At 62.3% G+C, this 220095-nt stretch carries 225 protein-coding genes, 3 tRNA genes and 3 riboswitches (1 of these 231 only partly in view); of the genes, 143 read left to right on the plus strand and 85 right to left on the minus strand.

Annotation, left to right across the window (positions count from 1 at the left end; translation table 11 throughout):
- The first annotated feature begins 8 nt into the window (after positions 1-8).
- The 27 genes from tuf (ACP15O_RS00005) (at position 9) to rplP (ending at position 27302) form a co-directional block, all read left to right on the plus strand.
- A complete protein-coding gene (gene tuf, locus ACP15O_RS00005; protein WP_425093993.1) occupies positions 9-1184 on the plus strand; it encodes an elongation factor Tu in 1176 nt (391 codons plus the stop codon).
- Positions 1185-1371: 187 nt separating this feature from the next.
- Complete coding sequence (locus ACP15O_RS00010) at positions 1372-2358, plus strand: zinc transporter ZntB (protein ID WP_425093980.1); 987 nt, start codon at positions 1372-1374, stop codon at positions 2356-2358.
- A 73-nt stretch (positions 2359-2431) separates the two neighbouring features.
- Positions 2432-2507: transfer RNA gene (locus ACP15O_RS00015), tRNA-Trp, on the plus strand.
- A gap of 165 nt (positions 2508-2672) precedes the next feature.
- Positions 2673-2870, plus strand: coding sequence for a preprotein translocase subunit SecE (gene secE, locus ACP15O_RS00020; RefSeq protein WP_425093981.1), 198 nt, complete (start codon positions 2673-2675; stop codon positions 2868-2870).
- A 189-nt stretch (positions 2871-3059) separates the two neighbouring features.
- Positions 3060-3593: a transcription termination/antitermination protein NusG gene (gene nusG / locus ACP15O_RS00025; protein WP_425093982.1), complete on the plus strand. Its 534-nt coding sequence runs from the start codon at positions 3060-3062 to the stop codon at positions 3591-3593.
- 102 nt (positions 3594-3695) lie between these two features.
- Positions 3696-4145, plus strand: coding sequence for a 50S ribosomal protein L11 (rplK, locus tag ACP15O_RS00030; RefSeq protein WP_425093983.1), 450 nt, complete (start codon positions 3696-3698; stop codon positions 4143-4145).
- Between the two features lies 1 nt (position 4146).
- Entirely contained in the window at positions 4147-4845 is a 699-nt protein-coding gene (gene rplA, locus ACP15O_RS00035; protein ID WP_425093984.1) for a 50S ribosomal protein L1, read from the plus strand.
- 239 nt (positions 4846-5084) lie between these two features.
- Positions 5085-5603, plus strand: coding sequence for a 50S ribosomal protein L10 (gene rplJ / locus ACP15O_RS00040; protein ID WP_425093985.1), 519 nt, complete (start codon positions 5085-5087; stop codon positions 5601-5603).
- A gap of 72 nt (positions 5604-5675) precedes the next feature.
- Complete coding sequence (rplL, locus tag ACP15O_RS00045) at positions 5676-6053, plus strand: 50S ribosomal protein L7/L12 (RefSeq protein ID WP_425093986.1); 378 nt, start codon at positions 5676-5678, stop codon at positions 6051-6053.
- Between the two features lie 240 nt (positions 6054-6293).
- Positions 6294-10430 (plus strand): DNA-directed RNA polymerase subunit beta, encoded by a 4137-nt coding sequence (gene rpoB, locus ACP15O_RS00050; protein ID WP_425093987.1) that lies wholly within the window; start codon positions 6294-6296, stop codon positions 10428-10430.
- 51 nt (positions 10431-10481) lie between these two features.
- On the plus strand, positions 10482-14723 hold the full coding sequence (gene rpoC / locus ACP15O_RS00055; RefSeq protein ID WP_425093988.1) for a DNA-directed RNA polymerase subunit beta': 4242 nt from the start codon (positions 10482-10484) through the stop codon (positions 14721-14723).
- Between the two features lie 147 nt (positions 14724-14870).
- Entirely contained in the window at positions 14871-15755 is an 885-nt protein-coding gene (locus tag ACP15O_RS00060; protein ID WP_425093989.1) for a DMT family transporter, read from the plus strand.
- Positions 15752-16606 carry a glycosyltransferase gene (locus ACP15O_RS00065; RefSeq protein ID WP_425093990.1) on the plus strand — a complete coding sequence of 285 codons (855 nt, stop codon included), beginning with the start codon at positions 15752-15754 and terminating at the stop codon, positions 16604-16606. Before ACP15O_RS00060 ends, ACP15O_RS00065 begins: the two co-directional genes overlap by 4 nt.
- A gap of 280 nt (positions 16607-16886) precedes the next feature.
- Positions 16887-17258 (plus strand): 30S ribosomal protein S12, encoded by a 372-nt coding sequence (rpsL, locus tag ACP15O_RS00070; RefSeq protein WP_005621086.1) that lies wholly within the window; start codon positions 16887-16889, stop codon positions 17256-17258.
- A gap of 12 nt (positions 17259-17270) precedes the next feature.
- On the plus strand, positions 17271-17741 hold the full coding sequence (gene rpsG / locus ACP15O_RS00075) for a 30S ribosomal protein S7 (protein ID WP_425093991.1): 471 nt from the start codon (positions 17271-17273) through the stop codon (positions 17739-17741).
- A gap of 21 nt (positions 17742-17762) precedes the next feature.
- Complete coding sequence (fusA, locus tag ACP15O_RS00080) at positions 17763-19880, plus strand: elongation factor G (protein ID WP_425093992.1); 2118 nt, start codon at positions 17763-17765, stop codon at positions 19878-19880.
- Positions 19881-19967: 87 nt separating this feature from the next.
- A complete protein-coding gene (gene tuf / locus ACP15O_RS00085) occupies positions 19968-21143 on the plus strand; it encodes an elongation factor Tu (RefSeq protein WP_425093993.1) in 1176 nt (391 codons plus the stop codon).
- A 634-nt stretch (positions 21144-21777) separates the two neighbouring features.
- A complete protein-coding gene (gene rpsJ, locus ACP15O_RS00090) occupies positions 21778-22092 on the plus strand; it encodes a 30S ribosomal protein S10 (protein ID WP_425093994.1) in 315 nt (104 codons plus the stop codon).
- An 18-nt stretch (positions 22093-22110) separates the two neighbouring features.
- A complete protein-coding gene (gene rplC / locus ACP15O_RS00095; protein WP_425093995.1) occupies positions 22111-22836 on the plus strand; it encodes a 50S ribosomal protein L3 in 726 nt (241 codons plus the stop codon).
- Positions 22833-23450 carry a 50S ribosomal protein L4 gene (rplD, locus tag ACP15O_RS00100; protein ID WP_425093996.1) on the plus strand — a complete coding sequence of 206 codons (618 nt, stop codon included), beginning with the start codon at positions 22833-22835 and terminating at the stop codon, positions 23448-23450. Before rplC ends, rplD begins: the two co-directional genes overlap by 4 nt.
- Positions 23447-23743: a 50S ribosomal protein L23 gene (locus ACP15O_RS00105; RefSeq protein ID WP_420568445.1), complete on the plus strand. Its 297-nt coding sequence runs from the start codon at positions 23447-23449 to the stop codon at positions 23741-23743. The genes rplD and ACP15O_RS00105 overlap by 4 nt, the downstream gene beginning before the upstream one ends.
- 96 nt (positions 23744-23839) lie before the next feature.
- Positions 23840-24379 carry a hypothetical protein gene (locus ACP15O_RS00110; RefSeq protein ID WP_425093997.1) on the plus strand — a complete coding sequence of 180 codons (540 nt, stop codon included), beginning with the start codon at positions 23840-23842 and terminating at the stop codon, positions 24377-24379.
- 280 nt (positions 24380-24659) lie between these two features.
- Complete coding sequence (gene rplB, locus ACP15O_RS00115; protein ID WP_425093998.1) at positions 24660-25502, plus strand: 50S ribosomal protein L2; 843 nt, start codon at positions 24660-24662, stop codon at positions 25500-25502.
- A 3-nt stretch (positions 25503-25505) separates the two neighbouring features.
- Positions 25506-25784, plus strand: coding sequence for a 30S ribosomal protein S19 (rpsS, locus tag ACP15O_RS00120; RefSeq protein ID WP_136338417.1), 279 nt, complete (start codon positions 25506-25508; stop codon positions 25782-25784).
- A gap of 3 nt (positions 25785-25787) precedes the next feature.
- Positions 25788-26168 carry a 50S ribosomal protein L22 gene (rplV, locus tag ACP15O_RS00125; protein WP_425093999.1) on the plus strand — a complete coding sequence of 127 codons (381 nt, stop codon included), beginning with the start codon at positions 25788-25790 and terminating at the stop codon, positions 26166-26168.
- On the plus strand, positions 26168-26875 hold the full coding sequence (gene rpsC, locus ACP15O_RS00130) for a 30S ribosomal protein S3 (protein WP_425094000.1): 708 nt from the start codon (positions 26168-26170) through the stop codon (positions 26873-26875). The genes rplV and rpsC overlap by 1 nt, the downstream gene beginning before the upstream one ends.
- 13 nt (positions 26876-26888) lie before the next feature.
- On the plus strand, positions 26889-27302 hold the full coding sequence (rplP, locus tag ACP15O_RS00135; protein ID WP_425094001.1) for a 50S ribosomal protein L16: 414 nt from the start codon (positions 26889-26891) through the stop codon (positions 27300-27302).
- Positions 27303-27480: 178 nt separating this feature from the next.
- On the opposite strand, the gene ACP15O_RS00140 is transcribed toward rplP, so the two are convergent.
- Complete coding sequence (locus ACP15O_RS00140) at positions 27481-28101, minus strand: 2OG-Fe(II) oxygenase family protein (protein ID WP_425094002.1); 621 nt, start codon at positions 28099-28101, stop codon at positions 27481-27483.
- Positions 28102-28141: 40 nt separating this feature from the next.
- On the minus strand, positions 28142-29179 hold the full coding sequence (locus tag ACP15O_RS00145) for a hypothetical protein (protein WP_425094003.1): 1038 nt from the start codon (positions 29177-29179) through the stop codon (positions 28142-28144).
- Positions 29180-29483: 304 nt separating this feature from the next.
- Here ACP15O_RS00145 and rpmC point away from each other — a divergent pair, with 304 nt between their 5' ends.
- From rpmC to ACP15O_RS00285, 28 genes are all read left to right on the plus strand, one after another.
- Positions 29484-29684, plus strand: a complete 201-nt coding sequence (gene rpmC / locus ACP15O_RS00150; RefSeq protein ID WP_425094004.1) for a 50S ribosomal protein L29 — start codon at positions 29484-29486, stop codon at positions 29682-29684.
- Positions 29685-29696: 12 nt separating this feature from the next.
- Entirely contained in the window at positions 29697-29924 is a 228-nt protein-coding gene (gene rpsQ, locus ACP15O_RS00155) for a 30S ribosomal protein S17 (protein ID WP_420568437.1), read from the plus strand.
- An 87-nt stretch (positions 29925-30011) separates the two neighbouring features.
- A complete protein-coding gene (gene rplN, locus ACP15O_RS00160; protein WP_104017210.1) occupies positions 30012-30380 on the plus strand; it encodes a 50S ribosomal protein L14 in 369 nt (122 codons plus the stop codon).
- Complete coding sequence (gene rplX / locus ACP15O_RS00165) at positions 30380-30691, plus strand: 50S ribosomal protein L24 (RefSeq protein WP_425094005.1); 312 nt, start codon at positions 30380-30382, stop codon at positions 30689-30691. The genes rplN and rplX overlap by 1 nt, the downstream gene beginning before the upstream one ends.
- A complete protein-coding gene (rplE, locus tag ACP15O_RS00170) occupies positions 30684-31247 on the plus strand; it encodes a 50S ribosomal protein L5 (RefSeq protein ID WP_425094006.1) in 564 nt (187 codons plus the stop codon). Before rplX ends, rplE begins: the two co-directional genes overlap by 8 nt.
- 18 nt (positions 31248-31265) lie before the next feature.
- Positions 31266-31571: a 30S ribosomal protein S14 gene (gene rpsN / locus ACP15O_RS00175; protein ID WP_425094007.1), complete on the plus strand. Its 306-nt coding sequence runs from the start codon at positions 31266-31268 to the stop codon at positions 31569-31571.
- Positions 31572-31584: 13 nt separating this feature from the next.
- Positions 31585-31977 carry a 30S ribosomal protein S8 gene (gene rpsH / locus ACP15O_RS00180; RefSeq protein ID WP_425094008.1) on the plus strand — a complete coding sequence of 131 codons (393 nt, stop codon included), beginning with the start codon at positions 31585-31587 and terminating at the stop codon, positions 31975-31977.
- Positions 31978-31988: 11 nt separating this feature from the next.
- A complete protein-coding gene (gene rplF / locus ACP15O_RS00185) occupies positions 31989-32522 on the plus strand; it encodes a 50S ribosomal protein L6 (protein WP_425094009.1) in 534 nt (177 codons plus the stop codon).
- Between the two features lie 11 nt (positions 32523-32533).
- The gene (gene rplR, locus ACP15O_RS00190) at positions 32534-32893 is read left to right on the plus strand and encodes a 50S ribosomal protein L18 (protein WP_425094010.1); all 360 of its coding nucleotides are present in this window, start codon (positions 32534-32536) and stop codon (positions 32891-32893) included.
- 120 nt (positions 32894-33013) lie between these two features.
- On the plus strand, positions 33014-33583 hold the full coding sequence (rpsE, locus tag ACP15O_RS00195; protein WP_425094011.1) for a 30S ribosomal protein S5: 570 nt from the start codon (positions 33014-33016) through the stop codon (positions 33581-33583).
- Positions 33584-33595: 12 nt separating this feature from the next.
- Positions 33596-33784, plus strand: a complete 189-nt coding sequence (rpmD, locus tag ACP15O_RS00200; RefSeq protein WP_425094012.1) for a 50S ribosomal protein L30 — start codon at positions 33596-33598, stop codon at positions 33782-33784.
- 202 nt (positions 33785-33986) lie between these two features.
- Positions 33987-34454 (plus strand): 50S ribosomal protein L15, encoded by a 468-nt coding sequence (gene rplO, locus ACP15O_RS00205; RefSeq protein ID WP_425094013.1) that lies wholly within the window; start codon positions 33987-33989, stop codon positions 34452-34454.
- Between the two features lie 109 nt (positions 34455-34563).
- Positions 34564-35925, plus strand: coding sequence for a preprotein translocase subunit SecY (gene secY / locus ACP15O_RS00210; protein WP_425094014.1), 1362 nt, complete (start codon positions 34564-34566; stop codon positions 35923-35925).
- The gene (locus tag ACP15O_RS00215; RefSeq protein WP_425094015.1) at positions 35922-36497 is read left to right on the plus strand and encodes an adenylate kinase; all 576 of its coding nucleotides are present in this window, start codon (positions 35922-35924) and stop codon (positions 36495-36497) included. The genes secY and ACP15O_RS00215 overlap by 4 nt, the downstream gene beginning before the upstream one ends.
- A 208-nt stretch (positions 36498-36705) precedes the next feature.
- On the plus strand, positions 36706-37074 hold the full coding sequence (gene rpsM / locus ACP15O_RS00220; RefSeq protein WP_425094016.1) for a 30S ribosomal protein S13: 369 nt from the start codon (positions 36706-36708) through the stop codon (positions 37072-37074).
- A 15-nt stretch (positions 37075-37089) separates the two neighbouring features.
- Positions 37090-37482: a 30S ribosomal protein S11 gene (rpsK, locus tag ACP15O_RS00225; protein WP_425094017.1), complete on the plus strand. Its 393-nt coding sequence runs from the start codon at positions 37090-37092 to the stop codon at positions 37480-37482.
- A 111-nt stretch (positions 37483-37593) separates the two neighbouring features.
- The gene (locus ACP15O_RS00230; protein WP_425094018.1) at positions 37594-38610 is read left to right on the plus strand and encodes a DNA-directed RNA polymerase subunit alpha; all 1017 of its coding nucleotides are present in this window, start codon (positions 37594-37596) and stop codon (positions 38608-38610) included.
- A gap of 135 nt (positions 38611-38745) precedes the next feature.
- Complete coding sequence (gene rplQ / locus ACP15O_RS00235) at positions 38746-39165, plus strand: 50S ribosomal protein L17 (RefSeq protein WP_425094019.1); 420 nt, start codon at positions 38746-38748, stop codon at positions 39163-39165.
- Positions 39166-39364: 199 nt separating this feature from the next.
- Positions 39365-40741 (plus strand): trypsin-like peptidase domain-containing protein, encoded by a 1377-nt coding sequence (locus tag ACP15O_RS00240; RefSeq protein WP_425094020.1) that lies wholly within the window; start codon positions 39365-39367, stop codon positions 40739-40741.
- A 3-nt stretch (positions 40742-40744) separates the two neighbouring features.
- Positions 40745-42055 carry a replication-associated recombination protein A gene (locus ACP15O_RS00245; RefSeq protein WP_425094021.1) on the plus strand — a complete coding sequence of 437 codons (1311 nt, stop codon included), beginning with the start codon at positions 40745-40747 and terminating at the stop codon, positions 42053-42055.
- Between the two features lie 54 nt (positions 42056-42109).
- Positions 42110-42487 carry a fluoride efflux transporter CrcB gene (gene crcB / locus ACP15O_RS00250; RefSeq protein ID WP_425094022.1) on the plus strand — a complete coding sequence of 126 codons (378 nt, stop codon included), beginning with the start codon at positions 42110-42112 and terminating at the stop codon, positions 42485-42487.
- Positions 42484-43527 carry an RluA family pseudouridine synthase gene (locus ACP15O_RS00255; RefSeq protein ID WP_425094023.1) on the plus strand — a complete coding sequence of 348 codons (1044 nt, stop codon included), beginning with the start codon at positions 42484-42486 and terminating at the stop codon, positions 43525-43527. Before crcB ends, ACP15O_RS00255 begins: the two co-directional genes overlap by 4 nt.
- The gene (locus ACP15O_RS00260; RefSeq protein WP_425094024.1) at positions 43524-44198 is read left to right on the plus strand and encodes an HAD-IA family hydrolase; all 675 of its coding nucleotides are present in this window, start codon (positions 43524-43526) and stop codon (positions 44196-44198) included. The genes ACP15O_RS00255 and ACP15O_RS00260 overlap by 4 nt, the downstream gene beginning before the upstream one ends.
- A gap of 4 nt (positions 44199-44202) precedes the next feature.
- Entirely contained in the window at positions 44203-44928 is a 726-nt protein-coding gene (locus tag ACP15O_RS00265; protein ID WP_425094025.1) for an ATP12 family chaperone protein, read from the plus strand.
- A gap of 202 nt (positions 44929-45130) precedes the next feature.
- Positions 45131-46147, plus strand: coding sequence for an amino acid ABC transporter substrate-binding protein (locus tag ACP15O_RS00270; protein ID WP_425094026.1), 1017 nt, complete (start codon positions 45131-45133; stop codon positions 46145-46147).
- Between the two features lie 129 nt (positions 46148-46276).
- On the plus strand, positions 46277-47524 hold the full coding sequence (locus ACP15O_RS00275) for an amino acid ABC transporter permease (protein ID WP_425094027.1): 1248 nt from the start codon (positions 46277-46279) through the stop codon (positions 47522-47524).
- Between the two features lies 1 nt (position 47525).
- Complete coding sequence (locus tag ACP15O_RS00280) at positions 47526-48827, plus strand: amino acid ABC transporter permease (RefSeq protein WP_425094028.1); 1302 nt, start codon at positions 47526-47528, stop codon at positions 48825-48827.
- 11 nt (positions 48828-48838) lie between these two features.
- On the plus strand, positions 48839-49630 hold the full coding sequence (locus tag ACP15O_RS00285; RefSeq protein WP_425094029.1) for an amino acid ABC transporter ATP-binding protein: 792 nt from the start codon (positions 48839-48841) through the stop codon (positions 49628-49630).
- A gap of 139 nt (positions 49631-49769) precedes the next feature.
- Here the strand turns inward: ACP15O_RS00285 and ACP15O_RS00290 are convergent, their stop codons facing one another.
- Genes ACP15O_RS00290 through argB form a run of 3 tightly spaced genes read right to left on the minus strand, consistent with a single transcriptional unit; the run spans position 49770 to position 51783 of the window.
- A complete protein-coding gene (locus ACP15O_RS00290; protein WP_425094030.1) occupies positions 49770-50270 on the minus strand; it encodes a SixA phosphatase family protein in 501 nt (166 codons plus the stop codon).
- The gene (locus tag ACP15O_RS00295; protein WP_425094031.1) at positions 50267-50905 is read right to left on the minus strand and encodes a ferredoxin; all 639 of its coding nucleotides are present in this window, start codon (positions 50903-50905) and stop codon (positions 50267-50269) included. Before ACP15O_RS00295 ends, ACP15O_RS00290 begins: the two co-directional genes overlap by 4 nt.
- The gene (gene argB, locus ACP15O_RS00300) at positions 50902-51783 is read right to left on the minus strand and encodes an acetylglutamate kinase (protein ID WP_425094835.1); all 882 of its coding nucleotides are present in this window, start codon (positions 51781-51783) and stop codon (positions 50902-50904) included. Before argB ends, ACP15O_RS00295 begins: the two co-directional genes overlap by 4 nt.
- A 132-nt stretch (positions 51784-51915) precedes the next feature.
- Between argB and ACP15O_RS00305 the strand changes: the two genes are divergently transcribed.
- A complete protein-coding gene (locus tag ACP15O_RS00305; RefSeq protein ID WP_425094032.1) occupies positions 51916-52650 on the plus strand; it encodes an SDR family NAD(P)-dependent oxidoreductase in 735 nt (244 codons plus the stop codon).
- Positions 52651-52749: 99 nt separating this feature from the next.
- Here ACP15O_RS00305 and yihA read toward each other — a convergent pair whose 3' ends face one another.
- The 8 genes from yihA to rpmH all read right to left on the minus strand — a co-directional run bounded on the left by yihA (position 52750) and on the right by rpmH (position 59302).
- Positions 52750-53400, minus strand: a complete 651-nt coding sequence (gene yihA, locus ACP15O_RS00310) for a ribosome biogenesis GTP-binding protein YihA/YsxC (protein ID WP_425094033.1) — start codon at positions 53398-53400, stop codon at positions 52750-52752.
- On the minus strand, positions 53400-54149 hold the full coding sequence (locus ACP15O_RS00315) for an MOSC domain-containing protein (protein ID WP_425094034.1): 750 nt from the start codon (positions 54147-54149) through the stop codon (positions 53400-53402). Before ACP15O_RS00315 ends, yihA begins: the two co-directional genes overlap by 1 nt.
- Positions 54146-55936, minus strand: coding sequence for a membrane protein insertase YidC (gene yidC, locus ACP15O_RS00320; protein WP_425094035.1), 1791 nt, complete (start codon positions 55934-55936; stop codon positions 54146-54148). The genes ACP15O_RS00315 and yidC overlap by 4 nt, the downstream gene beginning before the upstream one ends.
- 107 nt (positions 55937-56043) lie before the next feature.
- Positions 56044-57567 (minus strand): putative bifunctional diguanylate cyclase/phosphodiesterase, encoded by a 1524-nt coding sequence (locus ACP15O_RS00325; RefSeq protein ID WP_425094036.1) that lies wholly within the window; start codon positions 57565-57567, stop codon positions 56044-56046.
- Positions 57568-57625: 58 nt separating this feature from the next.
- Entirely contained in the window at positions 57626-58495 is an 870-nt protein-coding gene (ttcA, locus tag ACP15O_RS00330; protein WP_425094037.1) for a tRNA 2-thiocytidine(32) synthetase TtcA, read from the minus strand.
- Between the two features lie 2 nt (positions 58496-58497).
- Complete coding sequence (yidD, locus tag ACP15O_RS00335) at positions 58498-58734, minus strand: membrane protein insertion efficiency factor YidD (RefSeq protein WP_425094038.1); 237 nt, start codon at positions 58732-58734, stop codon at positions 58498-58500.
- Positions 58731-59147, minus strand: coding sequence for a ribonuclease P protein component (gene rnpA, locus ACP15O_RS00340; RefSeq protein WP_425094039.1), 417 nt, complete (start codon positions 59145-59147; stop codon positions 58731-58733). The genes yidD and rnpA overlap by 4 nt, the downstream gene beginning before the upstream one ends.
- A 20-nt stretch (positions 59148-59167) precedes the next feature.
- Complete coding sequence (gene rpmH, locus ACP15O_RS00345) at positions 59168-59302, minus strand: 50S ribosomal protein L34 (protein ID WP_005980833.1); 135 nt, start codon at positions 59300-59302, stop codon at positions 59168-59170.
- 318 nt (positions 59303-59620) lie between these two features.
- Between rpmH and ACP15O_RS00350 the strand changes: the two genes are divergently transcribed.
- The 7 genes from ACP15O_RS00350 to ACP15O_RS00380 all read left to right on the plus strand — a co-directional run bounded on the left by ACP15O_RS00350 (position 59621) and on the right by ACP15O_RS00380 (position 68010).
- The gene (locus ACP15O_RS00350; RefSeq protein ID WP_425094836.1) at positions 59621-60310 is read left to right on the plus strand and encodes a TVP38/TMEM64 family protein; all 690 of its coding nucleotides are present in this window, start codon (positions 59621-59623) and stop codon (positions 60308-60310) included.
- Positions 60310-61722, plus strand: coding sequence for a dihydrolipoyl dehydrogenase family protein (locus ACP15O_RS00355; protein WP_425094040.1), 1413 nt, complete (start codon positions 60310-60312; stop codon positions 61720-61722). Before ACP15O_RS00350 ends, ACP15O_RS00355 begins: the two co-directional genes overlap by 1 nt.
- An 18-nt stretch (positions 61723-61740) precedes the next feature.
- Positions 61741-63126 (plus strand): sensor histidine kinase, encoded by a 1386-nt coding sequence (locus ACP15O_RS00360; RefSeq protein ID WP_425094041.1) that lies wholly within the window; start codon positions 61741-61743, stop codon positions 63124-63126.
- Positions 63127-63220: 94 nt separating this feature from the next.
- Positions 63221-63297, plus strand: a tRNA-Arg gene (locus ACP15O_RS00365).
- Between the two features lie 1494 nt (positions 63298-64791).
- Positions 64792-66045, plus strand: a complete 1254-nt coding sequence (locus ACP15O_RS00370; RefSeq protein ID WP_425094042.1) for an efflux RND transporter periplasmic adaptor subunit — start codon at positions 64792-64794, stop codon at positions 66043-66045.
- A gap of 1 nt (position 66046) precedes the next feature.
- Positions 66047-66805: an ABC transporter ATP-binding protein gene (locus ACP15O_RS00375; protein WP_425094043.1), complete on the plus strand. Its 759-nt coding sequence runs from the start codon at positions 66047-66049 to the stop codon at positions 66803-66805.
- Positions 66802-68010, plus strand: a complete 1209-nt coding sequence (locus ACP15O_RS00380) for an ABC transporter permease (protein ID WP_425094045.1) — start codon at positions 66802-66804, stop codon at positions 68008-68010. Before ACP15O_RS00375 ends, ACP15O_RS00380 begins: the two co-directional genes overlap by 4 nt.
- Positions 68011-68217: 207 nt before the next feature.
- Here ACP15O_RS00380 and ACP15O_RS00385 read toward each other — a convergent pair whose 3' ends face one another.
- The 3 genes from ACP15O_RS00385 to ACP15O_RS00395 all read right to left on the minus strand — a co-directional run bounded on the left by ACP15O_RS00385 (position 68218) and on the right by ACP15O_RS00395 (position 70878).
- A complete protein-coding gene (locus ACP15O_RS00385) occupies positions 68218-69180 on the minus strand; it encodes an NHL repeat-containing protein (protein WP_425094046.1) in 963 nt (320 codons plus the stop codon).
- Positions 69181-69269: 89 nt separating this feature from the next.
- A complete protein-coding gene (locus ACP15O_RS00390) occupies positions 69270-70172 on the minus strand; it encodes a helix-turn-helix transcriptional regulator (RefSeq protein WP_425094047.1) in 903 nt (300 codons plus the stop codon).
- 112 nt (positions 70173-70284) lie between these two features.
- Complete coding sequence (locus tag ACP15O_RS00395; RefSeq protein ID WP_425094048.1) at positions 70285-70878, minus strand: class I SAM-dependent methyltransferase; 594 nt, start codon at positions 70876-70878, stop codon at positions 70285-70287.
- 72 nt (positions 70879-70950) lie between these two features.
- Here ACP15O_RS00395 and ACP15O_RS00400 point away from each other — a divergent pair, with 72 nt between their 5' ends.
- Positions 70951-71583 carry a TetR/AcrR family transcriptional regulator gene (locus ACP15O_RS00400; protein ID WP_425094049.1) on the plus strand — a complete coding sequence of 211 codons (633 nt, stop codon included), beginning with the start codon at positions 70951-70953 and terminating at the stop codon, positions 71581-71583.
- On the opposite strand, the gene cobF is transcribed toward ACP15O_RS00400, so the two are convergent.
- The 6 genes from cobF to cbiE all read right to left on the minus strand — a co-directional run bounded on the left by cobF (position 71538) and on the right by cbiE (position 76976).
- Positions 71538-72314 carry a precorrin-6A synthase (deacetylating) gene (gene cobF, locus ACP15O_RS00405; protein WP_425094050.1) on the minus strand — a complete coding sequence of 259 codons (777 nt, stop codon included), beginning with the start codon at positions 72312-72314 and terminating at the stop codon, positions 71538-71540. The two genes, ACP15O_RS00400 and cobF, sit on opposite strands and share 46 nt — an antisense overlap.
- A gap of 51 nt (positions 72315-72365) precedes the next feature.
- Positions 72366-73043 carry an energy-coupling factor ABC transporter permease gene (locus ACP15O_RS00410; RefSeq protein ID WP_425094051.1) on the minus strand — a complete coding sequence of 226 codons (678 nt, stop codon included), beginning with the start codon at positions 73041-73043 and terminating at the stop codon, positions 72366-72368.
- A 56-nt stretch (positions 73044-73099) separates the two neighbouring features.
- A riboswitch (cobalamin riboswitch) is annotated at positions 73100-73287 on the minus strand.
- A complete protein-coding gene (locus tag ACP15O_RS00415) occupies positions 73281-74627 on the minus strand; it encodes a cobyrinic acid a,c-diamide synthase CobB (RefSeq protein ID WP_425094052.1) in 1347 nt (448 codons plus the stop codon). (Overlaps the previous riboswitch by 7 nt.)
- On the minus strand, positions 74624-75409 hold the full coding sequence (gene cobM / locus ACP15O_RS00420) for a precorrin-4 C(11)-methyltransferase (protein ID WP_425094053.1): 786 nt from the start codon (positions 75407-75409) through the stop codon (positions 74624-74626). Before cobM ends, ACP15O_RS00415 begins: the two co-directional genes overlap by 4 nt.
- Positions 75406-75777, minus strand: coding sequence for a cobalamin biosynthesis protein (locus ACP15O_RS00425; RefSeq protein ID WP_425094054.1), 372 nt, complete (start codon positions 75775-75777; stop codon positions 75406-75408). Before ACP15O_RS00425 ends, cobM begins: the two co-directional genes overlap by 4 nt.
- The gene (cbiE, locus tag ACP15O_RS00430) at positions 75774-76976 is read right to left on the minus strand and encodes a precorrin-6y C5,15-methyltransferase (decarboxylating) subunit CbiE (protein WP_425094055.1); all 1203 of its coding nucleotides are present in this window, start codon (positions 76974-76976) and stop codon (positions 75774-75776) included. Before cbiE ends, ACP15O_RS00425 begins: the two co-directional genes overlap by 4 nt.
- On the opposite strand from cbiE, the gene ACP15O_RS00435 reads away from it, so the two are divergent.
- A complete protein-coding gene (locus ACP15O_RS00435) occupies positions 76975-77721 on the plus strand; it encodes a cobalt-precorrin-6A reductase (protein ID WP_425094056.1) in 747 nt (248 codons plus the stop codon). The genes cbiE and ACP15O_RS00435 overlap by 2 nt on opposite strands.
- Here the strand turns inward: ACP15O_RS00435 and cobJ are convergent.
- The 9 genes from cobJ to ACP15O_RS00480 all read right to left on the minus strand — a co-directional run bounded on the left by cobJ (position 77697) and on the right by ACP15O_RS00480 (position 88185).
- The gene (gene cobJ, locus ACP15O_RS00440; RefSeq protein WP_425094057.1) at positions 77697-78434 is read right to left on the minus strand and encodes a precorrin-3B C(17)-methyltransferase; all 738 of its coding nucleotides are present in this window, start codon (positions 78432-78434) and stop codon (positions 77697-77699) included. The two genes, ACP15O_RS00435 and cobJ, sit on opposite strands and share 25 nt — an antisense overlap.
- On the minus strand, positions 78431-79147 hold the full coding sequence (gene cobI / locus ACP15O_RS00445; RefSeq protein ID WP_425094058.1) for a precorrin-2 C(20)-methyltransferase: 717 nt from the start codon (positions 79145-79147) through the stop codon (positions 78431-78433). Before cobI ends, cobJ begins: the two co-directional genes overlap by 4 nt.
- A 2-nt stretch (positions 79148-79149) precedes the next feature.
- Positions 79150-79779 (minus strand): precorrin-8X methylmutase, encoded by a 630-nt coding sequence (locus ACP15O_RS00450; RefSeq protein ID WP_425094059.1) that lies wholly within the window; start codon positions 79777-79779, stop codon positions 79150-79152.
- Positions 79780-80922 carry a precorrin-3B synthase gene (gene cobG / locus ACP15O_RS00455; RefSeq protein ID WP_425094060.1) on the minus strand — a complete coding sequence of 381 codons (1143 nt, stop codon included), beginning with the start codon at positions 80920-80922 and terminating at the stop codon, positions 79780-79782.
- Positions 80919-84161, minus strand: coding sequence for a cobaltochelatase subunit CobN (cobN, locus tag ACP15O_RS00460; RefSeq protein WP_425094061.1), 3243 nt, complete (start codon positions 84159-84161; stop codon positions 80919-80921). Before cobN ends, cobG begins: the two co-directional genes overlap by 4 nt.
- Positions 84162-84167: 6 nt before the next feature.
- Positions 84168-85202: a cobalamin biosynthesis protein CobW gene (gene cobW, locus ACP15O_RS00465; RefSeq protein ID WP_425094062.1), complete on the minus strand. Its 1035-nt coding sequence runs from the start codon at positions 85200-85202 to the stop codon at positions 84168-84170.
- The gene (locus ACP15O_RS00470) at positions 85195-85590 is read right to left on the minus strand and encodes a DUF1636 family protein (protein WP_425094063.1); all 396 of its coding nucleotides are present in this window, start codon (positions 85588-85590) and stop codon (positions 85195-85197) included. The genes cobW and ACP15O_RS00470 overlap by 8 nt, the downstream gene beginning before the upstream one ends.
- A gap of 97 nt (positions 85591-85687) precedes the next feature.
- Positions 85688-85922, minus strand: a riboswitch (cobalamin riboswitch).
- Positions 85923-85984: 62 nt separating this feature from the next.
- A complete protein-coding gene (locus ACP15O_RS00475) occupies positions 85985-87337 on the minus strand; it encodes an aminotransferase class III-fold pyridoxal phosphate-dependent enzyme (protein WP_425094064.1) in 1353 nt (450 codons plus the stop codon).
- Entirely contained in the window at positions 87334-88185 is an 852-nt protein-coding gene (locus ACP15O_RS00480) for an IclR family transcriptional regulator (protein WP_425094065.1), read from the minus strand. Before ACP15O_RS00480 ends, ACP15O_RS00475 begins: the two co-directional genes overlap by 4 nt.
- 155 nt (positions 88186-88340) lie before the next feature.
- On the opposite strand from ACP15O_RS00480, the gene ACP15O_RS00485 reads away from it, so the two are divergent.
- From ACP15O_RS00485 to ACP15O_RS00500, 4 genes are all read left to right on the plus strand, one after another.
- Complete coding sequence (locus ACP15O_RS00485; protein ID WP_425094066.1) at positions 88341-89828, plus strand: aldehyde dehydrogenase family protein; 1488 nt, start codon at positions 88341-88343, stop codon at positions 89826-89828.
- 12 nt (positions 89829-89840) lie between these two features.
- A complete protein-coding gene (locus ACP15O_RS00490; RefSeq protein WP_425094067.1) occupies positions 89841-91076 on the plus strand; it encodes a Tm-1-like ATP-binding domain-containing protein in 1236 nt (411 codons plus the stop codon).
- Between the two features lie 120 nt (positions 91077-91196).
- A complete protein-coding gene (locus tag ACP15O_RS00495; RefSeq protein ID WP_425094068.1) occupies positions 91197-92486 on the plus strand; it encodes an adenylate/guanylate cyclase domain-containing protein in 1290 nt (429 codons plus the stop codon).
- Positions 92487-92586: 100 nt separating this feature from the next.
- Entirely contained in the window at positions 92587-93309 is a 723-nt protein-coding gene (locus ACP15O_RS00500) for a cyclic nucleotide-binding domain-containing protein (RefSeq protein ID WP_425094069.1), read from the plus strand.
- A gap of 37 nt (positions 93310-93346) precedes the next feature.
- Here ACP15O_RS00500 and ACP15O_RS00505 read toward each other — a convergent pair whose 3' ends face one another.
- The 3 genes from ACP15O_RS00505 to ACP15O_RS00515 form a co-directional block, all read right to left on the minus strand.
- Positions 93347-98224, minus strand: coding sequence for a VWA domain-containing protein (locus ACP15O_RS00505; RefSeq protein WP_425094070.1), 4878 nt, complete (start codon positions 98222-98224; stop codon positions 93347-93349).
- Between the two features lie 2 nt (positions 98225-98226).
- The gene (locus ACP15O_RS00510) at positions 98227-100521 is read right to left on the minus strand and encodes a hypothetical protein (protein WP_425094071.1); all 2295 of its coding nucleotides are present in this window, start codon (positions 100519-100521) and stop codon (positions 98227-98229) included.
- A 175-nt stretch (positions 100522-100696) separates the two neighbouring features.
- Entirely contained in the window at positions 100697-101479 is a 783-nt protein-coding gene (locus ACP15O_RS00515; protein WP_425094072.1) for an autoinducer binding domain-containing protein, read from the minus strand.
- A 223-nt stretch (positions 101480-101702) separates the two neighbouring features.
- On the opposite strand from ACP15O_RS00515, the gene ACP15O_RS00520 reads away from it, so the two are divergent.
- Positions 101703-103079: an ethanolamine ammonia-lyase subunit EutB gene (locus ACP15O_RS00520; protein ID WP_425094073.1), complete on the plus strand. Its 1377-nt coding sequence runs from the start codon at positions 101703-101705 to the stop codon at positions 103077-103079.
- Entirely contained in the window at positions 103076-103816 is a 741-nt protein-coding gene (gene eutC, locus ACP15O_RS00525) for an ethanolamine ammonia-lyase subunit EutC (protein ID WP_425094074.1), read from the plus strand. The genes ACP15O_RS00520 and eutC overlap by 4 nt, the downstream gene beginning before the upstream one ends.
- 17 nt (positions 103817-103833) lie before the next feature.
- Here eutC and ACP15O_RS00530 read toward each other — a convergent pair whose 3' ends face one another.
- From ACP15O_RS00530 to ACP15O_RS00550, 5 genes are all read right to left on the minus strand, one after another.
- The gene (locus tag ACP15O_RS00530) at positions 103834-104628 is read right to left on the minus strand and encodes a hypothetical protein (RefSeq protein WP_425094075.1); all 795 of its coding nucleotides are present in this window, start codon (positions 104626-104628) and stop codon (positions 103834-103836) included.
- Positions 104606-105256: a haloacid dehalogenase-like hydrolase gene (locus ACP15O_RS00535; RefSeq protein ID WP_425094076.1), complete on the minus strand. Its 651-nt coding sequence runs from the start codon at positions 105254-105256 to the stop codon at positions 104606-104608. Before ACP15O_RS00535 ends, ACP15O_RS00530 begins: the two co-directional genes overlap by 23 nt.
- Positions 105253-106473, minus strand: coding sequence for a glycosyltransferase (locus tag ACP15O_RS00540; RefSeq protein ID WP_425094077.1), 1221 nt, complete (start codon positions 106471-106473; stop codon positions 105253-105255). Before ACP15O_RS00540 ends, ACP15O_RS00535 begins: the two co-directional genes overlap by 4 nt.
- A gap of 84 nt (positions 106474-106557) precedes the next feature.
- Positions 106558-107559 carry a YeiH family protein gene (locus ACP15O_RS00545; RefSeq protein WP_425094078.1) on the minus strand — a complete coding sequence of 334 codons (1002 nt, stop codon included), beginning with the start codon at positions 107557-107559 and terminating at the stop codon, positions 106558-106560.
- Between the two features lie 97 nt (positions 107560-107656).
- Entirely contained in the window at positions 107657-108679 is a 1023-nt protein-coding gene (locus ACP15O_RS00550) for an AraC family transcriptional regulator (protein ID WP_425094079.1), read from the minus strand.
- A gap of 52 nt (positions 108680-108731) precedes the next feature.
- Between ACP15O_RS00550 and ACP15O_RS00555 the strand changes: the two genes are divergently transcribed.
- Genes ACP15O_RS00555 through ACP15O_RS00565 form a run of 3 tightly spaced genes read left to right on the plus strand, consistent with a single transcriptional unit; the run spans position 108732 to position 111832 of the window.
- Positions 108732-109499, plus strand: coding sequence for a 3-hydroxyacyl-CoA dehydrogenase (locus ACP15O_RS00555; RefSeq protein ID WP_425094080.1), 768 nt, complete (start codon positions 108732-108734; stop codon positions 109497-109499).
- 21 nt (positions 109500-109520) lie between these two features.
- Positions 109521-110705: an acetyl-CoA C-acyltransferase gene (locus ACP15O_RS00560; RefSeq protein WP_425094081.1), complete on the plus strand. Its 1185-nt coding sequence runs from the start codon at positions 109521-109523 to the stop codon at positions 110703-110705.
- Entirely contained in the window at positions 110705-111832 is a 1128-nt protein-coding gene (locus ACP15O_RS00565; protein WP_425094082.1) for an acyl-CoA dehydrogenase family protein, read from the plus strand. The genes ACP15O_RS00560 and ACP15O_RS00565 overlap by 1 nt, the downstream gene beginning before the upstream one ends.
- Here the strand turns inward: ACP15O_RS00565 and ACP15O_RS00570 are convergent, their stop codons facing one another.
- A complete protein-coding gene (locus tag ACP15O_RS00570; RefSeq protein WP_425094083.1) occupies positions 111833-112747 on the minus strand; it encodes a LysR family transcriptional regulator in 915 nt (304 codons plus the stop codon). It lies immediately after the preceding gene.
- 113 nt (positions 112748-112860) lie between these two features.
- Between ACP15O_RS00570 and ACP15O_RS00575 the strand changes: the two genes are divergently transcribed.
- From ACP15O_RS00575 to uvrC, 7 genes are all read left to right on the plus strand, one after another.
- Positions 112861-113388 carry a DUF4142 domain-containing protein gene (locus ACP15O_RS00575; RefSeq protein WP_425094084.1) on the plus strand — a complete coding sequence of 176 codons (528 nt, stop codon included), beginning with the start codon at positions 112861-112863 and terminating at the stop codon, positions 113386-113388.
- Positions 113389-113586: 198 nt separating this feature from the next.
- Positions 113587-114102 (plus strand): SRPBCC family protein, encoded by a 516-nt coding sequence (locus ACP15O_RS00580; protein WP_425094085.1) that lies wholly within the window; start codon positions 113587-113589, stop codon positions 114100-114102.
- Positions 114103-114213: 111 nt separating this feature from the next.
- Positions 114214-115008: a S49 family peptidase gene (locus ACP15O_RS00585; protein ID WP_425094086.1), complete on the plus strand. Its 795-nt coding sequence runs from the start codon at positions 114214-114216 to the stop codon at positions 115006-115008.
- 1 nt (position 115009) lies between these two features.
- Positions 115010-115177: a hypothetical protein gene (locus ACP15O_RS00590; RefSeq protein WP_425094087.1), complete on the plus strand. Its 168-nt coding sequence runs from the start codon at positions 115010-115012 to the stop codon at positions 115175-115177.
- 3 nt (positions 115178-115180) lie between these two features.
- Positions 115181-116125 carry a calcium/sodium antiporter gene (locus ACP15O_RS00595; protein ID WP_425094088.1) on the plus strand — a complete coding sequence of 315 codons (945 nt, stop codon included), beginning with the start codon at positions 115181-115183 and terminating at the stop codon, positions 116123-116125.
- 16 nt (positions 116126-116141) lie between these two features.
- Entirely contained in the window at positions 116142-116921 is a 780-nt protein-coding gene (locus ACP15O_RS00600) for an SDR family oxidoreductase (protein WP_425094089.1), read from the plus strand.
- Between the two features lie 299 nt (positions 116922-117220).
- Positions 117221-119104: an excinuclease ABC subunit UvrC gene (gene uvrC, locus ACP15O_RS00605; RefSeq protein ID WP_425094090.1), complete on the plus strand. Its 1884-nt coding sequence runs from the start codon at positions 117221-117223 to the stop codon at positions 119102-119104.
- Here uvrC and ACP15O_RS00610 read toward each other — a convergent pair whose 3' ends face one another.
- The gene (locus ACP15O_RS00610; protein WP_425094091.1) at positions 119105-120877 is read right to left on the minus strand and encodes a histidine kinase N-terminal 7TM domain-containing protein; all 1773 of its coding nucleotides are present in this window, start codon (positions 120875-120877) and stop codon (positions 119105-119107) included.
- 209 nt (positions 120878-121086) lie between these two features.
- On the opposite strand from ACP15O_RS00610, the gene pgsA reads away from it, so the two are divergent.
- The 3 genes from pgsA to ACP15O_RS00625 are packed head-to-tail and all read left to right on the plus strand — an operon-like array spanning position 121087 to position 122442.
- Positions 121087-121752, plus strand: coding sequence for a CDP-diacylglycerol--glycerol-3-phosphate 3-phosphatidyltransferase (gene pgsA, locus ACP15O_RS00615; RefSeq protein ID WP_425094092.1), 666 nt, complete (start codon positions 121087-121089; stop codon positions 121750-121752).
- The gene (gene moaD / locus ACP15O_RS00620; RefSeq protein WP_425094093.1) at positions 121752-121997 is read left to right on the plus strand and encodes a molybdopterin converting factor subunit 1; all 246 of its coding nucleotides are present in this window, start codon (positions 121752-121754) and stop codon (positions 121995-121997) included. Before pgsA ends, moaD begins: the two co-directional genes overlap by 1 nt.
- A gap of 1 nt (position 121998) precedes the next feature.
- Positions 121999-122442: a molybdenum cofactor biosynthesis protein MoaE gene (locus tag ACP15O_RS00625; protein ID WP_425094094.1), complete on the plus strand. Its 444-nt coding sequence runs from the start codon at positions 121999-122001 to the stop codon at positions 122440-122442.
- 19 nt (positions 122443-122461) lie between these two features.
- Here the strand turns inward: ACP15O_RS00625 and ACP15O_RS00630 are convergent, their stop codons facing one another.
- Genes ACP15O_RS00630 through ubiA form a run of 3 tightly spaced genes read right to left on the minus strand, consistent with a single transcriptional unit; the run spans position 122462 to position 125739 of the window.
- On the minus strand, positions 122462-122791 hold the full coding sequence (locus ACP15O_RS00630) for a hypothetical protein (RefSeq protein ID WP_425094095.1): 330 nt from the start codon (positions 122789-122791) through the stop codon (positions 122462-122464).
- Positions 122784-124709 carry an OmpA family protein gene (locus ACP15O_RS00635; protein ID WP_425094096.1) on the minus strand — a complete coding sequence of 642 codons (1926 nt, stop codon included), beginning with the start codon at positions 124707-124709 and terminating at the stop codon, positions 122784-122786. The genes ACP15O_RS00630 and ACP15O_RS00635 overlap by 8 nt, the downstream gene beginning before the upstream one ends.
- A 58-nt stretch (positions 124710-124767) precedes the next feature.
- Positions 124768-125739 carry a 4-hydroxybenzoate octaprenyltransferase gene (gene ubiA, locus ACP15O_RS00640; RefSeq protein WP_425094097.1) on the minus strand — a complete coding sequence of 324 codons (972 nt, stop codon included), beginning with the start codon at positions 125737-125739 and terminating at the stop codon, positions 124768-124770.
- Positions 125740-125751: 12 nt separating this feature from the next.
- On the opposite strand from ubiA, the gene ACP15O_RS00645 reads away from it, so the two are divergent.
- The 4 genes from ACP15O_RS00645 to ACP15O_RS00660 all read left to right on the plus strand — a co-directional run bounded on the left by ACP15O_RS00645 (position 125752) and on the right by ACP15O_RS00660 (position 129371).
- A complete protein-coding gene (locus ACP15O_RS00645) occupies positions 125752-126489 on the plus strand; it encodes a 16S rRNA (uracil(1498)-N(3))-methyltransferase (protein WP_425094098.1) in 738 nt (245 codons plus the stop codon).
- Entirely contained in the window at positions 126482-127432 is a 951-nt protein-coding gene (locus ACP15O_RS00650; protein ID WP_425094099.1) for a phosphotransferase, read from the plus strand. Before ACP15O_RS00645 ends, ACP15O_RS00650 begins: the two co-directional genes overlap by 8 nt.
- A complete protein-coding gene (locus ACP15O_RS00655) occupies positions 127423-127938 on the plus strand; it encodes a hypothetical protein (RefSeq protein WP_425094100.1) in 516 nt (171 codons plus the stop codon). Before ACP15O_RS00650 ends, ACP15O_RS00655 begins: the two co-directional genes overlap by 10 nt.
- Positions 127939-128000: 62 nt before the next feature.
- Entirely contained in the window at positions 128001-129371 is a 1371-nt protein-coding gene (locus tag ACP15O_RS00660) for a glutamate--cysteine ligase (protein WP_425094101.1), read from the plus strand.
- Between the two features lie 227 nt (positions 129372-129598).
- Here ACP15O_RS00660 and plsY read toward each other — a convergent pair whose 3' ends face one another.
- The 7 genes from plsY to ACP15O_RS00695 are packed head-to-tail and all read right to left on the minus strand — an operon-like array spanning position 129599 to position 134439.
- The gene (gene plsY / locus ACP15O_RS00665) at positions 129599-130204 is read right to left on the minus strand and encodes a glycerol-3-phosphate 1-O-acyltransferase PlsY (protein ID WP_425094102.1); all 606 of its coding nucleotides are present in this window, start codon (positions 130202-130204) and stop codon (positions 129599-129601) included.
- Positions 130204-131484 carry a dihydroorotase gene (gene pyrC / locus ACP15O_RS00670; protein ID WP_425094103.1) on the minus strand — a complete coding sequence of 427 codons (1281 nt, stop codon included), beginning with the start codon at positions 131482-131484 and terminating at the stop codon, positions 130204-130206. The genes plsY and pyrC overlap by 1 nt, the downstream gene beginning before the upstream one ends.
- Complete coding sequence (locus ACP15O_RS00675; RefSeq protein ID WP_425094104.1) at positions 131481-131957, minus strand: YdbT family protein; 477 nt, start codon at positions 131955-131957, stop codon at positions 131481-131483. The genes pyrC and ACP15O_RS00675 overlap by 4 nt, the downstream gene beginning before the upstream one ends.
- Entirely contained in the window at positions 131954-132487 is a 534-nt protein-coding gene (locus tag ACP15O_RS00680; RefSeq protein ID WP_425094105.1) for an aspartate carbamoyltransferase catalytic subunit, read from the minus strand. Before ACP15O_RS00680 ends, ACP15O_RS00675 begins: the two co-directional genes overlap by 4 nt.
- Positions 132484-132924 (minus strand): hypothetical protein, encoded by a 441-nt coding sequence (locus ACP15O_RS00685; RefSeq protein ID WP_425094106.1) that lies wholly within the window; start codon positions 132922-132924, stop codon positions 132484-132486. Before ACP15O_RS00685 ends, ACP15O_RS00680 begins: the two co-directional genes overlap by 4 nt.
- A 13-nt stretch (positions 132925-132937) precedes the next feature.
- Positions 132938-133486, minus strand: a complete 549-nt coding sequence (locus ACP15O_RS00690; protein ID WP_425094107.1) for a hypothetical protein — start codon at positions 133484-133486, stop codon at positions 132938-132940.
- On the minus strand, positions 133483-134439 hold the full coding sequence (locus ACP15O_RS00695; protein ID WP_425094108.1) for an aspartate carbamoyltransferase catalytic subunit: 957 nt from the start codon (positions 134437-134439) through the stop codon (positions 133483-133485). Before ACP15O_RS00695 ends, ACP15O_RS00690 begins: the two co-directional genes overlap by 4 nt.
- A 126-nt stretch (positions 134440-134565) precedes the next feature.
- On the opposite strand from ACP15O_RS00695, the gene ACP15O_RS00700 reads away from it, so the two are divergent.
- From ACP15O_RS00700 to ACP15O_RS00720, 5 genes are all read left to right on the plus strand, one after another.
- Positions 134566-135360 (plus strand): uracil-DNA glycosylase, encoded by a 795-nt coding sequence (locus ACP15O_RS00700; RefSeq protein ID WP_425094109.1) that lies wholly within the window; start codon positions 134566-134568, stop codon positions 135358-135360.
- Entirely contained in the window at positions 135357-135974 is a 618-nt protein-coding gene (locus ACP15O_RS00705) for a LysE family translocator (RefSeq protein WP_425094110.1), read from the plus strand. Before ACP15O_RS00700 ends, ACP15O_RS00705 begins: the two co-directional genes overlap by 4 nt.
- A 16-nt stretch (positions 135975-135990) precedes the next feature.
- Positions 135991-136533 carry a molybdenum cofactor biosynthesis protein B gene (gene moaB, locus ACP15O_RS00710; protein ID WP_425094111.1) on the plus strand — a complete coding sequence of 181 codons (543 nt, stop codon included), beginning with the start codon at positions 135991-135993 and terminating at the stop codon, positions 136531-136533.
- A gap of 97 nt (positions 136534-136630) precedes the next feature.
- The gene (locus ACP15O_RS00715; protein WP_425094112.1) at positions 136631-138088 is read left to right on the plus strand and encodes an efflux RND transporter periplasmic adaptor subunit; all 1458 of its coding nucleotides are present in this window, start codon (positions 136631-136633) and stop codon (positions 138086-138088) included.
- 3 nt (positions 138089-138091) lie between these two features.
- Complete coding sequence (locus tag ACP15O_RS00720; RefSeq protein WP_425094113.1) at positions 138092-141451, plus strand: efflux RND transporter permease subunit; 3360 nt, start codon at positions 138092-138094, stop codon at positions 141449-141451.
- On the opposite strand, the gene ACP15O_RS00725 is transcribed toward ACP15O_RS00720, so the two are convergent.
- Positions 141448-142245: a protein-disulfide reductase DsbD domain-containing protein gene (locus ACP15O_RS00725; RefSeq protein ID WP_425094114.1), complete on the minus strand. Its 798-nt coding sequence runs from the start codon at positions 142243-142245 to the stop codon at positions 141448-141450. The genes ACP15O_RS00720 and ACP15O_RS00725 overlap by 4 nt on opposite strands.
- Positions 142246-142409: 164 nt before the next feature.
- On the opposite strand from ACP15O_RS00725, the gene ACP15O_RS00730 reads away from it, so the two are divergent.
- Positions 142410-142964 (plus strand): YqgE/AlgH family protein, encoded by a 555-nt coding sequence (locus tag ACP15O_RS00730; protein ID WP_425094837.1) that lies wholly within the window; start codon positions 142410-142412, stop codon positions 142962-142964.
- Here the strand turns inward: ACP15O_RS00730 and ACP15O_RS00735 are convergent.
- The gene (locus ACP15O_RS00735) at positions 142961-143941 is read right to left on the minus strand and encodes an L-threonylcarbamoyladenylate synthase (protein ID WP_425094115.1); all 981 of its coding nucleotides are present in this window, start codon (positions 143939-143941) and stop codon (positions 142961-142963) included. The two genes, ACP15O_RS00730 and ACP15O_RS00735, sit on opposite strands and share 4 nt — an antisense overlap.
- 120 nt (positions 143942-144061) lie before the next feature.
- Between ACP15O_RS00735 and ACP15O_RS00740 the strand changes: the two genes are divergently transcribed.
- From ACP15O_RS00740 to ACP15O_RS00760, 5 genes are all read left to right on the plus strand, one after another.
- Positions 144062-145756, plus strand: a complete 1695-nt coding sequence (locus ACP15O_RS00740) for an acyl-CoA dehydrogenase (protein WP_425094116.1) — start codon at positions 144062-144064, stop codon at positions 145754-145756.
- Complete coding sequence (locus ACP15O_RS00745) at positions 145756-146805, plus strand: MBL fold metallo-hydrolase (RefSeq protein WP_425094117.1); 1050 nt, start codon at positions 145756-145758, stop codon at positions 146803-146805. Before ACP15O_RS00740 ends, ACP15O_RS00745 begins: the two co-directional genes overlap by 1 nt.
- On the plus strand, positions 146795-147244 hold the full coding sequence (locus ACP15O_RS00750) for a DUF6173 family protein (RefSeq protein WP_425094118.1): 450 nt from the start codon (positions 146795-146797) through the stop codon (positions 147242-147244). Before ACP15O_RS00745 ends, ACP15O_RS00750 begins: the two co-directional genes overlap by 11 nt.
- Before the next feature lie 108 nt (positions 147245-147352).
- A complete protein-coding gene (locus ACP15O_RS00755) occupies positions 147353-147487 on the plus strand; it encodes an aa3-type cytochrome c oxidase subunit IV (RefSeq protein ID WP_425094119.1) in 135 nt (44 codons plus the stop codon).
- A gap of 22 nt (positions 147488-147509) precedes the next feature.
- Positions 147510-148163: a hypothetical protein gene (locus ACP15O_RS00760; protein WP_425094120.1), complete on the plus strand. Its 654-nt coding sequence runs from the start codon at positions 147510-147512 to the stop codon at positions 148161-148163.
- A 30-nt stretch (positions 148164-148193) separates the two neighbouring features.
- On the opposite strand, the gene ACP15O_RS00765 is transcribed toward ACP15O_RS00760, so the two are convergent.
- Together ACP15O_RS00765 and ACP15O_RS00770 are read right to left on the minus strand one after the other, a co-directional pair.
- Entirely contained in the window at positions 148194-148526 is a 333-nt protein-coding gene (locus tag ACP15O_RS00765; protein WP_425094121.1) for an AzlD domain-containing protein, read from the minus strand.
- Positions 148523-149254, minus strand: a complete 732-nt coding sequence (locus ACP15O_RS00770; RefSeq protein ID WP_425094122.1) for an AzlC family ABC transporter permease — start codon at positions 149252-149254, stop codon at positions 148523-148525. Before ACP15O_RS00770 ends, ACP15O_RS00765 begins: the two co-directional genes overlap by 4 nt.
- A 58-nt stretch (positions 149255-149312) precedes the next feature.
- On the opposite strand from ACP15O_RS00770, the gene ACP15O_RS00775 reads away from it, so the two are divergent.
- Positions 149313-149894 (plus strand): GNAT family N-acetyltransferase, encoded by a 582-nt coding sequence (locus ACP15O_RS00775; protein ID WP_425094123.1) that lies wholly within the window; start codon positions 149313-149315, stop codon positions 149892-149894.
- Here ACP15O_RS00775 and ACP15O_RS00780 read toward each other — a convergent pair.
- The 3 genes from ACP15O_RS00780 to ACP15O_RS00790 form a co-directional block, all read right to left on the minus strand.
- Positions 149891-150916 (minus strand): hypothetical protein, encoded by a 1026-nt coding sequence (locus tag ACP15O_RS00780; protein ID WP_425094124.1) that lies wholly within the window; start codon positions 150914-150916, stop codon positions 149891-149893. The two genes, ACP15O_RS00775 and ACP15O_RS00780, sit on opposite strands and share 4 nt — an antisense overlap.
- A gap of 19 nt (positions 150917-150935) precedes the next feature.
- Entirely contained in the window at positions 150936-151406 is a 471-nt protein-coding gene (gene greA, locus ACP15O_RS00785) for a transcription elongation factor GreA (RefSeq protein ID WP_425094125.1), read from the minus strand.
- 131 nt (positions 151407-151537) lie between these two features.
- A complete protein-coding gene (locus ACP15O_RS00790; protein ID WP_425094126.1) occupies positions 151538-151921 on the minus strand; it encodes a VOC family protein in 384 nt (127 codons plus the stop codon).
- 80 nt (positions 151922-152001) lie between these two features.
- On the opposite strand from ACP15O_RS00790, the gene soxR reads away from it, so the two are divergent.
- The 4 genes from soxR (at position 152002) to ACP15O_RS00810 (ending at position 156937) form a co-directional block, all read left to right on the plus strand.
- Positions 152002-152487 carry a redox-sensitive transcriptional activator SoxR gene (soxR, locus tag ACP15O_RS00795; RefSeq protein WP_425094127.1) on the plus strand — a complete coding sequence of 162 codons (486 nt, stop codon included), beginning with the start codon at positions 152002-152004 and terminating at the stop codon, positions 152485-152487.
- A 143-nt stretch (positions 152488-152630) separates the two neighbouring features.
- Positions 152631-154277 carry an electron transfer flavoprotein-ubiquinone oxidoreductase gene (locus tag ACP15O_RS00800; protein WP_425094128.1) on the plus strand — a complete coding sequence of 549 codons (1647 nt, stop codon included), beginning with the start codon at positions 152631-152633 and terminating at the stop codon, positions 154275-154277.
- 145 nt (positions 154278-154422) lie between these two features.
- On the plus strand, positions 154423-156138 hold the full coding sequence (locus ACP15O_RS00805) for a tetratricopeptide repeat protein (protein ID WP_425094129.1): 1716 nt from the start codon (positions 154423-154425) through the stop codon (positions 156136-156138).
- A complete protein-coding gene (locus ACP15O_RS00810) occupies positions 156131-156937 on the plus strand; it encodes a 4-(cytidine 5'-diphospho)-2-C-methyl-D-erythritol kinase (protein ID WP_425094130.1) in 807 nt (268 codons plus the stop codon). Before ACP15O_RS00805 ends, ACP15O_RS00810 begins: the two co-directional genes overlap by 8 nt.
- Positions 156938-156998: 61 nt before the next feature.
- Here ACP15O_RS00810 and ACP15O_RS00815 read toward each other — a convergent pair whose 3' ends face one another.
- The gene (locus ACP15O_RS00815; RefSeq protein ID WP_425094131.1) at positions 156999-158000 is read right to left on the minus strand and encodes a polyprenyl synthetase family protein; all 1002 of its coding nucleotides are present in this window, start codon (positions 157998-158000) and stop codon (positions 156999-157001) included.
- A gap of 55 nt (positions 158001-158055) precedes the next feature.
- Between ACP15O_RS00815 and ACP15O_RS00820 the strand changes: the two genes are divergently transcribed.
- The 3 genes from ACP15O_RS00820 to ACP15O_RS00830 all read left to right on the plus strand — a co-directional run bounded on the left by ACP15O_RS00820 (position 158056) and on the right by ACP15O_RS00830 (position 159293).
- Entirely contained in the window at positions 158056-158271 is a 216-nt protein-coding gene (locus ACP15O_RS00820; RefSeq protein ID WP_425094132.1) for a putative signal transducing protein, read from the plus strand.
- A complete protein-coding gene (locus tag ACP15O_RS00825) occupies positions 158264-159010 on the plus strand; it encodes a tRNA1(Val) (adenine(37)-N6)-methyltransferase (protein WP_425094133.1) in 747 nt (248 codons plus the stop codon). The genes ACP15O_RS00820 and ACP15O_RS00825 overlap by 8 nt, the downstream gene beginning before the upstream one ends.
- 118 nt (positions 159011-159128) lie before the next feature.
- Positions 159129-159293 carry a YdcH family protein gene (locus ACP15O_RS00830; protein ID WP_425094134.1) on the plus strand — a complete coding sequence of 55 codons (165 nt, stop codon included), beginning with the start codon at positions 159129-159131 and terminating at the stop codon, positions 159291-159293.
- A 1-nt stretch (position 159294) separates the two neighbouring features.
- Here ACP15O_RS00830 and yddG read toward each other — a convergent pair whose 3' ends face one another.
- Positions 159295-160158 (minus strand): aromatic amino acid exporter YddG, encoded by an 864-nt coding sequence (yddG, locus tag ACP15O_RS00835; protein ID WP_425094135.1) that lies wholly within the window; start codon positions 160156-160158, stop codon positions 159295-159297.
- Positions 160155-161102 carry a transcriptional regulator GcvA gene (locus ACP15O_RS00840; RefSeq protein WP_425094136.1) on the minus strand — a complete coding sequence of 316 codons (948 nt, stop codon included), beginning with the start codon at positions 161100-161102 and terminating at the stop codon, positions 160155-160157. Before ACP15O_RS00840 ends, yddG begins: the two co-directional genes overlap by 4 nt.
- Before the next feature lie 110 nt (positions 161103-161212).
- Between ACP15O_RS00840 and ACP15O_RS00845 the strand changes: the two genes are divergently transcribed.
- Positions 161213-161374, plus strand: a complete 162-nt coding sequence (locus ACP15O_RS00845; protein ID WP_425094137.1) for a hypothetical protein — start codon at positions 161213-161215, stop codon at positions 161372-161374.
- A gap of 74 nt (positions 161375-161448) precedes the next feature.
- Here ACP15O_RS00845 and phbB read toward each other — a convergent pair whose 3' ends face one another.
- From phbB to ACP15O_RS00860, 3 genes are all read right to left on the minus strand, one after another.
- Complete coding sequence (phbB, locus tag ACP15O_RS00850) at positions 161449-162171, minus strand: acetoacetyl-CoA reductase (protein WP_425094138.1); 723 nt, start codon at positions 162169-162171, stop codon at positions 161449-161451.
- A gap of 180 nt (positions 162172-162351) precedes the next feature.
- Positions 162352-163527 carry an acetyl-CoA C-acetyltransferase gene (locus ACP15O_RS00855; RefSeq protein WP_425094139.1) on the minus strand — a complete coding sequence of 392 codons (1176 nt, stop codon included), beginning with the start codon at positions 163525-163527 and terminating at the stop codon, positions 162352-162354.
- A gap of 138 nt (positions 163528-163665) precedes the next feature.
- Positions 163666-164535, minus strand: a complete 870-nt coding sequence (locus ACP15O_RS00860) for an EAL domain-containing protein (protein WP_425094140.1) — start codon at positions 164533-164535, stop codon at positions 163666-163668.
- A 96-nt stretch (positions 164536-164631) separates the two neighbouring features.
- Between ACP15O_RS00860 and ACP15O_RS00865 the strand changes: the two genes are divergently transcribed.
- Positions 164632-165222 carry a DNA-3-methyladenine glycosylase I gene (locus tag ACP15O_RS00865; RefSeq protein ID WP_425094141.1) on the plus strand — a complete coding sequence of 197 codons (591 nt, stop codon included), beginning with the start codon at positions 164632-164634 and terminating at the stop codon, positions 165220-165222.
- On the opposite strand, the gene ACP15O_RS00870 is transcribed toward ACP15O_RS00865, so the two are convergent.
- The 3 genes from ACP15O_RS00870 to ACP15O_RS00880 all read right to left on the minus strand — a co-directional run bounded on the left by ACP15O_RS00870 (position 165219) and on the right by ACP15O_RS00880 (position 167222).
- Positions 165219-166163 carry a sterol desaturase family protein gene (locus ACP15O_RS00870; RefSeq protein ID WP_425094142.1) on the minus strand — a complete coding sequence of 315 codons (945 nt, stop codon included), beginning with the start codon at positions 166161-166163 and terminating at the stop codon, positions 165219-165221. The genes ACP15O_RS00865 and ACP15O_RS00870 overlap by 4 nt on opposite strands.
- Positions 166160-166552, minus strand: coding sequence for a hypothetical protein (locus ACP15O_RS00875; protein ID WP_425094143.1), 393 nt, complete (start codon positions 166550-166552; stop codon positions 166160-166162). Before ACP15O_RS00875 ends, ACP15O_RS00870 begins: the two co-directional genes overlap by 4 nt.
- A 94-nt stretch (positions 166553-166646) precedes the next feature.
- Complete coding sequence (locus ACP15O_RS00880; RefSeq protein WP_425094144.1) at positions 166647-167222, minus strand: TlpA family protein disulfide reductase; 576 nt, start codon at positions 167220-167222, stop codon at positions 166647-166649.
- Between the two features lie 22 nt (positions 167223-167244).
- Between ACP15O_RS00880 and argH the strand changes: the two genes are divergently transcribed.
- The 5 genes from argH to ACP15O_RS00905 all read left to right on the plus strand — a co-directional run bounded on the left by argH (position 167245) and on the right by ACP15O_RS00905 (position 173183).
- A complete protein-coding gene (argH, locus tag ACP15O_RS00885) occupies positions 167245-168636 on the plus strand; it encodes an argininosuccinate lyase (protein ID WP_425094145.1) in 1392 nt (463 codons plus the stop codon).
- Positions 168633-168776: an argininosuccinate lyase gene (locus ACP15O_RS00890; protein ID WP_425094146.1), complete on the plus strand. Its 144-nt coding sequence runs from the start codon at positions 168633-168635 to the stop codon at positions 168774-168776. Before argH ends, ACP15O_RS00890 begins: the two co-directional genes overlap by 4 nt.
- The gene (locus tag ACP15O_RS00895) at positions 168776-169090 is read left to right on the plus strand and encodes a DUF2834 domain-containing protein (RefSeq protein ID WP_425094147.1); all 315 of its coding nucleotides are present in this window, start codon (positions 168776-168778) and stop codon (positions 169088-169090) included. Before ACP15O_RS00890 ends, ACP15O_RS00895 begins: the two co-directional genes overlap by 1 nt.
- A 240-nt stretch (positions 169091-169330) precedes the next feature.
- Entirely contained in the window at positions 169331-170596 is a 1266-nt protein-coding gene (lysA, locus tag ACP15O_RS00900) for a diaminopimelate decarboxylase (protein WP_425094148.1), read from the plus strand.
- A 34-nt stretch (positions 170597-170630) separates the two neighbouring features.
- Complete coding sequence (locus ACP15O_RS00905) at positions 170631-173183, plus strand: TIGR02302 family protein (protein WP_425094149.1); 2553 nt, start codon at positions 170631-170633, stop codon at positions 173181-173183.
- Positions 173184-173400: 217 nt separating this feature from the next.
- On the opposite strand, the gene ACP15O_RS00910 is transcribed toward ACP15O_RS00905, so the two are convergent.
- Positions 173401-174978 (minus strand): 2-isopropylmalate synthase, encoded by a 1578-nt coding sequence (locus tag ACP15O_RS00910; RefSeq protein WP_425094150.1) that lies wholly within the window; start codon positions 174976-174978, stop codon positions 173401-173403.
- Between the two features lie 265 nt (positions 174979-175243).
- Between ACP15O_RS00910 and ACP15O_RS00915 the strand changes: the two genes are divergently transcribed.
- Positions 175244-175909 (plus strand): SDR family NAD(P)-dependent oxidoreductase, encoded by a 666-nt coding sequence (locus ACP15O_RS00915; protein ID WP_425094151.1) that lies wholly within the window; start codon positions 175244-175246, stop codon positions 175907-175909.
- 13 nt (positions 175910-175922) lie between these two features.
- On the opposite strand, the gene ACP15O_RS00920 is transcribed toward ACP15O_RS00915, so the two are convergent.
- Positions 175923-177386, minus strand: coding sequence for an MORN repeat-containing protein (locus ACP15O_RS00920; protein ID WP_425094152.1), 1464 nt, complete (start codon positions 177384-177386; stop codon positions 175923-175925).
- A gap of 152 nt (positions 177387-177538) precedes the next feature.
- On the opposite strand from ACP15O_RS00920, the gene ACP15O_RS00925 reads away from it, so the two are divergent.
- Positions 177539-179200: an NAD+ synthase gene (locus tag ACP15O_RS00925; RefSeq protein ID WP_425094153.1), complete on the plus strand. Its 1662-nt coding sequence runs from the start codon at positions 177539-177541 to the stop codon at positions 179198-179200.
- A 19-nt stretch (positions 179201-179219) separates the two neighbouring features.
- Here the strand turns inward: ACP15O_RS00925 and ACP15O_RS00930 are convergent, their stop codons facing one another.
- Positions 179220-180149 (minus strand): MBL fold metallo-hydrolase, encoded by a 930-nt coding sequence (locus ACP15O_RS00930; protein ID WP_425094154.1) that lies wholly within the window; start codon positions 180147-180149, stop codon positions 179220-179222.
- A gap of 162 nt (positions 180150-180311) precedes the next feature.
- Here ACP15O_RS00930 and gltX point away from each other — a divergent pair, with 162 nt between their 5' ends.
- Both gltX and ACP15O_RS00940 read left to right on the plus strand, forming a co-directional pair.
- Positions 180312-181631 (plus strand): glutamate--tRNA ligase, encoded by a 1320-nt coding sequence (gene gltX, locus ACP15O_RS00935; RefSeq protein WP_425094155.1) that lies wholly within the window; start codon positions 180312-180314, stop codon positions 181629-181631.
- A gap of 73 nt (positions 181632-181704) precedes the next feature.
- Positions 181705-182403 (plus strand): DUF998 domain-containing protein, encoded by a 699-nt coding sequence (locus ACP15O_RS00940; RefSeq protein ID WP_425094156.1) that lies wholly within the window; start codon positions 181705-181707, stop codon positions 182401-182403.
- A gap of 56 nt (positions 182404-182459) precedes the next feature.
- Here ACP15O_RS00940 and ACP15O_RS00945 read toward each other — a convergent pair whose 3' ends face one another.
- Entirely contained in the window at positions 182460-183059 is a 600-nt protein-coding gene (locus ACP15O_RS00945) for a gamma-glutamylcyclotransferase family protein (RefSeq protein WP_425094157.1), read from the minus strand.
- A 91-nt stretch (positions 183060-183150) separates the two neighbouring features.
- Here ACP15O_RS00945 and ACP15O_RS00950 point away from each other — a divergent pair, with 91 nt between their 5' ends.
- The 4 genes from ACP15O_RS00950 to gcvP all read left to right on the plus strand — a co-directional run bounded on the left by ACP15O_RS00950 (position 183151) and on the right by gcvP (position 188311).
- The gene (locus tag ACP15O_RS00950; protein ID WP_425094158.1) at positions 183151-183597 is read left to right on the plus strand and encodes an RrF2 family transcriptional regulator; all 447 of its coding nucleotides are present in this window, start codon (positions 183151-183153) and stop codon (positions 183595-183597) included.
- A 42-nt stretch (positions 183598-183639) separates the two neighbouring features.
- Positions 183640-183726, plus strand: a riboswitch (glycine riboswitch).
- Between the two features lie 155 nt (positions 183727-183881).
- Positions 183882-185006, plus strand: coding sequence for a glycine cleavage system aminomethyltransferase GcvT (gene gcvT / locus ACP15O_RS00955; protein ID WP_425094159.1), 1125 nt, complete (start codon positions 183882-183884; stop codon positions 185004-185006).
- Positions 185007-185026: 20 nt separating this feature from the next.
- The gene (gene gcvH / locus ACP15O_RS00960) at positions 185027-185386 is read left to right on the plus strand and encodes a glycine cleavage system protein GcvH (RefSeq protein ID WP_425094160.1); all 360 of its coding nucleotides are present in this window, start codon (positions 185027-185029) and stop codon (positions 185384-185386) included.
- A gap of 87 nt (positions 185387-185473) precedes the next feature.
- Complete coding sequence (gcvP, locus tag ACP15O_RS00965) at positions 185474-188311, plus strand: aminomethyl-transferring glycine dehydrogenase (RefSeq protein ID WP_425094161.1); 2838 nt, start codon at positions 185474-185476, stop codon at positions 188309-188311.
- A 40-nt stretch (positions 188312-188351) separates the two neighbouring features.
- On the opposite strand, the gene ACP15O_RS00970 is transcribed toward gcvP, so the two are convergent.
- From ACP15O_RS00970 to ACP15O_RS00980, 3 genes are all read right to left on the minus strand, one after another.
- A complete protein-coding gene (locus tag ACP15O_RS00970; protein ID WP_425094162.1) occupies positions 188352-189212 on the minus strand; it encodes an inositol monophosphatase family protein in 861 nt (286 codons plus the stop codon).
- A gap of 70 nt (positions 189213-189282) precedes the next feature.
- Positions 189283-191799, minus strand: coding sequence for an ABC transporter permease (locus tag ACP15O_RS00975; RefSeq protein WP_425094163.1), 2517 nt, complete (start codon positions 191797-191799; stop codon positions 189283-189285).
- On the minus strand, positions 191796-192482 hold the full coding sequence (locus tag ACP15O_RS00980; RefSeq protein WP_425094164.1) for an ABC transporter ATP-binding protein: 687 nt from the start codon (positions 192480-192482) through the stop codon (positions 191796-191798). The genes ACP15O_RS00975 and ACP15O_RS00980 overlap by 4 nt, the downstream gene beginning before the upstream one ends.
- Here ACP15O_RS00980 and ACP15O_RS00985 point away from each other — a divergent pair.
- Positions 192481-193164 (plus strand): arylesterase, encoded by a 684-nt coding sequence (locus ACP15O_RS00985; protein WP_425094165.1) that lies wholly within the window; start codon positions 192481-192483, stop codon positions 193162-193164. The two genes, ACP15O_RS00980 and ACP15O_RS00985, sit on opposite strands and share 2 nt — an antisense overlap.
- Before the next feature lie 61 nt (positions 193165-193225).
- A complete protein-coding gene (trxC, locus tag ACP15O_RS00990) occupies positions 193226-193657 on the plus strand; it encodes a thioredoxin TrxC (RefSeq protein WP_425094166.1) in 432 nt (143 codons plus the stop codon).
- A 14-nt stretch (positions 193658-193671) separates the two neighbouring features.
- Here trxC and ACP15O_RS00995 read toward each other — a convergent pair whose 3' ends face one another.
- Positions 193672-193992 carry an antibiotic biosynthesis monooxygenase family protein gene (locus ACP15O_RS00995; protein WP_425094167.1) on the minus strand — a complete coding sequence of 107 codons (321 nt, stop codon included), beginning with the start codon at positions 193990-193992 and terminating at the stop codon, positions 193672-193674.
- Between the two features lie 118 nt (positions 193993-194110).
- On the opposite strand from ACP15O_RS00995, the gene ACP15O_RS01000 reads away from it, so the two are divergent.
- Both ACP15O_RS01000 and ACP15O_RS01005 read left to right on the plus strand, forming a co-directional pair.
- Positions 194111-194752: a hypothetical protein gene (locus tag ACP15O_RS01000; RefSeq protein ID WP_425094168.1), complete on the plus strand. Its 642-nt coding sequence runs from the start codon at positions 194111-194113 to the stop codon at positions 194750-194752.
- Positions 194753-194805: 53 nt separating this feature from the next.
- Positions 194806-195297, plus strand: a complete 492-nt coding sequence (locus ACP15O_RS01005) for a HugZ family pyridoxamine 5'-phosphate oxidase (protein WP_425094169.1) — start codon at positions 194806-194808, stop codon at positions 195295-195297.
- A gap of 17 nt (positions 195298-195314) precedes the next feature.
- Here ACP15O_RS01005 and ACP15O_RS01010 read toward each other — a convergent pair whose 3' ends face one another.
- The 3 genes from ACP15O_RS01010 to ACP15O_RS01020 form a co-directional block, all read right to left on the minus strand.
- Positions 195315-197603 carry a glycosyl hydrolase family 28-related protein gene (locus ACP15O_RS01010; protein WP_425094170.1) on the minus strand — a complete coding sequence of 763 codons (2289 nt, stop codon included), beginning with the start codon at positions 197601-197603 and terminating at the stop codon, positions 195315-195317.
- Between the two features lie 164 nt (positions 197604-197767).
- Entirely contained in the window at positions 197768-198511 is a 744-nt protein-coding gene (locus ACP15O_RS01015) for a DUF4336 domain-containing protein (RefSeq protein WP_425094171.1), read from the minus strand.
- Between the two features lie 107 nt (positions 198512-198618).
- Complete coding sequence (locus tag ACP15O_RS01020) at positions 198619-200193, minus strand: lysine--tRNA ligase (RefSeq protein WP_425094172.1); 1575 nt, start codon at positions 200191-200193, stop codon at positions 198619-198621.
- A gap of 122 nt (positions 200194-200315) precedes the next feature.
- Here ACP15O_RS01020 and ACP15O_RS01025 point away from each other — a divergent pair, with 122 nt between their 5' ends.
- Entirely contained in the window at positions 200316-200747 is a 432-nt protein-coding gene (locus ACP15O_RS01025; RefSeq protein ID WP_425094173.1) for a tellurite resistance TerB family protein, read from the plus strand.
- Here ACP15O_RS01025 and dacB read toward each other — a convergent pair.
- A complete protein-coding gene (dacB, locus tag ACP15O_RS01030) occupies positions 200744-202234 on the minus strand; it encodes a D-alanyl-D-alanine carboxypeptidase/D-alanyl-D-alanine endopeptidase (RefSeq protein ID WP_425094174.1) in 1491 nt (496 codons plus the stop codon). The genes ACP15O_RS01025 and dacB overlap by 4 nt on opposite strands.
- Before the next feature lie 63 nt (positions 202235-202297).
- Positions 202298-202897 (minus strand): nicotinate-nucleotide adenylyltransferase, encoded by a 600-nt coding sequence (locus tag ACP15O_RS01035; RefSeq protein ID WP_425094175.1) that lies wholly within the window; start codon positions 202895-202897, stop codon positions 202298-202300.
- Positions 202898-203015: 118 nt separating this feature from the next.
- On the opposite strand from ACP15O_RS01035, the gene ACP15O_RS01040 reads away from it, so the two are divergent.
- Positions 203016-203891 carry a bifunctional helix-turn-helix transcriptional regulator/GNAT family N-acetyltransferase gene (locus ACP15O_RS01040; RefSeq protein ID WP_425094176.1) on the plus strand — a complete coding sequence of 292 codons (876 nt, stop codon included), beginning with the start codon at positions 203016-203018 and terminating at the stop codon, positions 203889-203891.
- A gap of 10 nt (positions 203892-203901) precedes the next feature.
- Here the strand turns inward: ACP15O_RS01040 and ACP15O_RS01045 are convergent, their stop codons facing one another.
- Positions 203902-204633 (minus strand): hypothetical protein, encoded by a 732-nt coding sequence (locus tag ACP15O_RS01045; RefSeq protein WP_425094177.1) that lies wholly within the window; start codon positions 204631-204633, stop codon positions 203902-203904.
- 72 nt (positions 204634-204705) lie between these two features.
- Here ACP15O_RS01045 and ettA point away from each other — a divergent pair, with 72 nt between their 5' ends.
- Both ettA and ACP15O_RS01055 read left to right on the plus strand, forming a co-directional pair.
- A complete protein-coding gene (ettA, locus tag ACP15O_RS01050; RefSeq protein ID WP_425094178.1) occupies positions 204706-206361 on the plus strand; it encodes an energy-dependent translational throttle protein EttA in 1656 nt (551 codons plus the stop codon).
- Positions 206362-206580: 219 nt separating this feature from the next.
- Complete coding sequence (locus tag ACP15O_RS01055) at positions 206581-206784, plus strand: hypothetical protein (RefSeq protein WP_425094179.1); 204 nt, start codon at positions 206581-206583, stop codon at positions 206782-206784.
- 113 nt (positions 206785-206897) lie between these two features.
- Here the strand turns inward: ACP15O_RS01055 and ACP15O_RS01060 are convergent, their stop codons facing one another.
- On the minus strand, positions 206898-207101 hold the full coding sequence (locus tag ACP15O_RS01060; protein WP_425094180.1) for a YgaP family membrane protein: 204 nt from the start codon (positions 207099-207101) through the stop codon (positions 206898-206900).
- Positions 207102-207281: 180 nt separating this feature from the next.
- Between ACP15O_RS01060 and ACP15O_RS01065 the strand changes: the two genes are divergently transcribed.
- From ACP15O_RS01065 to ACP15O_RS01090, 6 genes are all read left to right on the plus strand, one after another.
- Positions 207282-207689 (plus strand): universal stress protein, encoded by a 408-nt coding sequence (locus ACP15O_RS01065; protein ID WP_425094181.1) that lies wholly within the window; start codon positions 207282-207284, stop codon positions 207687-207689.
- 159 nt (positions 207690-207848) lie between these two features.
- Positions 207849-208109 (plus strand): TFIIB-type zinc ribbon-containing protein, encoded by a 261-nt coding sequence (locus ACP15O_RS01070; RefSeq protein ID WP_425094182.1) that lies wholly within the window; start codon positions 207849-207851, stop codon positions 208107-208109.
- A gap of 97 nt (positions 208110-208206) precedes the next feature.
- Positions 208207-210009 (plus strand): translation elongation factor 4, encoded by a 1803-nt coding sequence (gene lepA, locus ACP15O_RS01075; RefSeq protein WP_425094183.1) that lies wholly within the window; start codon positions 208207-208209, stop codon positions 210007-210009.
- A 289-nt stretch (positions 210010-210298) separates the two neighbouring features.
- Entirely contained in the window at positions 210299-212314 is a 2016-nt protein-coding gene (locus ACP15O_RS01080) for a BTAD domain-containing putative transcriptional regulator (RefSeq protein ID WP_425094184.1), read from the plus strand.
- A 72-nt stretch (positions 212315-212386) separates the two neighbouring features.
- The gene (locus ACP15O_RS01085; RefSeq protein ID WP_425094185.1) at positions 212387-213292 is read left to right on the plus strand and encodes a phosphatase PAP2 family protein; all 906 of its coding nucleotides are present in this window, start codon (positions 212387-212389) and stop codon (positions 213290-213292) included.
- A 128-nt stretch (positions 213293-213420) separates the two neighbouring features.
- Complete coding sequence (locus tag ACP15O_RS01090; protein WP_425094186.1) at positions 213421-214320, plus strand: C1 family peptidase; 900 nt, start codon at positions 213421-213423, stop codon at positions 214318-214320.
- A gap of 56 nt (positions 214321-214376) precedes the next feature.
- Here the strand turns inward: ACP15O_RS01090 and ACP15O_RS01095 are convergent, their stop codons facing one another.
- Together ACP15O_RS01095 and ACP15O_RS01100 are read right to left on the minus strand one after the other, a co-directional pair.
- Positions 214377-214679: a chorismate mutase gene (locus ACP15O_RS01095; RefSeq protein ID WP_425094187.1), complete on the minus strand. Its 303-nt coding sequence runs from the start codon at positions 214677-214679 to the stop codon at positions 214377-214379.
- Between the two features lie 28 nt (positions 214680-214707).
- Entirely contained in the window at positions 214708-215304 is a 597-nt protein-coding gene (locus ACP15O_RS01100; protein WP_425094188.1) for a TetR/AcrR family transcriptional regulator, read from the minus strand.
- A gap of 90 nt (positions 215305-215394) precedes the next feature.
- Between ACP15O_RS01100 and ACP15O_RS01105 the strand changes: the two genes are divergently transcribed.
- Together ACP15O_RS01105 and ACP15O_RS01110 are read left to right on the plus strand one after the other, a co-directional pair.
- Positions 215395-215802 (plus strand): hypothetical protein, encoded by a 408-nt coding sequence (locus ACP15O_RS01105; RefSeq protein WP_425094189.1) that lies wholly within the window; start codon positions 215395-215397, stop codon positions 215800-215802.
- Positions 215802-216305, plus strand: coding sequence for an anthrone oxygenase family protein (locus tag ACP15O_RS01110; protein WP_425094190.1), 504 nt, complete (start codon positions 215802-215804; stop codon positions 216303-216305). Before ACP15O_RS01105 ends, ACP15O_RS01110 begins: the two co-directional genes overlap by 1 nt.
- A gap of 91 nt (positions 216306-216396) precedes the next feature.
- Here ACP15O_RS01110 and ACP15O_RS01115 read toward each other — a convergent pair.
- A tRNA-Thr gene (locus tag ACP15O_RS01115) sits at positions 216397-216471 on the minus strand.
- Positions 216472-216587: 116 nt separating this feature from the next.
- Between ACP15O_RS01115 and ACP15O_RS01120 the strand changes: the two genes are divergently transcribed.
- The 5 genes from ACP15O_RS01120 to ACP15O_RS01140 all read left to right on the plus strand — a co-directional run.
- Positions 216588-216740, plus strand: a complete 153-nt coding sequence (locus tag ACP15O_RS01120; RefSeq protein WP_425094191.1) for a hypothetical protein — start codon at positions 216588-216590, stop codon at positions 216738-216740.
- Entirely contained in the window at positions 216740-218011 is a 1272-nt protein-coding gene (murA, locus tag ACP15O_RS01125; RefSeq protein ID WP_425094192.1) for a UDP-N-acetylglucosamine 1-carboxyvinyltransferase, read from the plus strand. The genes ACP15O_RS01120 and murA overlap by 1 nt, the downstream gene beginning before the upstream one ends.
- The gene (locus ACP15O_RS01130) at positions 218008-218478 is read left to right on the plus strand and encodes a DUF2948 family protein (protein ID WP_425094193.1); all 471 of its coding nucleotides are present in this window, start codon (positions 218008-218010) and stop codon (positions 218476-218478) included. The genes murA and ACP15O_RS01130 overlap by 4 nt, the downstream gene beginning before the upstream one ends.
- Before the next feature lie 137 nt (positions 218479-218615).
- A complete protein-coding gene (gene hisD / locus ACP15O_RS01135) occupies positions 218616-219917 on the plus strand; it encodes a histidinol dehydrogenase (RefSeq protein ID WP_425094194.1) in 1302 nt (433 codons plus the stop codon).
- A 10-nt stretch (positions 219918-219927) separates the two neighbouring features.
- Positions 219928-220095, plus strand: partial view of a UPF0262 family protein gene (locus ACP15O_RS01140; RefSeq protein WP_425094195.1) — the 5' portion only. The gene runs 312 nt beyond the window's last position; 168 of the gene's 480 nt are visible here — the first part of the coding sequence; it begins with the start codon at positions 219928-219930; its stop codon lies beyond the right edge, outside the window.

Raw genomic sequence — 220095 nt, forward strand, 5'->3', positions numbered from 1 at the left:
GCCATAGAATGGCAAAGGAAAAGTTTGAACGTAGCAAACCGCACGTTAACATCGGCACGATTGGTCACGTTGACCACGGTAAGACGACGCTGACGGCGGCGATCACCAAGTATTTCGGTGACTTCAAAGCGTATGACCAGATTGATGGCGCGCCGGAAGAGAAAGCGCGCGGGATCACGATCTCGACGGCGCACGTGGAATACGAGACCGAGACCCGCCACTACGCGCACGTCGACTGCCCCGGCCACGCTGACTATGTGAAGAACATGATCACCGGCGCGGCGCAGATGGACGGCGGTATCCTGGTTGTGAACGCAGCCGACGGCCCGATGCCCCAAACCCGCGAGCACATCCTGCTGGCGCGTCAGGTTGGTGTGCCTGCGCTGGTCGTGTTCCTGAACAAGGTTGACCAGGTTGACGACGAAGAGCTGCTGGAGCTGGTGGAAATGGAAGTCCGCGAGCTGCTGTCCGAATACGACTTCCCCGGCGACGATATTCCGATCATCGCAGGTTCGGCCCTGGCCGCAATGGAAGGCAAGAACCCGGAAATCGGTGAAGAGAAGATCAAAGAGCTGATGGCCGCCGTGGATGCCTACATCCCCGAGCCCGAGCGCGCGATCGACCAGCCCTTCCTGATGCCGATCGAAGACGTGTTCTCGATCTCGGGTCGTGGTACCGTTGTGACCGGCCGTGTCGAGCGTGGCGTGATCAACGTTGGCGACGAGATCGAAATCGTCGGCATCAAGGACACCACCAAAACCACCTGTACCGGCGTTGAAATGTTCCGCAAGCTGCTGGACCGCGGCGAAGCGGGCGACAACATCGGCGCGCTGCTGCGCGGCATCGACCGCGAGTCGGTCGAGCGTGGCCAGGTTCTGTGTGCCCCCGGTTCGGTGAACCCGCACACCAAGTTCGAAGCCGAGGTCTACATCCTGACCAAGGAAGAGGGCGGCCGCCACACCCCGTTCTTCGCGAACTACCGTCCGCAGTTCTACTTCCGTACCACGGACGTGACCGGCACCTGCATCCTGCCCGAGGGCACCGAGATGGTGATGCCCGGCGATAACCTGAAACTGTCGGCCGAGCTGATCGCCCCGATCGCGATGGAAGAAGGCCTGCGCTTCGCCATCCGCGAAGGCGGCCGCACCGTCGGTTCGGGCGTTGTGTCCAAAATCATCGAGTAAGGGTGGCTTTGCGCAAGCAAAACGCCCGTTAGCGACAGGCGATTTCCCAACGGAAACCCCGCCGAAAGCCGACCGATAAAAACCAACAAAGGGCCGCTCAACAAAGCGGCCCTTTTGCTGTGAGTGGTTGATGGTCGGCCGCGTCCGTGCTTGTCTGGGTGGACCTCAGAAACCCCGGAGCCATTTCATGACAGAGCCTTTCGTCACCTATGCCTATGCCCTGGATGGCACCGAGGCGGGCCAGCCTCTGGCCGGCGCGGCTTTGTTGCAGGCCCTGCGTGCCGATGCGCCGGCCTGGGCGCATCTGGATGGCAAGGATCCGGCGGCGAACGGCTGGATCTCGGCGCAGCTGGATTATCTGGATCCACAGGCGATTGAGGCGCTCTTGGATGTGGACACGCGCCCGCGCCTGACGGTGCTGGGCAGCGGTATGATCCTGATTCTGCGCGGCATGAACTTTAACGCGGGCGAAGACCCCGAGGACATGGTCTCGGTTCGGATGTGGATTGATCCGCATCGGATTGTCACGATTTCGCGCAAACGGGTCTGGGCGATTGAACGGATGCACGAGGCTCTGGCTGCGGGGCGGGGCCCCAGCGATGCGGGCAGTTTTCTGGTAAATCTGATCGAAGACATCACCACCAATATCGCAAAATTCCAATCGGGCCTGGACCAGAAAGCCGAGGAACTGGAGCATAAGGTCATATCAGAAGGGACCGAACGGTTGCGCCGTCAGGTGGTGGACATGCGTTTGCAGATCATCGCGGCGCGGCGCTACATGGGGCCGCAAAGGGATGCTTTGGCTGAGATCGGCAGGGCGAAGCTGGAGCTTCTGGATCAGACCACCCGGCGCGAGATCGAAGAAGAGCACCTGAAAATGACCCGAGTGGTCGAGGACATGGACGAGTTGCGCGAACAGGCCTCGGTTCTGCGCGAGGAACTGTCGGGGCAATTGTCGGACCGCCTGAACCGCAACATGTTCATGCTGTCGATTCTGTCGGCGATTTTCCTGCCGCTGGGGTTCCTGACCGGGCTGTTTGGCGTCAATGTGGGCGGTTTGCCGGGGCTCGAGCGCAGCGATGCCTTCCTGTGGCTGTGCGGCGCCATGGGCGGGCTGGTGTTCCTTCAGGTGCTTGCCCTGTGGCACATGCGCTGGATCGGACGGGGCGGGTAGCTGTTTCGTGATTTTTTGTGCGAATCTGTCTTGCACATTTGGGCTGGGTCCACTAATCCGACACCCGGCCTGAAGGGGTATAGCTCAGCTGGTAGAGCGACGGTCTCCAAAACCGTAGGTCCCGGGTTCGAACCCTGGTGCCCCTGCCATTTCTCTGGAATAGATTAAATCCGTACCGCTGCGGGGCTTGTGTTTCGCGCGCCCCAGGCAGCAGGCTGGCGGTAATCTGAGCGGGGCGCGGCAGGCTGCTCTTGAAATCCTATGCCGGGCCGCGTATGTGACCCGCAATCCGTACAGAGAAGAATGTGATCCCCATGGCACGTACAAATCCGCTTCAATTCGTTCAGCAGGTCCGCACCGAGGTGGGCAAGGTGACCTGGCCGACCCGCCGCGAAGTCCTGCTGACCACGGTCATGGTCTTCCTGATGGCGACGCTGACCGCGATTTTCTTTGCGCTGGTTGATCTGCTGATCCGCGGCGGTCTGCGCGGGTTGCTTTCGTTCTTTGGCTAAGGGGCGAATTTTACCCTGTAAGGGTTGATTATTTCGGCTTTTGGGGGTAGGTGACAGGCCTGATCCGATCCATGGCGTGCGGCGATTCGTGTTGCACGCCGATTTTTTGTTTCGGAGAGGGCGGCCTAATGGCTGCAATTAAAGAATATTTTGGCCTTCGGGCCGCGGGATGCAAGGACTGAGGTCAGTATGGCGAAGCGTTGGTATTCGGTGAGCGTGCTCTCGAATTTCGAGAAAAAGATCGCCGAGCAGATCAAGACGGCTGTGGTCGAGAATGGTCTGGAAGATCAGATCGAAGAAGTTCTGGTGCCCACCGAAGAAGTGATCGAAGTGCGCCGCGGTAAGAAAATCACGACCGAGCGCCGCTTCATGCCCGGCTATGTGCTGGTGCGCATGGAAATGTCGGATCAGGGCTATCACCTGATCAGCTCGATCAACCGCGTCACCGGGTTTCTGGGGCCGCAGGGCCGTCCGATGCCGATGCGCGATGCCGAGGTGAACGCGATCCTGAACCGTGTCGAGGAAGGTGTCGAAGCGCCGCGCACCCTGATCCACTTCGAAGTGGGTGAGAAGGTCAAGGTCAACGACGGCCCGTTCGAAGATTTCGACGGCATGATCGAAGAAGTAGACGACGAGAACCAGCGCCTGAAGGTGTCGGTCTCGATCTTTGGCCGGGAAACCCCGGTCGAGCTGGAATTCACTCAGGTTACCAAGCAAGCCTGAGCCTGAACCGTGGGAGGCTCCGGGCGCGCGCGTCAGGGCCGGACCACACAACTGAGAGCCTGCGGAACGCGTTCCAAGGGCGTTGGAAAAAGGAGAGGCCAAATGGCCAAGAAACTGGTTGGTACGCTGAAGCTGCAGATCCCTGCAGGCCAAGCAAACCCCTCGCCGCCCGTGGGCCCCGCCCTGGGTCAGCGCGGCATCAACATCATGGAATTCTGCAAGGCGTTCAACGCCAAGACGCAGGAAATGGAAAACGGCGCTCCGTGCCCGACCATCATCAACTACTATCAGGACAAGTCCTTCACCATGGACATCAAGACGCCCCCCGCGTCTTACTACCTGAAGAAAGCTGCCGGTCTGAAGCCCGTCGGTAAGCGGAACCGTCCCAAGGGCGCTGAAAACCCCGGTCGTGAAGTGGTCGCCACCGTGACCGCCGCTCAGGTCAAGGAAATCGCCGAGGCGAAAATGAAAGACCTGAACGCCAACGACGTCGAAGGCGCAATGCAGATCATCCTGGGCTCGGCCCGGTCCATGGGCATCGAGGTGAAGTAAGATGGCAAAAGTCGGAAAACGCACCGCTGCTGCTCGTGAAGCATTCGCTGGTAAGGGCGATGTCTCGGTCGAGGATGCCGTCGCACTGGTCAAGGCAAACGCCACCGCCAAGTTCGACGAAACCGTTGAAATCGCAATGAACCTGGGTGTTGATCCCCGCCACGCTGACCAGATGGTCCGCGGTGTGGTGTCGCTGCCCAACGGCACCGGCAAAACCGTCCGCGTCGCTGTGTTCGCACGTGGCCCCAAAGCCGAAGAAGCGCAGGCCGCAGGCGCGGACATCGTGGGCGCCGAAGACCTGATGGAAACCATCCAGGGCGGCACCATTGAATTCGATCGCTGCATCGCGACCCCGGACATGATGCCCGTCGTTGGCCGTCTGGGTAAGATCCTGGGCCCGCGCAACCTGATGCCGAACCCCAAGGTCGGCACCGTGACCATGGACGTGAAAGCAGCCGTTGAAGCCGCCAAAGGCGGTGAGGTGCAGTTCAAGGCCGAAAAAGCCGGTGTCGTGCACGCTGGCGTCGGCAAGGCCTCGTTCGACGAAGGCAAGCTGGTCGAAAATATCAAGGCTTTCGTTGGCGCTGTTGCCAAGGCCAAGCCGGCAGGTGCCAAGGGTGCCTACATGAAGAAAGTCGCGATCTCCTCGACCATGGGTCCGGGTGTGTCGATCGACCTGGGCAGCGTGACTGCCGAATAAGAATTTAGGCTGGGGAAACCCAACCTGAATGGCGGGGCTCAACAGCCCCGTCCTGTCCGAGACGGAGGGTTCAGGCATCTGCCCGAATAATTCCTTCCTGAGATGGGGAACGAGACGAATTAACCGTTGGGTATGACCCTCGGGTGATCTGGGCTCGGGACCCTGAAATTGGACCCGAAACGGTGGGGCAACTCACCAAAACTGAGCCGGGGGGCAACCCCCAAATTTGGAGTAATACTGTGGATAGAGCCCAAAAAGAGAAGGTGGTCGAGGAACTCGGCCAGATCTTTGACAGCTCTGGCGTTGTGGTCGTAGCCCACTACGCAGGTCTCACGGTTGCTGAGATGCAGGACCTGCGCGCACGCATGCGTGATGCGGGCGGTGCCGTACGTGTCGCCAAGAACAGGCTCGCCAAGATCGCCCTGGAAGGGAAACCCTGCGCAAGCATCGGTGACCTGCTGACGGGCATGACCGTTCTGACCTATTCCGAGGATCCCGTGGCAGCAGCCAAGGTGGCCGAGGACTTCGCCAAGGATAACAAGAAGTTTGAAATTCTTGGTGGCGCAATGGGTGAGAACGCTCTGGACCGGGCCGGTGTCGAAGCCGTGTCGAAAATGCCTTCGCGCGAGGAGCTTATTGCCTCGATCGTTGGTTGCATCGGCGCACCCGCATCGAACATCGCCGGCGCCATTGGCGCACCTGCTTCGAACATCGCCTCCATTCTGTCTACCATCGAGGAAAAGGCAGAGGCGGCGTAAGCAACCTTATGATCTGCGTAGGGTCGAAAACCTTGCGTTGGAACACATACCTAATAACGGAAAGAGTCTAAAATGGCTGATCTGAAAAAACTGGCAGAAGAGATCGTTGGTCTGACCCTGCTGGAAGCACAAGAACTGAAAACCATCCTGAAAGACGAGTACGGCATCGAGCCCGCCGCTGGCGGCGCTGTCATGGTCGCAGGTGCAGCTGACGCCGGTGGCGCAGCCGAAGAAGAGAAGACTGAATTCGACGTCGTCCTGCTGGAAGCTGGCGCATCGAAAATCAACGTCATCAAAGAAGTCCGCGGCATCACCGGCCTGGGCCTGAAAGAAGCAAAAGAGCTGGTCGAAGCCGGCGGCAAAGCCGTCAAAGAAGGCGTCGACAAAGCCGAAGCAGAAGAGATCAAAGGCAAGCTGGAAGCAGCTGGCGCCAAGGTCGAACTGAAGTAATAAACGCCGGGGCGACCCGGATGTTTGTTCAGGCTGGGCCCGGAGTTTTCCGGGCCCAGCCGTACCTGTCTTGGTAAGGGCTTTTGCACAAAGCCTTTTCCTGGGAGAGGTTCGAGGATCGGGAGGCTTCTGGTGGGACAGAGGCCGGGAATTGATCAGAACATCCCTGTTTCGATTGGGCGTGCCGCCGGGGCCCGACGGCTGGCGCGTTCAGGTGAGACACGAAAGGTGACATCGACCATGGCTCAGAGCTTCCTTGGCCAGAAACGTCTGCGTAAATATTTCGGCAAAATCCGCGAAGTGCTGGAGATGCCGAACCTGATCGAGGTTCAGAAATCCTCGTATGATCTTTTCCTGCGTTCCGGTGACGCGCCTCAGCCGACTGACGGCGAGGGCATCATGGGCGTGTTCCAGTCGGTTTTCCCGATCAAGGACTTCAATGAGACCTCGATCCTGGAATTCGTGAAATACGAGCTGGAAAAACCCAAATACGACGTTGACGAATGTATGCAGCGCGACATGACCTACAGCGCCCCGCTGAAGGTGACCCTGCGTCTGATCGTGTTCGATATCGACGAAGATACCGGCGCCAAATCGGTGAAGGATATCAAGGAACAGGACGTTTTCATGGGCGACATGCCTTTGATGACTCCGAACGGTACTTTCATCGTCAACGGCACCGAACGCGTGATCGTCAGCCAGATGCACCGCTCGCCCGGTGTGTTCTTTGACCACGACAAAGGCAAGACCCACAGCTCGGGCAAGCTGCTCTTCGCCTGCCGCATCATTCCCTATCGCGGCTCGTGGCTGGATTTCGAATTCGACGCCAAGGATATTGTCTACGCGCGCATCGACCGCCGCCGCAAACTGCCTGTGACCACCCTGCTGTATGCGCTGGGTCTGGACCAGGAAGCGATCTGCGACGCGTATTATGAAACCGTGGAATACACGCTGCGCAAAGGCGAGGGCTGGGTCACCAAGTTCTTCCCCGAGCGTGTGCGCGGCACCCGTCCGGTCACCGATCTGGTGGACGCCGACACGGGCGAGGTGATCTGCGAAGCGGGCAAGAAAATGACCCCGCGCGCGGTGAAGAAAATCATCGACGAAGGCAAAATCACCGACCTGCTGGTGCCGTTCAAGGACATCGTGGGCAAGTTTGTCTCCAAGGACATCATCAACGAAGACACCGGCGCGATCTATGTCGAAGCCGGCGATGAGCTGACCCTGGAAATCGACAAAGACGGTGAAATCACCGGCGGCACCCTGCAAGAGCTGCTGGACGCCGGCGTCACCGAAATCCCGGTTCTGGACATCGACAACGTGAACGTGGGGGCCTACATCCGCAACACGCTGGCCATGGATAAAAACATGGGCCGCGCGACCGCGCTGATGGACATCTACCGCGTGATGCGCCCCGGCGAGCCGCCGACCGAAGAGGCTGCCTCGGCCCTGTTCGACACGCTGTTCTTTGATTCCGAGCGCTACGATCTGTCCGCCGTTGGCCGCGTGAAAATGAACATGCGCCTGGCTCTGGACAAGGAAGACACCCAGCGCACCCTGGACCGCGAAGACATCGTTCAGTGCATCAAGGCGCTGGTCGAACTGCGCGACGGGCGCGGCGACATCGACGACATCGACCACCTGGGCAACCGTCGTGTGCGTTCCGTTGGCGAACTGATGGAAAACCAGTACCGTGTCGGCCTGCTGCGCATGGAGCGCGCGATCAAGGAACGTATGTCCTCGGTCGAGATTGACACCGTGATGCCGCAGGATCTGATCAACGCGAAACCGGCCGCCGCCGCTGTGCGCGAATTCTTCGGCTCTTCGCAGCTGTCGCAGTTCATGGACCAGACGAACCCGCTGTCCGAAGTGACGCACAAACGCCGCCTGTCGGCGCTTGGGCCGGGCGGTCTGACCCGCGAGCGCGCGGGTTTTGAGGTTCGCGACGTGCATCCCACCCACTATGGCCGGATGTGCCCGATTGAAACGCCGGAAGGGCCGAACATCGGTCTGATCAACTCGCTGGCTACCTTTGCCCGCGTGAACAAGTATGGCTTTATCGAGACCCCGTATCGCGTTGTCAAAGACGCCAAGGTCACCGACGAAGTGCACTACATGTCCGCGACCGAGGAAATGCGTCACACCGTGGCACAGGCGAACGCCTCGCTGGATGAAAACGGTCAGTTCCAGAACGATCTGGTTTCGACCCGTCAGTCGGGCGATTACACCCTGGCGCCGCGCGAAAACGTGGATCTGATCGACGTGTCGCCGAAACAGTTGGTCTCGGTTGCGGCCTCGCTGATTCCGTTCCTGGAAAACGACGATGCGAACCGCGCTCTGATGGGTTCGAACATGCAACGTCAGGCCGTGCCGCTGCTGCGCGCCGAGGCGCCGCTGGTCGGCACCGGGATCGAAGAGGTTGTGGCCCGCGATTCCGGCGCTGCCATCATGGCGGCTCGTGGCGGGATCATCGACCAGGTCGATGCGCAGCGTATCGTGATCCGCGCCACCGAGGATCTGGAACTGGGCGACGCCGGTGTGGACATCTACCGGATGCGCAAGTTCCAGCGCTCGAACCAGAACACCTGCATCAACCAGCGTCCGCTGGTGAAAGTGGGCGACACGGTTCAGAAGGGCGAAGTGATCGCCGACGGCCCGTCCACCGATATCGGTGAACTGGCGCTGGGTAAAAACGTGATCGTCGCGTTCATGCCCTGGAACGGTTACAACTACGAAGACAGTATCCTGATCAGCGAACGCATTGCGCGTGACGACGTGTTTACCTCGATCCACATCGAGGAATTCGAAGTCGCCGCCCGTGACACCAAGCTGGGCCCGGAAGAGATCACCCGCGACATCCCCAACGTCGGTGAAGAAGCGCTGCGCAACCTCGATGAGGCGGGCATCGTTTACATCGGTGCGGATGTGGAGCCGGGCGACATTCTGGTCGGTAAGATCACCCCCAAGGGTGAATCGCCGATGACCCCCGAGGAAAAACTGCTGCGCGCCATTTTTGGTGAAAAAGCCTCGGACGTGCGCGACACCTCGCTGCGCGTGAAGCCCGGTGACTATGGCACCGTGGTCGAGGTGCGCGTCTTCAACCGCCACGGCGTGGAAAAAGACGAACGTGCGCTGCAAATCGAACGGGAAGAAGTGGAACAGCTGGCCCGTGACCGTGACGACGAACTGGTGATCCTGGATCGGAACATCTATGCCCGTCTGCGCGGCATGATCCTGGGTAAAACCGCCGTCAAAGGCCCCAAAGGTGTCAAAGCGAACTCGGAAATCACCGAGGAACTGCTGGGCAGCCTGACCCGTGGCCAATGGTGGCAGCTGGCTCTGGAAGAAGAGGCCGACGCTCAGGTCGTGGAAGCGCTGCACGAACAATACGAAGTGCAAAAACGCGCCCTGGATGCCCGTTTCGAGGATAAGGTCGAAAAAGTCCGCCGTGGCGACGATCTGCCGCCGGGCGTGATGAAAATGGTCAAGGTGTTCATCGCGGTGAAGCGCAAGCTGCAACCGGGTGACAAAATGGCCGGTCGTCACGGGAACAAAGGTGTTATTTCCAAGGTCGTTCCGATGGAGGACATGCCGTTCCTCGAAGACGGAACCCCGGTTGATTTCTGTCTGAACCCGCTGGGTGTGCCGTCGCGTATGAACGTCGGTCAGATTCTGGAAACCCACATGGGCTGGGCCTCGCGGGGCTTGGGCCTGAAGATCGACGACGCTCTGCAAGAGTACCGCCGCTCGGGTGATCTGACTCCGGTGCGCGAAGCGATGCACAGCGCCTATGGCGATGACGTCTATGACGAAGGCATCGCCAACATGGACGAAGGCCAACTGCTGGAGGCCGCAGGCAACGTGACCCGCGGTGTTCCGATCGCAACGCCCGTCTTTGATGGCGCGAAAGAGGCTGACGTGAACGACGCCCTGCTGCGGGCTGGTTTCTCGGAAAGCGGCCAGTCGGTGCTGTTCGATGGCCGTACCGGCGAACAGTTCGCCCGTCCGGTGACCGTGGGTGTCAAATACCTGCTGAAACTGCACCACCTGGTGGATGACAAAATCCACGCGCGTTCGACCGGTCCGTACTCGCTTGTCACGCAGCAGCCGCTGGGCGGTAAGGCGCAGTTCGGTGGTCAGCGCTTCGGTGAGATGGAGGTCTGGGCCCTGGAAGCCTACGGTGCCGCCTACACCTTGCAGGAAATGCTGACGGTGAAATCGGATGACGTTGCCGGCCGGACGAAAGTCTATGAAAGCATCGTCAAAGGCGAGGACAACTTCGAAGCCGGCGTGCCGGAATCGTTCAATGTTCTGGTCAAAGAAGTCCGTGGCCTCGGCCTGAACATGGAACTCCTGGATGCGGAGGGTGAGGAATAAGGGCCCCGCGCCCATTCCCCCCACCCATCTGCAAGAATTTGAGGTATCAAAATGAACCAGGAACTGACGAACAACCCGTTCAACCCGCTGACCCCGCCCAAGGTCTTTGATGAAATCAAGGTCTCGCTGGCCTCGCCGGAACGTATCCTGTCGTGGTCCTACGGTGAGATCAAGAAGCCGGAAACCATCAACTACCGCACGTTCAAGCCTGAGCGTGACGGCCTGTTCTGCGCGCGTATCTTTGGCCCGATCAAGGATTACGAATGTCTGTGCGGCAAATATAAGCGCATGAAATATCGCGGCGTTGTCTGCGAAAAATGCGGTGTCGAGGTGACTCTGCAAAAGGTCCGCCGTGAACGCATGGGCCATATCGAACTGGCCGCGCCCGTCGCGCATATCTGGTTCCTGAAATCGCTGCCCAGCCGCATCGGCCTGATGCTGGACATGACGCTGCGGGATCTGGAACGGGTTCTGTACTTTGAAAACTACGTTGTTATCGAGCCGGGTCTGACCGACCTGCAATACGGCCAGATGATGACCGAAGAAGAGTATATGGACGCGCAGGATGCCTATGGCATGGACGCGTTCACCGCCAATATCGGCGCCGAGGCGATCCGTGACATGCTGTCCCAGATCGACCTGGAAGCCGAAGCCGAACAGCTGCGCGCCGATCTGGCCGAAGCCACTGGCGAGCTGAAGCCCAAGAAGATCATCAAGCGCCTTAAGGTCGTGGAATCCTTCCTGGAATCGGGCAACCGCCCCGAATGGATGGTCCTGACCGTGATCCCCGTGATCCCGCCGGAACTGCGCCCGCTGGTGCCTCTGGACGGTGGCCGCTTCGCGACCTCGGATCTGAACGATCTGTACCGCCGCGTGATCAACCGGAACAACCGTCTGAAGCGTCTGATTGAACTGCGTGCGCCCGATATCATCGTGCGTAACGAAAAGCGGATGCTGCAGGAATCGGTTGATGCTCTGTTCGACAACGGCCGCCGTGGCCGCGTGATCACCGGCGCCAACAAGCGCCCGTTGAAATCGCTGTCGGACATGCTGAAAGGTAAGCAGGGTCGCTTCCGTCAGAACCTTTTGGGGAAACGCGTCGACTTCTCGGGCCGTTCGGTGATTGTGACCGGCCCCGAGCTGAAGTTGCACCAATGTGGTCTGCCGAAAAAGATGGCGCTGGAGCTGTTCAAGCCCTTCATCTACTCGCGACTGGAGGCCAAGGGTCTGTCCAGCACCGTGAAACAGGCGAAGAAACTGGTGGAAAAGGAACGCCCCGAGGTCTGGGACATTCTGGACGAGGTGATCCGCGAACACCCCGTGATGTTGAACCGTGCCCCCACGCTGCACCGTCTGGGCATTCAGGCGTTCGAACCCACGCTGATCGAAGGGAAGGCCATCCAGCTGCACCCGCTGGTCTGCTCGGCGTTCAACGCGGACTTTGACGGTGACCAGATGGCCGTGCACGTCCCGCTGAGCCTGGAGGCCCAGTTGGAAGCGCGTGTTCTGATGATGTCCACCAACAACGTGCTGTCGCCGGCCAACGGTGCGCCGATTATCGTGCCGTCGCAGGATATGATTCTGGGTCTGTACTATACGACCATCGAACGCGAAGGCATGAAGGGCGAGGGCATGACCTTCGGCTCGATCGAAGAGGTGCAATACGCGCTGGATACCGGCGTTGTTCACCTGCACTCGAAAATCACCGCGCGGGTTCCTCAGATCGACGAGGAAGGCAACGAGGTGATGAAACGCTTCGAAACCACGCCTGGCCGTGTCCGTCTGGGCGCGCTGCTGCCGCAGAACGCCAAGGCGCCGTTCGATCTGGTGAACACGCTGCTGCGTAAGAAAGACGTGCAGAAAGTGATCGACACCGTGTACCGCTACTGCGGTCAGAAAGAGTCGGTTATTTTCTGTGATCAGATCATGTCGATGGGCTTCAAAGAGGCGTTCAAGGCCGGGATTTCCTTCGGTAAGGACGACATGGTGATCCCCGATGACAAATGGTCGATCGTGGATGAAACGCGCGATCAGGTGAAGGACTTTGAACAGCAGTACATGGACGGCCTGATCACTCAGGGCGAAAAGTACAACAAGGTCGTCGATGCCTGGTCGAAGTGTAACGACAAGGTCACCGATGCGATGATGGGCACCATCTCGGCTGAAAAGCGCGACGAGAGCGGCGCGGTCATGGAGCCGAACTCGGTTTACATGATGGCCCACTCGGGTGCGCGTGGCTCGGTTACGCAGATGAAACAGCTGGGCGGGATGCGCGGCCTGATGGCCAAGCCGAACGGCGACATCATCGAGACCCCGATCATCTCGAACTTTAAAGAAGGCCTGACCGTGCTTGAGTACTTCAACTCGACCCACGGTGCACGTAAAGGTCTGTCGGATACGGCGCTTAAGACGGCGAACTCGGGTTACCTGACCCGTCGTCTGGTGGACGTTGCGCAGGATTGTATCGTGCGCGAGGTCGATTGCGGCACCGAGCGTTCGATCACCGCCGAGGCTGCGGTGAACGATGGTGAGGTTGTCGCCTCGCTGGGCGAACGTATCCTGGGCCGTGTGGCTGCCGATGACATCCTGCGCCCCGGTACCGAAGAGGTTCTGGTTGCCAAGGGCACTCTGATCGACGAACGCACTGCCGATGCCATCGAAGAGGCCGGAGTGCAGACCGCACGTATCCGCTCGCCTCTGACCTGTGAGGCCGAGGATGGCGTCTGCGCCAACTGCTACGGCCGTGACCTGGCGCGCGGCACCCGCGTAAACGTGGGCGAGGCCGTGGGCATCATCGCGGCGCAGTCGATTGGTGAACCGGGCACGCAGCTGACGATGCGGACCTTCCACATCGGCGGCGTTGCGCAGGGTGGTCAGCAGTCCTTCCTGGAAGCCAGCCAAGAGGGTAAGATCGAGTTCGAAAACCCGCAGCTTCTGACCAACGCCAATGGCGAGGTTCTGGTGATTGGCCGGAACATGAAACTGAAGATCATGGGCGAAACCGGCGACGAACGCGCCAGCCACAAACTGGGCTACGGTACGAAACTGTTCGTCACCGACGGCCAGGACGTGGCCCGCGGCGACAAGCTGTTCGAATGGGATCCCTACACCCTGCCGATCATCGCCGAGAAGGACGCAACGGCGAAATACGTTGACCTGACCAGCGGTGTGGCCGTGCGCGATGAAACTGACGATGCCACCGGCATGACTCAGAAAATCGTGATCGACTGGCGCGCAGCTCCCAAAGGCAACGAGCTGAAGCCCGAGATCATCCTGGTGGATGCCGACGGCGAGCCGGTGCGCAACGATGCCGGCAACCCGATCACCTATCCGATGTCTGTGGACGCGATCCTGTCGGTCGAAGACGGCCAGCAGGTCAAGGCCGGTGACGTTGTTGCGCGTATCCCGCGCGAAGGCGCCAAGACCAAGGACATTACGGGTGGTCTGCCGCGTGTGGCTGAACTGTTCGAGGCCCGCCGTCCGAAAGATCACGCGATCATCGCCGAACTGGATGGTTACGTGCGCTTTGGCCGCGACTACAAGAACAAGCGCCGTATCGCGATTGATCCTGTGGATGAAAGCCGCGAACCCGTCGAGTACATGGTGCCCAAGGGCAAGCACATCCCGGTGCAGGAAGGTGACTTCGTGCAGAAGGGCGATTACATCATGGACGGTAACCCCGCGCCGCATGACATCCTGGCCATCATGGGTGTCGAGGCGCTGGCGAATTACATGATCGACGAAGTGCAGGACGTGTACCGACTGCAAGGTGTGAAGATCAACGACAAGCACGTCGAAGTGATCGTCCGCCAGATGCTGCAAAAATGGGAGATCTCGGACAGCGGCGACACCACGCTGCTGAAGGGCGAACATGTCGATAAGGCCGAATTCGATGCTGCCAACCAGAAGGCTCTGGATAAAGGCGGGCGTCCGGCCCAGGGCGAGCCGATCCTGCTGGGGATCACCAAGGCCTCGTTGCAGACCCGTTCGTTCATCTCGGCGGCGTCGTTCCAGGAAACCACCCGCGTGCTGACCGAAGCCTCGGTTCAGGGCAAACGCGATAAGCTGGTCGGCCTGAAAGAGAACGTGATCGTGGGTCGTCTGATCCCGGCCGGGACCGGCGGTGCCACCATGCGTGTGCGCCAGATCGCCCAGTCGCGCGACAATGTCGTGATCGAAGCGCGCCGCGAAGAAGCCGAGGCCGCAGCTCAGCTGGCGGCGCCGGTGGATGACGTGGTTGGCGGCGATGAGTTCGACAACCTGGTTCAAACCCCCGAAAGCCGCGACGAATAATCCCGGCTGACAGAATTTCAGAGGGCCCCCGGAGTGATCCGGGGGCCTTTTGCGTGGGGCCCGTAGTTTTCCGGTGGGGCTGGACGGCTTCGGGGTTTGGCCGCAAAACTGGGGCGTTCGACCGCCGCTCAAGATACGGAGACCCACATGCAGCTGTCCGGAAATACCAAAGGCGCTTTGTTGATGATGGGCAGCATGGCGGCCTTCACGCTGAACGACACTTTCATGAAAGAGCTGGCCGGGCAGGTGCATCTGTTTCAGCTGCTGGTGCTGCGCGGGGCTTTGTCCATTCTGTTTGTCGGGCTGCTGACCTGGAAAATGGGGGCGATGCACCTGCGTATCCCGCGGCGGGACCGCGGGCTGATCGTGCTGCGCATGATCGGAGAGATCGGCGCGGCGTATTTCTTTCTGACGGCACTGTTCAACATGCCTTTGGCCAATGTTACGGCGATTTTGCAGTCCTTGCCGCTGGCGGTGTCGCTCTGTGCGGCGATGCTGTTCAACGAACCTTTGGGCTGGCGCAGGTTCAGCGCGATCATGGTGGGGATGATCGGTGTGCTGCTGATCTTGCAGCCGGGCGGGACGGGGTTCAACAGCTACGCGCTTTATGCGCTGATCGCGGTCGGCTTTGTCGTGCTGCGCGATCTGGCCACCCGTCGGCTGAGCGGCGCGGCCCATTCGATGATGGTGACATTCGCCACGACAGTCGCCGTCACCGCCTTTTTCAGCGTTGCAAGCCTGACGGTAGACTGGGTGCCCCTGGACGGGAGGGCGCTCTGGCTTGTGTTGAAGGCGGCGGTGATGGTGACGGTGGGCTATCTGTTGTCGGTGTTGGTGATGCGGGTGGGCGAGGTCTCGTTTATCGCGCCCTTCCGCTATACCGGATTAATCTGGGCTTTAGGATTGGGGTGGTATGTCTTCGGCGATTGGCCCCAGCCGGTGGTTCTGCTGGGCGCGGGAATAGTCGTGGGCAGCGGTCTTTTCATGCTGTACAGAGAGGCCCTGCTGGCACGGCGCAAGGAAGGTAAATGAATGTAGACGTCCAGGTTCAGGGCCTGTGCCGCTGGTCCTATCCTTCGGAGCCCGGAGCCTTTCAGAAGGAACCGGATGGTGCGGATTTGGGGGCGCTGCGCGCGCAGCTTTACGCGCCTGAACGGCTGGAATTACGGCTGTTTTATCTGGAAAACGTGATGTTGCCCGCGCTGCGGGCGCAGACCGACACGGATTATACCCTGACCCTGCTGATGGGGGACCAGCTGCCCGAAGATATAAAGGCGCGCGTGCTGAAACTGATCGCGGATGTCCCGCAAATTCAGCCCGTATTCGAACCCGAGGGCCAACCCCACCAAGAGGTCTGCCGCAAAGTCATGCTGGCGGGGCGGAATCTCGATGGTCGTGTTGTCGCCGAGTTTCGCCTGGATGACGATGATGCGGTTGCGGTGGATTTCATTCAGGAAACCCGCGAACATTTTGTAAAAATACGTCGTATATGGCGCAATGGGGGCAAGTTTGCCCTGGATTTCAACAAAGGGTTCATCCTGAATTCAACCCGCAAGGGGCTGGATCTGCTGCCGGTGATCGCGCGGTACTGGACGCCGGGGCTGGTGCTGTATCTGCGGCCGCAACACGAGTGCAGCCTGCTGGATTTCGCCCATGCGCAGATGTGGAAACGGTTCCCGACGCTGACCCATCCGCGCCGCCCGATGTTCATTCGCGGGGCACATGGGGGCAATGACAGCTCGGTCAGCCTGCAACCGCATAATGCGGAACTGGAGGAAGAGGCCTGGGGCAATACCGCCCGTCAGATGCGCAGGCGCTTTGCGATTGATCTGGCCCAGCTTGAGCAGGCCTGGGAAGGGTTCCATCTGGCCCACCGCAGGTAGGTGCCACGCCCCAGAGGGGCTGTTGACAAGCATCGCGACTCCGCCTATACGCCCGACCATCCGGCAATCGGGGAATGCCCCCATCCGCCGAATTCAAAATCGAAGTGGCCAAGATCCGGGCAATTTTGCAGCCTCGGTCCTCTGCGAACTCACCGCGTCGTTCACCTCGGAATGGGAACGATAGCGGTTTTTGTCTATGCGGGCGTGTGATGCGTCTGAAATGAAACGCCGGCGGCCCTGGCCAATGGCAGTACTTGAGTAGGAAACGGGGAAACACCCAATGCCAACGATCCAACAGCTGATCCGCAAGCCGCGTCAGCCCAAAGTCAAACGTTCGAAGTCCATGCACCTGGAGCAGTGCCCGCAGAAGCGTGGCGTTTGCACCCGTGTGTACACCACCACGCCGAAGAAGCCGAACTCGGCTATGCGTAAAGTTGCCAAGGTCCGCCTGACCAACGGCTTCGAGGTCATCAGCTACATCCCCGGTGAAAGCCACAACCTTCAGGAACACTCGGTTGTTCTGATCCGTGGCGGCCGTGTGAAAGACCTTCCCGGTGTGCGTTACCACATCCTGCGCGGTGTTCTGGATACCCAGGGCGTCAAAGACCGTAAGCAGCGTCGTTCGAAATACGGCGCCAAGCGTCCTAAGTAAGGAGATCTCAGAATGTCTCGTCGTCACGCTGCTGAGAAGCGCGAAGTTCTGCCCGACGCCAAATATGGCGATCGCGTGCTGACCAAGTTCATGAACAACCTGATGATCGACGGTAAGAAGTCGGTCGCAGAGAAAATCGTCTACAACGCGCTGGATCGCGTCGAAGGCAAAGTCAAACGCGCCCCCGTCGAGGTCTTCCACGAAGCCCTGGACAACGTGAAGCCCGCCGTTGAGGTGCGCTCGCGTCGTGTGGGTGGTGCCACCTACCAGGTTCCCGTCGAAGTGCGCCCCGAGCGCCGCGAGGCCCTGGCCATCCGTTGGTTGATTTCGGCCGCCCGTTCGCGGAACGAAAACACCATGGAAGAGCGTCTGGCCGGCGAACTGCTGGATGCTGTGAACAGCCGCGGTTCGGCTGTTAAGAAGCGCGAAGATACTCATAAGATGGCCGACGCGAACAAAGCGTTCAGCCATTATCGCTGGTAATCCTCAAAGGACATTAGACCAATGGCACGCGAATATCCGCTCGACCGTTATCGCAACTTCGGGATCATGGCGCACATCGACGCAGGGAAAACCACCTGCTCCGAGCGCATCCTGTACTACACCGGCAAATCCCACAACATCGGTGAGGTGCACGACGGTGCAGCCACCATGGACTGGATGGAGCAGGAGCAGGAACGCGGGATCACCATCACCTCGGCTGCGACCACCACTTTCTGGGAACGCACCGAAGACGGTCAGACCGCAGACACCGAAAAGCACCGTCTGAACATCATCGACACCCCCGGCCACGTTGACTTCACCATTGAAGTTGAGCGTTCGCTGGCGGTTCTGGATGGTGCCGTTTGCGTTCTGGACGCAAACGCCGGTGTTGAGCCGCAAACCGAAACCGTGTGGCGTCAGGCTGACCGCTACAAGGTGCCGCGCATGGTGTTCGTCAACAAGATGGACAAAATCGGCGCGGACTTCTTCAACTGTGTGAAGATGATCGAAGACCGTACCGGCGCGCGCGCGATTCCGGTGGGTGTTCCGATCGGTGCCGAAACCGAGCTGGAAGGCCTGGTTGACCTGGTGACCATGGAAGAGTGGCTGTGGCAGGGCGAAGATCTGGGTGCATCCTGGATCAAGGCTCCGATCCGCCCCGAGCTTCAGGACATGGCCAACGAGTGGCGCGAAAAAATGGTCGAGGCTGCCGTCGAAGAAGACGAAGAAGCCATGATGGAATACCTGGAAGGCAACGAGCCCGACGTGCCCACCCTGCGCAAACTGCTGCGCAAGGGCACCCTGGCTCTGAACTTTGTGCCTGTTCTGGGTGGTTCGGCGTTCAAAAACAAAGGCGTGCAGCCCCTGCTGAACGCTGTGATCGACTATCTGCCCAGCCCGCTGGACGTTGTTGATTACATGGGCTTCGAACCCGGCGACGAAACCGAAGAGCGGAACATCGCGCGCCGCGCCGACGACAACATGGCCTTCTCGGGTCTGGCGTTCAAAATCATGAACGACCCCTTTGTCGGTTCGCTGACCTTCACCCGTATCTACTCGGGCACCCTGACCAAGGGTGAGACCATGCTGAACTCGACCAAAGGCAAAAAAGAGCGTGTTGGCCGGATGATGATGATGCACTCGAACGATCGTGAAGAGATCGAAGAGGCATTCGCAGGCGATATTATCGCTCTGGCTGGTCTGAAGGACACCACCACTGGTGATACCCTGTGTGACGCCAAGGATCCGGTTGTTCTGGAAACCATGACCTTCCCCGATCCCGTGATCGAGATCGCCGTGGAGCCCAAAACCAAGGGCGACCAGGAAAAGATGAGCCAAGGTCTGGCCCGTCTGGCCGCCGAAGACCCCTCGTTCCGTGTGGAAACTGACCTGGAATCGGGTCAGACCATCATGAAGGGCATGGGCGAACTGCACCTGGACATCCTGGTTGACCGTCTGAAGCGTGAATTCAAGGTTGAAGCCAACATCGGTGCGCCTCAGGTGGCCTACCGTGAAACCATCAGCCACGAAGCCGAAGTCGATTACACCCACAAGAAACAGTCGGGTGGTTCGGGTCAGTTCGCGCGCGTCAAAATGGTCATCACCCCGACCGAGGCCGGCGAAGGTTACTCGTTCGAATCCAAGATCGTCGGCGGCTCGGTTCCCAAGGAATACATCCCCGGTGTGGAAAAAGGCATCCAGTCCGTCATGGACAGCGGCCCTCTGGCTGGCTTCCCCGTGATCGACTTCAAGGTTGCCCTGATCGACGGTGCCTTCCACGACGTTGACTCGAGCGTTCTGGCGTTCGAAATCGCGGCCCGTGCAGGGATGCGTGAAGGTCTGAAAAAGGCCGGCGCGAAGCTGCTGGAACCGATGATGAAAGTCGAGGTGATCACGCCTGAGGAATACACAGGTGGCATCATCGGCGATCTGACCTCGCGTCGTGGTCAGGTTTCCGGTCAGGAACCCCGTGGTAACGCGATCGCGATTGACGCGAACGTGCCGCTGGCCAACATGTTCGGCTACATCAACACTCTGCGTTCGATGTCGTCGGGCCGTGCCCAGTTCACCATGCAGTTCTCGCATTACGATCCCGTTCCGCAGAACATCTCGGACGAGATCCAGGCCAAATACGCATAACAGCGGTGGGCCACTGGCCCACCCTACCCCCAACAGTAGGGTGCAGGGGATGCCTGCACCGCTTCAAAGATCTAAGGAGGCCATAGAATGGCAAAGGAAAAGTTTGAACGTAGCAAACCGCACGTTAACATCGGCACGATTGGTCACGTTGACCACGGTAAGACGACGCTGACGGCGGCGATCACCAAGTATTTCGGTGACTTCAAAGCGTATGACCAGATTGATGGCGCGCCGGAAGAGAAAGCGCGCGGGATCACGATCTCGACGGCGCACGTGGAATACGAGACCGAGACCCGCCACTACGCGCACGTCGACTGCCCCGGCCACGCTGACTATGTGAAGAACATGATCACCGGCGCGGCGCAGATGGACGGCGGTATCCTGGTTGTGAACGCAGCCGACGGCCCGATGCCCCAAACCCGCGAGCACATCCTGCTGGCGCGTCAGGTTGGTGTGCCTGCGCTGGTCGTGTTCCTGAACAAGGTTGACCAGGTTGACGACGAAGAGCTGCTGGAGCTGGTGGAAATGGAAGTCCGCGAGCTGCTGTCCGAATACGACTTCCCCGGCGACGATATTCCGATCATCGCAGGTTCGGCCCTGGCCGCAATGGAAGGCAAGAACCCGGAAATCGGTGAAGAGAAGATCAAAGAGCTGATGGCCGCCGTGGATGCCTACATCCCCGAGCCCGAGCGCGCGATCGACCAGCCCTTCCTGATGCCGATCGAAGACGTGTTCTCGATCTCGGGTCGTGGTACCGTTGTGACCGGCCGTGTCGAGCGTGGCGTGATCAACGTTGGCGACGAGATCGAAATCGTCGGCATCAAGGACACCACCAAAACCACCTGTACCGGCGTTGAAATGTTCCGCAAGCTGCTGGACCGCGGCGAAGCGGGCGACAACATCGGCGCGCTGCTGCGCGGCATCGACCGCGAGTCGGTCGAGCGTGGCCAGGTTCTGTGTGCCCCCGGTTCGGTGAACCCGCACACCAAGTTCGAAGCCGAGGTCTACATCCTGACCAAGGAAGAGGGCGGCCGCCACACCCCGTTCTTCGCGAACTACCGTCCGCAGTTCTACTTCCGTACCACGGACGTGACCGGCACCTGCATCCTGCCCGAGGGCACCGAGATGGTGATGCCCGGCGATAACCTGAAACTGTCGGCCGAGCTGATCGCCCCGATCGCGATGGAAGAAGGCCTGCGCTTCGCCATCCGCGAAGGCGGCCGCACCGTCGGTTCGGGCGTTGTGTCCAAAATCATCGAGTAAGGGTGGCTTTGCGCAAGCAAAACGCCCGTTAGCGACAGGCGATTTCCCAACGGAAACCCCGCCGAAAGCCGACCGATAAAAACCAACAAAGGGCCGCTCAACAAAGCGGCCCTTTTGCTGTGAGTGGTTGAGGACTTAACTCCTGTGAAGGCCGTCACTATCTATTAAAAAGTACGACGATGAGGCTGGGAAACACTTCATGTATGCGCCGGGAATAGGTCAATTGCGATCAATGTCTGTAGAGGAGTTGGAGGAGCTGTATGACAACGCTGCTCAGAACACTGTCATAGGGACAGGTTTCATTCTGGATGAGCTCCGAGATCGTCGCATTACGCGCGTTACACAGCGAACATATATGGTCGCTGTATTCGCTGCGATAACTGCATTTTTGACCTTGGGAGTTTCTATTGTTGCGCTCGTTCTGGCGCTTGTGAAAGCGACTGGCTAGGGAGCACTCTGAGAGTACGTCTTTGTAGGGAACTTTTCCCTTGCCCCACAGCCCTCTCCCCTGTATGTCGCGCGGGTCTGCTATTGCGGATGACGGCGGGGTGATTCCCGCCGTTTGGGTTCGAAGAGGGTTCGCGGTGGTCGCTGGTCCTCCTCTCAACTCCAACGCCTAAGAAAAGGCTATGAAATGCAAAGCCAAAACATTCGCATTCGGCTGAAGGCATTCGATTACCGGGTTCTGGACGCCAGCACTCAGGAAATCGTCAACACGGCAAAGCGCACTGGCGCAAATGTCCGTGGCCCGATCCCGCTGCCGAACAAGATTGAGAAGTTCACCGTTCTGCGTGGCCCTCACATCGACAAGAAATCCCGCGACCAGTTCGAGATCCGTACGCACAAGCGTATGCTCGACATCATTGATCCGACCCCCCAGACCGTGGACGCGCTGATGAAGCTCGACCTGGCCGCTGGTGTGGACGTCGAAATCAAGCTGCAGTCGTAAGCTCGGAGGGTATAGAAAATGCGCTCTGGTGTTATCGCTAAGAAGGTGGGCATGACCCGCCTGTTCATGGAAGACGGCAAGCAGATCCCTGTGACCGTTCTTCAACTGGAAAACCTGCAGGTCGTTTCGCAGCGCACCGCAGATCAGCACGGCTATACCGCCGTTCAGCTGGGCTGTGGTTCGGTCAAGGCAAAACGCGTGAGCAAAGCCATGCGCGGCCACTTCGCCGCTGCCTCGGTTGAGCCCAAGCGTAAGCTGGCCGAATTCCGCGTGACCGAAGACAACCTGATCGACGTTGGCGCCGAACTGTCTGCCGAGCACTATGTTGCCGGTCAGAAAGTGGACGTTGCCGGCACCTCGATCGGTAAAGGCTTCGCCGGTGCCATGAAACGCCACAACTTTGGTGGTCTGCGCGCCTCGCACGGTGTGTCGATCAGCCACCGTTCGCACGGTTCGACAGGTCAGTGTCAGGATCCGGGCAAGGTGTTCAAAGGCAAGAAAATGGCCGGCCACATGGGTGCCGTCCGCGTGACCACTCAGAACCTGGAAGTCGTCAAAACCGACGCCGACCGCGGCCTGATCATGGTCAAAGGTGCCGTTCCTGGCTCCAAAGGCGGCTGGGTCACCATCAAGGATGCAGTGAAGAAGAAACTGCCCGAGAACGTCCCGTTCCCGGCTGCTCTGAAAACCGCTGCTGTCGAAGCTCCGGCTGAAGAAGCCCCCGCGGAAGGTGGTGAAGCATGAAACTTGACGTGATCAAACTGGACGGCGGCACCGCCGGTTCCGTGGAACTGTCCGAAGACCTGTTCGGCCTGGAGCCGCGCGCAGACATCCTGCACCGCGTGGTTCGCTGGCAGCGTAACAAGGCACAGGCTGGCACCCACAAGGTTCTGACCCGTTCCGAGGTAAGCTACTCGACCAAGAAGATCTATCGCCAGAAGGGCACCGGCGGCGCACGCCACGGCTCGCGCAAGGCGCCGATCTTCCGCAAAGGTGGTATCTACAAGGGCCCGACCCCGCGTAGCCACGCCCATGACCTGCCGAAGAAATTCCGCAAGCTGGGCCTGAAGCACGCCCTGTCCGCGAAAGCCAAGGCAGGCGAGCTGGTCGTGATCGAAGCCGCCGAAACCGAGGGCAAGACCGCCGCTCTGGCCAAACAGGTTGCAAACCTGGGCTGGAAACGCGCCCTGATCATCGACGGTGCGTCGGTGAACGAGGGCTTTGCCCAAGCCGCCCGCAACATCGAAGGCCTGGACATCCTGCCGACGATGGGCGCTAACGTGTATGACATCCTGAAGCGTGACACCCTGGTGATCACCAAAGCAGGTGTCGAAGCTCTGGAGGCTCGCCTGAAATGACCACCAAGGCAGAACTGTACGACGTGATCCGCAAGCCCGTCATCACCGAGAAGGCCACCATGGCCTCGGAAACCGGTGCTGTCGTGTTCGAGGTCGCCATCGACGCCAACAAACCCCAGATCAAAGAGGCTGTTGAGACTCTGTTCGGTGTGAAGGTGAAAGCCGTCAACACCACGATCACCAAGGGTAAAGTAAAGCGTTTCCGCGGCCAGCTGGGCAAGCGTAAAGACGTTAAGAAAGCCTATGTGACCCTGGAAGAGGGCAACACGATCGACGTGTCCACCGGACTGTAAGATCTAGGTTTTTGAAAAAATGAAAGGCCCCTCGGTGCAAACCGGGGGGCTTTTTTCTCTATAAAATATTGACCAAACTAAGGAGGAGGCACCCTGATGCCCCGACAGTCAGAGAGCCTTGAGGTTGTCATTGATGGTCTTAGAGACGATATTTTGTGGATGTTGATCACTTATTATGCGCTGTGCAAGAGACGAACATTGCCAGATTTACAGAGGATGAGTCGGGAAGATTTTGTCGTCGAATTGAACTTATTAGAGTGTGCTCAACGAGACTTGGTAATGCGCTTAACCGCCCTTGATGACACGAAAGGGAACCGTTCATTTCGACTGGCTAAGAAGCTTAAGTTAGCAACGAGTTTGTCGAGAGAAAGGCAACGTGAGATTGCTGAGAACACGAAAGCTTTCACGGACGCAGTCAATCAATTGAAAACCGACCATCGTAACAAATATATCGCTCACGTTTCAACTGCTACCAGCGTTTCCCCCAGGTTGGTCCAAGAGGTTCCAAAGCTTGCGGATGTGATTTCCGTCGCGGTCCGAACCCTAGACGCATTCGAGAATAAGCGCATAAAGTACTTTCTGGATCCTGGCTCTGTTGAGCCCAATGTCGATCTAAGGGAAGTGTTTGCGATCTAGCGCTTTGCTTAAGACAATCAGCCTGAATAAACCATCGAAGATAGCAAATCTCACCCCCGCTATAGACACCCCTCCATTCCCCTGCTAAAGACGCGCATCTCTTCGGCCTCGGATTCGTTCCGGGGCCGGTGATTTTTGGAATCAGGGACCTTCGGGGCCCTAGCAAAGCGGCCACCTTAGTAGGGCGTTTCCTGGCGAAAGCTTCTGGGGAACAAACGGGCAGGGGGCTACAACATCGGGTGGGCCGCAGGCCTGCCTCACAAAACGGAAGACAGAAAGCATGGCACTCAAGTCGTATAAACCGACGACGCCGGGCCAGCGTGGGCTGGTTCTGATCGACCGTTCGGAGCTGTGGAAAGGACGTCCGGTCAAATCCCTTACTGAGGGTTTGACCAAGAACGGCGGCCGGAACAACACCGGGCGGATCACGATGCGCCGCAAGGGCGGTGGGGCAAAGCGCCTCTATCGTATCGTGGACTTCAAGCGCAACAAATTCGACGTTGCTGCAACGGTTGAGCGGATCGAATATGACCCCAACCGCACCGCGTTCATCGCGCTGATCAAATACGAAGATGGCGAACAGGCTTATATCCTGGCTCCGCAGCGTCTGGCTGTTGGGGACACGGTGATTGCCTCGGCCAAGGCCGACATCAAGCCGGGCAACGCAATGCCGTTCTCGGGGATGCCGATCGGGACCATCATCCACAACATCGAGATGAAGCCCGGCAAAGGCGGTCAGATCGCCCGTGCTGCTGGTACTTACGCTCAGTTCGTGGGTCGTGACGGTGGTTACGCTCAGATCCGCCTGTCCTCGGGCGAACTGCGCCTGGTGCGTCAGGAATGCATGGCCACCGTTGGCGCCGTGTCGAACCCTGACAACAGCAACCAGAACTTCGGTAAAGCTGGCCGTATGCGCCACAAGGGCATCCGTCCGTCGGTTCGTGGTGTTGTCATGAACCCGATCGACCACCCCCATGGTGGTGGTGAAGGCCGGACCTCGGGTGGTCGTCATCCGGTGACCCCGTGGGGTAAGCCGACCAAGGGTAAGCGCACCCGTAACACAAACAAGGCGTCGCAGAAGCTGATCATCCGCTCGCGTCACGCCAAGAAGAAGGGCCGCTAAGACATGGCACGTTCTGTTTGGAAAGGCCCCTTCGTGGATGCTTACGTGCTGAAAAAAGCCGAAGCAGCACGCGAGTCGGGCCGCAACGAAGTCATCAAAATCTGGTCGCGTCGTTCCACCATCCTGCCCCAGTTCGTGGGTCTGACGTTTGGTGTGTACAACGGCCAGAAACACGTTCCTGTGAACGTATCCGAAGACATGATTGGCCAGAAGTTCGGTGAATATTCGCCGACCCGGACCTACTATGGTCACGCGGCTGACAAAAAAGCGAAGCGGAAATAAGTCATGGGCAAGGCAAAGAACCCCCGCCGCGTGGCAGATAACGAAGCAATGGCCAAAGTGCGCATGCTTCGCACCAGCCCGCAGAAACTGAACCTGGTCGCCGCAATGATCCGTGGCAAGAAGGTGGAAAAGGCCCTGACGGACCTGACCTTCTCGAAGAAACGGATCGCTCAGGACGTGAAGAAATGCCTTCAGTCCGCCATTGCGAACGCCGAAAACAACCACAACCTGGATGTGGACGAGCTGATCGTGGCAGAAGCTTACGTTGGTAAGAACCTGACCATGAAGCGCGGCCGCCCCCGTGCCCGTGGCCGTTTCGGCAAGATCATCAAGCCGTTCTCGGAACTCACGATCACCGTGCGTCAAGTTGAGGAGCAAGCCTAATGGGTCAGAAAGTAAATCCGATCGGCATGCGCCTTCAGGTCAACCGCACCTGGGACAGCCGCTGGTACGCGGACTCGAAAGATTACGGTGATCTTCTGCTGGAAGACATCAAAATCCGTGAGTTCATCAAGGAAGAGTGCAAACAGGCCGGCGTGGCTCGTGTGATCATCGAGCGTCCGCACAAGAAGTGCCGCGTGACGATCCACACTGCGCGTCCGGGCGTGATCATCGGCAAGAAAGGCGCAGACATCGAAGTGCTGCGCAAGAAGCTGGCGGCCATGACCGATTCTGAGCTGCACCTGAACATCGTCGAAGTGCGCAAGCCCGAGCTGGACGCTCAGCTGGTCGCGGAATCGATTGCTCAGCAGCTGGAACGCCGTGTGTCCTTCCGTCGTGCGATGAAGCGCGGCGTGCAGAACGCCATGCGTATGGGCGCCCTGGGCATCCGTGTGAACGTCGCTGGCCGTCTGGGCGGTGCAGAAATCGCGCGTACCGAATGGTACCGTGAGGGCCGCGTGCCGCTGCACACCCTGCGTGCTGACATCGACTACGCCGCCGCAGAGGCCATGACCCCCTACGGCATCATCGGCATCAAAACCTGGATCTTCAAAGGCGAGATCATGGAACACGACCCTCAGGCTCGTGACCGTCGCGCCCAGGAAATCCAGGATGGTCCCGCGCCCCGTGGCGCCGGCGGCCGCCGCTAAGGAGATCTGAGTTATGCTTCAACCAAAGCGTACTAAATTCCGCAAGCAGCAGAAGGGCCGTATCAAAGGCCTGGCCAAGGGCGGCAGCGACCTGAACTTCGGTTCGTTCGGCCTGAAAGCCCTTCAGCCTGAGCGTGTGACTGCGCGTCAGATCGAGGCGGCTCGCCGCGCGATGACCCGCCACATGAAACGTCAGGGCCGTGTCTGGATCCGTATCTTCCCCGATGTCCCCGTGACCTCGAAGCCCGTCGAAGTTCGTATGGGTAAAGGTAAGGGTTCGGTGGATTACTGGGCCTGCAAGGTGAAGCCCGGCCGCATCATGTTCGAAATCGACGGCGTCGACGAAGATATCGCACGTGAAGCTCTGCGCCTGGCCGCGATGAAACTGCCGGTGAAAACCCGCGTCGTGGTTCGCGAAGACTGGTAAACCGTTGCAGTTTGCATCGCAAACTGTCAGCAGCGTGGTATAGGCAAAATCGCAAGTTTTGTCCGGGCCACGTACCAGCCTGAAAAATCAAAACCCCCGTCGAGAAATCGGCGGGGGTTTTCTTTGAGTATTTGAAGAGCAAAGAAGGGGCGGTGGGGTGGTCCCGTGTGCGGCGGGGTTATTCCCACTTATAGTTAAAGCTGACCGAGACCCGGTCGTATTCCGAGCGGTTCAAGGGGACCTCGTGGCGTAGCCAGCTTTCCCATAGCAGGACGTCGCCCACTTCTGGTGTCATGTAGATGAACGGTTGCAGGTCGCGGCGGGCGTCTTTGCGGCGGGCGGGGGCGGCCATCATGCGGGCCGAGCGTGGGTCTTCGAGTTTCAGGGCCGAGGCGCCGTCGGGCATGGCCACGTAGGTGGTGCCGGAAATCACTGAATGCGGGTGCAGGTGGGATGAATGGGTGCCGCCTTCGGGCAGGATGTTGATCCACAGGTCTTCGAGGACGAGGTTGCGGTCGTCCAGATCGAATTCCAGGTCTTTGGCGAAGGCCGCGACGTGTTGATTCAGCGATTTGATCAGGTCGTCGAAGATGGGAAAGCGCCAGCCCAGGTCCGTCAGCGAAGCATAGGAGGTGTAGCCGGGATAGCCGTTCTCCTCGCACCATTGCTGGCCGGCCTCGTCGTCCTCGGCGATGGAGTAGCAGGAGGCCTCTAGCTCGTCCGGGTCGATCTTGGGGGCGAACTCGGACAGGGCGGCGCGGTAGAGGCGGGTGACAAAGAGCGATTCAATCTGTGACATACCCGCCTTTTACCGCAGCCACGGGCCAAGCGCGATAGGCTTAGGCGGCCAGGTTCAGGACAATGTCATCTTCGGTCAGGGTGCGGGTTGTATCGACCATGATGCGCCAGGTTGCTTCCACGCCGGTTTGCGGGGCAGTGTAGACCAGCTCGATGTAGTGTCGATGCGCGACACCCTGATCGGTTTCGATGGTCAGTGTGGGGGTGCCCGAGAAAACGCCTGTATCCTCGGGGGTGATGATCAGCACGTCTTCGTCCGGGTCGAAATCCCGGATCCATGTCGAATTGGACATGGTGAAATCCGGGTCGGAGGAGGACGTGAAGTTATTGTCTTCGATCTGGTGGATGACCTCGAACGTGTCGGCACCTTCGCCCCCGGTGACGCCAAAGTGGTAGGTATCGGGGTTGCCGTCGGCATCCAAAAAGAAACCGCTTTGATGCGACACATTGGTGATCCGAAACACATCGTCGCCCGTGCCGCCACTGATGGTTTCGTCGATGTCGTGGCGATAGTACAGGTCATCGAATTCCAGCTCGAACGTGTCGTCGCCCTCGCCGCCAAGGTATTCGCCGAATCTTAGGTTTTCCGCGGTGATCGTATCGTTGCCCGCGCCGCCATACATGTTTTGGGTGTCCCCGTGCGCGATCAGGTGGTCATCACCGTCGCCCCCGTCGAACGTGCCGCCGTCGTTTTGCCAGCCGCCGGGGTTATAGGTGCTTTCCAGGATATCGTCGCCATCGCCGCCGTTGATGTTCGTGCGGCCGTCCGTGCGAACGATGTCGTCCCCTGATCCGGCATCAACCTGGCTGTCGCCATCCGCCAGGATATCAATCAGATCATCCCCCGCGCCGCTGTTGATCGTGACCGGGGCGTCAAGCTCTTCGGGGGTAATGATCACATCATCGCCATCGCCAGTGGTGACTGTGCCGCCTTCGGTTACGCGAATGGTTTCGTCTTCTGGTGTGTCTTCTGGTGCGTCGTCATCAGAGGCGGTATCGTCGCTGCTATCTTCAAAGATACCGAATAGGGCCGTCAGCGCGAGGGCGCCTCCCAATCCTAATAACAGAAAATATTCCATCTTTACCTCTAACAACCATTTATAATTGTAGTAAGATACGGACCACGCCCTGGGGCTGTCAACGGTGGCGGGCGGGTTTGGTGTTTCCGTTTTGGGGACAGAAAATATGATTGTTGCGGCAGCGGATTTGGGGACAGGTTTAACCCCCTCAGTTTTTCCTTGCCCCCAACGGGGGATCCCCTTATAGAGCGGCATCTCGCGGATTCCGGGTGACTGGGATTCGCGCGTTTATTTTTTGACTCCACCAGATACTGGGTCACCCGTCATAAGGCGCTCACTGGTGTTAGAAGAAGGAACTGGCGACATGTCCGCCACTGAACTGCGTGAAAAATCGCTGGACGAGCTGCGCGAGCAGCTGTCCGCCCTGAAGAAAGAAGCGTTTAACCTGCGCTTCCAGCAAGCAACCGGCCAACTGGAAAACACCGCACGCGTCAAAACCGTGCGTCGCGACGTTGCCCGCGTCCTGACCGTGTTGAACGCCAAAGCCGCTGAAGCAGCAGAATAAGGAGCCTGACAGATGCCCAAACGTATTCTCCAAGGCACCGTGACCTCGAATGCCAACGAACAGACCGTTACCGTTCAGGTCGAACGCCGCTTTACGCACCCCGTTCTGAAGAAAACCATCCGTAAGTCCAAGAAATACCGGGCTCACGATGAGAACAACCAATTCAACGTCGGTGACACCGTCCGTATCCAGGAATGTGCCCCGAAGTCGAAGACCAAGCGTTGGGAAGTGATCGCCTAAGTCCCACTTAGACGATCCCGACGCTATTTAGCGAAACCCTGGGGAAATGGACGCCTGCATGTCCCCCCATAGGTCGGGAGAAACCAAATGATCCAGATGCAGACCAATCTGGATGTTGCTGACAACTCTGGCGCGCGCCGAGTTCAGTGCATCAAGGTTCTGGGTGGCTCGAAGCGTAAATACGCTTCGGTGGGCGACATCATCGTCGTCTCTGTCAAAGAAGCCATCCCGCGCGGTCGCGTGAAAAAGGGTGACGTCCGTAAGGCCGTCGTCGTGCGCACCGCCAAAGAAGTTCGTCGTGAAGATGGCACCGCCATCCGCTTCGACCGCAACGCCGCCGTTATCCTGAATAACGCGGGCGAGCCCGTCGGCACCCGTATCTTCGGGCCGGTTGTTCGCGAGCTGCGCTCGAAGAACTTCATGAAAATCATCTCGCTCGCTCCGGAGGTGCTGTAATGGCTGCTAAACTCCGCAAAGGCGATAAGGTCGTCGTGCTGGCCGGCAAAGACAAAGGCAAGCAGGGCACCATCGAGAGCGTAGATCCGAAAGCTGGCAAAGCTGTCGTGGAAGGCATCAACATGGCCATCCGTCACACCCGCCAGTCGCAAACCAGCCAGGGCGGCCGTCTGCCCAAGGCGATGCCGATCCAGCTGTCGAACCTGGCACTGCTGGACGCAAACGGCAAAGCAACCCGCGTTGGCTTCCGTATGGAAGGCGACAAGAAGGTGCGCTTCGCCAAGACCACGGGGGACGTGATTGATGCTTGATGCTGCTACCTACACCCCGCGTCTGAAGGCTCAGTACAAAGAGTCGATCCGCGCCGCTCTGAAAGAAGAGTTCGGCTACAAGAACGACATGATGATCCCCAAGCTGGACAAAATCGTTCTGAACATCGGCTGTGGCGCTGAAGCTGTCAAAGACAGCAAGAAAGCCAAATCCGCCGTTGAGGATCTGACCGTGATTGCCGGCCAGAAGGCTCTGACCACCGTCGCTCGTAACTCGATCGCGGGTTTCCGGGTTCGTGAAGGTATGCCGATGGGCGCGAAAGTGACCCTGCGCGCAGACCGTATGTACGAATTCCTGGACCGTCTGATCACCATCGCAATGCCCCGTATCCGTGACTTCCGCGGCGTGTCGGGCAAATCCTTCGATGGTCGTGGCAACTATGCCATGGGTCTGAAAGAGCACATCGTCTTTCCCGAGATCGACTTCGACAAGGTCGATGTTGCCTGGGGCATGGACATCGTGATCGCCACCACCGCGAAAACCGACGCGGAAGCAAAGGCGCTGTTGAAGCATTTCAACATGCCCTTCAACAGCTAAGCGCGGGAGAGAAGAGTTATGGCTAAAAAATCCATGGTCGAACGCGAGAAAAAGCGCGAACGCCTGGTGGCAAAATACGCCGCCAAGCGCGCTGCTCTCAAAGAGATCATCAATGATCAAGACAAGCCGATGGAAGAGCGTTTCCGCGCTTCGCTGAAGCTTGCGAAACTGCCGCGCAACAGCTCGGCAACCCGTCTGCACAACCGTTGTCAGCTGACCGGCCGTCCCCACGCTTACTATCGTAAGCTCAAGGTCAGCCGTATCATGCTGCGGGAACTGGGCTCGTTTGGCCAGATCCCCGGTCTGGTGAAATCCAGCTGGTAAGGGAGAGAGTGATATGAACGATCCTATCGGCGATATGCTCACCCGTATCCGCAACGCTCAGATGCGCGGCAAGTCCGTTGTTTCGACCCCGGCGTCGAAACTGCGCGGCTGGGTTCTGGATGTACTGGCTGACGAAGGCTACATCCGCGGCTACGAAAAGGGCACTGATGTCAACGGTCACCCGACCCTTGAAATCAGCCTGAAATACTACGAAGGCACCCCTGTCATTCGCGAACTGAAGCGGGTTTCGAAACCCGGCCGTCGCGTCTACATGGGCGTCAATGACATCCCCGTTGTCCGTCAGGGCCTGGGCGTGTCGATTGTCAGCACTCCGAAAGGTGTGATGTCGGACGCAAGCGCACGCTCCAACAATGTTGGTGGCGAAGTGCTCTGCACCGTCTTCTAAGGAGGTCTGCAATGTCTCGTATTGGTAAAAAACCGGTCGAGCTGCCCAGCGGCGTTACCGCGTCGGTGTCCGGCCAGACCATCGAAGTCAAAGGCGCGAAAGCGACCCAAAGCTTCACCGCAACCGACGACGTGACCATCGCGGTCGAGGACAACGCTGTTGTCGTCACCCCGCGTGGCAAGTCCAAGCGCGCGCGTCAGCAGTGGGGCATGTCCCGCACCATGGTGGCCAACATGGTCCAGGGTGTGACGACCGGCTTCAAAAAAGAGCTGGAGATCAACGGTGTGGGTTACCGGGCTCAGATGCAGGGCAACACCCTGAAACTGAACCTGGGCTACTCGCACGAGGTGAACTTCGAAGTGCCCGACGGCGTGACCGTCACCGCTCCGAAACCCACCGAGATCGTTGTCGAAGGCAATGACCCGCAACTCGTCGGCCAGGTCGCGGCCAACATCCGCGAATGGCGTAAGCCCGAGCCCTACAAAGGCAAAGGCATCAAGTACAAAGACGAGTACATCTTCCGCAAGGAAGGCAAGAAGAAGTAAGGACGAGCAAAATGGCAAACAGCAAACGGACCCTGTTCCTGAAGCGCCGTCTGCGCGTTCGGAACAAACAGCGGAAAGTGAACGTCGGCAAGCTGCGCCTGTCGGTTCACCGCAGCAACAAGAACATCAGCGTTCAGCTGATCGACGACGTCAAAGGCGTCACCCTGGCATCGGCCTCCTCGCTGGAGAAAGATCTGGGCGTGGTCGGCAAGAACAACGTCGAAGCCGCCGCGAAAGTCGGCGCGCTGATCGCAGAACGTGCCAAGGCAGCCGGCGTCGAAGAGTGCTACTTCGACCGTGGTGGCTTCCTGTTTCACGGCAAGGTGAAGGCTCTGGCCGACGCCGCGCGTGAAGGCGGTCTGAAGTTCTAAGCAACCTGCGGAGGGCGCGCTGTGCCCTCCCGATGATCCGGGTTCTGCGCGGCCAGCCCGCGCAGAGCACCAGGATTGAGACAAACGGCGCAGCCGCGCCACCATGAAAGGACTGTCCAAATGGCAGAACGTGAAAACCGCCGGGGCCGCGGTCGCAACCGCGAAGAGGAAACCCCGGAATTTGCAGATCGCCTGGTCGCGATCAACCGTGTTTCGAAAACCGTGAAGGGTGGTAAGCGCTTTGGCTTCGCTGCTCTGGTGGTTGTCGGCGATCAGAAAGGCCGCGTTGGTTTCGGCAAAGGCAAAGCGAAAGAAGTGCCCGAGGCCATCCGCAAAGCCACCGAGCAAGCCAAGCGCCAGATGGTTCGCGTGCCTCTGAAAGAGGGCCGCACCCTGCACCACGACATTGAAGGTCGCCACGGCGCCGGTAAGGTCGTCATGCGCACCGCACCTGAAGGGACCGGGATCATCGCCGGTGGTCCGATGCGTGCCGTGTTCGAAATGCTGGGCGTGAAAGACGTGGTTTCCAAGTCGATCGGCTCGCAGAACCCCTACAACATGATCCGCGCCACCATCAACGGCCTGACCAAAGAGTCGAGCCCGCGTTCGGTTGCTGCGCGTCGCGGTAAGAAAGTTGCTGACATCCTGCGCAAGGACGAAGCAGCGGCCCCCGCCGAAGCAGAAGCGTAAGGAGAGCGAGACATGGCTAAAACCATCGTTGTCAAACAGATCGGTTCCCCGATCCGTCGCCCCGCCGTCCAGCGTCAGACCCTGATCGGTCTGGGCCTGAACAAGATGCACAAGACCCGCGAGCTGGAGGATACGCCTTCGGTTCGTGGCATGGTCGCGAAAATCCCGCACCTGGTCGAAATCATCGAAGAGCGCGACTAAGCGATCCTTCATCGGATAAGAACACGAACGCCCCGCAGTGCATTGCGGGGCGTTTTCTTTGACGGGGTGCTCTGCGCTTGCATCATGCAAGCGAAGCGTCTATACGCCCCCGGTGGCCCTTTGGCTGCATAAGAATCAACCAAGAAAAGCCGTGTTTGACCCCTTCCGCTTCGTGGGTCAGTTCCGGCAAAGGAGAAGCGACATGAAATTGCATGAATTGCGTGATAACGCAGGCGCAACCAAGAAACGCACACGCGTTGGCCGTGGTCCGGGTTCGGGCAAAGGTAAAATGGGTGGCCGTGGTATCAAAGGTCAGAAATCGCGCTCGGGTGTGGCCATCAATGGCTACGAGGGCGGCCAGATGCCCCTGTACCAACGCCTGCCCAAGCGTGGCTTTAACAAGCCCAACCGCAAGGAATACGCCGTTGTGAACCTGGGCCTGATCGCCAAGTTCATCGAAGCCGGCAAGCTGGACGCTTCGGCCGCGATCACCGAGGACGCGCTGGTTGCCAGCGGTCTGGTGCGCCGCAAGCTGGATGGCGTCCGCGTTCTGGCCAAAGGCGAGATTGCAACCGCTGTTAACCTGGAAGTGACCGGGGCCTCGAAATCGGCCATCGAAGCCGTCGAAAAGGCCGGTGGATCGCTGAAGGTTGCGGCTGCCGCAGAATAACGGGTTGTGAGCGGGGCTGAGCCCGCTTAGATACATCCTAGTTTTCCTAAGAACGCCGCCTGAGCTGGAAAACGCTCTGGGCGGCGTTGCCACATAAGAGAGACCGAATATGGTATCTGCAGTCGAACAAATGGCCGCGAACACCAGCTGGGGACAGCTGGCCAAGGCGTCGGACCTGCGCAGCCGCATCCTGTTCACCCTTGGGCTTCTGATCGTTTGCCGTATCGGCACCTTCATTCCCGTTCCGGGCATTGACGGCGAACAGCTGCGCAACTTCATGGAGGGCGCGGCAAGCGGCCTGGGCGGCATCCTGTCGATGTTCACCGGCGGCGCGCTGGGACGGATGGGGATTTTTGCGCTGGGGATCATGCCGTATATTTCGGCCTCGATCATTGTTCAGCTGCTGACCTCGATGGTGCCTTCGCTGGAACAGCTGAAGAAAGAGGGCGACGCAGGCCGTAAGAAGATCAACCAATACACCCGTTACGGCACTGTGGTGCTGGCGACCTTGCAGGCCTACGGTCTGGCCGCCTCGCTTGAGGCCGGGGATCTGGTGACCGATCCGGGCATGTTCTTCCGTGTGACCTGTGTGATGACGCTGGTGGGCGGCACCATGTTCATGATGTGGCTGGGCGACCAGATCACCAGCCGCGGCATTGGTAACGGTATCTCTCTGATCATTTTCGTCGGCATCATCGCCGAGGTGCCCGCCGCTCTGGCGCAGTTCCTCAGCCAGGGGCGTTCGGGTGCCATCAGCCCCGCCGTGATCATCGGTGTCTTTGTGATGGTTGCTGTTGTGATTGCCTTTGTGGTGTTCATGGAGCGCGCCCTGCGCAAGATCCACATTCAGTATCCGCGCCGTCAGGTGGGGATGAAAGTCTATGACGGCGGCAGCTCGCACCTGCCGATCAAGGTGAACCCGGCCGGCGTGATCCCGGCGATCTTTGCCAGCTCGCTGCTGCTGCTGCCGACCACGATCAGCACGTTCTCGGGGTCGCAAACGGGGCCGGTCATGTCCACGCTGCTGGCCTATTTCGGGCCGGGGCAGCCGCTGTACCTGCTGTTCTTTGTCGCGATGATCGTGTTCTTTGCCTATTTCTATACGTTCAATGTGTCGTTCAAACCCGATGATGTGGCGGACAACCTGAAGAACCAGAACGGCTTTGTTCCCGGTATCCGTCCGGGGCAGAAAACCGCCGAATATCTGGAGTACGTGGCCAACCGCGTGCTGGTTCTGGGGTCGGCCTACCTTGCGGCAGTTTGTCTCTTGCCCGAGATTCTGCGTAGCCAATTGGCGATCCCCTTCTATTTTGGCGGAACCTCGGTGCTGATCGTCGTGTCCGTGACCATGGATACGATCCAACAGGTGCAAAGCCATCTGCTGGCCCATCAGTACGAAGGTCTGATCGAGAAGTCGCAGCTACGCGGCAAAGGTAAGAAACGCGCACGCAAAGGACCCGCACGTCGATGAACATTATTCTGCTTGGACCGCCCGGCGCGGGCAAAGGAACTCAGGCTGGCCATCTGGTCGAAACACGCGACATGATCCAGCTGAGCACCGGCGACATGCTGCGGGAAGCCAAGGCCAGCGGTTCCGAAATGGGGCAGCTTGTGGCCAAGGTCATGGACAGCGGCGGCCTGGTCACCGATGAAATCGTCATCGGCCTGATCCGCGAGAAGCTGGAAGGCGACAAAAAGGGCGGTTTCATCTTCGACGGCTTCCCGCGCACCCTGGCCCAGGCCGATGCACTGGGAGAGTTGCTGGCCGAGAAGGGCGAAACCCTGGACGCCGTGATCGAGATGCAGGTCGAGGACGAGGTTCTGGTCAAGCGGATCGTCAACCGCGCCGCCGAAGCCGTCGCCGCCGGGGGCACCGCCCGCGCAGACGATAACGAAGAAAGCGTGCGTTTCCGTCTGATGGAATACTACAAAAAGACCGCGCCGCTGATCGGCTATTACCACGCCAAGGGGAATCTGACCTCGATTGACGGTTTGGGCTCGATCGAAGACGTTCAGGGCGCGATTGCCGGGATTCTGGGCTAATCACAGGATGAATGGGGAAGGGGGCTTGACGGCCCTCTTTTTTCCACATACCCAGCACCATCTCTATTATGAGGCTGATTCTCGGTGTGCATATGCGCCGATGATCTTATCACCTGGTACAGCTGAGGCCCGGCGCAAAAATCGTCGGGCTTACGTTGTGAAAAAAGGTTCTGGAACTACGGAACCGCAACGAAAAGGAAAGTGACACGTGGCACGTATCGCCGGCGTAAACATCCCCACTGCAAAGCGGGTCCCTATCGCCCTGACCTATATCACTGGTATCGGCCCTGCATCGGCCAAAGCCATCTGCGAAGCTGTGAACATCGAATCGACTCGCCGTGTAAACGAGCTGTCGGACGCCGAAGTTCTGGCCATCCGCGAACACATCGACGCCAACTACACCGTCGAAGGTGACCTGCGCCGCGAAGTGCAGATGAACATCAAACGCCTGATGGATCTGGGTTGCTACCGCGGCCTGCGTCACCGCCGCAGCCTGCCTGTGCGCGGCCAGCGCACCCACACCAACGCACGTACCCGCAAAGGCCCCGCAAAGGCCATCGCCGGTAAGAAGAAGTAAGGGAGGGCAGCACCAATGGCACGTGATACCCGTCGTGGCGGCAAGAAAAAGGCCTCCAAGAACATCGCAGCTGGCGTCGCACATGTGAACTCCAGCTTCAACAACACCAAGATCCTGATCTCGGACGTGCAGGGCAACGCGATCTCGTGGTCGTCGGCCGGCACCATGGGCTTCAAAGGGTCGCGCAAATCCACGCCTTACGCTGCTCAGATGGCAGCCGAGGACGCGGGCAAGAAAGCCCAGGATCACGGCGTGAAAACCCTGGAAGTCGAAGTTCAGGGCCCCGGTTCGGGCCGTGAATCGGCTCTGCGCGCGCTGGCCGCAATCGGTTTCAACATCACCTCGATCCGTGATGTGACCCCGATCGCACACAACGGCTGCCGCCCGCCGAAACGCCGCCGGGTCTAATCCGACAGTATTGTTTTGGGGCTGTGCACGCGCACGGCCCCATTCCGTCATTTTGAAACCTCGGGCGTCTTGGCCTTTGGACATGGGGACAAGACAGGAATGGAGGGACGCATGATCCACAAGAATTGGGCAGAGCTGATCAAGCCGACTCAGCTGGACGTAAAGCCGGGCAATGACCCGCTGCGTCAGGCAACCGTGGTTGCCGAACCGCTGGAGCGTGGCTTTGGCCTGACGCTGGGCAACGCCCTGCGCCGCGTGCTGATGAGCTCGTTGCAAGGTGCGGCCATCACCAGCGTGCAGATCGACAACGTTCTGCATGAATTCTCGTCTGTTGCCGGTGTGCGCGAAGACGTCACCGACATCATCCTGAACCTGAAGCAGGTCGCCCTGCGCATGGAAGCCGAAGGCCCCAAGCGTCTGTCGATCTCGGCCAAGGGTCCGGGGGCTGTGACCGCCGGTGACATCTCCGACAGCGCAGGTATCGAGATCCTGAACAAGGAACACGTGATCTGCCACCTGGATGACGGCGCCGATCTGTACATGGAACTGACCGTCAACACCGGGAAGGGCTATGTCGCCGCAGATAAGAACAAACCCGAAGATGCGCCCATCGGCCTGATCCCGATCGACGCGATCTACTCGCCGGTCAAGAAAGTGTCCTATGACGTGCAGCCCACCCGTGAGGGCCAGGTGCTGGACTATGACAAACTGACCCTGAAGGTGGAAACCGACGGTTCGATCACCCCCGATGACGCCGTGGCCTTTGCCGCGCGCATCCTGCAAGACCAGCTGTCGATCTTCGTGAACTTCGAAGAGCCCGAAGCCGCTGGCCGCCAGGACGAGGATGACGGTCTGGAGTTCAACCCGCTGCTGCTGAAGAAAGTGGACGAGCTGGAACTGTCCGTCCGTTCGGCAAACTGCCTGAAGAACGACAACATCGTCTACATCGGCGATCTGATCCAGAAAACCGAAGCCGAGATGCTGCGCACTCCGAACTTCGGCCGCAAATCGCTGAACGAGATCAAAGAAGTGCTCTCGGGCATGGGGCTGCACCTGGGCATGGACGTCGAGGACTGGCCGCCGGACAACATCGAAGATCTGGCCAAGAAATTCGAAGACGCGTTCTAAAAATAGGGGGCGGGCGCATAGCCTGCCCCGCATATGCCCGCATCTGGCGGGGAACATCCGGGCCAACGCCCCAAGGAGAGCCGGTGACACGCATCGCCGGACGGACAAAGCAAAACGCACGTTAGGAGATAGAAAATGCGTCACGCACGTGGTTACCGCCGCCTGAACCGTACTCATGAGCACCGTAAGGCCCTGTTCTCGAACATGGCTGGCTCGCTGATCGAGCACGAGCAAATCAAAACCACCCTGCCCAAAGCCAAAGAACTGCGCCCGATCGTTGAAAAACTGATCACCCTGGCCAAACGCGGCGATCTGCACGCCCGCCGTCAGGCCGCGGCTCAGCTGAAGCAGGACAAGGACGTCGCCAAACTGTTCGACGTTCTGGGCCCGCGCTACAAAGAGCGTCAGGGTGGCTACATCCGCATCCTGAAGGCCGGCTTCCGCTATGGCGACATGGCTCCGATGGCGATCATCGAGTTCGTTGACCGCGACGTCTCGGCCAAAGGTGCGGCTGACAAAGCCCGCCTGGAAGCGGAAGAAGCTGTCGAAGAATAAGCGCTGCGCAACACGCACAGCCCAAGGCCCTGCCAGACCTGGCGGGGCCTTTTTGTTTGGTGCAGGCATATGCGGCAAACCGGCCGTTCAGAGCGTGCGTTTTTCAGGGTACGCTGACGTCTGACGCAGGGCGCTTGAAACCCGAGCGCTTGAAATCACAGCGCCAGACCGACATATCCGAAGAAAACCGGAGGTTCCCTTGCTGCGAATTCTGAGCGTCCTTCTGATCCTGGCCACGCCGGTCTGGTCGGATACCCGTGTCCCGCAAAGCCAGATGGAAATCCAGCTGGGCTTTGCCCCTTTGGTGAAACAGGCCGCCCCTGCGGTGGTGAATATCTATGCCAAGCGCATCGTGGCCGAGCGCTCCAGCCCGTTTCAGAATGACCCGTTTTTCCGACAGTTTTTTGGCAATCTGGGGCAACCGCGCCAAAGGGTGCAGAATTCGCTGGGCTCGGGGGTGATTCTGTCTGGCGATGGGATCGTGGTGACGAATTACCATGTCGTGGGCGAGGCAACGGAAATCCGGGTGGTTCTGACAGATCGGCGCGAATTCGATGCGCAGGTGATGCTGTCGGATCAGGAATCGGATCTGGCGGTCCTGCAACTTGAAGGCGCCGAGGATATGCCGCATCTGACCCTGCGCGACAGTGACCGGGTGGAGGTTGGCGAGCTGGTTCTGGCCATCGGTAACCCGTTCGGCGTGGGCCAGACGGTCAGCAGCGGAATCGTGTCCGGGCTGGCGCGTTCGGGCGCGGCGGTGGGCAGCGCGCGCGGGTATTTCCTGCAAACGGATGCCGCGATCAATCCGGGCAATTCCGGCGGGGCGTTGATTGATGTGAATGGGCGGCTGATCGGGGTGAATACGCGGATTCTGACGCGCTCGGGTGGGTCGAACGGGATCGGTTTTGCGATTCCGGCCAATCTGGTGGCGCAGTTCGTGGCGCAGGCGCGGGCGGGCAATCCCGCGTTTCAGCGCCCTTGGGCCGGGATGAGCGGCCAGCCCGTGGATGCGGATATGGCGGCGGGGCTGGGGCTGGATCTGCCGGGCGGGATCGTGCTGTCTCAGTTGCATCCCGACAGCCCCTTTGCCGAGGCGGGCCTGCGTTCCGGCGATGTGGTGCTGCGCGTGGATGGGGAAACCGTCAATACCCCCGCCGAGATGCTGTTCCGCATGAGCGTCGCCGGGCTGGGCACCGAGGCGCAGATTGCCTTTGTGCGCGGGGGGCAGGAACGCGTGGTGCCTGTGCCCCTGCGGATCGCCCCTGAGACCCCCGGCCGGGATCGGCGGGTGCTGAGCGACCGCAGCGTTCTGCCCGGTCTGACGGTGGCCAATGTGAACCCTGGCGTGCTGGCGGAATTCGGTCTGCCTCTGTCTGCGGTGGGCGTCGTGGTCGAGGCTCCTGGCCCTTATGGCGCGCGGGCCGGGCTGCGCCCCGGCGATATTCTGGCGCGCATCAACGGAGAGGATATTCAAACCACCCAGGACGTTCACACGATCCTGAACAGCCGGATGAAAACCCTTTCGCTGGATGTGCAACGTGGCTTGAAGCGGGTGCGGATGCGGTTCAGGCTGTGACCCATGGCTGACCTGTTTGATTCTGGCACTCCGGCCGCTGCGCCGGCCTCTACCCATCGTCCTTTGGCGGATCGGCTGCGTCCGCAATCGCTGGATCAGGTGATCGGACAGGAACAGGTGCTGGGGGCCGAGGCACCCTTGGGGGTGATGCTGGCTGCGGGCTCTTTGTCGTCGCTTATTCTGTGGGGCCCGCCGGGGGTGGGGAAAACCACGATTGCGCGGCTGCTGGCGGATGAAACCGACCTGCATTTCGTTCAGATCAGCGCGATTTTCACCGGGGTGCCGGACCTGAAGAAAGTGTTCGAGGCCGCCCGGATTCGCGCCGCGAACGGGCAGGGGACGCTCTTGTTCGTGGATGAAATCCACCGCTTTAACAAGGCGCAGCAGGACAGTTTCCTGCCCCATATGGAGGACGGCACGATCCTGCTGGTGGGGGCGACGACGGAAAACCCCTCGTTCGAACTGAACGCCGCTGTGCTCAGCCGGGCGCAGGTGCTGGTGCTGGAGAGGCTGTCGCTGACCGATCTGGAGCGGATGGCGCAGAGGGCGGAAAAAGAGCTGGACCGCGCGCTGCCTCTGACCGGCCCGGCGCGCGAGGCGCTGCTGGAAATGGCCGATGGCGATGGGCGCGCGCTGCTGAACCTGATCGAGCAGGTCAGCGCCTGGACGGTAGACGGCAAACTGGACACCGAGGGCCTGTCGGCACGTCTGATGCGGCGCGCGGCCAAATATGACAAGGGCGGGGACGAGCATTACAACCTGATCTCAGCCCTGCATAAATCGGTGCGCGGGTCCGATCCGGATGCGGCGCTGTATTGGCTGGCGCGGATGCTGACCGGGGGCGAGGATCCGCGCTATCTGGCGCGCCGGATCACGCGCATGGCAGTCGAGGATATTGGCCTGGCCGACCCGCAGGCGCAATCGGTCTGCCTGCACGCCTGGGAAATCTATGAGCGGCTGGGCAGCCCCGAAGGCGAGCTGGCGCTGGCGCAGGCCGTCACATATCTGGCGCTGGCCCCCAAATCCAACGCGGGCTATGCGGGCTATAAGGCGGCGATGCGGCTGGCCAAGAAAACCGGCTCGGCCATGCCGCCCAAACATATCCTGAACGCGCCGACATCCATGATGAAGGATCAGGGTTATGGCGATGGCTATGCCTATGATCACGATGCCGAGGATGGTTTTTCGGGGCAGAATTATTTCCCCGATGGGGTGGATCGGCCCGCGCTTTATCAGCCGGTCGAACGCGGGTTCGAACGCGAATTGCAAAAACGTGTCGCCTATTTCAGCAAGCTGCGCGCCAAGCGCGGTTAGCGCAAAAGGGCAGCGTGGCTTGACATTTTGCGGGCGGACGCTCACACGAGCGCCATGATGACAACGCTTCTGCAAGTGGCCCTGGGCGGCGCAATCGGTGCCTCGGGGCGATACCTGACTGGCCTGGCCGCGATACGGCTGATGGGGCCCGGTTTCCCGTGGGGGACGCTGGCGGTGAACATCCTGGGCAGTTTTGCCATGGGGGTGATCGTCGTGGTGCTGGGCCATTTCAGCGCGAACCGTTTCGCGCCTTTGCTGATGACGGGCGTTTTGGGCGGTTTCACCACGTTCTCGGCTTTTTCGCTGGATGCGATCACGCTGTGGGAACGCGGGCAGCACGGGATTGCGGCGGCCTATGTGGCGGTCTCGGTGCTGTGCTCGCTGGGCGCGTTGGGATTGGGGCTGCTGCTGGCACGAGGGATGATGCAATGAGCCGAGTACAGATGATCACAGTCGCCGAAGGCGAGGGCGACCAGCGCCTGGACCGCTGGCTAAAGCGCCAGTTCCCGCATCTGGGCCAGGGGCAGATCGAGAAAATGTGCCGCAAGGGCGAGCTGCGCGTCGATGGCAGCCGTTGCAAGGCCAGCACCCGGCTGGAAGTGGGCCAAGAGCTGCGGATTCCGCCTCTGCCCGCGCCGGGCGCGCAAAGGCCGATGCAGAAGACACGTGTCTCGCAGGCGGATGCACGGATGATGCAGGATGCGGTTCTGTATAGGGACGATCATATCATCGTGATGAACAAGCCCGCGGGCCTGCCCGTTCAGGGCGGCAGCAAACAGGCGCGCCATGTGGATGGGCTGTCCGAGGCGCTGTGCTTTGACTATGACGAAAAACCCCGGCTGGTGCACCGTCTGGATAAGGATACCAGCGGCGTTCTGATGCTGGCCCGCACGCGCGAGGCGGCCTCGCGGCTGACTGCGGCTTTCCGGCACCGGGAAACGCGGAAAATCTACTGGGCCTTGGTGGCGGGTGTGCCGCACCCTTATCTGGGCGAGATTAAATACGGGCTGGTCAAGGCCGCGGGCCACGGGCGCGGCGGCGAGGGAGAGAAGATGCACGCCGTCCATCCGCGCGATGTGGCCGACACGCCCGGCGCAAAACGTGCGCATACGCTTTATGCCACGCTCTATCGAGTGGCCGGGCGCGCGGCCTGGGTGGCAATGGAGCCCGTCACCGGACGCACCCACCAGCTGCGCGCGCATATGGCCGAGATCGGGCATCCGATCATCGGCGATGGCAAATACGGGGGCTCGGGGCAGGAAAACCTGGGCGATGGCTGGGGCGCGCAATTGGGCGGGATCATCAGCAAGAAACTGCACCTGCACGCGCGTACCTTGACCATTGAACATCCGGGGACGCGGCAGGTGATGACGTTCACCGCGCCTCTGCCGCCGCATATGGCGGACAGCTGGGACACCTTCGGCTGGACCGAGGATCTGGCCGCCGATGACCCGTTCGAGAGCCTGCAATGAGCGCGCCCCTGCGTCTGATCATATTCGATGTGGACGGCACGCTGGTGGACAGCCAGGCCGATATTGTCGCCTCGATGGGGGCGGCCTTTGCGATGGTGGATCAGGAACCGCCGGCGCGCGCCGACATCCTGGCCATTGTCGGGCTGTCGCTGGATGTGGCGATTGCGCAGCTGCGGCCGGGGCTGAGCCAGGCCAGCTATGATGCGATGGTGCAGGGGTATAAGGAGACCTATCACCAGCGCCGCACGGCCTTGGGCACGAAACAGAGCAGCCCCCTGTATCCGGGGATTGCGCAGATGCTGGCGCAGGTCGGTGCGGTGCCGGAATTCCTGCTGGGGGTGGCGACGGGTAAATCCCGGCGCGGCCTGGATGCTTTGCTGGCCGGGCACGGGCTGGAGCAGACCTTTCTGACGCAGCAGGTGGCGGATCATCATCCCTCGAAGCCGCATCCGGCGATGCTGCTGGCGGCGATGGAGGAAATGGGCGTGGGGCCGGACAGCACGGTGATGATCGGCGACACGGAATTTGACATGACGATGGCCCGCGCGGCTGGGGTGCGGGCGATCGGGGTCAGCTGGGGGTATCACGCGCCCGACAGGCTGGACGGCGCGGACCGGCTGGTGCATGAGGTGCCCGACCTGGCCAAGGCCATCACCGAGCTATGGGGATAAAGACATGAGCGCATGGAAAGCAAAACGGTTCTGGAAAGAAAGCACCGCCGAACCCTATGAGGGCGGCTTTGCCGTGTTGCTGGACGGGCGTTTGGTGAAGACCCCGGCGAAAACGTCTTTGGTGGTGCCGACCCTGGAAATGGCGCAGGCGATTGCTGCCGAATGGGACGCTCAAGAGGGCGAGGTGGACCCGAACACGATGCCGGTGACGCGCTCGGCCAATGCGGCGCTGGACAAGGTCGCGACGCAGCACGCCGAGGTCGCCAGCCTGATCGCCGATTATGGCGGGACGGATTTGCTGTGCTATCGCGCCGATGCCCCCGAGCCGCTGATCCAGCGTCAGGCCGCGCTGTGGGATCCGGTGCTGGACTGGGCGGCTGATTCTCTGAAGGCGCGTCTGACGGTGGCGTCCGGCGTGATGCATGTGGCGCAGGAACCGCAGGTTCTGAAGGCGCTGCACAGGCGCGTCGCGGAGATGTCCCCGTTCCAGCTGGCGGCCTTTCACGATCTTGTGGGGCTGAGCGGCTCGTTGATCCTGGGGTTCGCAGCCGTCGCGGACCTGCACCCAATCGAGGAAATCTGGGCCCTGTCCCGCGTCGATGAGACCTGGCAGGAAGAGCAATGGGGCAAGGACGAAGAGGCCGCCGAACACGCGGAAATCAAGCGTCAGGCCTTCTTTCATGCCAAGCGATTCTTTGACCTTTGCCAGGCCGCGCAGCCGGGTGATTAATTTGATCACTTATTTTGGCTTGCCTTAGCGTCAGCTGACGGAATGGGCTGCCGATTTCTTGATCAGTCCCTTGACCTTTTCCCGCGAATGCGCCCAAACTTCGATCACTGAATGGGAAAATCCCTTTCCAGTTTCGACCCCGATCTGACAGGATCGGTTTAACCGTCGAGCAAAATCGGCGGATAATCAGGAAGAGGTAAACATGAAAAAATCCGTATTTCTTGGCGCGCTGACCATTGCTGGTCTGGCCGCTGGTGCCGCTGCCGCTGGCACGCTGGAGGACGTTAAAGCCCGCGGTAAGCTGCGCTGTGGCGTGACCACCGGCCTGGTTGGCTTTGCTGCGCCCGACGCGAATGGCCACTGGGACGGCTTTGACGTCGGTGTGTGCCGCGCTGTTGCCGCCGCGGTTCTGGGGGACGGTGAAGCCGTCGAATTCGTGCCGACCACTGGTAAAACCCGTTTTACCGCGCTGGCCTCGGGCGAGATCGACATGCTGGCCCGGAACACCACCTGGACCTTCTCGCGCGATGTGGACCTGAAGTTCGAATTCGTCGGCGTGAACTACTATGACGGTCAGGGCTTCATGGTGCCCAAAGAGCTGGGCGTTTCGTCCGCCAAAGAACTGGATGGTGCCACCGTTTGCATCCAGACCGGCACCACCACCGAGCTGAACCTGGCGGATTTCTTCCGCTCGAACAACATCAGCTACGAGCCGGTTCCGATCGAAACCAACGCCGAAGCTCAGCAGCAGTACCTGGCCGGTGCCTGTGACGTTTACACCACCGATGCCTCGGGTCTGGCGGCCACGCGCGCCACCTTCGAAGATCCGTCGGCGCATGTGGTTCTGCCCGAAATCATCTCGAAAGAGCCGCTGGGCCCGCTGGTCCGTCATGGCGATCACGAGTGGGGCGACGTTGTGCGCTGGTCTCTGAACGCGCTGATCGCGGCAGAAGAAATGGGCATCACTTCGGCGAATATCGACGAGCTGGCCAAAGGCACCAACAATCCCGAAGTGAACCGCATCCTGGGTACCGAAGGCACCCTGGGCGAAATGCTGGGTCTGGACGCGGGCTGGGCCATGGCGGCCATCAAGGTCGGCGGCAACTACGGTGAGCTGTTCGAAAAGAACATCGGCTCCAGCACCCCGATCGGCCTGTCGCGCGGCCTGAACGCGCAATGGACCGAAGGTGGCCTGCTGTACGCACCGCCGTTCCGCTAAGACGGCACCAAAGATCGAAGGGCGCGGGGTAACTCGCGCCCTTCCTCCTCTATATGATACGTGAATAATTCGGCCATCGGTCTGCGAACCGGCACAAAAAAACAAGGCCGAAAGACGGGGAAAAACCCAATGACAACACTGACCGACCCTCCTAAGGAGTCGTTTCGGCTATCTATGCTGATTTACGACACCCGGTATCGGTCCATGACCATTCAGGTTGTGGCGATGATCGGGTTCATGTCGCTGTTCGCTTGGCTGATCAGCAACACTGCGGCGAATCTTCAGGATCTGGGCAAAGAGCCCAGCTTCCGTTTCCTGAGCGAGCCCGCAGGCTATGATATCAACCAGCGTCTGATCGACTATAATTCGCAAAGCACCCATCTGCGTGCGGCCTTTGTGGGGCTGCTGAACACCATTCTGGTGGCCGTCATGGGCTGTATCACCGCCACCGTCTTGGGCGTGGTCATCGGCGTTTTGCGCCTGTCCAGAAACTGGCTGATTGCCCGCATCATGACCGTCTATGTCGAGATGTTCCGCAATGTTCCCGTCCTGCTGTGGATCGTGTTCAGCATGGCCATCCTGATCGAGACCCTGCCCGCGCCGCGGGCATTCCGCGGGGTGGATACCGGCGCTGTCGTCGCGACGAACCGGGGCTTTTACGTCCCCGAGCCGCTGTTTTCGAACAGTCTGGGCAATATCCACCTGTTTGGCGACTCCAGCCTGCGGTTTGACATCTCGATTGACTTGATCGCGGTTCTGATCGCGCTGGCCATCGGGTTTACCGTGCGCCATTTCATCAACAAACGCGCCAATGCCATCCAAGAGGCCACGGGCGCCCGCCCGACCACCTGGTACCTGAGCCTGGCAGCCATTCTGGTGCCGCTGATCGCGGTTCTGGTCTTTCTGGGGTTCTATCTGGGCTATCCCGAGCTGAAGGGCTTTAACTTCAAGGGCGGCATTTATATGCGGAACTCGCTGATCGCCCTGTGGCTGGCCCTGTCGCTTTATACCGCTGCTTTTATTGCGGAAAACGTCCGGGCGGGGATTCTGGCGATCTCAAAAGGGCAAACCGAGGCGGCAAGTGCCCTGGGCCTGCGCCCCAACCGGGTCATGAGCCTGGTGATTTTGCCGCAGGCGTTGCGGGTGATCATCCCGCCGCTGATCTCGCAATATCTGAACCTGACCAAGAACTCTTCGCTGGCGATTGCCGTCGGTTACATGGACCTGACCGGCACCTTGATGGGCATCACCCTGAACCAGACCGGCCGCGAGCTGGAAACCGTTCTGATCGGGATGCTGATCTATCTGGCGATCAGCCTGGCCATTTCGGTGGTGATGAACTGGTACAATAACAGCGTCAAACTGGTGGAGCGGTGATATGAGCGATATTTCTTTTGTTCGCACGGAAATGCTGCCTCAGCAGGAACCGCCGGCCAGCTCGGTCGGGGTGATCGGCTGGATGCGCGAGAACCTGTTCTCGGGCTGGGTGAACTCGGTTATCACGGTGATCTGCGGTGTTTTCGTTGTCTATGTGCTGGGCTTCCTGCTGGGCTGGGCCTGGTCCCCGACCTGGAACGCCGCCTCGCTGTCCGAGTGCCGCGAGATCCTGGCAGGCCTGGGCCATGAAGGCCACGGAGCCTGCTGGGGCGTGATCCGAGATCGCTGGGTGCAGTTGCTTTTCGGTTTCTACCCGGCCGATGAATACTGGCGGCCGATCCTGGCCTTTATCCTGCTGGCCGTCGCCCTGGCGCCGGTGCTGTTTTCGGATAAGGTGCCGGCCAAGCTGGGCTATTTCACCGCCGTGTATCCGTTCCTGATGCCCTGGCTGCTGTGGGGCGGCACCATCTGGGGCCCGCTGGCGGCGGCTGCGGGGTTTGTCATCGGCTATGTTGTCTTCAAACTGGTCGATAAGACCATGGGCAGCCTGGCTGGTATCATTGCGGGCGTTGCTGCGGCGCTGATCTGGTGGCTGTTTCTGGCCTCGCCGATTTCTGGCGCATTGGGGGCGGTCATCGGCATCGGGCTTGAACCCGTCGAAAGCCGCTTTTTTGGCGGGATGATGCTGTCGATCACCATCGGCGTGGTTGCCATCGCGGTGTCCCTGCCGATCGGGATCGTGCTGGCGCTGGGGCGTCAGTCGGACCTGCTGATCGTCAAATCGCTCTGCGTCGGCTTTATCGAGTTCATCCGCGGCGTCCCGCTGATCACGTTGCTGTTCGTGGCCTCGACGCTGCTGAACATCTTCATGCCGCCGGGCACGAATTTCGACATCATCATGCGGGTGATCATCATGGCAACCCTGTTCTCGGCCGCCTATATGGCCGAGGTGATCCGGGGCGGCCTGGCAGCCCTGCCCAAAGGCCAGTACGAGGGCGCAGACAGCCTGGGCCTGAACTACTGGCAGGCACAACGTCTGATCATCATGCCGCAAGCGCTGAAAATCTCGATCCCCGGCATCGTGTCCACATTCATCGGCCTGTTCAAAGACACCACGCTGGTGTCCGTGATCGGCCTGCTGGACCCGCTGGGCCTGTCGAACGCCATCCGCGCGGATGCGGCCTGGAACGGAGTCGTCTGGGAACTGTATGGCTTCATCGCCCTGCTGTTCTTCGTCTTCTGTTTCTCCATGTCCCGCTACTCGATGTACCTGGAGCGCAAGCTCCGGACTGACCACCATTAAGGAGATCGCACATGTCTGAACTAGCCATTGAACGCGATATCGACCGCTCGAAAATGACCGTCTCGGATGAGGTGGCCATCGAAATCACCAACATGAACAAGTGGTACGGATCGTTCCACGTTCTGCGCGATGTCAATCTGACCGTGAACCGCGGCGAACGCATCGTCATCGCCGGGCCTTCGGGCTCGGGCAAATCGACGCTGATCCGCTGCATCAACCGCCTGGAAGAGCACCAGGCCGGGCGCATCATCGTGGACGGCACGGAGCTGACCTCGGATCTGAAAAACATCGACAAGATCCGCTCCGAGGTGGGGATGTGTTTCCAGCACTTCAACCTCTTTCCGCACCTGACCATCCTGGAAAACTGCACCCTGGCCCCGATCTGGGTCCGCAAAGTGCCCCGCAAAGAGGCCGAGGAAACGGCCATGCACTTCCTCGAAAAGGTGAAAATCCCCGATCAGGCCAATAAATACCCCGGCCAATTGTCGGGCGGTCAGCAACAGCGCGTGGCCATCGCCCGTTCGCTGTGCATGAAACCGCGGATCATGCTCTTTGACGAACCCACCTCGGCGCTGGACCCCGAGATGATCAAAGAAGTCCTCGACACCATGATCGAGCTGGCCGAGGAAGGCATGACCATGCTCTGCGTCACCCACGAAATGGGCTTTGCCCGTCAGGTCGCCAACCGCGTGATCTTCATGGATCAGGGGCAAATCGTGGAACAGAACGAACCCGAAGAGTTCTTTAATAATCCCAAATCGGAACGGACCAAATTGTTTCTGTCGCAGATCCTTGGGCACTGATCCACACAGAAAACTGCAAAGGCGCGTCCCATTCCGGGCGCGCCTTTTGCGTTTCTTTCTGATAAAAATACTCCCGCCGGAGGCCCGGAATTTTTGAAAAATTCCGGTCAAAATTCTGGATCAGAATTTTGCACCCGGCTCAGCCGTTCAGCTGATCATGGGGGATGGCGAAATCCAGCGCCGTTCCGGTGCCAAATCCCACCTCTGCCCAATCCTGCCCCGAAAATTCCGCAACCAGTGTCGCACAGGTCGGATAATGGAAAAACTGGGGGTGGCCGGGCGGCTGGCGCAGCAAGCGGTCGGCAAATTCCGCGATGCCGGGATTGTGGCCCAGCATCAGCACGGTTGGGGCACTGCCCGCACCTTGCAGTACGTCCATCATCCTTGCCGCTCCGGCGTGATACAGCGCGGGTAAGAACTGCACGGTACAGTCCAGCCCCAACCGCGCAAAGGTTTCTTGCGTCCGCGTGGCGTCCGAGACCAGGGCTAGATCGGGGACATGGCCCTGCCTGCGCAGCCACTCCCCCATGGCGGGGGCCGAGGCGCGGCCTCGGGCATTCAGGGGGCGCTGATGGTCGGTCTGGGTGGGGTCATCCCAGGCGGATTTGGCGTGGCGCATCAGGATCAGGCGCAGGTTCATAGAAAGGCCCTCATGTGGAATGCGGAATGCTCGGGCAGCCGGCCAAACCGGGCGTTGACCGGGCAGGCGCGGCGGGCGGCGCAGCCTTGGGTCATGCACGCCTGCCCGGCGGGGGTGCTCAGGTGGGATTTGCAGGCGGGCACGTCATATTGCCCGTTCTCAAAGGCGTTCACAGGACAGGCCGTGGCGCAGGGGCGGGCGCAGGCGGCGCAGGGCGCATCGGGCAGGGGCGGCAGGGCGATCCGCTCGGGCAGGCCAAGTGCGCCGCGATAGGACACGAACAGCCCGGCCTGATCATGCACCAACAGTTGGATGGGCGAGGGCCAGGCGCGGCCGGACAGGGTGGCCCAGCGGAAAAAAGGAGCATGGGGCGGCCGGCCAAAGGGGAAAAAGGCCTTTGCGTTCAGCTGCTTGGCCCAAGCACCTATCACGCGGGCAGACCAGCGGTCCATCGGGTCGGGCTGGCCGTCCCGGTATTCGGCACTGGCGGTAAAGGCGGGCCAGAAGCGGGGCTCGTCCGGGGCCAGCAGGATCAGCGTGCCCACGCCGGGCAGATCATCGGGGTGAAACGCCCCGCGCACGGCCAGGTGACGTGCGGGGGCGGCCTGGGTGATGGTGGCGTAGGTGGGGCTCATTCCTCGTGCGTGGGTTTCACGCGCGGCGCGGTCGAGCGAATGATCGAGCCCGCCCCGTGTTCGGTGAACAGCTCGAGCAGGGTGGCATTGGGCATCCGCCCGTCCAGAATGACCACCGCGCGCACGCCGCGCGACAGGGCGTCCAGCGCGGTTTCGGTCTTGGGGATCATGCCGCCGGCGATGGTGCCCTCGGCGATCATCTCGCGGACCTGCTCGGGAGAAATCTGGGTCATCACCTCGCCATCGGCGCCTTTGACGCCGGGCACATCGGTCAGCAGCAGCAGGCGATCGGCCTGAAGCGCGCCCGCGATGGCGCCGGCAGCGGTGTCGCCGTTGACGTTGAAGGTTTCGCCATCTGCCGTGCCGGTGCCCACGGGGGCGATGACGGGGATGATGCCCGCCGCGCACAGATCGTGGATCACCTGGACGTTCATCTCTACCGGACGACCGACAAAGCCCAATTCAGGGTCGTCGGCGACGCAGACCATCAGATCATCGTCCTTACCCGAGATCCCGACGGCGCGGCCGCCTTCGTCGTTGATGGCCTGGACGATGCGCTTGTTCACCAGCCCGGCCAGCACCATTTCCACCACATCGACCGTGGCCTTGTCGGTGACGCGTTTGCCGCGGACCCAATCGCTCTCGATCCCCAGCTTTTTCAGCATGTCATTGATCATCGGGCCGCCGCCATGCACGACGACCGGGTTCACGCCAACCTGTCGCATCAGAACCATGTCGCGGGCGAAATCGGCCATGGCCTCGTCGTTGCCCATGGCGTTGCCGCCGAATTTGACGACAACCACAGCGCCGGTGAAGCGTTGCAGGTAGGGCAGGGCCTCGGACAGGGTGCGGGCGGTGGCGATCCAATCGCGGTTCATGTTCTGCTTCTTCATCATTTGCGTCCCGAAATTCGCCCTGTGTTAGCGGGGATTGGGCCGAGTTCCAAGTGCTACGTTGAAACTCTGGCGTGCGGTGCTAGGGTCTGGCCTATCCAATTTGGGATTCTTACCATGACAGATCGTCGAAAAACGCTTCTTCTGACCGGGGCCAGCCGCGGGATTGGCCATGCCACCGTGCGCCGGTTCAACAATGCCGGCTGGCGGGTGATCACTTGCTCGCGCGCGCCTTTTCCCAAGGAATGCCCCTGGGGCGGCGGCGCGGAAAATCACGTGCAGATCGACCTGGCCGATCCCACGGATACGATTAACAAGGTCGAGGAAATTCGGGATCGGCTGGACGGGCGGCTGGATGCGCTGGTGAATAATGCCGGGATCTCGCCCAAGGGCCCGAACGGAGAGCGGCTGAACACGATTGACACCGACCTGATGACCTGGGGGCATGTGTTTCATGTGAACTTTTTCGCGTCGGTGGTGCTGGCGCGGGGGCTGCGCGAGGAATTGGCCGCCGCGCAGGGGGCCGTGGTGAATGTGACCTCGATCGCGGGGTATCGGGTGCATCCGTTCGCCGGGGCGGCCTATGCGACATCCAAGGCCGCGCTGAAGGCACTGACGCGGGAAATGGCCAATGATTTCGGCCCGATGGGGGTGCGGGTGAACGCGATTGCGCCCGGTGAGATCGAAACGGCGATCTTGTCTCCGGGGACGGATAAGCTGGCTGAGGAAATCCCGCTGCGCCGTCTGGGGCAGACCAGCGAGGTGGCCGATGCGATCTTTTTCCTGTGTACGGATGCGTCCTCGTATATTTCGGGGACGGAGATCGAGGTGAACGGCGGGCAGCACGTCTGACGGCGTGATCCAACGGGCACGCCTGCGGCGTGGCACGATGCTTGACCCCCTCCCTGGCCCTCCCCTTCTGGGGAGGGAAGCGTGCGGCGGCCGACCCTGTCAGATCAGCGTTGCGATGATGGCGCGCAGGGTGGCGATGCCGTCGCCCTTTTCCGAGGAGGTGAGGACGATTTCGGGGAAGGCGGCGGGGTGTTTGGACAGGCGTTCGCGCACCTGGGTCAGGACGCGATCACGATCTTTGGCTTTGACCTTGTCGGTTTTGGTGAGCACGCATTGGAAGGTGACGGCGGCGCTGTCCAGCAGGGACATGATTTCCTCGTCTACTTTCTTGATGCCGTGGCGGGCGTCGATCAGGACGAAGGCGCGGCGCAGATTCTGGCGGCCCGAGAGGTACTGTTTCAGCAGTTTTTGCCACTTTTCCACGACGGCCACCGGCGCATTGGCGAAGCCATAGCCGGGCAGGTCCACGAGGTAGTGGTCTGTGCCTGCGGTGAAGAAGTTGATCTCCTGGGTGCGACCAGGGGTGTTGGAGGCGCGGGCCAGCCCCTTGCGCCCTGTCAGCGCGTTGATAAGGCTGGATTTTCCTACGTTTGAGCGGCCGGCAAAGCAGACCTCGATCCGGTCGGCGGGGGGCAGGCCGTTCATGGCGACGACACCCTTGAGGAACTCGGTCTCGCCGGCAAAGAGCAGGCGGCCTTTTTCGCGGGTGATGTCGTCGGGCTCTTCTGCCTGAGGGAAGGGGAGTTGCATTACAGAACCTCGATTGCGTCGTTGCGGGCGATGGGGCCGGATTGGGAGACCAGGGCGAAGACGCCGAAATCCTGGTGGTCATAGGCCCGGTTCAATGCGCCCAGTGTATCCACATCCGAGCGCCCCGTGTTCGGGTTGACGGTGGTGGCCTGGCAGCGGGTGATCCGCGCCACCACGCGCAATTGCGCCCCACCGATGCGGAGCGTCTTGCCGATCAGGTCAAATTCGTGGAAGGGGGGCCAGTCCTCGGCCCATAGATTGCCGCGGAACCTGTGGATGGACAGATCAGCGCCGCTGCGATGGCTGAGCGCCCGCAGCGAACTAAGGCTGAGCAGCGACACAAACGGATCGGGCATATCGCCGAAGGGTTGATCGGGCAGGTGCACCACGCTGGCAGGGGCGGGGCGGGTGTCGGGCCAGAAAGGGCGGATCCAGTCGATCAGCTGATCGGCCTGGGCCAATGGGTCAAGCGTAACCGGCTGCGCTTGCGGATGGGTCAGCGTGACGGTGCCGGACTTTGTATCGGTCTGGGCGCGGATGGCCATCAGCGGATGCCCCGCCGCGCCGCGCACGAAATTGCGTTTCGAGGCCCACTGGGTCGGCTGCGCACCGAAACTGGCGGCTTCGTGCGCGATGGCCCAGTGCCGATCAAAGGGAAGAGCGCGCCCCTTTGTCAGGGACGCGCTTTCGATCTCCTCGTACCCGACCGATTTGATCGGATGCCGAACGATATGTGCAAGACGGCTCATTTCTTTCGTTTGAAGCTGTTCTTGATATTGCCGAACACATCGGGTTTGTACCCGTGGCTGCGCATGATCAGATACTGCTGCGTAAAGGTGATGGTGTTGTTGGTGATCCAGTACAGGACCAGACCGCTGGCAAAGCTGCCCAGCATGAACATGAACACCCAGGGCATCCAGGCAAAGATCATCGCCTGGGTCGCATCGGTGGGGGCTGGGTTCAGTTTTTGCTGCAACCACATCGAGACCCCCAGCAGGATCGGCAGGATGCCCAGGCTGACGATGGCAAAAACGCTGTCGGGGCCGGGGGTGGCATAGGGCAGCAGGCCAAACAGGTTCAGGATCGAGCTGGGATCCGGCGCGCTGAGGTCGGTAATCCAACCCAGCCAGGGCGCGTGGCGCAGTTCCAGCGTGACGAAAATCACCTTATAGAGCGAGAAAAAGATCGGAATCTGGATCAGGATCGGCAGACAACCCGAGGCGGGGTTCACCTTTTCCTTCTTGTACAGCTCCATCATGGCCTGCTGCAATTTGGCGCGGTCGTCGCCGGCATTTTGCTTCAGCTCTTCCATTTTGGGCTGCAATTCCTTCATCTTCGCCATCGAGGCGTAGGATTTATACGCCAGCGGGAAGACGACAGCCTTGATCACGATGGTCAGCGCGATGATCGACCAGCCCATGTTACCAATGAACCCGTGCAAGAAGTGCAGCGCCTGGAAGATCGGTTTGGTCAGGAAGAAGAACCAACCCCAGTCAATCGAATCCACGAATTTGGCGACGCCGGCCTTTTCATAGGCGCGGATTGCCTCCCATTCCTTGGCACCCGAAAACAGCTGCGTCCGGGCGGTGCCGGTCTGCCCCGGCGCGATGGTCTGGGTTGGCTGGACGGCTTCGGCCTGGAAAATATCGCGGCGTTCGTCATATTTGACTGCGGATTTGAACGGGGTGCCAGAAGACGGGATCAGAGTCGACATCCAGTAATGATCGGTAAACCCGATCCAGCCGGTTTCGGCGACTTGGGTCACGTCGGCGCGGGCGCCCTCGCGGGCGTTAAAATCCAGATCCTCCAGATCAGAATAGCTGGTTTCCGTCAGCTCTCCATCGGCCATGCCGACGGTGCCCTCGTGCAGAATAAAGAATTTCTTGGCATTCGCAGGTTCGCCATGACGGGCCAGAATCCCATAAGGGGCCAGGCTGACCGCATTGGCGCCAGTGTTGGTGACGCTTTGTTCAATCGCGAACATGTAATCGGCATCAATGGAGATCACGCGATGGAAAACCTGCCCCTTGCCATTGTCCCAGTTCAGCGTGATGGGCGTGTCCGGCGTCAGCGCGCCAGTTCCGGCAATGGACCACAGCGTGTTCGGACCGGGTACATCCTCGGGCGAGAGCCCAGCGCCTGCGGCCCACCCGAACAGCGCGTAGTAGGCATTTTCACTTCCGATCGGAGACAGAACGGTCACGATGTCAGACTCAGGCTCTTGCGTTTCGTTGTAATCTTTCAGTGCAAGCTGGTCGATGCGCCCCCCCAGCAGTGAAATCGAGCCTTTGACACGCGGGGTTTCAATCGCAACGCGCGGCGCATCCGGGGCGGTCTCGGCTGGGGTTGCCTGCGCAGGGTCGGTGGCGGCGGCAACAGGTGCGGGGGCCGATGGGCTGGTCACTTCGGCCGCAGCAACAGGTGCGTTAGGATCCTCGGCGGGGGCCTCAGGCGGCGGGAAGAGGAGGAACCATACAAGGATGACGACAAAGCTGAGCGCTGTTGCCAAAATGATGTTCTTATTCTGATCGTCCATCGGGATCCTAGCCTGTCCTGGTGAAGTACAGGCCGGTTCAACAGAGTGCTGCCCAAAAGGTCAAGTGGAATCCCGGTTTTCCCCTGGGGATGTGGCTATTTGCGGGGTCAGATTTGTTTGCGGCCGATCAAAGGTGGCTCTTTGACCTTGGCTTCATGCGCGCGAATCCAGTCCAGGGTTTGTTCAAAAGGCATCGGCCTGGCGATGCCAAACCCCTGGACATGGCCGCACCCCAATTGAGCCAGCAGCGCGTGCTCGCCAGCGGTTTCCACACCTTCGGCCAAGGTTTCCAGTCCAAGGCGTTCGGCCATGGAAAGGATCGCGGTTACCATGCGCTGCTGTTCCGGATCACGGTCCACCTTCATGACAAATGAGCGGTCAATTTTGATCCGCTGCACGGCAAATCTGCGAATCGATGAAATGGACGCGTGCCCTGTGCCAAAATCGTCCAGATCAATAGAACAGCCCATGGCGGAAAGCGCATTGATATTGCGAGCAATAACATCATCCGGGGATGCGGCCACCACCGTTTCCAGCACCTCAACGGCCAAGCGATCGGGGGCAAGCTCGTATTTGTCCAGCTCCCACCGGATTTTCTCTATGAGTTTGGGGTTTCGCAGCTCGGCCTCGGCAAAATTGACACCGACCATGGGCACATGGGCATCCGCCAAATCCCACTCGGTCAAGGCCGCAAGCGAACGGGACAGCATGACCTCGCCCAAGCGTTCCAGCATGCCATTGTTTTCCAGAACGGGCAGGAAATCGCCGGGGGGGATGATGCCTTGTTCCGGATGGACCCATCGGGCAAGCGCTTCAAACCCCGTGATGCGGCCTGTGTCGGTTGAAATCTGCGGCTGAAACCAGGGATGGATCTGACCATTCTCAAGCGCCCGCGCGGCTTGATCGGCCAGGGTGGATCCCGTCAGGCGCTGTGATTTCATACCTTCCGTCCAGGCGCGGATGGCGGACGGGGCATTCGCGCGTGCGTCATCCAGGGCGGCCATGGTGTTTTTCAGCATCTTCATACCGTTACGATGCGCATTCTGCTGGCTTAGGCTGAAACCGATCGAGCAAGAGATGTATACGCTAGTTGCATCCATCGAGATCGGCTCTTCGATTGCGGCTTGCAGGCGCCGCGAGAGCTGAATCGCCGCCTCCAGATCCAGAAGACGCACCGGGGACAGGATGACAGCCACAACATCGTCCTCGACCCGAAGCACAAGATCACCATGCCGCAATGTCGCGCTGATCCGGTCAGAGACACGCTCGATCACGCGATCTGTAGCGCTATGCCCGTATCGGTCCAGCAACTCGTCAAAGTCATCCAGGGCGACCAGAAAACAGCCAAATGCCTTCTGATGCTGATGCGCGTCCTGCAAGCGGCTTTCCAGAATCACATCCGGAGAGGGCAATTCTTCGGTGGGTTGGGGGCGGGCAAACTGCCCAAATCCACCCGCCAGCGCGTAGAGCACGGGAAACCCCAGTGAAATCCCCAGCAGGTACCCCTCGCCCCCAATCCAATAGGCCCCCAGCACCGCTGCCGGCAGAAATGCCAGAATATGCGGGCCGGTGACGGCATAGCGCAGTTTTGTCCGCAAAAGGGACAGAGCCGGCAGGCGGGAATGCGACATGTGGGGCCTCTCTTTCCAGGTTCACCGGAAAGCTAGGCCGCCGAGTCTCAATGCACTCTTAACGCAGCTGTGGAATTTCGGTGTCTATTTGCTGAAAATTGTTCGCACCCAGGGCCAGCCCCGCGAAGTCGAACAGCCCCGGATCCAGCATATGAGAGGGCCGGATATTGGTCAGCGCGCGGAACATCACCTGACGGCGGCCGGGAGAGTTTTTCTCCCATTTATCAATGATTTGCTTGACCTGCTGGCGTTGTAGACCGTCCTGCGATCCGCACAGATCGCACGGAATGATCGGATAGTTCATCAGACGGGCGAATTTCTCGCAATCGGCCTCGGCAACATGTGCGAGCGGTCGGTATACGAACAGGTCTTTTTCTTCGTTCACCAGCTTGGGCGGCATGGTGGCCAGACGCCCTCCGTGGAACAGATTCATAAAGAAAGTTTCCAAAATGTCGTCCCGGTGGTGGCCCAGAACAACTGCGGAACATCCCTCTTCGCGGGCGATTCGGTACAGATTGCCCCGGCGCAGGCGCGAACACAGCGCGCAATAGGTCCGGCCCTGGGGCACCTTATCCATCACAACCGAGTAGGTGTCCTGATACTCGATCCGGTGCGGAACGCCCATTTTTTCCAGAAATTCGGGCAGCACTGTGGCCGGAAAGCCCGGCTGACCCTGATCCAGATTGCAGGCCAGCAGTTCGACCGGCAGCAGGCCGCGCCATTTCAGCTCGTGCAGGACGGCCAGCAGGGTATAGCTGTCCTTCCCGCCGGACAGGCAGACCAGCCATTTGGAGCCCGGTTCGATCATGCCGTATTGCTCGATCGCCTCGCGGGTGTTGCGGACGATCCGCTTGCGCAGCTTCTTGAAATCGGCCGATTTGGGCGCACCGTGAAACAGCGGGTGGATGTCGTCTGCGTCGTCCAGCATGGTCATTTCTTCTCTTTGGGGGCAGGAACCGGGTCATAGCCATCGCTGCCCAGCGGGTGACAGCGCCCGATGCGGCGGATCGTCAGCCAGCTGCCCCGGAGCGCGCCGTGTTTTTCCAGCGCCTCCAGCGCATAGGCGCTGCATGTGGGCTGATAACGGCAATTATGCCCGACCCAGGGGCTGAAGATCAGCCGATACGCCCGAACGGGCAGGGCGACGATATGGGCAAGCGGTGTCATGCGCGATCCTGATGCAGCTTCTTCAGCGCATAGATAAGGTCGGCTTGCAGATCCTCAAAGGGGCGCTGGGCGGTCATTCCCGCGCGTCCGATCAGCACATAGTCCCATCCGGCGCGGCCGTGGGTGGGCAGCAGCATCCGGGCGACCTCGCGCAATCTGCGTTTGGCGCGGTTGCGGGCCACGGCATTGCCGACCTTCTTGGAACAGGTAAAGCCCACGCGGATTCCCTGCGCGGGCTCGTCAGCGCGCCGTTTGCGCGCCTGAACCATCATGCCGCGGGTGCCCTGCCGCCGCGCCTTGGACGCGCGCAGGAAATCCGAGCGGTTTTTCAGAACCTCAAGACAAACGGAAACCGCCGGGGGCGCATCCCCAGGGCTGGCACTGCCATCCATAGGGGCCTCCGGCGGTGTCATGTCCGTCAGGTCGGCTAAGCTTAGGCGCTCAGCGACTTGCGGCCGCGTGCGCGGCGTGCGTTCAGGATCTTGCGACCGGCTTTGGTGGCCATGCGGGCGCGGAATCCGTGGCGGCGCTTGCGAACCAGGTTCGAGGGCTGGTAGGTGCGTTTCATCGCTCCGTCTCCAAATCATCTGGGGGCTGGACAAGCGGATTCGCCCGGCCCGTGGTATCCGAAGCCCGTCCTATAGGGGGAGGCCCGGACTATGTCAAATCCCTGATCGGGGTTTTGCAACAAAAATATGGCTCTTTTCGGGGCAAATGTTTCAAGCCCCCGCAAAACCCGTGAAAACGCGGCGTTAGAAGTCACCGCCGATCAACCCGGCGTGATCCCCCTATCATCTGGCGCGTCCTGCCCGCATTTTGGCTGCAACCGAGAATGGGGAAAATTGTGGGAAACAAACAGGAAAAACAAGCTCGAAGCTGGGGGCGGATGCTGCCTTTGCTGGTGATTGTGGGCGTGGCGCTGGTGGGGGGCTATCTGCTGCGCGATTACCTGAGCTTCGAGACCCTGCGCGACAACCGCCAGGCGCTGCTGGCGTTTCGGGATGCGCACTATGCGGCGACGGTGCTGGTGTTCATGCTCGTTTACGTGGGCATTGTGGCGTTTTCCTTGCCTGGGGCGACGGTGGCCACGCTGACGGGCGGGTTCCTGTTCGCCACCTTCCCCGGCGCATTGTTCAACATCACCGCCGCCACGATCGGCGCGGTGGGGATCTTTCTGGCGGCGCGCTGGGGGCTGGGCGAACGTCTGGCCGCCCGGATGCAAAGCAGTCAGGGCGCGGTGAAGAAGATCAAAGACGGGATCGACGAAAACCAGTGGTCCATGCTGTTCCTGATCCGTCTGGTGCCGGCGGTGCCGTTCTTCGTGGCCAATCTGGTGCCTGCGCTGGTGGGGGTGCCTTTGTCGCGCTTTGCGATCTCGACCTTTCTGGGCATCATTCCGGGCGGCGTCGTCTATACTTCGGTGGGCGCGGGGCTGGGCGAGGTGTTCGCTCGTGGAGAGACCCCGAACCTGGGCATCATATTCGAGCCGCAGATCCTGCTGCCCATTCTGGGCCTGTGCGCGCTGGCGGCGCTGCCCATCGTGATCAAGGCCCTGCGGGGCGGGAAGGCTGCATAATGGCTAAGATAAAGACGGATTTGCTGGTGATCGGTGCGGGCTCGGGCGGGTTGTCGGTGGCGGCGGGCGCGGTGCAGATGGGGGCGGATGTGACCCTGCTGGAAGGGCATAAAATGGGCGGAGACTGCCTGAACTATGGCTGTGTGCCCTCCAAGGCTTTGCTGGCCGCGGGCCATGCGGCCCATGCGATGACGGCGGGCGCTGCGATGGGGGTCAGCCCCGTGCCGGCGCAGGTGGACTACGCCAAGGCCAAGGATCACGTAGCCTCGGTGATCGACACCATCGCCCCGGTGGACAGTCAGGAACGGTTCGAAGGTCTGGGCGTGCGGGTGATCCGCGAATTTGGCCGCTTTACCGGCCCGCGTACCGTGCAAGCGGGCGAGCATACCATCACCGCCCGGCGGGTGATCATCGCTACGGGCTCGTCCCCGTTCGTGCCGCCGATTCCGGGGCTGGATCAGGTGCCCTATCTGACCAACGAAACCCTGTTCGATCTGCGCGAAAAGCCTGACCACCTGCTGATCATCGGCGCAGGCCCCATCGGGATGGAGATGGCGCAGGCCCATATTCGGCTGGGCTGCAAGGTTACGGTGATCGAAGGGGCCAAGGCCTTGGGTAAGGATGACCCTGAACTGGCCGGGATTGCCCTGGATGCTCTGCGCGCCGAGGGTGTGCAGATCGTCGAGGACGCGCAGGCGCAGCGGATCAGCGGGGCGGGGGGCGTCACCGTTCATACTGAGGCGGGGGAGTTGACCGGCTCGCATCTGCTGATGGCCGTCGGGCGCAGACCCAATATCGACAAGCTGAACCTGGAAGCGGCGGGTATCGACTACGAACGCAGCGGGATCACCGTCGATGATCGCCTGCGGACCTCGAACAAGAAGGTCTATGCCATCGGGGACGTCGCCGGTGGGCTGCAGTTCACCCATGTTGCGGGCTATCACGCGGGCCTGATCATCCGAGAGGTCCTGTTCGGCCTGCCCGCAAAGGTGAAAACCGCGCATATCCCCTGGGCTACCTATACCGATCCCGAGATGGCGCAAGTGGGCCTGACCGAGGCACAGGCGCGTGAAAAACACGGCGATAGGCTGGAAGTCGCGCGGTTCGAATATCACCACAACGACCGCGCCATCGCCATTCGCCAGACAAAGGGTCTGATCAAGGTGATGGTGGTCAAGGGGCGGCCCGTCGGGGCCTCGATCGTGGGACATCAGGCGGGCGAATTGATCGCCACTTGGTCGCTGGCCATCGCCAATGGCATCAAGATGGCAGGGATTTCTGCGATGATTGCGCCCTATCCGACCATTGCCGAGGTTAACAAGCGGGCAGCGGGTGCCTATTTCTCTCCGAAACTGTTTGATAACATGAAGGTCAAACGGGTGGTGCGGTTCGTCCAACGCTGGCTGCCATGACCCGATAACGGAGCAGATATGCTGAACTCGCTTTCGGGCCGATTCCTGATCCTGACGGTCATCTTCGTGATGCTGGCCGAAGTGCTGATCTTTGTCCCGTCCATCGCGCGCTTTCGCGAGGATTACCTGCTGTCGCGGCTGGAACGGGCGCAGATCGCCAGCCTGGCGTTGCTGGCCGATGACATGATCTCGATGGATCTGGAGGAAGAGCTGCTGCGCAACGCCGAGGTGTTCAACGTGGTGCTGCGCCGCGATGAGGCGCGCCAGCTGATCCTGTCCTCGCCCCTGCCGCAGCCGATTCACGCCACGTTCGACCTGCGCGAGGCCCCGGCCTTCGATCTGATCCGCGACGCGATGATGCGCCTGTTCGATACCGAGGACCGGGTGATCCGCGTGATCGGCGATCCGGTCCGCGAGGCCGGCCTGCTGATCGAGGTAACGATGCAGACCGCCCCCCTGCGGATGGCGATGATTGATTACGGGCTGCGGATTTTGGTGCTCTCTGCTGTGATCTCGGCCTTTACGGCGGTGCTGCTGTTTCTTGCTGTCCGCATGTTCCTGGTGAAGCCGATCAAAGGCGTGGTGCGGCATATGCAATCCTATGCCGCCAACCCCGAGGACGCCCGCCGGATCATCACCCCCACGTCCTCTCTGCGTGAGCTGCGCGAGGCCGAGGAGGCCCTGGCCACGATGCAGACCCAGCTGACCGGCGCGCTGAAGCAAAAGGAGCGCCTGGCCCAGCTGGGCGGCGCGGTGGCCAAGATCAGCCACGATCTGCGCAATATCCTGACCAGCGCGCAGCTGTTCACCGACCGGATCGAAATGTCCGAAGATCCCGGTGTCAAACGTCTGGCGCCCAAGCTGGTGAACTCGATCACCCGCGCGGTGCATCTGTGCGAATCCACGCTGGCCTTTGGCAAGGCCGAGGAACCCGCCCCTCGCCTGAGCCGCATTTTCCTGGCCGATATCGTCAGTGACGTGATCGACAGCGAACGCCTGTCCGTGGGCGAGCATGACATTTCCTTCGCCGAGGACGTCCCCGGCGCCATGCAGGTGCGGGCCGATCCTGAACAGCTTTATCGCGTGATCTTCAACCTTGTGCGCAACGCCCGGCAGGCTCTCGCGCAGCGGGGCGCGGGGGGGGAAATCTCGGTTCATGCGGAAGAGGACGATGCCTGCTGGCTGATCCGCGTCACCGATACCGGCCCCGGATTGCCCGCTAAGGCCCAGGAACATCTGTTCAAACCCTTCCAGGGCGGAGCCAGCAAGGGCGGCACCGGGCTGGGGCTGGCCATCGCGCAGGAATTGATCCGCGGCCATGGCGGTGATTTGCGCCTGGATTACACGGGGCCCGAAGGCACATCCTTTGAAATCGCGCTGCCCAAAGGCGAGGCCACCCAGTAAAATAAGGGCAAACACGAGGGGCGAAAAAACTTCGGGAAATCTGCGATTTTTGCTCTTGCCAATGTCCGCAGCAAGGCTTAAACCCCGCCTCCACGGACCGATAGCTCAGCTGGATAGAGTACCTGACTACGAATCAGGGGGTCGGGGGTTCGAATCCTCCTCGGTCCGCCACTTCCCCCTTATAAGACGTCAGGCGAAATTGGCTTTTACGTCATAAACTGACCCAATCACCGCGAACCGGATGATTGTGGGTAAACCGCGAGTATCCGGTTCGCCCCCGTACGTGATGCTTCGCTGGATTTTTAGGATGGCGACGCACGGAAAACGCCTAAGCTATGCTGGGACGGCGGTAGCGCCGTGAAAAATGCCAAACGGTCCGCCGGAAACGCCGTCACAGCAACTGCCCGCGCACTTTCTCCATAGTCTCACCAAGATCCCTGCGGCTTCCACCTTGGGGGATTTTCCAACGCGGGACCGGCCACCAAGCCCAACCGTCACACGCGTGCCCGCATTCCGGACATTCGAATTGGCTGAGGCACGGTTCAAATGAAGACTGGCGGGCTACGAGTTTGGGCTACCTAAACAGAAGTAACAATGCTTCCAGGCTGGTTGAATGCGAATTTTGAGCCTCTTTCAGTAGGGCAGGAGCTTCTTCTATGAGCTTGGCGTCGCGCTTCCATTGCCCAGCCTGTCCACCAGTGAACTTTTCGCCATGGAAGTAACTATTTCCCGCGCGACAGACACCATTGATTATAAGTTGCGAGAGATTTGAGAGTGGGACGGGATTAGCTGGATCCCACTGCATATCTGCCAGAAGGCGGCGCGGTGGCTCGCCAACCAGTGTTTTTGCAGCCCCAGACCTCGCGACATGATCGAAGACCTTCTGATATCTTGAAGCTGTCCGCACACCTGGCAGACCAAGATGCCGCATCCACCATATCTAATCGACGTTCAAACTGGTCTATCTGCACTTCCGTTCGGGCTTTGCGGTTGCCTACCAATCGCTGAGGGCCGAGCCTGCCAGACTGGAGAAGATTTGCGTATCCAGCAGAGCAGGCGACTTGTCCTTCAAAGTTGATCTAAGCGCATTGATCAGCTCATCCATCATCAATCAGCGCATACATGCGGGCGCGATCATATTTTTGGTTTGAATTTCGTGGCTTGATCGTGCGTCCGGTCGACTTGATCCACTTGGATATCGTTTGTGGTGTCGGTCCGTGCTGTTTGCTCAGGACACGCAGAGATTTCCCGCCTTACGACCACGAAGCCAGCTCGCTAGATGGTAGGCGTTACTCTTCCGAGGAGTGCGCAGAAGCAGCATCGTTTATATTGCATATCTATGTGTCGATGTTCCCAGTTGATGGTATGTCATGCGCACATGTGGACACCGAAGCCGCAGGGAATAATGCGCTCGTTGACACTTGAACATGCGGCGCGTGGTCATCTTGGCCATTACTTGAAATCTGATGGCCCGTTCGTGCTGCCATGCGCTGCGCCCTGTAGTTTTGTGTTCTCTACCATCCGGTATGATGGCGTGTTCATGTCTCCGGACAGCCAAACAGCGACGGAATTCCGAAACCGGGGCGTTGTATGATCCAGGTCATGCAACTCTGTTACCGAGTGTCGTAACAGGGGGAAACTGTTCAAATCGACGGAAATCGAGCCATGAACGAAACACAGCGCGAAATTGAAATGTCCCTTGGTCTGGGAAAGGCCAGTCGGAGCTTCCCAGCCTGGCTGGGATGGGTGGGGGCTGCTGTCCTTCTCGGGGCGCTTGGGGTCTGGTGGATGCAACAGACCGAAGAACGCTCGGGGGTGGTCTATGTGACCGAGGCCGCCAGCCGTGGGAATCTGACGGTGACGGTCACCGCAACCGGAACGATAGAGCCCACCAATAATGTCGAAGTGTCATCCGAGCAAACTGGGACCATCGCCGAGGTACTGGTGGATTTCAACGATCGGGTCACCTCTGGCCAGGTTCTGGCCAAGCTGGACACGGTGCAGCTGAACGCGCAACTGGCCGTCCAGATTGCCAGCCAAGCGGTGGCCGAGGCGCAACTGGCCAGCGCGCAGGCCAGCCTTCTGGAAGCGCAAGCGGATTTTGAGGTTGTGAAGCAACTGGATGAACGCGGCGTCACCTCGCATGTTAATCTGATCACGTCGCAGGCCGCGTTGAACCGGGCTCGTGCCGGCGTTGCCAGTGCGCAGGCCAATGTGGATCTGACGCAGGCCCAGCTTGATGCGCAGCAGGCCATTCTGGACAAGGCCACCATCGTGTCGCCGATCAACGGAATCGTGTTGGATCGCGCTGTCGATGTCGGACAGATCGTCGTTGCCAGCCTGTCTGCGCCCGAGCTGTTCACAATTGCCGAGGACTTGGCGCAGATGGAATTGCAGGTCGATGTTGCCGAGGCCGACATCGGTCGGATTGCCAAAGGGGATTCCGCAAGCTTCACCGTCGATGCCTATGACGATGCGGTTTTCCCGGCGGAAATATCCATGGTGCGCTATGCGTCGGAAAGCACCGATGGGCTTGTGACATACAAGGCAATTTTGTCCGTAGACAATGAGGCGCTTTTGCTGCGCCCCGGCATGACGGCCACCGCCGATATTATTGCCGCACATTACGAAGACGTGCTGCTGGTGCCCAATGCTGCGCTGCGCTTTGCTCCGCCCCAGGTCATCGAGGCCGAGATCGCGGACGATGAGGGCGGCGGTGGTCTGCTGGGGCTGATCATGCCTTCGAGGCCTGGCGCCGCTAGGGCCGTGTCCGATCATACGCTGTGGGTGTTGCGCGGCAAGGACATCGTTGAGATCACGATTGAAAAAGGAGATTCGGATGGTCTGCACACGATCATTCTTGCCGGTGAGGTGCAGGCCGGGGATCAAGTGATCACCGACATGATCGAGGGCCAGTAACGTGAGCAGTGATACGGGCACGGGCAGCAACGTGGGCCGCGACACTCCCGTGATCGCGTTGCGGGACATTTCCAAGGTTTACGGCAGTGGCGAAGCTGAAGTGCGCGCCATGGATGGCGTCGATCTGACCATCGCACCGGGCGAGTTCGTCGCGATCATGGGCCCGTCGGGATCTGGAAAATCGACCGCGATGAACATCATCGGCTGTCTCGATAGCCCCACCAGTGGCAGTTACCTGTTCAACGGGGTGCAGGTGGGCGATCTGACGCGGGATCAGCGCGCTTTGTTGCGTCGCAACTATCTTGGTTTCGTGTTTCAGGGGTTCAACCTGCTGGCGCGCACCTCGGCGATAGACAATGTTGAACTGCCGCTGATCTACAAGGGCGTGCCGGCCGGTGAACGGCGCGCACAGGCGATGGAGGCTCTGGCGAAGGTCGGGCTCAAGGGGCGCGAACACCATGATCCCTCTCAGCTTTCGGGGGGGCAGCAACAGCGGGTCGCCATTGCCCGTGCCCTGATCGGCAGCCCGCAGGTCATCCTGGCGGATGAACCTACTGGCAATCTCGATACCAAACGGTCACTCGAAATCATGGAGCTGCTAAGCGATTTTAACCAGCGCGAAGGGATAACCATCGTCATGGTCACGCATGAAGAAGACATGGCGGCCTATGCCCACCGGGTGATCTGGATGGTGGACGGGCGTATAGAACGCACCGGCACCCCCGAAGAAGTCTTCAACCACGAAAGGCAGGGCGCATGATACGGGAAACCGTTCACCTGGCGATCCAGGCCATCTTTCGCAATGCGATGCGCTCGATCCTGACCGTGCTTGGCATCGTGATCGGTGTGGCGGCGGTCATCGCTATGGTCACTGTAGGCCAGGGCAGTTCCGATCAGGTCACGGCGGATGTTGAAAAGCTGGGCACCAATGTATTGATGGTGTTGCCAGGGGCAGGGCGGATGGGGCCGGGGAACAGTTCCGTCGCGGCATCGCTTGAACTGAAGGATGTCGAGGCGCTGGTGGATCAACTGTCCAGCATTCGCACCGCCGCGCCCTATACACAGACCACGCTGAACGCGGTCTATGGCACCGAGGACATGCGTACATCCGTGGCCGGCACCGATGCGCGCTATCTGGACGTGGTGGATTGGCCGGTGGTGCGCGGGCGCAGTTTTTTGCCGTCTGAGGAAAACTCGGGCAAGGCGGTCTGCATCATCGGTGAAACCGTTCGCCAAGAACTGATGGGAAATTTCGATCCGGTCGGTGAGACATTGCGCTTGAAGAGTGTCTCGTGTGAAGTCATCGGTTTGCTGGAGGCAAAGGGCGCGTCGAGCTTCGGTTCGGATCAGGATGATATCGTTTTGATGCCGATCAAGGCCTTGCAGCGCCGGGTTCTTGGGACGTCAGATGTTTCGATGATCTATCTGGCGGTGGTCGATGGCGTGTCCACCGAGCGCGCCGTGGTCGATGTCGAGGTGCTGATGCGCGAGCGGCGCAGGATCAGTGACGGCGAAGAAGACGATTTTAATGTCCGCGACATGAAACAGCTGGCGTCTATGCTGACCGGGATTACCGACGTTTTGACTGGTTTGCTATCGGCTGTGGCGGCTGTCAGCCTGTTGGTTGGTGGGATCGGGATCATGAACATCATGCTTGTCTCGGTCACCGAGCGCACCCGCGAAATTGGCATCCGGCTGGCGGTTGGGGCCACGGCGCATCAGGTGCTGCTCCAGTTTCTGGTTGAGGCGGTTGTGCTGTCGATGATCGGTGGAGTCATTGGCATCCTGTTGGGGCTGGGGCTTGCAGCCGTAGCGTCCAACATCATGGTCATCCCGTTCAGCCCCGATCCGTTTATCGTGGCCATTGCATTCCTGTTTTCAGCGGCGGTTGGCGTGGTTTTCGGGTATTTCCCAGCGCGTCGTGCCGCGCATCTGGATCCGATTGAAGCATTGCGTCATCAATGATGAATGGCCGCAGGCGCGGGCGCACAGGATTGGAAATTCCGCTCATCAGAATCTGCCAGCGGTGGCTTGTCTGCCCGAATGTTCGTGGTGAAGGGGCGCGGCGCAACCGGATAATTGCCCGCACTCCTTGGCACGCCAAAAACTGAAAATACCCCTAAATACCCAAGACCGGCCGGATTGCTCTGGCCGGTCGTCATCCAGACTGTCTTAGCGATAGGCGGCGGGCAGTTGGATTTTCAGGATCCGGTATGGATCGGCGGGGCCTGCGGACGGGTCGAACAGGTGATCCAGCTGGCCCTCGATCACATAGGCCTGCGTTCCGATCACCGTGGCCGTCGTGGGCACGTTCAGATCCGCCGCGATCGTGTCGATTGTGGCAGCGTCGCCGTTCAGCGTGACACCCAGCAGGGCGCCTGTCGCGCCAGCAGACAAACCGCCGCCTTCGACGATCAGAAACCGTCCGTTGCCCAGGGCCGTCAGCCCGTCCGCGCCATGGATATTTCGCGGCAGGGCCACCTGGCTGACGGCTCCGGACTGGCCGTTCTGCTCGATGGCGATCCGGTGCAGCGTGCCGGTGTTATAGCGCAGCGCATAGACCGCGCCGTCGTCATAGGCGATGCCATTCAGGTTGAAACCCTCGCCGCTGAATTGCGCGTCCTCCAGCCAGATTTCCAACTGATCGCCCCCCGGTGCAAGCGCATAAATCCGCGGCGCAAAGCTGTCGGTGGCCAGGATCGTGCCGTCCGGCAATTGGGCGATGTCATTGCAGAAGGCACCGCCAGCGGGCAGCTCGTACCGCCCCGAGGCCGCGCCGGTGACGCGGTCAAAGGCCACCAGAGCGGGGGCGGCGGTGCCGGTCAGCGCGCTGATCCCCGGATCCGAGGAACAGGCGAACACGGTGTCCCCCGCCACGTGCAGGCCCACAACCGTGACCATGCCATTCGCACCGGCGGGGGCGAAATCGCGCACGCTGTGATCTTTGGCCGAGATCGCGATCAGGCGGCCCTGGGTCAGGCTGCCGGTATACAGGTTGCCATCGGCATCGGCCGAAATGCCCTCGGGGGCAAAGGCGGGGTCGGGCAGGGGGATGGCAGTGCCGGACTGGGCGAGCGCCGGCACAAAAGAGACAAGCGCGCCGATCAGCGCGAAAGGGGTCAGCGAGAGTTTCATAAGCTTCCTTTCCAGATATGTGAGGAAAGAAATGCCCGTTCGGGCCTGTGTTTGCGCGCCGCGGACGGTCAATCTCGCGCCTGTTTCGGTCAGGGCGCGGGGCGATAGCTGTCCATCTGAACCACATGGCTGGCGGGCTGGGTCTGTGTGGCGCGCAGCTCGGTCGGGCTGAGCGAGAACCGCAGGCGAAACCGCTCGGAAAAGCGTGATTGCGACTGGTAGCCGCAGTCAAAGGCAATCTGGCCGATGGGCATGTCCGACATCATCACCAGCTCGACCCCATGGCTTAGCCGCGCATCTTCAAGCAAAGCGCGGAAGCTGGTGTTTTCGCTGCGCAATTGGCGGCGCAGGGTGCTTTCGCTCATGGCCAGTTTCGCGGTCAGATCCGCGATCCGCCAGTCCTGTGCGGGGGCGGCTGCGAACAGGCTGCGAATCCGATCACGCAGTGTCTCGGCCCCCGATCCCAGCAGGTTTCCAGCCACCCCCTGCCGGGCCAGCAGTAGCAGGATTTCGGCCAGGCGGTGCCGGGTCTGTGCGCGATCCGAGCCAAACTTCCGATCATGTGCCAGCCAGTCCGCAATCAGCGAAAACAGCGCGTCCGACCCGGCGGTGCGCCATTTCGCAGACATCTGCCAGTTGGTCAGCTCGGGGCCATAAATCTTGTGAAACAGCTCAACCGTGGGGGCATCGAACACCAATGAGGCCCCCAGAAAACGGCCCGTTCCCACCGCCGGGATGTTTTGCAGATCAAAGCGCGTGTTGGGGGGCAGCACCAGCAGCTCTCCTGCCTGGACGTCGTAGATTTGGGGGCCCACCGCGATCCGTTTGCGTCCCTTGATCGGGAACATCACAATCGGCTGGGCCATGTCCATGTCTGTCAGGCTCTGGGTCTGTTGGCACCCGTTCACGCCGATGTTGCGCGCAATCTGCCCCGCAGACATGGCCTGCGAGACTTCGGATTCCAGCCGTAAAAGCGTCTGATCGCTGATCATTGGGGCTCCTTATCTGGTCTGGCCGCAGTTTAATACAGCAGCCCCGCAGGCCCAGCCCTGCACACAGATTTGACCGTTTCAGGCGCAAGAATGATGGGTTCAGGCCAGGCAATCAGCCGTTACGAGGCCTGGGGCGCCCGATATGGGGCGGCTCTTGGGTGATCTGCCAGACCGTGGCCGGGGGAAAATTGCGCAAGGTGTGGCCGGCTCTTTGGGTGCGCAGGCCCAGCCCCGTCCGGATGCGCGCAGGCACCGGGCAGCGCGGGCCATAGGTGAATTGCCACAGCGCCGCGCCGGGCCGCAGTTGGGCGAAAACGCCGGCCAGCACCCGCAGCACCTGGCTTTGGGGCATGGACAGCAGCGGCAGGCCACTGATGGCCGCTCCATGCTGGCGGCTGGCGGGGGGCAGGTGCCGCAGGCCGCCTGCATCCATCCGATAAAGCCGGGCCTGCGGAAACCTGAGGCTTAGCAGATCGGCAAAGCTATCCTCGGCCTCGATCAGGGTCAGGTTCCGTTCGGCCACCCCCGCTTTCAGCAGGGCGCGGGTGAAAACGCCCGTTCCCGGCCCCAGTTCCAGCACGGGCCCGGTGTCGGGGCCGATGCGGGCGGTGATCAGATGCGCCAGCCGGGGCCCCGAAGGGACCACCGAGGCCACGCGCAACGGCGCGCCGATCCAGGCCTTGAGGAACAGAACAGTGTCGGTCATCGCGCTACCCTTGCATCTGTCTTGGATACCACAATAATGTGAGCAAAGGCTCATATCGGAAACTCGTATTTCATGGCGTCGGCGGAAACCTTCCTAAACCCCAGAAAAAAACCGCGTCAGGCCCGTGCCCGCGCGACGGTCAGCGCGATTTTGCAGGCGGGGGCTCATATTCTGGAAGAGCAGGGGCTTCAGGGATTCACCACAAATGCGGTGGCGCAGCGGGCCGGGGTCAGTATCGGCAGCCTGTATCAGTATTTCCCCGCGCGCGAGGCTCTTTTGGCGGCGCTGATCCGGCAGAAACGCAAGACTTTGCTTGGCGCGCTCCAGACTGCCTCTGCCCAATCCGAAGGGCAGGATTTAACCTGCGTGCTGCGCGCGCTGATCCGCGCGGGAACCGCGCATTGGCAGCAGCGGCCTGCTCTGGTCCGCTCGCTCAGCTATGCTGAGGCGACCCTGCCCATGGAAGAGGAAACGCGGGCGCTCAAGCGGGCGATCCTTCAGGTTGTCAGCCAGGCGCTGGCCAACCATGCCGTTCCCCGCCCGGCCCAGGCCGCGCGGGATCTGTCTGCGCTGACTTATGGCATGACGGATGCAACCGGGGTGTTCGGACCGACCGAGGCCAGCACGCTTGAGACACGGATTTTGCGGGCGGCGCAGGGCTATCTGGGCATGGCAGAGGGGCAGTCCAGTTTGCGCAACAGGTAGATATCCATGATCCACCCGTTCCGTGCCCGCGCCTGCGCGCGCGTCTGCCGAATCCTGTCCGAGACCTCTGCCAGCTGTCCGGACAGGCGGATTTCCTGTGTCATTCCGGCATAGGCCGACCACCAGATGTGATAGGCGCTGCCGCTCAGGCTTTGGAAGGCACAAGACCCGTCCAGCATGACGACAACGGTGTCGGCCCCGTCCGGCCAGCCGTGATCGCGCAATTGGCGGCCGGTGGTGATGGTGATGGGCGCTCCGATCCGGTTCAGCGCGATGGCATGTCCCGCCGTCAGCGCCTGCACCGAGGTGATGCCGGGAATGACGCTTACCCTAAGCGGCAGGTGGTTTTCCAGCCGTGCGGCGATGCGCAGCGTGCTGTCATATAACGACGGATCGCCCCAGACCAGAAACCCCACGCGCCCGCCATCGGGCAGATGGGCACGGATTTCAGACCGCCAGGTTTCCGCGATGGCATCGTGCCACTGCGCGACACCCTGGTGATAATCGGGGGTGCTGTCGTCGCGGCGCGGCAGATCGAACTCGGCCAGTTTCGGCCCGCCGGGTCGCAAGACCCGCTGGCAGATTTCCCGCCGGGCCTGGGCCAGATCGTCTTTGTTCCGGCCTTTGCGCGGGATCAGGATCAGATCGCAGGCATTGAGCGCCTCGACCGCCTGTAAGGTCAGATGCTGCGGATTGCCGGTGCCGATACCGACCAGCGACAGGGTGTACATGGGTAGAAATCCTTGGTGTGCGTGGCCCCAGAAAGGGCCACGCCGGAAGCGTTAGCTGCCGCTGTGCAGGCGGGCGTTGAACAGTGGCGTGCGGGTCAGATCCCGTGCCGATTTGGCCGCCGCCAGAACGGCCAGGTCCGCCAGGGGCTCGATGATCACGACCAGCATGTAGGCACCGCCAAAGGCAAGGACCGAGGCCAGGGTTTCCGCGCCGACCCCCTGTCCGTAAAAGGCCCAGAACGCGACCCAGGCCACCACGCCGCCCTGATAGGCCGTCGAAAGCGCCAGCGCCTGCGTGTATTTCAGATCCACATAGGCCGTGCCGGGGGCGATGATGCGTTGGGCCAGCTCTTTGACCAGCCACAGAGGCACCAGCAGGGTGGTCACGTTGATGAAATATTGCGGCAGATCGAAGGGCGCGAACACAAGGCCCTGAATCAGCAGCCCCAGCGCCAGACCAACGGCCGCCGGCGCGGCACCCAGCAGCAAAAACAGGGTCGAGCCGAGGATGAAATGCACCTCGCTGACGCCGACCGGGAAATGCGGCAGGATCTCGAAGAACACAAAGGTCAGGACGGTGGCGATCAGCGCGCGCCCGGCAAAGGCCAGCACCCCGCTGGCGCGGATCAGATCATAGGCCGATCTAAGCACCAGCGCGCCGGCACCAGCAGCCGTGGCATAAGACAGCACGATTTTCGCGCCGGTTACGATTCCAGGTTCGATATGCATTTTAGTCTCCTTGCCGTCTTCCCCGACGGCGATTGTGTGATACGGCCCGAAACGGGCCAGGATGTCGTGTGGCGGCAGGTCTCCTGACTTTGCGGATCATCGCTGGCCGCGCCTTCCCGAGGTCTTCAGTGGCAGTGCGGTTTGCTCGTCGCTTACAGTTGCGGGGGCAGTCACGGATTTGCACCGCGTTCCCTTTTCATCCCAGGTGCAAGCACCGATAGGAGCCGCCGGGCCGAGTTATCTGTGGGGTTGGCCTCCTTTCTGGATGGGGCTGGACGCCCCCGAGATCAGGTGAAAAAAGGTTCCGCTGGCATGGCCTCGGCGCGATCCGGTTTCCGGCACCTCGGCGCCATTGGCATCCTCGACATGGGCCAGGGGATCATCCGGCTGGGCCAGGATTGTGGAATAGTGGAATTCATGCCCGCGCAGCGCCGTGCCCGCAGGCAGGCCGGGCATCGCGGACTTCAGCCGGGCCAGGCGGTATCCCAGATGCATTTTGCGCCTGGCATAGCTGGTCTCTAGCCCTAAAAGCCCGGCCATCCGGTGCCGGGTGCCTTCCTTGTCGACCAGCCCGGCGCCCATGGCCATGTAGCCGCCGCATTCGCCATGGACCGGGCGGGTTTCAGCAAAGCGGCGCAGCCCGGTGTGGAATTGCTCGGCCGCCGCCAGCGCCCCGGCGTGCAATTCCGGATAGCCTCCGGGCAGCCAGCAGGTATCGGCGCTTGGGTCCGGGGCCTGATCGGCCAGAGGCGAGAAGAACAGAATTTCGGCTCCGGCCCGGCGCCAGCTGTGCAGAAGATGCGGATATACAAAGGAAAACGCCGCATCGCGCGCCAGCGCAATCCGCTGCCCCGGAGGCGGCGGCAGATGTAGCGGGGCCGCGTTGGCCTGCGTGCCGCCAGCCGCCGCCAGCAGGGCCGGAATGTCGATGTGTTGGGCGATGAAATCCCCGGCGGCCTGCAACAGAGCCTTCAGTTGGGGCTGCTCTTCGGCCTGAACCAATCCCAGGTGCCGCTCGGGCAGCTCGACCGCGCCGCGCCGGGGCAGCGCGCCCAGAACCGGGATGCCTGCCTGTTCCATGCCCAGACGCAGCAGATGTTCATGGCGGGGGCTGGCCACCTTGTTCAGCACGACGCCCGCCAGCCGGACATCGGGCCGCATCTGGCGGAACCCCAGCGCCGTGGCGGCCGCCGATTGCGCCTGACCAGAGACATCCAGCATCAGCACCACCGGCCATCCGGTCCGGGCGGCGATATCGGCGCTGGCACCATTGCCGGTCTCGCCGGGGCGGGCGACGCCATCGAACAGGCCCATCGACCCTTCGGCCAGCGCCAGATCCGCCCCCTGCGCCTGTTGCAGCCATTGGCTCAGATCGCCGGGCGTCATGGCCCAGCTGTCCAGGTTGAACGAGGGCCGCCCCGCCGCCACCCGGTGAAAGCCGGGGTCGATATAGTCGGGGCCGCTTTTGAAGGGCTGCACCGTCAGCCCCTGGCGGCTGAGCGCATTCAGCAGCCCCAGCATCAGCGTGGTTTTCCCGGTCCCCGAAGAGGGCGCCGAGATCATCAGACCAGAGGGCAGGCTCATTGCGTGCCCTCCGGAAAGCGCGGGTGCGTGCCCACGGGGCGGAACCGGCGGTCATAATCCCCGGCATAAAGGCAGCTTTCGTCGAAATCCTGCGCCCCCAGGGCAGGCCCCACCAGAATCAGCGCGGTGCGGCCGCGTTCCCCCTGCGTGGCGTCGAGCACCGTTGCCAGCGTGGCGCGCAGCAGGCGCTGATCGGGCCAGCTGGCGCGCCAGACAATGGCCACCGGGCACTCGGGCCCATAGGCGGGGGTCAGCCGCGCCACGACATCCTCAAGCACATGCACGGACAGGTGAATCGCCAGCGTGGCCTGGGTGGCGGCGAAATTCTCCAGCGTTTCGGCCTCGGGCATGGCCGAGGCCCGCCCCGAGGTCCGCGTCAGCACCAGCGATTGCGCCACGCCGGGCAGGGTCAGCTCAGCCCCAAGCGCCGCCGCCGAGGCCGCAAAGGCAGGCACGCCGGGGGTGATCCGATAGGGAATGTCCAGGGCGCGCAAGCGGCGCAATTGCTCGCCCATGGCGGACCAGACCGACAGATCCCCCGAATGCAGACGGGCGATATCCTGTCCGGCCCGATGAGCGGTCTGAATTTCCGCGATGATCTGATCTAGCGACAGCGGCGCGGTGTTCACGATCCGGGCACCGGGCGGACAATGCTGTAACAGCGCCTCGGGCACCAGCGAACCCGCATAGAGACACACAGGGCAGGCCGCGATCAGGTCGCGCCCGCGCAGGGTGATCAGATCGGGCGCGCCGGGGCCGGCTCCGATAAAGTGGACGGTCATTTGGTGGATCCTTCTGCAAGGGCGATGGTGATGTGGCCGCAAGCGGATACCCAGCGCGGAGCGATCAGCCGTGTGGTCTGTTGTCCGGTCTGAGGGGACAGCGCGGCCAGCGCCGTGGCCTCGGCCACCGATCCGGTTGCGAAACGCGCCAGGATACGGGGGGATTGTGTGTGGGTCGGAACGCCCGCGATCTGCTGTTCGCTGAGCGTGAAAAGCGGCAGGCCCATCTGTTGCGCCAGTGGCCTTAGCGGCGCGGCCCGCTGCTCCAGACAGGCCAGCGCGGCAATCGGGTGCGTGGACATTTTCAGCGCGGCGTGCACCTGTGCCTGCTGCGCCGTGCTGCGCATTCCAATTCCGGCAACAATCATCGCAGAACGCTCCATTGCAGCTGGCTGCGCGCGGCCTGCCACCCCTGGCCCCGCCCCAGAGGCTGCGCCATGGCCAGGTCGATTTTCATCAGCGAGCCGCCCTGTGCGTCCTGCCACCGGGTCAGCAGGGCCTGGCTTTGCAGCGTGACGGCATTGGCAACCACGCGGGTGCCCGGCGGCAGGATGTCCCACAGCGCGCGGAACAGGGATTCGGACCCGCCTCCGCCCAGAAACACTGCATCGGGCGGCGGGAGTTGCGGGAATATCTGGGGGGCCGCGCCCAGATGCGGAGTGATCCGGTCCAGCAGGCCAAAGCGGCGGGCATTTTCGGTGATGTTCTGAATGCGATCTGCGCGGGGCTCGACTGCCGAGGAACTGGCCCCCGTCGCCGCCAGCGCCCATTCCACCGAAACCGAGCCCGAGCCCGCGCCAATGTCCCACAGATGCTGCCCCGCGCGGGGGGCCAGCGCGGCCAGGGTCAGGGCGCGCATCGGGCCTTTGGTGATCTGGCCGTCATGCGCGAACAGATCGGCGTCGCGGCCGGGGCTTTGGGGCAGGCCGGCCCGGCCCTCAATCTGCAAGGCCACCATGACCGGGGCGGGGGTCTGGGGCAGGTCGAACCGATCGGCCCGGCTGGTGTGGATCTGCTCTCGTGGCCCCCCCAGTGCGGCAAGCAGCGTCATGCGGCTGGCACCAAAACCCTGCTGGGTCAGCCACTGGGCCAGGGCACGCGGGGCCAGCCCGTCGCGCAGGGTGCAGAACAGGCGCTGCCCCGCGTTCAAATGCGCGATCAGGTGCTCGAACGGAGCGGCATGAAGCGCGACTGCCTGGACATCCTGAGCCCGCCACCCCAGATGCGCAGCGGCCAGGGCAACGCAGGAAAGCGCGGGAAAGCACTGCCATTCGGCGGGCGTCAGGTGCTGGGTCAGGCTGCCTCCGGCACCGTGCCAGAACGGATCGCCCGAGGCCAGCACCACCACGCGTTTGCCGCGCGCCCGTAGCACCGGCTCAATGGAAAACGGCACGGGCCAGGCCCGCCCGCGCGGGCCTGCGTTCACCAGGGTCAGGTGACGCGGGCCTCCGAAAATCAGCTGGGCGTCATGCAATGCCTTTCGGCTTGCATCATGCAGCCCGGCCAGTCCATCTTCGCCCAGCCCGATCAGGGTCAGCCACGCAGGATCAGAGAGGTTTTCACACATGGCGCGCATCCTTCTGCTTGGCGGCACCAGCGAGGCCTCGGAGCTGGCGCGCGCCTTGGCACAGCGCGGGGCGGACGCGGTGTTTTCCTATGCCGGACGGACGGCCAGACCCGTCGCGCAGCCCTTGCCCACACGGGTTGGCGGCTTCGGAGGATGCGCGGGGTTGCAGGCTTTCTTGCAGGCTGAAAACGTGCGGCAAGTGATTGATGCAACACATCCTTTTGCCTCTGGGATGAGCCGGAACGCACAGGCCGCCTGCGCGGCGCTGGGGGTGGATCTGGTGACGTATCAACGCCCGCCCTGGCAGGCTGGCGCTGGTGACATCTGGCATCATGTTTCCGATATGCAGGCCGCCGTTGCAGCCCTGCCCGAGGCCCCCGCGCGGGTGTTTCTGGCGATCGGAAAACAGGCGCTGGCGCTGTTCTCTGCGCGGTCTCAGCATCGGTATCTGCTGCGGCTGGTGGATGCGCCGCAGGACGTGCCCTTGCGGCACTGGCAGGCGGAAATTGCACGCGGGCCGTTCGATGTGCCCGGCGATATTGCGCTGATGCGCGCCCACCGGATCCAGCTGATCGTGGCCAAGAATGCGGGCGGGGACGGGGCCATGGCAAAGCTGGTGGCCGCTCGCGAATTGGGCTTGCCGGTGATCCTGGTGGATCGTCCGGTTGCGCCGGCTGGCACGGTTCTGACAGGGCTGGAGCAGGTGCTGCATTGGCTGGATCATCCGGAGCGTCTGGGGGTGTAGACATGCCGCCCCACCTGCCGCGTCTGTGAATTCCCCAGCAGCACCACGGTGCGCATGTCGGCCATTTGAGGATGTGCCTGCGACAGGCGAACGGTGGTCAGGGTTTCCCCCGGTTTGCAGACGTCGCGCGCAAACGAGATCAGCCGATCGGGGCCGCATTCCTGGCGCAGGATGTCCAGGGTCCGGGCGAATTGATGGGGACGTGCTTTGGAGCGCGGATTATAGAAGGCCATGGCGAAATCGGCCTGCGCGCCCAGCCTGAGCCGCTTTTCAATCAGCGGCCAGGGCTTGAGATTGTCGCTTAGATTGATCGCACAGAAATCATGGCCCAGAGGGGCCCCCAGCCGGGCAGCGGCGGCCAGCATGGCGGTAATGCCGGGCAGGACGCGGATGTCCAGATCCTGCCAGCGATCCGGCCCGGCCTCCAGCGCTTCGAACAGGGCCGAGGCCATGGCGAACACCCCCGGATCCCCCGAAGAGACAACCACCACGCGATGCCCCTGCGCGGCCAGTTCCAGCGCATGTGCCGCGCGCTCCAGTTCGACCCGGTTGTCGGTTGCGTGCAGGGTCAGCCCCGGACGAGGCGCAATCCGGCGCACGTAGGGAATATAGCCGATGACATCGGTTGCCTGGGACAGCGCGTGCTGTACCTCTGGGGTGATCAGCTGCGTATCTCCGGGGCCCAGACCCGCGATTTGAACCCAGCCGCTCATGGGCGCCGCCCCTGGCCATGGATCAGCACGATCGAGAAATAGGGGACGGTTTCGGGCGCGTCCGAGAGTTTCTGAACCGTCTCGCCCTGCATCGTACCGCGCTCGACCAGCCAGGCGTCTTGCATCCGTCCGGCGGCGCTGAGGGCGCGTTTCAGCTTGGGCAGGTTGCGGCCGATCTTCATCACAACCAGCGCATCGGTGTTGGCCGCATGGCGGGCCAGTTCCTGTTCGGGCAGCGTGGCCATCGCAACTGTCAACACGTCATCGCCCCAGGTGATCGGCGTGCCCGTGGCTGTCCAGCAACCGGACATGCCGGTGATGCCGGGGATGATCTCGATCTGTGCGCGGCCCTGAAGGCGCGTGTGTAAGTGCATGAAAGAGCCAAAGAAAAACGGGTCGCCCTCGCATAGAACCAGAATGTCTTGTGCGGCGGACAGATCCGCCAGACGCGTGGCCCAGTCATCGTAAAACCCGGACAGAAGCCGCGTATATTCGGGCGAGTCAAAGGGCAGCTCGGTGGTGACGGGATATTCCATCGCCCATTCGGTCGCCGCAGGGTTTATCAGCCCCTCGACTGTTTTACGGGCCCGTCCCGCGCGGCCTTTTTTGCGGAAATAGGCGACGTGGCTGGCACCCGAGATCAGCCGGTGGGCCTTGACGCTCATCAGATCGGGATCACCGGGGCCGAGGCCCACACAGATAACCTTGCCCATGATTATTCCTTCCAGCTTGCCAGAGCGTTCACAGCGGCCACAGTCATCGCCGAGCCGCCCAGACGGCCGCGCACGATCATCGCGGGGCAGGGCGGGGCCTGTATCAGGGCCTCTTTGCTTTCGGCGGCGCCGACAAAGCCGACGGGGCAGCCAATGATCGCGGCGGGGCGCGGGCAGGCCGGATCTTCCAGCATGTTCAGCAGGTGAAACAGGGCTGTCGGCGCGTTGCCGATGGCCACCAGCGCGCCTTGTAAATGCGGGCGCCACAATTCCAGCGCGGCGGCCGAACGGGTGTTGCCCATGGCGCGGGCCATGTCAGGCACCTGCGGGTCGCGCAGGGTGCAGATGACGGGATTTCGGGCCGGCAGGCGGGGGCGGGTGATGCCCTCGGCCACCATGAAGGCATCGCACAGGATAGGCGCGCCCTCTGCCAGCGCGGCCCGCGCGGTATGCGCCATCCCATCCGAGAAACGCACATGTTCCTCAAGCCCGACCATGCCAGCCGCGTGGATCATCCGCACCACCACGGATTCCTCGTCGCGGTCAAAGCGGGCCAGATCGGCTTCGTGCCGGATGGTGGCAAAGCTTTCGGCATAAATCGCCGCGCCGTTGGTTTCATAGATATGAGGCATTCACAGCTCTCCGTTCAGAATGTCGTGGGGGTGCAGGCCGGTTCGGGCGGGGGCATCTGCCGCGCGGCCATTGCGGATCAGATCAAAGCGATCCGGCCCTGTTGCGGTCAGCGTCACCGCGCAGGGCTGCGGATGCGCGCAGCCTTTGGCGCAGCCGGAAATATGCACCGGCCTGGACGCATAACGCGGCAGAACGCCCGCCAGTTTGCGCGCCAGAGCACGGGTTTCGGACAGCGATTGTTTGCAGCCGGGCGCTCCGGTGCAGACGCTGATAGACAGGCGCGGATCGTGCGGATGGGTGATCAGCTGGGGATGAGCGGGCAGCCTGTGCGCCTGTTCCAGCAGCAGCATCCGCCAGGGTGTCAGACGTATCGGGCCCAAAGGTGCCAGCGCGGCCAGGGTCTGGGCGTGGATCTGCCCGAATTCCAGAGCAACGAGCGCACCATGTGTGCCCACCCCCGGCCCCGGAGGCGTCGCGGCAGCGAGGCGCGGGATGTCATGCCGTTTGGGCAGGGCGGTGGTGGCCAGATGCTGGGCCATGCGGCCTCGTCCAGCGCGGGCCCCGCCCGTTTTCAGGAACCAGTCTGCCAGATCCAGGGCCACCTGCGCGGCCGATCCGGCGTCTGTTTGCAGGCCCATCTCCATCCCGTCGGCGCGGCAGATCAAACCTGTGGCCGCGCGCTCGATCCGGATATCGGCCGGGCTGGCACACAGCACGGGGGCCGGGCCGCAATCCACGGCGAACCCGAATTTTCCGGGCAGATCCGGCGCGTCGGGCCGGGCCAGAGCCTGAGCAAGAGATCTGGCCACGCGATAGGTATCGTCCTGCCTGCGCCAGAACGGGGCGATCATCAGGTTGCGGCGGCTTTCGCGCCGGATATCGGCATCAATCAGGCCAAGGCGTTTTAACCCGTTGATCAGAGGCGTATATTCGGCCTTCTGGATGCCGCGGAGTTGCAGATTTGCGCGCGCGGACAGATCAATCAGCCCGTTTCCGTGACGCAGAGACAGGGCGGCGATTCCGGCGGTCTGATCTGGCTTCAGCCGTCCCAGCGGGGCGCGGATACGCACCACCAGCCCATCCCCCGAGACCATGGGGCGCAACGCGCCGGGGCACCAGCCGTATATCTTGGGCGCGGTCATGGCAGGGTTTCCAATCGGGCAAGGATGGCGTTGCGGCGGGTCTGCCACAGCCCCGATTCCAGCAGGGCCTGAAACCGATCGCGCAGGGCGCTTAGCGCCTGCGGGTTCGTGCGGTGCAGGAAGGCGGTGACATCCTCGCGCGCAAGTGTCGCCTGAAAATAAAGATCGAACAGATGGGCGGGCACTGCCCCTGCCAGATGGGCAAAAGCGGCCATGTGATCCAGCGTGGCGGCCATCTCGGCTGCGCCGCGAAACCCGTGCGCCATCATGCTGTCCACCCAGTCTGGATTGGCGGCACGGGCGCGCACCACGCGGGCGATCTCTTCTGGCAGCGCGCGCGCGCGCGGGGTGTCCGGACGGGTGGCATCCAGATGATACAGCGCGGGGGGCGGGGCACCGATACGGGCCATTGCGGCGGCAAATCCGGCCTCGTGCGCGGCATAATCCGCCGCCATCAGAAGATCGGTTTCCGGCAGATCCTGAAGGTGCACGAAACTGTCTGCGCCGCGCAGCCGGGTCTCCAGTTCCGGGCGGGCGGGGGTGATCTGGCCGGTTGCGGAAATCGCATGATCCGAGGCATTCAGCCAGGCCTCGCCCGCGGCGGCGCGACTGTCCCGAGAGTAGCTGTCCAGATGCGCGCCCATGCCCAGCCCATAGCGCCCCGGAGCAGGGCCAAACACCCGTGGGCTGCGCAGGCTGTAGGGGTTATCGGCGGTTTCCTCGTCGCGTTTCGCCAATTGCGCGGCGGCGGTTTCAAACATCTGCGCCAGTCCGGGGAACACATCGCGAAACAGGCCCGACACGCGCAGGGTGACGTCGATCCGGGGCCGGTTCAGCAGGGCAAGCGGCAGAATTTCGAACCCGTTCAGCCGGTCCGATTGCGTATCCCAGCGCGGCGCCAGCCCGGCCAGGTGCAGCGCCATGGCAAATTCCTCGCCGGCGGTGCGCATCGTGGCCGAGCCCCACAGATCAATCACCAGCCCCTTGGGCCAGTCGCCGTGGTCTTGCAGGTGTTTGCGCAGCAGTTCCTCGGCCAGTTTGATCCCCTGCGCATGGGCCGCCCGCGAGGGCACGGCGCGCGGATCGGTGGTAAAAAGGTTCCGCCCCGTCGGCAGCACATCGCTGCGCCCGCGATAGGGGGATCCGGACGGCCCGGCCGGGACGAACCGCCCCGAAAGGGCCTGTTGCAGGCCGGTCAGTTCGGCCTGTCCGTGCGGGCCGGTGCCGAACACATGCAGGCCTTCGCCGAACTGGCTTTCCTTGAGATCACAGACAAAACGATCAATGCGGGGGATGGCCTCGGCGGCCGAGGCCTGTTCGGGCAGGCCCAGATCGGTCTCGACACCGCGTCCCTGGGCCTCGGCGCGGATATCCGCGATCAGACGGTCCCGGCGGGCCGGATCCAGCCCGTCGGCCGTGGAATATTCATCCAGCAGAGTTTCAAGATGGGCCAGATCGCGCGGCAGGTTCGAATGCGCCAGAGGCGGCGGCACATGGCCCAGCGTGACCGCGCCGATCCGGCGTTTGGCCTGGGCGGCCTCGCCGGGGTCATTCACGATAAAGGGGTAGATCACTGGCATCGCGCCGGTCAGCGCTTCGGGCCAGCAGGTTTCCGACAGGGCGACGGATTTGCCGGGCAGCCACTCTAATGTGCCATGCGCGCCCAGATGGATCAGCGCGTCGCTTTGCCCGTGTAGCCACAGATAAAAGGCAACATAGCCGTGGCGCGGGGTGCGGCTCAGGTCGTGGTACTCGTCCGCGCGTGTGGCCTGCGCGCCGCGCTCGGGCTGAAGCGCAATCAGGGCGTTCCCAGCCCTGAGCGCTACGAACTCAAAGGCGCCCTCGTGCACGGCAGGGTCGTTTTCCGGGCTGCCCCAGCAGGCGGTCAGATCGTTTTGCAAACTTACGGGCAGGCGCAACAGGGCTGCCAGGTAATCGGCCATGGGCCAGCGCAGGCGCGCGGTTTGCAGGCGTTGCGACAGGTCTGGAATCTGGTGCAGATCATAGCCCTGCTGGGCCAGCGCGCGCATGATCACCGGAGCCGAGCCCAGCGTATCCAGCCCCACCGCGTGCGCCATCTGATAGGTTTTGCCCGGATAGGTGGACAGGATCAGCGCCAGTTTTTTACGCGTATTTGGCCGTTTGCGCAGCCGGTGCCAGGCGGCGGCGTGCTGCGCAATGGCGGCGATGCGCGCGGGGTCGGGCCTGTGGGCAAACCGGCTGTACTCCAGATCCGGGTCACGTTTCTCGGGCTGTTTGAAACTGGCGACACCGGCGAAAATGCGCCCGTCCACCTCGGGCAGGACCACATGCATGGCCAGGTCCGCCGGAGAAAGCCCGCGTTCGGACCCGGCCCAGTCCTTGCGGCGGGATGTGGACAGAGCGACCTGAAACACCGGGCCGTCGGCTGCCTCCAGAGGCGAGGGCTGACCTGCGGGGCCTTTGGCGGAAAAGGCGGTGGCATTCACGATCAGGGCGGGGCGATAATCGGCGATCAGCTGCGCGACCTGCGGCGCAGCGGGGCCTTTCAGGCTGGCGGCAAACAGGCCGATGGTCTGAAAGCCTTGGGTTTCGAACGCATGGATCAGCGCGTCAACCGGGCCGGTATCCGCCGCCGTCAGGTAGGTCCGATAGAATGAGATCAGCGCCCGTGGCCGTCCGTCCGGAGCAGGGGCCGGGCAGGGGCCGTGCTTGGGCAAATAGACCCCGGCCTGAGGGAACGCGGTAGCCTTGGGGGCATCGGGGGCGGGCAGCCCCGCGCTGCGCGCCAAGAGCGTCAGCGCCGCACGCGCGGCCAGGGCTCCGCCCGTGTCGCACAGGGTTTGCAACTGTCCAAGCGTTTGTTCCGGAACGGTCGAGAGCTGCTCTAGGCGGGGATCGGGGCGGCCGTCGGCGGGCAGAATGGCCAAGGCAATGCCCCGCCTGCGCGCCAGATCCTGCACCGTGGCCAGCCCATAGGGCCAATAGCTTTCGCCACCGATCAGACGCACCAGAATGGCCTTGGCGCCGTGCAGGGTCTGTTCGGCATAGGTGTCCACGGACAGCGGGTGTTTCAGCGCCACCAGATTGGCCAGGCGCAGGCTGGGCAAAGCCCCGCCCCCCTGCCGCCACCCCGCCGCGAAAGCGCCCAGGTCGCTGTCCGAAAAGGACAGCACCACCATGTCCGCAGGGCTGTGGCCCAAATCCTGCGGCAGGGCGCTCTGATCGAGCCCGTGGCTTTCGCGAAAGACGACGTGCATTCAGGATCAGCCTTCCAGAACGGCGCGAATGGCGGCGGCGTCGATATTGTCGTGCTCGGCGATGACCACCAGCTGGCTTTGGCGTGGGGCAGAGCCCCAGGGGCGGTCGTACTGGCTGCGGATTCGTTCTCCGACGGCCTGAACCAACAGGCGCATCGGTTTCCCCTGAATGGCGACATAGCCCTTGACCCGCAGGATGTTCTGCTCTTGCGCCAGGCGCAGGACGGCGGCCTCCAACATGTCCTGATCGGCGAATTCCGCGGTTTCAAGCACGATGCTGTCGAAATCGTCGTGCTCGTGATCGTGATGCCCGTCATGATGGCTGGGGCGGGCATCCAGATCGTCCTCGGCGGCGGCACCAATGCCCAGAACGATGCGCGGGTCGATCACGCCCTCGGCCATCGGCAGAACCGGCAGTTTGCGCGGCGTTCTGGCGTCGATGACCTGCCGGGCGGCAGCAATGCCGGAGACCCCGGCCAGATCGGCCTTGGACAGCAGCACGATGTCGGCGCAGGCGATCTGATCCTCGAAGACCTCGGACAGGGGGGTGTCATGATCCAGGCTGTCATCGGCCTCGCGCTGGGCCTGAACGGCACCGGGATCCGAGGCAAACAGCCCGCGCGCGACGGCCTCGGCATCGGCCAGGGCCACGACCCCGTCCACCGTGATACGCGAGCGGATCGCGGGCCAGTCAAAGGCCTTGAGCAAGGGTTTGGGCAGCGCCAGCCCAGAGGTCTCGATCAGGATGTGATCGGGCGTTTCGGGCAGGGCCATCAGGGCCTCGATCGTGGGGATGAAATCATCGGCCACAGTGCAGCAGATGCAGCCGTTTGCCAGCTCGACAATGTTTTCCGCAGGGCAGTTTTCATCCGCGCAGGTTTTCAGGATATTGCCATCCACGCCCGCCGTGCCGAACTCATTCACCAGAACGGCCAGGCGTTTGCCCTGGTTATGGGCCATCAGATGGCGGATCAGAGTGGTTTTACCAGCCCCCAGAAATCCGGTGATGACGGTGACGGGGATTTTGACCAGATCAGACATGGGGGGCCTCTTTGGGGGGAATGCGGGCGATGGATTGTTTGCGGAAAACCTCGGGGCGGGCGCGCCAGGGAACCAGACCGTCCGCGCTGGCCGCATAGGCCGCGATCCCGTCCAGAATTTGCCGGACATGCGTGTCGGGGTTGAGATCGCCATAGAGATAAGTCCAGCGCTCTGCGCCGCCCTCGATCACCATGGCGCATCCGCGGGCGCAGGCCGACAGGCACTGAACCGGACGCAGAGCGACACCCGCCGGCAGATCAGAATCGGCCAGCGCGGACAGCAGTCGCGCGCCGGGCCGTTCGGCCCGTTCATCCTGAGAATCGGGGGCATCGGCATCCTGCCCTGCGCGGCGGCAGGTGATGCAGACGGTGACGGTGACCTGAGTCATCCTTCCCTCACTTTCGTTGTGGCAAAAGGGGGAAGGCCAGCAGGGAATGCGCGTGCGAACGGCAGACCATCAGCCGGTCGCGAAACACCCCGTTCGCCCGTTACATCCTGTGCTGGCAGGTCTCCCGGCTTGCGGATTCAGGGGCGTTTTTTCAAACATCCCAGCGGTTTACCCACCTTCCCGGCCCAATCAGAGGCCAGTGGTCAGGCAACCTTTCCGGTCACGGTCGCGGGGGCGGCTGCGCTTGGCCGGGGCCCTGACGGGGCCATATCGGCGTATCGCATTCCCTCTTCGCCTGTCCTGAGACAGGAACCAACACAGGGTGTTACTGCGGCAAGTCCGCAGGGATTGTCAAGCGCTACGGGCGGGGACGGGGATTAAACAAGGGCGGGTATCAAAGCGCGGCCAGCCCTTTGTCCAATGCCATCAGGATGGTCTGCACGTTGTCCGAGGACAGGATCAACGGAGGAGACAGGATGATATTGTTCCCCGACACCCGGACCATGGCACCGTTTTCATAGGTCACGCGGTGGACCTGTCCGATCAGGGGTTTGTCAATGGCGGCCTTGGTGCTGCGATCACTGACCAGTTCCAGCGCCAGCATCAGACCGTGGCCGCCCCGGACGTCTCCGATGGCGTCATGCTTGTCTTTCAGCGCATTCAGCCCGTCGAACAGTTCCTGACCGCGCAGGGCGGCGTTATCCTTGACGTTCAGGCGCTGGGTTTCGTGCAGGCAGGCGATGGCAGCGGCGGCCCCCACGGGATGGCCCGAATAGGTATAGCCCGACCCGATAGACCCAGCCGCCGAGCGATCGGATTCAAACACCTCGGCCACCTGATCGGAGATCATCACCGCACCGAAGGGGAAATACCCGTTGGTGATGGCTTTGGCGGTGCACATCAGGTCAGGCTGCACGCCCCAGTGCCGCGCGCCGCTCCAGCTGCCGGTGCGGCCAAAGCCGGTGATCACCTCATCCGAGATCAGCAGGATCCCGTGTTTGTCACACAGCGCCCGCACACCGGGCATGAAGCTTTCATGCGGTGGAATCACCCCGCCCGCGCCCAGGATTGGCTCCATGATCATCGCGGCAATGGTGCCTGCCCCCTGAAAGGCGATCTCGTCCTCCAGCGCGGCCAGACACAGCTGCGCCAGCCGGGCCGGATCGGATTCGTTGAACGGGTTGCGATAGGTATAGGGGGCCGGGATGTGATAACAGCCGGGCAGCAGGGGTTCGTATTGCGTGCGGAAATTGGCGTTGCCATTGACCGAGGCACCAAAGGTATGGGTGCCATGATAGCCCTTTTTCAGCGACAGGGTTTTGACCCGCCCGGCATCCCCGCGCAGCTTGTGATATTGGCGGGCCAGACGCAGCGCCACCTCTACTGAATCCGACCCGCCCGAGGTAAAGAACGCCCGGCTCATCCCGTCGGGGGCAAAGAAATCGGCCAGCATCTCGCCCAGTTCGATCACCTGGTCGTTCGTGGTGCCCCGGAAGATCGAGTAATAGGGCAGCCGTTCCAGTTGTTCCGCGATGGCCTGTTTGATCGGCGCGCAGGAAAACCCAAGGTTCACGTTCCACAGCCCGCCCACGGCGTCCACGGTGCGGTGTCCGTCCACATCGGTGATTGTCACCCCGTCGCCGCCCACGATGATATCGGGCGGGTTGGCCTGGCTGTCGGCGGGATGGGCCATCGGGTGCCAGATGGTGCGGGCGTTCTTTTCCTTCAGGAAGTTGGAATCTTTCATGTGGGCCTCTTGGGGGCGGGGTCATGGTCTGACCGGATGTTGCGATACATAGGCGGAGAGACACCGCCCAGAGAGCCAGTGATCCAGGCCTGGGCATGGGCCAGGTGTTGGCATATTTCTGTTTGTTTTTCAGGGCTTTCGCGCAGGTTCGGAATGGCGATCGAAACCGCGCCGATCACGTTGCCCTCGGGGCCGAACAGCGGGGCCGCAACCGAGGTGACCTCAAGATCAAAGGCCTTGCCCAATGCGCTGAAACCGTTTTGCCGTGTCTGGTGCAGCAGATCGCGGATCGCCTGCGGGTCTGTGATGGTCTGCCCGGTGATGTCGCGCAGATCCTGTGATAGAATCTCAGATACAAATGACGCGTCCGAATAGGCCAAAGTTGCAATGCCCGATGCGGTGGCGTGCAGCGGCAGGGTTTCGGCCTCGTCAAAGGCAACCTGCGTGGCGTGAACCTGCGGGTCGGCGTGGTAGACGGGCGAAAGCGTCTGGCCCTGCAACAGGGAAACATGGGTCAGCTCGCCCACCGATTGGGCGATCTGCGTCACAATCGGCCGCAGAACCGAGCGCACCGGATGCGTTGCCTCGCGCACGCCCGACAGCCTGAGAATCGCCGGCCCCAAACGATAGGCGCGGGTCTGAGGGTGCTGCTCAAGATAGCCGTTTTCCAGCAATTCCGTCAGATGCCGATGCACGGTGGCCTTGTCCCGCCCGGCCAGCCGAACGAAATCGGTTAATCCGATCTCGGGCTTATGGCGTGAGAAAAAGTTCATTAACTCAAGGGCTTTGGTGATCGTTCCCAAGGGTGGCGGGCTCCGTTCGGCAGAATTTGCGGGTTTATCTGTCACGGATGTTGACAGAAAAGAAATCGCTGCGCAAGAATAAATGAAACCACTGGTTCACATAATGAACCTTTGGGTGGGCCAAAGCATCTGCCAGGCCCGGCAATATGTGCTGCGGCCCATTCCGATTGCGATCTGCACAAGGCTGAAACGAGGTGACCATGCTGGACCAATCCAAAATCGACGCGCTGCGGGATGCCCCTGTTCCGCCCGCGCAGCACGTGATTGACGGGGCGCTTTGCCCGTCGCTCGATGGTGCGGTGATGGAGGTGGTCTCGCCTCTGGATGGGACGGTGCTGACGACGATGGCTCGCGGAGGCCCCGCCGATGCCGAGGCCGCGATTCAGGCCGCGCGCCGGGCTTTTGACGATGGCCGCTGGGCGGATCTGCCCCCCGCCACGCGCAAGGCGATCCTGCTACGCTGGGCCGATCTGATTGAACAGAACGCGCTGGAACTGGCCGTTCTGGGGGTGCGCAATAACGGCACCGAGATCGGCATGGCGCTCAAGGCCGAACCGCTGAGCGCGGTGCAGACAATCCGCTATTACGCTGAGGCGATTGATAAAATTTACGGGCAGATCGCCCCCACCGCGCCCGGTGCTCTGGGCCTGATACATCGCGAACCCGTGGGCGTTGTTGGCGCGATTGTCCCGTGGAATTTTCCGCTGATGATCGCTGCGTGGAAACTGGCGCCGGCCTTGGCGGCGGGGAATACGGTGGTGCTGAAACCGGCCGAGACAGCCTCGTTAAGCTTGGTGCGTCTGGCCGAACTGGCCCTGCAAGCGGGCCTGCCTGCGGGCGTTCTGAATGTGGTTACCGGCCCCGGCGCGCAGGTCGGTCAGGCGATGTCTCTGTCTTATGATATTGACGTGATCGTGTTCACCGGGTCCGGCGGGGTGGGGCGGCGTCTGTTGGAAAATGCCGCGAAATCAAACCTCAAGCGGGTCTATCTGGAGCTGGGCGGCAAATCCCCCAACATCGTTTTCGCCGATGCACCTGATCTGGAAGAGGCCGCCAAAGCCGCCGTCAACGGGGCGTTCCGCAACGCGGGGCAGGTGTGTATTGCGGGCACGCGGCTGCTGGTGCAGCGCAGCATTCACGATGCGTTTGTCTTGCGTCTGACTCAGCTGGCCGAGGCGATGATCGTGGGCGATCCGCTGGACATGCGCTCGGATGCGGGCGCGGTGAACTCCGAAGGGCAGTTGCGGCAAAATCTGCGCTTCGTGGAGGACGCCCGCGCCGCCGGCCGTCAGGTCGTCACCGGCGGTCAGCGGATTTTGCAGGACACGGGCGGGTATTTCATGGCTCCGACCATCATCACCGGGGTGCAGGCCAGCGATCCTCTGGCCCAGCAAGAGGTGTTCGGCCCGGTTCTGGCAGTGATCGCCTTCGAGGATGAGGACGAGGCCATCGAGATCGCGAATGCCACCGATTACGGGTTGGCGGCGGGCATCTGGACGGCGGATCTGTCGCGCGCGCACCGGATGATTCGCCGGGTGAAATCGGGGCTGGTACATGTGAATACCTATGGGGGCTCGGACCTGACAGTGCCGCTGGGCGGTATGAAGCAATCGGGGAATGGGTATGATAAGTCTTTGCACGCATTCGATAAATTTCTGAATTTGAAATCCGCCTGGATTAAGCTGTAGGGGGGGCGCAGGATGGCTGAGCGTACAATTCTGATCGTGGGAACCTATGACACCAAAGAGGACGAGCTGCGCTATATCGCCGAGGTGATCCGAACGCAGGGCGGGCGCGTTGTGGCAATGGATGTCAGCGTTCTGGGCGATCCTGCTCAGCCTGTGGAGTATTCGAAACATCAGGTGGCCGAGGCGGCGGGGGGCTCGATCGCGCAGGCCATTGGCGGGGGGGATGAAAATTCTGCCATGCAGATCATGGCGCGGGGCGCGGCCCAGCTGACGGCGCACCTGTATGCCGAAGGGGCGTTTGACGGGGTGCTGGTTCTGGGGGGCACGATGGGCACCGATCTGGCGCTGGATGTGTGCAACGCGGTGCCTTTGGGCGTGCCGAAATACGTGGTCTCGACGGTCTCTTTTTCGCCGCTGATCCCGGCCGAGCGCCTGGCGGCGGATATTCAGATGATCCTGTGGGCCGGCGGGCTGTATGGGCTGAATTCGCTGTGCAAGGCGTCTCTCTCGCAGGCGGCGGGGGCCGTTCTGGGGGCTGCCCGTGCGGTTCAGCGGCGCGATGCCACGCGTCCGCTGATCGGCATGACCTCTTTCGGTAAGTCCTTTCTGACATACATGGTGCCGCTGAAACCCGCATTAGAGGCGCGCGGTTATGAGGTTGCCGTGTTCCACGCCACCGGGATGGGCGGGCGGGCGTTCGAAAATCTGGCCGCGCAGGGGGCGTTTGCCTGTGTGATGGATTTCGCCACACAAGAGGTAGGGAATTTCATCCATGGCTCGGCGCTTCATGCGGGTAAAACGCGGCTGACGGCGGCAGGGCGGGCGGGGGTGCCGCAGATGGTGTCTGCGGGGGGCTATGATCTGGTGGATCTGCCCGGATGGCAGCCGATGCCCGCCGCGCTGGAACAACTGGAGAGCCACGCGCACAACCGGCTGCTGACCTCGGTGGTTCTGGATGCGGGGGGGCGGCGCAAAGTGGCCCAGGCGCTGGCCAGGCGGTTGGCGCAGGCCCAGGGCCCATCGGTGTTTTTTCTGCCCACGGGCGGCACCCACGCCCTGGACGCGCCCGGTGCCGCGCTGTGCCATCCCGAGGGGTTGCAGGCGTTCGTGCAGGAAATGACGCAGGCCTGCCCGCCCTCGACGCAGCTGATTTCGCTGAAGGCACATATCAACGATCCCGCGTTTTCGCAGGCCGTTCTGGCGCAGTTTGATCGCTGGGTGGCCGAGGGGATTGTTCCGCGCCCTTAGCTGTGTTGCGGACAAACCCCTTGCCTCGTCTGACGTGTTGATCCACTCTGCCCGGCATTTGAAATCTTCTTTGTAAAGGGTGGTTTGGCCGAGGTTACGCCGTATCATCCGCAGATTTGGATGACGGGGTTGACACGGGCGACGAAGACAGCTCCGCGCAGGCGGGCTCGATTAAGCGATCTGATCACGCTGGGGCAGGTGCCACACGATCCGGTGCATCTGCGCGATCTCAAAGCGATGTCGGTGGTGGTGGTGCTGGCGACATTCTGTGTCTCGCTCAGTTATTTTCTGGTGCCTGAACGCTCGGATTTTCTGAAAATTTTCGACGGGGTGATCATCGGGGTCGAGCTGCTGTCCCTTCTGGCGTTCTGGCGGCTGCGTTCGGTCGAGGCGCTGTTTCGCATCTTTGTGCCGGCTTATCTGTCGCTGATGGGGTTCTTTGTGCTGCTCAATGGCACGCGCGAAGGCGATGTTCTGGCCTTTCTGGTGGTGCCCTGTGCGGCGGTTGTCGTGTTCGGGCCGCGTCGGTCTGTCCCGTGGTTCTGGCTGTGCCTGATCGGGGTTGTTGGACTGGCCATGCTGGATGAAATCCTGCCGCTGGTCAGTCTCGAGTCCGCCCGATCCGCAGTGAACCCGCAGGGGTATCTGTTCCACAGCCCGTGGAAAAAACCGCTGGGTCTGGTCGAGGGGATCGCCTTTGCTGCGGTCACATGCCTGCTGTATTTCCTGTTCCGTTCAGCTCATCGGCAATTGCGGCGGGCCAACATGGCCCTGGGGCGGGAAAAGCAGCAGGTCGATCGCCTGATGCGGGCGGTCTATCCCGATCATGTCATTGATCGGCTGAAAGAAAAGGACGCGCAGACCATCGTGGATCATGTTCCGCAGGCCAGCGTTCTGTTCGCGGATCTGGAGGGGTTCTCCAAGCTGGCGGACACCCAGACTCCTGCTGCTCTGGTGCGGATGCTGGACGTGCTGTTTGGCGAATTTGACCGGCTGACCCAGGCGCATGGCGCAGAGAAGATCAAATCGCTGGGGGATGGCTATCTTGCGGTTGCGGGGGTCAGTCAGGCCAATCCGGACCATGCGGCCGCCCTGTGTCAGCTGGGGGCTGAAATCGTGCGTGCGGTTCGGGATTTCGCACATCGCGAAGGGCTGGATCTGGGTGTGCGGGTGGGCGTGCATTCCGGCCCGGTGATTGCCGGGGTCATGGGGCGCACGCGGCCGCATTACGATATCTGGGGCGGCACGGTCAATCTGGCCCAGAGACTTCAGGCGACGGCCCCTCGGAACAGTGTGCAACTGTCCGGGCAGACTCGGGCGCTGGCCGGAAGGGCGCTGCAAGTCGAGGGCCCGCGGATGCTGACGCTCAAGGGGTTGGGCGAGGTCGCAATCTGGACGCTGCGCCCCTAGGTCTGGTGGAATCTGCGCCGGGGGCAGGTAAGGCATTCCCGACTTGTTTTCGGATCCGGGGATCGGACAATCTTAACCATCTGATAAAAAGATTGCACCGATGCCGACTGAAATCGCTCTTTCTCCGTCTCTTTTCGCCAATGGCGCGCTGCTGTTCTATGTGATCGGCCTGTTGATGCGCGAAGGGCTGTTGCTGCGGACCTTTCTGCTGGCCGGAACCGGGTGCTATCTGCTGTATTATTTCACCATCGCGGACACGCCCTTGTGGGATGCGATCTATGCCAGCACCTGCATTGCGATCGCGAATGTCTACTCGATTCTGCGGTCGGTCATGGATCGTTCGACGATCGGCATGTCGCACGACTATAAAGAGCTGTATGGGCATTTCCCAACCCTGACGCCGGGCCAGTTCCGGCGGATCATGCGTTGCGCCACCTGGCACGAAACCGAAGCCCCCCAAGAGCTGTGCCACCAGGGGTTTGAGCCCGAAGCGCTGTATTTCGTGCAAAAGGGCCCGGTCTTCCTCAGCCGCTCGGGGCAGAGAATACGCATTCAGCCGCAGCAGTTCCTATGCGAGATTTCCTTCGTTCAGGGGCGCGGGGCCGTTGCCAGCGCCTCGGTTCTGTTGGGGGCGGGGGCGCAGTATGTGCGCTGGGATCGCGCGCGGCTGTATCGGATGATGGATCGGTCCTTGCCTTTGGCGAATGCGGTTTCGGCGATGTTCAACAAGGACATGAGCCACAAATTGGCGCGCAGCTGGCCGCACAGCCACGCGCCGGTGCCGCCAGCGAAACGGCAGTCCGAGGCCCGACTTGTGTCCTGAACATGTGCCTTGAACATGTGGCCTTGCAGAAGCAGGCTCAGTCGATCACGGTTTCCTGGCCCGGTAAAATCTGAACCGGCACAGGGATTTCGGCGCCATCGAACAGCACTTCGTACCAGCCCGGTTTCAGCGGGATTTCCGCCCCGCCGGCTTGCCCCCGGCTGATCAGTTTTCCCTTCTGATACAGCGCGAATCCCAGCTTGCGGGTCTCGCGCAGCGCTGCCAGCAGATCCGCGCCCGAGTCGGCCTCGATAAAGATACCGCCACCGGCCTGCGCCCAGCTGTGGAACGTGGCGCGGTCAATTTCAGGGTCCAGAGCAAAGCTGACCACATCCACCTGCGTGTCGATACCCGCTGCACGCAGGGCCTGAATTTCCGCCAGCGGGTCGCCCTCGCAGGTTTCTTCGCCATCGGTGATCAGCAGGATGCTGGCGGGGCCTGTCCAATTGGCCAGATCCTGCCGCGCCGCCCTGAGCGAGGCGCCAATGGCGGTTTTTGCCTTGTTCTGTGGACGGATCAGCTGCACCTGGGCCTCTGTCTGGCTCAGATCGGCAGAGGGGGCGACGGCCAGGCGGGTCTGGCAGGATTCAGGTGGGCCGCCAAACACGCGCAAGCCCACGGACAGGGGCTGCTCTTTGGGGCTTTGGGCGGACAAACCGGCCAGAAAAGCGCTGACCGAGTCGCGCGCGATCTCGATCCGGCGGCGTCCGTCCAGCCGTCTGAGCATACTGCCCGAAGCGTCGAAGATAATCAGCATGGCAGCAGGGCGCGCGGCCGGGTCATCGTTCTGCGCGCGGGCCGTTTCCAGCACGCGCAGACGTCCGGGCTCAAGGCTGACCGGCTGCGCGCTGGCCGCGATCCGGTAAGATTTGGGGCCCAGCAGGCGGGCCGCGACACGGGCGTACCCGGTCGAAATATCCTCGCTGCGCAGCACGGGCCAGACCTCGCCGCCCGTCGCCCCCGCCCAGAAGGCCGCAGCATGTTGCGCGGTGGTCGGATCCTGCCACATCCCGCCCGAGCTGACCTTGATCACGTAAATCCGCGCGCCCGAGGCGGCCAGTTTTTGCGGCAACTCCCCATGATAATCGCTGTCCGCGTCGGTGATCAGCACGATCGCGCGGCTGCCCTCTTGATCTTGCAGTTTGTCGGCGGCGTCGATCAGGCTGGCCTCGGCTGTGCTGGTGCCCTCGCGGGGGTATGTGGCCAGGGCCTTGCGCAGCAGAACCGTGTCCGAGAACCAGTCCCGCGTCGCCCAATCACGCCCCAGAGCCCGGAAATTCACGCGGTCCCGGCCCGGTTGCAGCGCATCGGCGAAATCAATCACCCCGCGGCGGATCAGCGGCAGATACCCCAGCACCGAGGGGCTTTGATCAATCAGGAAAACCGTGTTGCGGCGGGACTCTTGGATTTCCACACGATAGTGCCCAGCCGTCAGGGCAAAGCTGTGCAGCGTGACCTGCGGATCGTCAGGGCGTTCGGACGGAAGCGGGTCAATACGCGTGCCCGTCCCATCCCTGAGCACCACGGTCGGCACAAATCCCGGCGCGCCCTGGGTGCGGATGTCCAGACGGGCGGCGGGCTGTGTGATTTCCAGGCTCCAGATGTCCTGATGCCTGGCGAATTCGACCTGTCCGGGCTGAAACTTGTCATTCAGCGGCAGCGGGCGCACGCGCTGCGCGCGCTGTGTCTCTGACCGGGGGGCAGGAGGCGTGCGCTGTGTCGCATACTGCCCGTAAGTGCCTAACGCGGATAGATAATCCTTGCCTTCGGGGCGTTCCAGAACCGCGATATGAGTCGGCAGGTGCAGCTGCGTGGTTTCCGGGTTTTGGGCCTGAAAACTGATGCGCAACCCGCGCAGAGGCAGCGTGCCGGGCCAGGGCAGCTGTATGATTTCTCCGGGTTTTGGGGCGGTTGGCAGCCCGATTGTAACGGGCTTGGCGGGGGCATCCAGCGGCGTGTTCAGCAGCGGCTGGACCACGGCAGTTGCTGCGAAATTCGGCGCATCGGGCAGGGTGTGCGGGTAGGTGAACTCCAGCGCTGCCAGCTGCGCAGAGCGGGTGTTCAGGAAGCTGAAAATCACGTTGTGATCGGCGGTGCCCTCGGGGGCGATCAGCTGGTTTGCCGGCTGGTCGGGCCGGATCGGAGCGTGCAGAAAACCGGGGCCCAGCAGATGCTGACGGCCGCCGCTGGCCCAGCCACCCAGCCTGCGATCGGCCAGATTGAGCGGCCCCAGCCCCGAATGGCCGGGCTGGGCGATGACTTCGAATCCGTTCACGGCGATCTGCCCGGTCGGAGGCCGCCGCCGATCCAGCGCTCGGAGCCGGACAAAACGCGCCATCCGGGGCCCGTCTGGCAATGTGTAATAGGCGGTTTGCCCCCACAGATCATGGGTGCCGGTCAGGGCCTCGGCCCAGCTTTGGCCATCGTGCGACAGATCGACAGCAAAGCGGTGCAACGCGTCCCCTGCCGCCAGCATCCGTGTGTCAATCGCGATGCCGGCCACGGGAAATTCCCGCCCCTCTGGTAAGGCCAGAACCGGGGCCAGACTGTGCGGGGCGTTGTTGGCGGACAGATAGGCCTCTTGGTCCACAGGGGGGGTGCCCTGCGCAATCACGCCGTTCAGCAGCACAGGAAAACCCCGCGCCTGCGCCGGGTTGCCGCGGGCGTAGTCTCCGGTTTCGTCAATCTGGGCCGTGTCGGTGGGCAGCCATCTGGCCCCCAGCGCGGCCTGAGCCAGGTTGATGCCACCTCGGAGCGCGTCGGGCACGTGTTTTGCCTGTGCCGGAGCCTGAGCGGGGGCCTCGGGCGTGGCTGCAAACGCCACAGGCGCAGACCCCAGCGCCTGCCCCTGCGCGTCGGTGATCGCCACAAACACGGGCAGTTTTCCGGCGTTCAAATCCGGCGCCGCAGCAAAGACCATGGGCACGGTTTGCACCTGCCCCGGCCCAAGCGTCAGGGCCTGAGCCGACAGGTGCAGCGCCGGATCGGCAGACCAGCCCTGCAAACGGCCCTGAATTTGCCGATCCGACAGGTTGCGGATCGTGACGGGCAACTGGCCGGACTGCGCAAAGCGCGAGAAAGCCCGAAGCGTCGGAGCAACCGCAGACATCTGAGCGGTCTCGGCGTCGCCAAACGGGTTCACATAGTCGATCGCAACGCTGTATTCGGCGGGGCTTGGGTCCAGCGGAAGCAGTCGCAAGACATGCTCGCCGGGGGGCAGCAGGACCGTTTTCTCCAGATGCGGGGCGGTGGCTTTTTCGCGGTGAAACCCGGCAGAAGAGGGCCGCCCGGCGCTGCTGATGTCCAGCTCATACCGCGCGCCCGCCGGAGGGCTGACGGTGACGCGCATTTCCGCCGCGCGTCTGAGGTAAAATCCGAAATGATCGCGGTCCCCGTCGCGCAGCGTACCAACCAGCGGTGTGCCAATCGTCAGTCGGCGGGGCTTGGCGGCGTCATCGTTCGGTTCGCGCTCGGAATTGGGCCGGGGCGGGCCAAGCGGTTTGGCCAGAACGCGATAGTCCCCAAGGCCGCGCAGGCTGATCTGCGCCGTCCCCGCCGGCAGATAGAGATCGCGCGCCGGTAAACGGGGCCCGTGACGGGCATTGCGCCGGATGTCTGCGGCTGTCTCGCCCAGGGCATCCGTCAGCAGAGCCTGGCTTACCCCGTCGCCCGTGACTTGCAGTCGCCACATCTGCGCGACATCCCCGGTCAGAAAGGCAAAGCTGTCGCGCTCTTCTTGGGTCAGGTGTCCCTGAACCAGAACGCGACCGTCCAGCGGCGGCCAGCTGGTCGGATCCTGGTTGGGTTCGGGGCGGGCGCGTTTGGGTATCGCGATTTCACGCGCACTCAGCCGGTAGCGCGTGCCCTCGGCGCGGCCACGGGACAGCACCAGATCGCCTGCCACGGTGGGCGCGATGTTCAGATCTGCGCCGGTCCAGCATTCCTCGCCCTGCGGTGCGTTCAGACATAGGCGCAGGGGGGCTTCGGCCTGTAGCGACAGCGCATAGCCCCTCTGATCCGGCAGGGCAGGCAATTGAAAGGTGTCGCGGTCCGATCCGTCCAGAATGGCCTGAATTGTCTTCCCCACGGGCAGGGGAGAGGGCCGGTTGTCATCCACCTCGTGCCCGGCGTCATCCGAGCGCGAAATTTGCAAACGCCAATGGCCGGGGTGGTCTGGCGGGGCGTTGCGCGCACGCAGGCAAAACTGTGCATTTTCAATAGGTTTCAGCCCGGTCAGAGCGATCCGCCCCTCGCCTGCGCGGCGGGCCAGTTCCTGGCCTTCTGCGGTTAGCCAGAGTTCAAGATGCTGCTGCGGCGCACCGATCAGGGCGATATCATGCACTTGCGGGCTTTCTGGCGTGCCCGCCGGCAAATCCGGGGTCAGGCACAGGCTGCCTGGCTGCGCGGCCCCGGCGCTGTCGGGGCCGATTTTCTGATCGTCGGTGACGAACACAGGCGCGGCCAGGCGGCGAATGCGCAGGCTTGTCCGTGTCTGGGCCATCGCGGCCAGCCCGATAAAATACGTCCCCGGCACCAGCAGACTGGGCCGCAGCCGCGCCACCCGGTCCCCCATCCCCAAAGAGCTGTCCGACAGCAGCACCTCCCGCTTGGTGGCCTGCCCCTTTTCATTCAGGCTCAGCCGGTTCAGCTCGATGGTCAGGCCGATCGGCTGCATCGCCTCGGCCGAGATTTCATACAGCGCGGTCGGATCGTCGGCGTCCAGCTGAAACAGGGCAGATCCGCTCAGATCGAGCTGCGTTTCATAGCTGCCATCTGGCGGCAGGGCGATGTGCCGGGCCGAAACCGGAGGCGTATCAGGCTGCGCGCCGGGCATGGCGGACAGATCGACAAGCCCCTCGGACAGGCCGGGCATGGGCAAAAGAGCGATCAGCAGGGCCGAGACAGCAATACGCATGATCACCGCCCCAGAACCGTGTTGCAGACGCCCTCGGTGGCGGTGCCGGGGATCAGCATGACCGAATCCAGAACGAATTCGAATGTCACGCCCACAGCCAGACCGCCAAGCGCGCTGAGCCCCAGGCCAGCGATGGCCACGCCGGCCCCGGCGCCGATGGCCCCGCCGGCGACGGCCAGCATACTGTTCCCGACCAGACAGCACCCCGTCATGTCGTCGTCGCCCGCGTAATTGGCCTGACAGTCATTCCCGCCCTTGATCGCAAAGGCCATCGCGATGCCCAGGCTGATGGCTCCGGTCAGATATTCCACGAATTCCGAGCCCCCGGCGGCGCTCATCCCCAGGATATGCCCGGTTGAGGGATCGAACCGCCACCAGCGCAGATCCGAATCCTGCCCCACCAGTAACAGCGCCCGCCCATGTTTCAGATCTGCGTTCATGCGATCCGTGGTCAGCGTGTCGATTGCGCGCCCCTCCAGCCAGTTTTTCAGATCGCCGGGGCTGCGCAGCACGGTTTCGACAGGGCCCTGCATCCAGAATTCCGAATTGTCCGAGGTGGAGAAGTATTGCTCGATCAGGGTTTCTTTCAGGCCCTGCCGCAGGGCCTGTTCGGGGGCGGCGATCAGGTGCCCGCCCGTTTGCTGCCCTTCTGCCTGTTGCGTGGCCGTCCCCTGCGTGCGCGCCAGCCCCATCACCGGCGCGTGCAGAATATCCATCCGCGTGACCAGCAGCCCGGCCTGGGTTGTCTGCTCGAAAGCGCGGCGCATACTGACGAAGGCCCCGGTGCGCACGGCGCGGGCCTGAGGGTGAAAATCGGGGGCCAGCATCTGCCCCAAAAAGGCCATGTCCGACCAGGGCATCGGGGACGTCCCATAGCTGATGGCCCCGGTTGCGATCAGCTCTTCGGCAGAAGTCTGTTGGCGCATCAGGGCTGCGTAATACGGGATCTGGCCAAGCGCCTGAGCCTGGCTGCGCAGCCCGGCAATCGTCCGCCACGCGCCGTTTTCAGCGCCGGTTCTGATGTCCACGATGCCTTCGAACGTGATATGAGAGCTGGCGGTTTCCGGCCTTTCATCGCGGAAATCGAACAGGCGGCGGGTCTCGTCCCGGCGGGGCAGGCCAGGGCCCCAGGTGCTGATGGTCAGCAGAGCGCCGGTCAGACGCGGGGCCCCTTGGCCTGGGGTGTTTTCGGGGGCTGAGGTATCGCTCAGAATGCCCTGCCCCCCTGCCAGCTTGCCTGAAATCGTCTGGAAAATGTCGGGGCCTGCGGCGGCATCCGCCGCTTTGACCGTCAGCCCCAACAGGCCAAAGGCGCGCGCGTCCGGCGCGGCCTGCCCATTCAGAACGGGCACGAAATAGGGGGCTTCCTGATCCGTGCCGACGGTGGCCGGGGAAATGCCGATGGTTAGTTGCCGCAAGGCTTGATTGGCCACCGGGGTCTCATAGGTCTGCATCAGGGATTCGCGATGCAAGCGCCCGGCCTCGTGGCGTTCGATATCCATGCGGACCGCGATTTTATGCAATTGCTCTTGTGGCACCTGATCGGCCAGATACGCGGTGGGCTGCACCTGCGGTGCGCGCAGCTTACCGAAGGCCGGATGCACGTCGATCCACGCGTCCGAGGGCGTTTCCCGATACCGTACCCACACGTAATTCCGAGCGATTTCAGAAAGATGCGCCTTCAGGTTTGGGGGGGCGTGCAGCTGGTTTTGATCCAGGGAGTGCTGCAAAAGACGCGCCTGGGCGTCGATGGTCTGACGGGGATTGTGGGATTGTCCGGCCAGCCGCGCACGTTCGCGAGCCACCCAGCCAGCCCCCAGCGCAGGGGTCAGCAGCGTCTCTAGCCTGTCCTCGGAGATCAAAGGCGCGAATCTGGGGCGCGGGGCCAGAGCCTGCCCCAGCAAGCGCTGCGCATCCTCGGCAGATAGGGCGCCGCGCACCAGCTGGGCCTCGCCTGCCATGGTGTTGATCAGCCCGGCCAGCAGAACGGCCTGATCCCAGGACGAGCCGGCCTGCGCCGAAATCGTCCCCGAGGGGCCGCGCAAAACGCCCAGGTAGGGATCATAATGGATTTGCGTCCGGACGTGCTCGGCGGCGGCCGAAATCTGATAGTCCAGATGGTCGGCCAGGGCCTCGAGGTCGTGGAGATGCGCGGGGATACTGTCAGCGAGATCCCTTAGAATCTGGCTGTTCCGCGCGACGCGGGTTTCAAGATCGGGCGAGAGGGTGAAAGCCTGGCCGATATGCGGAAACACAAGGATCAAACAGGCCAAAACGGCCTTTGGAATGCGCAGCATTAAGGGCTCCAATCGAAATGGTTGCAGACCTTTCAGGGCAGTAATTGGCCTGCGTAAATGCCCATAGATAAGGGGGGCAGGTCCGGGCTTGTCAATTCAAAAATCCATTAAAAACATGGGCCTATGGAAATCCATAGGTGTCAACCGGCAGGGGCGGGGGCTGCCCGCGCGCGGCCTAAAGGCTGATTTCACCCGACATGATCGCCTTGGCCAGGGCCTCTTCTCGGGTGGCGGCCCCCAGTTTTTTGCGCGCGCCTTTCAGGTGCAGATCGACCGTGACACTGGCCAGCCCGATCTGATCGGCGATTTGGGCCGTGCGCAGCCCTTGCGCCAGCCAGAGCAGGCATTCGCGTTCGCGTGGGGACAGGCATGAGGGCGGCGGGGCGGTCTGCGCCGCGCTTTCTTGAAAGGACTGATGCACCAGCAGCCCGGCCAGATGCAGCCCGGCCCCGTGTTCACGCAAGAGCGCCTCGTATTCCGGGCGGGGCAGGCACGAGCCGAAGTTCCAGCCGCCGAAATGCCCCGCATTGGCCCGCCGCACCGTGCAGGACACCCCGCTGCGCAGCCCGGTCTCGCCTGCCTGGCGGATAAATTCGGCCTCCTCCGCGGACAGCATATAGGCATTTTCCTGAACATAATCGCGCCCGGTGGGGACTGGGGCCAGGGTGTGGCAGGTCTTGAAAAAGGGGTCGGTGGCGGCCAGCTCTGCCTCTAGATAGTGGTCGGCCCACCAATCGGGCATGGCCGAGAAAATCATCGGCCGATCCTGCGGAGCCGAGGGGCGCAGGTACATATAGATCGGCAGATCGACTCCCAGCCCGGCCAAAAAGCCGCGTGCCAGATGCCATTTGCTGGCCAGATCAAGGCAATGATCCAGATCCGCGCGCAGAGCCAGCAGGGATTCGGCGCAGGGGGCGCTGGCCCCGTTCGGGCGAATGATATGATACCGGTTCTGCAATGCGCTCTCGGGGTTTCAGAAGTCCTGAACAGATGCGCCCGCAGTTTGTGGCGCGACGGGCCAAAGTCAACACGCAGGGCGGCATGGGGCGGCGTAAACGCCCGAATGCGGACAGTTTGCTAGACTGTTGCGAAAAAATTCTGCCTGACAGTAATTTTTTGCTTGCCCCCGGAATTGAGCCAGCCGCAACATCGCGTCACGTAAACAAAGGAAGCCGCCCCCCGTGAGCTATAAGATCGCGCTGAACCAACAGACCTGGGTGTTCGAGGGGCTGGCTCAGGTAATGGCCAAGGCGACGCCTGCGCGATCGGGGGATGCGCTGGCCGGGATTTGCGCGCGCAGCGATGTGGAACGGGTGGCCGCGCAGATGCTGCTGGCCGATCTGCCGCTGGATGTCTTTTTGCAACAGGCGCTGATCCCCTATGAACAGGACGAGGTCACGCGGCTGATTGTGGACACGCATGATACGGCCGCTTTTGCCCCCGTGGCGCATATGACGGTGGGCGCGTTTCGCGACTGGTTACTGTCGGATGCGGCGACGGGCAGTGCTCTGGCCCGTCTGGCGCCCGGCATTACCCCGGAAATGGCCGCCGCCGTGTCCAAGCTGATGCGCAACCGTGATCTGATCGCCGTGGCCCGCAAGATCGAGGTACGCAGCGGGTTTCGCACCAGTTTGGGGCTGCCGGGGCGGATCGGCTCGCGTTTGCAGCCGAACCATCCGTCGGACGATCTGCGCGGGATCGCGGCCTCGACGCTGGATGGGCTGTCCTATGGGGTGGGCGATGCGGTGATCGGCATCAACCCGGCGACGGATAACATCCCCACGGCCTCGGCCCTGCTGGATATGTTAGAGGAGCTGCGCACCCGCTATGACATCCCCACCCAGACCTGCGTTCTGACCCATGTGACCAACAGTTTGCAGATGATCGAGCGCGGCGCCCCCGTTGATCTGGTGTTTCAATCGGTGGCCGGTACGCAGGCCGCGAACGAGGGATTCGGCGTCACCCTGTCCATGCTGCAAGAGGCGCGCGCCGCCGCGCTGAGCCTGAACCGCGGCACCGTGGGCAATAATGTGATGTATCTGGAAACGGGGCAGGGCTCGGCCCTGTCGGCCAATGCGCATCACGGGGTGGATCAGCAAACGCTGGAGGCGCGCGCCTATGCGGTCTGCCGGGCGGTGGATCCGCTGATCGTGAACACGGTGGTGGGCTTTATCGGGCCGGAATACCTCTATGATGGCAAAGAGATCATCCGCGCGGGGCTGGAGGATCATTTCTGCGGTAAGCTGATGGGCCTGCCGATGGGCTGTGACGTGTGCTATACCAACCACGCCGAGGCCGATCAGAACGATATGGATGTGCTGATGACCCTGCTGGCCGATGCGCGCGCCCATTTCCTGATTGCCGTGCCGGGGGCCGATGACATCATGCTGAATTATCAAAGCCTGTCCTTTCATGACATTGCCTATCTGCGCAACAGTTTCGGGCTGCGCGCCGCGCCGGAATTCGAAGCCTGGCTGCAAGCGGCCGGTCTGGTGGATGAAAATGGCCGGTTGGGCTCGGGGAGCGGCGCGCTGCACCTGCTGGAGGGGCTGGCATGAGCGATCTGCCTCAAAAAGACCCCTGGGCGCGGCTGCGCGCGGCCACCCCTGCGCGGATCGGGCTGGGGCGCAGCGGGGCGGGATTGCAGACGGGCACCAATCTGGCGTTTCAATTCGCCCATGCCCGCGCGCGCGATGCGGTGCACCGGGCGGTGGATCCGGTGGCCCTGGCGCAGGAGCTGGCCCCGCATCCGGTGATCCAGCTGACCAGTGCCGCACCGGACCGGGCCACCTATCTGCGCCGCCCGGATCTGGGCCGCATGTTGTCCGCAGACAGTCAGGATAAGCTGCGCGGCTATGAAAAGCCCGATGTGGTGTTTGTCATCGCGGATGGGCTCTCGGCGGATGCGGTGCAGGCCCATGCTGTGCCGGTGGTGCGGGCCTCGGTCCGGGCTATGCCCAAGATACAGATCGGCCCCATCGTCATCGCCACCCAGGCGCGTGTGGCCATCGGGGATCAGATCGGCGCCGCCCTTGACGCGCGTCTGAGCATCCTTCTGGTGGGCGAGCGTCCGGGGCTGACCGTGGCCGACAGCCTGGGGGCCTATCTGACCTATGCGCCGATGCCGGGCCGCAAGGACAGTGATCGCAATTGTCTGTCAAATATCCACGGGCAGGGCGGGCTCAGCTATGGCGAGGCCGCGCACAAGATCGCCTGGCTGACGCGCGAGGCATTGAAACTGGGCCTGACAGGCACCGGCCTGAAAGAAGAGGCAGGCCCGGCCCTGCCAGCCTGAAGCCTCCTTTCGCGACGTCAGGACAGCGCCTTGCCAAAGCGCTGCCGCGCAACCCGCAGCGCCGCGGTGAAAATCAGGTAATAGACCCAGGTCACCAGCACGGCGGGCTGATCGCTGATCAGGTAAATCACCCCGATCGCCGGCCCCGCCAGCAGCGTGTTCCACAGGGCGAAATCCGAAAGTTTGCGTTCAGGGATGGTTAGGCGGGCCTTGCTGTCCTGATAGGTCAGCAGCCGCGGAAACACAAAGAGCAGCGCCCCCACCGCCATCACCCATACCGCATCGGTCAGCGCGGTAGCAAAGAACACCGGGGTGGAGAACCGCAGCAGGGACATCTGGAAAAAGGTCATCATTTTGAACTCTTCGCGGGTCAGCAGGTTATGCGCCAGAATGGCCGCCCCCAGCAGCGCCAGCACCCCCCAGAAGGCCGGCATTCCCAGCAGCCCCAGCACATAGCCCATCGTCAGAACCGTCCCCAGCCGGACCAGCACAAAGGCGGGATAGAAAGGTTTGGGATAGTCCACCTGGATCCGGCGGCGCGGGGTGCTGTCATGGCGCAGCCCCCAGGTGTCATTCATCAGATAGCCCAGCTCATATACGGAAATGAACGCCAGATAGCCGGTGAAATACAGCGTCAGGATCAGCCCCAAGGAGGCCTCGGTCAGCCCCGCCGTCAGGATCAGCCCCGGCGCCCACAGTGTCAGCGCGTTGAATCCGAACCCGCGCAGCCCCTTCATCCGTGAAAAATAGGCATACAGGAACGGCACCAGCAGGATGGCGTGGTTGCGCTCAGTAATAAAGGGTTTCGGCATCGGGATAGGCCTCCATCCAGGGTTTGGGGTGTCGAGGCGCGACCAAAATGGCCAGATCGGCGGCCCGGATCAGGTCAGTGTCGCTTTTGTTATCGGTCATCACGGCCAACGCATCGAAAGAGCAGACAGCCTGAACGGCGCGCAGTTTGTGGCCCTTCAGATCGGTGGTCAGGCGGCCCGTGCAGATGTCCCCGTCAAAGGCCAGCGCCGAAGCGACCCAGGGCAGGGATTTCGCCTGGGCGATGGCAGAGATCACCACATCCAGACTGTTCGAGGCCAACATTACCTGCCAGCCCTGGGCCTGCATCCGGGCCAGCCGTGCGTGCGTTTGCGCGATCTGGCGGGTCGCTTCCAGATGGGCGGCATAGGCCTGCGCGCTTTGGGACAGCGCGGGGCGGGGCTGCCCCTTCAGGCAACGGATATAGCCCTGGCGGAACAGATCGCGGCGCAGCGCCTTGCCCAGGGCGATCACGGCCATTCTGAACGGGGATTGGCGCAACGCTTCCAGCAGGCGAAACCGCCAGGGTCGGTGCCCCGTGCGCGCCGCATGAAACCGCACGAACCCGGCGGTCGTGTTATCGGGATACAGCGTGCCGCACACATCGACGGCCAGCAGCCGCGCGCTCATGTTGCCAGGGCCTTGTAGATGTCGAAATAGTTGCGCGTTGCGCGTTCCAGCGAAAACGTCCGGGCCGAGCCGGCCTTGATCTGATCGCGGCTTAGCAGATCGCCGGCCATCAGATCGGCGCAGGCGGCTATATCTGCGTCTGTTTCTCTGCGCAGAACGGCGCCGTTCTGGCCATCGGTCACGATACGCTCGATATCGCCGATCCCAAAATTCGACACAACGGGCAGCCCGCAGGCCAGATACTCGCCTACCTTGGTGGCCGACACCCCCAGGCTGGAGCGTGTGCTGACGATAAAAGACAGCCCCATATCGGCGGCATTCAGCAGGGCGGGCACCTGATCGTGCGGTACGCGGGTGCAGATCAGCTCGTCTTCGGACAGGGAAATGCCGATGTCGCGGGCGGCGGCAATATGCTGGGCCGCTGTGTGATTGCCGATGAACAGCATCCGGCAGGGGCCTTTGCGCGCGCGCAGCGCAGCATAGAACCGATAGACCAGATCCATCCGATAGAGCCCGCTGGCCGAGCCCAGATAGCTAACCACCGTTTCTGCCGGCGCAATGCCCAGATGCTGGCGTGTGGCGGCGCGCAGGGCCGGGTCATGGCGGAAATGGCTCTGATCAACGCTGCACGGGATCACATGCACGGGCGCCCCGCGATAATCGGGGTGGGATTGCACCACGGCCTGCGCATCCTGGGTAAGCACAACGATGGCGGCAGCGCGCTGAAAGGCCATGCTCTCTAATTTGCGAAACCGCCCGATCAGCGCGCGGCCCTTGGGAGAGGCAGGATCCCAGAACCCGCCCTCGATCCGCTGGTCGATCCAGAACCCGCGCATGTCGAAAATCCATGGCAGCCCGTGACGCCGCGCCGCCGCCAGAATCGCGGGCAGGGGCATGTAGCTGCGGCAATGCAGCAGGCTGGGACGGTCGCGCCGGATCATCCGGTCCAGCCGATTGGACAGGCGAAACGGCATGGCCAGCCGGTCCAGCCGCGCCCAGGGGCCGGTCTTGCGCCAGATGGGGCGATGGGCGATGCCGCTGTTTCGAATGCCCTGTACCTGTGCCGGGTCTTGCCAGTTCTGGCGGTTTTCCACGGTCAGGGCCGAGACGGCGACTCCGTTGCCGATCAACCCGGACAGATAGGGCATGACCTGCGCCTTGCCGATATGATCTGCCAGCCCGTTATTGCTGACGAAAATCGAGGAAATCTGCGGCATCAGGGGCAAAGTCCTTTGGGGGCTGCGGGCGTGCTATGGCATTGATAAGAGAGGCCCCAGGCCCGAACAAGGTGTTTCTGCCCCCTAAGCCAGAAGCGCGGCCAGCCCCATCGCGGCCAGCAGCAAAAACAGCGTTGTCAGCCCCAAAACGCGCAAGGCGGTGTGGCCGGTGCGGAAAATCTCTTGGACATTGGACAAAAGCCCGATGGCCGCAATCGAGACATAAAAAATGCTGCGCGCGCCGTGGGATGCGCCCGCCGTCAGCCAATCGGGCACAGGCACCAGGCTGGCCAGAATGGCCAGAGCGATAAAGACCACGACAAACCAGGGCAGGCGGATCGCGCCTTTGGTGGCGCTGCGCCGGGCCAGCATCACGGAAAGCGTCAGCAACACGACAGGCAGCATGGCCACGCGGATCATTTTGGTCAGGACCGCGATCTCGCCCACCTCGTCGGATACCGAATAGCCCGCGCCGACAACCTGCGCGACGTCATGGATGCTGGCCCCCAGAACGAAACCCTCCTGTGCGGCGTCAAAGCCCATGGTCTCTAGCAGTACGGGATAGGCGACCATGCCCAGCGTGGAAAAGGCCGTGGCGGTCAGCACGATTGTCATGGTCTGGCTGCGGTGCTCTTTCATGCCCGGCAGCAGCGATGAAATGGCCAGCGCCGCCGAGGCCCCGCAGATCGACACGGCCCCCGCCGCGACGGTGGCAACAGGCAGGGGCCAGCCCGCGCGCCGCCCGATCGCGATGCCCACCCCCATGGTGGCACCCAGCAGGCCGATCACGCTTAGCACCGCCCACAGGCCCAATTGGGTAAAGGTTGTGGCGGTGATCGACAGGCCCAGCAGCGCCACGCCGATCTTCAGCAAAGAGGCGGCTGTGAACTCCAGCCCCGGACGAATGCGCGGATCCTGCGCCAGAAAGGACATGGCGATCCCAAGCAGCAGCGCAAAAGGCATGACCGGCGCGCCATACCGCTGGCTCAGCGACAGCGCGGCCAGGCAGATGATCACCGACAGCCCCAGCCCCGGCGCGATCTCGCGTATCCGGGCCAGACCATCGCGCGAAAAGGGCAGAGTCATGAAACGCGTCCTTTTGGATTGTCTGGAGGCAGACTAGCCAACATGGCGCCACGGGCAAGGGCCCGAAAACGACGGTTTCCACGCAGTCGCGGCGCGCTTAGCTGTCTGCGCGGGGGCTGCGCCCGGTCCATTTGCGATAGGCGCGGAAAAAGGCACTGGGCTCGCTATAGCCCAGCTGGCTGGCGATGTCGGCCACGCTATGCCCCGGCTCGGCCAGCAGTTTTTGCGCGCGGGCCAGGCGCAGATCGTCCTTGATGGCCAGATAGCTCTGCCCGTCGGCCCTAAGTTGTCTGCGCAGCGTGGCCGGAGACAGTTTCAGCCGCCCGGCCAGCGTCTCGAAATCGGGCCATTCGGCGGGGGGGCGGTCCGACAGATGCTTGCGCACGCGGATGGCCCAGCTTTGATCGTGACGGAACCGGACCAGAATATTCGCCGGTGCCTCGCTTAGAAAGGTCCGCAGCGCCGGATCGTTCCGAATGACGGGCAGGCTTAGATGTGCGGCGTCGAAACGCAGCATGGTTTCGGGGGCATCGAACCGGACAGGCGCGCCAAAGAAATGCAGGTATTCGTGCCGGTGCGCTGGGGCCGGACAGGCAAATTCCAGCCCGCGCAGGGGAATACGCCGCCCGACCAGCCAACAGGTGACCCCCATCAGCAGCAGCCAGTAGGTCCGATAGGCAAAAGCGGTTCGGGGCACCTGGGCGGACAGCGAGATCCGGGCCTCGCCCTCACGGATGTGCAGGCTGCCGCGCGGATCGTCCAGCACCACGTTCAGAAAGCTAAGCGCCCGGTGCAGGGCCTGTTTCAGGGTTCGGGTGTGCAGCACCGCATGGCACATCAGAGCAAAACTGCCAGGGCGCATGGGGCGGGCGGCCAGGCCGAAAAACTCATCCTGCATATCCTGGGCAATCTGCCACCAAAGCTGACCGTACAGCAGGTTTGACACGGGGGTTTGTACCGGATCGCTCAGGCGTAGCCCGCGCAGAATGGGGCCCGGATCGCGCCCCGCCTGCCGCAGGCAATGCAGGGCATCCTCGACAAAGACGGCAGAGATCTGGGTGGCGGACATGGGGTACATGTACTGGCATTTTCGATCAGTAATCAAGATCATATGCGTCATTGTTTGCCACTCAGTTGCGGCTAATCTGGCGCCAAAGGGATGGAGGATTTGCATGAAAATCGAAGGAAAGGTGATCCTGATCACCGGCGCGGGATCGGGCTTGGGCGCAGCGGTGGCCGAGATGGTCACCGGGGCGGGCGGCCGCGTGGTGCTGGCGGACATCAACGCATTGGCGGGCGCAGCGATGCAAGAACAGCTGGGCACGGCGGCGAAATTCGTCAAAACCGATGTCACCAGGGACGAAGACGGGCGCGCGGCGGTTGCGGCGGCTCTGGATGGGTTCGGGCGGCTGGACGGGCTGGTCAATTGCGCCGGGATTGCGCCGGGGGAAAAGATCGTGGGGCGCAAGGGCGCGCATGATCTGGACACGTTCGCGCGGACGGTTTCGATCAATTTGGTGGGCAGTTTCAACATGTTGCGCCTGGCAGCCGAGGCAATCGCCCAGCAAGAGCCCGACGTGGGCAAAGAGCGCGGGGTGATTGTGAACACGGCCTCGATTGCGGCCTATGACGGGCAGATCGGACAGGCGGCCTATGCGGCCTCGAAGGGTGGGGTGGCCTCGTTGACGCTGCCTGCCGCGCGTGAGCTGGCGCGCTCGGGCATTCGTGTGGTGACCATCGCGCCGGGGATTTTCGCCACACCGATGATGGCCGGAATGCCAGCCGAGGTGCAGGACGCGCTGGGGGCCTCGGTGCCGTTCCCGTCGCGTTTGGGCGATCCGGCGGAATATGCCAGTATGGTGCGGCACATTTTCGAAAACCGGATGCTGAACGGCGAGGTAATCCGGCTGGACGGCGCGCTGCGCATGGCGGCCAGATAATCGCAGATAAGGAAGAATGACATGACAGATCCAATCGTGATTGTGGGGGCGGCGCGCACCCCGATGGGCGGGTTCCAGGGGGATTTCGCAGGGGTCGAGGCCTCGGTTCTGGGGGGGGCGGCGATTTCGGCCGCTGTGTCCGGCGCGGGGCTGTCGCCCGAGGATGTTCAGGAGGTGGTGATGGGCTGCGTTCTGCCAGCCGGCCAGGGCCAGGCCCCCGCGCGGCAGGCGGCCCTGAAGGGCGGGCTGCCCCTGTCTGCGGGGGCCACCACGGTGAATAAGATGTGCGGCTCGGGGATGAAGGCGGCGATGTTCGCGCATGATCTGCTGCGGGCGGGCAGCGCCGATGTGATGGTGGCGGGCGGCATGGAAAGCATGACCAACGCCCCGTATTTGCTGCCGAAAATGCGAGATGGCGCGCGGATCGGGCATCAGCAGGTGATGGATCACATGTTTCTGGACGGGCTGGAGGACGCCTATGACAAGGGCCGCCTGATGGGCACCTTTGCCGAGGATTGCGCCCAGTCCTATCAGTTCACCCGCGAAGAGCAGGACAGTTTCGCCATCACCTCTTTGACCCGCGCGCAAAAGGCGATCGAGGACGGCAGTTTCTCCGCCGAGGTCAGCCCCGTGACGCTGAAAACCCGCAAGGGCGACGTGACGGTCAGCATCGACGAGCAGCCGGGCAAGGCGCGTCTGGACAAGATCCCGATGCTGAAACCGGCCTTTCGCAAGGACGGCACGGTGACGGCGGCGAACGCGTCCTCGATCTCGGATGGGGCGGCGGCTCTGGTGCTGATGCGCCAGTCCGAGGCCGAGCGGCGCGGCCTGACCCCGCTGGCGCGCATCGTCGGGCACACCACCCATGCTCATGCGCCGAACCTGTTCCCGACGGCGCCGATTGGCGCGATGCAGAAACTGTCAGACAAAACCGGCTGGGCCCTGGGGGATGTGGATCTGTTCGAGATCAACGAGGCCTTCGCCGTGGTCGCCATGGCCGCGATGAAAGAGCTGGACCTGCCGCATGACAAGGTGAACGTGCACGGCGGGGCCTGTGCCCTTGGCCATCCGATTGGTGCCTCGGGGGCGCGGGTGATGGTGACGCTGCTGGCCGCTTTGCAAAAATACGATCTGAAACGCGGCGTGGCCTCGTTGTGTATCGGCGGGGGCGAGGCCACGGCCATCGGCCTGGAAAGGATCGCGTGATGCTGCTGGACGAAACCACCGAAATGATCCGCGATGGGGTGCGGGCCTTTGCTCAGGAACAGCTGGCACCGGGGGCGGCGCAGCGCGACCGCGATCACGCCTTTCCGCGCGCCGAACTGGCGCAGATGGGGCAGCTGGGTTTCATGGGGATGCTGGTGCCCGAGGAATTCGGCGGCTCGGACATGGGCATGGTGCCCTACGCGCTGGCGCTTGAGGAAATCGCCGCTGCCGACGGGGCCTGCTCGACCATTTTGTCGGTGCACAGCTCGGTTGGGTGCGTGCCGATCCTGAAGTACGGCACCGACGATCAGAAGAGGCGATTCCTGCCGAAAATGGCTGCGGGCGAATGGGTGGGCGGCTTTGCCCTGACCGAGCCGCAGGCGGGCTCGGATGCGTCGGGGCTGAAAACCCGCGCGCGGCGGGATGGCGATCACTATGTGATTGATGGGGCGAAACAATTCATCACCTCGGGCAAGAACGGCGACGTGGTGATCGTGTTCGCCGTCACCGATCCGGAGGCGGGCAAAAAGGGCATTTCCGCCTTTATCGTGCCCACCGATACGCCGGGCTACGAGGTGGTCTCGGTCGAGCATAAACTGGGGCAGCACAGCTCGGATACCTGCGCGCTGGCGTTCAGCAATATGCGTATTCCGGTGGAAAACCGGCTGGGCGCCGAGGGCGAAGGCTATAGGATCGCGCTGGCCAATCTGGAGGGCGGACGGATCGGTATCGCCGCGCAGGCGGTGGGCATGGCGCGGGCCGCCTATCAGGCCGCGCGGGACTATGCGCATGAACGCATCACCTTTGGCAAACCGATTATTTCGCATCAGGCGGTGGGGTTCAAACTGGCCGACATGGCCACCCAGATCGAGGCCGCGCGCCATATGGTGCTGCACGCGGCGCAGCTGCGCCAGGCGGGCAAACCCTGCCTGACCGAGGCCTCGATGGCCAAGCTGTTTGCCTCGGAAATGGCCGAGAAGGTCTGCTCGGACGCGATTCAGATTCACGGGGGCTATGGCTATCTGGCCGATTACCCGGTCGAGCGGATCTACCGCGATGTGCGCGTCTGTCAGATCTACGAAGGCACCAGCGAGGTGCAGCGCCTGGTGATCGCGCGCGGGCTGTAATCAGACCGCGACGGGCCGGTCCAGCCCCTGCACCAGCTTGGGCCCGCGATGGCGCAGATGCTCTAGAAAACTGGCGATATGCGCGATTTCGCGGGCCTCGCGTCGCCAGCACCAGACGAAATCGAACTGCGCAGGCTGGCCGGAGTTGCAGAGCAGCTGGCTGACCGGGCCAGAGGCGTCGCCGATCTTGGCGCGGGGCAGAATGCCGGCCCCCAGCCCCAGCCACGTCCATTCCTGAATAACCGGATAGCTGATCGCATAGCCCGGATACACGGGCAGCGCCGCGCCATCGTCCTTGAACAGGGCCTGAAGCGAGGCATTCAGCCCGCAGCCTCCGCCCGTCAGGATCACCGGGGTTTGGGGGATGTCCGCCAGCCGCAGGGGCGCGGGTAGCGCGCTGCCGTGCTGTGGCAGATAGACCAGCGGATCGCTGTAGAAGCTTTGGCGCTCCAGCATGTCGGGCACGACGCGTTCGGGCAGGACCGCCAGATCAATCGCGCCATTTGCGATACGCTCGGACAGATCGTCCAGCAGGCATTCCTTGTAGAAGATGTCCAGCGGGCCGTGCAGGCGCTGAAACGGTTGGGTCACAGCGGTGACCATACGCATGTCCACAAGCGGAGAAATCCCGATACGCAGCAGTTTTTGCTGCGGGTTATGAAAGCTCTGCGCGGCACTGGCGGCTTCGGATTGCGCGGTCAGGATGGCCTGTAGATAGGGCAGCATATGGCGGCCAAAGGGGGTCAGATCCACCTGGCGTGTGGTGCGGGTGAACAGTTTGCCGTTCAGTTGGGATTCAAGCTGAGCCACGGCATTGGACAGGGTTGGCTGGGTCGCGTTGCACTCTGCAGCCGCCTGGCTGAAGGACCGGGTGCGCGCAATCGCGCAGACGAACTGAATCTGTCTGAGCTTCATGGCGCAAGCTTAATTCATTCAACTTATCTATCAATCATATTTTTTCATATGATTTCTCTTTTTCTGGCGCGCGGCCCAGGATGCTGTCATTCAAAACGTATCAGGAGACTGAAATGAAACGGAAATTCTTGGGTTCAGTGGTGGCGCTTGCCTTGGCCGCCCCTGTCTATGCGGGGGAAATGCTTAGCGATGCGCAGATTATTGGCATCTACAGTCAGGTGAATAGCTTCGATATCGAGACGGCCTTGCTGGGCGAGCTCAAAGGCCATTCGGACGATGTGCGCGCGATTGGCAGCATGGTGTCGGGCGATCATTCGGGGGTGCGTCAGGCGATCCATCAACTGGCCAGTGAGATGGGGGTTCAGCCCGTTCTGCCCCCCGCCCGGATTGAGGCCGCGCAGGATCATGACACCGTGATCATGCAGTTGCGCGGGCTGGAGGGCGCGGCCTTCGATGCGGCCTATCTGCGGCACGAGATCGCCTTTCACACCGCCGCGATTCAGGCGGTCGAAGGCCTGCTGATCCCCGAGGCCGAGGATCCCCGTCTGCGGGCGCATTTCCAGGCCGTCCTGCCGGCGTTCTACCATCATCTTGAGGTGAACCAGAAGGCCGCAGGCACGCTGGGTGTTTCGGTGGACTGACCGATTGTCCGCGCCGGGCCACCCGGCGGGGGCATTCAACACGGCAGAAGATTTCCCACAAAGGGGCTGGACGCTTTCCGGAGGATGCGGCGCCCGCGCGGATGGGTGCGGCCCAAGAACGGCCCAGAAGCAGGCCGCGGCTTTCGCTTCGTTGGAACCTGCGCTAGCCTGCCCGGACAGGAGAGCGAGGAAACAGCCATGGAAATGAATGACGAACGGGTGATCCGGGCGGATCGCGACACGGTTTGGGCCGCATTGCTCAGCCCCGAAGTTCTGAAAGAATGCGTATCCGGCGCACAAGAGGTCACGGGCTCGCCCGAGGAGGGGTTCGCAGCCACGGTGGTGCAGAAAGTCGGCCCGGTGAAGGCGACATTCAAAGGCACGGTCACCCTGTCCGATATGATCCAGGGCGAAAGCCTGACCCTCTCGGGAGAGGGCAAAGGCGGCGCGGCTGGCTTTGCCAGGGGCGGTGCTCGGGTGACGCTGGCGGATGTCGATGAGGGGGCCACGCGCCTGACCTATGCGGTAGAGGCCAAGGTCGGCGGCAAGCTGGCGCAACTGGGCAGCCGCCTGATCGACAGTTTCGCCAAGAAGATGGCCGACCAGTTCTTTGAGCGTTTCCAAGAGGCGCTGGAGGGGGCCGAGGACACGGACGTGCCTGCCGCCGATGACGAGAAACCCAAAGGCTGGTTTCGCAAACTGCGCGGCAAATAAGCCACGCTTTTCCCGGATTGCGTGACGGAACCGAAAATTCTGGGGCGGGCCGGGGGCAGTTTGCCGCTGCGTGCCTTGTTTGTGACGCCCGAGCATTCTAAATGGGCCTTTATGAAGCGTTTCATTCCTTTTCTGAAGTCGCCGCCGCGCGTGGCGGTGCTGCGTTTGTCTGGTGTGATCGGCACGGGGCGCGCGCCGCTCAATGATGCCGTCCTGGCCCCCGTGATCGAGCGGGCCTTTCGCAAAGGGAAACCCCAGGCCGTTGCGCTGATCATCAACTCGCCCGGTGGCTCGCCCGTGCAATCGGCGCTGATTGCCGCCCGAATCCGCCGTCTGTCCGAGGAAAAAGACATCCCCGTTCATGCGTTTATCGAGGACGTTGCCGCCTCGGGCGGGTATTGGCTGGCCGCCGCAGCGGATCAGATCTGGGCGGATTATGGCTCGATTGTCGGATCCATTGGGGTGATTTCATCGGGCTTTGGCGCGCATGAATTCATCGCCAGACACGGGATCGAACGGCGGGTCTATACCTCGGTGAAATCCAAATCCATGCTGGACCCGTTCAAGCCCGAAACCCCCGAGGACGTGGACCGCATGAAGGAAATCCTGGGCGACATGCACAAAGGGTTTGAAACCTACGTGCGGACCCGCCGCGCGGACCGGCTGAGCGATAACCCTGACCTGTTTACCGGCCGCGTCTGGCTGGGCGAAAAGGCGCAGGCGCTGGGGCTGATCGACGGGCTGGCCCATGTCGAACCCAAGCTGAAAGAGCTATATGGCGAGAAGGTCAAATTCCTGCGCTACGGCCGCAAACGCGGGCTTTTGCAACGCTTCGGCGCGCAGCTGACCCAGGATGCCCTGGCCGGGATCGAGGAGCGCGCGGCCTATGCGCGTTTTGGCCTCTGACGTGATTTTCAAGATCATCTCTTTTTTTCTGATCGGCATGGCGGTGCTTGCCATTTTTGGAAAGATGCGCTTTCCCGGTCAAAAGAAACTACAATCCGCCCGCTGCCCCGATTGCGGCCGGTTCAAGATCGGCAAGGGCCCGTGCCCCTGCCGCAAGGGAGTGCGCTAAGACATGGACTGGCTGTTTGCTGCTGTGGGGCTTGTGATCCTTCTTCTGGCGGGGGATGCGCTGGTCAAAGGGGCTGTGAACCTCAGCTTGCGTGTGGGTATTCCCGCGCTGATCGTCAGCCTGACGATCGTGGCCTTCGGCACCTCGGCGCCGGAGTTGCTGATCTCGATCACTGCGGGGCTGGAGGGCGTGCCGGGCATTGCCCTGGGCAATGTGGTGGGGTCGAACACGGCGAATATCCTGCTGGTGCTGGGGGTGCCTGCGCTGCTGGCAACCATGCACACCGGCGCCTGCGAATCCCGCAAAAGCTATGTGATGATGCTGGCCGGTTCGGTCCTGTTTATCGGTCTGGCCTTTCTGGGAGAGTTCAACATTGCCACCGGCCTGATCCTGCTGGCCGCGTTGGCCCTGGTGCTGCTGGATGCGGTCCGTGATGCGCGCGCGCACCGGGCAGCGGGGCAGGATGCCGAGCTGGAAGAGCCCGAGGGCGCCGATCCCGACATGCCCTGGTGGAAAATCTGCATGTTCCTGGCGCTGGGTCTGATCGGCCTGCCACTGGGGGCGCAGCTGCTGCTGGAGGGCGCTGTGAATATCGCCCGCTCTTTTGGTGTCAGCGAAACCGTTATTGGGCTGACGCTTGTTGCTCTTGGCACGTCCTTGCCCGAGCTGGCGACAACCGTGATGGCGGCGCTGCGCCGGCAGGCGGATGTGGCGCTGGGGAATGTGATCGGGTCGAACATGTTTAATCTGCTGGCGATCATCGGGATTGCCTCGCTTGTGGCGCCGATCCCCGTGGATCCTGCATTCCTCAGGTTCGATTTGTGGGTGATGCTGGGCGCGTCGGTGCTGCTGTTCCCCTTCGTGTTCATGAAGCGCGATATCACGCGGGCCTGGGGGGTGATCTTGACCGGGCTGTATCTGGCCTATGTAATTGTGGTGTTGATCTGACATTGAAGGAAAGCGGATGCCTCTTGCCTTAGTGACCGGCGGCGCGAAACGTCTGGGCCGCGCCATGTCCGAGTATCTGGCAAAACGCGGCTGGGATGTCGCGGTGCATTACGCCAGTTCCGAAGAGGCCGCGCAGGATACTGTCGCGGTCATTCAGGCGATGGGCCGCCGGGCCCACGCGTTCCATGCGGATCTGCTGGACGAGGCGCAGGTTCATGCGCTTTTGCCGGTTGTCGCCGCGCATTTCGGCCAGCCTGTGACCTGTCTGATCAACAATGCCTCGATCTTTGAATATGACCGGCTGGAGACCGCCAGCCGCACCAGTTGGGACAGGCATTTCGAATCCAATCTGCGCGCGCCTTTCGTGCTGACTCAGGCCATGGCGCAGCATATCCCCGAGCCCGCCCTGGATGCCGCCAATGAACCCGTGGCGCAGGGGTTGGTGATCAATATGCTAGATCAGCGCATCCACAAACTGACGCCCGAATTCATGACCTACACGCTGGCTAAAATGGGGCTGTGGGCCTTTACCCAGACCGCCGCGCAGGGGCTGGCACCGCGCGTGCGGGTGAATGGGATCGGGCCGGGGCCGACCTTGCAAGGCGGTCGGCAGACGGCTGAACATTTCCAGAAACAGCGCCAGAACACGGTCTTGCAGCGCGGCGCAAACCCGGACGATATCACTGCGGCGCTTGGGTTTTTTCTGGATTCCCCGGCGGTCACGGGGCAGGTGATCTGCGTGGATGGCGGCCAGCACCTTGGGTGGAAAACCCCCGACATTCTGGGCGTCGAGTAGCATTCCCCCGCCTCTCCTTTCGAGAGTTGTGCACCGTTCACGCGGACGTTACGAAAGCGTTACAAAAAGCCTAATGATTTCAATGTTTTGCTGAGCGTTCAAAAAATTATTCATACTTTACAGCAGGTTATACATCTGCCTAATTTTTGTGCAAATCGCCGAAACTGGCGGGAAACAAGGAAAAATCGCGGATACCTACAAGTTATCTTCAGAGTTATCCACAGTTTCAGTGGGTTCTTTCTCACTTGCTCTGGAGGGGCAAAGATTGCAGCCCGCGCGAGAATCAGAACAATTGCCCCATGACTGACCAGGACGCCTCCAAAGATTCGCACGAAACGCCGCTGACGGGCCATGCTCTGATCCAGTCGTATCTGAAAACGCTGGACAGCTCGCCGGGGGTGTACCGGATGCTGGATGGCCAGGCGCGGGTGCTTTACGTGGGCAAGGCGCGCAACCTGCGGGCGCGGGTGTCGAACTATGCGCGGGTCTCGGGGCATTCCGAACGGATCGCCCGGATGATCCGCGAAACGGTCTCGATGATGTTTCTGACCACGAAAACGGAAACCGAGGCGCTGCTGCTGGAGCAGAACCTGATCAAGCAGTTGAAGCCGCGCTATAACGTGCTGCTGCGCGACGACAAATCCTTTCCGAATATTCTGGTGACGACGGGGCATCCTTATCCCCAGATCAAGAAGCACCGCGGCGCGAAAAAGGAAAAAGGCGCCTATTATGGCCCCTTTGCCAGCGCGGGGGCGGTGAATCGCACGCTGAGCCAGTTGCAAAGGGTGTTTTTGTTGCGCGACTGTCCGGATTCGCAGTTTGAAACCCGCACGCGGCCCTGTCTGCAATATCAGATCAAGCGGTGCTCGGGGCCGTGCGTGGGGAAAATCAGCCCCCAGGATTACGCCGCTTCGGTTCAGGATGCGCGGCGGTTTCTGTCGGGGCGCTCCACCGAGATCCAAGAGGCCCTGGCCGCGCAGATGGCCGAGGCCTCGGAGGCGATGGAGTTTGAACGCGCCGCCGCCCTGCGTGATCGGATTCGGGCGCTGACTCAGGTGCAGACCGCGCAGGGGATCAACCCGCACACCGTATCCGAGGCAGACATCATCGCGCTGCATCTGGAGACCGGGCAGGCCTGCGTTCAGGTGTTTTTCATCCGGGCCGGTCAGAACTGGGGGAACCGCGATTTTTACCCGCGTGTCGGCGCCGAAATCGAAGCGGCCGAGGTGCTGGAGGCCTTTCTGGGCCAGTTCTATGACACCAAGGAGCCGCCCAAACAGGTGATCCTGTCCCACCCGATCGAAAACGCGGACCTGATGGAGCAGGCCCTGACACAAAAGCGGGGCCGCAGGGTGGAACTGCTGGTGCCGCAACGGGGCGAAAAGGCCGAGCTGGTCGCCGGTGCCGCCCGAAATGCCCGCGAAAGCCTGGGGCGGAAGATGTCGGAATCGGCGGCTCAGGCCAAGCTGCTGAAAGGACTGGCCGAGGCCTTCGGTCTGGACGGGCCTCCGCAGCGGGTCGAGGTCTATGACAACTCGCATATTCAGGGCGCTCATGCGGTGGGCGCGATGATCGTGGCGGGGCCGGGCGGGTTCATGAAGAACCAGTATCGCAAGTATAACATCCGCGGCCAGGATCTGACGCCGGGCGACGATTTCGGTATGATGAAAGAGGTGCTGACGCGGCGCTTCAAACGCCTGCTCAAGGACGATCCGGACCGGGACAAGGGGCTGTGGCCGGATCTGCTGCTGATTGATGGCGGGGCCGGGCAGGTCAGTGCGGTTTTGCAGATCATGCAGGATTTCGGGGTCGAGGATATTCCCATGGTCGGCGTCGCCAAGGGCGTGGATCGTGATCACGGTAAGGAAGAATTCCACCGCCCCGGCACGCGGCCCTTTGCGCTCAGGATGAACGATCCGGTGCTCTATTTTGTGCAGCGTCTGCGGGACGAGGCGCACAGGTTCGCCATTGGTACGCATCGGGCGAAGCGGGCCAAGGCGGTGTCCGCCACGCCGCTGGACGAGGTGCCGGGCGTGGGCGCGGCGCGCAAAAAGGCGCTGCTGGCGCATTTCGGCTCGGCCAAGGCGGTCAGCCGCGCCAATCTGGCGGATCTGAAAGCGGTCGAAGGAATTTCAGGCGCGCTGGCCGAAACGATCTATGGGTTTTTCCACGAAAAGGGCTGATCAGGCCGCAGGCAGGGAAACGATAAAGGTGGTGCCCTGTCCCAGGGTGCTTTCGTAGCGAATCGTGCCTTTGTGGGCTTCCAGAATTTCCTGGGTGATGTTCAACCCCAGCCCCGATCCGCCGCGCGCGCGTGTGGCTGCGGAATCCACCTGGCTGAAACGCCCAAAAACCTTTTCTTCGCTGCCGGGCGGAATGCCGATGCCGTGATCCTTGACCATGATCGCCACATGATCCTGATCTTGCCGCAGCGCGATATCCACGGTTTTGCCATTATCCGAGAATTTGGCCGCGTTGGACATCAGATTGGCCATCACCTGCATCAGGCGTTTCTGATCGCCGGTGATCCGGCAGGGGCCTTTGGGCAGCTCGGCGCGGGCGGCGACTCCGTAGCCGTCCAGATAGCCCTGATTTGCGGTGATGGCCTCTTGGATCAGGGGGACCAGATCCAGCGGCTCCATCTGGAATTCCATCAGGCCCTGTTCCATTTTTTGCAGGTCCAGCAGATCGTCGATCAGGATTTTCAGGCGCCGTGTGTTATTCGCCGCGATCGAGATCAGCTGCGCGGTTTGCTCGGGCAGTTTATCCTCTGCCGTCATCTGAACGATATCCAGCGCCCCCTGAATCGAGGTCAGCGGTGTGCGCAATTCGTGGCTGACAGTGGCCAGAAAATCAGATTTGGCGTGGCTGGCGGCTTCGGCCTCTGCGGCGGCCTGGGCCATCAGGTCGGCCTGCGCCTTTTGCTGGCTGATGTCGATAAAGACCAGCGTCCAGCCCACCGCGGGGCCATCGGGATTGATCGGGCTGGGCAGGGGGGTCAGCCGCGGATCATAAGTGTGCCCGTCCCATGTTATGACAGGGTTCCCCGGTAGCCGCCCGCTCAGCACGACATGGGAAATCAGGGGGCCGATCTTGGGCAGGAGGCGCAGGTCCGTGCCGATCTTGCGATGTTTGCGTTGCAGCAGGATACGCCCCGAGCGGTTCATGCCGGACAGGGTGCCCGCGTCATCGAAAATCAGGATCGGGCTATCGGTGCTGCGGAACAGCAGATCGCGCGCGATGGTGGTGATATCCATCATCTGATTGTTGACCACCAGCCAGCCAAAAGCGATCAGAACGAATGAGAACATGAACGGCGTCGGGTCAAAGCCGAACAGGGTGACGCCGCCCAGGATATAGGCCAGATTGGCCACAATCGGCACCAGGGTGATCAGCAGGGTCATCACAAAGAACGGGCGCAACGCGGGCATTGCGCGCCGCATCGCCGTCAGTGCGATGCCAACACTGGCCAGCATGAACGCATACACGTAAGAGACCGCGATATAGAAAAGCGGGCCGTGATCATAGACCCCGGATATCCGGCCATTGACCTGCGCCAGACGCGTGTTTTCGGTATAGAGCAAGTGGTGAAAATCGTTGCTGAGCGCCACCAGCCCGATCAGGCCGGGCCCCACCCACAACGAGAAAGCCCTCAGGCGCGGCAGCGTCGCATCATGCCCGATTACATAGTGAAACAGGAACATCGTCCAGGCCGAGGGCATCAGCACGATCCCCGGCCAGGCGGCCTGGCTCCAGAAGATCTTGCATCCCAGCGAATCGCTGGACAGCTCCATCGCGGCGGTCAGCAACCACCAGAGCATACCCAGCTCGGCCGCCATGAAGGCGCGCTTGCCGGCAAACTGGTGGTTCAGCCGAACCCAGACCGCAAAGATCGCGGAGGCGCCGAATACCACCAGCGTCGCGATGACGGGCAGGTCAAAAATATGTGGTGCCAAACAGGTCAATGCCAGGGCCTCTGCCTCAATCTGCCCGACGTTGCGGGCGGTGTGTGTGCGAATTGAAGTGATTCAATTAAAGATTGTTTATGTGTCAAAACTTGGGCTGTAACGGGCTGTTCCCAAGGAAAAGCCCACCCCCGTGGCATCCTTCCGCACCCGTCCAAAGGATGCTTTCCAGCGGCGCGCGAACCGGGTAGTTAGGCAACATGACCTGGACTATCCCCAATATCCTGACGGTGATCCGTCTGCTGGCCGCCCCCGGTGTGGCGGTGATGTTCCTGTATTTTCAGCGCCCCTATGCCGATTGGCTGGCGCTGGCGCTGTTCATGGGGGCCTCGGCGACGGATTGGTTCGATGGCTATCTGGCGCGGCTATGGGGGCAGGAAACCAAGCTGGGCGCGATGCTGGACCCGATTGCCGATAAGGCGATGGTGGTGATCGCGCTGATGGTGATCGTGGGCTATTCGTCCATGTCGCCCTGGCTGGTGCTGCCGGCGACCTTCATCCTGTTCCGCGAGGTATTCGTGTCAGGCCTGCGCGAATTCCTGGGCGATACGGCGGGCACGCTGAAGGTGACGAAACTGGCCAAGTGGAAGACGACCTTTCAGATGGTGGCGATCGCGATTTTGTTCCTGCAAGGCGTGTTCGAACATTATCTGGGCATGTCCATCTACGGCATGGACGAAGCGCTGGTTGCGGATATTCTGGACGGGCACGAAGAAGACCTGCACGGGCTGCGCTGGAAAATGCAGGGCATGATGTACAGCGGCTATGCGGGGCTGGTTTTGCTCTGGCTGGCGGCGGTGCTGACGGTGGTGACGGGCTGGGAATATTTCCGCAAGGCGCTGCCCTTTCTAAAGGATGACGCGTGATGGATGTCTTGTATTTCGCCTGGGTGCGTGAACGCATCGGCCTGCCGCGCGAAACGGTGCAGACCAGCGCGGCCACGGTGAACGATCTGGTGGCCGAGCTGCGCGCGCGTGAACCGCGCTATGCGGCGGCCTTTGCCGATCTTGGCGCGCTCAGGGTGGCGCTGGATCAGGAACTGTCCGAATTCGACGCCCCGCTGGAGGGCGTGCGCGAAGTGGCGTTTTTCCCGCCCATGACCGGGGGCTGAGATGGCCGTCCGCGTGCAGGAAGCCGCCTTTGATCTGGGGGCCGAGACCGAGGCTTTTGCCAATGCCCAGGCCGATATGGGCGCGGTGGTGACCTTCACCGGCATCGTGCGCGATCTGCCGGGGGACAGGCTGGACCGGATGGTTATCGAGCACTACCCCGGCATGACCGAAAAGGCGCTGGAGAAGATCGAGGCCGACGCGCGCACTCGTTGGTCTTTGGGCGATGCGCTGATCATCCACCGCTATGGGCCGATGACTGCGCAAGAGCGGATCATGATGGTGGCCACGGCCGCGCGTCACCGAAAGGACGCGTTCGAGGCCGCCGAGTTCCTGATGGATTACCTCAAATCCCGCGCGCCCTTCTGGAAGAAGGAATTCACCGATACGGGCGCCGATTGGGTGGCCGCGAAAGACGCCGATGAGGACGCGCTAAACCGCTGGTGATCCCCGCAGCCCGCCGAGATCAGCTGGGTGCGTTGACCTTTTCAACATAGGCGCGCAGTTCCTCGGCCTCGTGCCGGGCTTCGCGCAGGCCATCCATGGTTGCGGTCAGTTCTGCCTCGGCCTGGGCCAGTTGGTTGGTCAGCTCGGCCTCGCGCTGTTGCAGATAGGTGATCGCCTGATCGCGGGTTTCCTCGGCCTCGTGCAGCTCTTGTGCCATCTTTTCCAGCTCGCCCATGTCGGATTTGGACACGCGGGTAAACCGGTGGATCAGCCAATTGGCAAACCAGCCCAGGCAAAACGCGATGAACAGGACAATCGCCGTCGCGATAATAAATTGGAGCCTATTCATCGTTTGATCCTCCTTCCGCAGCGGCATCCGCGGGGTCGACTTGCTGGGCCTGTTCATCGGCGGATTTGGCGACAGATTCAAGAGTGGTTTCCTGTTCTGCCACAGGTTCGGGGCGGATCAGGCTGAATTCGATGCGCCGGTTGGCGTCGCGCCCCTCGGCTGTGTCGTTATCGGCGATGGGGCGGGCTTCGCCATAGCCCTGCGCGATATAGGCGCTGGTCAGCACCCGGCGCGCGCGCAATGCGTTCAGCACGGCCTGCGCGCGGCGCTGACTAAGCGCAAGGTTCATTTCCTCGCGGCCCTGGCTGTCGGTGTGCCCGGCGATTTCCATGCGGATTTCACCGCATTCCTTCAGGATTTCGGCGATGTCATCCAGAATGCCCGCCGCCTCGGCATCGGGCTTGTCCGAGCTGGGCTCGAAGTTGATTTTGCGGGTTTTCAGGATCTCGGCGATCTCGGCCTCGCATTCATCGGGCGTCGGAATCGAGGCAACCGGGTCCAGCGCCTCGACATAGTCCACCTTCAGCGCGTAGCGTTCCGTTTCGCCCAGTTTTTCTGAAAACAGCCGGGCGATTTCGGCTTTGGCGTCGGTGTTGCCGGTTTTGCCCGACAGGGTGATCAGCGTCGGCGTGACCGAAACATAGCCGTTCGACAATTGCGACAGCCCGTCCAGCGCGGTCAGGGTGCGCAGGCTCCAGCTGCTGGGCAGCGTGTCATCCAGGCGGGCGGCGTTGTAGATCTGCGCGCTGCCGAACCGGGCCTTGGCAAAGGTTTCGGCGGCGGTGCGGGTCAGATCGTTATTCAGGCGCCCGCGCAGCTGCACCAGCCCCTCGGGGGACAGGGTGGCGGTGAATTCGGGCACTTCGGTGGCCGCATCGGTTTTTTCCGGAACCGGCAGGATCGAGTGCAGGGCGAAAACCTCGGGCAGGGCGTTTTCCAGCTCGCCGACGGTGCGGTCGAACAGGCCCTGGGCGGTGCCCTCGGCGGCGACCAGCGTCACATCCGCATCCGAGAAAGTAATAGACCCCTGGCCCAGATCGGTCAGCGCAGCAATCGCGGTTTCCACCGCCTGCGCCCATGTGGGCGAGGGCACGCCCAGCCCGATCGTGCAATCCACATCGCCTGTCAGACCGGCCTTTTGCGCGGCGGCCAGAATGCGCGCGCGCGAGGCGTCGGTTTCCGCCGAGCAGGCATCGAAATGCGGGCCAGAGCCGTCCATCACAAAGCGCAGGGTAAAGGGCGTGATCACCGGGCGCGGGGCGGTGATTTCCAGCATCAGATCCATGTCGCCGGGGGCAAAACGCTGCAAAGACGCCTCAAGCTTTTGCTTGCTTTCGGCACTGTCGGACATGGCGCGAATTTCAACCGCGCCCGCCGCAACCGAGACCTTGCTGCGCGGCAGGGACTTCAGCGCCTTGAGCGCATATTGCAGCGCGTCCTCCCAGCCCTCGGGCACGGGATAGTCGGCGGTCTCCAGCAGGTCGGTCACATGTCCGTTTGCGGCCAGCGGATGGATGTTCTGCATCAACGCGCTGCGATCCGTTTCCGCAGGCACCAGCCCGATCAGCGAAACGCCCGTGTCATTGCGCAAAATCTCAACCGAGAAACGCGGCGCATGCAGCTGATCGGTGGCCTTGACGGTCATGTTGTCAATCACGCGGGCTGCATCCACAACGGTGCCGGCGGTGGTGATCGCGTTAAAGCGGATCGCCTCGGAGGGGGCGGTGCCGGTCAGGAACACCTGCAACCCGTTGGCGTGGACCTCGGTCCAGTGCAGATCGCGGGCGTCCAGCGCGCGGCGTACACCCAGTTCGGAATTGTCCTCGATCACATTCACGGCAAAGCCCGCGCCGATCAGGCAAAGGCCCGCAGCCACCCCAAAGGTCGCGGAAATTGTGGCTAAAGATGATAGTCGCATTGTGGCCTGTCAGAAGTTCTGGTGCCGTTTGTTTAGGCGCAAGGGCACGCGGGTGCAATCACAGGAGCATCGCACCGGCGAAAAACAGCAGAGGGATCAGACCTGTATCGCGGTTGGCACGAAACAGTTTCAGGCAAATCTCGTGGTTGTCGATGTCCAGAACGCGCATTTGCCACACCAAATGCGCCCCCATCGCCCAGGGCGCCAGCAGGGCCACCAGAATGGCAAAGGGCTGATCGGCCTGCCCGCGCATGGCCAGCAGGACCGCCGCGGCCATCAACAGCACGGTGGCAATCAGGAACCGGCGCAGCCATTGCGGTGTGTTTTCGGCAAACAGGCGGGCTGTGGATTTCACTCCGATCAGCGCGTCGTCCTCTTTGTCCTGATGGGCGTAGATCGTGTCATAGAACAGCGTCCAGGCAATCCCCCCCAGATACAGCACGATGGCCGCCGGATGCAGCGATCCGGTATGTGCCACCCAGGCCAGCAGCGCGCCCCAGTTGAACGCGATCCCCAAAAACACCTGCGGCCACCAGGTGAACCGTTTGGCAAAGGGATAGACCGCCACCGGCAGGATGGAAATGACCCCCATCGCAATCGCCGGGCCGTTAAATGTCAGCAGGATCGCAAAGGAGATCAGCGCCTGAGCGATCATCCACACCGCTGCCTGTTTCACGCTCACCTGCCCCGAGGGGATGGGCCGCGAGCGGGTGCGCTCGACCGCGCCATCGAAATCCCGGTCGGTGATGTCATTCCACGTACAGCCCGCGCCGCGCATCAGCCAGGCGCCAATGCCGCAGGCGATGAAAATCCACAGATCGAACCAGCGCGGCTGCCCATCATGCAAAATGGCCAGCGCCAGCCCCCACCAGCAGGGCAGCAGCAGCAGCCAGGTGCCAATGGGGCGATCCGCCCGCGACAGGCGCAGATAGGGGCGCGCGGGCTCGGGGGCCAGATGATCCACCCAATTGCCTTTCACGGCGTCAGAAACCTGGCCTTCGGGCTCTGGCATATGGGGCGTTTCGGGCATAAGAATGTGTCCATGACTGCGAAGATCCGTCTCTATGTAGAGCATCCCCTGGGGGAGGCGCAAACGGTTCCCTTGGACCGCGACCAGGCGCATTATCTGTTTGGCGTGATGCGTCAGCAGGTGGGCGCGCAGGTGGCGCTGTTCAACGGGCGCGATGGCGAATGGCTGGCCCAGGTCGCTCAGGCCGGGAAACGCGGCGGCGCGCTGACCTGCCAGCATCAGACTCGCCCCTTGCAGATGCCCCCCGATCTGTGGCTGCTGTTCGCCCCGATCAAGAAGGCCCGCACCGATTTCATCGTGGAAAAGGCGGCTGAAATGGGGGCTGCGCGGATCGTGCCGGTGCAGACGGACTATACCAATTCCGATCGCATCCGGCAGGACCGCCTGCAGGCTCATGCCGTCGAGGCGGCCGAGCAATGCGGCGGCACCTATGTGCCCGAAGTGACGGGTTTGCAGCGGCTGGACCGGCTGTTGGCCGACTGGCCCGAGGACCGTCAGCTGATGTTCTGCGATGAGGCCGAGGTGGGCTCGGACAAGATGTTCAGCGCCGCGCGGGCCGGCAGGGCCAGTGGGCCCTGGGCCATTCTGATCGGCCCCGAGGGCGGCTTTTCCCCCGCCGAACGTCAGCGCCTGCACGCTTTGCCCTTTACCCATGTTGTCAGCCTTGGGCCTCGGATTTTGCGGGCCGATACGGCGGCGGTGGCGGCGCTGACGGTCTGGCAGCAGGCCTTGGGGGATTGGCATGGCTGACGACCTGTTCGAGCGGCTGCTGCAGGGCGGTCGCCGCGCCGAAGAGGTTCAGGCGGCTTTGACAGCCCGGTTCGGTGCAGGCGCCGAGGTGGCGCAGGTGCTTAAACTGGGCACTGACTCAGCGGTTTTTGCGGGGGTTTTCCAAGGACAAGATGCCGTTTTCAAACAGTTCTTTACGCCGGACGCCGCGCAAATTCTGGCGCGCATGTCCGAAGAGCTGCTCTATCTGGACGGCGCTTTGGGGCAGGGGGCGTACCGGGTAAACCGGCTGCTGACCACCTTGCCCGAGGCGGGATTGGCCGTGCTTGAAAAAGCCCCCGGTCAGCGGCTGAGCAAGCTGATAAAATCGGACGATCCGGATGCGCGCGGGCGCAGCATCGCGCTGGCCGCCAACTGGCTGGCCACGGTCGCGCCTCTGCGGGCGCAGCAAAAACGGCTGGGTGGCACCCGGATGGCCCGCCAGCTTGAAGGGCTGAATCTGGAGGCGCTGCCCCCTGAGGACCGGCAGCTGTCTTTGGCGCTTCTGGCTGCCCTCAAACGGTTCGGCAAACGTATCCGGGGGGGCGATCTGACCCATACGGTTGCGCATGGAGATTTCGCTCCGGTCAATATGATGAGCGACGGGCAGACGATCTGGGCAGTCGATATTCAGGGGGGCGCGCGCTTTCCCCTGGCGCGGATCATGGCGCGGTTTCTGGTGGCCAAGGATCTTTATGCACACCGGCAGGTGCCGCGGAAATGGGGGCTGGACGCGGATGATCTGCACGTTTTCACCGATGCGCAGATCCTTCCTATGCCAGAGCTGCAATCCGCCCTGCCGTATTTTGTGGGGCAGCAGTTTCTGCGCCGCTTTGTGACGTCCTATCCGGATCGGGCCGGCCCGCCAAATGCCCGCGCGCGCCTGGCCGAGTGCCTGTCCGAACTGGAGACCGCATGTCACTGATCCGCCCAAATGCCGCGCGGCAATTGAAACGCTGGGCCGAGCCGGGGATTGCCGTGCTTTTCTGCGCGGGCGGTGTCTGGCTGGCGCTGACGGGGCTGGGCATTTTCCGCTGGTTCGGCGTGCTTTTGGCGATTGTCAGCACCAGTTTCGCCCTTTTGGCCATTCGGCGGGCGATGTTCTGGGGCGGGGAATTCGGTGTCGGCCATGTCGAGGTAGACGAGGGTGAAATCCGCTATATGGCCGCGCATGGCGGGGCCTCGCTGCCGATCAGCGCCTTGCGCTCGGTCCGGTTGACGCAGCAGGATCGGGGCCCGCGCCTGTGGAGCCTGTCCGGCGCCGGGATGCCGCCCTTGTGGATTCCCGTGGATGCCAGCGGCGCGCAGGCGCTGTTCGATGTTTTTGCCAACCTGCCGGGGATGGACATGCAGGCCCTGCTGCGCCATCTGAACCGCCCGCAGGGCAACGATGTCGTGATCTGGCAGCGAAACGCCGCCCGCCTGCATTGACTTTGCCGGGAATAGCGCTCAATTCTGGCCGGACCTGAGGGATAAAAGAACCGGAGCGAGACATGTCCATACCCCAGTCCGGCGGCGGGCCGATCGAGCATATGAGCCAGCTGGCAGAATACCTGGAATCCGGTTGCAAACCCAAAGACGACTGGCGCATCGGCACCGAGCACGAAAAATTCGGATATTGCAAAGATACCCTGAAACCAATCCCTTACGAGGGCGAACGCTCGGTTCTGGCGGTGCTGGAGGGGCTGCGCGATCTGCACGGCTGGGCCCCGCTCGAAGAGGCGGGAAAACTGATCGGCCTGGAAAAGGACGGCGCGAATGTCAGCCTGGAACCGGGCGGTCAGCTGGAACTCTCGGGCGCGCCGCTGGAAACGATCCACCAGACCTGCGACGAGGTGAACCAGCACCTGCGCGACGTCAAAGACATCGCCGATAAGGTGGGCGTCGGCTTTATCGGGCTGGGCGCCGCCCCGGTCTGGACGCATGATCAGATGCCGATGATGCCCAAAGGCCGCTACAAGCTGATGAACGCCTATATGGATCGCGTCGGCACCATGGGCAAATCCATGATGTACCGAACCTGCACCGTGCAGGTGAACCTCGATTTCGGGTCCGAGGCGGACATGGTACAGAAATTCCGTGTGGCGCTGGCATTGCAGCCGGTGGCAACGGCGCTTTTCGCCAATTCGCCCTTCTTCGAGGGCAAACCGAACGGTCATAAATCCTGGCGCTCGCGTATCTGGCGCGATCTGGATCCGGCCCGCACCGGCACCTTGCCCTTCGTGTTCGACGAAGGCTTCGGGTTCGAACAATACGTGGACTATGCCTTGGATGTGCCGATGTATTTTGTCTATCGAGATGGCAAATATATCGACGCTTTGGGGCAGTCCTTCCGCGATTTCATGAAGGGCCAGCTGCCGGCCCTGCCCGGCGAAACGCCCACCCTCTCTGATTGGGCAGACCACCTGACCACGATTTTCCCCGAAGCGCGGATCAAGAAATTCATGGAAATGCGCGGCGCCGACGGCGGCCCCTGGCGCCGGATCTGCGCGCTGCCCGCGTTCTGGGTGGGGCTAATGTACGATCAAGGCGGCCTGGATGCGGCCTGGGATCTGGTGAAACACTGGGATGCCGAAACCCGCGAGGCCTGGCGCGTCGAAGCCAGCGTCCGCGGCCTGCAAGCCATCGTCGGCGGACGCCGGATGATTGACCTGGCCGCCGAGGTGCTGGACATCTCGCGCAAGGGCCTGATTGCCCGCCAACGCTGCGGCCTAGGAGGCATGGTCCAAGACGAACGCCACTTCCTGCACGCGCTTGAGGACAGTATCGAAACCGGCATGACCCCGGCCGACGAACTTCTGGAACGCTATAATGGCGATTGGAACGGCGATCTGAGCCAGATCTACAAAGAGTATAGCTACTAACTATGGCCTTGCTCTTGGGCGCATTATCTAATGCGCTTTAAGGGTCTTGTGTGATTAGCGCTGCGCACCACAAAAAACGCGCGGTGTTATGGCTGCTGTGCGGCATTGAGTATTTTCAGAGCAAAGAAGCTGGGGCGCTGTTCTGCTGGCTTCTTTCTGATCCAAATACTCATATCGATGGGTTGTCCTCGTGCGTGGGCGGTGGCGGTGGGGCGTTTCCGCGCAGATTATTTCTGACCGATTTTCGGCTCGGAGCCTTGGCGGATGCGGGTGATATTGGCGCGGTGTGTCCAGAAGATCAGCAGGGTCAGCACAATCCCCAGAGCGATCATGTTGCCTTGGCCCAGCAGCACCATCCACATGGTTGACGTGGCCGCTGCCATCAGGGCCGAGAAGGACGAGATTCGCACCAGAAGTGCTGTCACCAGCCAGGTTGCGCAGGCCGCCAGGCCGACGGGCCAGGCCAGGCCCAGCAGCAGGCCCAGGAAGGTGGCGACGCCCTTGCCGCCTTTGAATTTCAGCCAGACGGGGAAGCAGTGGCCAAGGAAGGCCATGCCGCCGGCGATTTGGGCGGCGTCCTCGGCGGCCAGGGCGCGGGCCAGCAGGACGGCGGCGGCACCTTTGCCTCCGTCCAGCAGCAGGGTCAGGAAGGCGGCCAGCTTATTGCCCGTGCGCAGCACGTTGGTGGCGCCGATATTGCCCGAGCCGATCGTGCGCAGGTTGCCCAGCCCCATCAGTTTGGCCAGCACCATGCCGAACGGGATCGCGCCCAGGCCGTAGCCGATCACGGCCCAGAGCAGCAGGATGGTTGGGGCAGAGGTTATCTCGGGCATCACAGCTCTCCGAAGACTTGGGTGCCGGACACGAAGGTTGCCAGGATTTTGCCCTGCATCCGCGCGCCGTCAAAGGGGGTGTTTTTCGATTTCGAGCGCAGTTTCGTGCGGTCCATGACAAAGGGCGCGTCCGCGTCGAACAGCACCAGGTCGGCGGGGGCGCCGGTGGCCAATGTGCCGCCGGGCAGGCCCAGGCGTTTGGCCGGGTTCAGCGACATGGCGCGGAACAGTTGCGGCAGGGTCAGATCGCCCGCGTGATACAGGCGCAGCGCGGCGGGCAGGAAGGTCTCCAACCCTACCGCGCCCGAGGCGGCCTCTTCGAAGGGCAGGCGTTTGGATTCTTCGTCCTGCGGGGTGTGCATCGAGCTGATGATGTCGATCAGCCCGCCGCGCACGGCGTCGATCACGGCCAGGCGGTCTTCTTCGCTGCGCAGGGGCGGTTTGACCTTGAAGAAGGTGCGGTAGTCGGCGACGTCCAGCTCATTCAGGGTCAGGTGGTGGATCGAGGTGCCGGCGGTGATGTTCAGCCCGTTGCGCTTGGCGCGTTCCAGGGCGGGCAGGGCACGGGCGGTGGTGATCTGATCGGCGTGGTATTTCGCGCCGGTCATTTCCAGCAGGGCGATGTCGCGGTCCAGGCCCATGCGTTCCGCCATGGGGGTGACGGCGGGCAGGCCGCGCAGGGATGCGAATTTGCCCGAGGTCGCCGCCGCGCCCTTGGACAGGATCGGTTCCTGGGGGTGGGCGATCACCAGCGCGTCCAGCGATTTGGCATAGGCCAGCGCGCGGCTGAACACCTTGGTGTTGGTGATCACGTTATCGCCATCGGAAAAGGCGACGGCACCGGCGTCCAGCAAGAAGCCCAGCTCGGTCATTTCGCGGCCTTCGCGGGCCTTTGTCAGCGCGGCGATGGGAACGACGTGCACGGGGGCGGCCTCTTGGGCGCGGCGGGTGACGAATTCCAGCGTTTCGGGGCTGTCGATGGCGGGCAGCGTGTCGGGGCGGGTAACGATGGTGGTGACGCCCCCGGCGGCGGCGGCGGCCCCGGCGGATTTGAAGCTTTCTTTGTGACGCTCGCCCGGCTCGCAGACTTTCACGCCGATGTCTACGATCCCCGGCGCCAGGTATTTGCCGCGCCCGTCCAGAACGCGGGCGCCTTCGGGCACGGCGATTTCCGCGCCATGGGCGGCGATTTTACCGTCTTGCAGCAGGATCGAGCCATGCGCGACCGCGCTGGCCTGCGGGTCAATCATGTGGACATTGGTGATCAGCGTCGTGGTCATGAGCGTTTTCCTTTGAGCACGCTGTCCAGAGTCTGGCGCAGCTCGTCAATATGCGTGTCGGCGATGGGCCAGACGACGGTCCAGCTGCGCATCACGTTTTGCTGGCCTTTCAGGTGCAGAACGGCGGGCAGGTTCAGCAGGCGGCGCAGGGGGCCTCGGGTCAGGGTATAATCGGCGTTTTCGCCGAAGGGTAGCTTCTGTTCGATCTGGCCCTGGGTTGACAGGATGCCGGTCTGAGTAAGCGCATAGCGCGTGCGGTGGCGGCTAAAGCCCCATTTGAACGCGGCTGTCAGCGCGACCAGCCCCAGCCACAGCCCGGCCAGCCCGATCAGCGCCGGCATATGCAGCCGGTCCTGAAGCGCCAGCCAGATCAGCCCCGCCAGCCCGGCCAGATGCGCCAGCCGGCCCGAGGTCAGCAGCGCCAGCGGGTGGCGCCGATAGACCTGCGCCAAGGATTGCGACCACAGCGTCATGTGCGTTCCTCCTGCCGGTCGGCGCGCTGCATGTCGCGCATTATGTCATAGACGGCGCGCCCGTCGTCGATACGGTGAAATCCGATCTGGCGGGTGCGGGTGCGGCCCTTCACGCGGTAATCCTCGGTGGCAAACAGCACCGATTTGAAGGGCCCGTCCTCCAGTGTCAGGGCAGTCTGCGCGCCGATGGGATAGCTGTTCAGGCGGCGGCTGGCCCAGGGGAAATCGGTGGCCACAAAGGCGCGCTGATTGGACAGGGAATACCAGGTGTAGCGGGCCTTGATCCCCGGCCAGAACATACCGCTGCCCATCACACCGATCCCGACCGAAAAATGGAGCAGCCCGAACATCCACATAAACCCGCCCCCCAGCGAGGCCATGATCATCCAGAACAGCGCAAACCCGGCAAAGAACAGCCCGAAGACCAGCCTGCCCAAAGCCGGGGCACTGATCACCGGCGCGGTGCTGGGGCGGCCTTGCCACAGGATTTCCTCGCCCTCGTTCAGGATGTCCTGCCAGCCGGTGCTCATGGGCGGCCTCCGGCCTGGGCGCGCTGGATGACGGCGCGGGTGGCGGTTTTGTCGGCCAGGTATTTCAGCAGGTGCTTGTCGCCGGACAGGGTGATGATCTGAAGCGCCGATCCCAGCGTGCGGAATTCCTTGATTTCGGACAGGCGCACCGCGCGCCCCTGCGGGCCCATCAGGCGCTGGTTTGTCAGATCCCAGCGGGCCTTTAATTCATCCGAGGCCACATAGAAGGCCCGCACACCAATCGCCGCCAGCCCGCCAATGGCGCCGGTCCAGACATGCGGATTGCCCATGAAAAACAAGATCGCCATGCCTGCGGCCATCGCAATCGCGGCCATCCAGGCGTGATCGCGCCAATAGGTGGCCCGGTCCGGGTGGATCTGGGTCAGCAGCTCTTCGCCGTGCAGAAGGTCATACGTGGGGGTCAGGGATCCGTACATGTCAGTCTCGGGGTCAGCCATTATGCGGTGAGAGCAGGTAAATCAACGTGCCCAGCACGATCCCGGCCAGCGGCAGCACCCATCCCAGCCAGCGCGGAAATCTGGGGCGCTCGGCCGGGCCGGTTGTGCCCAATGTGTCCCTGGCGGCGTCCGAGGGGATCGGGGACAGATCCAGCTGGGGGCGCGGCTCAGACCAGGTGCCCAGCCAGCGCAGCGGGTGATAGGGGCGCAATGTCTGCGCCTTGCCGCGAAACGCCCCCGAGCTGACCAGCGCCACATGCCCGCGGATGTTGTTCAGAAAGGTGCGGTCGTCCTTCAGATCGGCCGGGTCGATGCTGTAGGCCTCGATCAGGTAGTTGGCCAGCCCCATGTCATCCAGCTGGGCGACCGGGAAAATTTCCACACAGGACGGATTGAGATCATAGACCCCCAAGGCCGAGATCATCAGCGCACCCTCGCGTTCGAAATCGGCGAAATCCTCGATTTCATCGGCGGGCAGATCCACGGCAAACAGACGCACGACGCCTGTTTCGCTGGCGGGAACCTCGATCCGGTCGCTCACGCCATCACCTCGGTCTGGCGGCGGGTCTCGCGCAGGTTGCGGGCCAGCAGGTCCATCGCGGCCATGCGCACGGCGACACCCATTTCCACCTGTTCCTGAATCACGGATCGGTTGATGTCATCGGCGATGTCCCCATCGATTTCGACGCCGCGATTCATCGGGCCGGGGTGCATGACGATGGCGTCGGGCTTGGCCTCCGACAGCTTTTCCGCGTCCAGCCCGTAGCGATGGTAATATTCGCGTTCGGACGGGATAAAGCCGCCGTCCATCCGTTCACGTTGCAGGCGCAGCATCATCACCACATCCACGTCCTGCAGGCCCTCGCGCATGTCGTGGTAGACCTCGCAGCCGAAGGCATCAATCTGGCTGGGCATCAGGGTGGGCGGGCCGACCAGGCGGATGCGGTTCTCCATCTTACCCAGCAAGATCAGGTTGGACCGGGCCACGCGGCTATGCGCAATGTCGCCGCAAATGGCGATGTTCAGGCGGTGCAGACGGCCCTTGGCGCGGCGGATGGTCAGCGCGTCCAGTAGGGCCTGCGTGGGGTGCTCGTGTTTACCGTCGCCGGCGTTCAGAACGGCGCAGTTCACCTTCTGCGCCAGCAGGTCCACCGCGCCGGAATGCGGATGGCGCACCACCAGCAGATCGGGGTGCATGGCGTTCAGCGTCAGGGCGGTATCAATCAGGGTTTCGCCCTTTTTGATGCTGGAGGCCTGCATCGCCATGTTCATCACATCCGCGCCCAGACGCTTGCCTGCCAGTTCGAAACTGGCCTGCGTGCGGGTGGAGTTTTCAAAGAACATGTTGATCTGCGTCAGCCCGGCCAAAGCATCCGCATGTTTCTGATCGCGCCGGTTCAGATCGACATATTGATCGGCCAGATCCAGAATGGCGGTGATTTCCGTGGGGTGGAGGGGCTCGATCCCCAGAAGATGCTTTTGCGTGAACGTCATCGCCGCCTCCAGATTTGCGTGCCCTGCTTATATGGGCGGCCATGGCGCGGGGCAAGATAAGCCAGCGTCGCGGATCGCGGATTTGCTGGCTTTCGCAGGGGCGCGGGCCGGGATAGGGTTGGGCGCATGGAATCGGCGATGGACTATCATACGGCGCTTGCCCTTCTGGAGTGGCAGATCGAGCTGGGCGCGGACGAGGCGCTGGCCGATGCCCCTGTTGATCGCTATGCAGCGGCCCAGGATGCGCGGGCTCAGGCTCAGGCCACGCCGGAGCCCAAGAAAGGCCAGCCAACGCCGCCCGCCCCCAAGCCCAAGATTGATCCGGTTGCCGTGGCGCAGGACATGGCCGCGCGGGTGCGTTCGCTGGACGATTTGCGCGCCGCCATGCAGCAATTCGAGCATTGCGAGCTGAAACGCGGCGCCCGCAATCTGGTGTTCAGCGATGGCCGGCCCGCAGCCCGCGTGATGATCATCGGCGAGGCCCCCGGCCGCGATGAGGACCGCGAGGGGCGGCCCTTTGTCGGCCGCGCCGGGCAGTTGCTGGATCGGATGCTGGGCGCGATCGGGATGGATCGGCGCTCGGATAATGCGGAACAGGCGGTCTACATCACCAATGTGCTGCCCTGGCGTCCGCCGCAGAACCGAGATCCCAAGCCCGAGGAAATCCAGATGCTGCTGCCTTTCCTGCGCAAACATGTTGAATTGGTGAAACCCGATGCGGTGGTGCTGATGGGCAATATCTCCTGTCAGGCGGGGCTGGGCAAACGCGGGATTACCCGTCTGCGGGGGCATTGGACCCAGGCCTATGACACCCCCGCGCTGCCGATGTTCCACCCGGCCTATCTACTGCGCCAACCTCATGCCAAACGCGAGGCCTGGGCCGATCTGCTGGCGCTGAAGGCCCGGCTGGAGGCACGGTGATGGACTTGCTGGCTCTTTTGGCTTTCATCCCCGCGGGATTGGCGCTGAATCTGACTCCGGGCGCGGATATGATGTTCTGTCTGGGGCAGGGGCTGCGCAGTGGGCCGGGGCCGGCCATTGCCGCCAGCGGGGGCATTGCGATGGGCGGTTTCGTTCATGCTCTGGCGGCAGGATTGGGGCTGAGCACGCTTGTCTCGGCCTTGCCCGGTGCCTTCGACATCATTCGCTGGATCGGCGTGGGCTATCTGTTGTGGCTGGCCTGGCATACGGTGCGTGCGGGGCCCACGCGCGAGGCCGTGCAGGGCGTTTCCGCCCGCCGCGCCTTTGGGCAGGGGTTCGTTGTCAATCTGACCAACCCCAAGGTCATTCTGTTTGTGCTGGCCTTTGTGCCGCAATTCGTGGATCCGGCGCGTCCGGTGCTGCCGCAATTCCTGATCTACGGGGCCGTTCTGTCGCTGGGCGGGTTCATCATCAACGGGCTGGTGGGGATTTTCGCGGGCGGAATTGGCCGCAAGCTGACCGCAGACGCCCGTTTTGCCACATGGCTGGGCCGGATTAGCGCGGGCATATTCGTGGCGTTGGCGGCCCGTTTGGCGCTGATGCAAAAGGGATAGCGCAGGGGGGATAGCCATGGCGCGGATCGACGAAAGCAAAGAGTTCATCCCGGTGCGGATCGCGGTTCTGACGGTTTCAGACACGCGCGGGCTGGATCAGGATAAATCCGGGCAGGTTCTGGTGGACCGGCTGGAGGGCGCGGGGCATATCCTGGCCGATCGCCAGATCATCCGCGATGAACGCGCCCAGATTGCCGACCGGCTGCGCGCCTGGATCGCCGATCCTGCGGTGGACGTGATTATCTCGACCGGGGGGACGGGACTGACCGGGCGGGATGTGACCGTCGAGGCGCATCGCGATGTCTATGAAAAGGAAATCGACGCCTTCGGCACCGTGTTCACCATGGTCTCGATGCAGAAAATCGGGACATCAGCGGTGCAAAGCCGCGCCACGGGGGGCGTTGCGGGCGGGACGTATCTGTTCGCGTTGCCCGGCAGCAGCGGTGCGTGCAAGGACGCCTGGGACGAGATCCTGCAATACCAGCTGGACTACCGCCATATGCCTTGCAATTTTGTCGAAATCTTTCCGCGCCTGGACGAGCACAAGCGACGGAAATAGCCGTTTGCTGCGTAACAGGCTTGTGCCTTGGCAAAAATTCATATGCCGCTAAGTATATACGTCAGCCCGTTCCGGGCCTGAAACGAGGGTTCTGAAGATGCGTTTCCTGCGCCAAAGCCTGACCGGATTGTTTCTGGTGTCGCTTACTTTGGGTCTGCTGATCTATGCCGGCGCCATGGTGCGGGACGCGATCAAGGATCGTATGTCGCGCGAGGCACGGGTGCCGCAGGGGCGCGAACGGATTTTCGCGGTGAACGTGCTGACGGCCGTGCCGGGAACCGTGCGCCCCGATCTGCTGGCCTTTGGCGAGGTGCAAAGCCGCCGGACGCTGGAAATCCGCGCCGCGCTGCGCGGCACCGTGGTGGAATTGGCGGACGGTTTCGAAGAGGGCGGGCAGGTCCGCGCGGGCGATATTCTGGTGCGCATCGACCCGACCGAGCCGCAGGCGGCTCTGGATCGGGCCAAGGCCAATCATCTGGATGCCCAATTCGAGGAACGCGATGCCGCCCGCGCGCTGATCCTGGCACAGGACGAGCTGGCCGCGACCGAAGAACAGGCCGCCCTGCGCGAGAAAGCCTTTAAGCGGACGCAGGATCTGGCGCAGCGCGGTGTCGCAACCGAGGCCACGGTGGAAACCGCTGAACTGGCGGCCTCGGCGGCGCGTCAGGCGGTGGTTTCGCGCCGTCAGTCGCTGGCCCAGGCCGAGGCCCGCGTGAACCAGGCCACCACCAGTCTGAACCGCGCCGCCATCGCCCTGGCCGAGGCCGAACGCACCCTGGCCGACACGGTGATCCGCGCCGAATTCAACGGCACGCTGAGCAATGTGCAGATCGTGGCGGGGGGGCTGGTCTCGCAAAACGAGGTGCTGGCCGAACTGGTGGACGGGCAGGCCCTGGAGGCCGCTTTTCGGGTCTCTACCCCGCAATATGCGCGGCTGCTGGACGCCGATGGCCAATTGCAGAAAGCCCCGGTAGGGGTGACGCTGAATCTCTATGGGGAAAACCTGTCGGCAACCGGCCGGATTGACCGTGACAGCGCCGCCGTGGGCGAGGGGCAGACCGGGCGTTTGATCTTTGCCCGTCTGGACAGCGCGCGCGGGCTGAAGCCGGGGGATTTCGTCAGCGTTGCGGTTCAGGAACCCCCGCTAGAACGCGTGGTGCGCCTGCCTGCGACTGCGCTGGACCCGTCCAGCCGCGTGCTGGTTCTGGGCGAGGGCGACCGGCTGGAGGCCATCGAGGTCCGGCTGATCCGCCGTCAGGGCGATGACGTGCTGGTGCGCGCGCCCGATCTGACGGGGCGCGAAGTGGTGACCGAACGCTCGCCTCTGCTGGGGGCGGGAATTAAGGTGCGCCCGTTGCGGGCCACCTCAGAAGATGCCGCAGAAGAGCCCGAGCTGCTGGAACTGAGCGCCGAGCGCCGTGCCCGGCTGATGGCCTTTGTCGAGCAGAACAAGATGATGCCCTCGGATGTGCGCACGCGGCTGCTGACCCGGTTGCAGCAAGATAAGGTGCCCGCCGCCATGGTCGAGCGCCTGGAATCGCGGATGGGGGGCTAGCGGATGGTGGGGGGGCTGCTGTCTTATTTCACGCGTCACCGGACGGCGGCAAACTTGCTGCTGGTGGTGCTGTTGGTGCTGGGCATGGCCGCCGTGCCGCAGATGCGCGCGCAATTTTTCCCCGATGTGGTGGTCGATGATGTGGATATCGTCACCGTCTGGGATGGTGCCGGGGCCGAGGACGTGGATGCCGCGATCATCCAGGTGCTGGAACCGACGCTGCTGGCTGTGGAAGGCGTGGAAAGCAGCGCCAGCACCAGCCGCGAAGGGCGCGGCACGATCACGCTGGAATTCGAGCCCGGCTGGGACATGAGCCGCGCCGCTGATGATGTGCAGGCCGCCGTCGATACCGTCACCACTCTGCCCGAAGAGGCCGAAGACCCGACGGTTCGGCGCGGGGTCTGGCGCGATCGGGTCACGGATGTGGTGATCACCGGCCCGGTCGAGCCGCAGCAGCTGGGCCTTTTTGCCGATGAATTCGTCACCCGCCTGTTCGAAGAGGGCGTCACCCGGACCACCATCCGCGGTGTGGCCGCTCCGGAAATCCTGATCGAAGTGCCCAGCCTGAACCTGATGGCGCATGATGTCACGATTGCGCAGATCGCCGCCGCCATCGCCGAAGAGGTAGACGCAGACCCGGCCGGCGATGTGACCGGCGCCAATGCCCGTGTGCGCACCGGCGTGGAAAAACGCAGCGCCGATCAGATTGCCAGCGTGGTGTTGCGCAGCAACGATGATGGCTCGGCTTTGACGGTGGGCGATGTGGCGACGGTCAGCCTGCTGGGCAGTGACCGCGACCGGGTTTATTTCGTCGGTCAGCACCCGGCGGTTTCTGTGCGGGTGGATCGCTCGGACACCGGGGATGCGATCAAGATCCAGGCTCAGGTGCAGGACGTGGCCGACCAGATGGAAGCGACCTTACCCCAGGGTGTCACGATTGATCTGATCCGCACCCGCGCCGAGGCAATCACCGCGCGTCTGAACATCCTGACGGAAAACGGGCTGTTCGGGCTGGTTCTGGTGTTGATCTTGCTGTTTTTGTTCCTGAACGCGCGCACGGCCTTTTGGGTGGCGGCGGGCATTCCGGTGTCGATGCTGACGGCGATTGCGCTGATGTATGCGGCGGGGCTGACGATCAACATGATCAGCCTGTTTGGCCTGATCATCACCCTGGGGATCGTGGTGGATGATGCGATTGTGGTGGGCGAACATGCCGACCACCTGTCGCGCCACGGCTATTCGCCCACTCAGGCGGCGGAAAACGCGGCGCGGCGGATGGCTTTGCCGGTGTTTTCGGCCACTCTGACGACGATCATCGCCTTTTTCGGGCTGACAGCGATTGGCGGACGGTTCGGAGACCTGATCCGCGATATTCCCTTTACGGTGATTGTCGTGCTGCTGGCCTCGTTGATCGAATGTTTCCTGATCCTGCCCCATCACATGGCCCATGCGCTGAAACACTCGGCCAAAGAGCATTGGTACGATTGGCCCTCGCGCACGGTGAACAAGGGCTTTCGCTGGGTACGCAGCCATCTGTTCCGGCCGCTGACCGGGCTGGTGATCCGGGCGCGCTATCCGGTGATTGCGCTGACGGTGCTGCTGCTGGCCGGGCAGATCGCGGTCTTTGTGCGCGGCGATGTGCAATGGCGGTTCTTCAACGCGCCCGAGCGCGGCAGCGTGACCGGCAATTTCGCCATGCTGCCGGGGGCCAGCCGGGCTGACAGTCTGGAAATGATGCGCGAAATGCAGCGCGCAACCGAGGCCCTGGGCGCCGAATATGCCGAACGCTATGGCACCAACCCGCTGGATTACGTGATCGCCGAGGTGGGCGGGAACTCGGGCCGGCCCTTGCCCGGTGCGGATACCAAGGACAGCGATTTGCTGGGCGGGATCTCGATCGAACTGATCGACGCCGATCTGCGCCCCTATTCCAGTTTCGCCTTTGTGGCCGAGTTGCAGGACGCTGTGCGCCGCCATCCGATGGTGGAAACCGTCAGTTTCCGTGGCTGGCGGTCCGGTCCGGGGGGCGAGGCGCTGGACGTGCAATTCTACGGGGCCAGCGCCGAGACGCTGAAATCGGCCAGCGAGGCGCTGAAACAGGCCCTGGCCAAATACCCCGAGGTGTCCGCGGTTGAGGACAACCTGTCCTATGACAAGGACGAAATCATTCTGGAGCTGACCCCCCAAGGGCAGGCCTTGGGGTTCACAATCGACGGGCTGGGGCGGGTGTTGCGGCACCGTCTGAACGGGCTGGAGGCCGCCACCTTCCCCGACGGGCCGCGCAGCGCGGAAATCCGGGTGGAACTGCCACGCAGCGAACTGACGGCCGATTTTCTGGAAACGATGCAGCTGCGCACGGGGGCCGGGCACTATGTGCCGCTGGCCGATATTGTCAGCGTGAAGACGCGTTCGGGGTTTTCGACGGTGCGGCGGGAAAACGGGATTCGGCTGATTTCCGTCACCGGGGATATTTCCGAGGACGACCCGGCCCGCGCCGAGGAAATCCTGCGCGTGCTGGAGACCGAGATCCTGCCGACGATTGCCAGCGAAAAACAGGTGGAATGGCGTCTGTCGGGCCTGTCCGAGCAAGAAGACCAGTTCCTGAACGAGGCCATGACCGGCCTGGTGCTGTGCCTTTTGGGGATCTACCTGGTGCTGGCCTGGGTGTTCAGCAGCTGGACGCGGCCCATCGTGGTGATGGCGATCATTCCCTTCGGGCTGGTCGGCACGATCTATGGCCATGTGCAATGGGACGTGCCTTTGTCGATGTTCACCGTTGTGGGGCTGGTGGGGATGACGGGGATCATCATCAACGATTCTATCGTTCTGGTGACCACGATTGACGATTATGCCAAGGACCGGGGGCTGGTGCCCTCGATCATGGATGGCACGGCGGACAGGCTGCGCCCGGTGATGCTGACCACGCTGACCACGGTGATGGGGCTGGCGCCGCTGCTGTATGAGACCTCGCAGCAGGCGCAATTCCTGCGCCCGACGGTGATCACGCTGGTTTACGGGCTGGGATTCGGGATGGTGCTGGTGCTGATGGTGGTGCCGGCGCTGGTGGCGATCCAGCACGATATTCGCCGGCAGGTGACGGCGCTGAAACGCTCGGTTCGGGTGCAGGGGCTGCGGCTGCCGATGGGGCTGAGCCTGCTGGCCGTCGCCGGATGGCTGGTGCCGAGCCTGGGCTGGCCGCTGGTGACCGGCGCGGCCCATCCGTGGTTAAACGCCTGGGGGACGGGGGATCCGATGGCCGCCGGGCTGCTGCTGTTCGTGCTGGGCGTGGGGCTGTTTGCGATGGCGCTGTTCGTGCTGGCCGCGTTGGTTCAGGCCTTGCGCAAACGCGCCAGCAAGGCCTAATCGGCCGGGCAGCCCTGAATATCCACCGCGCGGTCGCTGCCCAGAACGGTGACACGTATCCCCGAACGATCCAGCGCAAAGGCTCCGCCCTCCATGTGGATCATCTGGGTGCGGACGGTCAGGATATTGCCCTGGCGGTGGGTGTCGCTTTCGGCGACCCAGACCTCGGGGTCGGCGGTTTCGATCACCGCATATTCCTGCGCCCCGGTCGAAGGCATGGCGATCCTGGCCTCGATGGCCAGGCCGTCCTCGGTCAGGGAAACCGCGCATGACACCCGGCCAACCCCGGCCTTGCGCGCGGGTATTGGCTGGCTGGCCAGCGCGGCGGTGATCGCATTGTCACGACTGCGCGAGGCGGGCAGCGCCAGATCGAAGTTCAGCTCGGCCGGCACGCAGATGTCCTTGCAGATGCCGATCTGCATTTCCCCCTTCAGGTCGATCGGCTGGCCGGAATCCTGAGGCGTCAGAACGATGGGCAGGATCAAATCGGTCTGGTAACCCACGGAATTCATTCCATTTTGCGAGAAAACCTCGGGGGTGGGCCAGATCGGCATCATCCCCTTCAGATTGTCCGAGCGCGACCAGTCGATCATCGGCGGAATGCCCGCATCCCCCGGCGCGCGCCAATAGGTTTTCCAGCCCGGTGCCAGGTCAATCTTCAGCGCGGCCACATGGGTGCCATCGGCGCTGCGCCAGCCGGGCAGAACCTCCAGCGCGACCACCTGCTGGTTCAGGCTTTGGGCCGAAACCGAGCCCGCCGCCCAGCAGATGGCGGCCAGAGTGCGAAAAAACATGCGTGTCATCATCCTTTGCAAATGGGCGAAAAAACGGGCCGTGCCAACTCACATTGCGGCGAGCAGATGTGACAGAGGTCACAATCGTGCTTTTTCTGACGCAGAAACTGGACCGGGGGCGGGGGCGATCATATCTTAGCTATATGGACACAGCCGAAACCAAACTGAACCTGACAGGAAAGCTGCTGATTGCGATGCCGGGCATGGGCGATCCGCGGTTCGAACAATCGGTGGTGCTGATCTGCGCCCATTCCGAAGAGGGCGCGATGGGGTTGATCATCAACAAACCCACCGAAGAGGTGGCCCTGTCTGACATGCTGGAACAGCTCTCGATCAGCCATGGGCCCGACAGCCGGAACATGGGCGTGTCCTTTGGTGGGCCGGTGGAAACGGGGCGCGGGTTCGTGCTGCATTCGTTGGATTATGTCAGCTTTGTCAATACTTTGAAGGTCGATGGCGGATTCGGAATGACCGCAACGCTGGATATTCTAGAGGCCCTGGCGCAGGGCAAAGGGCCCGAGCGCGCGCTGGTTGCGATCGGCTATGCGGGCTGGGGCGAGGGGCAGTTGGAATCCGAACTGTCGCAGAATGCCTGGCTGACCTGTGACGCGGATATGCGGCTGGTGTTCGATCTGCCCGACGAGGCCAAATGGGACGGGGCGCTGAAATCCATGGGGGTCAGCCCGTTGCTGCTGTCCTCGGAGGCGGGGCACGCCTAGGGGCGCGGCGCTGCGGCGCGGGCCAGACGGTCATTGATGGCAAGGCCCAGCCCGCGCATCGGAATCGGGCTGACGGCAATCCCCGCGGGGTTCATCGCGTCCAGAGCATGAAGATGATGGAACAGATTCGCCGCGGCCTCGACCAGATCGCCGGTTTCGGACAGGTTCAGGGCGCAGTCTACAGGGCCGAAGCCCAGCAGCAGCTCTTGGTCGCAGGTGTCATGGGCGTTCAGCCGCACACGGGCGCCGGGCGCATAATGCGACAGCATCTGACCGGGCGCCGTCAGCGGATCGGCCTGATCCCGTTGCGCCAGCCGGACACCCAGAGCGGCCTCGATGTCTTCGGCTGCCACCCCGCCGGGACGCAGCAGGGTGGGGGGGGCGGACTGGCCAACATCTGACTGGCCAACGTCCGACAGGCCAATGATCGTGGATTCCACGCCGACAGGGCAGGGGCCGCCGTCCAGAATGGCCTCGATCCGGCCCGAGAGCCCGTCGATCACATGCTGCGCCGTGGTGGGGCTGATTTTACCCGACGGATTGGCCGAGGGCGCGGCGACAGGGCCGTCAAACGCGGCCAGCAGCTGTTGCGCCACCGCGTGGGCGGGGACGCGGATCGCCAAGGTCGGCAGCTCGGCCGTGACCAGGGGCGACAGGCCCGCATCCGCGCGCAGCGGCAGCACCAGTGTCAAGGCTCCGGGCCAGAAGGTCTCGGACAGTATTTGCGCGCTTGCCGACCATTCCACATAACGCTGCGCCACCTGGGCCGAGGCCACATGCACGATCAGCGGATTGAAATGCGGCCGGCCCTTGGCCTGAAAAATCCGAGCGACGGCCCGGTCATTGCGCGCATCCGCCCCCAGCCCATAGACGGTTTCGGTGGGCAGGGCGACCAGCCCCCCGGCGGAAAGCGTTTCCGCTGCGCGAAAGATGCCCGTGGCATCGGGGCTTAGAACGGTGGTGGACAGATTTGCCATAGTCTATGACGCCGCGTTTTGGTTGATGGATTACGACTGAAAGATACTTTCCTCGTGACCTGTTTTTGAATAACTGCGGATGACCCGAATTCCAACCCGTCCCGCAAGGAGGAGACCCAGATGGCTTATCGCGCCCCCGTCGAGGATTACCGATTCATTTTTGAGAACGTGGTGGATATGGCCGCTGTCTCGGGGACTGAACGGTTTTCCGAGGCGACGCCGGACATGACCACGGCGATCCTGACCGAGCTGGGAAAAATGGCCGAAGAGGTCCTGTACCCGATCCAGCGCAATGGCGATCTGACCCCTGCGGTTCTGGAAAACGGTGTGGTGCGCGCCTCGCCCGGTTTCGAAGAGGCATTCCGCACCATGGCCGAAGGTGGCTGGGTGGCGGTCTCGGCGGCCGAGGAACATGGCGGCATGGGCCTGCCGCTGGTGATGAACACGGCGTTCAATGAAATGGCGGCCTCGACCAACATGGCGCTGGGGCTGTGCCCGCTGCTGACGCAGGGCCAGATCGAGGCGCTGGAACATCATGCCAGCGACGCGCTGAAGGACATGTACCTGCCGCGCCTGATCAGCGGCGAATGGACCGGCACGATGAACCTGACCGAACCGGGGGCCGGTTCCGACGTGGGGGCGCTGAAATCCAAGGCCGAACCGAATGGCGATGGCTCTTATGCGGTGACCGGGCAGAAGATTTTCATCACCTGGGGCGATCACGATTTCGGCGGCAACGTGTGCCATCTGGTGCTGGCGCGCCTGCCCGATGGCGTGCCCGGCACCAAGGGCATCAGCCTGTTCATGGTGCCCAAGTTCATCCCGAACGCAGACGGTAGCCTGGGCGAACGCAACAGCCTGGGCGTCGTCAGCCTGGAACACAAACTGGGCATTCACGGCAGCCCCACCTGCGTGATGCAGTTCGATGGCGCCAAAGGCTGGCTTGTGGGCAAGGAACACGGGGGCATGGCGGCCATGTTCACGATGATGAACAACGCCCGTCTGGGGGTCGGCACGCAGGGTGTGGGCATCGCCGAGGGGGCCTATCAGCACGCGCTGGCCTATGCGGGCGAGCGCGATCAGATGGGCACGATCATCAACCACGCCGATGTGCGCCGGATGCTGCTGACGATGAAGGCCGATACGTTTGCCGCGCGTGCGCTGGTGTTGGATTGCTCGGTTGCGCTGGACATGGGGAATGCCTCCGATGATGCGGCCTGGACCGCCCGCGCCGCGCTGTTGACGCCCATCGCCAAGGCTTTCTCAACCGATGTGGGCATCGCCGTGGCCGAACTGGGCGTGCAAATCCACGGCGGCATGGGCTTTATCGAGGAGACCGGCGCGGCGCAGTTCAGCCGCGATGTGCGGATCACCTCGATCTACGAGGGCACCAACGGCATTCAGGCGATGGATCTGGTCGGCCGCAAGATGATGGACGGGGGCGAGGCCGCCTTTGCCCTGCTGGATGAGATCGAGGCCCACGCCGAGGAAGCCCGCACCGCGCTGCCCGACCTGGCCGAGCCCGTCTGGCAAGCCACCGAAACCCTGCGTGAATCGGTGGAATGGATGGTGGCTCAGACCGATATGAATGATCGTTTTGCCGGTTGCGTGCCCTTCCTCAGCGCCTTTGGCCGCGTGTTGGGCGGGCATTACCACCTGAAGGCCGCCATGTCCGAAGGCGGCTCGGGCACCCGCACCAAAATCGCGCGGTTCTACATCAACCGCCTGTTGCCGCAATTCGCCGGTATGCTGGAACACGCGCAGGCCGGGGCTTCGGATCTGTATGACATCACCAACGAAGAGCTGAGCGCCTGATGACAGGGCCGGGCATCCGCTATCCCTGGGACGCCCCGCCCGCCGAGGGTGAGGCGATCCAGATCGCCGAGGGCGTTTTGTGGCTGCGGCTGCCTCTGCCCATGGTTCTGGATCATGTGAATATCTACGCGCTGGACGAGGGCGACAGCTGGACCATCGTGGATGCCGGTGTCTATTCGAAACGCACCGTCGCGATCTGGGAAAAGCTGCTGGTGGGGCCTTTGGGCGGCAAGCCCGTGGGCCGGATCATCCTGACCCACCACCACCCCGATCACGTCGGCATGGCCGGCTGGTTCATCGCCCGCGGGGCGCAGCTGTGGGCCACGCGCACGGCGTATCTGATGGCGCGGATGCTGATTCTGGATGTCGAACACAAGGTCACCGAGCAGGCGCAGCAATTCTGGCGCCGCGCCGGCATGTCCGAAGAGGTGTTCCAGAAACGGATCACCGAGCGGCCCTTCAATTTCGCCGACATCTCGCATCCGTTGCCCGTGGGGTATCTGCGGGTGCAGCAGGGCGATGTGATCCACGCCGCCGGGCGCGATTGGGACGCGCATATCGGCAATGGCCACGCGCCCGAACACCTGACCCTGTGGTCCCGCGATGACAATCTGGTGCTGGCGGGCGATCAGATCCTGCCCTCGATCAGCCCCAATATCGGTGTTCACGCCACGGAACCCGAGGCCGACCCGCTGGCCGACTGGATGGAAAGCTGCACCCGGCTGCAAGCTCTGGCGCGGGCGGATCATCTGGTGCTGGGCGGGCATAAGCTGCCTTTCACCGGGCTGCCCACGCGGATGCACCAGCTGATCGAAAACCACCACGGGGGGCTGCGCCGCCTGCGCGCGCATCTGACCCAGCCCAAAACAGCCGCCGAGTGTTTCCCCCCCCTGTTCAAACGCAAAATTGACTTTGGCACCTACGGTCTGGCGCTGGTCGAGGCTGTTGCGCATCTGAATCATCTGTATCATGAGGGGGACGTGACCCGCACCCTGCGCGACGATGGCGCATGGCTGTGGCAGATGAAGGAGACGCGCGATGGACGGTAAAATCAGCACAGCGGCCGAGGCCCAGGAAAAGGACGCCCTGCCGCGCCGCCACGAGGTCCACGCGGACCCGAACGCGCAGGTTTCTGATGTCCCGGCCGAAATCACCGCCACCCCCGTCGAAAAGAAAAGCCCCGCCGAATGGGCCTATGAGCGGCTGATTCTCTATATCCAGAACTTCGAACAGCAGCTGGACAACGAACACGAGGTCGCCATGGGGTTTGCCGGGGGCGACGCAGGTGTGCTGCGGATCGAGGGCATGGGCTATTTCGATCCCGATATTGTGACTTTCTACGGTAGCGACGAAACCGGCGCGAAAACCCAGCTGATTCAGCATGTCAGCCAGCTGAGCGTGATCCTGCGGGCTCTGCCCAAGGAACCGCAGCAAGAGGCCCCCAAGCGCATCGGCTTCCGTCTGGCCGCCGATCTGGCCAAAGGCTAGGCGCGGCCATCGGTCCCGGCCCGCAGCGCCCTTTTGACGGGATGACAGGGCGTAAAAAATCCGTTAGTCACGGATGGAACAGAATTACTATACCTAAGGAAACGCACAATGGCTGATCACAAGCACGGCGAAATGGATGTCACCGTTCAGGAAAAAACCTTCGACGGTTTCATCAAGTTCACCACCTATTCGGTCTACGTTATCATCGCCATTCTGATCTTCATGGCGCTGGTCAACAGCTAAGCCATTCGGCAGGGGCCCCGCTATGCGTAAATGGGTATTGCTGCTGGCCGCGGTCAGCCTGACGGCGGGCTGTGCGGTCAAACACGATCCGCCGGTCACGGATGAGCAGATCCAGAATGCGGTGTACCGGCATTCCGGCCCGTCCGAGCTGGTTCTCTATACGATGATCAACAACAGCTCGGGGTCGGGGGCGCATACTTCGATGATGATCAATGCCAGCCAGCGGGTGATTTTTGATCCGGCTGGCTCTTTCCGGCATTCGCAGATCATCGCGCGCAATGACATTGTGTATGGCGTCACCCCCTATGTCGAGGACGTCTATACCCGCTTCCATGCGCGCAAGACCTTTCACGTTGTGATCCAGCGGTTGCAGGTCAGCCCCGAGGTGGCCGAGCAAGCCATGCGCCTGGCCATGGCCAAAGGCGAAGTGCCCGATGCTTATTGTGCCTCGTCGACCTCGGAAATCCTGGCGCAGCTGCCGGGGCTGAACATCAAACAGACCATGTTCCCCAAAAACCTGATGGAGCAGTTCGGTCAGCAGCCCCTGATGAGCACGCAGGCTTTGTATGAATATGACGATGAAGATCGGTTCGCCGCGCTGCGGGCCTATGATCCTGAAAAAGCGCAGGAAAGCTTCAAACGTCAGCAAGCAAAACGCGCGGCACAGGCAGAATAATCTGCCTTTTCCGGGGCCGTGCGGGCGTGTTCAGCCCAGCAGATAAAGCGCCAGATACAGGCTGCCCGCCCCGCAGAAGATCGCGGCCAGCACGTTTTTGCTGAAATATCCCACGCCAATCGTTACCACCGCCGCGATCATTCGCGGGGCATCCAGTTGTCCGCCCGTCGCGGCGGGCCAGACAACCGCCGGCGCGACCAGAGCCGGCAGGATCGCCACCGCCGTATAGCGCAGATGGCGCAGCACCCATTCGGGCATGGGCCGGTTGCCGACGAACCCGGTGAACATGAACCGCAACCCAAAGCTGCCCAGCCCCAGGCCGATGATCACAATCCAAAGCGTAACAGGCTCGATCTGGGTCATGGGCTCTCCGATTGGTCTGCGGATTTGGTGCCAGAGGATGTGCGCAGCTCGACCTGGGCGCCGGCCATCATCCCGGCCAGCCCGGCGACCAGCACGCCAGTATTATAGGGCAAGAAGCTAAGCAGCAGCGACAGCACGATCGACACCAGCGCCGCGACCCGGTGGGCGGGGGTGGTCAGCATCGGGGCGATCAGCGCCAGAAAGGTGATCGGCACAGCGAAATCCAGCGCCATTTCCTGCGGGATCGCATTGCCCAGCAGGGCTCCGCCCAGGGTTGCGACATACCACAGCGGGCAAATCGGGGTGACGACTCCGAACAGGTAGGCCATTTTCTGCGCCGTGGTCCAGTCGGGGTGCTTTTCAAAGGCCATGATCGAACAGGCATAGACCTGATCCACGGTGAAATAGGCCGCCAGCGCCCGCTGCCACATCGGTGCGCCGCCGATATGCGGGGTCAGCGAGGCCGAATACATCGCCATCCGCAGGTTCACCGCCAGGGCCGAGGCCAGGATAATCAGCACAGGCGCATTTTCAGACAGCAGTTGCAGCGCGGTGAACTGCGCCGCCCCGGCGATCACCACGACCGAGAAGGTCAGAGCCTCAAGCACGTTCAGGCCGGCCTCGGTTGCGACGACGCCGAACAGCAGCCCGAAGGGCACGATCACCAGAAGAAACGGCAGCCCATCCCGAAAGCCGTTCCAATATGTCGATTGGGTTGTGCGGGACATGAATCATTCCCAAATACAAGAGATGACCAAGCCGTATCGGCTGAACAGGGGGGATGCAATGGCTGTCACGATTGACGCAGGGTTCACCGAGGCAGAGCGCCCGCAGGTCGCGCGGCTCTATTGGCAGGCTTTCGGGGCGAAGCTGGGTAAGGTGCTGGGGCCCGATAGGCGCGCTCTGGCCTTTTTGGAACAGGCGCTGACGCCGGAATTCGCGCTGGTTGCACGGCGCGATGGCGCGCTGCTGGGGGTGGCCGGGTTCCAGACCCCGCAAGGGGGGCTGGTGGGCGGCGGATTTGCCGGAATGGCCAGGGTTTACGGGCTGTTCGGGGCGGCGTGGCGCGCGGCCCTGTTGTCCGTGCTGGAACGTCGGGTCGAAGCCGGGATTTTCCAGATGGACGGGATTTTCGTCAGCGCCGGGGCGCGCGGGCAGGGGGTTGGTGCGGCGTTGCTGGAGGCGGTGGCTCTGCGGGCGCGGCAGCAGGGCGCGCGGGCCGTGCGCCTGGATGTGATCGACACAAACCCAAGGGCCGAACAGCTGTATCGCCGCGTCGGATTTCAGCCATTGAAACGCGAACACACCGGCCCGTTCAAATGGGTGTTCGGCTTTGGCTCGGCCCTGAAAATGGAGCGTCCGGTCTAATCGAACATCCCCGTCACGCGGCCCAGCAGCATGAAGGCGCGGGCGGTGCGGGTGTCGGACATATCGGCGATCTCGGAATCCGAGGCCGTGCCGGCGAATTCGGTCAGCATCTTATCGAACCGGCGCAGGAAATGGTGGGCCGTGTCGCGGAAAATCGGGTCTTGCTTCATGCGGCCCGCCGCCAGCGCCAGCGACGAGCGATCCCGCACACCGCCAAGCGCGGCAATCTGGCGGCCCCGGTCCCCGTCCGCAAAGCGGCGCCAGATTTCAGGGCGGGCGCGATCGGGGCGCAGATCGTCCATATAGATCCCATCCTGGCTAAGCAGCGTCAGAATGTCCTGCGCGGCCTGGATCAGCTGCGCGGCCTGGCGGTCCTTTAGCGCCTTGCGCAGGGCGGCAAAGCCCTCCTCGTCCTCGGCGGTTTCGGGGAAATTGAGCGCACGGATGAAATCGGAGCGGGCCAGCGGCGGGGCCAGATCCTCGGCCGGGGTGCCCAGGGGCAGGGGGGCCTGATCGGCGGGCTGTTCCGCCGGATCCACGGGTTTGGGCGCGGGGCGCATCAGGTCAATCCGGTCGCGATCACGGGTCGAGGTAAAGGTGGCCAGCGCGATTTCGGTCTTTTTCTGGGCCTCGGCGATCTCGTCCAGTTTTTTGGCGATGGTCGTGTCGCCCGCGCCCGCGCTGCGCCCCTGCTGCGATTGCGCGACATAGGATTTGCGAATCCCGTCAATGGCGGCCTGCAAACGCGCGCTTTCCTCGCGCATCACGCGCGAGGATCGGGCGGCCGTGGCCCCGACCCAGATCATGGCGACGGGCAGGAAGATCACCAGCAATGTCGTCATGAACCGCAGCGCCTGATCGCCCGAGGTTGCGCTGCCCAGCAGGAAAAAGAACACCCCCGCCCCCAGCAGCCACAACAGGCTAAGCACGACGGCGATCACCTCGATTCCGGTGACGCGCCCGCCGGTGTTTCGCTCATATAGCCCCAAAGGTGTGGAGCGGCTTTCGTCCTTGTCAGCCATTGCTGGGGATCATCCGTTTTCAGATATACTGGATCGTCAACACTTCGTAGGATTTTTCGCCGCCGGGGGTGCGGACCTCGACGCTGTCGCCCTCTTCCTTGCCGATCAGGGCGCGGGCGATGGGCGATTTCATGTTCAGCAGGCCTTTTTCGATATTGGCCTCGTGCTCGCCCACGATCTGCCAGGTTTTTTCCTCGTCGGTGTCCTCGTCCACCAGGGTGACGGTCGCGCCGAATTTGATCGCGCCGGACAACGAGGTCGGGTCAATCACCTCGGCCAGAGACAGGATGCCCTCCAGCTCTTTGATGCGCCCCTCGATGAAACCCTGCTTTTCGCGGGCCGAGTGGTATTCGGCGTTTTCCTTCAGGTCGCCCAGCTCGCGTGCTTCGGCAATGGCCTGGATGATGGTGGGGCGTTCAACGGTTTTCAGCGTTTTCAGTTCGGTCTCCAGCGCGGTGTGCCCGGCGCGAGTCATCGGTAGTTTATCCATCTGGCCTAATTCCTGCGAAAAAGGCGGCGGATGCCGGGGCGCCCGCCGCTTTGGTATGTGTTCCCCGTGAATTACCTGACCCGAAGCCCGCAGACAATGCAAGAGATAGCTAATTCAACAAGGGGCCCGCGTCAGGCCGCGTAGCTGACCACCTCGTATTCGACGCCATTTTCGTCACGAAAGTAGAATCGCGCCCCCGGTTCGTAATCGGCGAATTTTTCGGGGGTAAAGCCGGCGGCGATCACGCGGGCCCTGGCGGCGGGCAGGTCCGGCACGGTGACGCCCACGTGGTTCAGCCCGCCCAGGGTTTTGTAGCTGTCGGTTTCGGTCAGCTCGGGCGTGTCCGGCGCATAGAGCGCCAGATACTGGCCCTCGGTGCCGACATGGACGGACTGGCCGCCATCAATGGCCGGCCCCTGCCAGCGGGTGCGCCAGCCAAAGACCTGGTGCATCCAGCGGGCGGTCGCGTGGGGGTCTTTGACGGTGATATTCGTGTGTTCCAGCGTTGCGATCATCAGAGATTCCTTTCGTATTGAGCCTATGTGCCCTTCATGCTAATTTCTAAACCTAACTTGAGGTCAAGGTTTTAAAACGCATGGAAAACAAACGCCTACGGGCCTCGGGCCTGTCGATCGGGGCTCTGGCCAAGCGGACGGGGCTGGCGGTTTCGGCCATTCGCTATTACGAATCCCAGGGGTTGGTGCGTGCCTGGCGCAACGCGGGCGGCCAGCGCCGGTTTGAACGCGCTGACATCCGCCGGCTGTCCTTTGTGATGATCGCGCAGAAATTTGGCTTCTCGATTGCGGAAATCCGGGCCGAGCTGGATCGTTTGCCCGATGGCCGCACGCCCACCCCGCAGGATTGGGTGCGGATTTCAAAGGGGTTTCGGGCCGCATTGGATGCACGGATCGAAACGCTGGAAAAGCTGCGCGACAATCTGGACGGGTGCATTGGCTGCGGCTGTCTGTCCTTGCCCAAATGCGCGCTGTACAATCAAAGCGACAGCGCGGGGCAAAAGGGCGCGGGGCCACGCTATCTGATGGGGGATGCGCCCATAGATAGGTCCGCAGACACGTCATAGATGGCCGGAACCGGCCAGAGTTGGATAGGTTTCGCTGCGTTTGAGTGCGGTTTAACGCTGAGTATTCATTGACGAACATTGCTGCAGCGCGGTATCCCCGTGCGAAATAAAGTTACGCGCGGAATCTCAGAGGAGTGCCACCCATGTCGGAAATCGAACGGGAAGCGATGGAATATGACGTTGTTATCGTCGGTGCCGGGCCTGCGGGTCTGTCTGCGGCGATCCGTCTGAAGCAACTGGACGCCGACCTGAACGTGGTCGTGCTGGAGAAGGGCTCGGAAGTGGGCGCGCATATTCTGTCCGGCGCGGTTCTGGATCCGTGCGGGCTGGATGCGCTGATCCCCGACTGGAAGGAAAAAGGCGCGCCGCTGAACACCCCCGTGAAAGAAGACAACTTCTACATGCTGGGCGAAGCGGGCGAGATTCGCATTCCCAACTTCCCCATGCCGCCGCTGATGAACAACCACGGCAATTATATTGTCTCGATGGGCAACGTCTGCCGCTGGATGGCCGAACAGGCCGAGGGCATGGGCGTGGAAATCTTCCCCGGCATGGCCTGCTCGGAACTGGTCTACGGCGACAATGGCGAGGTCAAAGGCGTCGTGGCCGGCGTGTTCGGCGTCGAGCCCGATGGCACCTATGGCGAGGGCACCGAGCCGGGCATGGAACTGCACGGCAAATACGTTTTCCTGTCCGAGGGCGTGCGCGGCTCGCTGGCCAAGGAAGTGATCGCCAAATACGACCTGCAAGCCGGTAAAGAGCCGCAGAAATTCGGCGTCGGCATGAAGGAAATCTGGGAAATCGACCCGGCCAAGCACCGCGAAGGCACCGTGACCCACACGATGGGCTGGCCGCTGAACAGCAATGCCGGCGGGGGGTCTTTCATCTATCACCTTGAAAACAATCAGGTTTACGTGGGTTTCGTCGTTCACCTGAACTACAAAAACCCGCACCTGTTCCCCTATATGGAATTCCAGCGCTTCAAGCATCACCCGATGGTGGCCGAACTGCTGAAGGGCGGCAAACGCGTGGCTTATGGTGCGCGCGCCATTTCCGAAGGCGGCTATCAGTCGATGTGCAAGATGGTGGCTCCTGGCGCGGCTCTGCTGGGCTGCTCGGTCGGGATGGTCAACGTCCCGCGCATCAAGGGCAACCACAACGCGATGCTGTCGGGCAAGGCCGCGGCCGAGGCCGCCTATGCCGCGATTCAGGATGGGCGTTCGGGCGACGAACTGACCGATTATGAGACCGAAGTGCGCAGCGGTGCCATCGGCAAAGACTTGAAAAAAGTCCGCAATGTCAAACCGATGTGGTCCAAATGGGGCATGTTGCCCAGCCTGGCCCTGGGCGGTCTGGACATGTGGACGAACACGCTGGGCTTCTCGCTGTTTGGCACTCTGAAACACGGTAAAACCGATGCCGAGGCCACGGAACCCGCCGACAAACACAAGAAGATCGACTATCCTAAACCCGATGGGAAACTGTCGTTCGATCGTCTGACCAACGTGTCCTTCAGCTTCACCAACCACGAAGAAGAGCAGCCCTGCCACCTGCATCTGGCCGATCCGACCGTGCCGATCAGCGTCAACCTGCCCAAATTCGACGAGCCCGCGCAGCGGTACTGCCCGGCGGGGGTCTATGAAGTGCTGGAAACCGAGGCAGGCCCGGAATTCCGCGTGAACTTCCAGAACTGTGTTCACTGCAAAACCTGCGACATCAAAGACCCCAGTCAGAACATCACCTGGGTCACGCCGCAGGGCGGCGAGGGGCCGAACTACCCGAATATGTAAAAACAAGGGGCGGCCTTCGGGTCGCCCTTTTCGTATTTCCGCCCAATAACGCGAAGTTTCCCCGGCGTGCATTGCGTTCAGCGCGCAGCACGCTAGTCTGAATGTCCTGAGATACTGGCAAAGACACTGGCAAACAGGAAGCTTCATGCGCACACGGATTTGGGGAATGGCTCTGGCGCTGGCACTGACGGGCGGGGCCCTGACAGGTGGCACGGCACAGGCACAAGGCATTGCCGGGGCCTATCTGGCGGCACGCAGTGCGGGCATTGCCAGCGATTACAAAGCCGCAGCCGAATATTTTACGCGCGCATTGGCTCGCGATCCCTCGAACCCCAAGTTGATGGATAATGTTGTCATGGCGCAGCTGTCGCTGGGGCAGATCCCGCGCGCCGTGCCCGTGGCCCGGAAAATGGAATCCGACGGTCTGCAAAGCCAGATCGCCCGGATGGTTCTGGTCGCGGATGAGGCGATGAATGGCCAATATGGCACGCTGCTGACCCGCCTGGCAGAAGACCGCGGCATCGGCCCGCTGGTCGATGGGCTGCTGATGGCCTGGGGCGACATGGGGGCCGGGAAAGTGTCGGCCGCGCTCAAGGCATTTGATGAGGTGGCCGAGGAACGCGGCCTTGCGGCGTTTGCGCTGTATCACAAGGCGATGGCCCTGGCCTCGGTTGGGGATTTCGAAGGGGCCGAGGCGATCTTTGCCGAAAGCGCGGGTTCGCCTTTGCAGATGACCCGCCGGGGGGCGCTGGCCCGTATCGAAATTCTCAGTCAGCTGGAGCAGGGCGAAGAGGCGTTGATGCTGCTGGACGAGCTGTTCGGGCGCGGTTTCGACCCCGCGATTCAGTCGATCCGCGCACGGCTGGAGACCGGCGAGACCCTGCCATTTACGCAGGTCCGTGACGCGCGCGATGGCGTGGCCGAGGTGTTCTACTCGGTTGCCATGGCGCTGAACAACGAGGCCAGCGCGGACTATACGCTGCTTTATGCCCGCGTTGTGGAATATCTGCGCCCCGATCATGCAGACGCGATTTTGCTGATCGGTAACCTTTTGGATTCACTCGAAAGATACGATCTAGCCTCGGTGGCTTATCGGTCGGTATCCCAAGACAGCCCGTCCTATTTCTCGGCCGAACTGGGCCGGGCCGAAAGCCTGCGCCGGGCCGATAAAAAAGACGCCGCCGTCGAAGTTCTGGAACAGCTAAGCCGTAGCCATGGCGATATTCCGATGGTCTGGGTCACGCTGGGCGATCTGAAGCGGCAGCTTAAACGGTTCGATGAGGCCGTCACTGCCTATGACGCCGCGCTAAAGCTGTACGGAGAGGCGCAGCCGGGCCACTGGTTCATCTATTATTCGCGCGCGATCAGCCAGGAACGCCTAAGCGACTGGCCCAGGGCCGAGGCCGATTTTCGCAAGGCGCTGGAGCTGAACCCCGGCCAGCCTCAGGTGCTGAACTATCTGGGCTATTCGCTGGTCGAGCAGCAGATCAAACTGGATGAGGCCCTTTCGATGATCGAACAGGCTGTGCAGGCGGAACCGGACAGTGGCTATATTGTCGATTCTCTGGGGTGGGTGCTGTACCGTCTGGGCCGCTATGACGAATCCATCGGCCATATGGAACGCGCGACCGAGCTGATGCCCGTGGATCCGGTGGTGAATGACCATCTGGGCGACGTTCTGTGGGCTGTAGGCCGCAAGCGCGAGGCCGAATTCCAATGGCACCGCGCCCTGTCCTTTACCAAATATGACAATGCCTCGGGCGATCTGAATCCCGACCGCATTCGCCGTAAGCTGGAGGTCGGCCTGGATCAGGTTCTGGCCGAAGAAGGCGCCCCGCCGTTGAAGGTGGCCAATGACTAAGATGCGGGTCTTTGCTCCGGCAAAGGTCAACCTGACACTGCATGTCACCGGCCAGCGCGCGGATGGCTATCATCTGCTGGACAGCCTGGTGGTGTTCGCCGATGTCGGTGACTGGCTGACGGTTGCGCCGGGGCCGATGGGGCTGCGCGTGACGGGGCCCAGGGCCGCTGGCGTGCCTGCGGATGCGCGGAACCTGGCCTGGAAAGCGGCGGAACTGATGGGCGTACCTGCGGCGATCACCCTAGAGAAACACCTGCCCGCTGCGGCGGGGATTGGAGGCGGATCCTCGGATGCGGCGGCGGTGTTGCGGGCGCTGCGCGATCAGACGGGGCAGGAGATTCCCGATCAGGGCCTGTCTTTGGGGGCGGATCTGCCGATCTGCGTGCAGGCCAGCGCGGGCTATATGTGTGGGATTGGCGAGCAAATCGCGCCTGTGGCGGGCCTGCCCAAACTGGCCGCGGTTTTGGTGAATCCGGGGGTCGAGGTGCCCACGGGGGCGGTTTTTGACGGGTTGGCGCGCAAGGATAATCCGCCGATGCAGCCCTTGGGGGATGGGGTGGATCTGATTGGCTGGCTGCGTGCGCAGCGCAATGATCTGGAGCCGCCAGCCTGTGCCGCTCGGCCCGTTATCGCGCAAGTTCTGGAGGCGATCGGGGCCACGGCGGGGTGTCAATTGGCACGGATGTCGGGCTCGGGGGCGACGTGCTTTGGGCTGTATGCCGATACTGCCGCGGCCGAGGCTGCTGCGGCGGCATTGGCGCGGCCGGGCTGGTGGGTGCGGGCCGTCAGTTTGCACTGAGGCCTGCGCCTGAGCTGCGCGCAGGCGTGAGTATTTTCAGAGCAAAGAAAGCGGGGGCGGGTCAGTTGATCCGGGCGACCACGTAATCGGCCAGGTCGATCAGCATCTGGCGGATGGGGTGTTCGGGCAGGCTGGCGGCGGCGGTTTTTGCCTTTTGCGCCCAGGCCAGGGCGTCGGTGCGAGTGTCCGACAGGGCGTTATGGGTATTCAGGAGAGAGAGGGCGTGATCCAGGTCGCCCTCTTCCTGTTTGCCTTTTTCGATGGTGCGGGTCCAGAAGGCGCGCTCGGAGTCATTGGCGCGGGCGACGGCTTTGATCACTGGCAGGGTCAGTTTGCGTTCGCGGAAATCATCGCCGACATTTTTGCCGGTGGCCTTGGTATCGCCTTGATAATCCAGAAGATCATCCACGATCTGGAAGGCAATCCCCAAGGCATCGCCATAATCGAAGAGAGCCTGGACATGGGTTTCATCGGCACCGGCGATCACGGCTCCGGCCTCGGTTGCGGCGCTGAACAGGGCGGCGGTTTTGCCGCGCACGACCTGTAGGTAAATGGATTCGTCCGTGCGCAGATCCTGCGCGGCGGTCAGTTGCAGCACCTCGCCCTCGGCGATTGTGGCGGCGGCGTTCGACAGGATTTCCAGCACCCGCAGGTTGCCCGGTTCCACCATCAGTTGGAAGGCGCGGGCGAAGAGGTAATCGCCCACCAGAACGGAGGATTTGTTATCCCACAGCAGGTTCGCGGTGGGGCGGCCCCGGCGCTGTGCGCTTTCGTCTACCACATCGTCATGCAGCAGGGTGGCGGTGTGGATGAATTCCACCGTGGCGGCCAGATGCACGTGATAGGGGCCGGTGTAGCCGCACAATTGCGCTGCGGCCAGGGTCAGCATGGGGCGCAGCCGTTTGCCGCCCGCCTCGACCAGATGGGCGGTGACCTCGGGGATACGGGGGGCGTGTTTGCTGGCCATGCGCGCACGGATCAGGGTGTTCACGTCTTCCATGCCCTGCGCCAGATGCGCGGCCAGTTGTTCGTGCGGTTTGGTTGCGGCTTGATCCAGGCTCATCACTGTCATGTCACATGGCTCGACAAAGGCGGCGCCATGCCCTTAATTCCATCATATGAAACAGCTTCTCAGTACCACGGACCCAACAACCATATCATTCGCCAAGGCGCTGCTTCAGGGCGAGGGTATAAACTGCTTTGAAATGGACGTAAATATGAGCGTGCTGGAAGGGGGCATCGGATTGTTCCCCAGGCGGCTGATGGTGGCGGATCGCGATCACTTTGTGGCGAGCAGGGTGCTGACAGACAACGGAATCGAGCTGAATGGATAAGCTGACCTGCAACGATTTTCTGGGCGGACGGGTGCGAATCTGGCAGCCGCGCCACGGGTATCGGGCGGGGGTGGATCCGGTGTGGCTGGCTGCGTCGGTGCCCGCGCAGGCGGGGCAGAGCGTTCTGGAATTGGGCTGCGGGGTTGGGGTTGCCTCGTTATGTTTGGGCGCGCGGGTGCCGGGGCTGCGGGTCGCCGGGGTGGAATTGCAGCCCGATTATGCCGATCTGGCGCGCCGGAACGCGGTGCAGAATGCGGCTGATTTTCAGGTGGAAACGGGGGATGTGCGGGCGCTTTCGCTGGCGTTGCGTCAGCGTCAGTTCGATCATGTGATTGCCAATCCCCCGTATTTTCGGCGCGCGGCGGGGACCGTGGCCACCGATCCGGGGCGCGATACGGCTTTGGGGGGGGATACGCCGCTGGCAGATTGGGTGCAGGTGGCCGCCAAACGCTGCGCGCCGCGCGGCTATGTGACGTTCATCCAGCGGATCGAGCGCCTGCCCGAGCTGATGAGCGCCATGTCCGAGGTGCTGGGCAGTCTGGAGATGCTGCCCTTTGTGCCGCGCCCCGGCCGCGCGCCTCAGTTGTTTTTGCTGCGGGGGCGGCGCGGCGGGCGGGCTGAGTTCCGGATGCACCCCGGCGTGCTGGTCCATGCCGGCCAGGATCACCAGAATGAGGGCGAGGATTACACGCCGCTGATCCAATCTGTGTTGCGGTCTGGGGCGGCTTTGCCGTTCTAGGCCACATCTCGCCGCACCTCTCGAATTTTCGGCAATTTTTGCTGCGCTGCCGCGTGACAGGGGGCGATTCTTGTGATGCACTCGTTACACAGCTTTTACAATTGAGAGGAGAATGCCCATGAGCTTGAGTTCGCATGTCGAGGAACTGAAGAAGAAACACTTGTCCCTCTCGCAGCGTGTCGAGGAAGTCCAACGCGCCCCCGGTTCCAGCGACGTGGAGATCGCAGATCTGAAGAAGCAGAAGCTTCGTATCAAAGAAGAGATCGCGCGCCTGAGCGCCTGATTTAACGGTTAAGGCTGGCGCGCGCGGCCAAGGCGGCGCCGCCAGTGATTAACAGGGCAGACAGCGCCAGAACCCAGCCGGGCTCGGCTACCCCCGCCATCACCAGAACCAGGGTCGATAGCAGCGGGGCTGCGTAGGATGCTACTCCAAGTAGCTGAATATCCCCGCGTTTTACCCCGATATCCCACACATAAAACGCCAGCCCGACAGGCCCCATTCCCAGCGCGATGGTGGCGCCCCAGCCGATGGCTCCTTGCGGCCAGACCGTCTGTTCCGTTGCCAGATGCAGCAGGGCTGACAGTATCGCGGTGGCGACGCAGAAAATCGCGACGGTTTCGGTGGGCGCGTCGCCCAAGCGGCGGGACAGGACAGAGTAGCTGCTCCACATCAGGGCGCATCCCAGGGCCAGAAGATAGCCGGGCAAGGCCGCCGGATCGAACCCGGTGCCCCCCCCGCCAATGATCAGCGCCGCGCCCAAAAAGCCGATTACTCCGCCCAGGATATGCCCTTTCTTCAGGGATTCGCCGGGCAGAATACCCGAAAACAGCACGATCAGCAGCGGCCACAGATAGGCGATCAGCCCGGCCTCGGCGGCGGGGGCCAGGCGCAGAGCGCTGAAATACAGCGCGTGATACCCAAACAGCCCGATCGTGCCAAAGACATAGACCTTCAGCGGAACCGCGCGCAGACGGCCAAACCCGCCGGTGGCCGCAGTCCAGATCAGCCCGATCGTGCCCCCGATGGCAAAGCAGATCGCATTCAGCAGCAGGGGCGGCGTCGGGGCCGAACCCACGGTGAACAGGGCCAGCAACGCCCACAAAAGGACGGCAACAAAGCCGATGGCGGTGGCGCGAGAGGGGCTCATTTCTGGAGGATGTCCTTGATCGGAGTGATTTCAAAACCATCCGAGATATGCGCGGTTTTCTCGATCTCGGCAAGGAACCAATCGCGGAAGGCCGCGACCTGCGGTCGTTTCTCGGCCCCTTTGACGCAAAGAAATCGAAACCGTGCCTCTGTTTCAATCGCCAGTCTGAAGGGGGTGACCAGCCGACCCTCCATCACGTCCTTGATGATCATCGGGCGGCGTCCCAGCGCGACTCCTGCCCCGGTGACGGCCGCATCGATCACATGATCTGCGTTGGAAAAATGCAGGCCCCGACTGGGCGGAAATCGCAGCCCTGCGGCACGAAACCAGGCGGGCCAATCGCAGCGCGGGTTCAGAAAATCAATCGAATCGTCATACAGCAGCGGGGCGTGTTCCAGGCTTTCCGGGGTCGGAAATTGCGCGGCCAGCTCCGGGGTCATGACGGGGGTCAGCCATTCCTTGCGCGCCGGAACCGAGTAGAGATTGTCAAAATCGTCATAGCCAAACCGGATGGCGACGTCGATATCGTCTCTCTCAAGATCCATGATTTTCAGCGTGGCTGAGAAACGCAATTCGATCTCGGGGTGGGCGCGGGCGAATTCAAACAGGCGCGGGGCCAGCCATTTCGCGGTCAGCGCCGGGCCCGCGGTGATGGTCAGCGCCGAGCCATCCTGCAACCGCCGCGTCGCGTGCCAGGCCGCGGCCAGAGCCTGAAACCCCTCTGATGTGCCGGGTGCCAGGGTTTTGCCGGCCTCGGTCAGCTCAACCGCGCGGTTGAGGCGGCGAAACAGCGGGGCGCCCAGATGCTCTTCGAGGGATTTGATCTGAAAGGACAGGGCGGCGGGGGTCACGTTCAGCTCGTCCGCAGCTTTGGCAAAGGACATGTGACGCGCGGCAGCGTCAAAGGCACGCAGGGCAGTCAGCGGAGGCAGGCGATCAGGCATATCGCTTAAATACAGCTTAACTGAGATTGTGAAAAGTCTCGTTTGTAAGGGCGTTGTGTGGGGTTCATATTGGATGCAGTTAAGAAATATCGCAGCCAAAGGAGACGCAGATGTTCGAAGCAACCGCCACCGCCCGTACTCGGGATGCTCTGCAAAAAGCCCACGCCGAGCGTGCCGCCGCCTTTCGTTGGCTGGTCGGGCTGGTGTTCCGAGCAGCGCCTGAATCCGAATTTCCGCTGGGCGCGCGTGCCCTTACGGGATCGTCCCGCTGACCTGAACGGGTCTTACGGGGCACGAAAAAGGGCCGGTCCTGTGACCGGCCCTTTGCGTTTCTGGCTGCGGGGGATCAGACGAAGAACTGCGCGCCGTTGGCCGAGATCGTCGACCCGTTGATAAAGCCCGCATCGTCCGAGGCCAGGAAGGCCACGCAGCGTGCGATTTCCTCGGGCTCGCCCAGGCGGCCTGCGGGGATCTGGCTGATGATCGATTCGCGGACTTTCTCGGGCACGGCCATGACCATTTCGGTGGCGATGTAGCCGGGGCAGACGGCATTGGCGGTGATGCCAGCGCGGGCGCCTTCCTGGGCCAGCGATTTGATGATGCCCAGATCGCCGGCTTTGGTGGCGGCATAGTTCACCTGCGCGAACTGGCCCTTCTGGCCGTTGATCGAGCTGATCACGACGATCCGGCCGAATTTACGCTCGCGCATACCGGGCCAGATCGGGTGGACGGTGTTGAACACGCCGGTCAGGTTGGTGTCGATGACTTCCTGCCACTGCTGCGGAGTCATTTTATGGAAGGGGGCGTCGCGGGTGATGCCGGCATTGGCGACGACGATATCGATCGGGCCCAGCTCTTCTTCGACTTTGGCGATGCCCGCGGCCGAGCTTTCGTAATCGCCGACATTCCATTTGTAGGTCTTGATGCCAGTTTCTTCGGTGAACTTGGCGGCGGCTTCGTCATTGCCGGCATATGTGGCGGCGACGGTGCAGCCCTGGGCTTGCAGGGCTTTCGAAATGGCGGCGCCGATACCGCGCGAACCGCCGGTGACGAGTGCTACTCTGGACATGATTTCCTCCAATTAAGTGTGATGCGCTGGTAACTCTGTTACTTTGAATGCTGCGAATGCGCAATAATATTGCGTGCGAAAAATGGCGTCTAAACACATTTTTTACGCTTGTGCGGCGTCCGAGCAAAAAAAGGGGCGCTGAAAACAGCGCCCCGATATGGGTTTCAGCCTTGCAAGGGCTTAGGGGCGCTCAAGGCACATGGCCACGCCCATGCCGCCGCCGATGCACAGCGTGGCCAGGCCTTTCTTGGCCTCGCGGCGCTTCATTTCGAACAGCAGGGTGTTCAGGATGCGGCAGCCCGAGGCCCCGATCGGGTGGCCGATGGCGATGGCGCCGCCGTTCACGTTCACGATGTCCGGATTCCAGCCCATGTCCTTGTTCACGGCGCAGGCCTGAGCGGCAAAGGCTTCGTTGGCCTCAACCAGGTCCAGATCGCCTGCGGCCCAGCCGGCTTTGTCCAGCGCCTTGCGCGAGGCATAGATCGGGCCGACGCCCATGACCGACGGGTCCAGACCGGCAGTGGCATAAGAGGCGATGCGGGCCAGCGGCTCCAGCCCACGTTTTTCGGCCTCTTCGGCGCTCATCAGCAGCACGGCGGCCGCGCCGTCGTTCAACCCCGAGGCGTTCGCGGCCGTGACCGAACCGTCCTTGGTGAAGGCCGGGCGCAGTTTTTGCATGGCTTCCATCGTGGCGCCGTGGCGGATGTATTCATCCTTATCGACGATGATGTCGCCCTTGCGGGTCTTGACGGTGAAGGGGATCACCTCTTCGTCGAATTTCCCTGCTTTCTGGGCGGCTTCTGCCTTGTTTTGCGAGGCAACGGCGAATTCGTCCTGCATGTCGCGGCTGATCTGCCACTGGTTGGCCACGTTTTCGGCGGTTTGGCCCATGTGGTAGCCGTTGAATGCGTCCCACAGACCGTCGCGGATCATCGAATCGATGTATTTCACGTCCCCCATTTTGGTGCCGGCGCGCAGATGCGCGACATGGGGGCTGAGGGTCATGTTTTCCTGACCGCCCGCCGCGACGACAGCCGCGTCGCCCAATTGGATGTGCTGCGCCCCCAGCGCAACGGCGCGCAGACCCGAACCACAGACCTGATTGATGCCCCAGGCGGCGCTTTCGACCGGCAGGCCGGCATTGATATGCGCCTGGCGTGCAGGGTTCTGGCCCTGACCTGCGGACAGAACCTGGCCCAGGATTGTTTCGGACACTTCGGATTTGTCGATGCCGGCGCGGGTTACGATGGCCTCCAGCACGGCAGCGCCCAGATCGTGGGCTGGGGTGTTTGCGAAAGAGCCGCTAAACGAGCCAACAGCCGTACGGGCCGCCGAAACGATTACAACATTGGTCATGTTCATCCTCCACCAATTTGCCAGTCGAGGAGCGCCGGGCGCGCAGTGTGCGGGCCCTGGACTCCCCACCTTGGGCTCCGTGATAGAGCAACTGCCGCAATGCGGCAACTGCGGAGAATTGCCGCGCCGCAGCGAAATTTATGCTCGCCGACGTTGCGTCGTTTTGGAATTTTGTTTCCAGGGCTCTTGGATAGAGGGCGCGCCAAAGTAGTAGCCCTGAAGGCAGTCAACGCCAATTTGTTGCAACCATTGGCAATCTTCGAAGGTTTCAACGGATTCCGCGACGGTAAACATGTCGAATTGCTGTGCGATCCCAACCAGTGCCTTGGTCAGAACCTGATTATCCGGGTCCGTATGGATGTTCCGAATGAACTGCCCGTCGATCTTCAGAATGTCGAAATAGAAGTCCCGCAAATACCGAAACGAGGTATATCCGGCGCCGAAATCGTCCAGGGCAAAGCTGATTCCCTTGCGCTGTAGATCGGACATGAAGCGGACCACCAGTTCCGGAACCGTCATGGCCGAGCTTTCGGTGATTTCCAAAATCAGACGCTCGGCAACGGTTGGATCCCGGTCCAGCCCATGCCGCAGCGTATTCATCCAGCGCGGAAACCCGATCGAGCGCGCAGACATGTTGATCGACAGCCGCATTTCCGGCGCTTTTTGCAGGGCTTTCAGCCCGAATTCCAGCGCCAGACAGTCAATGACGCGCCCCAGCTCGGTTTCCTCGATATGTTCGATGAAATCCTTGGCGGGAATGATCCGGCCGGTTTCGTCGAAGATGCGGATCAGCCCCTCATAGAAGGCGGGCTGGCTGGGGCGGGTGGCCTGCACGACCGGCTGATAGGCCAGCGCGACCTGTTTGTGTTTCACCGCTTCGGCGACCATGGACATCACACCGGCATCCCGCGTGGTCACGGCAAAATCCAGGGGCGACTGTTCGCCGGTCTGCACGTCATTCCATTTGTTGCGTCTACGTTTGCCCACGACTCTCTCCGTTGGCTGCATGTGCGACTGTCACATTGCGGCCTCAGGCCTTACCAGTTGCTTAATGTTTGCATTTTGTTCTAATTGTTCCAATCTCGGGAAAATGCGGAGGAAAACATGGGTGAAAGATGCGGATGGGCGGGGCCCGATCAGATATATTTCGAGTATCACGACACCGAATGGGGCGTGCCGGAATATGACAGTCGCGCGCTGTGGGAAAAGCTGATCCTGGACGGGTTTCAGGCAGGGCTTAGCTGGATCACGATCCTGAAAAAGCGCGAGGGGTTTCAGAAGGCTTTTCAAGGGTTTGATCCGAATGTGATCGCCACATGGGGCGAGGAGGACGTGGCGCGGCTGGTTGCGGATCCGGGCATTGTGCGGCATCGCGGAAAGATCGTGGCCACCATCGGAAACGCGCAGGCCTGGCAGCGGATCGAGGCTCAGGAGGGCTTTGCCGAATTCCTGTGGAAATACGTGGATTTCCAGCCGGTTCAGAACCGTTGGGCCACTCTGGCCGAGGTTCCGGCCGAGACAGAAATTTCCAAGCAAATTTCGAAGGATTTGAAGAAGGCCGGTTTCAAGTTCTGCGGCCCGACGATTGTCTATGCCTTTATGCAGGCGGTGGGGATGGTGAACGATCACCTGGTCTCTTGTCCCTGTCATGATCGGGTTGCACAGCTGGGGCAGGGCGGGTTTCCCGGACGCTAGAGGCGCTCGAACCCTGGTGTGCCGCGATCCTGTGGGGTGTTGCTCAGGTGTTTGCGCTTGATTTCTTCTGAGGTGTCGCGGCTGCCGTCATGGCTCCAACCCGGAGGCGCGACGGCATACATCAGACGTTGGCGCAGGGACAGACCGGGGCGCAGCATGTCCCGGAAAATCCCGACCCATTCATGAAAGGCCACGCGGATCGGGTTGAACGTGCCCAGATTATGCACCAGCCCGTATTGGACTTTTTCCTGCGCCAGTTCGGGCACATAGGTGCCGAAGATCTTATCCCAGACGATAAAGACGCCGGCATAGTTGGCATCCAGATAGCGCGTATTGCGCCCGTGGTGGACGCGGTGATGGCTGGGCGTGTTCATGATGGCCTCGAACCAGCGGGGCATCTTGCCGATCGCCTCGGTATGGATCCAGAACTGGTAAATCAGGTTCAGCCCGCCGCAAAACAGCACCATCGCGGGGTGAAAGCCCAGCAAGATCAGCGGCGCGCGCACGATCATCATAAAGGTGAACGTCCCCGTCCAGGTCTGCCGCAGGGCGGTGGTCAGGTTGTAATGCTGGCTGGAGTGATGATTCACATGGCTGGCCCAGACCCAGCGGATGCGATGCCCGAACCGATGCACCCAGTAATAGCGCAGATCGTCCAGCACAAAGCACAGGATCACCACCCAGACCGAGGTGCCCAGATCCAGCGGTGTCAGCGCCCACAGGAACATGAAAAACCCATAGGCCACGAACCCCAGCGCGATCCCCGAGGCCACATTGCCCGCGCCCATGATCAGGCTGGTCAGCGCGTCGCGGGTTTCATAGCGGCCGCCGCGCCCTTTGATGACGATCCAGGCCAGCTCGGCCAGAATGGCGGCGATGAAAAAGGGCACGGCCCATTGCACCACGTCGGGATAGCTGAGGTCAGTCCTGGGGTCTGTCATGGGGCCTCTTTTATTCTGCGCAGCCAGTCCTGGGCTTCGTCCGGGGTCAGCCACAGGCTGATTTCCGGGGCAGTATAATCGGGCAGAGACAGAATCAGACCACTTTTTGTGCGCCGCACCTCAACCCCCAGCAACAGCCGGGCCGCGCCGTCCGCGCCCATCGGCCACACGATGCCCAGCCCGGCACGAGAGTCCACAAGGGCAAAGTGACGGTTGCGGGATTGCACGATGCTCAGAATCTGCGTGTCGGGGTATTCGGCCTGCCAGACCCGGCGCACGGCGGGCTCGTCCGTGAAAACGCAAGGCCTGCTTAGCCCCAGAAGATGCAGGATAATCACGATACCCGCAATTCCGCCTGTCACCAGCAACAGCAGCAAAGATAGTGTCATTGTCTCCTCCGGGCTCTATCAAAGAGGCCAGAAAAGCGTTTGTCAAAACATCGTAAAGGGTGACCTAGCGGACCCTATCCCTTTGCCCCGAAACCTATTCTTTCGGCTTTTCCGGGGCCTCTGGTAGCAGCGCGGCGATCAACGCGCGGGCTTCATCCGAATGCCAGTCGGCATCGCCGATCAGCCGCCCGATTTCCTGGCCCTCGGGGTTCACAATGACAGTGATCGGTAGCCCCAGAATGGCCATTTTGCGGGCCAGGGCTTGTTTGGGGTCGCGGTGCAGGGGCAGGTTGGTCACGCCGATCTCGTCAAAGAATTTCTTCATCGCGGGGGGCGGGTTGCGGCCGGTGGCGATGGTGACAACTTCGAAAGAGTCGCCGCCGAATTCATCTTGCAGGGCGGACAGCGCGGGCATTTCCTTGCGGCAGGGGGCGCACCAGGTGGCCCAGAAATTCAGCACGACGGTTTTGCCCCGATAGGCGGCCAGGGTCATTTGCGTGCCGTCTTCGGCGTAAAACACCGTGTCGGGGGTGGATTGCGGCGCCGAATGCAGGTTCAGCTTCTTCATGTCGCCCACGCGCAGAGCCTCTAGCGCGGGATCTGCCGCCAGCGACGCATTTGCACCAAGCGCCAAGGCCGTATAAAGGACGATCCGATAAAACCTGTGCATGACACCTCCTAGGGGCAGACGAATGAGTGACAAATCCTCGAACCAGATGTGGGGCGGCCGCTTTGCCGCCGGTCCTGACGCGATCATGGAGGCAATCAATGCCTCGATCGGGTATGACCAGCGCATGGCGGCGCAGGATATTGCCGGCTCCAGGGCCCATGCCGCCATGTTGGCTGCGACAGGCATCATCACTGATAACGACGCGCAGGTCATTCGGGAAGGCCTGCTCACGGTCTTGTCAGAAATCCAGGGCGGGACGTTCGAATTTTCCACCGCGCTGGAAGACATCCACATGAATGTGGAGGCCCGGCTGAAGGAAATCATCGGCGAACCCGCAGGCCGTCTGCACACCGCACGCAGCCGGAACGATCAGGTGGCGACCGATTTCAAACTGTGGGTGCGCGATCAGATCGACGCGGCCATTGAGGGCATCGAGGCGCTGATCAAATCTCTGATCGGTCAGGCCGAGGCCGGGGCCGATTGGGTCATGCCCGGCTTCACCCATCTGCAAACCGCGCAGCCCGTCACCTGGGGCCACCACATGATGGCCTATGTGGAAATGTTCGGTCGCGATCTGTCGCGGTTTCGCGATGCGCGCGCCCGGATGAACGAAAGCCCGCTGGGCTCGGCCGCGCTGGCGGGCACGTCCTTTCCGATTGACCGCGAGATGACCGCCCAGGCGCTGGGGTTTGACCGGCCCACGGCCAATTCGCTGGACGCCGTGGCCGACCGCGATTTCGCGCTGGAGTTCCTGTCCTGCGCTTCGATCACCGCGATGCACCTGAGCCGTTTCGCCGAAGAGCTGGTGATCTGGTCCTCGGCCCAGTTCCGCTTTGTCACCATGTCGGACAAATGGTCCACCGGGTCCTCCATCATGCCGCAAAAACGCAACCCCGACGCGGCCGAACTGCTGCGCGCCAAAATCGGCCGCATCTTCGGCGCGAATGTCGCCCTGATGACCGTGATGAAGGGCCTGCCGCTGGCCTATTCCAAGGACATGCAGGAAGACAAAGAGCAGGTGTTCGACGCCGCCGATAACCTGATGCTGGCCCTGGCCGCGATGACCGGGATGGTCAGCGACATGACCGGCAACCGCGAAAATCTGGCCGCGGCGGCTGGCTCGGGGTTCTCAACCGCGACGGATCTGGCCGACTGGCTGGTACGCGAATTGAACCTGCCCTTCCGCGATGCCCATCACGTGACCGGATCGCTGGTCGCCATGGCCGAAAGCAAAGGCTGCGATCTGCCCGAGCTGACCTTGGAAGACATGCAATCGGTCCACACGGCGATCACCCGCGCCGTTTTCGACGTGCTGGGGGTTGATAATTCCGTGGCCTCGCGCATGTCTTATGGGGGAACGGCACCGGCACAGGTGCGCGCCCAGATCGCGCGGTGGAAGGACCTGCTGACATGAGACCTCTGGCCCTGATGACGATCCTGTCGCTGCTGGCGGCCTGCGGCGTGGACGGAGAGCCCGTCCCCCCAAAGGATGAGCCGAAAACCGGCATCACAATTTCAGGAACCGCACGGGTCGGCATCACCAAAGAGCTGTGATGTCGGCGCTGCGCTGGACATATCTGGCCCTGGCCCTGGCCGGTGCAGCCGTTCCGATGTGGCACCTGGTGCCGTGGATTGTCCGAAACGGCTTGTCGGTGGACGGATTGATTGCGGCCTGGACGCAGAATGCGGCGGCGACCGGGCTGTTCTGGGATCTGGTGATCTCAGCGGTTGCCTTGAGCGTCTGGATCCTGGCCGAAGTGTCCATACGCCGGAACTGGCGCGCGCTTTGGGCGATTCCTGCGACGTTTCTGATTGGGGTCAGCTGCGGTCTGCCGCTGTATCTGTTCTTGCGGTCCCGCCCGATCTGAGAACTGCCAAAAGGAGCGCTGACGCGCACAGGATACCTCGTCATCGGCCTCCGGCCTCTTCCTCAGGCGGGCGCTTGATTTCGCTGGCATCGCTTCCCGCTTTCTTTGCTCTTGAAATACTCCGGGGGTGAAGGCCGAAAATCGCAGATTTTCGACCGAGGGGGCTGGCCCCCTTTTCCTTCGATTGAAATGCCGCGCCAGTCTGCTATGACGCATCGAAACCAGCCAGAGGACGGATAAATGGATCATTTCCTGTATAAGAATGGCGCGCTTTATGCCGAGGACGTGCCGGTGTCCGAGATCGTGGCGGCTGTTGGCTCGCCGGTTTATATCTATTCCACGGCTACTTTGCTGCGCCATTTCCGCCTGTTCGACGAGGCGCTGGACGGGATGGATCATCTGGTGTGTTACGCGATGAAAGCCGCCAGTAACCAGGCGATTTTGAAAACGCTTGCGGCGGCGGGCGCGGGGATGGATGTGGTCTCGGGCGGGGAATATGCGCGGGCCAAGGCCGCTGGCGTGCCGGGGCATAAGATTGTCTTTTCGGGTGTGGGCAAGACCCGCGCTGAGATGCGCGCGGCGCTGGAGGGCGGTATTCGTCAGTTCAATCTGGAATCCGAGCCCGAGATGGAGCGCCTGAACGAGGTGGCGGTGTCCATGGGGGTGCAGGCCCCTGTCACTGTGCGGGTCAATCCGGATGTGGATGCCAAGACCCATGCCAAAATCGCCACTGGCAAATCTGAGAACAAGTTCGGTATTCCGATTTCTCGTGCCAAAGAGGTCTATGCCTATGCGGCCCGCCTGCCGGGGCTGAAGGTGATCGGCATCGACGTGCATATCGGCAGCCAGCTGACCGAACTGGAGCCTTTCCGCCTGGCCTATCGCAAAGTGGCCGATCTGACGGAAACGCTGCGCGCCGAGGGCCATGACATCCAGCGGCTGGATCTGGGCGGGGGGCTGGGCATTCCCTATACCCGCTCGAACGAGGCCCCGCCTCTGCCTGTCGAATATGGCGCTCTGATCCGCGAGGAGCTGGGCCATCTGGGCTGCGAGATCGAGATTGAACCGGGCCGGCTGATCGCCGGCAACGCCGGCATCATGGTGTCCGAGGTGATCTATGTGAAATCCGGCGAGGGCCGCGATTTCCTGATCATTGACGCGGCGATGAACGATCTGGTGCGCCCCGCCATGTACGAGGCCCATCACGACATCATTCCCGTCATCGAGCCCGAAATCGGCATTGAACAGGCTCCCATCGACATTGTCGGCCCTGTCTGCGAATCCGGCGATACCTTTGCCAAGCAGCGGATGATGCCGCCTTTGGCCTCGGGGGATCTGGTGGCGTTCCGTTCGGCCGGAGCGTATGGCGCAGTGATGGCCAGCGAATATAACTCGCGCCCGCTGATCCCCGAAGTTCTGGTCAATGAGCATCAATTCGCCGTCATTCGGGCGCGTCCTACCTTTGACGAAATCATAAACCGCGATACCATTCCCGAATGGCTTTGATGCGATCCCCGCGTCGGGCCGCATTGGAAACGGTATGTCTGACGCTGATCGTACGGTCCTGAGCAAAATCCGCTGGCCGCTTCGCCTGACCTGGGCGGGGCTGATGGCCGAGCGCATCACCCGTGCCTTCTGGCCTGTCTGGTCGGTGATCTTTGCGGTGGCTGGGCTGTTGATGCTGGGTGTCCATGACATGATCGCGATCGAGCTGGTCTGGGCAATGGCCGTCCTGTCCGCCGCTGTGCTGATCGGGCTGACGGTGCGCGGGGCTTTGCGGTTCCGCTTCCCGGCCCGCGCCGAGGCATTGGACCGCCTGGACAGCACCATGAAAGGCCGACCCATTCAGACTTTGCTGGATCGGCAGGCGATTGGCGCGGGGGATGCGGGCACGATGGCGCTGTGGCAGGCGCATCAGGCGCGCATGGCCGCGCGCGCCGCGCAGGCCAGACCCGCCCGGCCAGACCTGACCCTGACCCGGCGCGATCCTTTTGCCCTGCGCTATGTGGCGCTGCTGGGCCTGTCTGTCGCGCTGCTGTTCGGCACTTTCAGCCGCGTGGGATCGGTGGTGGGCATGGGGCCGGGCGGGCAGGGCGATCTGGCCACAGGCCCCGCTTGGGAAGGCTGGATCGAGCCCCCCGCCTATACCGGCCTGCCGGTGCTTTATCTGGCCGATCAGGACCCGAATCTGGAAATCCCTCAGGGCAGCCGCGTCACCCTGCGCTTCTACGGAGAGCTGGGCGCGCTGACCCTGGCCGAGACTGTCTCGGGCCGGATTGGGGATGTGCCCCCCGCCTCGGACAGCGCGCAGGAATTCATCGTGACCCGCTCGGGCGATCTGGCGATCAACGGCACCGGCGGGCGCAGCTGGGATGTCGCTCTGCTGCCCGATCTGAAGCCTCAGGTCGTGGTCTCAGGGCGCCCGGAAACCAATGTGGATGGGCAGATGAGCCTGCCGTTCACCGCCTCGGATGATTATGGCGTGACCGGCGGCACCGTGCGGATCACCCTTGATCTGGATGCAGTCCCGCGCCGCTATGGCCTGCTGCCCGAACCCGAACCGCGCGCGCCGATTGATCTGGACCTGCCGATGCCCGTGGCTGGCAATCGCGCTGAATTCACCGAATTGCTGATCGAGAATTTCTCGCAGCATCCGTGGGCGCATCTGCCGGTCAGCCTTGATTTTCAGGTGCAAGATGCCTCGGGGCAGGTTGGACACAGCCAGCCCGAACAGCTGAACCTGCCCGCGCGGCGCTTCTTTGACCCGCTGGCCGCCGCCCTGATCGAACAACGCCGAGACCTGCTGTGGACGCGTCAGAATGCCCCCCGGATCGCCCAGGTTCTGCGCGCGATTTCCTGGCAACCCGAAGATCAGCTATTCCCCGAACAGGCCGAATATCTGCAATTCCGTGTGATCCTGCGGCGGCTGGAAACCTATGGCCCGACCATGGATGCCGCCCAGCAAGAGGAACTGTCGCAGGCGCTGTGGGATCTGGCCGTGCAAATCGAAGACGGCGATCTGGACGACGCGATGGAGCGCATGAAACGCGCGCAGGAACGTCTGTCCGAAGCGATGAAAAACGGTGCCAGCGAACAGGAAATCGCCCGCCTGATGCAAGAGCTGCGCGATGCCACGCAGGACTATCTGCGCCAACGCGCGCGCCAGGCGCAGCGCGATACCGAGCAGATGGACGAAGGAATGCAAGCGCCCGACGATTCGGTCCAGATGAGCATGGACGATCTGCAACGCATGATGGACCGTATACAGGAACTGGTCGAACAGGGCCGCATGGCCGAAGCCCAAGAGGCCATGCGCCAGTTCCAGGAAATGATGGAAAACATGCAAACCGCACAGCAGGGCGGGCAGGGCCAGAATGCCGGTGAACAGGCAATGGAACAGCTGGGCGAAACGCTGCGCGAGCAGCAGGGCCTGTCCGATCAGGCCTTTCGCGATTTGCAGGAACAGTTCAATCCGGGTGCCAATCGCGGTCAGTCTCAGGGCAACGAGGGGCGCAATGGGGGCCAGGGGCGCGGTGAAAACCACGCAGAAGGCCAGGGAAACAGCAACTCCGAAAATGGCGAAGGCCAGCAGGGGCAGGGCTCTTTGGCGGATCGCCAGCAGGCCCTGCGCGACGAGCTGAACCGACAACGCGGCAACCTGCCCGGCGCGGGCACCGAAGGCGGCGATGCCGCCCGCGAGGCGCTGGAACAGGCCGAACGCGCCATGAACGGGGCCGAAGAAGCGCTGCGCCGCGATGACCTGTCTGGCGCGATCGACAAACAGGCCGAAGCCATGGACGCGCTGCGCGAAGGTATACGGAACCTGGGGGAGGCAATGGCCGAAGCCGGCCGGCGCCAAGGCGGTGCCGAACCGCGCGACAGCGAAAATGCCCAGGCCGGCAGCCGAGATCCGCTCGGCCGCACTCCGGGCGCGCGCGGCGGGGACGTCGGCACCGAAGAGAGCCTGCTGCAAGGAGAAGACGTCTATCGCCGTGCGCGTGAGCTACTTGATGAAATCCGCCGTCGCACGGGGGATGGGGAACGCCCGGAGGACGAGCTGAACTATCTGAAACGACTGCTGGAGCGTTTCTGACCCCCCTCATAGATGCCCCTGACCCAATTGTGCGCTACGCGCGCAGGATATCTCGTCATCGGCCTTTGGCCTCTTCCTCGGGTGTGGGGCTGCGCCCCACCGAAAGCCTCTCTGTGGCTGCGCCTTTCTTTGCTCGGGTCAATACTCCGGGGGAGCGCCAAAGGCGCGGGGGCAGCGCCCCAAACAAGATCCCCCAGCGCGGGGCTGGGGGGCTTTCTTAGTGGTGATCCTTGTAGTGGATCTCTTTGGTGTCTTCTCCGGGGCCGGTTTTTTGCCGCCGCACGATCAGCCGGTTCAGTGCGTTTACATAGGCGCGGACGCTGGCGACCACTGTGTCGGTATCGGCCGAGGATCCGGTTGCGATGCGACCATCCTCTTCGATACGCACCGAGACAGTGGCCTGTGCATCGGTGCCTTCGGTGACGGCATGGACCTGATAAAGTTGCAGGCGCGCCGTATGGGGATAGAGCATTTTCACACAGTTGAAGGCCGCATCCACAGGGCCGTCGCCGGTGGCGTCGATGCTTTTGTCTTCACCGTCAATGGACAGGGTCATTTCGGCCTCTTGCGGGCCATCGGTGCCGCAGACCACGCGCAGACGTTTGAGATGCAGCGTGTCGCCTTCGTCCTGGACCTCCTGATCCTGCACCATGGCGATCAGGTCATCGTCGAACACTTCTTTTTTGCGGTCGGCCAGGGCTTTGAAACGCACGAAGACATCGTTCAGCTGGTTCTCGCCCAGCTCGTATCCCAGCTCTTCCATCTTGGCGCGCAGGGCGGCGCGGCCCGAGTGTTTGCCCAGCGGCAGAGAGGTGCCCGAAAGGCCGATATCCTCAGGCACCATGATTTCAAAGTTTTCGCGGTTCTTCAGCATGCCGTCCTGGTGGATGCCGGATTCATGCGCAAAGGCGTTCTTGCCGACGATGGCCTTGTTGAACTGCACCGGAAAGCCCGAAACCGTTGCCACCCGGCGCGAGATATTCATGATCTTGGTGGTGTCGATCTGGGTGCGGTAGGGCATGATGTCATTGCGCACACGCAGAGCCATCACGACCTCTTCCAGCGCGGTGTTGCCTGCGCGTTCGCCCAGCCCGTTGATGGTGCATTCGATCTGGCGGGCACCGGCCTCGACCGCGGCCAGGGCGTTGGCCGTCGCCATGCCCAGATCGTTGTGGCAGTGGGTCGCGAACACGATTTCATCCGCGCCGGGGACGCGTTCCAGCAGCATTTTGATCAGATCGGCGCTTTCGCGCGGGGCGGTATAGCCGACGGTATCGGGGATGTTGATCGTGGTGGCACCGGCCTTGATCGCGATCTCGATCACGCGGCACAGGTAATCATGCTCGGTCCGGGTGGCATCCATCGGCGACCATTGCACGTTGTCGCACAGATTGCGGGCGTGGCTGACGGTCTCGTGGATCTTGTCGGCCATTTCATCCATGGTCAGATCGGGGATCGCGCGGTGCAACGGCGAGGTGCCGATAAAGGTGTGGATGCGCGGGCTGGCCGCGTGTTTCACGGCCTCAAAGCAGCGGTCGATATCCTTGAAATTGGCGCGCGCCAGGCCGCAGATGGTGGAATTTCTGGAACGCTCGGCGATTTCCTTCACCGCTTTGAAATCACCTTCCGAGGCAATGGGGAAACCGGCCTCGATGATGTCGACGCCCATGTCGTCCAGCATTTCGGCGATTTCCAGCTTTTCAGCGTGGGTCATCGTTGCGCCGGGGGATTGCTCGCCATCACGCAGAGTCGTGTCGAAAATCAAGACGTGGTCTTGTTTGGATTTATCGGTCATGTCGGGTCTCTTTTTTGAAGTCTGCTAAAGCCTGGGGCGCGAAAATCAAGCACATCCTCTGAGCGGTCGCGCCGGGAAATGGCACGCTCAGAGGCAGCTTAGCAGTAGCAGGGCAGCACAGGGCAACGCGCCGTCAAAGCGGCGAGCGGTTGCGGGGATATGTGCCTGCGTATTCATGGCCACGATTTATAGGAGGCGAAATCCGAAAAGAAAAGCGCGAATTTGGAGATATTGATCGGCGGGCGTGTCGCGCTAGATCGGCGGTATGGACAGAGCCCTGATCATCGGCGCCTCGGGCGGGATTGGCGCGGCGCTTGCGGCGGCGTTGCGGGCGCGTGGGGTGCAGGTGACGGGGCTGTCACGCAGCGCGGCGGGGCTGGACGTGACGGATGAGGGCTCGGTTCGGGAGCATTTGCAGGGGCTCGGGCCGGGGTTCGATCTGATCTTTGTGGCCACCGGGGCGCTGGCGGGGGCAGGGCGGCCGCCTGAGAAGACGCTGCGCACGCTGACGCCGCGCGCCATGGCCGATCAGTTCGCGGTCAATTGCATCGGGCCGGCGCTGGTGATGAAACACGCGCTGCACCTGTTGCCCCGAAACCGGCGGGCGGTGTTTGCGGCGCTGTCGGCGCGGGTCGGGTCCATTGGCGATAACCGGCTGGGGGGCTGGTATTCCTATCGCGCGGCCAAGGCGGCGCTGAATCAGGTGATCCACACCGGCGCGATCGAGCTGGCCCGCACCCATCCCCAAGCTATTTGCGTGGCGCTGCACCCCGGCACGGTGGCGACAGAATTCACAGCGGATTATGCGGGGCGTCACCCCACCGTGCCCCCGGCCGAGGCCGCGCAGAATCTGCTGGCCGTGGTCAACGGGCTGAGCGCGGCGCAGACCGGAGGGTTCTTTGATTGGCGCGGTGCTGCGGTGCCCTGGTAGGGGCGGGCAGGCGCTATTCCGCCACGGCGGGGGCTGTCTGAGGGGCCGTTTGGGGGGCGGTTTCGGCCGCCGGGCCGCTGACCAGCGCGCCGTTTTCCCATTTGCCGGTTTCCTCTTGGCCGCTGGCATAGCGCATGGTGCCGGGGCCCTGGCGTTTGCCATCCGCGAACATGCCTTCGTAGACATCGCCATTGGCATAGGTGGCCTTGCCCTGGCCGTTGATCTCGCCTGCTTTCCAGGCCCCTTCGTATTTGAAGCCGTCCTTGGCGGTGATCGTGCCCATGCCCTCGCGCTGGCCGTTCACGAAATCGCCCTCGTAGACCATGCCGTTGGGATAGGTGGCCTTGCCCGCGCCGTGGCGTTTGCCATCGGACCAGTTGCCCTCGTAGCGGTAGCCGTCCGGGTAGGTCATGATGCCATGGCCGTGGTTGCGCGCGTTGACAAAGCCGCCCTCGTAGACCGAGCCATTGCGATAGGTGGCTTTGCCCTGCCCATCAATCACGCCCTGCCGCCATTCGCCTTCGTAGGTGGCGCTGTCGGGGTAGGTGATCTTGCCGATCCCGTCCTCGGTGCCCGCGCGGAACTGGCCCTCATAGACCGAGCCATCGGGATAGGTAACCTTGCCCGCCCCTTCGATCTGGCCCGCCACCCAAGAGCCTTCGTAGCGGTAGCCGTCCACGCCCGTGAACACGCCCTGACCCTGGCGGTGATCGTCGGCGAATTCGCCCTCGTAGGTGTCGCCATTGGCGTAGATGACCTTGCCCAGCCCCTGACGGCGGCCATTGACCAGCGCGCCCTCATAAACGTCGCCATTGCTTTGGGTCAGCTTGCCCTGGCCGTGGATCTGGCCGTTCTGCCACAGGCCGGTATAGACCATCCCGTCGGGCATGGTCAGCGTGCCCTGACCCTCGCGGGTGCCGCGGCGCACCTCGCCCTCGTAGACGGCGCCATCGGGATAGGTGATGGTGCCGCGCCCTTCTTTCACGCCATTGTTCCAGGCACCGTCATAGATATAGCCGCCCGGTGTGCGCATGATGCCGCGCCCGTGGTGCATGGCGTTCTTGAAGCTGCCCTCGTAGCGGGTGCCATTGGCATAGACCGCCACGCCCGAGCCGGTGATTTTCCCCGCCACCCAGTCGCCCTCGTAGGTCGAGCCGTCGGTGAACACGATCTTGCCCGCGCCCTCGGGTTTGCCCTTGGCAAATTCACCCTCATAGACCGAGCCATTGGGGAATCGCGCCACGCCCAACCCGCGAATTTCGCCGTTTACCCAGTCGCCGGTATACTCATAGCCATTGGGCAGGCGGTAGGTGCCGGTGCCATGTTGCAGCCCGTCCTTGAACGTGCCCTCATAGACGCCGCCATCTTCGTATTGCTTGGTTTGAACGCCGTCTTGCGCCCATGCGGGCAGGGCCGGGCCCATGCCTGCGATGAAACCGGCAGCGACGGCTGCGATGATCTTGCGCGTGAAAGCCATAAATGTCCTGCCCGAAGCGTGAGGGTGCCCTGTGTGCGTTGCCCGAAATCTAGTGGACCACCCCGCCTTAGACAACGCCTTTTGGTCAAACCGGCTTTTCCTCGCTGGTGGTTCTGGTAAATCGGAGGGAACGCAGCAAAGAGGGGCACCCCATGTCCGACAATTTCCGCCTGACGCTGGCCCAGCTGAATCCAACCGTCGGAGACCTGGCCGGCAATGCCGCCAAGGCGCTGGATGCCTGGCAGAAGGCCAAGGCCGCCGGGGCCGATATGGTGGCCCTGCCCGAGATGTTCATCACTGGCTATAATACTCAGGATCTGGTGATGAAGCCGGTGTTCCACCAGATGGCGATTGCCGCGGTGGAAACGCTGGCCGCGCAATGTGCCGATGGCCCGACGCTGGGGATCGGCGCTCCGGCGGTCGAGGGCGGCAAGCTCTATAATGCCTATTACATCTGCCGCAATGGCCAGGTTGTCAGCCGCGTGCTGAAGCATCACCTGCCCAATGAAACCGTTTTCGATGAGGTTCGCGTGTTTGACAGCGGCCCCCTGGGCGGGCCCTATTCGGTGGGCAATACCCGGATCGGCAGCCCTATCTGCGAGGACGCCTGGCACGAGGATGTCGCCGAAACCCTGGAGGAAACCGGCGCTGAATTCCTGCTGGTGCCCAACGGCAGCCCGTATTTTCGTGGCAAGATGGAGGTCCGTCTGAACATGATGGTCTCGCGCGTGGTTGAGACCGGGCTGCCGCTGATCTATCTGAACATGGTGGGCGGTCAGGACGATCAGGTCTTTGACGGCGGCAGCTTTGTGCTGAACCCACATGGCGAGCTGGCCGTGCAACTGCCCGTCTTCGACGAGGCCATCGCCCATGTGAACCTGCAACGCGGCCCCGATGGCTGGCGCGCGGTGCCGGGCGAAAAGACGCATCACCCCGATGACATGGAACAAGATTACCGCGTGATGGTGGAATCCCTGCGCGATTACATGGGGAAGACCGGGTTCAAAAAGGTGCTGCTGGGCCTGTCGGGCGGGATCGATTCCGCGCTGGTGGCCACGATTGCGGTGGATGCCTTGGGCGCTGAAAATGTGCGCTGCGTGATGCTGCCCTCGGAATATACCTCGCAGGGGTCTTTGGATGATGCCAAGGACATCGCCGAACGTCTGGGCTGCCGCTATGACTATGTGCCGATTGCCGAGGGCCGCCAGGCGATCACCAACACCCTGGCCCCGCTGTTCGAGGGCACTCAGCCCGACATCACCGAGGAAAACATCCAGTCCCGCCTGCGCGGGCTGCTGCTGATGGCCTTGTCCAACAAATTCGGGGAAATGCTGTTGACCACGGGCAATAAATCCGAGGTCGCGGTGGGCTATGCCACGATTTATGGCGACATGGCGGGCGGCTATAACCCGATCAAGGACATGTATAAAACCCGCGTCTTTGACTGCTGCCGCTGGCGCAATGCCAACCACCGCCCCGACTGGATGCAGGGCAACGCGGGTGCGGTGATCCCGGTCTCGATCATCGACAAGCCCCCCTCGGCCGAGCTGCGCCCCGATCAGAAAGACGAAGACAGCCTGCCCCCCTACGAGGTGCTGGACGCGATCTTGATGATGCTGGTGGATGGCGAGGCCTCGGTGGCCGACTGCGTGGCGGCCGGGTTCGACCGCGATACCGTCAAACGGGTCGAGCATCTGCTCTATATCAGCGAATACAAACGCTTTCAGTCCGCCCCAGGTGCGCGGCTGAGCCCGCGGGCCTTCTGGCTGGACCGGCGCTATCCCATCGTGAACCGCTGGCGCGACCCCAGCTAGGGGCCGCGCGCGGCGCGACCTAGCGTTGCAGCATCAATTGATACGAGGCGGGCACATAGTGATAGCCCGCGCCGCGCGTTTCCACATAGCCCATCGCCGGGAAAGGCATGTGATAGCCAATGAACGGCACCTTGTCGGCGGCCATCATGTCCAGCATCCGGCGGCGGGTCTGGGCGGCGGCGGCCTTGTCGCGGTCGAATTTGACCTCCCAGTCGGGATAGGCCAGCGACCAGACATAGTGATTGGCGAAATCGGCCGCCAGGATCAGCCGCTGCCCGTTGCTTTCCAGATGATAGGCCATATGCCCCGGCGTGTGGCCAAAGGCAGCCATCGCGGTTACGCCGCTGGCGACGGTGCCGCCGTCCTCCAGCATGGTCATGTGCTCGGCCAGGGGGCGCACCATCTGATCGAACCGGGCGTTTCCGGCGGCGGCTGTGGTGTCGTATTCCACCCGGCCCGTGACATAGCTGGCCTTGGCAAAGGTGGGCGCGCCATCGGTCATCAGCCCGCCGATGTGGTCTCCGTGCATGTGGGTCAGCACCACGGTGTCCACCTGATCGGCGTCATACCCGGCGGCTTTCAGCGCCTGCACCGTCGCGGCGCCTTGCAGGCCGGTATCGAACAAGATCAGCTGCGTGCCGGTGTTCACCACCGTGGGCGTAAAGAAAAACTGCGCGGCATCGGCGGGGATGTGATGGGCAGCGGATACCTGGGCAAATTCCTGGGCCGAGACATTCATCCCGAAAATCGTCTGCGGGTCCGGCACGGTACGGGTGCCCGCCAGCAGGGCAGTGACCTCAAATTCGCCCAGCTTGACCCGGTTGTACAAGGGCGGCGCGACGCCCAGCATCTGGGCCGCCGACAGGGCGGGGCCGGCAGCGGTCATCAGCGGCAGGCTGGCCGCCCCCAACAGGGCCGCGCGGCGCGAAATATGTGGGGCTTTCGTCATGTCTGTGGTCCTCCTCTGTGATCTGATGCTGCCCAGAGGGTAGGGCGCGCGGGCGGCGCGACCTTTGCCCTCACGCGAATGTGACCCGCCCGCCCCGTGCCACCGATTTTCTGGACAATTCGCGCCACATGTGGAATTGGAGGCGCCAATCAGGAGATTCCCATGACCACGACACGTTTTGCACCCTCGCCTACGGGTTACATTCACGTTGGTAACCTGCGCACTGCGCTGATGAACTATCTGATCGCCCGCAAGGCCGGCGGCCAGTTCATCCTGCGGATCGACGACACCGATCCCGAGCGCTCCAAGCAGGAATATGTGGATCAGATCCAGCGCGATCTGGAATGGCTGGGCCTGACCTGGGACCGGATGGAGCGTCAGTCCGAACGGCTGGATCTCTATGCCGAGGCCGCCGACAAGCTGCGCGAAATCGGTCGGTTCTACGAATGTTTCGAAAGCCCCACCGAGCTGGACCTGAAGCGCAAGAAACAGCTGAACATGGGCAAGCCTCCGGTCTATGACCGTGCGGCGCTGAACCTGTCCGAGGACGAAAAGGCCAAGCTGCGCGCCGAACGGGGCGGCTACTGGCGGTTCAAGCTGAATCAGGAACGGATCGAATGGGCTGACGGTATCTTGGGCGATATTTCCATTGATGCGGCCAGCGTTTCGGACCCGGTGCTGATCCGCGCGGACGGGCAGGTGCTGTACACCATCGCCTCGGTTGTGGATGACACGGATATGGGCGTCACGGATGTGGTGCGCGGCTCGGACCACGTGACCAACACCGCGACGCAGATTCAGATCATGGAGGCCCTGGGCCACAGCGCGCCGAATTTCGCGCATCATTCGTTGCTGACCGGCCCCCAGGGCGAGGCCCTGTCGAAACGTCTGGGCACGCTGGCGCTGAAGGATCTGCGCGAACAGGGGATCGAACCGGCCGCGGTGCTGTCGCTGATGGCGCGCCTGGGCTCGTCCGATCCGGTGGAACTGCGGACCTCGCTGGACGAGATCGCCGAAGGGTTCGATCTGACGCATTTCGGCTCGGCCCCCACGAAATTCGACGTGCAGGATCTGTTCCCGCTGACCGGCCATTACCTGCAAGGGCTGGCCTACGAGGACATGGCCGCAGACATTCGCGCCCTGGGGGTGCCGGACGATCTGGCGGCGCAATTCTGGACGGTGACGCGCGACAATATCACCGTGAAATCCGATCTGGCGGGCTGGTGGACGCTGTGCCGCGATGGTGCCGAGCCGGACATAGCCGAAGAAGACGCCGCGTTCATTGCTCAGGCCATGGCGCTGCTGCCCGAGGGCCCGTTTGACGCGGGCACCTGGAAAGCCTGGACCTCGGCCGTGAAGGACGCGACGGGCCGCAAGGGCAAAGGCCTGTTCATGCCGCTGCGCAAGGCGCTGACCGGGCAGGGCCACGGGCCGGATATGGGGGATCTGATGCCTCTGTTGCAGGTGGTGAAAGCGCGCTAATCTGTTTTGGATTTCTGCGAAGGCCAGCCCGATGCGGCTGGCCTTTTCGATTCAGGCGACATGCAGGCGGGGAATGTCGGCTTTGCGGTTGCGCGGCGCGGCTGGTATCCTGCGCGGAATGGCGTTCAACAGCAAACAGATGCCCGAAACCGAGAGCCGCCCCGGCGGTCTTGTCATGTTTTGGCTTTTTGCGCTGCTCTTTGCCGCAGATATGGCGGTGCCGCTCGTGCTGGGGCCGTATTATCCGGGCTATTCCCATCTGCATGACACGCTCAGCACGCTGGGGCATCGGCACAGCCCCGTCTTTGGGATCATTGCGGTTTGGCTGGTGTTTTTCGGTGTCGCGTTATGCGTTTTGACGTTTTGGAGCGGCCTTCGGGCCGGGCAAGACAGGAAGCACAGGATTTTCAGCGCGGGCCTGCTGGCCTTTGCGATGGGGGCGGGGATCGTTGCGGGGCTTTTTCCCGAAGATTTGCCGGGCGAGGCCGAAACGCTGAATGGAAAGCTGCACGGGATTGGGGCGGGGCTTGGGTCTTTGGGGCTTTTGGCCGGGCTGATGGCTGGGGCGGTGGCCGGGTCGGTAGCCGGGGCGCGCAAACTTGCCTTGGGATTGTCCTTGGTGGCCTGCGCTGGATTTGCCGTGTTTCTTGGGTCCAAGGGGCCTCAGATGTATGCCGGGCTGTGGCAGAAACTCTATCTGGGTGCGGCCTATCTGGCCGTGCTGGTGATCGTCAGAGCGGGGCTTTCAGCCGGTGGCCGTACCGATCGGTGAAGGGCACTCGGACCCGGTTTGACCATCGCGATCGTGCGGTGCGGGCGCTTTCGCCCTTACCCCGCGCTGCGCGGGATCGGCGGGTGATCGTCCAGATGCACCACCCGCGCGCCCAGATGATCCAGCCAGTGATCCACCAGGGCGGTTTCGTCGGGGGGCAGGCTCTGGTGGCGGGGGTAATGCGGATGGGCGCGGTCATCCAGCATCGGGGCATCCCAACCATCCGTTGTCTGGAAAAAACGGGCAACGCCGGCCTCGCCGAATTCGTGCAGATAGCCCTGCACCACCACGTCCAGATAACTGAGCAGCACCGGATGCGCCATATCCGGCGCGCCGTGTTTGCCCCTGGGGATGGAATAGATCGCCACCTGCGGATCATAGGGAAGCGGGTGGTCGGGGCTGTCTTTTAGAACCACGCGGTCATAGGCGTGTTCGCGGGCATCCAGCGCGCGCCAGTCGCCATTGGGGACGGGAGCGATCAGCCCGTCAATCGTGCTTTGCGGGTCGGGCACGGCTGTCAGAAACGCCACCGGACGCAGCGCGGTATGCCGCCAGATGCGCCTCCAGCCGCGCACGGTTGCGCGCTCGGCGTGGCCATACGCATGGGTCTGGCGGTTCACCAAAGACCCGTAGCCGAAGAAAAATACATCTTTCATACAGATAAAATGCCCCCGTCTTGATCCATATCAATCCCAAATCCGTTGGTTTTCGGCAGTTTCAGGCAACTGTGACCCAAGGAAAACGCCCGTGCGCATTACCAAACGAACCAATATCGCGATCCGAGTCCTGATGTTCTGCGCTGCGAACAATGGCCGCCTGGTGACAAAATCGGAAATTGCGGACAGGTGCAATGCCTCGGAAAATCATCTGGCGCAGGTGATCAATCAATTGGGGCAGCTGGGCTATCTGCGCACGCAGCGGGGCCGGAACGGCGGTATCCAGCTGGGGCGCTCGACCCGTGAAATCCAGATCGGAGAGGTGTTTCGCGAACTGGAATCCAGCGTGCCCATCGCCGAGTGTTTTGCCGATGTCGATAACACCTGCCCGCTGGTGGATGCCTGCCGCCTGAAACTGGCCATCGCCGGCGCGGCCGAGGCATTCTATACCCATCTGGATGGCATTTCCCTGGATGAGCTGGTGTGCGGCAACGATAAGCTGCTGGAAATTATGTCGCCTTTGCGCTGCACCGCATAAAAACGACCCCTTGCCGTAAGAACACGACTCGTCTAATCAGATTCCATCTGATCGGGAGAACCGGCTTGTCCGGTGCCGAAGGAGCAACCGCCCCGGAAACTCTCAGGCCACCAGGACCGATCGGGCATTAAAACTCTGGAGAGAGGCGCGCCAGACGCGTCCGCCGAAGGGATAGCGATCTCAGGCACATGGACAGAGGGGGCATCAAATGTTCCGTCACAGCCGTGGCGGGGGGATGCCGAGGGGGTCAGACTGTCTCGGGTTTTCGTCAAACAGGGGATGCCATGACCGATCTGAAGACATTACCGCTGGACCTGCTGCACCGCGATCTGGGCGCCAAGATGGTGCCTTTTGCCGGCTATGACATGCCGGTGCAATATGCCGCCGGCGTGATGAAGGAACATCAACATACGCGCCGCGCCGCCGGGCTGTTCGATGTCAGCCATATGGGCCAGGTGATCCTGCGCGGCGCGGATTACGAAACCGCCGCCCTGGCGCTGGAGGCCCTGGTGCCTGTGAATATCGCCGGTCTGGGAAGGAACCGCCAGCGCTATGGGTTTTTCACCAACGATCAGGGCGGCATTCTGGACGATCTGATGCTGGCCAATCGCGGGGATCATCTGTTTTTGGTGGTGAATGCGGCCTGTAAAGAGGCAGATATTGCCCATCTGCGCACGCATCTGCCCGGCGATGTCCTGCTTGAGGTGATCGAGGATCGCGCTCTGCTGGCCTTGCAGGGGCCGGGGGCCGAGGCGGCGCTGGCGCGGCTGAACCCTGCCGTGGCGGAAATGAAATTCATGGATGTGGCCACGGTGACGTTGTTGGGGGCCGAGGCCTGGGTCTCGCGCTCGGGCTATACGGGCGAGGACGGGTATGAAATCTCGGTGCCTGCGGCGGTGGCCGAGCCGCTGGCCCGCGCCCTGCTGGAGGATGACACCGTTCTGCCTATCGGGCTGGGCGCGCGCGACAGTCTGCGGCTGGAGGGCGGTCTGTGCCTCTATGGTCATGACATCGACGCGCAGACCTCGCCCATTGAGGCGGGGCTGGGCTGGGCTATCCAGAAAATCCGCCGGACGGGCGGGGCGCGTGCGGGGGGCTTTCCGGGCGCGGATCGCATTCTGTCTGAATTGGAAAACGGTGCGCCCCGCGCCCGCGTGGGCCTGCGCCCCGAAGGCCGCGCCCCGATGCGCGAGGGCGTGCCGCTATTCGCCAGCGAAACCGGCGGCGCGGCGATTGGACAGGTAAGCTCGGGCGGGTTTGGCCCGACGGTGCAGGGGCCGGTGGCGATGGGCTATGTGCCCGCGGACATGGCCCGCCCCGGCACAACGATCTATGGCGAAGTGCGCGGCAAACGCCTGCCTGTACAGGTGGTGGCGCTGCCCTTTGTGCCAGCAAATTTCAAACGATAAAGCGAACAGGGAGAAAACCGATGAAATATACCGAAGATCATGAATGGCTGCGCGTGGATGGCGATGTGGTGATTGTGGGGATCACGGAACATGCCTCGACCCAGCTGGGGGACGTGGTGTTCGTGGAACTGCCCGAGATCGGCACCATGGTGTCCACCGGCGATGAGGTGGCGGTGATCGAGAGCGTGAAGGCGGCCTCGGATATTGCGGCGCCTTTGGATGGTGAGATTGTCGCGGTGAACGAGGCCATCGTGGATGAGCCGGGCAAGGTGAATGAGGATCCGCTGGGCGAGGCCTGGTTCTTCAAGCTGAAGGTCGACGATCTGAGCGCGCTGGATGCGTTCATGGACGAGGATGCCTATGCCGAGCTGGTTGGCTAGGCTCTGACGCTGGCGCGGGGGGCGGTGTCGGGCCGCCTTCGGCGAGAGTATTTGGATCAAAAAGAAGCACGCGAAGGAGCAGGGACCATGGCGTTCAAGCCCACGGAATATTTGCCTTATGATTTTGCCAACCGGCGCCATATCGGGCCGTCTTTGGCGGAGATGGATGAGATGTTGCAGGTTGTGGGGGCCGGGAGTCTGGAGGCGTTGATCGACCAGACGGTGCCTGCTGCGATCAGGGCTGAGGGGGCTTTGGAGATTGCGCCGGGGCTGAGCGAGCGGCAGATGCTGCGCCGGATGCGCGAGGTGGCCGAGAAGAACAAGGTTCTGAGCAGCCTGATCGGCATGGGGTATCACGGGACGGTGACGCCGCCGGCGATCCAGCGCAATATTCTGGAGAACCCGGCCTGGTATACGGCTTATACGCCTTATCAGCCCGAGATCAGCCAGGGGCGGCTGGAGGCGCTGTTGAACTATCAGACCATGGTGTCTGATCTGACGGGGCTGGAGATCGCTAATGCGTCTTTGCTGGACGAGGCGACGGCGGCGGCCGAGGCGATGACCATGGCGCAGCGGGTGGCGAAATCCAAGGCCAGGGGGTTCTTTGTGGATGAGAATTGTCATCCGCAGAATATCGCGGTGATGCAGACGCGGGCGGCGCCTTTGGGGATTGAGGTGATCGTGGGTGCGCCTGAGGATCTGGACCCGGAGGCGGTGTTCGGTGCGGTGTTCCAGTATCCGGGCACCTATGGGCATGTGCGTGATTTCACTGCTCAGATGGACGCGTTGCACGCGGCCGGGGCGGTGGGGGTTGTGATTGCCGATCCGATGGCCTTGGTTTTGTTGAAAGAACCGGGCGCGATGGGGGCGGATATTGCTGTTGGATCCACCCAGCGGTTTGGCGTGCCTTTGGGCTATGGGGGGCCTCATGCGGCCTATATGGCCTGCCGCGACAGTTTCAAACGGGCGATGCCGGGGCGTCTGGTGGGGGTTTCCGTGGATGCGCGGGGCAACCGGGCGTATCGTCTGTCCTTGCAAACGCGCGAGCAGCATATCCGGCGCGAGAAGGCGACCTCGAACGTGTGTACGGCGCAGGCGTTGCTGGCGGTGATGGCGTCCATGTATGCGGTGTTTCATGGGCCCGACGGGATGCGCGCGATTGCGCAGCGGATCCATCGCAAGGCTGTGCGCCTGGTCAAAGGGCTGGAGGAGGCCGGTTTCAGCGTTCAGCCCGAGACGTTTTTCGACACGGTGACCGTGGAGGTCGGCCCGTTGCAGCAGGCCGTTCTGAAATCGGCGGTGGATGAGGGGGTGAACCTGCGCCCGGTGGGCAAAACCAAGGTGGGGATCACGCTGGACGAGGCCGTGGTGCCCGCCACGATCGAGGCCGTCTGGCGCGCCTTCGGAATCACGCGCAGCGACGATCAGCCCGGCGAATGGCGCTTGCCCGAACATGCGCTGCGCGACAGCGATATTCTGACCCATCCGATTTTCCACATGAACCGGGCCGAGACCGAGATGATGCGCTATATGCGCCGTCTGGCCGATCGCGATCTGGCGCTGGACCGGGCGATGATCCCGCTGGGCTCGTGCACGATGAAGCTGAACGCGGCGGCTGAAATGGCCCCTATCAGCTGGCCGGAATTTGCCGACATCCATCCGTTTGTGCCGGCCGATCAGGCGGCGGGCTATGCGGAAATGATCAGCGATCTAAGCCGGATGCTGTGTGACATCACCGGGTATGACGATTTTTCCATGCAGCCCAACAGTGGCGCGCAGGGGGAATATGCGGGGCTGCTGACCATCGCCGCCTATCATCAGGCGCGGGGCGAAGGGCACCGCAATGTTTGCCTCATCCCGATGAGCGCGCATGGCACCAACCCGGCCAGTGCTCAGATGGTGGGATGGAAGGTCGTGCCGGTGAAATCCATGGAAAACGGTGACATTGACCTGAATGATTTCCTGTCCAAGGCGCAGAAACATGCCGCCGATCTGGCCGGCTGCATGATCACCTATCCCAGCACGCACGGCGTGTTCGAGGAAACGGTGAAAGAGGTCTGCGCCATCACGCATGAACACGGCGGGCAGGTCTATATCGACGGGGCCAATCTGAATGCGATGGTCGGCCTGTCGCGGCCCGGTGATCTGGGCGGGGACGTTAGCCACCTGAATTTGCACAAGACTTTTGCCATTCCGCATGGTGGCGGCGGTCCCGGCATGGGGCCGATCGGGGTGAAATCGCATCTGGTGCCGCATCTGCCGGGCCATCCGGAAACCGGCGGGGCCGCGGGGCCGGTGTCTGCCGCGCCTTATGGCTCGGCCTCGATCCTGGCGATCAGCTGGGCCTATTGCCTGATGATGGGCGGCGCGGGGCTGACGCAGGCCACGCGCGTCGCCATTCTGGGCGCGAACTATATCGCGAAACGCCTAGAGGGCGCCTATGACGTGCTGTTCAAGGGCCCCACGGGCCGGGTGGCGCATGAATGCATTCTGGACACCCGCCCCTTTGCCGACAGCGCCGGGATCACCGTGGATGACATCGCCAAGCGCCTGATGGATTGCGGGTTCCATGCGCCGACCATGAGCTGGCCGGTCGCGGGCACCCTGATGGTCGAACCAACCGAGTCGGAAACCAAGGCCGAGCTGGATCGTTTCTGCGACGCCATGCTGGCCATCCGGGCCGAGATTGACGACGTGGCCAATGGCACGCTGGACGCGGAAAACAACCCTCTGAAACGCGCGCCCCACACGGTCGAGGATCTGGTGGGCGAATGGAACCGCCCCTATAGCCGCGAGCAGGGATGCTATCCTCCGGGGGCGTTCCGGGTGGATAAATACTGGCCGCCGGTGAACCGGGTGGACAATGCTTACGGCGACCGGAACCTGGTCTGCATCTGCCCGCCGATGGAGGATTACGCCGAGTGATCACAGCAAAGGGCCCCGGATAACCGGGGCCTTTTGGGGCTTAGTCCGTCAGCGGGGCCAGAGCCTCGGCCAGTGTGTCCCAGGTTTCCTGGTTCGGGGCGCACAGCAGGAAACCTTCTTCGATTCCAATGTCATAGGCGCGTCCGTCCAGCATCTGTGCGACGCCTCCGGCCTGTTGGCACAGCAGCACGCCCGCCGCATGATCCCACGGGTTCAGCACGCCGGACAGGGTGAAATCCACACCGCCCTGCGCCATGATCCGATATTCATGGCACGAACACCGCATCGAGCCCATCCGGTAAAAACTGGGCAGTACCGGCGCCAGTTTTTCCTGCTGCTCCTTGGGCAGCAGATAGTAGTGCATCACGCCCGACAGCGTATCCAGCGCGCCCCCCTTTGAGACCGATACAGGGCGCTCGGCCCGGCCCGCGCCGGCAATGCGCGTGGCCGATTGATCATCCGCGATCACCCAGTCATCCACCATCGGATCATAGAGCATCCCAAAGACCGGCTTACCGAAACGCGTGGCCGCCAGGATCACCCCGAACAACGGCACCCCATGGGCGAAATTCCAGGTTCCGTCCACCGGATCAATGATAAAGGCCAGCTCGGCCTCGGCGGCTTTCTGGCGCAGCGCGGGGTTGGCGGCGGCGGCCTCTTCTCCGATCACGACAGCATTGGGAAACAGGCGCAGGATGCCGCGCGCGATCATGGCCTCGGCGGCGGTGTCGGCCTCGGTGACCAGATCCTGCGGCCCCGATTTCGTGTCAATCTGATGCGCAGACAGGTTGCGGAACCGCGGCAGGATTTCCGTTTTGGCGGCGCGGCGCACGATGTTGACAAGGCTGGTCTGCTGAGCGGCGCTCAGCGCGGTGACGGGCAAGGGAAGCGTTTCGGTCATGAACTCATAAGCTAGGGTGATTCTGCATCTGCATTATGGGTCGCATCCACAGGGCGCGGATGCAACGTGGCTATTCGCGCGCGCGCAGCACCTGGGCCGGACGGGTGGCAAGACTCCGCCGGGCAAAGCCCAGACCGGCCAGCAAGGTGGCGATCACCCCGCCGCTGACAATCCCGATGGCCGAGCCCCAGATCACCGTGAAATCCGTGTCCATCACGTAATGCGACACGGCCCAGCCCCCCGCAATTCCGGCGGCCAGCGCCACCAGCCCGGCCCCGGCCCCCAGCAGCCCCGCGCGCAGGGCGAAACTGGTCAGGATACGCCCCCGCGTGGCGCCCAGGGTTTTCAGGATCGCGGCCTCGTAGCTGCGGGCCTGTTCGCCCGCTGCGGCTGCTCCGATCAGCACCAGGAACCCGGTCAGCAGCGTCGCCGCCGCGCCCCAGGACGTGGCCGAGGCAATCCCGTTCAGCATCACGCTGACCCGATCAATAGCGTCGCGCACACGGATCGCGGTGATGTTCGGATATTGATTGGCCAGATCGCGCAGAATGGCGGCCTCGGCCCCCGGATCGGCATAGACGGTGGCGATGAAACTATGCGGCGCGCCCTTCAGCGCGTTTTCATTCACCGCCAGGACGAAGCCCATTCCGGCGGTTGAAAAATCCACCTCGCGGAAGCTGGTGATCGTGCCGGTGATGTCGCGGCCCAGGATGTTCAGGGTGATGGTGTCGTTCAGGGACAGGCCGATTTCCTCGGCCTCTTCGCGGGCAAAGCTGATCTGAGGCGGGCCGGTGTAATCCTCGGGCCACCATGCGCCAGCGGTAATGGTGGTGTTTTGCGGCTGCGGCCCGGCATAGGTGATCCCGCGATCGCCGCGCACGACCCAGTGATCGCCCGCAACCTGATCGGCGGGGATGTCATTGATCCGGGTGATCACGCCGCGCAGCATCGGGGCGTATTCAACGCGGCTGACTTGCGGGTCATTTTCGACGCGCTCCAGAAATCCGGGCATCTGATCGCGCTGAATATCGACAAAGAAATAGCTGGGCGCCACGTCCGGCAAATTGCCCGAGATCGCCCGCCGCAGGTTCCCGTCAATCTGTCCGACAGCGGCCAGAACGGCCAGCCCCAGACCCAGCGACAGGACAACCGGCGTGGCCTCGTCGCGCGTGCCACCGATGGCGGCGACGGCCCACCGCAGGGCCGGGTGGCCTCGGGTCGCGGTGCGGGCGCGGCGCGACAGGGCGCGGATTCCATAGGCCGCCAGGGTCAGCACGATCAGCGCGGCCAGAATGCCGCCCGCCGTCCACAGCGTCAGCATCACCGCCCCTGAAAACAGCACCGCCACGCCCACCAGCGCCGCCACCAGCGCTAGGGTGGCCAGCACATAGGGCAGGGGCGGCAGCGCGCGGGCCCCGGCCATGGCATCGCGGAACAGGGTCGCGGCCTTGACCTCGCCGGTGCGGGCCAGCGGCCAGAGCGTAAAGATCAGCGCGGTCAGCAGGCCGTAGACGGCGGCCTCGGCCAGCGGCGCAGGATAGAGCGCGAACACGGCCGGCACCGGCAATTGCGCGCTCAGCAGCGGGGCCAGCAGCACGGGGGTGACGCCGCCCAGGGTCAGCCCCAGCGCGATGCCCAGCAGCGACAAGGCCCCGATTTGCAGAAAATAAGTCTGGAAAATCACCCGCCGTTCCGCGCCCAGGCTGCGCAGCGTGGCGATCACCCCGGTTTTGCCCGCCAGATAGGCGCGCACGGCGGCGGACACGCCGACGCCGCCCACCGCCAGCCCGGACAGGCCGACCAGCACCAGAAAGGCGGCCAGCCGGTCCACGAAATTGGCAATTCCCGGCGCGCCGTTCCGGGCATCTCTCCAGCGTACGCCCTTGTTTTCAAAGGATTTCAGGGCCTCTGTCTTCAGTGTCTCCAGATCGGTGCCGGGGGGCAGGGTCATCCGGTATTTCGCTTCATATAGCGATCCGGGCGCCAGCAGCCCCGAGCCGTCCAGCGCGGTTTGCAACACGATCGTCCGGGGCCCCAGCCCAAAGCCCGCCGCCGCGCTGTCAGGTTCGCGCGTCAGGGCCGCCATCAGGCGAAAATCCTGCGTGCCCAGGCGGAAATCATCGCCGATTTTCAGGCCCATCCGATCAATCAGCACTTGCTCCATCACCGCGCCGGGCAGGGTGCCATCCCCGGCCAGCGCGTCCCCCAGCGGCATGTCCGGCGCCAACGAGACCTGCTCCACCAGCGGATAGGCATCGTCCACGGCCTTGACCTGCGTCAGCCCGCGGTCCTCGTCCACCACGGCCATGGATCTGAAATCCACGATCTGAGAAACCGCCGTGGCGCGCGCTGCCATCCAGGCGCGTTCCTCGGCGCTGGCCAGACGGTAGGTGAACTCCATTTCCGCGTCCCCGCCCAGCAAGGCCGCGCCTTCGCGGGCCAGCCCGGCTTCGATCCCGGCACGGATGCTGCCGACCCCGGCGATGGCGGCCACGCCCAGCGTCAGACAGGCCAGAAAGATACGAAACCCGCGCAGACCCCCGCGCAATTCCCGGCGTGCGAAGCGGGCCGCAATTGCCAGGCTCATGCGGCGGCCTCCTGCTGGTCGATGCGGCCGTCGCGCAGGCGGATCACCCGATCACAGCGCCGGGCCAGCTCGTTCGAGTGGGTCACCAGAACCAGCGTTGCGCCGTGCCGGTCGCGCAGGCCGAACAGCAGGTCGATGATCGCCGCCCCGTTGGTGCCATCCAGATTGCCCGTCGGTTCATCCGCCAGCAGGATTTGCGGACGCGGGGCCGAGGCGCGGGCCAGGGCGACGCGCTGCTGCTCGCCCCCGGACATCTGGCTGGGATAGTGATCGGCGCGGTCCTCTAGCCCGACGGCCTGCAATTCCTCCATCGCGCGGTCAAAGGCATCGGATTTCCCGGCCAGTTCCAGCGGGGTTGCGACGTTTTCCAGCGCGGTCATCGTCGGAATAAGGTGGAAAGATTGAAACACCACCCCCATATGTGCCCGACGAAACCGGGCCAGCTGGTCCTCGGACATCGCGGTCAGATCCTGCCCCAGGGCGGTGATTTTGCCGGTTGTGGCCGTCTCCAGCCCGCCCATCAGCATCAAAAGCGAGGATTTCCCCGACCCCGAGGGCCCGATCAGGCCCAGCGACTCGCCGCTCTGGACATCCAGCGTGATGGCGTGGAGAATTTCGACCAACCCGGCATTCCCGTTCAGGGACAGGCCCGCCTCAGACAGTGACAATACCGGCTCCGACATGCAAATGCTCTTCTTTGTTCAGGCTTTTCTTTCATATGGGCGCGCGCGCGCGATCGGCAAGGCATTGGCGGTGCTTCTGTTGCTGGCGCCGCCCGCGCTGGCGCAGCCCAAGGCGATCATGGCCTTCGGAGACAGCCTGACAGCCGGCTATGGCCTGATGGATCACGAAGGCCTGGTGCCGCAGCTGCGCGGCTGGCTGGCTGAAAATGGCCAGGATATTCGCGTCATTCAGGCCGGCGTTTCGGGCGATACCACCGCTGGCGGGCTGGCGCGGATCGACTGGTCTTTGACGCCCGATGTGGGCGGGGTGATCGTAACGCTGGGCGGCAATGACATGCTGCGGGGGATTGATCCGGCGGTTTCACGCGCGAATTTGCACGGCATTTTCCAGATTGTGCGGGATCGCGGGTTGGCGCTGATGGTGGTCGGAGTGCCCGCGCCCACGAACTATGGCCCCGAGTATCGCGATGCGTTCCAGGCCATGTATCCCGAATTGGCCAAAGAGTTCGATGCGGTCTATTTCCCCAATCTGTTCAGTGGTTTGGGTCAGGGAACCCCGGCGGATTTGCAGCCATTTTTTCAGGATGACGGCATCCATCCCAATGCAACGGGCGTGGGGATGATCGTGCAGGAATTGGGCCCCAAAGTGTTGGAACTGATCGGGCGGATGCAGGCACGCTGAGGCTTGTACCCTGCGCGCCGCAGATTATATTCCATATCGAATATGTATAAAGGAGCTGTCCATGTCCTCCAAGAAACTGACCTGTCTGGACTGCGGGCAGGTAAACCGCATCCCGTCCGAGAAGCTGAGCGCCGGTCCCAAATGCGGCACCTGCGGCGCGAAATTGCTGGGGCCCAAGGTGGCCGAGGTCGATCTGGCCACCCTGCAAAAGGCCGCGCGCAATGACGATCTGCCGCTGGTGGTGGATTTCTGGGCGCCGTGGTGCGGCCCCTGCCGGATGATGGCGCCCGAATTTGCCAAGGCCGCCACGCAGCTGAACGGGCAGGCGCGTCTGGTCAAGATCAACACGCAGGACCACCCCGCCGCCAGCCAGAAATACGCGATCCGGGGCATTCCGACCATGGCCGCCTTTGCCGGAGGGCGCGAGCAGGCGCGCCAGTCCGGGGCGCTGCCGGCGGCCTCGATCGTGCAATGGGTGCAGGGGGCGGTGTGATCCGCCCCTAGCCATCAGCCATAGGTTCTGGCCACATCATACATCACGGGCTCGAAGCTTTTGCACAGCTCGTTGATAACGCGGTTGCGCTTGCGCATCTCTTCGGTGCGCAGCATGGCTTGGTAATCTTCGCGTTTTTCCCATTGCGAATAGTTGGCGATCCGGGTCTGGGCATCGTTCACATGCAATCCGGCCGCGATGAAACCGGGCTGTTTCGAGATCACCTGATCATAAGCGCTGTTCAGCAGGTCGAGCAGATCCTGACAGGTGCCGGGCGTGGCCTCGAATGTGGTGATGACAGTTTGAAAATGTGAATCCTGCGATATCGTGGGCATTTTTTCCTCCATCCTCGGGAATTCAGCCTAGCACCGCAGGGCGCGCGGCCCAAAGAATGATTTGGTTAACGCGCTGTTTACCTTTCTTTCTGCAAAATTATCGCGGAAAGGGGAAGCCATGCGTTTTGTGTGCGTGATCTTGTGTTTACTGGCCCTTCCCGCGCAGGCGGGCCCCTGGCCGCGCGGGAAGGGGCACTGGTTTTCCTCGACGTCCTCTACCTGGAGCGATGGTGCCTTTGGCAGCGGCTTCATGACCTCGCAGTATATGGAATACGGGATTTCGGACAGGCTGACGATGGTGGTGGATGTCAGCTATGATCAGGTCCATTTCTCTGGTGTCGCCTATACCCGGATCCCCCTGTGGACCAGCGAAAAAGGCCATCGTTTCGCGCTGGAGATGGGCGGCGGTATCGACCGGGGCTGGGCCATTTCGCGCGCGGGGCTAAGCTATGGCAAGGGGATTGAGACACGTTGGGGCGGGGGCTGGCTGACGGTGGATGCCGCCGCGATCACCGTGACGGCCACGCGTGCGACGACCTACAAGGTGGATACCACCATCGGGGTGGCGCCCTCGGATCGGTGGAAGGCGATCTTGCAGGTGCAGACGAGCACCGTGCCGGGCCTGTCCTTTGACGCAAAGTTGGCGCCTTCGGTCGTGCGGCGCTTCGGAGACCACGTCTGGGGCGAACTGGGGCTGACCCATACACTGACCGGGCCGCAGCAATATGGCCTGAAGTTCGGGGTTTGGCTGGAGTTCTGAGGGCCGGGCAGATTGGCTTGCTGCGCGTGGCAGACCTGCTTAACACTGGTCGCATGACCGATCCCATTCGCCCCACCGATGACGAAGCCCGTGCGCTTGCGCAGTCCCTTCTGTCCAGCGCGCGGTTCACCGCGCTGGCGGTGCAGGATCCCGAAACCGGCGCGCCCTATGTCAGCCGCATCGCCCTGAGCGCGGGGCAGGGCGCGGCCGTGTCTTTGGTGTCTGCGCTGGCCTATCATACGCAGGCGCTGCGGGCCGATCCGGCCTGTGCCCTGCTGGTGGGCGAGCCGGGGCAGAAAGGCGATGCCCTGGCCCATCCGCGTCTGACCGTGCAAGCGCGTGCAGCGTTCATTCCGCGCCCCTCTGATCAACACGAAAAAATGGCCGCGCAGTATCTGCGCGACCATCCCAAGGCCAAGCTGTATCTGTCGCTTGGCGATTTCAGTTTCGTGCGGTTCGAGCCGGTCCGGGCCTTTCTGAACGGGGGCTTCGGACGGGCCTTTCACCTGCGCGCTGGGGATCTGATCCCGGCGGCGGGGGCCTAGTAGGCGTCCATCCGGACCTAGTAGGCGTCCATCCGGACGACAACCGTCACATCGCCCTCGACATTTTCCGGCCAGTGCAGCTGTACCTGATCGCGGTTGGCGCCCTCTTCGGTCGATACCCAGGGCATCGCGAAATTATCCGAGCCCCCTCCGTCGCGGATGCGGGACCGGGCCACGACGGATTCGACATTGCGCGCATAGCCGCCAAACGGCAGCGGGCCCGCGCAATAAACCGTCCAGGTGTCATTGGGGGTGTTTTGCTCATGATCCAGAACCAGCGGGTTCTCGATGCCTTGTTCGATGTTGTTAAAGCTGTTGCCCTTGACCACGATGTTGCGCATCCGGCCGAAATCCAGATCGGCAAACGAGGTATCCACCCGGTCCACGCGGTCCAGCACTCCATGGATCGAGCGGAACACGTTGCCGGTGACATTCAGCCCGTTGATGAAATGCCCGGACCCGTGCGGCTTGATCACGATGAAGCGGAACCAGGACGCCGAATCGATCGACTGGAACACGTTGTTTGAAATGTTCAGCGCGCTGAAGGAAAACTCGCTGTTGAATTCCGGCGCGGGGTCGTGTTCGTTCGTCCATTCGACAAAGCAGTTGTCGATATAGTTGCCGTCGATGGTGGCGCGGTTGTGGGGGCTGGTCAGCACCAGGCCCGAGGTCCGCAGGCCCTCCAGTTCGCTGTCGCCCTGGAACCAGTGGTTGCCCGAAATGATCGAGCTGGTCCCGGCCAAGACCGCGAAATGACGGAACTTGGTGATCCGGTTGTTGCGTAGTTTCACGTCGTTGGCATTGGCATTCAGCGCAATCGAGACCCGATCCTGCGCGCGGGTGCCGCCTTCGTCCGACAGGAACTGGCAGCGGTCGATCAACATGCCCTGACAGCCTTCGCCGGGGCTGGAAATCCCGCGATCCTTGGGCGCGGTCATGAAGCTGTCCTTCAGATGGAACGTCAGGCCTGCCGGTGCCAGCAGAATGCCGCTGCTGCGGCCGCCGCATTGGAACTCGACATCCGAAATCATGAACTTCGACAGCTTCTGGAACCCCGAGAAATCCAGAATGTATTTGAACCGCGTAAAGGAATAGGTCTGCGTGCCCACCGCATCATACAGGGGCCGGGACAGGGTGATTTCCTGCGTGGCGTTGTTTTTCGCGCGGACATAGACTTCGCGGCCCACCCCGTTTGCCCACACAAGCGCGCCGATCGGGATATTGGCGACATTGGTGACATTGGTCAGGGTTGTCGGATTGTTTGCGTTATAGGTCGCGGTCGAGGTGAAGCTCTCGGTATCCCAGTTCGCGTTGTTTTCGGCATAGAACTGGCCGTTCCGGATCTGGCGGCGGGTGGCGTATTCGGTGCGATTGTTCACCGCCGCCTGCATGTCAATCGGCCCCGAAACCGAGATCCGTCGCCCGCCCAGATCCAGCGATTCGTGATCGGAATTGTTCAGCAGCGACTGAAACGCCTTTTTGAACGCCAGCTCTTCGTTGTCGAAGGCGTCAATATAGGTGGGCAGGTCAAAGTTTTTGGTCAGCGACAGCATGGCCGCGTCCGGCATGGTCACTGTGCCCTCGAAACGCACCCGGTTTGAAAACGTCACGTCGCTGCCCAGATAGTACGTCCCGGCCGAGATCAGCACAATGCGCCCGTCTGCGGCATCGTCTGCGGCCTCGAAGGCGGCGGTGTCGTCCGTCACACCATTGCCGATGGCGCCGAAATCGCGCACGTCCACCCAATCCAGCATCGAGCGCAGATACGCCTCGGTGATGTCCTCGATCACGATGTCGTCCACACGGATCACGCCGCCGTTGGGGCCCGTGATATTCAGGCCGAAATGCCCATAGATCACCGGATCGGGCCAGATCATGTCCACACCGCCGCGATTGCCCGAGCCGACGATGGCGCTGATCTCGACGACCTCGCCGTAGCTGGTCAGATCCACCGAGGTTCCGACCCGTGTCAGCCCGGTGACCAGATCATTGTTGCCATCTCCGGCCCAGCCCGAAATCTGAACGCTGGGCAGGTTGCCGCTGATCGCCTTGACCCGTGCGGTGATGCGCAGATAGCAGCCCGGATAAATCGGGGTTTCGCCCATATAGCGCAGCAGCTGCGTGCTGGTGGTTTTTTGCAATTCCAGACAGCCCGCGAAATCCTGGTCCGCAGGCACAAAGGCCGCGTTCACGGCCCCGTCATAAGTGTCCGAGCCGGGCGTGCCTTCCCCACTGGACCACACATCCAGCCCAGCCTCGAACGGGGTGGGCATGAATACCACACCATCGGTAATCGCCTTGTTCATTGCGTATCCTTTCCTCTGTCCCCGCAAGGCCACATGCCTGACCGGGCAATCCGCTGTCCGGGTCCGCTCCCGGCTGAGAGGGGGATAGCAAACGAAGGGTTAACAGCCCCTGAGACCACCGTGACGGTGGGGGCGTTTGCTGATTGTTTCCAGAGGGTTACACTTTATGATCCGTCGCGCGAATCCGGCAGCCAGTCAAAGGCGCGCTGTAGCTGAGCGGCCCCATCGGTTTTGAACCAGCGCCCATGGGCCAGGATCACCCGTTCGGGATTCCACTCCAGCATCTGCTGAACCGAGCCCCGCAGCGCCGGAAAATGATTGCGAAAGGTCAGCCGCATATCGCGCGGCATTCCCCCGTTCGGGGCCTGAATGCCGCCGATCCGGGTGGCCAGCTTCATCCACCAGGGCAAGTGTTCGGGGTCGAAATTCTCGATCAGGTCTGTCAGGATCAGGCTGCGGCTGGCGCGGTGGAAAAACACTGCCTCGCGGTGGATCAAAGAGCCCTTCACGATCAGCTGTTCGATCTGTCCGGCCCAGGCTTGCGGTGCCTCATCCGTCAGCGCATGATCGAACCGCCCCGGCAGCCCGCGCCGCCTGGCGCGTTCCTTTACGCCCGGCGCGGCCCAGGCCTGGGCGCTGGGGAAGGCCGCCTGCCATTCATGCACATAGGCATAGTGAATCCAGTTCGGCGCGATCAGGTGGCGCACTGGCCCCAGCGCGTCCAGCTCGGTGTGCAGCCCATCCGTCAGCCGCGTGGGCGAATGTACCCACAGCCCGCCACCGGCCAGCCGGGCCACCGTGGCACGGGTGGAAAAGGGCATCCCGTAAAACCGGATCGCGGGGCCGTCGATCAGCCAGATGTCCCGCGCCACGGGTTTCAGCGTGTTCAGAGGCTCGTATCCCGTCATGCGACATTCATCCTGCGCGCCGTCTGCAAAAACAAGCGTAAAATGCAAAAGGCCGCGCACCCGGCGCGGCCTCTTTATATATGTCCGGATATTGGTCCAGACGGGGCTTAGCCCAGCTCGCCCGCCAGGCCCTTATCAATCAGAGCGATGGTTTCGTCGATCCCATAGAGCGCGATGAACCCGCCGAAGCGCGGCCCCTGGGACGCGCCCAGCAGCACCTCATAGAGCGCCTTGAACCAGTCGCGCATCGGATCGAACCGTTCGCGGCCCACACTGAACACCAGCCCTTGCAGCTCTTCTGCGTCCACGGGGGCATCCCAGGCGGCCAGCTTGTCGCGAAGCTCGGTCAGGGCTTCGCGCTCCAGATCGGTGGGCGCGCGGAACACTTTGGTCGGCTTCACGAAGTCGTTGTAGTAGCGCACGGCAAAGCCCGCGGCCTGATCCATATCGGCATTGGTTTCGGGGCTGGCATCCGGCGCATAGCGCTGAATAAAGCCCCACATCGTGTCCTTGTCCTCGGCCCCCGACACGGACGCCAGGTTCAGCAGCATCCCAAAAGGCACCACCATGGTGGACGCGGGCGGGTTGCCGTTGTGGATATGCCAGACCGGGTTATTCACCTGTTGCGCCGCATCCTGACCGGGGAAGGCGCGCAGCTGCTGGTGGTAGTCGTCCACGGCCTTGGGGATTACGTCGAAATGCATCCGCTTGGCGGTCTTGGGCTTTTGATACATGAAGTACGACAGGCTTTCGGTGCTGGCATAGGTCAGCCATTCGTCGATCGTCAGCCCGTTGCCTTTCGACTTGGAAATCTTCTCACCGTTTTCGTCCAGGAACAGCTCATAGGTGAAATGCTCGGGCTTCTTGCCGCCCAGAATCTGGCAGATCCGGTCATAGATCGGCGTGTTGGTGCTGTGATCCTTGCCGTACATTTCGAAATCCACGTCCAGAGCGGCCCAGCGGGCGCCGAAATCGGGCTTCCATTGCAATTTCACATTGCCACCAGTCACCGGCAGGGTCCATTCGCGGCCGCCCTCGTCATCGAAGGTGATGGTGTAATCGTCCTTGTTTACCGATTTCATCGGCACATACAGAACGCGGCCGGTTTCGGGGTGGATGGGCAGGAAGATCGAGTAGGTCTGCTGGCGCTCTTCGCGCAGGGATTTCAGCATCACCTTCATCACGTCATCGTATTTGTCCACGGCGCGTTTCAGCACCTCGTCGAACTGGCCGGTCTTGTAGAATTCGGTGGCCGAGTAGAACTCGTATTCAAATCCGAACGTATCCAGAAACCGGCGCAGCATGGCGTTGTTGTGATCGCCAAAGCTGTCGAATTCCTCGAACGGGTCGGGCACGGCGGTCAGCGGTTTTTGGATATTGGCGTGCAGCAATTCCTGGTTCGGCACGTTTTCGGGCACTTTGCGCATCCCGTCCATATCGTCCGAAAAACAGATCAGACGGGTGGGGATGTCGCTGATCAGCTCGAACGCGTGGCGGATCATCGTGGTGCGGGCGACCTCGCCAAAGGTGCCGATATGCGGCAGGCCCGACGGCCCATAGCCGGTTTCAAACAGGACATGCCCCTTTTCGGGGGCCTTCTTTTCGTAGCGTTTGACCAGCTTGCGGGCCTCCTCAAAGGGCCAGGCTTTGGATTTGAGTGCGGCTTCACGCAGGTCAGACATGTCTTGCTCCAACAGAGATGGGTCCGCCCGCGCCCCATGCGCGGCAGACCGCCGCTTCCTATTGCGGCGCGGCGCGACAGTCAATATTCTGCACTGCGACAACGATCATCAGGACGCATGAAATGACCGCAGAAGCCGATGTTTCCCACCCGCTCAGCCCGCAAGACTGCCTTGTGGCGCTGATGATTGCCGTTTCGGCCTCAGACGAGGAGCTGCGCACCGCTGAATTGGTGAAGATTCAGAACGCGGTGAATCACCTGCCGATTTTTGCCGATTACGATATCGACCGGATGAATGTCATGGGCAAAACCGTGATGGATCTGTTCGGAGAAGAGGACGGGCTGGATGCTCTGTTCGGTCTGATCCGCGACAACCTGCCGGAAAAACTGTTCGAAACGGCCTATGCGCTGGCCTGCGATGTGGCTGCCGCCGATGGCACGCTTCAGGAAACCGAGCTGCGCCTGCTGGAAGAGATCCGTTATGAGCTGAACATCGACCGCCTGCACGCCGCCGCGATCGAGCGCGGCGCGCGGGCGCGGCACATCAGCCTTTAACTGCCATAAAGCGTGCCCCAGCGCTCGATCAGGGCCTGTTGCAGCTTCTTTGACGACTTGTTCCAGTGGCGCCCCCCGTCGGGGCGTTCACGTTCGGCGCGGCTCAAGCGTTTGCGGCGTGCCTGATCTGCGGTGAAAATCGCGAAAGTCAGCTCGGTCCCGTCTGCGGCCGTCATGTACCCGGCCAGAGAGCTGACGAAATTCAGCGTTCCGGTCTTGGCGCGTACCTTGATCGGGTGGGCCTTGTTCACCCGTCCGCGCGCATCGCGCAGGGGGATATTCTTCATCAGATCGCGCAGCGGGCCGTTGTGATAGGCGGCGCTCAGGGCGTGGCCCATGTCCTCGGATGTCAGGCGCGAGCCATCGCCCAATCCCGAGTGATCCACCAGCCGGGTATGCGTCATGCCCAGCCTTTGCGCGGCCCAGCGGCTCATTTCCTGGGCCGAGCCGCGCAGAGTGCCGGCCTTACCCAGCCGCGCCCGCGTGGCCGCCAGCCCCACCAGTTCGGCGGTCAGGTTGGTGGAATATTTCAGCATCCCGCGCAGGATGTTGCGCAGCGTGTCGCTTTCATGGGTGATCAGAGCCGTCCCACCCGGCAGTTTGGCGGCCTGGGCCTCGCGCGGTAGCGCAATTCCCTCCGCGCGGGCCAGGGTGCGGAACACCTGCCCGGCGTAAATGTCCGGTTTGCGTACGGGCAACCAGCGAGAGCCGCCCTTGCCCAGGGCCCCGCTGGCGACGGTCCAGCTGTCCACGCCGTTGCGGTCGCGATAGGTATAGACCGGCAGATCCCGTTTCACGACGGACATCGTGGCCATACGGACGGCAGGGCGGTAGCGTTCGGATCGGGCGTCCATTGTCACGCCCCAGCTGTCGCCAGCCCGTTTCCATTCGAAATGCACCCGGTTGAAGTTCAGCGACAGCCCCGAGAGCGCCGGGTTATAGCCTACATGCTCGGGCTGGCTGGAATCGATCTGCCGCGCATAGGGAACAGAGCCGCCCCAGACCAGAAATTTGCCGGTGATCCCGGTGACGCCCGCGTTTTTCAGCCCTGCGGCCATTGTCGCCAGGGCATCGGTGTCCAGGGTCGGGTCGCCGCCGCCCGCCAGGATCAGATCGCCCTGGATTTTGCCGCCCTGAACCGGACCTGTAGCAATCAGGCGCGTCCGAAAGCGATGGTCAGGCCCCAGATGTTCCAGCGCATAAAGAGCGGTCACGGATTTCGCCACACTGGCCGGCGGCAGCCCCTGATCAGCGTGGCGGGTCTCTAGGATCTGGCCGGTTTTCGCGTCGGCCACGATGAACGAGACCTCTCCGCTTAGCCCGGCCTTGGCGATCAGGGCCTCGGCCCCGGTGACGGCCATCTTGTGAAACCCGTCGGGGCGCAGATGCGGGCGCAGTGACAGAGCAGGCGGCCCCGCCAGCACGGGCTGCGCCGCGAACCCCGCAGCGATGGTAAAAAAGGAACGTCTGGAAATGCGTTGAACCATGGGAAAATCTAACCCCAGCCTTTCATATAGAACAAGCGCCCAAAATTGACGTTTGCTTCTGAATTAGCGCCAATCACCCCTGTCGCGGATTTCTGTTGACGAATGATCTCGCATCGGGACGTTCAGAAAGCACCATTTCGGCGCTGCGGCATGTCCCAGCATCCGGCTGTCGGATCGGCCCAGGCGCGCGTGCTCGAATACCCGTGCGGTTTTCGAGGACCGGGCCGAGATTCTCTGGCCGGGCCGGGCCAGCACTCCTACCGGGACCGAGCGCATGATCCATCGCCAGTCCTGCCATTGGCTGAACTGCACCAGATTGTCCGCGCCCATCAGCCAGACAAAGCGGACCTTTGGATAAAGCCGCTGCAACTGGCGCAGGGTCTGCGCGGTATAGCGCGTGCCCAGCTGTGCCTCGATGTCGGTGATTTTGACGCGCGGGTGCTGCATCACCTGCCGCGCGTGCCGGAGGCGGCGATCCATGCCGGCGGGGCCGTGTTCTTTAAGCGGGTTGCCGGGGCTGACCAGCCACCAGACCTCGTCCAGCCCGAAGCGTTTCAGGGCCTCGCGGGTGATATGCGCATGGCCTTCGTGGGCCGGATCGAAGGATCCCCCCAGCAGCCCGACCACCCGCCCCGCAGGCGCATATGGCACAGAGTTTCTCATCCCGCTTCCATCGCCCTGGCATATGAGGCCTGTCAAGCCGATTGACGCATCCTGCGGTTGACAGAGAGAGTATCGTTGACTTATGCAAACCAAATAGGTTGACTGAGGTAAATCAAAAATGTCCGACAATGCAATCGCCCGCATCCGCCGCTTCAATCGGGCGGTGACGCGTGAAACCGGGGCTCTGGATCAGTCTTTCCTGGGGCGCGGGCGGCCGTTGGGGGTGGCGCGGGTGCTTCATGCCATCGGCGCGCAGGGTGCAGATCTAGAGGATATTCGCCGCTACCTGGGGCTGGATAAGACCTTGCTGAGCCGCTATCTGAAAACGCTACAGGATGAGGGCCTGACCACCTTAGAGAAAGACGCCGCCGATGGCCGTCGGCGCCGCGCCGTCCTGACGGATCGAGGGCGGGCCGAGTGTGAGGCCTATAATGCCCTGTCCAATGCCCGCGCCCAATCCCTGCTGACGCGCCATCCCGATCCGGCCGCTGTTCTGGCGGCGATGGATCTGATCGCCACGGCTCTGGGCCCCGATGACGTTGACATGCAAGAGCTGGACCCGCGCCACCCGGCGGCCCTTGGGTGCCTGAACGCCTATTACAAGGAACTGTCGCAGCGTCTGCGCACCGGGTTTGACGTGTCTCTGTCCGCCGATCCCGAGGCCGCGGATATGCTGGCGCCGCGCGGGGCCTTTGTGGTGGCGGTGTCGGATGGGGTGCCGCTGGGCTGCGTCGGGCTGAAGGGCACGGACAAGGGCTATGCCGAGATCAAACGCCTGTGGGTCTCGCCCGCCGCGCGGGGGCTGGGGATGGCCAAGCGCCTGATGTTCCGGATTGAAACCCGCGCGCGCGATCTGGGCATTGCTACCTTGCGGCTGGATACCAACTCGGCCCTGCCCGAGGCCGTCAGCATGTATCGCAGCGCTGGCTGGACCGAGATCGACCGTTTCAACGATGACCCCTATCCGGACCACTTTTTTGAAAAGACCCTGTAGGGGCGTGGGCTTAGCGCTTCCTCAGGCGTCGCAGCCCTTTCAGGTCGTCCGGGCGCTTCAGCGTATGGATCAGGCGGTGACAGGTGGCGCATAGAACGGCGAAATCATCGGGTGATACGGCCCGCTCCTGCGGTGGCATCTGCGCCACGGGCCGCAGGTGATGCGCATCCATGCAGGCCATGGCCTTGTCACGCCCAAAGGCCGCTTCGGCGTCCAGATCGCAGCCTTCGCAGACCAGCCCCTTGGTCTCTTTGATCCGCCGCGTACTGACCCCGCGCCGTTCCCATCTTAAATGATACTTAGCGATTTTGCGCTCATATCCCAGAGGTGCCTGCTGGGACTGAGCCGGTTCCGAGGGGTTCAGAAGCGTCTCGGCATTGTTTTCGGTTTCGTGGCCATCCGGGTGAAATACGGTGTGGGGGTCGGCCAGCTCTTCGGGGTCGAAACCGGACAGGCCAAGATGACGCTTGCGATCTTTGTCAAAGATAACATATGCAAAGCCCAGCTTGCCAAGATCGCGGCGATACCTATCGCTGGTGAACTGTGGATACAGATCTTTCCCGGACAATGCCCCGGCAATACGCACAGCAGGCTTTAAATCCCACAGCATCCCATCACGCGGATCCATCAGATACACCTTCCCTGACCAGCTTGACGGTGAAACATCCTGATCCGGCATCGCGTCCAATGCGGCCAGAATATCTGCGCGCGTCATCCCGATCTCGTCAAAACTATAGCCCATAACAATTGCTCCTCTCATAAACCTCGGCTATCACACGGCCCAACCTGATTTCCCCGAACCCCGAGGTCCGACATGGCAGCCTATCAATACGTTTATCACATGCAGGGGGTCTCAAAGACTTACCCCGGCGGCAAGAAGTGCTTTGAGAATATCCACCTGTCCTTCCTGCCCGGTGTGAAAATCGGTGTGGTCGGCGTCAACGGTGCCGGTAAATCGACCCTGATGAAGATCATGGCCGGTCTGGATAAGGACTTCACCGGCGAGGCCTGGGCCGCCGAGGGCGCCAAGGTGGGCTATCTGCCGCAGGAGCCCGAGCTGGACCCTTCGCTGGACGTGCGCGGCAATGTGATGCTGGGCGTGGCCGAGAAAAAGGCCATCCTGGACCGCTATAACGAACTGGCGATGAACTACAGCGACGAAACCGCCGATGAGATGGCCAAGCTGCAAGACGAGATCGACAGCCAGAACCTGTGGGATCTGGACAGTCAGGTCGATGTCTCGATGGAGGCGCTGCGCTGCCCGCCCGATGATGCCGATGTGACCAAACTGTCGGGGGGTGAAAAGCGCCGCGTTGCCCTGTGCAAGCTGCTGCTGGAAGCGCCCGACATGCTGTTGCTCGACGAACCGACCAACCACCTGGACGCGGAAACCATCGCCTGGCTGCAACAGCACCTGATCGATTACAAAGGCACCATCCTGTGCGTTACCCACGACCGCTATTTCCTGGATGACATCACCGGCTGGATTCTGGAACTGGATCGCGGCCGCGGTATCCCCTACGAGGGCAACTACTCGGCCTGGCTGGAACAAAAAGCCAAACGGCTGGAGCGTGAGGCCAAGGAAGACAAGGCCAAGCAAAAGACGCTGGAACGCGAACTGGAATGGATGCGTGCTTCGCCCAAGGCCCGTCAGGCCAAATCCAAGGCCCGGATCAACGCTTATAACGAAATGGCCAACCAGTCCGAGCGCGAAAAACTCTCTCGCGCGCAGATCATCATCCCCAACGGCCCGCGTCTGGGCCAGAAGGTGATCGAGGTCAACGGCCTGGCCAAGCACCTGGGTGACAAACAGCTGATCGAAGGGCTGAGCTTCAGCCTGCCGCCCGGCGGCATCGTCGGCGTGATCGGCCCCAACGGCGCGGGTAAAACCACCCTGTTCCGTATGCTGACCGGCCAGGAACAGCCCGACGAGGGCAGCGTCGAATACGGCGACACGGTGCAGCTGTCCTATGTGGATCAGTCGCGCGACGACCTGAACGACAATGACACCGTATGGGAGGCCATCGCTGACGGTCAGGACATCATTAAACTGGGCGACGCCGAGGTGAACGCGCGGGCTTATTGCTCGGCTTTCAACTTCAAGGGCGGCACCCAGCAGAAAAAGGTTTCCCTGCTGTCGGGTGGTGAACGCAACCGCGTGCATATGGCGCGCCTGCTGCGCTCGGGCGGGAACGTGCTGCTGCTCGATGAACCGACCAACGATCTGGACGTGGAAACCCTGCGCGCGCTGGAAGACGCCCTGGTTGATTTTGCCGGCTGCGCCGTGGTGATCTCGCACGATCGTTTCTTCCTTGATCGGATCTGTACCCACATTCTGGCCTTCGAGGGCGACGCCCATGTCGAATGGTTCGAGGGCAACTTCGAGGACTACGAAGAAGACAAGAAACGCCGCCTGGGTGCCGACGCGCTGGAGCCGAAGCGGATCAAGCACAAGAAATTCTCGCGCTAATCGTGCGGGATCATCCGAGACAGGGGCGGCCTTTGGGTCGCCCTTTTTCTTTCTGCTGACCGGGGTTGCCCTGCGGGGGCAGGCCGTGCCGATGAGTCGTCAGAGGAAATCCGCCGAAAAAGGCACAGAATGAATTTATGCCTCACTCTTGCCATATTCACCCGTTTACGTTGTATTAATCCCTGAGGCCGCAAGATACAGCAAAAGCGGAGGCACAAAATGGCATTGGTTGCACTGATGGTATTCAGCACAGCAGGTTTTCTGGCCGCAGCGGCCGGGCTGCTTGGGTTCGGCCTGTCGCTTAGCGCAGCCTTGGGGCTGTATCTTGGGGTGGCCCTGATCGGACCGGCTGTGCTGATCCTGCTGGCGTGGCGTCTGTCGCGCCCTTCGGATGGCGCGCCGCCGGGAATGGCCACGGCCTGATTGCTCACACAGCCTGACTGCTCACGAAAAGGCCGCGCATCGTCTGCGCGGCCGTTTCTTTTCTGTCTTTCTGCCAGAAGCCCCTCCGGAGCCCCTGGAGGTGCCCGAAGGGGTTACTCGAAAGCGCAGCCGGGTTTTGCGCCCAGTTTCTTGAACACGATGGCGGCCGGGCAGAAGCCCGTGAACGAGGATTGCAGCAGGTTGGCACCGACGAATACGGTCAGCCAGACGAAATAGGGGTGGACATAGACAGTTAGTACGACGCTGAGCAGTACCATGACGCCAGCAAAACGGAACATTGCGCGATCAATCGACATAGTGGGATCCTTTCGGGTTTCAGGCGGATTTGCGGACCGAGCGGCGCTGGGCGCGCTTGGGTTGCCGATCTGTATAAACATTCCAAAATGCGAATGCAATGGGCTGCGCAATGTGACCTGCATCAAGGCACCGCACCGCATTCTGCCGCAAGATGAAGCCAGAAGATCAGGAGGTGACCCATGTATGCCAATATTCTTGTTCCCGTTTCTTTCGACAGTGACCGTGACGCTGGCGGTGCGATTGATGTTGCCCGGACGCTCTGTAAAGAGGGCGGGAAGATCACGCTGATCCACGTGATGGAGAGCGTCCCCAGCTATGCGATTTCCTATATGCCCACGGATTTCGCGGCGGAAACCCGGCTGGCCATTGAGGCCGAGCTGGCCACTATGGGGGCGGAATTGCCCGATGCGGAGGCGGTGGTGATTGAGGGCCATTCGGGACGCAGCATTGTGGAATGGGCGGATCGCAATGAGATCGATTGTATCGTGATTGCCTCGCACCGGCCGGGAATGCAGGATCTGCTGTTGGGCTCGACCGCGGCGCAGGTGGTGCGCCATGCCAAATGCGCGGTTCATGTGCTGCGCTAGGGCCGCGACCGTTCGGAGGGGATTGGGGGCGGGACGCCTCTGGCGGAGTATTTGGGGCAAGATGAAACCGCTGCGGGGCAGGGGGCGGGCGGGTTCTTGTAACCTGGTGGCGGTGCCCCCACATCCTGTGGAACGCCACAACACAGGAGAGTGTGCCCGATGCAATGCCCGATCGACGGAACCCAGCTGGTGATGACTGAACGCGCGGGGGTCGAGATTGACTATTGTCCGCAATGCCGGGGTGTCTGGCTGGATCGGGGTGAACTGGACAAGATCATTGAGCGCAGCGCCGCGCAATCGCAACCGGCCCCGCAGCGGGCAGCAGGGTATGATCGGGGCGACGCATACGACGAGCGTTACCGCAAGTCCAAATACAAAAAGCGCAAGAGCTTTCTAAGTGAGATTTTCGATTTCGACTGAGCCGGACGTGAAAAATGATCCAAGCGGCGCTGTCGGGGCCTTTTGGGCTGTTCATGCCCATTGACCGCCGCGCGATTCCGCATCATATCGCTGATCCATGACCGACCTAAAGCACATCCGCAATTTCTCGATTGTTGCCCATATTGACCACGGGAAATCCACCCTGGCCGACCGCCTGATTCAATCCACCAACACGGTGGCGGATCGGGATATGAAGGAACAGTTGCTGGACAGCATGGATATCGAGCGCGAGCGCGGTATCACCATCAAGGCCAACACCGTGCGGATTGATTACACCGCGCAGGATGGCGAAACCTATGTGCTGAACCTGATCGACACGCCCGGCCACGTGGACTTTGCCTATGAGGTCAGCCGCTCGATGCGTGCGGTCGAGGGGTCTTTGCTGGTGGTGGATGCCAGCCAGGGGGTTGAGGCGCAGACGCTGGCCAATGTGTATACCGCGATTGAGGCCGATCACGAGATCGTGCCGGTGCTGAACAAGGTGGACCTGCCCGCCGCCGAGCCCGAGCGCGTGGCCGAGCAGATCGAGGATGTGATCGGCATTGATGCCTCGGACGCCTGCCTGATTTCCGCCAAGACCGGCATCGGTATCCCCGATGTGCTGGAGGCGATCGTGAAGCGCCTGCCGCCGCCTCATTCCGGCGATCCGGATGCGCCGCTGAAGGCGATGCTGGTGGACAGCTGGTATGACCCCTATCTGGGTGTGGTCGTTCTGGTGCGGATCATGGACGGTAAGCTGAAAAAGGGCGATCAGATTCGCATGATGCAGACCGGCGCCAAATACGGTGTGGACCGGGTGGGCGTGTTCCGCCCGCAGATGCAGAATGTGGATGTGCTGGGGCCCGGTGAGATCGGGTTCATCACGGCCTCGATCAAGCAGGTGCGGGATACCAAGGTGGGTGACACGATCACCCATGAAAAACGTCAGACGCCCGAGCCCCTGCCGGGCTTCAAACCGTCTGTCCCGGTGGTGTTCTGTGGGCTTTTCCCCGTGGATTCCGCGGAATTCGAAGACCTGCGCGATGCGATTGAGAAACTGGCGCTGAATGACGCGTCCTTCAGCTTTGAGATGGAAACCTCGGCCGCGCTTGGCTTTGGGTTCCGCTGCGGTTTCCTGGGTCTGCTGCACCTCGAAGTGATCCGCGACCGGATCGAGCGCGAATATAACATCGAGCTGATCACCACCGCGCCCAGCGTGATCTATCACGTCTACATGAAAGACGGTGAGATGATCGAGCTGCACAATCCCGCCGATATGCCCGACCCCTCCAAGGTGGATCATCTTGAAGAACCGCGCATCAAGGCCACGATCATGGTGCCCGATGAATATCTGGGCGACGTGCTGAAACTGTGCCAGGATCGCCGCGGCATCCAAGAGGATCTGACCTACGCTGGCACCCGCGCCATGGTGGTGTATGATCTGCCGCTGAACGAGGTTGTGTTCGATTTCTACGACCGTCTGAAATCGGTGACCAAGGGCTATGCGTCCTTCGATTATCAGATGACGGGCTATCGCGAAGATAACCTGGTGAAAATGTCGATTCTGGTGAACGAGGAACCCGTGGACGCGCTGTCGGTTATGGTGCACCGCGACCGCGCCGAGATGCGGGGCCGCGCCATGTGCGAAAAACTGAAGGATCTGATCCCGCGCCACATGTTCAAGATCCCGATTCAGGCCGCGATTGGTGGCAAGGTGATCGCCCGTGAAACTCTGGCTGCGCTGCGCAAGGATGTGACCGCGAAATGCTATGGCGGTGACGCGACGCGTAAGAAAAAACTGCTGGAAAAGCAGAAGGCCGGTAAGAAGAAGATGCGCCAGTTCGGCCGGGTGGACATCCCGCAAGAGGCCTTTATCTCGGCCCTGAAAATGGACGACTGACCAGAAAACCGCCTCCTGTTGGGCGGTTTTCTTCTTGGTGGCTTCGGCAAAGTTCAAAGCCTTCATATATGTTTCATCCTGTCCTAACACGATGGCGCCTGTGCTCATCCTGTTGCATTTCGCCGGGGCGCTGTTCCCTCAGTTCCTGTTCTGCCGCTGCGCTGATCCACAAGCGTCATAGGCGCGAGAGAGGGGCTCAAAGGCGCGGGATGTTTTCAAGCCAAGGTTGACATAAGGTAAATTAGCCGCTGGTGTGGTCATATTACGACACTAGGGGTTGCGCCAATCCATGGAGCGTTTGCGGCATTTTTTAGAACTGGTTGAGGGGGACAATCACAGCAGCGTCTACCTGCGTACCTTCGGTACGGTCGAGCTGACGACACGCCACGGCCCCGTGCCTTTGCGCAACACCAAGGCACGGGCCTTGATTGCCTTTGTGGCGCTCAGTCCGACACGGTCCTGTACCCGCTCTGAGCTGTGCGATTTGCTGTGGCCCGAAACGGATGAGAAAAAGGCCCGGTCGTCTCTGCGTCAATGCCTGTCGGCGATTCGCCGGGCCAGTCGTGATCTGGACGACAGCCTGCTGATGGTCGAGGGCGAGCGGATCGGGCTGGACGGGGCGCTTTTGTCTACCGATCTGGAAAGCCTGCTGCAAAGGCTGTACCAGCAGCCCCCCAGTGCCAAAATTCTGGACGATTGTCTTGAGGCGCGGCGCATTCTGAATGATCTGTCTTCCGTGACTTCGGGGTTCGATACCTGGGCGGCCAGCGTCCGCAGCGAGGCGATGGACAAGGTGCTGACGGGGCTCAAACAGTTTTACACCGATCCTCAGGTTGATCGCGACGCCAGGATCAAAAGCGCGCAGACCGCGCTGAAACTGGATGCTTTCGAAGAAGAGGCCGTGCGCGGCCTGATGCAGAACCTGGCCGAAAATGGCGAGGCCTCGGCGGCGCTGCGTCACTATGGGCAATTTTATGATCTGCTGACCGAGGAAATGGACGCCGAACCCTCGCTTGAAACCCAAGAGCTGGCCGTCGCGATCAAAATGTCCACCGGGCAGGCACGGCCGCATCCCTCCCAGCCTCCAGGCGTGCCCGCGGCGGCAACCGGGCCGCGTGTTTCGCTGGCTGTGCTGCCCTTCGAGGTCATCGGCAATACAGATGACGCGCGCACCCTGTCCCTGGGGTTGCTGGATCATCTGACCTGTCATCTGGCGTCCATGCGCGCGCCTTCTGTCATTTCCAGCAACACCACGCGGATGTATCTGGGGCGGGTTCCGCGCCCTTCGGATGTCGGCCGGGATCTGAACGCGCGGTTTCTGCTGTCTGGCTCGATGCGGATGGATGCGCAGCAGGTTGCGCTGGCGCTGCAACTGATCGAAACCCAGACCGAGAAAATCGTCTGGGCCAACAGGATGGTCAGCTCGAAGGCGGAAATCCTGAACCTGAACGTCCCCATCGCCGAGGAAATCGCCCGCAGGATTGTTCCGTCCGTGAATGCGCAGGAATTGCGGCTGTCGCGCAGCCTGCATCCGAACCAGCTGGAACCGTATCACCTGATTTTGCAGGCGAAGGATCTGATTTTCAGGTTGGACAAGGCGGATTTTCTAAGCGCAGGGGAACTGCTGCGCACAGCGATCCAATCCGAACCCCAATTCGCCCCGGCGCATTCGACGATGGCCGACTGGCTGTCCATTCGCATCTGGGAGGGCTGGTCCGAGGATGTGAACGCCGATCGGACGGCGCTGGACCATCACACGCGCATGGCGATTTCTCTGGTTCCCGATGACGGCCGGGTGATGGCGCTTTGGGCACATAACCGGATGATGTTTAACCGAGAATACGATGAGGCTCTGTCGCTTCTGGATAAGGCGATTGATCTGTGCCCCAACGATGCCGAGGCCCTGGTCTGGTCTGTGCCCACGCTGGCGACCACCCGCAATTCCGAGCAGGCGGTGCGCAATGGCAAAAGGGCGCTGGATCGGTCTCCGCTGGATCCTTTCCTGTTTCGCAACGAACATTTCCTGAGCTTTGCGCATTTTTCCAACGGTGATTTCGAAGAATCGATTGAATATGGCATGTCCTGTTTTCGCAAGGCTCCGAATTACAGCGGCAATACGCGGGCGACGATTGCAGCGCTTTGCGCGGCCGGGCGCAGATCCGAGGCGCTCTCTCTGGCAGAGCATCACAATAGCCTGCACCCGGATTTTTCGGTTGCTGAATTCACCAAGATTCAAGGGTTCCGCAATCCCGAAGATCGCGCGCAATTCGGTGCCTATCTGCTAGAGGCAGGCCTGCCCGCTTAGGTTTCACGTTTCATTCACGCTGCGCTCGCAATGCGTGGGGATACTGAAAATACGTAACCAATAGGGGGTAATATGACACGTGTAGCTGCAACAAACGGGGCCACCAACGGCGCCACGAACGGAGCCACCAATGGGGCCACAAACGGCGCCACGCAGGGGGCTATTGTCACGGGTGTGGGGCCCGGAGCCGGCACGGTGATGCCGCCGGGGCGTCCGCTGTCGGTTAACTATGACGTTCACGAGCTGGCCCCCGTCGTCGGGGCCGAATTTTCGATGGCCGAACTGCATCCTGATCTGTGGGTGCAGGCTGCGCTGGCCGAGCTGCTTCCGCTGGTCAGCCGCCATGCAAAAACCGCAGCGGAATGCACGGAGATTGAGGAAGAGCTTAGGGCGACGTTTCAGGGAAAATCCGTCAGCGAAGATCTGCACTATGGACTGGCCGAGCGCGACACCACCCTGGACCATTATGTGGCCGAGATTGTCGATCAGGCGGGCAGTTTCCATCATTGCTATTACAATGTTCTGTCCATTCAGCCGGCTTTGCACCCTAACACGGCGAAGCTGATATCGGTGGGGATGATGTTGGGCGGCATCGTGGGGATGGAATGGAAATTGCAGATCAAGCGCGCCCGCCCGGCGCAGGTCTGGCCGGGGATTTTGCCGATCCTGCCCACTCCGGCGCATCCGTCTCTGCCCAGCAATCATGCAACTCAGGCCGCTGTTGTTTCTGGGCTGCTGACCCATGCGCTGAAGGGGGATGAACGATACGGTATCGGTAAGTGCCTGAAAGCACTGGCTGATCGCATCGCCCTGAACCGCGAGCGCGCGGGGGTCCACTTTGCCAGCGATTCAGATGCTGGCCGGATTTTGGCCACTAAAATCGTGCGTGATATTGTCGGCTCGCAGAAGCTGCAACACCAGATGGATCGCTGCGCCCAAGAGCTTTCTCTTCTGGCGGCGCAGGATGATGCGAAATGAGCAACGCGATGTATTTCAGCACGGCGGTTCCCCAAGGGTGGACCGCAAACAACATTGAGGCCAAGCTGTCGGTCAGGTCGCGCATATTCCCGGTTCCCAAGTCTCTTCTTCCCCAGGAACAAAACCTGTTGAATCTACTCAAGACCCCGCAGTCCTGGGAAGTACGTCACCAGCATGGGCGGGGGACGTGCAATGCCTTTGCCGCCATCGCCGCACAAGAGCTGTTTCGGATGATCCGCGGTGAGGACACCGAGCCCAGCGATCTGTCCGAAGAGCATCTCTATGCAAAGACCCGCGCGGTTGATTATGACGTCGTGCCTGGCAAAATCCCCATAGCGGCACAGCACGAATTCGACAAAACGGGCGGCACGTTTCTGGCGCAGGTCCGTGTTGCCCTGCAAGAGCACGGGATGGCGCTGGAAGAGCAGGTGCCTTACCGCCCGTCGGCCGCAGTGAACTATGTTGCGCAGCACATCCCCGAAGAGGTGGATCAGAAGGCGAGAGAACGCAGGGTAGAGCATTCCTTGATACACGACATCACGGATGCCACCATCGGCGAGGGCAGGCTGTGGTGGCGGTTGAAGGACGAAATAGATTTGCTGCTGCTGTTCGCTTATCATCTGAAACAGGGGTTTCCGGTGGTGGCTTCTTTTGCCATTCCGGCCGATTGCCAGTATGTCTGGGCGGGCGAGCTGGCCTATGCCACGGGGCAGGTGCGCTATCCGCCTCTGGGTATCATTGGAGACCGTCCGGCGGTAGCTGGCCACACCGTGTGCCTGATAGGGTACGTCCCCCCGGCCGATCCGGCTGATGAGACCGAAGGCTGGTTCCTGTTCCGCAACAGCTATGGGACCAGGCTTTTCGGCCGGTATGCAAAGGATTTTCCAGAGAACCCGAATGGCGGCCTGCCCGGATATGGGTTCATCTCGGCCAGGGATGTGAACCTGTATTGCTGGGAGTTCCTGATACCAAGCGATCAGGAAAGTCTGTTTTTCTTCGATGCCGCGCCCACTGCGCCAGACATCTGATCCGCTGACCAGAGCCTGTTCGGCAGGGGCGGCCGGTGATGCGCCGACCCCTTGCCTTATGCGCCCAGCTCTTTGATTTCTCGCTGTATCGACCATTCAATGAGCGTAGCCCAAAGGCTGTGCGCCAGTGCCGGGTCCAGCCCTTTTTCTGCGGCTGTTGCGCTGACTTTGCTTAGCACCTCTGCGACTCGATCGGTTGTTCTGGCTGGCAGGTTTTCGATCTTTTTCAGGTCAACGGCCCGGTCGATATAACGGCTTCGCGTCACCAGCAGGGCGATCAGCTCAACGTCGATCATGTCGATTTGAGCGCGAAGATCCGTCATGGTCCGGCAGGCATCGGGTGTAACAAAAGACGTCATGTTCTGTGTCCTGTTCTTGAAGTTGAAGCTACCCCAGAATCTGGCAGAGGTGGCGAATGGCGCGTTGTGATCGTTCTTCGCAAAAGGCGGCGGAGGGGCTGGGCAGGCGCCCGATGACCCGCCTGATCTGCTGGTCGCCAATCAGCAGGTCCAGATAGAGCCCGACGGCCTCGGCTGCGGTGTCAAAGTGCAGCGCGCCCTCGTCTTTGGCGCGCAGCAAAACCCGTTCCAGAAGCGGGAATACCGCCTCGCGGCCAGCCTGGGATAGGGTTGCGCCCAGTTCACCACTGCTGTCCGCAGCGGCGGCCCGGTTCAGGGCAACGGCCCTGTCGCCGGTCAGCAGTTTCAGTAGCTTCGGGCCCAGCGTGCCCAGAATGGACAGCGCACCGTGATCGGATTCCAGCCCGGATTCCAGATGCGCTTTTACCTCTTCGGCATTGCGCGTGACGAGGGCCTGAAACAGGCCCTGTTTGTCGCCATACCAGTTGTACAGGGTTTCATTCGAGGCGCGGGCCTGTTTTGCGATGCCCAGCATTGAAGTGCCGGCATAGCCCTTGGCCTCAAGAAGCGCATAGGCGGCGGTCTCGATCTGTTGCTGGCGGATGGCCCGTTTTTCGTCGCGCATCTGAGTGTCCTATCGTGGTTGACAGAAGGCGTAACCCATATTACGGATATGTGCAACCGTAACGTCAATTACGCTTTAAGGAGAAAAGATATGACACACCCTGACCGTCCTGCGCTGGCCGCTTTGGCGACATTGATCCTGCTACAGGCGATCATGCTTTCGGCGCTTTATGCTGGCATTCGGCCGCATCCGCCGGTGGCGACGCCCCTGTTTGGTATTGCTCCGTTTCTTGGGGCTTCGATGTCGGTTGCGCTGTCTGCGATGATTGTGCGGCCATTAGAGAGCCCGGCCGGGCGCAGCCTGAGCGTGCTGGCTGCCGTGATGGCACTGGTGTCCTTCGGGCCGCAAAAATACTTCGATGCGCAGTTTGCCCTGATCTGGCCGGCGGTGATCCTGGGGCAGGTGGCCGCGCTGGTGATCTTTGCCCAGATTCTGAAGGCCGTGCGTTTCAAGGCGCAGCCCGGACAGATTGACCGCCAGATCGCGGGACAAGCCTGATGGGGCGCCTGCTTATGCCGATGTCGATGCTCTCGTTGCTGAGCATCGGTGCCATTTTCGGGTTCTTCTATGCCTGGGTCTGTTCGACCATGTGGGGGCTGGATATGGCCGATTCCGGGGTTGCGATTACAGCAATGCAGGCCATGAATGCTTCGGTTCGGAACCCGGTTTTCTTTCCCGCTTTCTTTCTGACGCCGGTCATTCTGGCCCTGACCGGGGGGCTTGCGCTGCGTCTGGGCAGGAGGCGCGCGGGCGTGTTGTTTCTTATGGGGGGTGGGCTTTATTTTGGGGGCGCATTGCTGGTGACCGTCATGGTGAACGTGCCCATGAACGAAGCTCTTGCTCTGGTCGAGCTGCCTGCGGACGAGCTGGCCGCGGCCGAGGTCTGGCAGGCCTATTCGACCCCGTGGCAGTTCTGGAACATGCTCAGGACGATTGCCAGCGGGGGAGCGCTGATCCTGACGGGTCTGGCCATCTATGGTCTGAATCCGGAGAAAGGGTAGGCGCCCTCGGAACCCCGGATGCACATTGCCGGAAGGGTGCACGCCATCGAACCGGGTAAGGTGCAGCTAAGTAATATCATGTCAGAGAAGATGGTGCTGCTGGAGAGAATTGAACTCTCGACCTCTCCCTTACCAAGGGAGTGCTCTACCTCTGAGCTACAGCAGCGCCGTTTTCGTGCCGTCCGGTGTTGCCCGTCCGACCGTGGAGCGCTGATTAGCCCTAAATGAATCGGTACGCAAGCCCATCTGGACGGTTTTTTTTACCTCATGTAGAACAAGCGCATGGAGCAGAAAACACCCGGCAAGAAACAACCGAAAAAACCCACCTCTCGCGAGGACAGGTTGAAGGCAGCGCTAAAGGCCAATATGGGCCGACGCAAGGCGCAGGCGCGTGCGCGCAATGCGGCAGATCAGAAAAACGAAGGGCAGGACTGATGGATTCGATTATTGTGACGGGCAATGGCCCGCTGAACGGCAGCATTCCGATTGCCGGGGCGAAAAACGCCTGCCTGACTCTGATGCCGGCCACTTTGCTAAGCGAAGAGCCGCTGACCCTGACCAATGCACCCCGTCTGAGCGACATCCGCACCATGACCACGCTGTTGCAGTCATTGGGGGCCGAGGTGACCTCGATGCAGGATGGCAAGGTGCTGGCCATGTCCAGCCATGACCTGAACAATCTGACCGCCGATTATGACATCGTGCGGAAAATGCGGGCCTCGATCCTGGTGTTGGGGCCGATGCTGGCGCGGGCAGGGCAGGCGGTTGTGTCGCTGCCTGGCGGCTGTGCCATTGGCGCGCGGCCCGTCGATTTGCACCTGAAGGCATTGGAGGCGATGGGCGCCGAGCTGGACCTGCGCGACGGCTATGTTCATGCCAAGGCCCCCGCTGGCGGGCTGCGCGGCGGGGTGGTGGATTTCCCCTTTGCCTCGGTTGGGGCCACGGAAAATGCGTTGATGGCGGCGACTTTGGCCAAGGGCACCACCGTTCTGAACAACGCCGCGCGCGAGCCCGAGATCGTCGATCTGGCCGATTGCCTGCGCAAAATGGGCGCGCAGATTGACGGCGACGGCACCAGCACGATCACCATTCAGGGCGTGGATCGTCTGGGCGGGGCCACGCACCCGGTGGTCACCGACCGGATCGAGCTGGGCACCTATATGCTGGCTCCGGCCATCTGCGGCGGCGAGGTGCTGCTGGAAGGCGGACGGCTGAGCCTGGTCGAATCCTTTGTGGAAAAACTGGACGCGGCGGGCGTGGGGGTGACCCAAACGCCCGCGGGGCTGTTGGTGAAAAACCGCGGCGACCGGGTGAAGGCCGTGGACGTCACAACCGAGCCCTTCCCCGGTTTCCCCACCGATTTGCAGGCGCAGATGATGGCGCTGCTGTGCACGGCCCAGGGCACCTCGGTTCTGGAAGAGAAGATTTTCGAGAACCGCTTTATGCATGCGCCCGAACTGACCCGGATGGGCGCGCGGATCGAGGTACATGGCGGCACGGCCACCGTGACGGGGGTTGAACGTCTGAAGGGCGCGCCGGTGATGGCGACGGACCTGCGGGCCAGCGTGTCGCTGATCCTGGCGGGGCTGGCCGCTGAAGGGGAAACCATCGTGAACCGCGTCTATCATCTGGATCGCGGCTATGAGCGGGTCGAGGAAAAGCTGGGCAATGTGGGGGCCCGGATCGAACGGGTAAAAGGCCAATGACCGAGGACGCACGTTTCGAGGACGGCCGCGAGGCCCCGCTGAATCTGGGCGCGCTGGATGGCGATGATTTGCAGGTTATTTCAGCGCTGGTGCAGGATGCGGTGTTTCCGGCCTCGGAAATGCGCTGGTTGCCCAGGGAGCGCCGGTTTGTGCTGCTATTGAACCGATTCCGCTGGGAGGACGCGGGCCGCGAGCGCCACGGGGCCGAGCGGGTGCAATCGGTTCTGGCCTTTGAAAACGTGTTGAAGGTGGCCTCGACCGGGGTGCCGCGCGGGGATGCGGATACGATCCTGTCGGTGCTGGCACTGGAATGGACCGAAGGGGAGGCACCTTCGGGGGTGCTTGAGGTGACGCTGGCCGGGGATGGGGCGATCCGGCTGGAACTGGAGGCGCTGGAGGTGGTGCTGAAGGATGTGACGCGCCCGTATCGTGCGCCGTCGGGGGCAGTGCCGGGGCATCAGGGCTGAGGCAGAGGGGCGTTGCCCCTCTCGAGCGGCCGCTGTGCGGCGTCCGCTCTCACTCCCCGAGTATTGGGGGAGCAAAGAAGCGGGCTTGAGGATGGGGGCATTGGCGGATATGTCGAATGCAACTGCCCGGAGGGACCATGCCTGTATTTTTGAATGCTTCTGACGCTGATTTCGAGAACGCCTTTCAGGCCCTTTTGGGGGCCAAGCGGGAGGATAGCCCGGATGTGGATCATGTGGTGGCCGGGATCATTGCGGATGTGCGCGCGCGCGGGGATGCCGCTGTTCTGGAACTGACGGCCAAGTTCGACCGATTGGAGCTGACGGCGGAGAGCCTGCGGTTTTCCGAGGCCGAGATTGATGCGCTGGTGGCGCAGGTGCCTGTGCATGAGCGGGAGGCTTTGGAATTGGCGGCGGCGCGGATTCGGGCCTATCACGAACGTCAGATGCCGCAGGATGCCTATTGGACGGACGAAAGCGGGGCCGAGCTGGGCTGGCGCTGGACGCCGGTGTCGGCGGCGGGGCTCTATGTGCCGGGCGGGTTGGCGTCCTATCCGTCTTCGGTGTTGATGAATGCGATCCCGGCGAAAGTGGCGGGGGTTGAGCGTTTGGCCATTGTGGTGCCGACGCCGGATGGGGTGGCCAATCCGCTGGTGTTGCTGGCCGCGCGCCTGGCCGGGGTGGATGAGGTGTACCGGATCGGGGGGGCTCAGGCTGTGGCGGCTTTGGCTTATGGAACCGAGACGATTGCGCCGGTGGATAAGATCACCGGGCCGGGGAATGCCTTTGTGGCGGCGGCCAAGCGGCGGGTTTTCGGTAAGGTGGGGATCGACATGATCGCCGGGCCGTCCGAGATTCTGGTGATTGCGGATGCGGATAATGACCCGGACTGGATCGCGCTGGATATGCTGAGCCAGGCCGAGCATGACGAGAGCGCTCAGGCGATTTTGGTGACGGACAGCCCGGCCATGGCCAAGGCGGTTGAGGTAGCGATTGACCGGCATCTGCTGACCCTGGAGCGGCGCGAGATCGCCGGGGCCAGCTGGCGCGATTTCGGCGCGGTGATCCTGGTGGAGGACCTGGACCGGGCGGCGGAATTGTCGAACCGCGTGGCGCCCGAACATCTGGAGCTGTGCGTGGCCGATCCGGATGCTCTGGTCGAAAAGATTACTCATGCGGGGGCGATTTTCCTGGGGCATTGGACGCCCGAGGCGATCGGCGATTATGTCGGCGGGCCGAACCATGTGCTGCCGACGGCGCGGTCAGCTCGGTTTTCATCCGGTCTGAGCGTGATGGATTTTGTCAAACGCACAACACTTGCCAAAATGACGCCGGGCGCGTTGCGTGCGATTGGACCTGCGGCGGAAACTCTGGCAATTTCCGAAAGTCTGGAGGCGCACGGATTGTCCGTCCGCGCCCGCCTGAACCATCTGAACGAGTGAGGACGAGCCCATGTCCCGGATCAGCCATATCGAGCTGGACGACAGCAATCTTCCGGCCCCCACGCCGGAAATTCAGCAAGAGCGCAAGGTCGCGATCTTTGATTTGCTTGAGGAGAACTCGTTCGATCTGCCCAAACGCGATGAGCGCGCGGTGCCCGAGGGGCCGTTCCGTCTGGGC

Origin of the sequence: Youngimonas ophiurae (nom. illeg.) (genome assembly GCF_049803795.1) — a bacterium.
Taxonomy (GTDB): Bacteria; Pseudomonadota; Alphaproteobacteria; order Rhodobacterales; family Rhodobacteraceae; genus Thalassobius.

Excerpts from the sequence above, each read along its gene's own strand:
- ACP15O_RS00290 (WP_425094030.1), bottom strand. The coding sequence starts at position 50,270 with ATGAACCTGCGCCTGATCCTGATGCGCCACGCCAAATCCGCCTGGGAT.
- ACP15O_RS00390 (WP_425094047.1), bottom strand. The coding sequence starts at position 70,172 with ATGATCAGCGATCAGACGCTTTTACGGCTGGAATCCGAAGTCTCGCAG.
- ACP15O_RS00980 (WP_425094164.1), bottom strand. The coding sequence starts at position 192,482 with ATGTCGGAGCCGGTATTGTCACTGTCTGAGGCGGGCCTGTCCCTGAAC.
- ACP15O_RS00485 (WP_425094066.1), top strand. The coding sequence starts at position 88,341 with ATGCTGGACCAATCCAAAATCGACGCGCTGCGGGATGCCCCTGTTCCG.
- gltX (WP_425094155.1), top strand. The coding sequence starts at position 180,312 with ATGACCACGACACGTTTTGCACCCTCGCCTACGGGTTACATTCACGTT.
- dacB (WP_425094174.1), bottom strand. The coding sequence starts at position 202,234 with ATGGTTCAACGCATTTCCAGACGTTCCTTTTTTACCATCGCTGCGGGG.
- ACP15O_RS01070 (WP_425094182.1), top strand. The coding sequence starts at position 207,849 with ATGCAATGCCCGATCGACGGAACCCAGCTGGTGATGACTGAACGCGCG.
- ACP15O_RS00880 (WP_425094144.1), bottom strand. The coding sequence starts at position 167,222 with ATGCACAGGTTTTATCGGATCGTCCTTTATACGGCCTTGGCGCTTGGT.
- ttcA (WP_425094037.1), bottom strand. The coding sequence starts at position 58,495 with ATGCTGGACGACGCAGACGACATCCACCCGCTGTTTCACGGTGCGCCC.
- ACP15O_RS00970 (WP_425094162.1), bottom strand. The coding sequence starts at position 189,212 with ATGACCGAAACGCTTCCCTTGCCCGTCACCGCGCTGAGCGCCGCTCAG.
- ACP15O_RS00410 (WP_425094051.1), bottom strand. The coding sequence starts at position 73,043 with ATGCATATCGAACCTGGAATCGTAACCGGCGCGAAAATCGTGCTGTCT.
- rpsJ (WP_425093994.1), top strand. The coding sequence starts at position 21,778 with ATGCAAAGCCAAAACATTCGCATTCGGCTGAAGGCATTCGATTACCGG.
- yidC (WP_425094035.1), bottom strand. The coding sequence starts at position 55,936 with ATGGACGATCAGAATAAGAACATCATTTTGGCAACAGCGCTCAGCTTT.
- tuf (WP_425093993.1), top strand. The coding sequence starts at position 19,968 with ATGGCAAAGGAAAAGTTTGAACGTAGCAAACCGCACGTTAACATCGGC.
- ACP15O_RS00780 (WP_425094124.1), bottom strand. The coding sequence starts at position 150,916 with ATGGCTGACAAGGACGAAAGCCGCTCCACACCTTTGGGGCTATATGAG.
- soxR (WP_425094127.1), top strand. The coding sequence starts at position 152,002 with ATGGAAAACAAACGCCTACGGGCCTCGGGCCTGTCGATCGGGGCTCTG.
- ACP15O_RS00820 (WP_425094132.1), top strand. The coding sequence starts at position 158,056 with ATGAAACAGCTTCTCAGTACCACGGACCCAACAACCATATCATTCGCC.
- ACP15O_RS00550 (WP_425094079.1), bottom strand. The coding sequence starts at position 108,679 with ATGACGCATATGATCTTGATTACTGATCGAAAATGCCAGTACATGTAC.
- ettA (WP_425094178.1), top strand. The coding sequence starts at position 204,706 with ATGGCAGCCTATCAATACGTTTATCACATGCAGGGGGTCTCAAAGACT.
- ACP15O_RS00875 (WP_425094143.1), bottom strand. The coding sequence starts at position 166,552 with ATGACACTATCTTTGCTGCTGTTGCTGGTGACAGGCGGAATTGCGGGT.
- ACP15O_RS00580 (WP_425094085.1), top strand. The coding sequence starts at position 113,587 with ATGGAAATGAATGACGAACGGGTGATCCGGGCGGATCGCGACACGGTT.
- ACP15O_RS01110 (WP_425094190.1), top strand. The coding sequence starts at position 215,802 with ATGGGGCGCCTGCTTATGCCGATGTCGATGCTCTCGTTGCTGAGCATC.
- lepA (WP_425094183.1), top strand. The coding sequence starts at position 208,207 with ATGACCGACCTAAAGCACATCCGCAATTTCTCGATTGTTGCCCATATT.
- ACP15O_RS01130 (WP_425094193.1), top strand. The coding sequence starts at position 218,008 with ATGACCGAGGACGCACGTTTCGAGGACGGCCGCGAGGCCCCGCTGAAT.
- ACP15O_RS00775 (WP_425094123.1), top strand. The coding sequence starts at position 149,313 with ATGGCTGTCACGATTGACGCAGGGTTCACCGAGGCAGAGCGCCCGCAG.
- gcvT (WP_425094159.1), top strand. The coding sequence starts at position 183,882 with ATGACCGATCTGAAGACATTACCGCTGGACCTGCTGCACCGCGATCTG.
- ACP15O_RS00910 (WP_425094150.1), bottom strand. The coding sequence starts at position 174,978 with ATGACCGATAAATCCAAACAAGACCACGTCTTGATTTTCGACACGACT.
- ubiA (WP_425094097.1), bottom strand. The coding sequence starts at position 125,739 with ATGCCCGAAACGCCCCATATGCCAGAGCCCGAAGGCCAGGTTTCTGAC.
- ACP15O_RS00810 (WP_425094130.1), top strand. The coding sequence starts at position 156,131 with ATGACTAAGATGCGGGTCTTTGCTCCGGCAAAGGTCAACCTGACACTG.
- phbB (WP_425094138.1), bottom strand. The coding sequence starts at position 162,171 with ATGTCCAGAGTAGCACTCGTCACCGGCGGTTCGCGCGGTATCGGCGCC.
- secY (WP_425094014.1), top strand. The coding sequence starts at position 34,564 with ATGGTATCTGCAGTCGAACAAATGGCCGCGAACACCAGCTGGGGACAG.
- ACP15O_RS00505 (WP_425094070.1), bottom strand. The coding sequence starts at position 98,224 with ATGCGTATTGCTGTCTCGGCCCTGCTGATCGCTCTTTTGCCCATGCCC.
- ACP15O_RS00315 (WP_425094034.1), bottom strand. The coding sequence starts at position 54,149 with ATGAGCCGTCTTGCACATATCGTTCGGCATCCGATCAAATCGGTCGGG.
- ACP15O_RS00370 (WP_425094042.1), top strand. The coding sequence starts at position 64,792 with ATGAACGAAACACAGCGCGAAATTGAAATGTCCCTTGGTCTGGGAAAG.
- argB (WP_425094835.1), bottom strand. The coding sequence starts at position 51,783 with ATGAACCGCGATTGGATCGCCACCGCCCGCACCCTGTCCGAGGCCCTG.
- rpsS (WP_136338417.1), top strand. The coding sequence starts at position 25,506 with ATGGCACGTTCTGTTTGGAAAGGCCCCTTCGTGGATGCTTACGTGCTG.
- ACP15O_RS00265 (WP_425094025.1), top strand. The coding sequence starts at position 44,203 with ATGAGCGCATGGAAAGCAAAACGGTTCTGGAAAGAAAGCACCGCCGAA.
- rplX (WP_425094005.1), top strand. The coding sequence starts at position 30,380 with ATGGCTGCTAAACTCCGCAAAGGCGATAAGGTCGTCGTGCTGGCCGGC.
- ACP15O_RS00660 (WP_425094101.1), top strand. The coding sequence starts at position 128,001 with ATGTCCATACCCCAGTCCGGCGGCGGGCCGATCGAGCATATGAGCCAG.
- ACP15O_RS00625 (WP_425094094.1), top strand. The coding sequence starts at position 121,999 with ATGGCCGTCCGCGTGCAGGAAGCCGCCTTTGATCTGGGGGCCGAGACC.
- rplK (WP_425093983.1), top strand. The coding sequence starts at position 3,696 with ATGGCCAAGAAACTGGTTGGTACGCTGAAGCTGCAGATCCCTGCAGGC.
- rpsG (WP_425093991.1), top strand. The coding sequence starts at position 17,271 with ATGTCTCGTCGTCACGCTGCTGAGAAGCGCGAAGTTCTGCCCGACGCC.
- cobG (WP_425094060.1), bottom strand. The coding sequence starts at position 80,922 with ATGACCGCGCCCAAGATATACGGCTGGTGCCCCGGCGCGTTGCGCCCC.
- ACP15O_RS00255 (WP_425094023.1), top strand. The coding sequence starts at position 42,484 with ATGAGCCGAGTACAGATGATCACAGTCGCCGAAGGCGAGGGCGACCAG.
- ACP15O_RS00825 (WP_425094133.1), top strand. The coding sequence starts at position 158,264 with ATGGATAAGCTGACCTGCAACGATTTTCTGGGCGGACGGGTGCGAATC.
- ACP15O_RS00245 (WP_425094021.1), top strand. The coding sequence starts at position 40,745 with ATGGCTGACCTGTTTGATTCTGGCACTCCGGCCGCTGCGCCGGCCTCT.
- ACP15O_RS00870 (WP_425094142.1), bottom strand. The coding sequence starts at position 166,163 with ATGACAGACCCCAGGACTGACCTCAGCTATCCCGACGTGGTGCAATGG.
- ACP15O_RS01020 (WP_425094172.1), bottom strand. The coding sequence starts at position 200,193 with ATGTCTGACCTGCGTGAAGCCGCACTCAAATCCAAAGCCTGGCCCTTT.
- rplB (WP_425093998.1), top strand. The coding sequence starts at position 24,660 with ATGGCACTCAAGTCGTATAAACCGACGACGCCGGGCCAGCGTGGGCTG.
- ACP15O_RS01085 (WP_425094185.1), top strand. The coding sequence starts at position 212,387 with ATGACACGTGTAGCTGCAACAAACGGGGCCACCAACGGCGCCACGAAC.
- ACP15O_RS00685 (WP_425094106.1), bottom strand. The coding sequence starts at position 132,924 with ATGTACGGATCCCTGACCCCCACGTATGACCTTCTGCACGGCGAAGAG.
- ACP15O_RS00470 (WP_425094063.1), bottom strand. The coding sequence starts at position 85,590 with ATGACTCAGGTCACCGTCACCGTCTGCATCACCTGCCGCCGCGCAGGG.
- ACP15O_RS00230 (WP_425094018.1), top strand. The coding sequence starts at position 37,594 with ATGATCCACAAGAATTGGGCAGAGCTGATCAAGCCGACTCAGCTGGAC.
- ACP15O_RS00755 (WP_425094119.1), top strand. The coding sequence starts at position 147,353 with ATGGCTGATCACAAGCACGGCGAAATGGATGTCACCGTTCAGGAAAAA.
- pyrC (WP_425094103.1), bottom strand. The coding sequence starts at position 131,484 with ATGACCACGACGCTGATCACCAATGTCCACATGATTGACCCGCAGGCC.
- rplR (WP_425094010.1), top strand. The coding sequence starts at position 32,534 with ATGGCAAACAGCAAACGGACCCTGTTCCTGAAGCGCCGTCTGCGCGTT.
- trxC (WP_425094166.1), top strand. The coding sequence starts at position 193,226 with ATGTCCTCCAAGAAACTGACCTGTCTGGACTGCGGGCAGGTAAACCGC.
- ACP15O_RS00560 (WP_425094081.1), top strand. The coding sequence starts at position 109,521 with ATGACAGATCCAATCGTGATTGTGGGGGCGGCGCGCACCCCGATGGGC.
- cobN (WP_425094061.1), bottom strand. The coding sequence starts at position 84,161 with ATGCACGTCGTCTTTCGCGAAAGCCACGGGCTCGATCAGAGCGCCCTG.
- ACP15O_RS00325 (WP_425094036.1), bottom strand. The coding sequence starts at position 57,567 with ATGTCGCATTCCCGCCTGCCGGCTCTGTCCCTTTTGCGGACAAAACTG.
- ACP15O_RS00630 (WP_425094095.1), bottom strand. The coding sequence starts at position 122,791 with ATGAATAGGCTCCAATTTATTATCGCGACGGCGATTGTCCTGTTCATC.
- ACP15O_RS00830 (WP_425094134.1), top strand. The coding sequence starts at position 159,129 with ATGAGCTTGAGTTCGCATGTCGAGGAACTGAAGAAGAAACACTTGTCC.
- ACP15O_RS00845 (WP_425094137.1), top strand. The coding sequence starts at position 161,213 with ATGTTCGAAGCAACCGCCACCGCCCGTACTCGGGATGCTCTGCAAAAA.
- ACP15O_RS00675 (WP_425094104.1), bottom strand. The coding sequence starts at position 131,957 with ATGACGCTGTGGTCGCAATCCTTGGCGCAGGTCTATCGGCGCCACCCG.
- ACP15O_RS00105 (WP_420568445.1), top strand. The coding sequence starts at position 23,447 with ATGACCACCAAGGCAGAACTGTACGACGTGATCCGCAAGCCCGTCATC.
- ACP15O_RS01010 (WP_425094170.1), bottom strand. The coding sequence starts at position 197,603 with ATGAACAAGGCGATTACCGATGGTGTGGTATTCATGCCCACCCCGTTC.
- rpsC (WP_425094000.1), top strand. The coding sequence starts at position 26,168 with ATGGGTCAGAAAGTAAATCCGATCGGCATGCGCCTTCAGGTCAACCGC.
- rnpA (WP_425094039.1), bottom strand. The coding sequence starts at position 59,147 with ATGACACCGCCGGAGGCCCCTATGGATGGCAGTGCCAGCCCTGGGGAT.
- ACP15O_RS00510 (WP_425094071.1), bottom strand. The coding sequence starts at position 100,521 with ATGCTGCGCATTCCAAAGGCCGTTTTGGCCTGTTTGATCCTTGTGTTT.
- rplL (WP_425093986.1), top strand. The coding sequence starts at position 5,676 with ATGGCTGATCTGAAAAAACTGGCAGAAGAGATCGTTGGTCTGACCCTG.
- rplC (WP_425093995.1), top strand. The coding sequence starts at position 22,111 with ATGCGCTCTGGTGTTATCGCTAAGAAGGTGGGCATGACCCGCCTGTTC.
- ACP15O_RS00925 (WP_425094153.1), top strand. The coding sequence starts at position 177,539 with ATGTCCGACAATTTCCGCCTGACGCTGGCCCAGCTGAATCCAACCGTC.
- gcvP (WP_425094161.1), top strand. The coding sequence starts at position 185,474 with ATGGCGTTCAAGCCCACGGAATATTTGCCTTATGATTTTGCCAACCGG.
- ACP15O_RS01065 (WP_425094181.1), top strand. The coding sequence starts at position 207,282 with ATGTATGCCAATATTCTTGTTCCCGTTTCTTTCGACAGTGACCGTGAC.
- rplO (WP_425094013.1), top strand. The coding sequence starts at position 33,987 with ATGAAATTGCATGAATTGCGTGATAACGCAGGCGCAACCAAGAAACGC.
- ACP15O_RS00350 (WP_425094836.1), top strand. The coding sequence starts at position 59,621 with ATGCTGCCTTTGCTGGTGATTGTGGGCGTGGCGCTGGTGGGGGGCTAT.
- ACP15O_RS00490 (WP_425094067.1), top strand. The coding sequence starts at position 89,841 with ATGGCTGAGCGTACAATTCTGATCGTGGGAACCTATGACACCAAAGAG.
- ACP15O_RS00280 (WP_425094028.1), top strand. The coding sequence starts at position 47,526 with ATGAGCGATATTTCTTTTGTTCGCACGGAAATGCTGCCTCAGCAGGAA.
- ACP15O_RS00415 (WP_425094052.1), bottom strand. The coding sequence starts at position 74,627 with ATGAGCCTGCCCTCTGGTCTGATGATCTCGGCGCCCTCTTCGGGGACC.
- rpoC (WP_425093988.1), top strand. The coding sequence starts at position 10,482 with ATGAACCAGGAACTGACGAACAACCCGTTCAACCCGCTGACCCCGCCC.
- rplD (WP_425093996.1), top strand. The coding sequence starts at position 22,833 with ATGAAACTTGACGTGATCAAACTGGACGGCGGCACCGCCGGTTCCGTG.
- ACP15O_RS00840 (WP_425094136.1), bottom strand. The coding sequence starts at position 161,102 with ATGCCTGATCGCCTGCCTCCGCTGACTGCCCTGCGTGCCTTTGACGCT.
- ACP15O_RS00740 (WP_425094116.1), top strand. The coding sequence starts at position 144,062 with ATGGCTTATCGCGCCCCCGTCGAGGATTACCGATTCATTTTTGAGAAC.
- ACP15O_RS00715 (WP_425094112.1), top strand. The coding sequence starts at position 136,631 with ATGCGTTTCCTGCGCCAAAGCCTGACCGGATTGTTTCTGGTGTCGCTT.
- cobM (WP_425094053.1), bottom strand. The coding sequence starts at position 75,409 with ATGACCGTCCACTTTATCGGAGCCGGCCCCGGCGCGCCCGATCTGATC.
- ACP15O_RS01100 (WP_425094188.1), bottom strand. The coding sequence starts at position 215,304 with ATGCGCGACGAAAAACGGGCCATCCGCCAGCAACAGATCGAGACCGCC.
- murA (WP_425094192.1), top strand. The coding sequence starts at position 216,740 with ATGGATTCGATTATTGTGACGGGCAATGGCCCGCTGAACGGCAGCATT.
- ACP15O_RS00865 (WP_425094141.1), top strand. The coding sequence starts at position 164,632 with ATGGGTGAAAGATGCGGATGGGCGGGGCCCGATCAGATATATTTCGAG.
- ACP15O_RS00355 (WP_425094040.1), top strand. The coding sequence starts at position 60,310 with ATGGCTAAGATAAAGACGGATTTGCTGGTGATCGGTGCGGGCTCGGGC.
- ACP15O_RS01120 (WP_425094191.1), top strand. The coding sequence starts at position 216,588 with ATGGAGCAGAAAACACCCGGCAAGAAACAACCGAAAAAACCCACCTCT.
- ACP15O_RS01095 (WP_425094187.1), bottom strand. The coding sequence starts at position 214,679 with ATGACGTCTTTTGTTACACCCGATGCCTGCCGGACCATGACGGATCTT.
- ACP15O_RS00140 (WP_425094002.1), bottom strand. The coding sequence starts at position 28,101 with ATGTCACAGATTGAATCGCTCTTTGTCACCCGCCTCTACCGCGCCGCC.
- ACP15O_RS00700 (WP_425094109.1), top strand. The coding sequence starts at position 134,566 with ATGGAATCGGCGATGGACTATCATACGGCGCTTGCCCTTCTGGAGTGG.
- rpsE (WP_425094011.1), top strand. The coding sequence starts at position 33,014 with ATGGCAGAACGTGAAAACCGCCGGGGCCGCGGTCGCAACCGCGAAGAG.
- ACP15O_RS00260 (WP_425094024.1), top strand. The coding sequence starts at position 43,524 with ATGAGCGCGCCCCTGCGTCTGATCATATTCGATGTGGACGGCACGCTG.
- ACP15O_RS00985 (WP_425094165.1), top strand. The coding sequence starts at position 192,481 with ATGCAAATGCTCTTCTTTGTTCAGGCTTTTCTTTCATATGGGCGCGCG.
- ACP15O_RS00650 (WP_425094099.1), top strand. The coding sequence starts at position 126,482 with ATGGCTGACGACCTGTTCGAGCGGCTGCTGCAGGGCGGTCGCCGCGCC.
- ACP15O_RS00305 (WP_425094032.1), top strand. The coding sequence starts at position 51,916 with ATGACAGATCGTCGAAAAACGCTTCTTCTGACCGGGGCCAGCCGCGGG.
- ACP15O_RS00800 (WP_425094128.1), top strand. The coding sequence starts at position 152,631 with ATGTCGGAAATCGAACGGGAAGCGATGGAATATGACGTTGTTATCGTC.
- ACP15O_RS00575 (WP_425094084.1), top strand. The coding sequence starts at position 112,861 with ATGAAACGGAAATTCTTGGGTTCAGTGGTGGCGCTTGCCTTGGCCGCC.
- yddG (WP_425094135.1), bottom strand. The coding sequence starts at position 160,158 with ATGAGCCCCTCTCGCGCCACCGCCATCGGCTTTGTTGCCGTCCTTTTG.
- ACP15O_RS01105 (WP_425094189.1), top strand. The coding sequence starts at position 215,395 with ATGACACACCCTGACCGTCCTGCGCTGGCCGCTTTGGCGACATTGATC.
- cobJ (WP_425094057.1), bottom strand. The coding sequence starts at position 78,434 with ATGAGCGGCTGGGTTCAAATCGCGGGTCTGGGCCCCGGAGATACGCAG.
- ACP15O_RS00940 (WP_425094156.1), top strand. The coding sequence starts at position 181,705 with ATGTCGGCTTTGCGGTTGCGCGGCGCGGCTGGTATCCTGCGCGGAATG.
- ACP15O_RS00555 (WP_425094080.1), top strand. The coding sequence starts at position 108,732 with ATGAAAATCGAAGGAAAGGTGATCCTGATCACCGGCGCGGGATCGGGC.
- ACP15O_RS00285 (WP_425094029.1), top strand. The coding sequence starts at position 48,839 with ATGTCTGAACTAGCCATTGAACGCGATATCGACCGCTCGAAAATGACC.
- ACP15O_RS00295 (WP_425094031.1), bottom strand. The coding sequence starts at position 50,905 with ATGAGCCCCACCTACGCCACCATCACCCAGGCCGCCCCCGCACGTCAC.
- plsY (WP_425094102.1), bottom strand. The coding sequence starts at position 130,204 with ATGCCCGAGATAACCTCTGCCCCAACCATCCTGCTGCTCTGGGCCGTG.
- ACP15O_RS00655 (WP_425094100.1), top strand. The coding sequence starts at position 127,423 with ATGTCACTGATCCGCCCAAATGCCGCGCGGCAATTGAAACGCTGGGCC.
- ACP15O_RS00400 (WP_425094049.1), top strand. The coding sequence starts at position 70,951 with ATGGCGTCGGCGGAAACCTTCCTAAACCCCAGAAAAAAACCGCGTCAG.
- rpmH (WP_005980833.1), bottom strand. The coding sequence starts at position 59,302 with ATGAAACGCACCTACCAGCCCTCGAACCTGGTTCGCAAGCGCCGCCAC.
- rplN (WP_104017210.1), top strand. The coding sequence starts at position 30,012 with ATGATCCAGATGCAGACCAATCTGGATGTTGCTGACAACTCTGGCGCG.
- cobF (WP_425094050.1), bottom strand. The coding sequence starts at position 72,314 with ATGTACACCCTGTCGCTGGTCGGTATCGGCACCGGCAATCCGCAGCAT.
- ACP15O_RS00065 (WP_425093990.1), top strand. The coding sequence starts at position 15,752 with ATGAATGTAGACGTCCAGGTTCAGGGCCTGTGCCGCTGGTCCTATCCT.
- ACP15O_RS00915 (WP_425094151.1), top strand. The coding sequence starts at position 175,244 with ATGGACAGAGCCCTGATCATCGGCGCCTCGGGCGGGATTGGCGCGGCG.
- rplV (WP_425093999.1), top strand. The coding sequence starts at position 25,788 with ATGGGCAAGGCAAAGAACCCCCGCCGCGTGGCAGATAACGAAGCAATG.
- ACP15O_RS01000 (WP_425094168.1), top strand. The coding sequence starts at position 194,111 with ATGCGTTTTGTGTGCGTGATCTTGTGTTTACTGGCCCTTCCCGCGCAG.
- rpsQ (WP_420568437.1), top strand. The coding sequence starts at position 29,697 with ATGCCCAAACGTATTCTCCAAGGCACCGTGACCTCGAATGCCAACGAA.
- ACP15O_RS00600 (WP_425094089.1), top strand. The coding sequence starts at position 116,142 with ATGCCTCTTGCCTTAGTGACCGGCGGCGCGAAACGTCTGGGCCGCGCC.
- uvrC (WP_425094090.1), top strand. The coding sequence starts at position 117,221 with ATGACTGACCAGGACGCCTCCAAAGATTCGCACGAAACGCCGCTGACG.
- ACP15O_RS01080 (WP_425094184.1), top strand. The coding sequence starts at position 210,299 with ATGGAGCGTTTGCGGCATTTTTTAGAACTGGTTGAGGGGGACAATCAC.
- cobW (WP_425094062.1), bottom strand. The coding sequence starts at position 85,202 with ATGTCTGATCTGGTCAAAATCCCCGTCACCGTCATCACCGGATTTCTG.
- yihA (WP_425094033.1), bottom strand. The coding sequence starts at position 53,400 with ATGCAACTCCCCTTCCCTCAGGCAGAAGAGCCCGACGACATCACCCGC.
- ACP15O_RS00540 (WP_425094077.1), bottom strand. The coding sequence starts at position 106,473 with ATGCCGCAGATTTCCTCGATTTTCGTCAGCAATAACGGGCTGGCAGAT.
- ACP15O_RS00855 (WP_425094139.1), bottom strand. The coding sequence starts at position 163,527 with ATGACCAATGTTGTAATCGTTTCGGCGGCCCGTACGGCTGTTGGCTCG.
- rpsH (WP_425094008.1), top strand. The coding sequence starts at position 31,585 with ATGAACGATCCTATCGGCGATATGCTCACCCGTATCCGCAACGCTCAG.
- ACP15O_RS00895 (WP_425094147.1), top strand. The coding sequence starts at position 168,776 with ATGTCGGCGCTGCGCTGGACATATCTGGCCCTGGCCCTGGCCGGTGCA.
- yidD (WP_425094038.1), bottom strand. The coding sequence starts at position 58,734 with ATGACACCGCTTGCCCATATCGTCGCCCTGCCCGTTCGGGCGTATCGG.
- ACP15O_RS00475 (WP_425094064.1), bottom strand. The coding sequence starts at position 87,337 with ATGAAAGATTCCAACTTCCTGAAGGAAAAGAACGCCCGCACCATCTGG.
- ACP15O_RS00905 (WP_425094149.1), top strand. The coding sequence starts at position 170,631 with ATGTCTGACGCTGATCGTACGGTCCTGAGCAAAATCCGCTGGCCGCTT.
- ACP15O_RS00770 (WP_425094122.1), bottom strand. The coding sequence starts at position 149,254 with ATGTCCCGCACAACCCAATCGACATATTGGAACGGCTTTCGGGATGGG.
- ACP15O_RS00380 (WP_425094045.1), top strand. The coding sequence starts at position 66,802 with ATGATACGGGAAACCGTTCACCTGGCGATCCAGGCCATCTTTCGCAAT.
- ACP15O_RS00680 (WP_425094105.1), bottom strand. The coding sequence starts at position 132,487 with ATGAGCACCGGCTGGCAGGACATCCTGAACGAGGGCGAGGAAATCCTG.
- ACP15O_RS00945 (WP_425094157.1), bottom strand. The coding sequence starts at position 183,059 with ATGAAAGATGTATTTTTCTTCGGCTACGGGTCTTTGGTGAACCGCCAG.
- ACP15O_RS00565 (WP_425094082.1), top strand. The coding sequence starts at position 110,705 with ATGCTGCTGGACGAAACCACCGAAATGATCCGCGATGGGGTGCGGGCC.
- ACP15O_RS00545 (WP_425094078.1), bottom strand. The coding sequence starts at position 107,559 with ATGACTCTGCCCTTTTCGCGCGATGGTCTGGCCCGGATACGCGAGATC.
- ACP15O_RS01055 (WP_425094179.1), top strand. The coding sequence starts at position 206,581 with ATGGCATTGGTTGCACTGATGGTATTCAGCACAGCAGGTTTTCTGGCC.
- ACP15O_RS00645 (WP_425094098.1), top strand. The coding sequence starts at position 125,752 with ATGACTGCGAAGATCCGTCTCTATGTAGAGCATCCCCTGGGGGAGGCG.
- ACP15O_RS00530 (WP_425094075.1), bottom strand. The coding sequence starts at position 104,628 with ATGCCGAAACCCTTTATTACTGAGCGCAACCACGCCATCCTGCTGGTG.
- rplA (WP_425093984.1), top strand. The coding sequence starts at position 4,147 with ATGGCAAAAGTCGGAAAACGCACCGCTGCTGCTCGTGAAGCATTCGCT.
- ACP15O_RS00425 (WP_425094054.1), bottom strand. The coding sequence starts at position 75,777 with ATGATTGTTGCCGGAATTGGAATGCGCAGCACGGCGCAGCAGGCACAG.
- ACP15O_RS00920 (WP_425094152.1), bottom strand. The coding sequence starts at position 177,386 with ATGGCTTTCACGCGCAAGATCATCGCAGCCGTCGCTGCCGGTTTCATC.
- rpsL (WP_005621086.1), top strand. The coding sequence starts at position 16,887 with ATGCCAACGATCCAACAGCTGATCCGCAAGCCGCGTCAGCCCAAAGTC.
- tuf (WP_425093993.1), top strand. The coding sequence starts at position 9 with ATGGCAAAGGAAAAGTTTGAACGTAGCAAACCGCACGTTAACATCGGC.
- fusA (WP_425093992.1), top strand. The coding sequence starts at position 17,763 with ATGGCACGCGAATATCCGCTCGACCGTTATCGCAACTTCGGGATCATG.
- ACP15O_RS00495 (WP_425094068.1), top strand. The coding sequence starts at position 91,197 with ATGACGGGGTTGACACGGGCGACGAAGACAGCTCCGCGCAGGCGGGCT.
- rpsK (WP_425094017.1), top strand. The coding sequence starts at position 37,090 with ATGGCACGTGATACCCGTCGTGGCGGCAAGAAAAAGGCCTCCAAGAAC.
- lysA (WP_425094148.1), top strand. The coding sequence starts at position 169,331 with ATGGATCATTTCCTGTATAAGAATGGCGCGCTTTATGCCGAGGACGTG.
- ACP15O_RS00725 (WP_425094114.1), bottom strand. The coding sequence starts at position 142,245 with ATGTTTTTTCGCACTCTGGCCGCCATCTGCTGGGCGGCGGGCTCGGTT.
- moaB (WP_425094111.1), top strand. The coding sequence starts at position 135,991 with ATGGCGCGGATCGACGAAAGCAAAGAGTTCATCCCGGTGCGGATCGCG.
- ACP15O_RS01025 (WP_425094173.1), top strand. The coding sequence starts at position 200,316 with ATGACCGCAGAAGCCGATGTTTCCCACCCGCTCAGCCCGCAAGACTGC.
- ACP15O_RS00270 (WP_425094026.1), top strand. The coding sequence starts at position 45,131 with ATGAAAAAATCCGTATTTCTTGGCGCGCTGACCATTGCTGGTCTGGCC.
- ACP15O_RS00760 (WP_425094120.1), top strand. The coding sequence starts at position 147,510 with ATGCGTAAATGGGTATTGCTGCTGGCCGCGGTCAGCCTGACGGCGGGC.
- ACP15O_RS00695 (WP_425094108.1), bottom strand. The coding sequence starts at position 134,439 with ATGACGTTCACGCAAAAGCATCTTCTGGGGATCGAGCCCCTCCACCCC.
- ACP15O_RS00975 (WP_425094163.1), bottom strand. The coding sequence starts at position 191,799 with ATGAGCCTGGCAATTGCGGCCCGCTTCGCACGCCGGGAATTGCGCGGG.
- ACP15O_RS00385 (WP_425094046.1), bottom strand. The coding sequence starts at position 69,180 with ATGAAACTCTCGCTGACCCCTTTCGCGCTGATCGGCGCGCTTGTCTCT.
- ACP15O_RS00790 (WP_425094126.1), bottom strand. The coding sequence starts at position 151,921 with ATGATCGCAACGCTGGAACACACGAATATCACCGTCAAAGACCCCCAC.
- rplE (WP_425094006.1), top strand. The coding sequence starts at position 30,684 with ATGCTTGATGCTGCTACCTACACCCCGCGTCTGAAGGCTCAGTACAAA.
- ACP15O_RS00930 (WP_425094154.1), bottom strand. The coding sequence starts at position 180,149 with ATGACGAAAGCCCCACATATTTCGCGCCGCGCGGCCCTGTTGGGGGCG.
- ACP15O_RS00450 (WP_425094059.1), bottom strand. The coding sequence starts at position 79,779 with ATGCCTCATATCTATGAAACCAACGGCGCGGCGATTTATGCCGAAAGC.
- ACP15O_RS00890 (WP_425094146.1), top strand. The coding sequence starts at position 168,633 with ATGAGACCTCTGGCCCTGATGACGATCCTGTCGCTGCTGGCGGCCTGC.
- ACP15O_RS00010 (WP_425093980.1), top strand. The coding sequence starts at position 1,372 with ATGACAGAGCCTTTCGTCACCTATGCCTATGCCCTGGATGGCACCGAG.
- ACP15O_RS00275 (WP_425094027.1), top strand. The coding sequence starts at position 46,277 with ATGACAACACTGACCGACCCTCCTAAGGAGTCGTTTCGGCTATCTATG.
- ACP15O_RS01060 (WP_425094180.1), bottom strand. The coding sequence starts at position 207,101 with ATGTCGATTGATCGCGCAATGTTCCGTTTTGCTGGCGTCATGGTACTG.
- eutC (WP_425094074.1), top strand. The coding sequence starts at position 103,076 with ATGAGCGATCTGCCTCAAAAAGACCCCTGGGCGCGGCTGCGCGCGGCC.
- cobI (WP_425094058.1), bottom strand. The coding sequence starts at position 79,147 with ATGGGCAAGGTTATCTGTGTGGGCCTCGGCCCCGGTGATCCCGATCTG.
- ACP15O_RS00110 (WP_425093997.1), top strand. The coding sequence starts at position 23,840 with ATGCCCCGACAGTCAGAGAGCCTTGAGGTTGTCATTGATGGTCTTAGA.
- rpsN (WP_425094007.1), top strand. The coding sequence starts at position 31,266 with ATGGCTAAAAAATCCATGGTCGAACGCGAGAAAAAGCGCGAACGCCTG.
- nusG (WP_425093982.1), top strand. The coding sequence starts at position 3,060 with ATGGCGAAGCGTTGGTATTCGGTGAGCGTGCTCTCGAATTTCGAGAAA.
- ACP15O_RS00215 (WP_425094015.1), top strand. The coding sequence starts at position 35,922 with ATGAACATTATTCTGCTTGGACCGCCCGGCGCGGGCAAAGGAACTCAG.
- ACP15O_RS01035 (WP_425094175.1), bottom strand. The coding sequence starts at position 202,897 with ATGAGAAACTCTGTGCCATATGCGCCTGCGGGGCGGGTGGTCGGGCTG.
- ACP15O_RS01045 (WP_425094177.1), bottom strand. The coding sequence starts at position 204,633 with ATGGGCTATAGTTTTGACGAGATCGGGATGACGCGCGCAGATATTCTG.
- ACP15O_RS00765 (WP_425094121.1), bottom strand. The coding sequence starts at position 148,526 with ATGACCCAGATCGAGCCTGTTACGCTTTGGATTGTGATCATCGGCCTG.
- ACP15O_RS00585 (WP_425094086.1), top strand. The coding sequence starts at position 114,214 with ATGAAGCGTTTCATTCCTTTTCTGAAGTCGCCGCCGCGCGTGGCGGTG.
- gcvH (WP_425094160.1), top strand. The coding sequence starts at position 185,027 with ATGAAATATACCGAAGATCATGAATGGCTGCGCGTGGATGGCGATGTG.
- ACP15O_RS00435 (WP_425094056.1), top strand. The coding sequence starts at position 76,975 with ATGGCGCGCATCCTTCTGCTTGGCGGCACCAGCGAGGCCTCGGAGCTG.
- ACP15O_RS00860 (WP_425094140.1), bottom strand. The coding sequence starts at position 164,535 with ATGCAGCCAACGGAGAGAGTCGTGGGCAAACGTAGACGCAACAAATGG.
- cbiE (WP_425094055.1), bottom strand. The coding sequence starts at position 76,976 with ATGTGTGAAAACCTCTCTGATCCTGCGTGGCTGACCCTGATCGGGCTG.
- ACP15O_RS00735 (WP_425094115.1), bottom strand. The coding sequence starts at position 143,941 with ATGGCAAATCTGTCCACCACCGTTCTAAGCCCCGATGCCACGGGCATC.
- ACP15O_RS00745 (WP_425094117.1), top strand. The coding sequence starts at position 145,756 with ATGACAGGGCCGGGCATCCGCTATCCCTGGGACGCCCCGCCCGCCGAG.
- ACP15O_RS00060 (WP_425093989.1), top strand. The coding sequence starts at position 14,871 with ATGCAGCTGTCCGGAAATACCAAAGGCGCTTTGTTGATGATGGGCAGC.
- rplF (WP_425094009.1), top strand. The coding sequence starts at position 31,989 with ATGTCTCGTATTGGTAAAAAACCGGTCGAGCTGCCCAGCGGCGTTACC.
- rplQ (WP_425094019.1), top strand. The coding sequence starts at position 38,746 with ATGCGTCACGCACGTGGTTACCGCCGCCTGAACCGTACTCATGAGCAC.
- ACP15O_RS00535 (WP_425094076.1), bottom strand. The coding sequence starts at position 105,256 with ATGAGCGCGCGGCTGCTGGCCGTCGATGTGTGCGGCACGCTGTATCCC.
- pgsA (WP_425094092.1), top strand. The coding sequence starts at position 121,087 with ATGACCTGGACTATCCCCAATATCCTGACGGTGATCCGTCTGCTGGCC.
- ACP15O_RS01015 (WP_425094171.1), bottom strand. The coding sequence starts at position 198,511 with ATGACGGGATACGAGCCTCTGAACACGCTGAAACCCGTGGCGCGGGAC.
- ACP15O_RS00635 (WP_425094096.1), bottom strand. The coding sequence starts at position 124,709 with ATGCGACTATCATCTTTAGCCACAATTTCCGCGACCTTTGGGGTGGCT.
- ACP15O_RS00500 (WP_425094069.1), top strand. The coding sequence starts at position 92,587 with ATGCCGACTGAAATCGCTCTTTCTCCGTCTCTTTTCGCCAATGGCGCG.
- rpoB (WP_425093987.1), top strand. The coding sequence starts at position 6,294 with ATGGCTCAGAGCTTCCTTGGCCAGAAACGTCTGCGTAAATATTTCGGC.
- ACP15O_RS00360 (WP_425094041.1), top strand. The coding sequence starts at position 61,741 with ATGCTGAACTCGCTTTCGGGCCGATTCCTGATCCTGACGGTCATCTTC.
- secE (WP_425093981.1), top strand. The coding sequence starts at position 2,673 with ATGGCACGTACAAATCCGCTTCAATTCGTTCAGCAGGTCCGCACCGAG.
- argH (WP_425094145.1), top strand. The coding sequence starts at position 167,245 with ATGAGTGACAAATCCTCGAACCAGATGTGGGGCGGCCGCTTTGCCGCC.
- ACP15O_RS00995 (WP_425094167.1), bottom strand. The coding sequence starts at position 193,992 with ATGCCCACGATATCGCAGGATTCACATTTTCAAACTGTCATCACCACA.
- ACP15O_RS00595 (WP_425094088.1), top strand. The coding sequence starts at position 115,181 with ATGGACTGGCTGTTTGCTGCTGTGGGGCTTGTGATCCTTCTTCTGGCG.
- rplP (WP_425094001.1), top strand. The coding sequence starts at position 26,889 with ATGCTTCAACCAAAGCGTACTAAATTCCGCAAGCAGCAGAAGGGCCGT.
- ACP15O_RS00395 (WP_425094048.1), bottom strand. The coding sequence starts at position 70,878 with ATGACCGACACTGTTCTGTTCCTCAAGGCCTGGATCGGCGCGCCGTTG.
- ACP15O_RS00750 (WP_425094118.1), top strand. The coding sequence starts at position 146,795 with ATGGACGGTAAAATCAGCACAGCGGCCGAGGCCCAGGAAAAGGACGCC.
- greA (WP_425094125.1), bottom strand. The coding sequence starts at position 151,406 with ATGGATAAACTACCGATGACTCGCGCCGGGCACACCGCGCTGGAGACC.
- ACP15O_RS00805 (WP_425094129.1), top strand. The coding sequence starts at position 154,423 with ATGCGCACACGGATTTGGGGAATGGCTCTGGCGCTGGCACTGACGGGC.
- ACP15O_RS00815 (WP_425094131.1), bottom strand. The coding sequence starts at position 158,000 with ATGAGCCTGGATCAAGCCGCAACCAAACCGCACGAACAACTGGCCGCG.
- hisD (WP_425094194.1), top strand. The coding sequence starts at position 218,616 with ATGCCTGTATTTTTGAATGCTTCTGACGCTGATTTCGAGAACGCCTTT.
- ACP15O_RS01005 (WP_425094169.1), top strand. The coding sequence starts at position 194,806 with ATGACCGATCCCATTCGCCCCACCGATGACGAAGCCCGTGCGCTTGCG.
- ACP15O_RS00145 (WP_425094003.1), bottom strand. The coding sequence starts at position 29,179 with ATGGAATATTTTCTGTTATTAGGATTGGGAGGCGCCCTCGCGCTGACG.
- ACP15O_RS00570 (WP_425094083.1), bottom strand. The coding sequence starts at position 112,747 with ATGAAGCTCAGACAGATTCAGTTCGTCTGCGCGATTGCGCGCACCCGG.
- ACP15O_RS00720 (WP_425094113.1), top strand. The coding sequence starts at position 138,092 with ATGGTGGGGGGGCTGCTGTCTTATTTCACGCGTCACCGGACGGCGGCA.
- rpmD (WP_425094012.1), top strand. The coding sequence starts at position 33,596 with ATGGCTAAAACCATCGTTGTCAAACAGATCGGTTCCCCGATCCGTCGC.
- ACP15O_RS01040 (WP_425094176.1), top strand. The coding sequence starts at position 203,016 with ATGTCCGACAATGCAATCGCCCGCATCCGCCGCTTCAATCGGGCGGTG.
- crcB (WP_425094022.1), top strand. The coding sequence starts at position 42,110 with ATGATGACAACGCTTCTGCAAGTGGCCCTGGGCGGCGCAATCGGTGCC.
- rpmC (WP_425094004.1), top strand. The coding sequence starts at position 29,484 with ATGTCCGCCACTGAACTGCGTGAAAAATCGCTGGACGAGCTGCGCGAG.
- moaD (WP_425094093.1), top strand. The coding sequence starts at position 121,752 with ATGGATGTCTTGTATTTCGCCTGGGTGCGTGAACGCATCGGCCTGCCG.